Annotated in this window: 195 protein-coding genes and 3 pseudogenes (1 of these 198 cut by a window edge); 113 read left to right on the plus strand and 85 right to left on the minus strand. The window is 65.0% G+C overall.

Annotated elements, in window-relative coordinates:
* Nucleotides 1-225: 225 nt before the first annotated feature.
* The 8 genes from AB4Y35_RS05110 to AB4Y35_RS05145 all read left to right on the plus strand — a co-directional run bounded on the left by AB4Y35_RS05110 (nucleotide 226) and on the right by AB4Y35_RS05145 (nucleotide 6,192).
* Nucleotides 226-1,212, plus strand: coding sequence for a zinc-dependent alcohol dehydrogenase family protein (locus AB4Y35_RS05110; RefSeq protein ID WP_368703570.1), 987 nt, complete (start codon nucleotides 226-228; stop codon nucleotides 1,210-1,212).
* 155 nt (nucleotides 1,213-1,367) lie between these two features.
* Nucleotides 1,368-1,829, plus strand: coding sequence for a universal stress protein (locus tag AB4Y35_RS05115; RefSeq protein WP_368703857.1), 462 nt, complete (start codon nucleotides 1,368-1,370; stop codon nucleotides 1,827-1,829).
* Between the two features lie 389 nt (nucleotides 1,830-2,218).
* Nucleotides 2,219-2,770, plus strand: coding sequence for a hypothetical protein (locus tag AB4Y35_RS05120; protein ID WP_368703571.1), 552 nt, complete (start codon nucleotides 2,219-2,221; stop codon nucleotides 2,768-2,770).
* Nucleotides 2,760-3,506, plus strand: a complete 747-nt coding sequence (phbB, locus tag AB4Y35_RS05125; protein ID WP_368703572.1) for an acetoacetyl-CoA reductase — start codon at nucleotides 2,760-2,762, stop codon at nucleotides 3,504-3,506. The genes AB4Y35_RS05120 and phbB overlap by 11 nt, the downstream gene beginning before the upstream one ends.
* Nucleotides 3,507-3,758: 252 nt before the next feature.
* Complete coding sequence (locus AB4Y35_RS05130; protein WP_368703573.1) at nucleotides 3,759-4,190, plus strand: Hsp20/alpha crystallin family protein; 432 nt, start codon at nucleotides 3,759-3,761, stop codon at nucleotides 4,188-4,190.
* 236 nt (nucleotides 4,191-4,426) lie between these two features.
* Nucleotides 4,427-4,639 carry a hypothetical protein gene (locus AB4Y35_RS05135; protein ID WP_342920863.1) on the plus strand — a complete coding sequence of 71 codons (213 nt, stop codon included), beginning with the start codon at nucleotides 4,427-4,429 and terminating at the stop codon, nucleotides 4,637-4,639.
* A 159-nt stretch (nucleotides 4,640-4,798) separates the two neighbouring features.
* Nucleotides 4,799-4,960, plus strand: a complete 162-nt coding sequence (locus tag AB4Y35_RS05140; RefSeq protein WP_368703574.1) for a hypothetical protein — start codon at nucleotides 4,799-4,801, stop codon at nucleotides 4,958-4,960.
* Between the two features lie 242 nt (nucleotides 4,961-5,202).
* Nucleotides 5,203-6,192: a hypothetical protein gene (locus AB4Y35_RS05145; RefSeq protein ID WP_368703575.1), complete on the plus strand. Its 990-nt coding sequence runs from the start codon at nucleotides 5,203-5,205 to the stop codon at nucleotides 6,190-6,192.
* Nucleotides 6,193-6,262: 70 nt separating this feature from the next.
* Here AB4Y35_RS05145 and AB4Y35_RS05150 read toward each other — a convergent pair whose 3' ends face one another.
* On the minus strand, nucleotides 6,263-7,147 hold the full coding sequence (locus tag AB4Y35_RS05150) for an SH3 domain-containing protein (RefSeq protein WP_368703576.1): 885 nt from the start codon (nucleotides 7,145-7,147) through the stop codon (nucleotides 6,263-6,265).
* A gap of 270 nt (nucleotides 7,148-7,417) precedes the next feature.
* Between AB4Y35_RS05150 and AB4Y35_RS05155 the strand changes: the two genes are divergently transcribed.
* Nucleotides 7,418-8,740 (plus strand): TIGR00366 family protein, encoded by a 1,323-nt coding sequence (locus tag AB4Y35_RS05155; protein ID WP_368703577.1) that lies wholly within the window; start codon nucleotides 7,418-7,420, stop codon nucleotides 8,738-8,740.
* Between the two features lie 40 nt (nucleotides 8,741-8,780).
* Here the strand turns inward: AB4Y35_RS05155 and AB4Y35_RS05160 are convergent, their stop codons facing one another.
* Both AB4Y35_RS05160 and AB4Y35_RS05165 read right to left on the minus strand, forming a co-directional pair.
* Nucleotides 8,781-9,149 (minus strand): DUF488 domain-containing protein, encoded by a 369-nt coding sequence (locus tag AB4Y35_RS05160; RefSeq protein WP_368703858.1) that lies wholly within the window; start codon nucleotides 9,147-9,149, stop codon nucleotides 8,781-8,783.
* Nucleotides 9,150-9,191: 42 nt separating this feature from the next.
* Nucleotides 9,192-9,791: pseudogene (locus tag AB4Y35_RS05165) on the minus strand (uracil-DNA glycosylase family protein); the annotation flags it as partial.
* A 211-nt stretch (nucleotides 9,792-10,002) separates the two neighbouring features.
* Here AB4Y35_RS05165 and AB4Y35_RS05170 point away from each other — a divergent pair.
* From AB4Y35_RS05170 to dld, 5 genes are all read left to right on the plus strand, one after another.
* Nucleotides 10,003-11,061, plus strand: coding sequence for a patatin-like phospholipase family protein (locus AB4Y35_RS05170; protein WP_368703578.1), 1,059 nt, complete (start codon nucleotides 10,003-10,005; stop codon nucleotides 11,059-11,061).
* Complete coding sequence (locus tag AB4Y35_RS05175; protein WP_368703579.1) at nucleotides 11,058-12,545, plus strand: GntP family permease; 1,488 nt, start codon at nucleotides 11,058-11,060, stop codon at nucleotides 12,543-12,545. Before AB4Y35_RS05170 ends, AB4Y35_RS05175 begins: the two co-directional genes overlap by 4 nt.
* Before the next feature lie 91 nt (nucleotides 12,546-12,636).
* Nucleotides 12,637-14,181, plus strand: a complete 1,545-nt coding sequence (hpnR, locus tag AB4Y35_RS05180; protein WP_368703580.1) for a hopanoid C-3 methylase HpnR — start codon at nucleotides 12,637-12,639, stop codon at nucleotides 14,179-14,181.
* A gap of 115 nt (nucleotides 14,182-14,296) precedes the next feature.
* The gene (locus AB4Y35_RS05185) at nucleotides 14,297-15,196 is read left to right on the plus strand and encodes a LysR substrate-binding domain-containing protein (RefSeq protein ID WP_368703581.1); all 900 of its coding nucleotides are present in this window, start codon (nucleotides 14,297-14,299) and stop codon (nucleotides 15,194-15,196) included.
* Between the two features lie 124 nt (nucleotides 15,197-15,320).
* Nucleotides 15,321-17,063 carry a D-lactate dehydrogenase gene (gene dld, locus AB4Y35_RS05190; RefSeq protein WP_368703582.1) on the plus strand — a complete coding sequence of 581 codons (1,743 nt, stop codon included), beginning with the start codon at nucleotides 15,321-15,323 and terminating at the stop codon, nucleotides 17,061-17,063.
* A gap of 82 nt (nucleotides 17,064-17,145) precedes the next feature.
* Here dld and AB4Y35_RS05195 read toward each other — a convergent pair whose 3' ends face one another.
* The 5 genes from AB4Y35_RS05195 to AB4Y35_RS05215 form a co-directional block, all read right to left on the minus strand.
* Nucleotides 17,146-17,913, minus strand: a complete 768-nt coding sequence (locus AB4Y35_RS05195; protein WP_368703583.1) for a DUF4410 domain-containing protein — start codon at nucleotides 17,911-17,913, stop codon at nucleotides 17,146-17,148.
* A 186-nt stretch (nucleotides 17,914-18,099) separates the two neighbouring features.
* On the minus strand, nucleotides 18,100-19,497 hold the full coding sequence (locus AB4Y35_RS05200; RefSeq protein ID WP_368703584.1) for an ATP-binding protein: 1,398 nt from the start codon (nucleotides 19,495-19,497) through the stop codon (nucleotides 18,100-18,102).
* The gene (locus AB4Y35_RS05205) at nucleotides 19,497-20,210 is read right to left on the minus strand and encodes a response regulator (protein WP_368703585.1); all 714 of its coding nucleotides are present in this window, start codon (nucleotides 20,208-20,210) and stop codon (nucleotides 19,497-19,499) included. Before AB4Y35_RS05205 ends, AB4Y35_RS05200 begins: the two co-directional genes overlap by 1 nt.
* Nucleotides 20,211-20,226: 16 nt before the next feature.
* A complete protein-coding gene (locus tag AB4Y35_RS05210; RefSeq protein WP_028203600.1) occupies nucleotides 20,227-20,532 on the minus strand; it encodes a hypothetical protein in 306 nt (101 codons plus the stop codon).
* A gap of 102 nt (nucleotides 20,533-20,634) precedes the next feature.
* The gene (locus AB4Y35_RS05215) at nucleotides 20,635-21,636 is read right to left on the minus strand and encodes a hypothetical protein (RefSeq protein ID WP_368703586.1); all 1,002 of its coding nucleotides are present in this window, start codon (nucleotides 21,634-21,636) and stop codon (nucleotides 20,635-20,637) included.
* A 332-nt stretch (nucleotides 21,637-21,968) separates the two neighbouring features.
* Between AB4Y35_RS05215 and AB4Y35_RS05220 the strand changes: the two genes are divergently transcribed.
* Both AB4Y35_RS05220 and AB4Y35_RS05225 read left to right on the plus strand, forming a co-directional pair.
* Entirely contained in the window at nucleotides 21,969-22,910 is a 942-nt protein-coding gene (locus AB4Y35_RS05220) for a sterol desaturase family protein (RefSeq protein WP_368703587.1), read from the plus strand.
* Nucleotides 22,911-23,011: 101 nt separating this feature from the next.
* Nucleotides 23,012-23,722: an SDR family NAD(P)-dependent oxidoreductase gene (locus AB4Y35_RS05225; RefSeq protein WP_368703588.1), complete on the plus strand. Its 711-nt coding sequence runs from the start codon at nucleotides 23,012-23,014 to the stop codon at nucleotides 23,720-23,722.
* Between the two features lie 88 nt (nucleotides 23,723-23,810).
* Here AB4Y35_RS05225 and AB4Y35_RS05230 read toward each other — a convergent pair whose 3' ends face one another.
* The 4 genes from AB4Y35_RS05230 to AB4Y35_RS05245 all read right to left on the minus strand — a co-directional run bounded on the left by AB4Y35_RS05230 (nucleotide 23,811) and on the right by AB4Y35_RS05245 (nucleotide 28,788).
* The gene (locus tag AB4Y35_RS05230; protein ID WP_368703589.1) at nucleotides 23,811-24,182 is read right to left on the minus strand and encodes a hypothetical protein; all 372 of its coding nucleotides are present in this window, start codon (nucleotides 24,180-24,182) and stop codon (nucleotides 23,811-23,813) included.
* A 117-nt stretch (nucleotides 24,183-24,299) separates the two neighbouring features.
* The gene (locus AB4Y35_RS05235) at nucleotides 24,300-25,817 is read right to left on the minus strand and encodes a PepSY-associated TM helix domain-containing protein (protein ID WP_368703590.1); all 1,518 of its coding nucleotides are present in this window, start codon (nucleotides 25,815-25,817) and stop codon (nucleotides 24,300-24,302) included.
* 101 nt (nucleotides 25,818-25,918) lie between these two features.
* Nucleotides 25,919-28,315 carry a TonB-dependent receptor gene (locus tag AB4Y35_RS05240; protein WP_368703591.1) on the minus strand — a complete coding sequence of 799 codons (2,397 nt, stop codon included), beginning with the start codon at nucleotides 28,313-28,315 and terminating at the stop codon, nucleotides 25,919-25,921.
* Between the two features lie 101 nt (nucleotides 28,316-28,416).
* Nucleotides 28,417-28,788 (minus strand): DUF2946 domain-containing protein, encoded by a 372-nt coding sequence (locus AB4Y35_RS05245; protein ID WP_368703592.1) that lies wholly within the window; start codon nucleotides 28,786-28,788, stop codon nucleotides 28,417-28,419.
* Nucleotides 28,789-29,162: 374 nt separating this feature from the next.
* On the opposite strand from AB4Y35_RS05245, the gene AB4Y35_RS05250 reads away from it, so the two are divergent.
* Both AB4Y35_RS05250 and AB4Y35_RS05255 read left to right on the plus strand, forming a co-directional pair.
* Nucleotides 29,163-29,753 carry a YSC84-related protein gene (locus tag AB4Y35_RS05250; protein ID WP_368686966.1) on the plus strand — a complete coding sequence of 197 codons (591 nt, stop codon included), beginning with the start codon at nucleotides 29,163-29,165 and terminating at the stop codon, nucleotides 29,751-29,753.
* A gap of 45 nt (nucleotides 29,754-29,798) precedes the next feature.
* Complete coding sequence (locus AB4Y35_RS05255) at nucleotides 29,799-30,236, plus strand: acyl-CoA thioesterase (protein WP_368703593.1); 438 nt, start codon at nucleotides 29,799-29,801, stop codon at nucleotides 30,234-30,236.
* Between the two features lie 24 nt (nucleotides 30,237-30,260).
* Here the strand turns inward: AB4Y35_RS05255 and surE are convergent, their stop codons facing one another.
* Nucleotides 30,261-31,049, minus strand: a complete 789-nt coding sequence (gene surE, locus AB4Y35_RS05260) for a 5'/3'-nucleotidase SurE (RefSeq protein WP_368703594.1) — start codon at nucleotides 31,047-31,049, stop codon at nucleotides 30,261-30,263.
* A 174-nt stretch (nucleotides 31,050-31,223) separates the two neighbouring features.
* On the opposite strand from surE, the gene ydiK reads away from it, so the two are divergent.
* Nucleotides 31,224-32,306, plus strand: a complete 1,083-nt coding sequence (ydiK, locus tag AB4Y35_RS05265; protein ID WP_342920906.1) for an AI-2E family transporter YdiK — start codon at nucleotides 31,224-31,226, stop codon at nucleotides 32,304-32,306.
* 199 nt (nucleotides 32,307-32,505) lie between these two features.
* A complete protein-coding gene (locus AB4Y35_RS05270; RefSeq protein WP_368703595.1) occupies nucleotides 32,506-35,196 on the plus strand; it encodes an ATP-dependent Clp protease ATP-binding subunit in 2,691 nt (896 codons plus the stop codon).
* 37 nt (nucleotides 35,197-35,233) lie between these two features.
* Here the strand turns inward: AB4Y35_RS05270 and AB4Y35_RS05275 are convergent, their stop codons facing one another.
* The 9 genes from AB4Y35_RS05275 to AB4Y35_RS05315 form a co-directional block, all read right to left on the minus strand.
* On the minus strand, nucleotides 35,234-36,469 hold the full coding sequence (locus AB4Y35_RS05275; protein ID WP_368703596.1) for a type II toxin-antitoxin system HipA family toxin: 1,236 nt from the start codon (nucleotides 36,467-36,469) through the stop codon (nucleotides 35,234-35,236).
* Nucleotides 36,466-36,744: a helix-turn-helix domain-containing protein gene (locus tag AB4Y35_RS05280; RefSeq protein ID WP_368703597.1), complete on the minus strand. Its 279-nt coding sequence runs from the start codon at nucleotides 36,742-36,744 to the stop codon at nucleotides 36,466-36,468. Before AB4Y35_RS05280 ends, AB4Y35_RS05275 begins: the two co-directional genes overlap by 4 nt.
* Before the next feature lie 217 nt (nucleotides 36,745-36,961).
* Nucleotides 36,962-38,599 (minus strand): AMP-binding protein, encoded by a 1,638-nt coding sequence (locus AB4Y35_RS05285; protein ID WP_368703598.1) that lies wholly within the window; start codon nucleotides 38,597-38,599, stop codon nucleotides 36,962-36,964.
* Between the two features lie 52 nt (nucleotides 38,600-38,651).
* A complete protein-coding gene (locus tag AB4Y35_RS05290; RefSeq protein ID WP_368686959.1) occupies nucleotides 38,652-39,068 on the minus strand; it encodes a RidA family protein in 417 nt (138 codons plus the stop codon).
* Between the two features lie 41 nt (nucleotides 39,069-39,109).
* Nucleotides 39,110-40,297 carry an acyl-CoA dehydrogenase family protein gene (locus AB4Y35_RS05295; RefSeq protein ID WP_368703599.1) on the minus strand — a complete coding sequence of 396 codons (1,188 nt, stop codon included), beginning with the start codon at nucleotides 40,295-40,297 and terminating at the stop codon, nucleotides 39,110-39,112.
* 1 nt (nucleotide 40,298) lies between these two features.
* Nucleotides 40,299-41,153: an enoyl-CoA hydratase family protein gene (locus tag AB4Y35_RS05300; protein ID WP_368703600.1), complete on the minus strand. Its 855-nt coding sequence runs from the start codon at nucleotides 41,151-41,153 to the stop codon at nucleotides 40,299-40,301.
* A 35-nt stretch (nucleotides 41,154-41,188) separates the two neighbouring features.
* Nucleotides 41,189-41,752 (minus strand): MarR family winged helix-turn-helix transcriptional regulator, encoded by a 564-nt coding sequence (locus AB4Y35_RS05305; RefSeq protein WP_368703601.1) that lies wholly within the window; start codon nucleotides 41,750-41,752, stop codon nucleotides 41,189-41,191.
* Nucleotides 41,749-42,528, minus strand: coding sequence for an SDR family NAD(P)-dependent oxidoreductase (locus tag AB4Y35_RS05310; protein ID WP_368703602.1), 780 nt, complete (start codon nucleotides 42,526-42,528; stop codon nucleotides 41,749-41,751). The genes AB4Y35_RS05305 and AB4Y35_RS05310 overlap by 4 nt, the downstream gene beginning before the upstream one ends.
* Before the next feature lie 2 nt (nucleotides 42,529-42,530).
* Entirely contained in the window at nucleotides 42,531-44,891 is a 2,361-nt protein-coding gene (locus tag AB4Y35_RS05315; protein ID WP_368703603.1) for a bifunctional salicylyl-CoA 5-hydroxylase/oxidoreductase, read from the minus strand.
* 571 nt (nucleotides 44,892-45,462) lie between these two features.
* Here AB4Y35_RS05315 and AB4Y35_RS05320 point away from each other — a divergent pair.
* Nucleotides 45,463-46,551: an OpgC domain-containing protein gene (locus AB4Y35_RS05320; RefSeq protein WP_368703604.1), complete on the plus strand. Its 1,089-nt coding sequence runs from the start codon at nucleotides 45,463-45,465 to the stop codon at nucleotides 46,549-46,551.
* A 33-nt stretch (nucleotides 46,552-46,584) separates the two neighbouring features.
* Here the strand turns inward: AB4Y35_RS05320 and AB4Y35_RS05325 are convergent, their stop codons facing one another.
* Complete coding sequence (locus tag AB4Y35_RS05325) at nucleotides 46,585-47,361, minus strand: SDR family oxidoreductase (RefSeq protein ID WP_368703605.1); 777 nt, start codon at nucleotides 47,359-47,361, stop codon at nucleotides 46,585-46,587.
* Nucleotides 47,362-47,572: 211 nt separating this feature from the next.
* Between AB4Y35_RS05325 and AB4Y35_RS05330 the strand changes: the two genes are divergently transcribed.
* On the plus strand, nucleotides 47,573-48,547 hold the full coding sequence (locus tag AB4Y35_RS05330; protein WP_368703606.1) for a ProQ/FINO family protein: 975 nt from the start codon (nucleotides 47,573-47,575) through the stop codon (nucleotides 48,545-48,547).
* 216 nt (nucleotides 48,548-48,763) lie between these two features.
* Here AB4Y35_RS05330 and AB4Y35_RS05335 read toward each other — a convergent pair whose 3' ends face one another.
* The 3 genes from AB4Y35_RS05335 to AB4Y35_RS05345 all read right to left on the minus strand — a co-directional run bounded on the left by AB4Y35_RS05335 (nucleotide 48,764) and on the right by AB4Y35_RS05345 (nucleotide 52,138).
* Complete coding sequence (locus AB4Y35_RS05335; RefSeq protein WP_368703607.1) at nucleotides 48,764-49,501, minus strand: transglycosylase SLT domain-containing protein; 738 nt, start codon at nucleotides 49,499-49,501, stop codon at nucleotides 48,764-48,766.
* Nucleotides 49,502-49,649: 148 nt separating this feature from the next.
* Nucleotides 49,650-50,546, minus strand: a complete 897-nt coding sequence (locus AB4Y35_RS05340; protein WP_368703608.1) for a fructose bisphosphate aldolase — start codon at nucleotides 50,544-50,546, stop codon at nucleotides 49,650-49,652.
* Nucleotides 50,547-50,743: 197 nt separating this feature from the next.
* Nucleotides 50,744-52,138 (minus strand): PLP-dependent aminotransferase family protein, encoded by a 1,395-nt coding sequence (locus AB4Y35_RS05345; protein WP_368703609.1) that lies wholly within the window; start codon nucleotides 52,136-52,138, stop codon nucleotides 50,744-50,746.
* Nucleotides 52,139-52,310: 172 nt separating this feature from the next.
* Here AB4Y35_RS05345 and cyoA point away from each other — a divergent pair, with 172 nt between their 5' ends.
* The 5 genes from cyoA (at nucleotide 52,311) to AB4Y35_RS05370 (ending at nucleotide 56,635) form a co-directional block, all read left to right on the plus strand.
* Entirely contained in the window at nucleotides 52,311-53,333 is a 1,023-nt protein-coding gene (gene cyoA / locus AB4Y35_RS05350; protein WP_368703610.1) for a ubiquinol oxidase subunit II, read from the plus strand.
* A gap of 7 nt (nucleotides 53,334-53,340) precedes the next feature.
* Nucleotides 53,341-55,350, plus strand: coding sequence for a cytochrome o ubiquinol oxidase subunit I (cyoB, locus tag AB4Y35_RS05355; RefSeq protein WP_368703611.1), 2,010 nt, complete (start codon nucleotides 53,341-53,343; stop codon nucleotides 55,348-55,350).
* Between the two features lie 3 nt (nucleotides 55,351-55,353).
* A complete protein-coding gene (cyoC, locus tag AB4Y35_RS05360) occupies nucleotides 55,354-55,959 on the plus strand; it encodes a cytochrome o ubiquinol oxidase subunit III (protein WP_368703612.1) in 606 nt (201 codons plus the stop codon).
* The gene (cyoD, locus tag AB4Y35_RS05365) at nucleotides 55,956-56,330 is read left to right on the plus strand and encodes a cytochrome o ubiquinol oxidase subunit IV (RefSeq protein ID WP_368684218.1); all 375 of its coding nucleotides are present in this window, start codon (nucleotides 55,956-55,958) and stop codon (nucleotides 56,328-56,330) included. The genes cyoC and cyoD overlap by 4 nt, the downstream gene beginning before the upstream one ends.
* Nucleotides 56,331-56,437: 107 nt before the next feature.
* Nucleotides 56,438-56,635: a CsbD family protein gene (locus AB4Y35_RS05370; RefSeq protein ID WP_368703613.1), complete on the plus strand. Its 198-nt coding sequence runs from the start codon at nucleotides 56,438-56,440 to the stop codon at nucleotides 56,633-56,635.
* An 80-nt stretch (nucleotides 56,636-56,715) separates the two neighbouring features.
* Here the strand turns inward: AB4Y35_RS05370 and AB4Y35_RS05375 are convergent, their stop codons facing one another.
* Nucleotides 56,716-57,186: a PaaI family thioesterase gene (locus AB4Y35_RS05375; RefSeq protein WP_368703614.1), complete on the minus strand. Its 471-nt coding sequence runs from the start codon at nucleotides 57,184-57,186 to the stop codon at nucleotides 56,716-56,718.
* A gap of 16 nt (nucleotides 57,187-57,202) precedes the next feature.
* Nucleotides 57,203-59,947, minus strand: a complete 2,745-nt coding sequence (locus AB4Y35_RS05380) for a LuxR C-terminal-related transcriptional regulator (protein WP_368703615.1) — start codon at nucleotides 59,945-59,947, stop codon at nucleotides 57,203-57,205.
* 352 nt (nucleotides 59,948-60,299) lie between these two features.
* Between AB4Y35_RS05380 and AB4Y35_RS05385 the strand changes: the two genes are divergently transcribed.
* The 15 genes from AB4Y35_RS05385 (at nucleotide 60,300) to AB4Y35_RS05455 (ending at nucleotide 76,871) form a co-directional block, all read left to right on the plus strand.
* Entirely contained in the window at nucleotides 60,300-61,856 is a 1,557-nt protein-coding gene (locus tag AB4Y35_RS05385) for a long-chain-fatty-acid--CoA ligase (protein ID WP_368703616.1), read from the plus strand.
* Nucleotides 61,857-61,918: 62 nt separating this feature from the next.
* A complete protein-coding gene (locus AB4Y35_RS05390; protein ID WP_368703617.1) occupies nucleotides 61,919-63,103 on the plus strand; it encodes a lipid-transfer protein in 1,185 nt (394 codons plus the stop codon).
* A 14-nt stretch (nucleotides 63,104-63,117) separates the two neighbouring features.
* Nucleotides 63,118-63,564, plus strand: a complete 447-nt coding sequence (locus AB4Y35_RS05395) for a MaoC family dehydratase N-terminal domain-containing protein (RefSeq protein ID WP_368686938.1) — start codon at nucleotides 63,118-63,120, stop codon at nucleotides 63,562-63,564.
* 19 nt (nucleotides 63,565-63,583) lie between these two features.
* The gene (locus AB4Y35_RS05400; RefSeq protein WP_368703618.1) at nucleotides 63,584-64,000 is read left to right on the plus strand and encodes a MaoC family dehydratase; all 417 of its coding nucleotides are present in this window, start codon (nucleotides 63,584-63,586) and stop codon (nucleotides 63,998-64,000) included.
* 32 nt (nucleotides 64,001-64,032) lie between these two features.
* Nucleotides 64,033-64,863, plus strand: coding sequence for an SDR family NAD(P)-dependent oxidoreductase (locus tag AB4Y35_RS05405; protein ID WP_368703619.1), 831 nt, complete (start codon nucleotides 64,033-64,035; stop codon nucleotides 64,861-64,863).
* 28 nt (nucleotides 64,864-64,891) lie between these two features.
* Nucleotides 64,892-66,040 (plus strand): acyl-CoA dehydrogenase family protein, encoded by a 1,149-nt coding sequence (locus AB4Y35_RS05410; RefSeq protein ID WP_368703620.1) that lies wholly within the window; start codon nucleotides 64,892-64,894, stop codon nucleotides 66,038-66,040.
* A 22-nt stretch (nucleotides 66,041-66,062) separates the two neighbouring features.
* A complete protein-coding gene (locus AB4Y35_RS05415; protein WP_368703621.1) occupies nucleotides 66,063-67,259 on the plus strand; it encodes an acyl-CoA dehydrogenase family protein in 1,197 nt (398 codons plus the stop codon).
* Nucleotides 67,260-67,268: 9 nt separating this feature from the next.
* Complete coding sequence (locus tag AB4Y35_RS05420) at nucleotides 67,269-68,402, plus strand: acyl-CoA dehydrogenase family protein (protein WP_368703622.1); 1,134 nt, start codon at nucleotides 67,269-67,271, stop codon at nucleotides 68,400-68,402.
* Nucleotides 68,403-68,465: 63 nt separating this feature from the next.
* Nucleotides 68,466-69,254, plus strand: a complete 789-nt coding sequence (locus tag AB4Y35_RS05425; RefSeq protein WP_368703623.1) for an enoyl-CoA hydratase/isomerase family protein — start codon at nucleotides 68,466-68,468, stop codon at nucleotides 69,252-69,254.
* Nucleotides 69,255-69,433: 179 nt separating this feature from the next.
* Complete coding sequence (locus tag AB4Y35_RS05430; protein WP_368703624.1) at nucleotides 69,434-70,330, plus strand: TauD/TfdA dioxygenase family protein; 897 nt, start codon at nucleotides 69,434-69,436, stop codon at nucleotides 70,328-70,330.
* 48 nt (nucleotides 70,331-70,378) lie between these two features.
* Complete coding sequence (locus AB4Y35_RS05435; protein ID WP_368703625.1) at nucleotides 70,379-71,809, plus strand: aldehyde dehydrogenase family protein; 1,431 nt, start codon at nucleotides 70,379-70,381, stop codon at nucleotides 71,807-71,809.
* Nucleotides 71,806-73,461 carry a GMC family oxidoreductase gene (locus AB4Y35_RS05440; protein WP_368703626.1) on the plus strand — a complete coding sequence of 552 codons (1,656 nt, stop codon included), beginning with the start codon at nucleotides 71,806-71,808 and terminating at the stop codon, nucleotides 73,459-73,461. Before AB4Y35_RS05435 ends, AB4Y35_RS05440 begins: the two co-directional genes overlap by 4 nt.
* Nucleotides 73,462-73,552: 91 nt before the next feature.
* Nucleotides 73,553-74,836, plus strand: coding sequence for an MFS transporter (locus AB4Y35_RS05445; RefSeq protein ID WP_368703627.1), 1,284 nt, complete (start codon nucleotides 73,553-73,555; stop codon nucleotides 74,834-74,836).
* Between the two features lie 118 nt (nucleotides 74,837-74,954).
* A complete protein-coding gene (locus tag AB4Y35_RS05450; protein ID WP_368703859.1) occupies nucleotides 74,955-76,070 on the plus strand; it encodes a porin in 1,116 nt (371 codons plus the stop codon).
* A gap of 183 nt (nucleotides 76,071-76,253) precedes the next feature.
* Nucleotides 76,254-76,871: a histidine phosphatase family protein gene (locus AB4Y35_RS05455; protein WP_368693016.1), complete on the plus strand. Its 618-nt coding sequence runs from the start codon at nucleotides 76,254-76,256 to the stop codon at nucleotides 76,869-76,871.
* Nucleotides 76,872-76,891: 20 nt separating this feature from the next.
* Here the strand turns inward: AB4Y35_RS05455 and AB4Y35_RS05460 are convergent, their stop codons facing one another.
* A complete protein-coding gene (locus AB4Y35_RS05460; RefSeq protein WP_368703628.1) occupies nucleotides 76,892-77,971 on the minus strand; it encodes a serine hydrolase in 1,080 nt (359 codons plus the stop codon).
* A 207-nt stretch (nucleotides 77,972-78,178) separates the two neighbouring features.
* On the opposite strand from AB4Y35_RS05460, the gene AB4Y35_RS05465 reads away from it, so the two are divergent.
* From AB4Y35_RS05465 to AB4Y35_RS05510, 10 genes are all read left to right on the plus strand, one after another.
* Entirely contained in the window at nucleotides 78,179-78,859 is a 681-nt protein-coding gene (locus tag AB4Y35_RS05465; RefSeq protein WP_368686924.1) for a MarC family protein, read from the plus strand.
* A gap of 73 nt (nucleotides 78,860-78,932) precedes the next feature.
* Nucleotides 78,933-79,688: a GntR family transcriptional regulator gene (locus AB4Y35_RS05470; protein ID WP_368703629.1), complete on the plus strand. Its 756-nt coding sequence runs from the start codon at nucleotides 78,933-78,935 to the stop codon at nucleotides 79,686-79,688.
* A gap of 36 nt (nucleotides 79,689-79,724) precedes the next feature.
* On the plus strand, nucleotides 79,725-80,984 hold the full coding sequence (gene mtnK, locus AB4Y35_RS05475; protein ID WP_368703630.1) for an S-methyl-5-thioribose kinase: 1,260 nt from the start codon (nucleotides 79,725-79,727) through the stop codon (nucleotides 80,982-80,984).
* 60 nt (nucleotides 80,985-81,044) lie between these two features.
* Complete coding sequence (gene mtnA, locus AB4Y35_RS05480; RefSeq protein WP_368703631.1) at nucleotides 81,045-82,121, plus strand: S-methyl-5-thioribose-1-phosphate isomerase; 1,077 nt, start codon at nucleotides 81,045-81,047, stop codon at nucleotides 82,119-82,121.
* 71 nt (nucleotides 82,122-82,192) lie between these two features.
* The gene (locus AB4Y35_RS05485; protein WP_368703860.1) at nucleotides 82,193-82,828 is read left to right on the plus strand and encodes a class II aldolase/adducin family protein; all 636 of its coding nucleotides are present in this window, start codon (nucleotides 82,193-82,195) and stop codon (nucleotides 82,826-82,828) included.
* Between the two features lie 126 nt (nucleotides 82,829-82,954).
* Nucleotides 82,955-84,070 carry a sugar ABC transporter substrate-binding protein gene (locus AB4Y35_RS05490; protein WP_368703632.1) on the plus strand — a complete coding sequence of 372 codons (1,116 nt, stop codon included), beginning with the start codon at nucleotides 82,955-82,957 and terminating at the stop codon, nucleotides 84,068-84,070.
* Between the two features lie 82 nt (nucleotides 84,071-84,152).
* Nucleotides 84,153-85,691, plus strand: coding sequence for a sugar ABC transporter ATP-binding protein (locus AB4Y35_RS05495; protein ID WP_368703861.1), 1,539 nt, complete (start codon nucleotides 84,153-84,155; stop codon nucleotides 85,689-85,691).
* Nucleotides 85,688-86,692: an ABC transporter permease gene (locus AB4Y35_RS05500; RefSeq protein ID WP_368703633.1), complete on the plus strand. Its 1,005-nt coding sequence runs from the start codon at nucleotides 85,688-85,690 to the stop codon at nucleotides 86,690-86,692. Before AB4Y35_RS05495 ends, AB4Y35_RS05500 begins: the two co-directional genes overlap by 4 nt.
* A 58-nt stretch (nucleotides 86,693-86,750) precedes the next feature.
* Nucleotides 86,751-87,779 carry a dihydroxyacetone kinase subunit DhaK gene (locus AB4Y35_RS05505; RefSeq protein ID WP_368703634.1) on the plus strand — a complete coding sequence of 343 codons (1,029 nt, stop codon included), beginning with the start codon at nucleotides 86,751-86,753 and terminating at the stop codon, nucleotides 87,777-87,779.
* Complete coding sequence (locus AB4Y35_RS05510; RefSeq protein WP_368703635.1) at nucleotides 87,776-88,396, plus strand: DAK2 domain-containing protein; 621 nt, start codon at nucleotides 87,776-87,778, stop codon at nucleotides 88,394-88,396. The genes AB4Y35_RS05505 and AB4Y35_RS05510 overlap by 4 nt, the downstream gene beginning before the upstream one ends.
* Nucleotides 88,397-88,406: 10 nt before the next feature.
* Here AB4Y35_RS05510 and chrA read toward each other — a convergent pair whose 3' ends face one another.
* Complete coding sequence (gene chrA / locus AB4Y35_RS05515) at nucleotides 88,407-89,642, minus strand: chromate efflux transporter (RefSeq protein ID WP_368703636.1); 1,236 nt, start codon at nucleotides 89,640-89,642, stop codon at nucleotides 88,407-88,409.
* Nucleotides 89,643-89,969: 327 nt separating this feature from the next.
* On the opposite strand from chrA, the gene bfr reads away from it, so the two are divergent.
* Complete coding sequence (gene bfr, locus AB4Y35_RS05520) at nucleotides 89,970-90,446, plus strand: bacterioferritin (RefSeq protein WP_368703637.1); 477 nt, start codon at nucleotides 89,970-89,972, stop codon at nucleotides 90,444-90,446.
* A gap of 98 nt (nucleotides 90,447-90,544) precedes the next feature.
* On the opposite strand, the gene AB4Y35_RS05525 is transcribed toward bfr, so the two are convergent.
* Nucleotides 90,545-92,566: a hypothetical protein gene (locus tag AB4Y35_RS05525; RefSeq protein ID WP_368703638.1), complete on the minus strand. Its 2,022-nt coding sequence runs from the start codon at nucleotides 92,564-92,566 to the stop codon at nucleotides 90,545-90,547.
* A gap of 738 nt (nucleotides 92,567-93,304) precedes the next feature.
* Between AB4Y35_RS05525 and AB4Y35_RS05530 the strand changes: the two genes are divergently transcribed.
* The 3 genes from AB4Y35_RS05530 (at nucleotide 93,305) to AB4Y35_RS05540 (ending at nucleotide 99,107) form a co-directional block, all read left to right on the plus strand.
* A complete protein-coding gene (locus AB4Y35_RS05530; RefSeq protein WP_368703639.1) occupies nucleotides 93,305-95,050 on the plus strand; it encodes a methyl-accepting chemotaxis protein in 1,746 nt (581 codons plus the stop codon).
* Between the two features lie 393 nt (nucleotides 95,051-95,443).
* Nucleotides 95,444-97,192 carry a thiamine pyrophosphate-binding protein gene (locus AB4Y35_RS05535; protein WP_368703640.1) on the plus strand — a complete coding sequence of 583 codons (1,749 nt, stop codon included), beginning with the start codon at nucleotides 95,444-95,446 and terminating at the stop codon, nucleotides 97,190-97,192.
* Nucleotides 97,193-97,490: 298 nt separating this feature from the next.
* Nucleotides 97,491-99,107, plus strand: a complete 1,617-nt coding sequence (locus tag AB4Y35_RS05540) for a hypothetical protein (RefSeq protein WP_368703641.1) — start codon at nucleotides 97,491-97,493, stop codon at nucleotides 99,105-99,107.
* Nucleotides 99,108-99,230: 123 nt separating this feature from the next.
* Here AB4Y35_RS05540 and AB4Y35_RS05545 read toward each other — a convergent pair whose 3' ends face one another.
* Complete coding sequence (locus tag AB4Y35_RS05545) at nucleotides 99,231-99,851, minus strand: FMN-dependent NADH-azoreductase (protein WP_368703642.1); 621 nt, start codon at nucleotides 99,849-99,851, stop codon at nucleotides 99,231-99,233.
* A gap of 109 nt (nucleotides 99,852-99,960) precedes the next feature.
* Between AB4Y35_RS05545 and AB4Y35_RS05550 the strand changes: the two genes are divergently transcribed.
* Nucleotides 99,961-100,395: a winged helix-turn-helix transcriptional regulator gene (locus AB4Y35_RS05550; RefSeq protein ID WP_368703643.1), complete on the plus strand. Its 435-nt coding sequence runs from the start codon at nucleotides 99,961-99,963 to the stop codon at nucleotides 100,393-100,395.
* A 64-nt stretch (nucleotides 100,396-100,459) separates the two neighbouring features.
* Here the strand turns inward: AB4Y35_RS05550 and AB4Y35_RS05555 are convergent, their stop codons facing one another.
* The gene (locus AB4Y35_RS05555; RefSeq protein WP_368703644.1) at nucleotides 100,460-102,166 is read right to left on the minus strand and encodes a phage integrase family protein; all 1,707 of its coding nucleotides are present in this window, start codon (nucleotides 102,164-102,166) and stop codon (nucleotides 100,460-100,462) included.
* A gap of 581 nt (nucleotides 102,167-102,747) precedes the next feature.
* Here AB4Y35_RS05555 and ltrA point away from each other — a divergent pair.
* The 3 genes from ltrA (at nucleotide 102,748) to AB4Y35_RS05570 (ending at nucleotide 105,540) form a co-directional block, all read left to right on the plus strand.
* Entirely contained in the window at nucleotides 102,748-103,614 is an 867-nt protein-coding gene (gene ltrA, locus AB4Y35_RS05560) for a group II intron reverse transcriptase/maturase (protein ID WP_368703645.1), read from the plus strand.
* Between the two features lie 82 nt (nucleotides 103,615-103,696).
* Nucleotides 103,697-103,996, plus strand: coding sequence for a group II intron maturase-specific domain-containing protein (locus AB4Y35_RS05565; protein ID WP_368703862.1), 300 nt, complete (start codon nucleotides 103,697-103,699; stop codon nucleotides 103,994-103,996).
* Nucleotides 103,997-104,355: 359 nt separating this feature from the next.
* Nucleotides 104,356-105,540: a porin gene (locus AB4Y35_RS05570; protein ID WP_368686909.1), complete on the plus strand. Its 1,185-nt coding sequence runs from the start codon at nucleotides 104,356-104,358 to the stop codon at nucleotides 105,538-105,540.
* A 16-nt stretch (nucleotides 105,541-105,556) separates the two neighbouring features.
* On the opposite strand, the gene AB4Y35_RS05575 is transcribed toward AB4Y35_RS05570, so the two are convergent.
* Entirely contained in the window at nucleotides 105,557-106,600 is a 1,044-nt protein-coding gene (locus AB4Y35_RS05575; RefSeq protein WP_368696330.1) for a LacI family DNA-binding transcriptional regulator, read from the minus strand.
* 415 nt (nucleotides 106,601-107,015) lie between these two features.
* On the opposite strand from AB4Y35_RS05575, the gene AB4Y35_RS05580 reads away from it, so the two are divergent.
* From AB4Y35_RS05580 to AB4Y35_RS05635, 12 genes are all read left to right on the plus strand, one after another.
* On the plus strand, nucleotides 107,016-107,930 hold the full coding sequence (locus AB4Y35_RS05580) for a LysR family transcriptional regulator (protein ID WP_368703646.1): 915 nt from the start codon (nucleotides 107,016-107,018) through the stop codon (nucleotides 107,928-107,930).
* A 142-nt stretch (nucleotides 107,931-108,072) separates the two neighbouring features.
* The gene (locus AB4Y35_RS05585) at nucleotides 108,073-108,996 is read left to right on the plus strand and encodes an intradiol ring-cleavage dioxygenase (RefSeq protein WP_368703647.1); all 924 of its coding nucleotides are present in this window, start codon (nucleotides 108,073-108,075) and stop codon (nucleotides 108,994-108,996) included.
* 78 nt (nucleotides 108,997-109,074) lie between these two features.
* The gene (locus tag AB4Y35_RS05590) at nucleotides 109,075-109,956 is read left to right on the plus strand and encodes a sugar phosphate isomerase/epimerase family protein (protein WP_368703648.1); all 882 of its coding nucleotides are present in this window, start codon (nucleotides 109,075-109,077) and stop codon (nucleotides 109,954-109,956) included.
* A gap of 50 nt (nucleotides 109,957-110,006) precedes the next feature.
* Entirely contained in the window at nucleotides 110,007-110,999 is a 993-nt protein-coding gene (iolG, locus tag AB4Y35_RS05595) for an inositol 2-dehydrogenase (RefSeq protein WP_368703649.1), read from the plus strand.
* Nucleotides 111,000-111,023: 24 nt separating this feature from the next.
* Nucleotides 111,024-112,112 (plus strand): Gfo/Idh/MocA family protein, encoded by a 1,089-nt coding sequence (locus AB4Y35_RS05600; protein ID WP_368703650.1) that lies wholly within the window; start codon nucleotides 111,024-111,026, stop codon nucleotides 112,110-112,112.
* A gap of 85 nt (nucleotides 112,113-112,197) precedes the next feature.
* Nucleotides 112,198-113,268 carry a multiple monosaccharide ABC transporter substrate-binding protein gene (gene chvE / locus AB4Y35_RS05605; protein WP_368703651.1) on the plus strand — a complete coding sequence of 357 codons (1,071 nt, stop codon included), beginning with the start codon at nucleotides 112,198-112,200 and terminating at the stop codon, nucleotides 113,266-113,268.
* 94 nt (nucleotides 113,269-113,362) lie between these two features.
* Complete coding sequence (gene mmsA / locus AB4Y35_RS05610; RefSeq protein WP_368703652.1) at nucleotides 113,363-114,892, plus strand: multiple monosaccharide ABC transporter ATP-binding protein; 1,530 nt, start codon at nucleotides 113,363-113,365, stop codon at nucleotides 114,890-114,892.
* Between the two features lies 1 nt (nucleotide 114,893).
* Nucleotides 114,894-116,102: a multiple monosaccharide ABC transporter permease gene (gene mmsB / locus AB4Y35_RS05615; protein WP_368703653.1), complete on the plus strand. Its 1,209-nt coding sequence runs from the start codon at nucleotides 114,894-114,896 to the stop codon at nucleotides 116,100-116,102.
* Between the two features lie 88 nt (nucleotides 116,103-116,190).
* Nucleotides 116,191-116,487: a Dabb family protein gene (locus tag AB4Y35_RS05620; protein ID WP_368686899.1), complete on the plus strand. Its 297-nt coding sequence runs from the start codon at nucleotides 116,191-116,193 to the stop codon at nucleotides 116,485-116,487.
* Between the two features lie 37 nt (nucleotides 116,488-116,524).
* Nucleotides 116,525-117,586, plus strand: a complete 1,062-nt coding sequence (locus tag AB4Y35_RS05625) for a maleylacetate reductase (protein WP_368696337.1) — start codon at nucleotides 116,525-116,527, stop codon at nucleotides 117,584-117,586.
* Between the two features lie 168 nt (nucleotides 117,587-117,754).
* Nucleotides 117,755-118,501, plus strand: coding sequence for a carbonic anhydrase family protein (locus AB4Y35_RS05630; protein WP_368703654.1), 747 nt, complete (start codon nucleotides 117,755-117,757; stop codon nucleotides 118,499-118,501).
* A gap of 157 nt (nucleotides 118,502-118,658) precedes the next feature.
* Nucleotides 118,659-118,844, plus strand: coding sequence for a hypothetical protein (locus AB4Y35_RS05635; protein WP_368703655.1), 186 nt, complete (start codon nucleotides 118,659-118,661; stop codon nucleotides 118,842-118,844).
* Nucleotides 118,845-119,010: 166 nt separating this feature from the next.
* On the opposite strand, the pseudogene AB4Y35_RS05640 reads toward AB4Y35_RS05635, so the two are convergent.
* The 4 genes and pseudogenes from AB4Y35_RS05640 to AB4Y35_RS05655 form a co-directional block, all read right to left on the minus strand.
* Nucleotides 119,011-119,211: pseudogene (locus tag AB4Y35_RS05640) on the minus strand (DUF4148 domain-containing protein); the annotation flags it as partial.
* A 222-nt stretch (nucleotides 119,212-119,433) separates the two neighbouring features.
* A complete protein-coding gene (gene oxlT / locus AB4Y35_RS05645; RefSeq protein ID WP_368703656.1) occupies nucleotides 119,434-120,726 on the minus strand; it encodes an oxalate/formate MFS antiporter in 1,293 nt (430 codons plus the stop codon).
* A gap of 147 nt (nucleotides 120,727-120,873) precedes the next feature.
* Entirely contained in the window at nucleotides 120,874-121,866 is a 993-nt protein-coding gene (locus AB4Y35_RS05650) for a YncE family protein (protein ID WP_368703657.1), read from the minus strand.
* Nucleotides 121,867-121,928: 62 nt separating this feature from the next.
* Nucleotides 121,929-123,092: a porin gene (locus tag AB4Y35_RS05655; RefSeq protein WP_368703658.1), complete on the minus strand. Its 1,164-nt coding sequence runs from the start codon at nucleotides 123,090-123,092 to the stop codon at nucleotides 121,929-121,931.
* 613 nt (nucleotides 123,093-123,705) lie between these two features.
* Between AB4Y35_RS05655 and AB4Y35_RS05660 the strand changes: the two genes are divergently transcribed.
* Both AB4Y35_RS05660 and AB4Y35_RS05665 read left to right on the plus strand, forming a co-directional pair.
* Nucleotides 123,706-124,368, plus strand: a complete 663-nt coding sequence (locus AB4Y35_RS05660) for a response regulator (RefSeq protein ID WP_368703659.1) — start codon at nucleotides 123,706-123,708, stop codon at nucleotides 124,366-124,368.
* A gap of 82 nt (nucleotides 124,369-124,450) precedes the next feature.
* Nucleotides 124,451-125,104: a response regulator transcription factor gene (locus AB4Y35_RS05665; protein ID WP_368703863.1), complete on the plus strand. Its 654-nt coding sequence runs from the start codon at nucleotides 124,451-124,453 to the stop codon at nucleotides 125,102-125,104.
* A gap of 15 nt (nucleotides 125,105-125,119) precedes the next feature.
* On the opposite strand, the gene AB4Y35_RS05670 is transcribed toward AB4Y35_RS05665, so the two are convergent.
* Nucleotides 125,120-125,722, minus strand: coding sequence for a phosphatase PAP2 family protein (locus tag AB4Y35_RS05670; RefSeq protein WP_368703660.1), 603 nt, complete (start codon nucleotides 125,720-125,722; stop codon nucleotides 125,120-125,122).
* 317 nt (nucleotides 125,723-126,039) lie between these two features.
* On the opposite strand from AB4Y35_RS05670, the gene bktB reads away from it, so the two are divergent.
* A complete protein-coding gene (gene bktB / locus AB4Y35_RS05675; protein ID WP_368703661.1) occupies nucleotides 126,040-127,227 on the plus strand; it encodes a beta-ketothiolase BktB in 1,188 nt (395 codons plus the stop codon).
* A gap of 34 nt (nucleotides 127,228-127,261) precedes the next feature.
* Nucleotides 127,262-128,113 carry a 3-hydroxybutyryl-CoA dehydrogenase gene (locus AB4Y35_RS05680; protein ID WP_368703662.1) on the plus strand — a complete coding sequence of 284 codons (852 nt, stop codon included), beginning with the start codon at nucleotides 127,262-127,264 and terminating at the stop codon, nucleotides 128,111-128,113.
* Between the two features lie 1,000 nt (nucleotides 128,114-129,113).
* Here the strand turns inward: AB4Y35_RS05680 and AB4Y35_RS05685 are convergent.
* From AB4Y35_RS05685 to AB4Y35_RS05700, 4 genes are all read right to left on the minus strand, one after another.
* Nucleotides 129,114-131,840 (minus strand): glucosidase, encoded by a 2,727-nt coding sequence (locus AB4Y35_RS05685; protein ID WP_368703663.1) that lies wholly within the window; start codon nucleotides 131,838-131,840, stop codon nucleotides 129,114-129,116.
* Between the two features lie 81 nt (nucleotides 131,841-131,921).
* Nucleotides 131,922-133,415 carry an efflux transporter outer membrane subunit gene (locus tag AB4Y35_RS05690; protein ID WP_368703664.1) on the minus strand — a complete coding sequence of 498 codons (1,494 nt, stop codon included), beginning with the start codon at nucleotides 133,413-133,415 and terminating at the stop codon, nucleotides 131,922-131,924.
* Nucleotide 133,416: 1 nt separating this feature from the next.
* On the minus strand, nucleotides 133,417-136,635 hold the full coding sequence (locus AB4Y35_RS05695) for an efflux RND transporter permease subunit (RefSeq protein WP_368703665.1): 3,219 nt from the start codon (nucleotides 136,633-136,635) through the stop codon (nucleotides 133,417-133,419).
* Nucleotides 136,636-136,646: 11 nt separating this feature from the next.
* Nucleotides 136,647-137,933, minus strand: coding sequence for an efflux RND transporter periplasmic adaptor subunit (locus tag AB4Y35_RS05700; protein WP_368703666.1), 1,287 nt, complete (start codon nucleotides 137,931-137,933; stop codon nucleotides 136,647-136,649).
* Nucleotides 137,934-139,097: 1,164 nt separating this feature from the next.
* Here AB4Y35_RS05700 and AB4Y35_RS05705 point away from each other — a divergent pair.
* The 5 genes from AB4Y35_RS05705 to AB4Y35_RS05725 are packed head-to-tail and all read left to right on the plus strand — an operon-like array spanning nucleotide 139,098 to nucleotide 144,036.
* On the plus strand, nucleotides 139,098-140,075 hold the full coding sequence (locus tag AB4Y35_RS05705) for a LysR family transcriptional regulator (protein ID WP_368703667.1): 978 nt from the start codon (nucleotides 139,098-139,100) through the stop codon (nucleotides 140,073-140,075).
* Nucleotides 140,075-141,574, plus strand: coding sequence for an NAD(P)-binding domain-containing protein (locus AB4Y35_RS05710; protein WP_368703668.1), 1,500 nt, complete (start codon nucleotides 140,075-140,077; stop codon nucleotides 141,572-141,574). Before AB4Y35_RS05705 ends, AB4Y35_RS05710 begins: the two co-directional genes overlap by 1 nt.
* Nucleotides 141,575-141,576: 2 nt before the next feature.
* Complete coding sequence (locus tag AB4Y35_RS05715) at nucleotides 141,577-142,089, plus strand: CMD domain-containing protein (RefSeq protein WP_368703669.1); 513 nt, start codon at nucleotides 141,577-141,579, stop codon at nucleotides 142,087-142,089.
* Nucleotides 142,086-142,685 (plus strand): peroxidase-related enzyme, encoded by a 600-nt coding sequence (locus AB4Y35_RS05720; RefSeq protein WP_368696345.1) that lies wholly within the window; start codon nucleotides 142,086-142,088, stop codon nucleotides 142,683-142,685. The genes AB4Y35_RS05715 and AB4Y35_RS05720 overlap by 4 nt, the downstream gene beginning before the upstream one ends.
* A gap of 46 nt (nucleotides 142,686-142,731) precedes the next feature.
* Nucleotides 142,732-144,036, plus strand: coding sequence for an MFS transporter (locus AB4Y35_RS05725; RefSeq protein ID WP_368703670.1), 1,305 nt, complete (start codon nucleotides 142,732-142,734; stop codon nucleotides 144,034-144,036).
* 80 nt (nucleotides 144,037-144,116) lie between these two features.
* On the opposite strand, the pseudogene AB4Y35_RS05730 reads toward AB4Y35_RS05725, so the two are convergent.
* The 5 genes and pseudogenes from AB4Y35_RS05730 to AB4Y35_RS05750 all read right to left on the minus strand — a co-directional run.
* Nucleotides 144,117-144,458 (minus strand): annotated as a pseudogene (locus AB4Y35_RS05730) (septal ring lytic transglycosylase RlpA family protein); the annotation flags it as partial.
* Between the two features lie 322 nt (nucleotides 144,459-144,780).
* Complete coding sequence (locus tag AB4Y35_RS05735; protein WP_368703671.1) at nucleotides 144,781-145,086, minus strand: DUF4148 domain-containing protein; 306 nt, start codon at nucleotides 145,084-145,086, stop codon at nucleotides 144,781-144,783.
* A gap of 104 nt (nucleotides 145,087-145,190) precedes the next feature.
* Nucleotides 145,191-145,439 carry a hypothetical protein gene (locus tag AB4Y35_RS05740; protein ID WP_368686883.1) on the minus strand — a complete coding sequence of 83 codons (249 nt, stop codon included), beginning with the start codon at nucleotides 145,437-145,439 and terminating at the stop codon, nucleotides 145,191-145,193.
* Between the two features lie 55 nt (nucleotides 145,440-145,494).
* Complete coding sequence (locus AB4Y35_RS05745) at nucleotides 145,495-145,695, minus strand: hypothetical protein (RefSeq protein WP_368686882.1); 201 nt, start codon at nucleotides 145,693-145,695, stop codon at nucleotides 145,495-145,497.
* 320 nt (nucleotides 145,696-146,015) lie between these two features.
* The gene (locus AB4Y35_RS05750; RefSeq protein WP_368703672.1) at nucleotides 146,016-147,599 is read right to left on the minus strand and encodes a tetratricopeptide repeat protein; all 1,584 of its coding nucleotides are present in this window, start codon (nucleotides 147,597-147,599) and stop codon (nucleotides 146,016-146,018) included.
* Nucleotides 147,600-148,050: 451 nt separating this feature from the next.
* On the opposite strand from AB4Y35_RS05750, the gene AB4Y35_RS05755 reads away from it, so the two are divergent.
* Nucleotides 148,051-149,184: a porin gene (locus AB4Y35_RS05755; RefSeq protein WP_368686880.1), complete on the plus strand. Its 1,134-nt coding sequence runs from the start codon at nucleotides 148,051-148,053 to the stop codon at nucleotides 149,182-149,184.
* Between the two features lie 126 nt (nucleotides 149,185-149,310).
* On the opposite strand, the gene AB4Y35_RS05760 is transcribed toward AB4Y35_RS05755, so the two are convergent.
* The 6 genes from AB4Y35_RS05760 to AB4Y35_RS05785 all read right to left on the minus strand — a co-directional run bounded on the left by AB4Y35_RS05760 (nucleotide 149,311) and on the right by AB4Y35_RS05785 (nucleotide 158,895).
* Nucleotides 149,311-152,658: an adenylate/guanylate cyclase domain-containing protein gene (locus AB4Y35_RS05760; protein WP_368703673.1), complete on the minus strand. Its 3,348-nt coding sequence runs from the start codon at nucleotides 152,656-152,658 to the stop codon at nucleotides 149,311-149,313.
* A gap of 50 nt (nucleotides 152,659-152,708) precedes the next feature.
* Nucleotides 152,709-153,434: a haloacid dehalogenase type II gene (locus AB4Y35_RS05765; RefSeq protein WP_368703674.1), complete on the minus strand. Its 726-nt coding sequence runs from the start codon at nucleotides 153,432-153,434 to the stop codon at nucleotides 152,709-152,711.
* Nucleotides 153,435-153,567: 133 nt separating this feature from the next.
* Nucleotides 153,568-155,280, minus strand: coding sequence for a dipeptide ABC transporter ATP-binding protein (locus AB4Y35_RS05770; RefSeq protein ID WP_368703675.1), 1,713 nt, complete (start codon nucleotides 155,278-155,280; stop codon nucleotides 153,568-153,570).
* A 9-nt stretch (nucleotides 155,281-155,289) separates the two neighbouring features.
* A complete protein-coding gene (locus AB4Y35_RS05775; RefSeq protein WP_368703676.1) occupies nucleotides 155,290-156,267 on the minus strand; it encodes an ABC transporter permease in 978 nt (325 codons plus the stop codon).
* A gap of 13 nt (nucleotides 156,268-156,280) precedes the next feature.
* Complete coding sequence (locus tag AB4Y35_RS05780) at nucleotides 156,281-157,261, minus strand: ABC transporter permease (RefSeq protein WP_368703864.1); 981 nt, start codon at nucleotides 157,259-157,261, stop codon at nucleotides 156,281-156,283.
* Nucleotides 157,262-157,293: 32 nt separating this feature from the next.
* On the minus strand, nucleotides 157,294-158,895 hold the full coding sequence (locus AB4Y35_RS05785; RefSeq protein WP_368703677.1) for an ABC transporter substrate-binding protein: 1,602 nt from the start codon (nucleotides 158,893-158,895) through the stop codon (nucleotides 157,294-157,296).
* A gap of 310 nt (nucleotides 158,896-159,205) precedes the next feature.
* On the opposite strand from AB4Y35_RS05785, the gene AB4Y35_RS05790 reads away from it, so the two are divergent.
* A complete protein-coding gene (locus AB4Y35_RS05790; RefSeq protein WP_368703865.1) occupies nucleotides 159,206-160,390 on the plus strand; it encodes an LLM class flavin-dependent oxidoreductase in 1,185 nt (394 codons plus the stop codon).
* 45 nt (nucleotides 160,391-160,435) lie between these two features.
* Here AB4Y35_RS05790 and AB4Y35_RS05795 read toward each other — a convergent pair whose 3' ends face one another.
* On the minus strand, nucleotides 160,436-161,788 hold the full coding sequence (locus tag AB4Y35_RS05795; protein WP_368703678.1) for an LLM class flavin-dependent oxidoreductase: 1,353 nt from the start codon (nucleotides 161,786-161,788) through the stop codon (nucleotides 160,436-160,438).
* Nucleotides 161,789-161,816: 28 nt separating this feature from the next.
* Nucleotides 161,817-163,052: an acyl-CoA dehydrogenase family protein gene (locus AB4Y35_RS05800; protein ID WP_368703679.1), complete on the minus strand. Its 1,236-nt coding sequence runs from the start codon at nucleotides 163,050-163,052 to the stop codon at nucleotides 161,817-161,819.
* A gap of 323 nt (nucleotides 163,053-163,375) precedes the next feature.
* Between AB4Y35_RS05800 and AB4Y35_RS05805 the strand changes: the two genes are divergently transcribed.
* The 4 genes from AB4Y35_RS05805 to AB4Y35_RS05820 are packed head-to-tail and all read left to right on the plus strand — an operon-like array spanning nucleotide 163,376 to nucleotide 168,416.
* A complete protein-coding gene (locus tag AB4Y35_RS05805) occupies nucleotides 163,376-164,440 on the plus strand; it encodes an ABC transporter substrate-binding protein (protein ID WP_368703680.1) in 1,065 nt (354 codons plus the stop codon).
* A 58-nt stretch (nucleotides 164,441-164,498) separates the two neighbouring features.
* A complete protein-coding gene (locus AB4Y35_RS05810; protein WP_368703681.1) occupies nucleotides 164,499-166,094 on the plus strand; it encodes an ABC transporter substrate-binding protein in 1,596 nt (531 codons plus the stop codon).
* A 42-nt stretch (nucleotides 166,095-166,136) separates the two neighbouring features.
* Complete coding sequence (locus tag AB4Y35_RS05815; protein WP_368703866.1) at nucleotides 166,137-167,201, plus strand: aldo/keto reductase; 1,065 nt, start codon at nucleotides 166,137-166,139, stop codon at nucleotides 167,199-167,201.
* Between the two features lie 18 nt (nucleotides 167,202-167,219).
* Nucleotides 167,220-168,416: an acyl-CoA dehydrogenase family protein gene (locus AB4Y35_RS05820; RefSeq protein ID WP_368703682.1), complete on the plus strand. Its 1,197-nt coding sequence runs from the start codon at nucleotides 167,220-167,222 to the stop codon at nucleotides 168,414-168,416.
* Between the two features lie 57 nt (nucleotides 168,417-168,473).
* Here AB4Y35_RS05820 and AB4Y35_RS05825 read toward each other — a convergent pair whose 3' ends face one another.
* A complete protein-coding gene (locus AB4Y35_RS05825) occupies nucleotides 168,474-169,436 on the minus strand; it encodes a sulfonate ABC transporter substrate-binding protein (protein WP_368703683.1) in 963 nt (320 codons plus the stop codon).
* A gap of 217 nt (nucleotides 169,437-169,653) precedes the next feature.
* On the opposite strand from AB4Y35_RS05825, the gene AB4Y35_RS05830 reads away from it, so the two are divergent.
* From AB4Y35_RS05830 to AB4Y35_RS05845, 4 genes are all read left to right on the plus strand, one after another.
* The gene (locus AB4Y35_RS05830) at nucleotides 169,654-170,481 is read left to right on the plus strand and encodes a MetQ/NlpA family ABC transporter substrate-binding protein (RefSeq protein ID WP_368703684.1); all 828 of its coding nucleotides are present in this window, start codon (nucleotides 169,654-169,656) and stop codon (nucleotides 170,479-170,481) included.
* A gap of 57 nt (nucleotides 170,482-170,538) precedes the next feature.
* On the plus strand, nucleotides 170,539-171,768 hold the full coding sequence (locus AB4Y35_RS05835) for a porin (protein ID WP_368703685.1): 1,230 nt from the start codon (nucleotides 170,539-170,541) through the stop codon (nucleotides 171,766-171,768).
* Between the two features lie 141 nt (nucleotides 171,769-171,909).
* A complete protein-coding gene (locus AB4Y35_RS05840; protein ID WP_368703686.1) occupies nucleotides 171,910-173,085 on the plus strand; it encodes a fumarylacetoacetate hydrolase family protein in 1,176 nt (391 codons plus the stop codon).
* A gap of 17 nt (nucleotides 173,086-173,102) precedes the next feature.
* On the plus strand, nucleotides 173,103-174,548 hold the full coding sequence (locus tag AB4Y35_RS05845) for an aldehyde dehydrogenase (NADP(+)) (RefSeq protein ID WP_368703687.1): 1,446 nt from the start codon (nucleotides 173,103-173,105) through the stop codon (nucleotides 174,546-174,548).
* Between the two features lie 90 nt (nucleotides 174,549-174,638).
* Here the strand turns inward: AB4Y35_RS05845 and AB4Y35_RS05850 are convergent, their stop codons facing one another.
* The 11 genes from AB4Y35_RS05850 to AB4Y35_RS05900 form a co-directional block, all read right to left on the minus strand.
* The gene (locus AB4Y35_RS05850; protein WP_368703688.1) at nucleotides 174,639-176,012 is read right to left on the minus strand and encodes an MFS transporter; all 1,374 of its coding nucleotides are present in this window, start codon (nucleotides 176,010-176,012) and stop codon (nucleotides 174,639-174,641) included.
* 39 nt (nucleotides 176,013-176,051) lie between these two features.
* Entirely contained in the window at nucleotides 176,052-177,512 is a 1,461-nt protein-coding gene (locus AB4Y35_RS05855) for an NAD-dependent succinate-semialdehyde dehydrogenase (protein ID WP_368703689.1), read from the minus strand.
* 79 nt (nucleotides 177,513-177,591) lie between these two features.
* The gene (locus AB4Y35_RS05860; RefSeq protein ID WP_368686863.1) at nucleotides 177,592-178,299 is read right to left on the minus strand and encodes a GntR family transcriptional regulator; all 708 of its coding nucleotides are present in this window, start codon (nucleotides 178,297-178,299) and stop codon (nucleotides 177,592-177,594) included.
* Nucleotides 178,300-178,310: 11 nt separating this feature from the next.
* Nucleotides 178,311-179,399, minus strand: coding sequence for an ABC transporter ATP-binding protein (locus AB4Y35_RS05865; protein WP_368703690.1), 1,089 nt, complete (start codon nucleotides 179,397-179,399; stop codon nucleotides 178,311-178,313).
* A 16-nt stretch (nucleotides 179,400-179,415) separates the two neighbouring features.
* Nucleotides 179,416-180,210, minus strand: a complete 795-nt coding sequence (locus AB4Y35_RS05870) for an ABC transporter permease (RefSeq protein WP_368703691.1) — start codon at nucleotides 180,208-180,210, stop codon at nucleotides 179,416-179,418.
* Nucleotide 180,211: 1 nt separating this feature from the next.
* Nucleotides 180,212-181,096: an ABC transporter permease gene (locus AB4Y35_RS05875; RefSeq protein WP_368703692.1), complete on the minus strand. Its 885-nt coding sequence runs from the start codon at nucleotides 181,094-181,096 to the stop codon at nucleotides 180,212-180,214.
* Between the two features lie 40 nt (nucleotides 181,097-181,136).
* Nucleotides 181,137-182,168 (minus strand): ABC transporter substrate-binding protein, encoded by a 1,032-nt coding sequence (locus AB4Y35_RS05880; RefSeq protein WP_368686859.1) that lies wholly within the window; start codon nucleotides 182,166-182,168, stop codon nucleotides 181,137-181,139.
* A gap of 94 nt (nucleotides 182,169-182,262) precedes the next feature.
* Nucleotides 182,263-183,231, minus strand: a complete 969-nt coding sequence (locus tag AB4Y35_RS05885) for a flavin reductase family protein (RefSeq protein ID WP_368703693.1) — start codon at nucleotides 183,229-183,231, stop codon at nucleotides 182,263-182,265.
* Nucleotides 183,224-184,114 carry an alpha/beta fold hydrolase gene (locus tag AB4Y35_RS05890; RefSeq protein ID WP_368703694.1) on the minus strand — a complete coding sequence of 297 codons (891 nt, stop codon included), beginning with the start codon at nucleotides 184,112-184,114 and terminating at the stop codon, nucleotides 183,224-183,226. The genes AB4Y35_RS05885 and AB4Y35_RS05890 overlap by 8 nt, the downstream gene beginning before the upstream one ends.
* A gap of 246 nt (nucleotides 184,115-184,360) precedes the next feature.
* Complete coding sequence (locus AB4Y35_RS05895) at nucleotides 184,361-185,047, minus strand: GntR family transcriptional regulator (RefSeq protein WP_254354726.1); 687 nt, start codon at nucleotides 185,045-185,047, stop codon at nucleotides 184,361-184,363.
* A 139-nt stretch (nucleotides 185,048-185,186) separates the two neighbouring features.
* Complete coding sequence (locus tag AB4Y35_RS05900) at nucleotides 185,187-185,477, minus strand: DUF1330 domain-containing protein (protein WP_368686856.1); 291 nt, start codon at nucleotides 185,475-185,477, stop codon at nucleotides 185,187-185,189.
* A 155-nt stretch (nucleotides 185,478-185,632) separates the two neighbouring features.
* Here AB4Y35_RS05900 and AB4Y35_RS05905 point away from each other — a divergent pair, with 155 nt between their 5' ends.
* The 6 genes from AB4Y35_RS05905 (at nucleotide 185,633) to AB4Y35_RS05930 (ending at nucleotide 192,032) form a co-directional block, all read left to right on the plus strand.
* Entirely contained in the window at nucleotides 185,633-186,235 is a 603-nt protein-coding gene (locus AB4Y35_RS05905) for an amino acid synthesis family protein (protein ID WP_254315446.1), read from the plus strand.
* Complete coding sequence (locus AB4Y35_RS05910; protein WP_368703695.1) at nucleotides 186,204-187,022, plus strand: alpha/beta fold hydrolase; 819 nt, start codon at nucleotides 186,204-186,206, stop codon at nucleotides 187,020-187,022. Before AB4Y35_RS05905 ends, AB4Y35_RS05910 begins: the two co-directional genes overlap by 32 nt.
* Nucleotide 187,023: 1 nt before the next feature.
* Nucleotides 187,024-187,983: a flavin reductase gene (locus AB4Y35_RS05915; RefSeq protein ID WP_368703696.1), complete on the plus strand. Its 960-nt coding sequence runs from the start codon at nucleotides 187,024-187,026 to the stop codon at nucleotides 187,981-187,983.
* A gap of 11 nt (nucleotides 187,984-187,994) precedes the next feature.
* A complete protein-coding gene (locus tag AB4Y35_RS05920) occupies nucleotides 187,995-189,032 on the plus strand; it encodes an LLM class flavin-dependent oxidoreductase (RefSeq protein WP_368703697.1) in 1,038 nt (345 codons plus the stop codon).
* Between the two features lie 12 nt (nucleotides 189,033-189,044).
* Nucleotides 189,045-190,514 (plus strand): aldehyde dehydrogenase, encoded by a 1,470-nt coding sequence (locus AB4Y35_RS05925; protein ID WP_368703698.1) that lies wholly within the window; start codon nucleotides 189,045-189,047, stop codon nucleotides 190,512-190,514.
* A gap of 105 nt (nucleotides 190,515-190,619) precedes the next feature.
* Nucleotides 190,620-192,032 (plus strand): cytosine permease, encoded by a 1,413-nt coding sequence (locus AB4Y35_RS05930; RefSeq protein ID WP_368703699.1) that lies wholly within the window; start codon nucleotides 190,620-190,622, stop codon nucleotides 192,030-192,032.
* A gap of 81 nt (nucleotides 192,033-192,113) precedes the next feature.
* Here AB4Y35_RS05930 and AB4Y35_RS05935 read toward each other — a convergent pair whose 3' ends face one another.
* From AB4Y35_RS05935 to AB4Y35_RS05950, 4 genes are all read right to left on the minus strand, one after another.
* The gene (locus AB4Y35_RS05935; RefSeq protein ID WP_133184644.1) at nucleotides 192,114-193,055 is read right to left on the minus strand and encodes an ABC transporter substrate-binding protein; all 942 of its coding nucleotides are present in this window, start codon (nucleotides 193,053-193,055) and stop codon (nucleotides 192,114-192,116) included.
* 95 nt (nucleotides 193,056-193,150) lie between these two features.
* Nucleotides 193,151-194,176 (minus strand): ABC transporter permease, encoded by a 1,026-nt coding sequence (locus AB4Y35_RS05940; protein WP_368703700.1) that lies wholly within the window; start codon nucleotides 194,174-194,176, stop codon nucleotides 193,151-193,153.
* Nucleotides 194,177-194,195: 19 nt separating this feature from the next.
* A complete protein-coding gene (locus AB4Y35_RS05945; RefSeq protein WP_368703701.1) occupies nucleotides 194,196-195,707 on the minus strand; it encodes a sugar ABC transporter ATP-binding protein in 1,512 nt (503 codons plus the stop codon).
* A 126-nt stretch (nucleotides 195,708-195,833) separates the two neighbouring features.
* Nucleotides 195,834-196,595 carry a GntR family transcriptional regulator gene (locus AB4Y35_RS05950; protein WP_368703702.1) on the minus strand — a complete coding sequence of 254 codons (762 nt, stop codon included), beginning with the start codon at nucleotides 196,593-196,595 and terminating at the stop codon, nucleotides 195,834-195,836.
* 86 nt (nucleotides 196,596-196,681) lie between these two features.
* Here AB4Y35_RS05950 and AB4Y35_RS05955 point away from each other — a divergent pair, with 86 nt between their 5' ends.
* Complete coding sequence (locus tag AB4Y35_RS05955) at nucleotides 196,682-197,980, plus strand: L-fuconate dehydratase (protein WP_368703703.1); 1,299 nt, start codon at nucleotides 196,682-196,684, stop codon at nucleotides 197,978-197,980.
* A gap of 480 nt (nucleotides 197,981-198,460) precedes the next feature.
* On the opposite strand, the gene tssA is transcribed toward AB4Y35_RS05955, so the two are convergent.
* The 5 genes from tssA to AB4Y35_RS05980 all read right to left on the minus strand — a co-directional run bounded on the left by tssA (nucleotide 198,461) and on the right by AB4Y35_RS05980 (nucleotide 206,522).
* Nucleotides 198,461-199,576 (minus strand): type VI secretion system protein TssA, encoded by a 1,116-nt coding sequence (gene tssA / locus AB4Y35_RS05960; RefSeq protein WP_368703704.1) that lies wholly within the window; start codon nucleotides 199,574-199,576, stop codon nucleotides 198,461-198,463.
* Entirely contained in the window at nucleotides 199,573-203,508 is a 3,936-nt protein-coding gene (locus AB4Y35_RS05965) for a type VI secretion system protein (protein ID WP_368703705.1), read from the minus strand. The genes tssA and AB4Y35_RS05965 overlap by 4 nt, the downstream gene beginning before the upstream one ends.
* Entirely contained in the window at nucleotides 203,505-204,566 is a 1,062-nt protein-coding gene (locus AB4Y35_RS05970) for a DotU family type IV/VI secretion system protein (protein WP_368703706.1), read from the minus strand. The genes AB4Y35_RS05965 and AB4Y35_RS05970 overlap by 4 nt, the downstream gene beginning before the upstream one ends.
* The gene (gene tssK / locus AB4Y35_RS05975) at nucleotides 204,559-205,926 is read right to left on the minus strand and encodes a type VI secretion system baseplate subunit TssK (RefSeq protein ID WP_368703707.1); all 1,368 of its coding nucleotides are present in this window, start codon (nucleotides 205,924-205,926) and stop codon (nucleotides 204,559-204,561) included. The genes AB4Y35_RS05970 and tssK overlap by 8 nt, the downstream gene beginning before the upstream one ends.
* Nucleotides 205,927-206,027: 101 nt before the next feature.
* Nucleotides 206,028-206,522, minus strand: coding sequence for a hypothetical protein (locus AB4Y35_RS05980; protein ID WP_324156351.1), 495 nt, complete (start codon nucleotides 206,520-206,522; stop codon nucleotides 206,028-206,030).
* Between the two features lie 547 nt (nucleotides 206,523-207,069).
* Between AB4Y35_RS05980 and tssB the strand changes: the two genes are divergently transcribed.
* The 11 genes from tssB (at nucleotide 207,070) to AB4Y35_RS06035 (ending at nucleotide 220,637) form a co-directional block, all read left to right on the plus strand.
* Entirely contained in the window at nucleotides 207,070-207,645 is a 576-nt protein-coding gene (gene tssB / locus AB4Y35_RS05985) for a type VI secretion system contractile sheath small subunit (protein ID WP_342925147.1), read from the plus strand.
* A gap of 21 nt (nucleotides 207,646-207,666) precedes the next feature.
* Nucleotides 207,667-209,142 (plus strand): type VI secretion system contractile sheath large subunit, encoded by a 1,476-nt coding sequence (gene tssC / locus AB4Y35_RS05990; protein ID WP_069267983.1) that lies wholly within the window; start codon nucleotides 207,667-207,669, stop codon nucleotides 209,140-209,142.
* A 133-nt stretch (nucleotides 209,143-209,275) separates the two neighbouring features.
* Nucleotides 209,276-209,782 (plus strand): Hcp family type VI secretion system effector, encoded by a 507-nt coding sequence (locus AB4Y35_RS05995; RefSeq protein ID WP_368703708.1) that lies wholly within the window; start codon nucleotides 209,276-209,278, stop codon nucleotides 209,780-209,782.
* A gap of 12 nt (nucleotides 209,783-209,794) precedes the next feature.
* Entirely contained in the window at nucleotides 209,795-210,289 is a 495-nt protein-coding gene (gene tssE, locus AB4Y35_RS06000; RefSeq protein WP_368703709.1) for a type VI secretion system baseplate subunit TssE, read from the plus strand.
* Nucleotides 210,273-212,060 (plus strand): type VI secretion system baseplate subunit TssF, encoded by a 1,788-nt coding sequence (gene tssF, locus AB4Y35_RS06005; protein ID WP_368703710.1) that lies wholly within the window; start codon nucleotides 210,273-210,275, stop codon nucleotides 212,058-212,060. Before tssE ends, tssF begins: the two co-directional genes overlap by 17 nt.
* Nucleotides 212,024-213,145 (plus strand): type VI secretion system baseplate subunit TssG, encoded by a 1,122-nt coding sequence (tssG, locus tag AB4Y35_RS06010; RefSeq protein WP_368703711.1) that lies wholly within the window; start codon nucleotides 212,024-212,026, stop codon nucleotides 213,143-213,145. Before tssF ends, tssG begins: the two co-directional genes overlap by 37 nt.
* On the plus strand, nucleotides 213,142-215,808 hold the full coding sequence (tssH, locus tag AB4Y35_RS06015; RefSeq protein ID WP_368703712.1) for a type VI secretion system ATPase TssH: 2,667 nt from the start codon (nucleotides 213,142-213,144) through the stop codon (nucleotides 215,806-215,808). The genes tssG and tssH overlap by 4 nt, the downstream gene beginning before the upstream one ends.
* Nucleotides 215,809-215,856: 48 nt before the next feature.
* The gene (locus AB4Y35_RS06020) at nucleotides 215,857-217,845 is read left to right on the plus strand and encodes a type VI secretion system Vgr family protein (protein WP_368703713.1); all 1,989 of its coding nucleotides are present in this window, start codon (nucleotides 215,857-215,859) and stop codon (nucleotides 217,843-217,845) included.
* A 7-nt stretch (nucleotides 217,846-217,852) separates the two neighbouring features.
* The gene (locus tag AB4Y35_RS06025; RefSeq protein WP_368703714.1) at nucleotides 217,853-218,398 is read left to right on the plus strand and encodes a toxin-antitoxin system YwqK family antitoxin; all 546 of its coding nucleotides are present in this window, start codon (nucleotides 217,853-217,855) and stop codon (nucleotides 218,396-218,398) included.
* Nucleotides 218,399-218,431: 33 nt separating this feature from the next.
* Nucleotides 218,432-218,827: a DUF4280 domain-containing protein gene (locus AB4Y35_RS06030; protein ID WP_368619571.1), complete on the plus strand. Its 396-nt coding sequence runs from the start codon at nucleotides 218,432-218,434 to the stop codon at nucleotides 218,825-218,827.
* 238 nt (nucleotides 218,828-219,065) lie between these two features.
* Entirely contained in the window at nucleotides 219,066-220,637 is a 1,572-nt protein-coding gene (locus tag AB4Y35_RS06035; protein ID WP_368703715.1) for an alpha/beta hydrolase family protein, read from the plus strand.
* Between the two features lie 183 nt (nucleotides 220,638-220,820).
* On the opposite strand, the gene AB4Y35_RS06040 is transcribed toward AB4Y35_RS06035, so the two are convergent.
* A complete protein-coding gene (locus AB4Y35_RS06040) occupies nucleotides 220,821-222,359 on the minus strand; it encodes a Bd3614 family nucleic acid deaminase (protein ID WP_368703716.1) in 1,539 nt (512 codons plus the stop codon).
* 326 nt (nucleotides 222,360-222,685) lie between these two features.
* Between AB4Y35_RS06040 and AB4Y35_RS06045 the strand changes: the two genes are divergently transcribed.
* The 3 genes from AB4Y35_RS06045 to AB4Y35_RS06055 all read left to right on the plus strand — a co-directional run bounded on the left by AB4Y35_RS06045 (nucleotide 222,686) and on the right by AB4Y35_RS06055 (nucleotide 224,228).
* Nucleotides 222,686-223,042: a hypothetical protein gene (locus AB4Y35_RS06045; RefSeq protein ID WP_368703717.1), complete on the plus strand. Its 357-nt coding sequence runs from the start codon at nucleotides 222,686-222,688 to the stop codon at nucleotides 223,040-223,042.
* Between the two features lie 55 nt (nucleotides 223,043-223,097).
* Nucleotides 223,098-223,667, plus strand: coding sequence for a MerR family transcriptional regulator (locus AB4Y35_RS06050; RefSeq protein WP_368703718.1), 570 nt, complete (start codon nucleotides 223,098-223,100; stop codon nucleotides 223,665-223,667).
* Nucleotides 223,668-223,808: 141 nt separating this feature from the next.
* Nucleotides 223,809-224,228, plus strand: a complete 420-nt coding sequence (locus AB4Y35_RS06055) for an ester cyclase (RefSeq protein ID WP_368703719.1) — start codon at nucleotides 223,809-223,811, stop codon at nucleotides 224,226-224,228.
* A gap of 71 nt (nucleotides 224,229-224,299) precedes the next feature.
* On the opposite strand, the gene AB4Y35_RS06060 is transcribed toward AB4Y35_RS06055, so the two are convergent.
* Nucleotides 224,300-225,547 carry an NAD(P)/FAD-dependent oxidoreductase gene (locus AB4Y35_RS06060; protein ID WP_368703720.1) on the minus strand — a complete coding sequence of 416 codons (1,248 nt, stop codon included), beginning with the start codon at nucleotides 225,545-225,547 and terminating at the stop codon, nucleotides 224,300-224,302.
* Between the two features lie 208 nt (nucleotides 225,548-225,755).
* On the opposite strand from AB4Y35_RS06060, the gene AB4Y35_RS06065 reads away from it, so the two are divergent.
* On the plus strand, nucleotides 225,756-226,493 hold the full coding sequence (locus AB4Y35_RS06065; protein WP_368703721.1) for a class I SAM-dependent methyltransferase: 738 nt from the start codon (nucleotides 225,756-225,758) through the stop codon (nucleotides 226,491-226,493).
* 38 nt (nucleotides 226,494-226,531) lie between these two features.
* Here AB4Y35_RS06065 and AB4Y35_RS06070 read toward each other — a convergent pair whose 3' ends face one another.
* The 6 genes in view from AB4Y35_RS06070 to AB4Y35_RS06095 are tightly spaced (at most 35 nt apart) and all read right to left on the minus strand, a layout consistent with a single transcriptional unit that may run on beyond the window.
* Entirely contained in the window at nucleotides 226,532-226,972 is a 441-nt protein-coding gene (locus AB4Y35_RS06070) for an excinuclease ABC subunit A (RefSeq protein ID WP_368703722.1), read from the minus strand.
* 17 nt (nucleotides 226,973-226,989) lie between these two features.
* A complete protein-coding gene (locus AB4Y35_RS06075; RefSeq protein WP_368703723.1) occupies nucleotides 226,990-227,445 on the minus strand; it encodes a signal peptidase in 456 nt (151 codons plus the stop codon).
* A gap of 35 nt (nucleotides 227,446-227,480) precedes the next feature.
* Entirely contained in the window at nucleotides 227,481-228,725 is a 1,245-nt protein-coding gene (locus AB4Y35_RS06080; protein WP_368703724.1) for a beta-ketoacyl synthase N-terminal-like domain-containing protein, read from the minus strand.
* A gap of 2 nt (nucleotides 228,726-228,727) precedes the next feature.
* Nucleotides 228,728-229,954, minus strand: coding sequence for a beta-ketoacyl-ACP synthase (locus AB4Y35_RS06085; RefSeq protein ID WP_368703725.1), 1,227 nt, complete (start codon nucleotides 229,952-229,954; stop codon nucleotides 228,728-228,730).
* The gene (locus AB4Y35_RS06090; RefSeq protein ID WP_368703726.1) at nucleotides 229,954-230,679 is read right to left on the minus strand and encodes a 3-ketoacyl-ACP reductase FabG2; all 726 of its coding nucleotides are present in this window, start codon (nucleotides 230,677-230,679) and stop codon (nucleotides 229,954-229,956) included. The genes AB4Y35_RS06085 and AB4Y35_RS06090 overlap by 1 nt, the downstream gene beginning before the upstream one ends.
* On the minus strand, nucleotides 230,676-230,686 hold the 3' portion of the coding sequence (locus AB4Y35_RS06095) for a hotdog family protein (RefSeq protein WP_368703727.1). It continues 475 nt past the right edge of the window; 11 of the gene's 486 nt are visible here — the last part of the coding sequence; the start codon falls outside the window, past its right edge; the stop codon is at nucleotides 230,676-230,678. The genes AB4Y35_RS06090 and AB4Y35_RS06095 overlap by 4 nt, the downstream gene beginning before the upstream one ends.

Below are 230,686 nucleotides of genomic sequence, written 5' to 3' on the forward strand. Positions count from 1 at the left end.
GACTCCGCGCGCGAGGCCGGGCGGCGGCCCTCGTGTCCTGTGGGATTCGTCTTATGGTGCCACGATCGCGCGGCACGCCACGCGTGGATGTCCTGTGGCGGCGAGTCGCATCGCGATAGCTGCGCCGCAGCGCGCAATGCACGACAGCCCGCGGTCCGATTGCATAACATGGTTTTATGGTGATCGATGCGGCGCGTCTGCCGCGTTCTGGCGAGGAGGAAAGCGATGCGGGCAATGCTGTTCGACGGCGAGAATCCGCGGCTGAGCGAAGCCGATCTACCCGATCCGGTGCCGGGCGCGGGCGAACTGCTGATCGACGTGCGCGCGTGCGGCGTGTGCCGCACCGACCTGCACGTCGTGGACGGCGATCTCGCTCAGCCGAAAAAGCCGCTCATTCCCGGCCACGAGATCGTCGGCACGGTCGCGGCGCTCGGGGCCGGCGTGACGGGTTTCGCGCCCGGCGACCGCGTGGGCGTGCCGTGGCTCGGCCACACCTGCGGCCATTGCCGTTTCTGCGCCGACGGGCGCGAGAATCTCTGCGACGCGCCCGGCTTCACGGGCTACACGATCGACGGCGGCTATGCCACGCGCACCGTCGCCGACGCCCGCTACTGCTTCCATCTGCCGCGCCAGTACAGCGACGTCGAGGCCGCGCCGCTCCTCTGCGCGGGACTCATCGGCTATCGCTCGCTCGCGATGGCGGGCGATGCACGGCGCATCGGCATCTACGGCTTCGGTGCGGCGGCGCATATCGTCGCGCAGGTCGCCCGCCACCAGGGGCGCACGGTCTACGCGTTCACGCGTCCGGGCGATGCGGCGGCGCAGCAGTTCGCGCGGCGCCTCGGTGCGACGTGGGCGGGCGGCAGCGACGAGCGCGCGCCTGAGGAACTCGACGCGGCACTGCTGTTCGCGCCGGTCGGCGCGCTCGTGCCCGCCGCGCTGCGGGCGCTGACGAAGGGCGGCACGGTCGTGTGTGGCGGCATCCACATGAGCGACATTCCGTCGTTTCCTTACGCATGGCTGTGGGAAGAGCGGCGCATCGTCTCGGTGGCGAATCTCACGCGCGAGGACGGCACGACTTTCATGGCGATTGCCGCGCGGCACAAGCTCGAAATCGAGACCACGCCGTACCCGCTCGCGCGCGCGAACGAGGCGCTGGCCGATTTGCGCGAGGGACGGCTCACGGGCGCGGCGGTGTTGACGATGCGCTGAGCCGGTCGGGTGGATCACGCTGCCGACGCAGTAGAGACAACGGGTCGCACTGGCCGGGGCGCGCATCCGTACCCAAATGCGCTACAACGATCTTTATCTAGATAGCGCGCGCCGGGAGCCGGTGCGCAACATGGGCAAGGCCCGGGAGGTCCATGATGTACAAGCAGATTCTGGTAGCGGTCGATGGCAGCCGCAGCGGCCGGCGCGCGCTCGATGAGGCCGTGAAGATCGCGAAGGCGACGGGCGGCGCCGTTCAGGCGCTGTGTGTCGTGCGGCATCCGGCGCGGCTCGTGGACGTGAGTTCGGGCTTCGCCGAAGAACAGGCGCGCCACTCGGCGGAAAACGACGCAGCAACGGCGGCGCTCGAAGAAGCAAAACAGGTGTTCGCCCAGGCTCAGGTGCCGGGCACCACGCGCGCAGCCGATTCGAGCGGCGAGGAGATCGCCGCGGTGATCTCGCGCATTGCCGCCGAGGACGGCGCGGACCTCGTCGTGATGGGCACGCGCGGCTTGTCGGGCATGAAGCGCATCTTGCTCGGCAGCGTGGCCGAATCGTTCCTGCGCATGGCGGACCGGCCGGTGATGCTGGTGCGCGCCGAAGAGGTGCCGGCCGCCTGACCGGGGCGCCCGGGTCCACCGGCCGGTTCGCGTCGAGGGCGCGATCGGCCGGGCAGCGTTCCCGCCCTTACAGTCCGTCGCGAAATACCCGCAATGACAAGCCTCGTTTTGACTCGCTGCGCATCAGCTATCTCGAAATGTGACATCGATCAAGCGACAAATCGCCCATTCGGCGCGCGGGAGCCCGTCTTACTGCCTATGATGTTGGCTTGAGCCGGCTGTCTTGCGAACACACGGCACTCCGAAGCATCCCGTTCCCCATCGTCGCGCGTGAAGCGCTTTTATTTCGCTCGCCGCAGCCCGCGTCCCGTCGCGGTCCACAGCGGTCCCTTTGGCAGCAAACGCATCCGGCCGCGCCGGGCGAAAGCTACATAAGGAGGAGATTGACCATGGCAACCGCTTCCCATCCCTCATTCGACGCCGCCTCGCTCGGCAACGCGATGGGCGCCTCATTCGACACTTACCGTACCAACACGTCGGCCGCGCTGCGCTTGCTCGCCGGGCAGCAGCAGTGGCGCGAGCAGATGTTGAAGCTGGAGCAGCGCCGCATCGCGCGCGACCGCGAGGCGGTCGAAGGCCTGCTCGAATCGCTGCGCACCGCGCGCGACTGGACCGATTTCGCGGTCGCCACGCAATCGGTCTGGCGCGACTATCTCGGCGCGAGCACCACGCTCTGGCAAGAGGGCGTCGCGGCGGCGATGCAGGGCGCGAGCACGTGGTCCGACAGTGCACGCGACTTCACGCAGCAGTGGCAGGAGGCCTGCGCGGGTGCGCAAGCCAGCGCTTCCAGGGTGCCGGGCGCGTTGCCGATGCGCGAGTGGATGAACGCCTTCGAGCGCGCGATGAGCAGCGCCGCCAATGGCGCCGCGCATCCGGGCAAGGCGGCGGGCGCAGGCCGTGCGCAGGGCGCGAGCGCGGGAGGAGGCCAGCATGGCCACTAAGCGCGTTGCTTTCGTCACGGGCGGCATGGGCGGACTCGGCGAGGCGATCAGCCGGCGCCTGCACGACGCGGGCATGACCGTCGCCGTCTCGTGCTCGGCGGCGAACACGCGCGCCGATGCCTGGCTTGCCGCCGAACGCGCGGCGGGCCGCGACTTCGGCTGCCACCAGATGAACGTCGCCGACTGCGACGCCTGCGAGCGTGCGGCGCAGCAGGCACTCGACGATCTCGGCCAGGTGGACGTGCTCATCAACAACGCGGGCATTACGTGCGACCGCAGCTTCGTGAAGATGTCGAAAGCCGATTGGGATTCGGTGATGCGCACCGATCTCGACGCGCTCTTCAACGTGACGAAGCCGTTCCTGCCCGGCATGATCGCGCGCGGCTTCGGGCGCATCATCAATATCGGCTCGGTCAACGGCTCGCGCGGCGCTTTCGGCCAGACCAACTATTCGGCGGCGAAGGCGGGCATGCATGGCTTCACGAAGGCGCTCGCACTGGAAGTGGCGAAGAAGGGCGTGACGGTGAACACCGTGTCGCCGGGCTATCTCGCCACGCAAATGGTGGAAGCCGTGCCGCAAGACGTGCTGGACGCGCGCATCCTCCCGCAGATTCCGGTAGGCCGTCTCGGCCAGCCGAACGAGGTTGCGGCACTGGTGGCGTTCCTCTGCTCGGACGACGCGGCGTTCATCACCGGCGCCGATATCGCGATCAACGGCGGCATGCATATGCAATGACGCGCCGCGCGGCGATGCAAAATATTTCGCGTGCGGCAAAAAAAGGGGCTTGCAAACACGCGAGGCGCCTTCATGTTGGAACGGTCAGCGGCAGCGACCGCGCCGCGCGAGCGGCGCGCTTCGTTGCCGGCGATTCTCCGTCGTTGGCCGCAGAGAAGTCGTGCATCTGCGCCATCTGACAGTGAATTTAGGAATCCGATGCAACGTCGTCGTTGCATCGACACGAAAATCGTTCAGCCCATGGAGGCATCAATGAGCACTATCTCGCGTTACGATCCGTTTTCGATGGAAAGTGTGCCCGATCTGTTTCACGGGCTGTTCCGGCCGTTGCGTGCCACGAGCGGTGTGGAAGGGCAAGCGGCGAGTATCCGCATCGACGTGACGGAAGACGAGGCCGGTTTCACGGTGAAGGCCGAAATGCCCGGCGTCGACCGGAAAGATATCGACGTGAAAATCGATGGCAATCTCGTGTCGATTGCCGCGAAAGTCGAGCGCGGCAGCGAGCTGAAGGAAGGTGAGCGCGTGGTGCGTCGCGAGCGTTATGCGGGCAGCGTGAGCCGCGCGTTCACGCTCGCTGCGGAAATCGACGATGCAAAGGCGAGCGCGCAATACAAGGATGGCGTGCTGACGCTGACGCTACCGAAGCGGGCCGCAGGCGCCAGTAAGCGCCTCGAAATCAACTAAGGCTCAAGAGGCGTTGAGCGGGCGGCGCGCAGACTGCATATCGTGCAGCTGCGCGCCGCTTTCTTGCTTCAGACACCGGCGCGTAACACAGCGAAACACGACTGTAGCGAAACTGTACGATTGACTCGCTATGCTGGGATGACTCAAGCCCACGGCCCTTCGGTCGATTGCTTTTCGGGCAGGTGGCTGGAATCGGTGCTTACGCTTCGATTCAGGCCAACAACTGGAGAGACCTGATGCTCAGTCACCACGAACTAGCGACCTTGCTGCTGATCCGTGATGCGGACGCGCCGATTCAGATGCTCGATTCCGATTTCCTGGCGCTGCAGCGCTATCGTCTCGTCGAAATGGACGAGGCGGCCGGCGACCCCACGCTGCGCCTCACCACCCGAGGTCGCGAACTGCTGCGGCGCCTCACACACGACGAGGGTGGCGAGCCCACTATGTGAGCGGCCGCCGTGCCCCGGTCCTGCGCAGCAAGGCGTGTCAAGAGCGTTTCATCGAGCGCTACGCCCGTTACATCCGTGTAATACGCTGCGGAACACTCTGCGATACAGTGCTGGCTTTTGATTCCCACCCACGCTGTTTTCACACGCAAGAGCCGAGTCATGACCGCCGTTACCAAGCCCGCTGTCCGCCTGTTCGCCCTGATTTCCTGCGCCGCGCTGTTCGCGCCGCTCGCCGCCGTCGCCCAACCGTACCACCACGAAGTGTGCCACGTCGAGCACGTTCACCATCACGCTGAGCGCGTCTGCCATCACGTGCGCTGATATTGCGCCGAGCGCGAAGCTGACTGCAGGAAAACGCCGCACTTTTTGTGCGGCGTTTCTTTTTTATTCATGTAATTAGGATGGCGAAATAAATATCGGAAGTTTGTTCTGCGTCATCCCGTAATTAATTGAAAGAGTGGGTTCACACAAAAAATGTCACGGCGCGGTATGCTCCGCGTTCCGTTGCATACGTTTTCCTTGCAGCGAGTCACGTCATCCCAACCGCAAGGCCAACGCACGCAATGAAAAACATCACGTCGCTAGCCGCAGCCGGTGTTGTCGGCAGCGCGCTCGCCATGGCTTCGGGGTCGGTTTGTGCGCAGGAATTCACGCTCTACACAGGGCCGCTCAAAAGCGGCGCCGATCACACCTATTCGTGGCAAATGGATTACACGGAGGGTTTCGGCCAGTATTTTGCCGGCAGCATTGCGTGGTTGAACGAAGGCCATATTCCGAACCATCACCGCGACGGCCAGGCGATCCAGGCGTGGGCGCGTTTGCCGCTCGCGCAGCGCCGCTTCGTGTTCGCGCTGGGTGTCGGGCCGTATCGCTATTTCGATACCGAGGCCGCGTCGCAGGGCCAGGGCTGGTCCGATACGCACGGCTGGGGCGTGCTCTACAGTGCGCGCGCCACGTGGTACTCCACGCATCGCTGGACGGCGAACCTGCAGCTCAACCGCGTGCAGGTGTCGCGCGGCCCATCGACGACATCGCTCATGCTGGGCGTGGGCTATCAGCTCGACGCGCCCGACACGCCCGGCCCGCGCGATTTCGCGTTGCCGCGCACGCAGAAGGTGACGAACAACGAGATCACGCTGATGGCGGGCGAGACGATCCTCAACAGCCTCGAATCGCAGACATCGGCGGCCGAGGCAATCGAGTACCGGCGCGGCATCAATTCCTTTCTCGACGCGACGGTGGGGTATCTGCACGAGGGCAATGGCATCTCGGCGCGTCGCGATGGCGCGACCGCGCAGCTCTGGCTCACGCGCGCGTTCTTCGACGAGCGTCTCACGCTCGGGTTCGGCGCGGGCCTCTACGCGGCGATCCATCACGGTGAGCATCCCGACGAGCGTGATACCGGCGACGGGATTCTCTCGGGACTCGTCTCCGTCTCGGCGTCCTATCGCTTCACGCAGCACTGGGCTGCGCGCGTCACGTGGAACCGCGTGGTCACGCGCTATAGCCGCGATACGGACGTGATCCTGGGTGGTATCGGCTACCGGTTCTGAGCGATGGTGATGTGGCCGGCGCGGGCTTGCCGTGGGTTGGCATGGACTTGCCCGCGCGCGAGTCGCGACGTTAACTACCTTGAGGCGGACGGCCGCCGCCACCGCCACCACCAGGCCCGCCGCCACCGCCAGGCCCGCCACCACCGCCACCACCGCCACCACCGCCACCACCGCCACCGCCACCACCACCAGGCCCGCCACCGCCGCCCGGGCCGCCACCACCACCGCCCTGTGGTCGATTACTCCCGCCGCCGGACGGCCGCCCGCCGCCTTGCCCCTGCGGCCGGCCACCGCCTTGCCCAGGCGGACGAGCATTGCCTTGTCCAGGTGGACGGGCATTCCCTTGTCCCGGCGGCCGCGCGTTGCCTTGACCGGGTGGCCGCGCGTTGTTGTTGCCGGGGCCTGCGCCGGGTGGCCGGTTGCCCTGGCCGGCATTGTTGTTCGGCGGACGATTCCCGCCGCCCTGGTTAGGCGGCCGTGCGCCGCTGGGCGGACGACCGACGGGCGGACGCGGCCGCACGGGCGGCGGCGGCACGGGCCGCGGCCCTGGATGGCGCGACCAGCGCGATTGATTGGAGTACCAGGGCCGGTCGCGGTAGTGCATGCCCCAGTACGCGCCGAGCGAGAACGTCACGATGGGCAGACCGATGCGCGGGCCATAGTTCATCACCGGCACGCGCTGTCCTTGCCACGGATAGCTGATGAAGGTGCCGTAGACCCAGCCGCGCAGGCCCGGAAAGCCGATGTCGCACCAGCTGAAGCCGGCGACGCAGCCCCATACCGTTACCGCCACGCCACCCGGAATCTGGGCGACGATAGGGAAGTCGGCCGCAGGTCCTGCGTAGATGTTCACGGTCTGATTCGTGAATGCCTGCGACTGGGCGTGCGCGGGCGGCGAAGCCGCGAACAGGCCGGCTAGCGCGGCGAGCACGACACCGAGAAACTGCTTGCGCATTGCTGCCTCCAGCTGGGTGGAATCACCCGGACATTTATTGAGATAGCAACCATAACGGTAGCAGATAAGACTTTTAGGGCGCGCCCAAGCATGTAACGGCTTATTTCGTGGGGGCGCACAATCACCGGTCAGGCGCGCGTTCGGCGCACATTCGGCCAATTGCCGGCGTGGCACACGCATTGTGCCGCGCTGTGCAAAAATCGCGGCCTCGGTTCGCAAAGAAGAAAACAGGCGACCGGTTCCGTATCAGCAGACGAGGAGCAGACCACCGTGATTCAGCGTATTTCCCAATTCTTTACCGGCGTAGTGCATCGGATCCTGCCGGATCCGCTCATCTTCGCCATCCTCCTCACCGTCGTGACGTTCGTGCTGGCGTTCGCGCTCACGCCGCAGCGGCCCGAAGCGCTCGTCTTGATGTGGGGTTCGGGCTTCTGGAACCTGCTCGCGTTCGCGATGCAGATGGTCCTGATTCTCGTGACCGGCCACGCACTCGCCAGCTCCGGCCCGGTCAAGCGCATGCTGGTCGCGCTGGCGAGTTGCGCGCGCACGCCGGCCCAGGGCGTGATGCTGGTTGCATTCGTGGGTGCGATTGCCTGCGCGATCAACTGGGGCTTCGGCCTCGTGCTTGGCGCGATGTTCTCGCGCGAAGTGGCGCGGCGAGTGCGCGGCGCGGACTACCGGCTGCTCGTTGCCGCCGCGTACATGGGCTTTCTCACGTGGCACGGCGGCCTTTCCGGCTCGGTGCCGCTCGTCGCGGCCACGAAGGGCAATCCCATGGAAAAGGCCGTCGGCCTGATCCCGGTCTCGCAGACCATCTTCACGGGCTATAACGCGTTCATCACGATCGGACTGATCGTGCTGCTGCCTATCCTCGTGCGTCTCATGATGCCGAAGCCCGAAGATGTCGTCTCGGTCGACCCCGCGCTGCTCGAAGATCCGCCGAGCGTCGAGCGCAAGCTCGGCCCCGACGCGACCTTCGCCGAGCGCATCGAGGAAAGCCGGGGGCTTTCGCTGCTGGTGGCGGCGCTGTGCTTCGTGTTTCTCGGCTTCCGGTTTCACACCAAGGGCTTCGCGCTCGACATCGACACCGTGAACCTCGTGTTCCTCGCCGCGGGCCTCGTGCTGCACAAAACGCCGATGGCCTACGCACGCGCCGTGGCAGGTGCCGCGAAGGGCGCCTCGGGCATCATGATCCAGTTCCCGTTCTACGCGGGCATTCAGGCGCTCATGGACCACTCGGGTCTCGCGGGCGTCATCACGAAGTGGTTCGTCGATATCGCGAACGTACACACGTTTCCGCTGCTCGTATTTCTCAGCTCGGCGGTGATCAACTTCGCGGTGCCTTCGGGCGGTGGCCACTGGGTCGTGCAGGGGCCGTTCGTGATGCCGGCGGCGCAGGCGCTGGGCGCGGACCTCGGCAAGTCGGCGATGGCGATCGCTTACGGCGAGGCGTGGACCAACATGGCGCAGCCGTTCTGGGCGCTGCCCGCGCTCGCGATCGCAGGCCTCGGCGTGCGCGACATCATGGGTTACTGCGTGACTACGCTGCTGTTCTCGGGCGTGGTATTCGTCGCGGGGATGTATCTCTTCTGAGCGTCGAGCGTGAAACGGACGGCGCCTGCGCGCCGTCCGCTCATTTGTGCTTTACGTGCTTCGCCAGATACTCGCGCAGCACGATCGCGTGATTGCGCTGGGTGTCATGGGAGCCATAGAGCAGGGTGATGTGCCCGTTCGCGGCCGCGTCGGCGAGCGGACGCCAGGCGTCGGGATTGGCGTTCAGCTCGGCCAGATAGCGCTTTTTGAATTCGGTCCACTGCTCCGGGTCCTTGTGGAACCATTGGCGCAATTCGGTGCTCGGCGCCACCTCCTTCAGCCATTCCACGTTCGCGAGTTTTTCCTTGCTCAGGCCGCGCGGCCACAGCCGGTCCACCAGATAGCAGTGGTGTCCGTCCCCGGGCAGCGGTTCGTAGACACGCTGGATATCGATTGCCGGTTTCGTCATCGTCGGCTCCTTGTTAGTGGTTTGCGCGTGGCGGCCCCCGGGTGCCAGCAGCGCTTGCACGCGCTCCTGCAGCGCGGGCAGGACCTCGTGTTCGAACCACGGGTGGCGCTTGAACCACGCCTGATTGCGTGGCGACGGATGCGGCAGCGGCACGAAATTGGGTGCGTAGTCGCGCCAGGCCGCCACCGTTTCGGTGAGCGAGCCGCGGCGCTCGCTGCCGAGAAAATAGCGCTGGGCATACTGGCCGACGAGCAGGGTCAGGCGCACGCCGCGCAACTGCTCGACGAGCCGCGCGTGCCATAGCGGGGCGCATTCCGGGCGCGGCGGGTTGTCTCCGCCGCTGCCGCGGCCGGGGTAGCAAAAGCCCATCGGCACGAGCGCGACCTGGGCGGCGTCATAGAACGTTTCGCTGTCGATGCCGAGCCACGTGCGCAGCCGTTTGCCGCTCGCGTCGTCCCACGGCACGCCCGAGGCGTGGACCTTCGCGCCCGGCGCCTGGCCGACGATCAGCAGGCTTGCCGTGTCGCTCGCCTGCAGCACAGGGCGCGGCCCGAGCGGCAGCGCGTCGGCGCAGGCATGGCAGGCGCGGATTTCGGCGAGCAGTTCGGGAAGCGGGCCCGAGAGTGAAAGCGGCCCCCGCAGCGGATGGAGATTCGACACGGCAAGGCGGGAAAGCGTGACGGGAGAACCAGTCTACCAAACGCCCTGGTGCGCCGCTGCGACCGGCCCGCCGCGTGGCGGCAGCAGCGCAATTCCGGCGCCGTTGAACCAGATTGCGCGCTGCGTCATTCTCGTGCGGCCATTTGCGCTTTTCCTGTAATCTCGCCCGTGGTCTGTCTGGAACGGAGCCGCAATGCCTGCCGAAGCCGAGACGTCAACCCGCACGACCCGCACCGAACCCTTGCTCGTCGATCTCGCGCTGCAAGGCGGCGGCTCGCATGGCGCATACACATGGGGCGTGCTGGATCGCCTGCTCGAAGAGCCGTGGCTGCAGATCGAAGGTATTTCCGGCACCTCGGCGGGTGCGATGAACGCCGCCGTGCTCGCGAGCGGCCATGCGCTGGGCGGCGCGGCCGGCGCGCGTGAGGCGCTCGAACGCTTCTGGCGTCGCGTGGCCGACGCCGCGCGCTACAGCCCGTTCCGGCGCGGCCCCGTCGACATCCTGCTCGGGCGCTGGACGCTCGATCATTCGCCCGTGTTCGTCGCGCTCGACATGATGGCGCGCGTCGTCTCCCCGTATGACCTGAATCCGGGGCGGGTGAACCCGTTGCGCACGATCCTTGCCGACACGATCGACTTCGACGCGTTGCGCCGCTCGCGCATCAAACTCTTCGTCACGGCCACGCGCGTTTCGAACGGCCAGGCGCGCGTGTTCCGCAATGCCGACGTCACGCCCGACGCGCTGCTCGCGTCGGCCTGCCTGCCCACGCTGTTCCAGGCCGTCGAGATAGACGGCGAACCCTACTGGGACGGCGGTTACGCGGGCAATCCCACGATTACGCCGCTGATTCGCGAGACCGATTCGGACGACACGATCCTCGTGCAGGTGAACCCCGTGGAACGCGCGGGCACGCCGCGCTCGGCGCGCGACATCATCAACCGCGTGAACGAGATCGCGTTCAACTCGCCGCTAATCAAGGAGCTGCGCATGATGGCGCTGCTGCACAAGGTTGCCGACGCAGGCAGCGAGGAGGGCCGCCGCTGGGCGCATATGCGGCTGCACCGCGTGCATAGCGCGAAGCTCGTCACGCTGGGCTCGTCGTCGAAGCTCAACGCCGAGTGGTCGTTCATCACGATGCTGCGCGACGAAGGCCGCCGCACCGCCGATGAATTTCTCGCGCAGCACGGTGCGCAGATCGGCGAGGCTTCCACGTTCAATTTCGAAGCGCTGCTCGAAGGGGTGCTGCAATGAGCGCGGGCACGCTCGTTATCGGCCTCGGGGGCATGCTCGCGAGTCTCGCGCTGCTGATCTGGCTCGCGTATCGCGGCTGGAGCGTGCTGCTGCTCGCGCCGCTGTGCGCCATGCTGGCCGCGCTCATTTCCGGCGAGCCGGTGCTCGCGCATTGGACGCAAACATTCATGTCGAGCACGGGCCGCTTTCTCGCCCAGTTCTTTCCGCTCTTCCTGCTCGGCTCGCTGTTCGGCAAGCTGATGGAAGACAGCGGCTCGGTCGATGCCGTGGCGCGCCTCATGATCGACAAGCTCGGCACGCGCCACGCGCTCGTGGCGGTGGTACTGGGCGGCGCGCTCGTCACCTATGGCGGCGTGAGCCTGTTCGTCGCGTTCTTCGTGCTCGCCCCCATGGCGCAGGCGCTGTTTCGCTCCGCCGATCTCCCGCGCCGACTGATGCCCGCTACGATCATGCTCGGCACGGCGACCTTCACGATGTCGGCGCTGCCCGGCACGCCCGCGCTGCAAAACGCCATTCCGATGCCGTTCTTCGGCACGACGCCGTTTGCGGCGCCGGGCCTCGGCGTGATCGCGAGCCTCGTGATGGCGGGCTTCGGCCTCTGGTGGCTCGGGCGCGCGGCGGCGGCGGCGCGGCGCAACGGCGAGGGCTTCGTCGAGCCCGACAACGGCGGAGCCGATGACGAAGAGCGCGGCAAGTCCTCGCTCGTGCGCGAGCGCGCGAGCCTCGCGCAAGCCTTCGATCCCGCCGAGATCGGCGGCGCGGCTGTGCCGGACCATGCCGGGCCGCCGTCGCCCTTCGTCGCACTCGCGCCGCTCGTGGTCGTCGTGGGGATGAACTTCGTGATGAACGTCGTGGTGTTTCCGCGCATCGACGCCTCGTATCTCGCCGAACCGCGCTGGGGTTCGACCACGCTTTCGGCGGTGGCGGGCGTGTGGGGTGTCTCGGTTGCGCTGGCGCTCGGCATCATCGTGCTGGTGGCGCTCAATCGCGGGCGGCTCGGCACGCTGCGCGAAAGCGTCGACGCGGGCGCCAACGCGTCGGTGTTGCCGGTGCTGAGCGTCGGCAGCCTCGTGGGCTACGGCGCCGTGATCGCCGCATTGCCCGCGTTCGAGGCCGTGCGCGACTGGGTGCTCGGCATCGGCGGCGGCCCGCTCGTCTCGCTCGCCGTGGCCACGAACCTGCTCGCCGGGCTCACGGGTTCGGCCTCGGGCGGCTTGACCATCGCGCTCGATGCGCTCGGCGGCACCTACATGCAGCTCGCCGCCCAGCATGGCATCGATCCCGCGTTGCTGCACCGCGTGGCCGTGATGTCGTCGGGCACGCTCGACAGCCTGCCGCACAACGGCGCCGTCGTCACGCTGCTGGCCGTGTGCGGCTCGACGCATCGCGAAAGCTACCGCGACCTCGTGGTGGTGAGCATCGTCGGCGCGCTCATCGCGCTCGGCGTGGTGATCGTGCTCGGTTCGCTGTTCGGCAGTTTCTGAACATCGTTCCTGCGCGAGACACGCCGCGGCGCAGCGATCCGCCAACGCGCGTAGACTCTCGCGAAGCGGCGGCCCTTCGCAAGGAGGCTTCATGAAATTGCTTGCTGTCCACCCGAGCGGACTGATGTACACGCGCGTGTTCCTGCGGCTCGAGCCGCTGGGTCTCGAATCCGTGGCCGGCACGGCGCGCGATGCGGGTCATGACGTGCGCCTGCTCGATCTGCAGGTCGAGACACACCGCGACCTCATGCGCATGGTGCGTGACTGGCAGCCCGAGGCGCTCTGCTTCTCGGGCAACTATCTGGCCAACATTCCCGAGATCATCGACCTGTCGAAGGCCGTGAAGGCCGCGCTGCCCTCGTGTTTCGTCTTCGTCGGGGGCCACAGCGTGTCGTTCACCGCGCACGATCTGCTGCGCCATGCCGAAGGCGCGATCGATTGCGTGCTGCGCGGCGAGGGCGAAGCTTCGGTCAACGAACTGCTCGAAGCGGTGTCGCGCGGCACCGACCTGCTCGCGGTGCCCGGCGTCCTCACGAGCCACGGATCGGGGCCGCCGCCGGGCTTCGTCGAGAATCTCGATCCGGTGCGGCCCGCGCGCGACCTGCTGCGCCATCGCCGCAAGTATTTCATCGGCACGCTCGATCCTTGCGCATCCATCGAGTTCGCGCGTGGCTGCCCGTGGGACTGCACGTTCTGCAGCGCATGGACGTTCTACGGACGCAGCTACCGCACGCGCAGCCCCGAAGTCGTCGTGGACGAACTGGCGTCGCTGCGCGAGCCGGGCGTGTTCATCGTCGACGATGTGGCGTTCGTGCACGCCGAACACGGCATGGCGATCGGCGAGGCGATCAAGCGGCGTGGCATCGACAAGCGCTACTACCTGGAAACGCGTGGCGACGTGCTTCTGCGCAACAAGGACGTGTTCCGCCTGTGGCAGTCCATTGGCCTGAAGTACATGTTCCTCGGTCTGGAGGCGATCGACGAGGAGGGGCTCAAGGCGTTTCGCAAACGGATCAGCCTCGACCGCAATTTCGAGGCGCTCGAGTTTGCGCGTTCGTTGGGGATTACCGTCGCGATCAATCTGATCGCCGATCCGGACTGGGACCGCGAACGCTTTGAGACGATCCGCCAGTGGTGCCTGGAGATTCCCGAGATCGTCAATATCAGCGTGAATACGCCGTATCCGGGCACGGAGAACTGGCAGCGCGAGGCGCGGCGCCTCACGAGCCTCGACTATCGTCTTTATGACATCCAGCACGCCGTCGTGCCGACGAAGCTTCCGCTGCCCGAGTTCTATGCGGAACTCGTGCGCACGCAGCAGGTGCTCAATCGCAAGCACATGGGCTGGACCGCGCTGCGCGGCGCGGCGGGGCAGGCCACGCACCTGCTGTTGCATGGCCAGACCAATTTCGTGCGCATGCTGTGGCGCTTCAACTCGGTGTTCAATCCGCGCCTGCAGATGGCCGACCACGCGCGCGAGGTCCACTACGAGATGACGCCGCCGCCCGGCATGAGCGGGGCGACGCAGGTCGATATGAAAACCGTCTACATTCATGGTCCCACCGGCCGCAAGGGCCGCAAGATCGACGACGCCACAGAGAACTTCGTCGACGAGACGCGCATGGGCCTTGGCTGATTTTTAGGCCGGCGCCGTCTTGACGCATACCGGTTGCGCACGCGTCCTACTGTCGGGTTGGACGCGCGTGCATAGCGGGTTCACAATCCACCGGTCGCATCAAGACGAAAACGATATGGAATTCCGGCAACTACGCTACTTTCTCGCCGTCGCGGAGTATCTGCATTTCAGCGAGGCGGCCGCCTTTCTCGGCATGGCGCAGCCGCCGCTCAGCCAGCAGATCCTCAAGCTCGAAAAGGAAATCGGCACGCGGCTCTTCATTCGCCACTCGCGGCGCGTGGAGTTGACCGAGGCCGGGCGGCTCTTTCGCGAGCGCGCGCAACGCCTCATCGACGACGCGGATCTGGCGCTCGCCGAGGCGCAAAACGCGGGGCGAGGCGAGAGCGGGAGGCTCGTGCTCGGCTTCGCGGGTTCCACGGTGTTTCATCCGCTCGTTGCGACCGTGCTGCAGCGCTTTCGCAGCGCGTATCCGGGTGTCGTGATCGGGTGCGAGGAGAGCAACAGTTCGGTGCTGCTGGAACGCGTGAGCGAAGCGAAGGTCGATGCCGCTTTCGTGCGCCTGCCGCTCGATTGCCGCGGCCTCGCCACGCAGGCGCTCGTGGAAGAAGACGTCCTCGCCGTGCTGCCGCCGCGCCATCGCCTCGCGCGCCGCCGCCGCCTCGATCTCGGCGATCTCGCGGGCGACCCGCTGATCCTCTTCCCACGCCCGATCGGCCCCGATCTCTACGACTCGATCATCAGCGCGTGCCACGCGGCGGGCTTCAATCCCGTGATCAGCATGGAATCGCCGCAGATTTCCTCGACCGTCAACATGGCGGCGGCGGGCTTCGGCGTCACGCTCATTCCTTCTTCGATGCGGCAGATCCAGGCCAAGGGCGTGACCTACCACGATCTCAAGGGAGGCTCGCTGCACACGACCATCGCGCTCGTGCACCGTCCGCGCGAAAAGGCGCCCACGGTGCAGAACTTCGTGCGCATCGTGCGCGATGCGTCGCGACATGCGCCGCAGGGCTGATTCGGCGGGTTCAAGGGTCGATCCATATCTTTTTCGTCTTGATCGTGCGTAGTCGCGATATTGGACGTAATGGATCGCGGGTTCTATCCTTCCGCGATCATCGTTTTCCGCAGGAGCCGTTCGCATGTCCATCACGCACCCAAGCGCCGTTCGCGAGCCGCTTGTCGCGTCGTTGCGCGCCGTCGTCGGCCGCCAGCACGTGCTGACCGGCGCCGAAGCCACGCGGCGCTACCGCAAGGGTTTTCGCTTTGGCGAAGGGAAGGTGGCGGCGGTCGTGCGGCCCGGCACGCTCGTCGAGCAGTGGCGGGTGCTGCAGGCTTGCGTGGCCGCGAACGCGATCGTCATCTCGCAGGCTTCGAACACGGGCCTCACGGGCGGCTCCACGCCCGACGGCAACGACTACGACCGCGAGGTCGTGATCGTGAGCATGACGCGCATGCGCAAGGTCTACGTGATCGATGGCGGCAAGCAGGTGGTCTGCCTGCCGGGCTCGACGCTCGACCAGCTGGAGCAGACGCTCAAGCCGCTCGGGCGCGAACCGCATTCGGTCATTGGCTCCTCATGTCTGGGCGCATCGGTCGTGGGCGGCGTGTGCAACAACTCGGGCGGCTCGCTCGTGCGGCGCGGCCCGGCCTATACGGAAATGTCCGTGTTTGCACAGGTCGATGCAGAGGGGCGTCTTACGCTCGTGAATCATCTCGGCATCCGGCTTGGCGAGACGCCGGAAGCGGTGCTCGGCCGCCTCGATCGCGGCGAGCTGCCCGAAGCCGATATCCTCCACGACGCGGGCGCGGCTTCCGACCACCGTTACGCGGATCACGTGCGCGACATCGAAGCGGACACGCCTGCGCGCTACAACGCCGACCCGCTTCGTTTGCACGAAGCGGCGGGTTCGGCGGGCAAGGTCATGGTGTTCGCGGTGCGGCTCGACACGTTTCCCATCGAGCGCGGTGCGAAGGTGTTCTACATCGGCACGAACGAAACAGCTGAGCTGACCGACCTGCGCCGCGACATGCTCGGCAAGTTCTCGAAGCTGCCGATCGCGGGCGAATACATCCATCGGGACGCCTTCGATATCGCCGAGCGCTACGGCAAGGACATGTTCCTCCTGATCCAGCATCTCGGTACGCGGCGCCTGCCCGCGCTGTTCGCCTTCAAGAGCCGCTGCGACGCGTTGTTCGAGCGGCTGCCGTTCTTTCCCGCGCATTTCACGGACCGCGTGGCGCAGGCCGTGAGCCGGTGCTTTCCTGGCCATCTGCCCGCGCGGCTCAAGGACTACCGACAGCGCTACGAACATCATTTGATGCTCAAGGTATCGGCCGATATGGTGGACGAAACGCGTGCTTACCTGAACACGTTTTTCGGCGTGGCGAGCGGCGACTTTTTCGAATGCACCGACGAAGAGGGCAGCAAGGCGTTTCTCCATCGTTTCGCGGCGGCGGGCGCGGCGGTGCGCTATCGCGCGGTGCATGGCGACGAAGTGGAGGATATCGTCGCGCTCGATATCGCGCTGCGCCGCAACGATCGCGACTGGTTCGAGCAACTGCCCGAGGCGGTGGAAAAGCCCATCGCGATCAAGCTCTATTACGGGCATTTCTTTTGCCATGTGTTTCATCAGGACTACATCGTGCGCAAGGGCAATGACTGCCTCGCACTGGAACACGAGATGTGGAAGCTGCTCGACGCGCGCGGCGCCGAATATCCCGCTGAGCACAACGTCGGCCATCTCTACGATGCGAAGCCTGCGCTGAAGTCGTTCTACGAGACGCTCGATCCGTGCAACTGCTTCAATCCGGGGATCGGCCATACGTCGAAGTTCGCGCGCTATCGTGAGCCGCAGGCGCTGAGCGAGCCGCAAGCCCAATAAGCAAAAAGACGGCGACGGTATCGAACCGTCGCCGGAAAGGGCATGAACTCTCGCGCAGCGCTGCGTTGCGCGCTCCCCCGTATTAGCTCTTCGTCGTTGTTGTCATCCAGCCGTTCTGCGTGCTGATCTGCGTGATTTCCTTCGCGATCGAGCGGGCCAGCTTGCCGGCATCCGACGAGAGCGTGTCGCGCTTCGCCTCCGAGGCGCCGTGCAGACCGCCGCCCACCACCGCCGCCGTCGCCACATGGCCGGCCGCCGCGCCCACGCCCGCCGTCTCGGCCATGCCAGGCATATGGCCGCTATCGGCCTTCGTCTGGAAGCTCAGGAGCGGTTGCGGTTCGCCGCCGTTGGCGGGCTGGAACAGCACCGCGATCGTCGCGCCCACTTCGCTCTTGCCCGCGCCCAGACCGATCAGCATGCGGCGGCGGCTGCTGCCCGCATCCATCGTGTCGATGCGGCCTTCCACGATCAGCGCGTTGCGGCCGGCGGGCGCGGGACCGTCCATGCGCACGGCGGGCAGGCCCATTTTCTGAAGTTCGCTCACGAGTTGATCGGCGAGATGTTCGCGCGTTTTCAGAGCGGCCTGCTGTTGCTGCTGCGCCGACGACTCGCCGCTCGTCATCGTCTTGAGCCTATTCAGCATGCCGGTGCTGTCGAGCTTCACCTGGTCGGCGGCGGCGTCGAACGTGTAGACGTAGACGACGTCGGCGTGCAGTTGCGGGAGCGGCCCGTTGGTCTGCACGACAGGCGCTGCCGATGCGCAGCCGCTTGCGAACAGCGCGCCCGCGAGGAACGTGGCGCCCGCGACGCGCTTGGCCTTGTTGACGAGGAAGTTGATGATCGTTTGCATGTCGATGTCCTTTTGCCTGAAAGAGTGTCTCGTTGCCGATACTCGCAAATCATTCAGGATGGCGAACTATCGACTATGGTGCTTCGGCGTCTGGGCTCCGGTTTGTTCTGCTCCGTTGCTCAGGCTCAGGCGCAAGTATGGGGGGAAGGGCGCGTGAAATCCACGCGCAAATTATGTCGAGTCATGTCACGCATGCGCGGCCGGCGGCGCGCCGTTCTGGCTCGATGAGGGACGGTTCAGCGGCAGGCGTACGACGGCTTCGAGGCCGCCGCCTTCGCGGTCGCGGAACGTGAGCGAGCCGCCGTGCAGCCGCGCGATCCGCTCGACGATGGCAAGCCCGAGGCCCGAGCCGCCCGAATGCGTACGGGCGTTCGCGCCGCGGCTGAAGGGCGATTTGAGGCGCTCCAGTTCCTCGGCGCGGATGCCGTTGCCGCGGTCGGCAACGATCACGCAGGCGGCGTCGCCGTCGCGCCACGTGCGAATCGTCAGACCTGTGCGTCCGTAGTTCACGGCGTTCTGCATGAGATTCATCAGCAGACGCATAACGGCGATCGGCCGGAACGCGAATACGGGCAACTCGCCCTCGTCGAAATCGAATTCATGGCCGAGCCCTGCGAAGTCGGCGACGAGCTGGCCCGCGAGCGCGTTGAGGTCGCCCGCTTGCGGCGCTTCGCGCTCGCCGCTGCCGGCGTAGTCCATGAACTGCTGGAGGATCGTGTCGATCTGGTCCAGATAGCTCTCGGACGAGGCCACGAGCGCATCGTTGCTGCCGCGCGGCAGCGCCATCGCGATCGCGAGACGCAGTTTCGTGAGCGGCGTGCGGATGTCATGCGAGACGCCGGCCAGCATCAGCGCGCGCGTGGCCTCGGCCTGCTTCAGCGCTTCGGTCATCTGGTTGAAGGCGCGGCTCACCTGGGCGATTTCGGTCGGGCCGTCGGTCGGCAGCGGCGGCGGCGTTTCGCCGGCACTCACGCGGCGCGCCGCGCGCGCGAGCTTGCGCAGCGGCCGGTTGATGTGGCGCTGCAACAGGTAGCCGGTGAGTGCGGCGAGCAGCGCGAGCGCGGCGGAGAGGATCAACGCCGTGGTGATGCCGCTCGCGCGCGCGTCGGCGGTGACCGGCAGGGCGATCCAGACCGGTTCGCCTGCTGCGTGAAGGCGGATCCACAGGCGCTCCTGCGCGCCTTCGCCATCCGCTGCGGGTGCGGTCTCGTCGTGGCTCGCGTCCCAGCGCACCAGCAGTTCGGGCGGCAGATGGCTTTGCAGCGCTTCGACGAACACGTCGCGCTGCCAGGTGCGGAAAAAGTCGACGAGGCTCGGATGGGTTTCGGCGGGCGCTTGCGGCGGCGCCACACGGCGCGCATCGAACCGCGCGGCCGCCGCGCGCCCTTCGTCGGGCGGCATGGAAGCGAGCGTGGTATCGAGCAGCTTGACGTAATCGGCGAAGATGATCGAGGCGCGTTCGATGCGCGGGCGCTGCACGAAGTGCAGCAGCACGGCGATCGAGCAGATCTGCGAGAGCGCGACGAGCGCCACCAGCAGCGCGATGTTGCGCGAGAGCAGCGAGCGCGGCAGGCGCAAGCGCATTACGAGTCGACGCCGGCTACCAGCATGTAGCCGATGCCCCAGACGGTCTTGATGAAGCGCGGCTTGGCGGGATCGTCCTCGACGATCTGGCGCAGGCGCAGGATCTGCACGTCCACGCTGCGGTCGAGCGCGCTGTGGTCGCGCCCGCGCGCGCGGGCGAGCAGATTCTCGCGGCTCACGGCGCGGTTCGGCGACGAGCCGAGCGCGTGAAGCAGCAGCATCTGCGCCGAGTGGACCTCGATGGGCGCGCCGTCGCGGTAGAGCGTTTGTTTGCCAACGTCGAACTGAAAGTCGCCGAAACGGAGCATTTGCGAGGTGACCGTGGGTTCGCCCGAGGCCATCTTCTGGCGGCGCAGCAGGGCGCGAATGCGCGCGACCAGCTCGTCGGGGAGAAACGGCTTGGCGAGATAGTCGTCGGCGCCGGTTTCGAGGCCGATCACCTTGTCGGCGGCATCGCCCTTCGCGGTGAGCATGAGGATCGGCAGCGTCTGGCCTTCGGCGCGCAGGCGGCGGCACACCGTGAGGCCGTCTTCGGGCTCCATCATCAGATCGAGCACGAGGAGGTCGTAGGGCTCGCGCTGGAGCAGGCGGTCGAGGCGCTTGCCGTCGGCGACGGCGCGCACCTCGAAACCCTGGCTCGTGAGAAAGCGCTGCAGCATGTTGCGCAGTTCGGCTTCGTCGTCGAGCACGATGATCCTGTTTGCCTGCTCCATGTGACGCCTCCGGCGTTCATCGGGCTGCTGCGCGCGCTCGCATGAAGTCCTCGATCTGCGCGAGGGTGACGAAGCCGGCCTTTTGCGTGTCGATTTCGTCGAAGTGCTGCGCGACCTTCGGCATGCCCGCCTGCGCCTGTTCGCGCGTGAGCTTGCCGTCGTGCGTCGTGTTCGCGGCGGCGAAGCGCCCTTGCAGCTGCGCCATCATGCGTTCGACGCGGGCGCTGTCGCCTGAGCCGCCCGGCAAGGCCTGAGCCGATGCCGGCACGCAAACCGCTGCTGAAACGATACACAAAACGAGGGCAGCAATCATCTTCTTCATGGTGTTCTCCGTGAGGTGGCCGACGTAGCGCGACGGCCGGTTGATCAAGCGAATGAGGCGGGCGGCTGCGGGTCATGCGAATGCGCAGCCGCCGGTGATGGTTCAGGCCCAGTGGGCGGGGACCCACACGCGGCCGACCCAGTGGCCGGGAATCCACACGGCGGGGCGCGGGGCGATGTACACGGCGCGCGGCAGCGGCTGGCCCACATACACGACTTTGGGTGCCGGCGGCGCCACGTAGACGACCTTGGGTGCAGCCGGCGCGACGTAGACGGTCTTCGATGCGGGAGGCGCGACATAAACCGTCTGCGGTGCAGGTGCGGGCGCGACGACCACCGTCTTGGGGGCGGGCGGCGGCGGGGCGACATACACGGTGGTGCTGGGCGGCGGCGGCGTGACGACGACCGGCGCGGGCACGGGGACCGGGGCGCCCACGACGGCGACCGTCGTCGTGCCGGCGGTCGACACCGTGCCCTGCACGACGGTCGTGCTGCCGGTGGTCACCGTGCCGCCATGGACGACGGTCGTGCCGCCGCCCGTGGTCACCACGCCGGTTCCGACGCCCGTGGCGCTGCCCGAGTGGTAGACGCTGCCGCCCTGCGTACCGGTGACGGTGCCCGAGCGATTGCACGTGCTGCCCGCGCAGCTCGTGGACGCCGAGTGCCCGTAGGTGTTGCCGTTGCCCGTCGTGACCGTGCCCGTCGACGAGTACTGGCCCGGCGCCGTGCGCGTCACGCTGCCCGAGGTGCTCGCGCTGCCGCCATCCGATCCGTTGAGCGAGCCGGTGTGCGAGCAGGTGCCGCCCGCGCAGCTCGTATCGCCCGAGTGCTGGACCGAGCGGCCGTTCGGGCCGTAGGCCGTGCCGCTGTTGCTGAACTGGCCCGGCGCGGTGCGGGTGACGGAGCCGCTGTTGGTGGCGACGCCGCCCCAGGGACCGGCCACGCCGCCCGCATGCGAGCAGGTGCCGCCGCTGCAGGAACCGTAGTGCGCGCCGTTGTACGTGCCGTGCGGCGTGTACGCCGTACCGTGACCGGACCAGCCGGCGAAGGCGGGGGCACTGGCGAAGCCGATGAGCGCGGCGACGACGAGGGGGAGCGTTTTCATCAGAGGTCCTTGCGGTTCGTTTCGGGGGGCACGCTGCGGCGTGTCAGCGGAACGAACTATAGGGCTGGGCCCGGCGCAAGTCGCGTCATAAACCATGTCACGGTGTTACACGTCGCGCGGCCTCTGGCGCGACCGCCCCGCGCGTGCGGCGCGGCAGGCGTATCGGCGTGTTTCGCGCACCGCGCGCGTGACATACCCCGACATACTTTGCGCGTGGTTTTTCCCGCTGCGCGCCACTACAGTGCCCTTCATCCGACGCGCCGCCGCGACTCCTGCGTGCCACACGCGTCTTTCTTCACCGCGCAAGACGCGCCTATTGCACACGATCCATCATGCTCACCACAGGAAAACTCGCGTTCTATGTCACGCTGTTCGTCGTTGCCGTCTCGCTGATCGAGGCGTGCGTGCTCACCTTCAGGAAACGCCGCGAAGCAGCGGGCGATGCCGCGTTCGATTGGTCTGAAGTTTGGCTCTCGCTCGCCGACCTCGCGGGCCGCAAGCTTCTCGCGTTCCTGCCGCTTTCGCTCGCCGCGCCGATCCTGGATTTCGCGTGGGAGCATCGCCTCTTCACGCTGAATATCGACACGGTTGCGCTCGTGCTGCTGGTCTTCATCGGCCAGGAATTCTGCTATTACTGGTATCACCGCGCGTCGCACCGCATCCGCTTTTTCTGGGCCACGCATGCCGTGCACCATTCGCCGAACCAGTTGACGCTTTCGTCTGCGTACCGGCTCGGGTGGACCGGCAAGCTCACCGGCCCGGCCATGTTCTTCGCGCCGCTCGTGTGGCTCGGCGTGCGGCCCGAAGTCGTGCTCGCCATCCTCTCGCTCAACCTGCTCTACCAGTTCTGGCTGCACAACACGTGGATCCCGAAGCTCGGCTGGCTCGAGTACGTGTTCAACACACCGTCCAACCACCGCGTGCATCATGCCTCGAACGTCGATTATCTCGATGCGAACTATGGCGGAGTCCTGATCATTTTCGACCGCCTGTTCGGGACCTATGTGCCGGAGCGCGCCGAAGAGCCTTGCCGCTACGGGCTCGTGACGCCCGTGCGCTCGCGCAATCCGTTCGTCGTCGAACTGGAACACTGGGCGACGCTCGCACGCGACGTCGTGTTGGCGAAGAACCTCTGGACCGCCGTGCGCTATGTTTTCCTGCCGCCGGGCTGGCGCGCGGATGGCGGCGGTGACACCACGGAGAACCTGCGCAAGCAGCACGCGCTAGCCACGGTACGCACGGATGCCCGGCGCGGACGCCCGAGCGCGGGTTGATGGAAGGCCGCGGCTCGCGTAACGTGGCGCCAGCGGCGCCCGCAACGATCGCGCGGGCCGCATCGAATTCAGGTTAGTGAAGCAACGAGAGGAACAAGCGCATGGAAAACGGATTGAACGGCAAAGTCGTCGCGGTGACGGGTGGCTTCGGCAGCCTGGGTTTGGCGACGGCGCAATTGCTGGCCGAGCGCGGCGCCCGCGTGGCGCTGATCGGCCGCGGCGCGGCCCCCGAAGCGGCGGCGCTGCCCGCCGCGCTCGCGAACGCGCTGCGCATGGGCGGCGTCGATCTCGTCGACGCGAACGCGGCCCAGACCGCGTTCGGCACGTTGCACGGGAAGCTGGGCGGGCTCGACGCGCTCGTCAACGTGGCGGGCGCGTTCCGGTGGGAGACCATCGGCGACGGCGACGCGCGCACGTGGGATCTGATGTTCGATCTGAACGTGAAGACGGCGCTCAACGCCTCGAAGGCCGCGCTGCCTTATCTCGTGCAGAGCGGCGCGGGGCGTGTGGTCAACATCGGCGCGGGCGCGGGACTCAAGGCGGGGCTCGGCATGGGTGCGTATTCGGCGTCGAAGGCGGGCGTGGCACGCTTGACGGAAGCGCTTGCGGAAGAACTGAAGGACAAGGGTGTGACGGTGAACGCGATTTTGCCGAGCATCATCGACACGCCGCCAAACCGTGCCGACATGCCGGACGCCGATTTCACGCGCTGGGTGCAGCCGCGCGAGATCGCGACGGTCATTGCGTTTTTGCTGGGTGCGGACGCGCAGGCGATTACGGGGGCGCTGATTCCCGTGAACGGGCGCGTGTAAGCGGGGCGCCGCGCTTGCGCGCACGGCGCGGGGGCCGCTTCAACAGAGCGGTCCCACCGTGATCGCGCGGTGGGACCGCGGTGTTCCGTCAATGGCCGTGGCCGCCGCCGGCTCCCATACCACCGCCGCCGCCTTGCCACGTGCCGCCACCGCCTCCATGCCAGCCGCCACCGCCGTGCCCACCGCCTCCGTGCCAGCCGCCACCGTGCCAGCCGCCGCCATGGCCGCCGTGCCAGCCATGGTGATAGCAGCATCCGCCGCCACCGCCCCAGATGGCGACGCCGCCATAGCCGCCGCCGAAATAACCGGGGTAGTAGTCGTAACCGTAGGCGTACGGATAGCCTGAGTAGTAGGGGTAGCCGTAGTCATAGCCGTAGTACCCGGGGTAGCCGGGATAGGGCGCGACCGCGCAGCCCGCGAGCACCGCGGCCGCGCCCAGCGCCGAAATTAGCCGCCACACGATAATCTCCGCATATATACGTTTGAAACCGTTTGGCACAGCCAGGTTCAGACGCAATTGTGTCCGCAGATTACCGCAGGGCGGCCACGGCCGCCGATGCCGGCAAGACGGCAGCTTCTAGGCGCGTCGGAAGGCTGTGCGGTCGAACAGCCAGACCGCCACGAGCGTCGCGCCCATCAGCGGAAACACGATGCCGAGCAGCACGAGAGCGGTCTTCCAGGCGCGCAGCGGCGGCGCGGCGCGCTCGCGTGAGGGCGCGGCCAGCATCGATGCGCCCTTTGCGCGCGCGGGACGGCGCATCCACCACATCACGAAGCCGGTTACCGCGAGTGCGCCGAGGCCCAGCGAGATCGCCGCGCAGATCAGCTGGTTCGCGAGGCCGAAGTAGCGGCCCATGTGCAGCGACGTGCCATAGGAAATGGCTTGCGAGACTGCGCCGTAATCGTCATAGCGAATGTCCCGGAGCACGGCGCCGCTGTACTGGTCGATATACACCGTGCGCTCCGCTTTCGGATCGGGCGGAAAGTACGAGACCGTGTAGACGCCATCGGGCGTGGCGGGCAGCACGATGTCGTAGCCGTCGCGCACGCCGAGATCGCGCATCTGGGCGACGACCTGAGCGAGCGTCCAGTGTTGCGGTGCGCCGGACGCGTCGGGCGAGTGCGGCACCGGAACCGCGCCGACGGCCCAGGGCACGAGCGGCAGCGGCATGTCGTCCATCACCATGCCCGGCATCGACGCCATGTCGTGGCCCGCGTGCTCTCCGCCGTGTTCCTGTCCGCCGGCGTGGCTTGCGGGCGGATTCGCCGCTGCGCCGCTAGCTGCTGCGGTGGCGGCAGCTAGCGGCGCACCCGGCAAGGCCGACTTCACCCCGAGGCCGCCGCCCCACGCGCCGCGCGGCGCGCCGAGGCTCGCGCGCGTGGCGAGCGCCTTGAACTGCTTGCCCCACGAGCCCGTCCACGGCAGGCCGCTCAGCACGAACGCGAGCGCGCCCACGGCGAGCCAGATGCCGACGCTCGCGTGCACGCTCTTCCAGAACGGCCGTCCGCGCGCACCGAAGCGAGGCAGCAGCGCGGCGCGCCACGACGCGCCCGCGCCTGGCCACCAGAGCGCAATGCCGGTGGCGAGCATCACGAGCGTCCAGCAGGCGGCCAGCTCCATGAGCAGCTCGCCGGACTTGCCGAGCAGGAGCTTGCGATGCAGCATGCGGTCGACCTGCATGAAGCGGCGATCGACGTCGAGCGTGCCGAGCACCGCGCCATCGTAGGGATTCACGTAGACGCTCTCTTTGGTCCCGCCGGGCAGCGCGAACACGAATTCGGCGCTGCGCGCGGGATTCGACTCGACGTGCGCGCGCAGCGCCCGCGCCTCTGGCGGCAGCGCGGCGCGTGCGCGGGCCAGCAGGGCATCCACGGGCAGGCGCGGTGTCGCCGCCGGCGCGACCACCAGCCGATGCGGGTAAAGCAGGGGTTCGATCTGCGGCTGGAAGCAGTAGATCGTGCCCGTAATGGCGAGTACGAGCAGCAAGGGCATGACGAAGAGGCCTGCATAAAAATGCCAGCGCCACAGCGTGCGGTAGCCGGGCTGCACCGCGCGGGCAGGCGGTGCGCTGACCGGGTCGGATATCGTGGACATCGGGGACTCCTTGTCGAGCCGGCACGGCTCGAGTACATGGATGATTCAGACGAAAATGCGAACGGAAATGCGAACGGAAGCGAAGGCCGCGAGCGCGCCGCTCAAATGCCGAGCTTCGCTTCGACGTAGTACGTGCGGCCGGGATACGGGTGATAGACGAAGTAGCGCGCGTCGAACAGGTTGTCGATGCCCACGCCGATCTCGCTCTTCTTCGTCGGCCGGAAGGTGTACTTCACGTCGGCGACCGTGTAGGTGCTCGTGCCGCCGAATACGTTCGGGTTCGTGTCGGTGTTCGTGAGCGTGTTGTACTGGCGCCCCGAGTAGCGCGCGGCGAGCGTGAGCGCGGAGCGCGCGTCGAACCGGTAGGTCGCGACGAGATTCGCGCGCCACAGCGGAATGCGGTAGAAGTACTTGCCGACGCTCGCCGGATTCTGCGCGTTCTCCAGAATCTTCGACTGCGTATACGCCACGCTCGCCGCGAGATCGAGCCCGCGCACGATGACGTCTTCTCCCTGATAGCTCGTTTCCACGCCGCGCGAGCGCACCTTGCCGATGTTCTGGAAGTTCGTGACGTTCGGAATGACCGTCGTATCGGTCTGGCTGAAGATCGTGTTTTTTACGTCGTCCTGAAAGAGCGTCAGGCGGAACAGGCCGTTCCAGTGCGCCCATTCGGCGCTCACTTCCTTCGAGAGATCGTCCTCGGGGCGCAGGTTCGGATTGTTGTTGACGATGGACGAGCCGTTCACCTGCCCCTGGAACAACTCGCTCACGGTCGGGAAGCGGTAGGCGCGCGCAATCGATGCGCGCAGCGTGAGGTCGTCGGTCACGTCGAACGAGAGCGAAGCCTTCGGCGAGAAGTGATGGTCGCCCACGTTCGCATACGGCACGTTCACGCCGCCGAGCGCCTGATAGCCGTCGAAGGCGCGCCAGTTTTCGTAGCGCACGCCGTACACGAGCTTCCAGCGCGGCAGGAAGCGCCAGGCGTCCTGTGCGTAGAGCGCCTGGGTTTCGGTCTTGCCGGCGAAGGCGTTGGCGAAACTGTTCGCGCCGCCGTCGCGCCACGCGAGCGTGTTGTACGTGCGGTTGTCGAGCGCGTAGTCGTCGTAGTGATAGCCGAACGTGAGCCAGTGAGCGGCGAGCCCGGCGTCGGGCGTGGCGGGCGTCCACGTCGCCTTGAGGTCGAGCGTCTTCCAGCCGGTGCCGTCGCCGAGCGTCATGACGCCGGGGCCGTTGCCGGGTCCCCCCGCATTCGCCGTGCGCGCCACGCTGTTGCTTACGTCGTAGTACGAAGCAATGGCTTCCGCATTCCAGCCGGTGGCCTGATGCGTGCGCAGTGTGGCACCGTAGAGCCAGTTTTCGCTCCAGCCGCGGCTCGGTGCGAACGCGGCGGCGGGAATGGTGTACTCGTAGCCATTGATCGACACCTTGCCGCTGTACACGGGGTTGCCGTTCGCGTCGTAAAGGAAGGTCGAGGTGGCGTTGTTGTAGGTCTGGTGCCAGTAGCCGAGCGTCACGCCGCCTTGCACGGTGGGCGTGAAGTCGTACTGCATGCGCAGCTTGAACTGGTCCTGCACCGTGTGCTGCATGCCTTCGCCGTTCACGCCGAGCACGACCGTGGGCGTGTTGGTCTGGTTGTTGTAGAAGTACGCGCCACGCACGGGCACGTCGCCCGGCTGCGCGGGTTTCGTCGACTGGGCAAGGGTGGCGAACTGCAGCGGCTGGCTGGTGTTCTCCAGGTGGTTCACGCCAAGCAGATACGAGAACTTGCCGATGCGGTCGCCGATCGAAGCGCTCATCTCGCTGCCGTTGAAGTTCTGGTTCACGCCAAAGAGGCTGAAATGCTGGGTGAACGCCTTCACGTCCGCGTTCGCTTCGAACGCCTTCGGCATGCGCGTGGTGATGAGCACGGTGGCGCCGAGCGAGTTGCCGGGATAGAGCGCGGAATACGGCCCATAGATCACATCCACCTGCTGGATCTGGTCGGGGAACACCATCGACCAGCGCGGCGGAAAACTGTAGCTGTTGCCGAGCAGGTTCGAGAGCAGCAGGCCGTCTGCGTAGACGAGGCCGCGCGCGCTTTGCGTATTGCTCGTGCCGCGCACGGCGATGATCGAGTTCAGATCGCCCACGTAGCGCTTGCGCACGGCGAGATTGGGCAGGTACTTGAGCACGTCCTCGGTGTTGACGACGTTCCAGTTCGAGAACTGAGCGGGCGTGACGGTTTCCACCGTCGCCGGCAGGTTGGGGTCGACGGCAGGACCCGCGGCGCTGCCAGCGGTGGCGCTGACCTTGACGGTGGGCAGCGTCGCGGACGAGGCCGCATCGGCGGGTTGCGCCTCGGCAGCCTGGGCCGCATGACCGGCGATGGGAGCAACGAGAGGCAGCGGCAAGACGCGCGGCAGCATGGCGAGCGCGAGGCGCCCGGCGTGCCGCAGCGCGCGCGGCGTTGCGCGTTCGCGCGAGCGAACGCCAGCGCCACGCGTGGTGAGCGTGGACATGAGATGCTTTCCTGAAAACGGGAATCGAGCAGCCGCGCGCGGCGTGCGTGCTCGTTGCGCACGCAATCAGATCGCGATCGGCCGGCCGGTGAAGGCGTAACTCAGGAAAGGACGGGTGGGGCGCGCGGCCTGCCCGAAGGGAAGGCGCCTAAGGGGAGGTCGTGGGTGACGGGCGGCGCAATCGTCTCGCGCGCGAGCGCGAGGGCGGCAAGCGGAGCGGGCGCGGCGACCGAAGCCATCGCCACATGATGCTCGAGCAGATGGCAGTAGCCGCAGGCGCCGAATGCATCGTCGTGCGAAAGATGCGGCGCGCTACCGGCCTGCGCCGGCTGCATGGCCGAGCAGAGCGTGGCGTCCGGCTCGTGCGCATGCTGCGCGGCGACGAGCTGGCTCACGAGCGGCGCAAGCACGATGAGCCACATGGCGACGAGGCCAAGCCATGCGGTCAGCAGTGAATGCTTGCGAGAATTCATGAGAATGAGAATGATTGCGCGGCGGAGTCTAACACGGCCTTTCGCGTTTGCCCACGCGGGGCCGCAGCCCTGATAGCGGCAATCAGCGCGGTGCGATGTCGCGGCCGCGGCCGCTGTTGCGTTGCATCGAAACGCCCGCGGCTGGGGATTTCCTTACATCTTCGCGCGAACTCGATGCCCGCTGCATGGTCCTATACCCCCAAGGATGAGCGGTCATGGCCGCCGCAGGCGGCCGGGTGCCCACGCGCCGGATTGCGGGTTTGCCCCGGCGACGGCCATGCGCGCTATCCTGTAGCGCTTTGCGCGCGGCCCGGACGTCCACGATCGGGCCGGCGCGGGCACCCGAAGCCCCATTTGCACAGGAAAACCACGCAATGCGCCGACGTCAATTTCTTCTCAGCTCCAGTGCCGCTCTCGCCGCCAGCGGCCTCGCGCTTGCCGGCTGCACGACCACGCCGCTCGGCACGCAGAACAACGCTTCGCAAAACACGGCGAAGCGCAATTCGATCGACGCGGGCGTCGACGCCACGCTCTCGCGCCTCTTCAGCACGGTGAGCGGCTCGCAGGAGCTGGTCTCGAAGGCGAGCGGCGTGCTCGTCTTTCCGCAGGTGCTTTCGGCAGGCTTCTGGATCGGCGGTCAGTACGGCACCGGCGCGCTGCGCGTGGATGGCCGCACGACGGGCTACTACAGCACCATTGCGGGCTCGTTCGGCCTGCAGATCGGCGCGCAGTCCAAGGCCATCATCTTCGCGTTCATGAACCCGGTCGCGCTCAACGATTTCACGAGCAGCCAGGGCTGGTCGGCAGGCGCGGACGCCACGGTTGCGCTCGTCACGGTGGGCGCGAACGGCAACGTCGATACCTCGACCGCGACGAGCCCCGTGGAAGCGTTCGTGCTGACCAACGCGGGCCTCATGGCCGGGGTGTCGCTGGAAGGCGTGAAGGTGTCGCGGCTCGTCATTTGACGGTGCCGCGCGCAGTTACGAGTTGGCATGGAAGGAGACACACGCATGGCGACGCCCACCTACCGCCGCAAACACAAGATTCACTTCTCGGAGTGCGATCCCGCCGGGATCGTGTTCTATCCGCAGTATTTCGTCCTCTTCAACGATCTCGTCGAGTCGTGGATCGACGAGTTGTTGCCGCAGGAGGGCTATCACGGCGTGATAGGCGCTCGCCGCGTGGGCATGCCGACCGTGCGGCTCGAAGTGGATTTCAAGGCGGTCAGCAAGATGGGCGACGAGGTCTGGCTCTCGCTCGACGTCGAGCGCCTGGGCGGGGCGTCGCTCACGCTCGCGTGGGCCTGCACGGGCGTGGACGGCGTGCTGCGCATGGCGGCACGCCAGACCATCGTGACCACCTCGCTCGACACCCACAAGTCGATTGGGATTCCTGATGACATCCGCGACGCGATCGCGCGGGCGATGACGGCCGCCGCGCGCGGTTGATCGCGACGGGTCATCGAGCCATGGTCAGGCGGCCGCGCCCAGCGCCGCCTGCAACGTGACGAACGTCTTTTCGTCGGTGCGCTCGAAATGCAGCGGCGTGACCGAAACACGGCCGGAGTTCACCACGGCCGTTTCGCTGTCGGGCCCGTTTTCGCGCGGGCCGCGGTTGAAGCGCAGCCAGTGGTAGTCCATGCCGCGCGGGTCGATCTGCGGCACGACGTCGATGCCCTGCACGAGCCCGACGCCCTGGCGCGTGACCGTGAGCGGGCCCGCAGCGCTCGCGTCGATATCGGGGAAATTCACGTTCAGGCAGACCGGTGCGTCATGCGCCACGGCGGCGAGGAGGCGAATCACGTCCGGCGCGAGCGCGCGGGCGGTGTCCCAGCGCACCCGCTCGCGGTCGCGGAAGGTCTGGCTCAGGGCGATGGACGGCAGGCCGAGCAACAGGCCCGTCATCGCTGCGCCCACCGTGCCCGAGAACATCGTTTCCACGCCGAGGTTGCCGCCGCGGTTGATGCCCGAGAGCACGAGCGAAGGGCGCACGTCGCCCATGAGCTGGCGCACCGCCATCACCACGCAATCGCCCGGCGTGCCAAGTACGCCGAAGCGCCGCGCGCCGCGCCGGCTCACGCGCAGCGGCGTGTGCAGGCTGATCGAGTGCGAGGTGCCGCTCTGATCGTGCTCGGGCGCGACGACCCAGACTTCGTGCGCGAGTTCGGCGGCCACGGCTTCGAGCACGGCGAGGCCGGGCGCGTCGATGCCGTCGTCGTTGGTGAGGAGCACGCAGGGCAGTTTCGTATCGGTTGCGGTCATGGCTGGCTCTTCTTCGTTGCAGGTCGGGGAAAGGGCCATTATTCCAGAGTGCGTTGCGGGCGGCAGGCGTGCGGGACCTTTTTAAACGGATTCGTAGCCTATCCGATATAGACTAGCGCGTCGGCGCCGTGAGGCGCGCCCTGCCGTGAGGAGAAGTACGTGAAGCCGCAAGCCATGCCGGACCTTGCCCGCATCCTGTTCGTTGTTGCCATACTCTGCGCGCTGACGATCGGCAGCCTCTACGTCATGCGCCCGTTCCTGCCGGGGCTGATCTGGGCGACGACCATCGTCGTCGCGACCTGGCCCGCCATGAAAGCCATCGAGCGGCGCTGCGGCAACCGCCGCTGGCTCGCCACGCTCATCATGCTGCTGATCCTTCTGGTCGTGATCGTGCTGCCGCTCTATGAAGCCATCTCGACGCTCGCGGTGCACGGCGGCGAAATCATGGAGCTGATCCGCAAGCTGCCCGACTATGCGTTGACCGCGCCGCCGCAGTGGGTCAGCGACATTCCCGTGGTCGGCTCGCGCATTGCCGCCAAGTGGCAGGAGTTTTCGGACGCCGGCCCAGGCGGCCTGCTCGCGCAGCTCGAACCGTATGTTTCGATCGCGGCGCACTGGCTGATCGGCCACGCCGCTTCGGTGGGCGTGTTCGTCATGCACATGTTCATCACCGTCATCATCACGGGCATTCTGTACAGCAACGGCGAGCAGGCCGCCGACTACGTCACGCGCTTCGCCATGCGCGTGGCGCCCGCTTACGGCGAGCAGGCCGTCAAGCTCGCGGGCGCTTCGGTGCGCGCAGTGGCGCTCGGCATCGTCGTGACGGCGGTTCTGCAGTCGGCGCTCGGCGGCATCGGCCTGTGGGTGGCCGGTGTGCCGGGCGCGGGCGTCCTCACGGCCGTGATGCTGATGCTGTGTCTCGCGCAGATCGGCCCGACGCTGCCGCTGCTCGGCGGCGTGATCTGGCTGTTCGTGCACGACGCGCACATTGCGGGCAGCCTGCTCGCGGTGTGGTCGGTGATGGTGGCCATGCTCGACAACCTCGTGCGGCCGGTGCTGATCCGGCGCGGCGTCAATCTGCCGATGCTGCTGATTCTCTCCGGCGTGCTCGGCGGCCTGTTCGCCTTCGGCATCGTCGGGCTCTTCATCGGGCCGGTGATCCTCGCCGTTTCGTCCACCTTGCTGAGCGCCTGGATACGCGACCCGGCGGCGCAGGTCCGCGGGGCGTCCAGTTCGGCTGCCCAGCAGGACGTTTGACGCCGCGCAGGAACGCCATCGATTAGCAAACGTCTCCTCTTGACGACGCGCAGTTCGATTCGACGTTACGATGACGTCTGAACTTCGCTTCGGCATTCGTTAGAGCAATTTTGCGACGCTCGCGTGGGCATGCCTCGTGCCATTGCTGGTCGCGGGCAGCGCACCCGCGCGCGCCGCGCATCGCTTCCAAGGAGACGAAATGGCTCAGTTCAACTGCGATATCTGCGGCGTGCGCCCCGCTACGGTGCGGGTCGCCGTGTTGCAGGACGGCAGGCGGCGCTTTCTCGATGTCTGCGACTATCACTACGCGCAACTCACGCGGCATCAACGCACCCTGAGCCCGCTGGAAGCGCTGTTTCGCGCCTCGCAGCAGGCGGACGGCGCGGACGATGCCGGCGGCCCGGCGGCCGAACCTGCGCCACAGGCCATGGAAGCGGGCGACGGCGCCATCGTCGAACGCTATTTCAGCGACGTGGCGCGTGAATTGCTCCAGCGCGCGGCGGAGCGGGCGGTGCAGTTCGGGCGGCGCGAGGTCGACACCGAGCATCTGCTTTACGAACTCGCGGGCAACGACGCAGGCGCGGCGATCCTCAAGCGTCTCGGCATTCAGCCCGACGATGTGCGCGCGTTCATCGACGCCAATGCGCAAAAGCGCGAAGGCGCGCCCGCGCCCGAGGACGGCCGCATCGGCGTCTCGCCGCGCCTGAAGGGCGCGCTCGACCGCGCGTTTCTCGTCTCGCGCGAACTGGGTCACAGCTACGTCGCGCCCGAGCATCTGCTCTTCGGGCTCACGCAGGTGCCGGAAAGTTTTGCGGGCCATCTGCTGGGCCGCTACGGCGTCACGCCCCAGAAGGTGCTGCAGCGGCTCGTGGAGGCCCAGGGCGACAAACGCGAGCGTCCTGCCGCGAAGGGTCCCAGCGCGACGCCGCAACTCGACCAGTACAGCCGCGATCTCACCGCACTCGCGAGCGAGGGCAAGCTCGACCCCGTGATCGGCCGTTCGAGCGAGATCGAGACCGTGGTCGAAGTGCTCGCGCGCCGGCGCAAGAACAATCCGGTGCTGATCGGCGAGCCGGGTGTGGGCAAGACCGCGATCGCCGAGGGCCTCGCGCAACGCATGCTCAACGGCGACGTGCCCGAATCGCTGCGCGGACGGCGCCTCGTCGAACTGAACGTCAACGGCCTGATCGCGGGCGCGAAGTATCGCGGCGAATTCGAAGAGCGCGTGAAAGGCGTGATGGAGGAGATCTCGGCGCAGCGCGAAAGCCTCGTGCTGTTCATCGACGAAGTACACATGATCGTCGGCGCGGGCCAGGGCGGCGGCGAGGGCGGGCTCGACATCGCCAATGTCTTCAAGCCCGCGATGGCGCGCGGCGAACTGAACCTGATCGGCGCGACGACGCTCTCCGAGTACCAGAAGTACATCGAGAAAGACGCGGCGCTCGAGCGGCGCTTTCAGCCCGTGTTCGTCTCCGAGCCGAGCGTCGATCAGACGATCAACATCCTGCGCGGCTTGCGCGACAAGCTCGAAGTGCATCACCACGTGACCATTCGCGACGACGCGCTCGTGTCGGCGGCCGAGCTGTCGGACCGCTACGTGATGGGGCGCTTCCTGCCCGACAAGGCCATCGACCTGGTCGACCAGGCGGCGGCGCGCGTGCATCTTTCGGCCACCTCGCGGCCAGCGGCAATCCTCGAACTCGAAGCGGAACTGGCGCAGTTGCGGCGCGAGCAGGACTACGCGGCGACGCGCAAGAACTTCGAGCGCGCCCATGCGCTGGACGAGCCGATTGCCGACAAGGAAAAGGCGCTCACGCAGGCCACCAGTGACTGGAAAGGGGAGCTCGGCACCGTGACCTCCGACGTGACGAGCGAAGACGTCGCGGAGATCGTCTCGAAGCTCACGGGCGTGCCGGTCACGCAACTGACCGCCGAGGAACGCACGCGGCTGCTCGAAATGGAAGCGCGGCTGCATGAGCGCGTGATCGGCCAGGAGCAGGCCATCGTCGCGGTCAGCGACGCCGTGCGCCGTTCGCGCGCCGGGCTGCGGCGCGGCCGGCGGCCCACGGCGGTCTTCCTGTTCCTCGGACCGACCGGCGTCGGCAAGACGGAGCTTGCGAAGGCGCTGGCCGAAGTGGTGTTCGGCGACGAAGACGCCATCGTGCGCATCGACATGAGCGAGTACATGGAGCGCCACGCGGTGTCGCGGCTGATCGGCTCGCCGCCGGGTTACGTCGGCTATGACGAAGGCGGCCAGTTGACCGAGAAGGTGCGCCGCCGCCCCTATTGCGTGATCCTGCTCGACGAAATCGAGAAAGCGCACGCCGACGTCTACAACGTGCTGCTGCAGGTGTTCGACGACGGCCGGCTCACCGACGGCAAGGGGCGCGTGGTCGACTTCAGCAATACGGTCGTGATCGCGACGAGCAATCTCGGCTCCGACGTGGTCTCGGGGCAAAAGCGCTCGGGGCCCGGCTTCCTTTCGAGCGCCGAAGGATCGATGCAGGGCGCCGTGATGGGCGAGCTGCGGCAGCATTTCCGGCCCGAGTTCCTGAATCGCATCGACGAGATCATCATGTTCCAGCCGCTCACCAGCGACGAGTTGCGCGCGATCGTGCGGCTGCAGCTCGAACAGGTCCGGCGGATGGCACGCAGCCAGGACATCGACCTGACGTTCGACGACAGCGTGATCGATTACCTCTCGGCGGAGGGATATCGGCCGGAATTCGGTGCGCGCGAGTTGAAGCGCAAGATGCAGCAGGCGGTGGAGAACGAGCTGGCGAAGGAAATGCTCAAGGGCGGCGTGAAAGAGGGCGCCAAAGTCGTATGCCGTTACGACGCGGCGGCCAAACGCATGGCATTCGCGTTGCAGGGGGCGGCCGAAAGCTGACGCGGGCGGCCGGGCGTGGTTGCCCGTGCTCGCGCGCCTAGCGCACCAGCTTCGGGCGCGAGACGGGTTTGACGCCCGGACGTTCGACGGCCCGCCGGATCCTGGCGAGCAGGTTGCCCTCGTGGAATCGCCGGTCCTCGGCGAAGCGCTCGGCGACCGTGAGATAGGCGCCGTGCAGGCGGCTCATGATGTCCTCGCCTTCGGACTGCCGCAGGCCGAGGCGCCGGGCGAAGGCATGGAGCTCCGCCGGAAGCGGGAAGGTCTTGCTCCGGTTGAGGTTGAGCGCCATGCGCCCGTCGAGATCCGGATAGATGTCCGTGCAGACCACGTCGAACACCGGAGCGAGCCGGCGCGGACCGGTCGGATCGATATAGAGGATTCCCAGGTTCTTCATGTGGGCATCACCGTCGCGCAACAGGCACGAGAGGGCGATGCGCTCGAACAGGCGGCGTTTCTGCGCCGGGTCCGAGCGCGTATAGATGTCCACGGCCTTGGCGATCATCTCGTAGCTGCCCTCGTATTTCGCCTTGCCGGTGAGCACGCTCATGTCCTCGAAGCCGATGGGCCTGCCGTCCGCCTCGCGATCGAAGCGCGACATGACGAACAGCTTGCCGTCTTCGGAAAGCCAGAAGTCGGGGACTTCGAGCGCCGCCTCTTTCGCCACCGACATGCAGAAGTATTCGTTGCGCGCGAGCCCGGGGAAATCGTCGCCTTCGGCCTTCACGATCACCGTGCGCAGGGGCAGTGCCGTGTGCTCGGCGGGACGCGCGGCGGCTTCGTGGGCGAGCGGAACGACCGCCTTCGGCTGTACGCCGGAGATGCCCGAGCCGAGCGCGTAGCGGTCGATCAGGCGCTCGAACAAACGGCCCGACGGCGAGGAAAGCAATTCGTCCAGACGTTCGCCGTCGCTCTGCGGCACCCGTTCTCCCGGCACGGAATAGGTGAGCCGCCCGATCTGATTGGTGCCGGCGAGAAAGAGCAGAAACATGTCGCTGGGCGCGCCGTAACGCGCGAGCCGTTCCTCGATGACGAAGCGCAGGTAGCCCTCTGGCCGGTTCATCGCGAAGATGCCCATCAGGTCGCCGCTCGCATAACTCTGGCGCCGCACCGGCATGGTGAGCGAGACGGCCGCCTTGTCCGGCGCGTCGCCGTAATTGAAGACGAAGCGGCTTTCGCGCGCGAGCAGACCGCTCGGTCCCTGCGGCGTATGGACTTCCAGGTTGCGGATTTCGCGCAGGAGCCTTTCGAGGTCGAATGCGGCGCTGGCAGTCATTCGTCGTCCCTGAATATGTCGTTCAGGTCCTCGAGGATGACGGTATCCATGGGGCGCAGCACGACTTCATAGCCGAGCGCGTTCACGAGACGGCAGAGTTCGCGTACGCCGACGTTGCCTGCGTGTTCGGCGTTCGTGACGGTGCGGCGGGCGACGCCCGCCTGCTCGGCCAGGGCCTGCTGGGTCAGCTTGCGCTCGCGGCGCGTCGCGCGCAGGCCTTGTGCCAGGCGCTCGACGTTGGAGATCGAGAGGTTCGTGGATTGTTTGCGCATCATGGTGCGCATTATAGGTCGCTATTGGACAATTTGCGCATAATTCTGCGCATCAAGGCGACCGGGCTTTGCGGCGGGAAATGCGCGCAATTTTGCGCAAAGCGGCGGCTGAAACGCCGATATGCGCATGATTTTGCGCAAATCAGCGTTTCCAGGGCCGCGATACGTGATCGTTAAGAATTCAACGGTTTACGTAGTAGTTCTTTCCCCGCGCACCGCTTCACATCGACCGCAACGCCGAGCGCTTGAGCTTGCCGGTCTCGGTGCGCGGCAGTGCGTCGATAAAGGCGATCAGGCGTGGATATTTGTACGCCGCCACCGCGTTCTTCACGAAGTTCTGCAACTCGGCGACCAGGGCGTCGCCGGCGCTGAAGCCCGGGCGCAAGACGACGAACGCCTTCACCACCTGGCCGCGCACTTCGTCGGGCACGCCCGTTACGCCGCATTCGGCCACGGCGGGGTGCTGCATGAGCACCGTCTCGACTTCGGGACCCGCGATGTTGTAGCCCGACGAAACGATCATGTCGTCGGAGCGGGCCTGGTAGAACACATAGCCGTCGGCGTCGATCGATACGGCGTCGCCGGGCAGGTTCCAGCCGCCGCGCACGAACACGGCCTGGCGCTCGTCGGAGAGATAGCGGCAGCCGGTCGGGCCACGCACGGCGAGATTGCCCGTCACGCCGGGCGGCACCGGCTGCAGGTCATTGTCCAACGCCTGCACGACGTAGCCGGGCACCGCGCGGCCGATCGAACCGGGGCGCACGTCGGCGCCCGCGGACGACACGAAGATATGAATCAGCTCGGTGCCGCCAATGCCGTCGATCATCTCGATGCCCGTCGCCTCGCGCCATAGTTCGCGGGTGGCCTGCGGCAGCGCCTCGCCGGCGGAGACCGTCTTGCGCAGGCTGGTCAGGTCGTACTGCGTGACGAGCGCCGCCATCTGCCGGTAAAACGTGGGCGCGGTAAAGACGATGGTCGCGTGAAAGCGCTGGATCGTGTCGAGCAGCAGCGCCGGCGTGAGTTTTTCGATCAGCACCGTCGACGCGCCGACGCGCAGCGGGAAACACAGCAGCCCGCCCAGCCCGAACGTGAACGCGAGCGGCGGCGTGCCGCAGAACACGTCCTCGGCCGTGGGCTTCAGGATGTGACGCGGGAACAGATCGCACATGGCGATCACGTCGCGGTGAAAGTGCATGCAGCCCTTGGGCATGCCCGTCGTGCCGCTCGTGAAGGCGATCAGGCAGACGTCGTCGCAGGCCGTGTCGCAGGCCGTGAAGTCGGCGGGCTTGCCTGCCGCGAGCGCTTCCAGCGTGCCTGGCGCCGTGTCGTGAAAGTAGCAGACCTGCTTGATGCCTTCGCAAAAGAACTCGTCGGCGGGGTCCATGCAGCGCGCGAGTTCTTCAGTGAGCCGCACGTCGCACAGCGCCGCGCAAACCTGCGCCTTGTCCGCAATCTGCTTGAGCTCCTTCGCGCGCAAGAGCGGCATGGTGGGAATCACCACGAGGCCAGCCTTGAGCGATGCGAGAAACGCCACCGCCATTTGCAGCGTGTTCGGCCCGCGCAACAGGACGCGGTTGCCCGGCCGCAGGCCCATGTCTTCCACCAGCACGCGGGCGCTGCGATTGACGAGCGCGAGCAGCTCGGCATAGGTGGTGGCTTGCGGTTTGCCGTCGATATCCGACCAGATGGCCGGGCGCTCGCCGTGCCCGGCCTCGATCGCGCGGTCCAGCAACTCGACTGCGCAATTCATGCGCGCGGGGTAGGCAACGTCGGGATTGTCGAGCAGCATGTCGGGCCACTGCGACTCGGGCGGCAGATGATCGCGCGCGAACGTATCGACATGGGCGGTGGGTTGCATGGCGTCTCCGGCTGTCTGTATGAGCTGATCGTGCTGTTGCGTGGGCGGCGGGTTATCGGCGCGTGAGACGCGCGTCGTCGGGAATCACGGCGGTCGCTTCGATTTCCACCTTTGCGTCGTCTTCCATGAGCGCCACCACCTGCACCGCGCTCATGGCGATGTCGTAGTCGCCGATCAGCTCGCGAAACGCGGCGCCAATTTCCTTCAGCGATGCCAGGTACTCCTTCTTGTCGGTGACGTACCAGGTCATGCGCACGAGGTGCTCGGGCCTGCCGCCCGCGGTGTCGAGAACGGCGACGATATTGCGCAGCGCCTGCACGGCCTGCGCGCCGAATTCGCGGCTCGTGAAGCGCGCATTCTCGTCCCAGCCGATCTGGCCGGCGATATAGACCTGCGTGCCGGCGGCGGCAACGCCGTTGGCATAACCGCGCGGCTTGACCCAGCCTGCGGGAAGAAGGGCTTGTTTCATGTTTCGTCCGGTTCCGTAGAGAAGCGTCGCGCAGCACGCGCTTACGCGGCGTTGTATGCCTTGAGCAAATCACGCCCGACGATGAGTTGCTGCACCTCGGTCGCGCCTTCGTAAATGCGCAGCGAGCGAATCTCGCGATAGAGCGACTCGACGACGTTGCCGCTTTGCACGCCCATGCCGCCCCAGAGTTGCACGGCCGCATCGATCACCTGCTGCGCGCCTTCGCTTGCCTGCCACTTCGCCATGGCGGCTTCGCGCGTCACGCTTTCGCCCTGGTCGCGCAGCCACGCGGCGCGATAGACGAGCAGTGCGCTGCTGTCGATGGTGAGCGCCATCTGTGCGAGCTTGGCCTGGGTCAGCTGAAAATCGCCGAGCGTCTGGCCGAACATCTTGCGCGAAGCGGCGCGCGCGAGTCCTTCGGCCATCGCGCGACGCGCGAAGCCGAGCGAAGCCGCGGCAACCGAGGTGCGGAAAATATCGAGCGTGCGCATGGCGATCTTGAAACCTTCGCCCGGCGCGCCGAGCATCTGGCTGCGCTTCACGCGCGCGCCGGTGAAGCGCAGGCGCGCGAGCGGATGCGGTGCGATCACGTCGATGCGTTCGGCGATTTCGAGCCCGGGGGTGTCGGCATCGACCACGAACGCGCTGATGCCGCGCGAGCCCGGCGCCTCGCCGGTGCGGGCGAACACCACGTAGAAGTCGGCGATGCCGCCATTCGAGATCCACGTTTTTTCGCCGTCGAGCACGTAGTCGTCGCCCTCGGCCCGTGCGGCGAGCGCCATCGCAGCGACGTCGGAGCCCGCTTCGGGTTCGGAGAGCGCAAACGCGGCGATCGCTTCGCCGCGCGCGACGCGCGGCAGATAGCGCGACTTTTGCGCGTCGTCGCCGGCCAGCGAGATGGCGCCGGAGCCGAGGCCCTGCATGGCGAGCGCGAAGTCGGCGAGACCCGAGTGCTTCGCGAGCGTTTCGCGCAACAGGCAGACGGCGCGTGTGTCGATCGTGTCGCCATGGCCGCCGTAAGCGGTGCCGCCCACGCCGTAGCGCAGCCAGCCGGCTTCGCCGAGCTTGCGCACGAGCGCGCGGCAGGTCGCATCGACGTCGTCGTGCGGCACGTGCGCGAGATGCTCGCGCGCCCACGCTTCGATTGCCGCGCCGAGCGCGCGATGGCGATCTTCGAAGAACGGCCACGCGAGCGCGTCGTGGAGATTGGTTTCAACGGCAGCGTTCAATTCAGTCTCCTTCGAAAACCGGACGCGTTTTGGCCGCGAACGCCTCATAGGCGCGGCCGAAATCGCGCGTGGCCATGCAGATCGCCTGCGCCTGCGCTTCGGACTCGATGGCCTCGTCGATGCTCATGGTCCATTCCTGATGCAGCATCGTCTTGGTGATGCCGTGCGCAAAGGTCGGGCCGGACGCGAGGTCGGCGGCGAGCTTCTGTGCCTCGGCGAGCAGCGTTGCGGGCTCGCAGATGCGGTTGTAGAAGCCCCATGCGTGGCCTTCTTCTCCGCTTGCGGAGCGGCCTGTGTACAGCAGTTCGGCCGCGCGGCCCTGACCGATGATGCGTGGCAGGATCGCGCACGCGCCCATGTCGCAGCCCGCGAGCCCCACGCGCGTGAAGAGGAACGCGAGCTTGCTGCGCGCGGTGGCGTAGCGCATGTCGGAGGCCATGGCGAGAATCGCACCGGCGCCGGCACAGACGCCGTCCACGGCGGCGATGATCGGCTGCGGGCAGTGGCGCATGGCTTTCACGAGGTCGCCCGTCATGCGCGTGAACATCAGCAGTTCGGGCATCGGCAGATCGATGAGCGGCGCGATGATGTCGTGCACGTCGCCGCCCGAGCAGAAGTTTTCGCCCGCGCCATGCAGCACGATGGCCTTCACGTCCGTCGCATAGGCGAGCTGACGAAACAGATCGCGCAGTTCTGCATACGATTCGAACGTGAGCGGATTCTTGCGTTCTGGGCGGTTCAGCGTGATGGTCGCCACGCGGCCTTGCACCGACCAGCCGAAGTGTTGCGCCTCATAACCGGCGAGCGTGACGCGGTTGCCCGCGAAGAGCGCTTCGGCGCTGGAACGTGTCGTCAAGATAGGTCTCCCGGATCTTTGCAATTGCAGTGTGTTCAGCTTTCGAGCCCGTTGCGCAGATGTTGTTTGAGCTTGCCGAGCCGCTCGTGCATCTTCGACTTCTCGTCGAGCGAGAGGCCGCCGAACAGCTCCACCACCCATTGCTCGTGTGCGGCCGCCATGCGGTCGAAGAGGGCGCGGCCCTCGGGCGTGAGGCGCACCACGAAGGCGCGCCGGTCGTCGGGGGCGACGTCGCGCACGACGAGGCCTTCCTTTTCGAGCTGATCGGTAATGCCCGTGACGTTGCCGCCCGTCACCATCAGGCGGCGCGAGAGTTCCGTCATGCGCAGACCTTCGGGGTGGCGCTCGAGCTGCGCCATCAGGTCGAAGCGCGGCAGCGTCGTATCGAACTCGACGCGCAGGCGGCGGCGCAGCTCGGCCTGCACGAGGTTCGTCGTGGCGAGCAGGCGCAGCCACAGGCGCAGGCCCATGTGGCTGTCGGCGCCCGTGCTCATTTCCATGTCGACGACATTCTCCGCCGGCTTTTCGACGCCCTTGCGCGGCGCTTTCGTTGCGGCCTTCGCGGTGGCGTTCTTGCGCGTGGATGCGGGCGATGTCATGTGATTTCTCCACCGGAAACGGATAGGGACTGGCCCGTGATCGCGGACGATCCAGGCGCGCACAGCCACAGCACGGCGTTGGCGACTTCTTCCGGCGTGACGAAACGCTGCTGCGGGTTGTGACGCACGAGGATGCTGCGCGCCTCGGCTTCGCTGCGCGAAGTCTTGCGCGTGATCTGTTCGAGCGACGCCTGCAGCAGCTCCGTTTCCGTGTAGCCGGGGCACACGGCGTTCACGGTCACGCCCTGCGTGGCCACTTCGAGCGCGAGCGCGCGCGTCATGCCGATCACGCCATGTTTCGAGGCGCAATAGGCGGCGACATACGGGTAGCCGACCTGGCCCGCCGTGCTCGCGACATTGACGATGCGTCCGGCCTTGCGCGCGAGCATGCCGGGCAGCACCGCGCGCGTGCACAGGAACGCGCCGGTGAGATTCACGTCGAGCATGCGTTTCCACAGCGCGAGGTCGGTTTGCGTGAACGGCGCGGCCTGAGCCTGGCCCGCGTTGTTCACGAGGATATCGACGGCGCCGAGCGTTTCCTCCGCACGCGCGAACGCCGCGTTCACGGCGTCTTCGTCGGTGATATCGACGCTCACGCAAGCCACGTTCTCGCCGCCGCCGAGCGCAGCACGCTGGGCGTCGAGCCGCGCGGCGTCGCGGCCCATCAGCGTGACGCGCGCGCCCGCATGCAGGAGCGCGGCCGCCGTCGCCGCGCCGATGCCGCTGCCGCCGCCGGTCACGACGGCATGACGATCGTTCAGGATTGCCTGGTTCATGCTCACACGGTTCCTTCGGCGCGTTGTGCACGCTCGATCGGCGACAGGCCGGCCGCGGCTGCCGCGGCGGCGCGTTCGCGCTCGATGTTGCGTTCGAGTTGTGTCTTGGCCGCCATGTACTGGTTCGGCCACTTGATGTCGAGGTAGCCGATGCGCGCGGCTTCGGTGAGCGTCCACGAGGGATTGGCCAGATGCGGCCGCGCCACCGCGCACAGGTCGGCGCGCCCGGCCGCGATGATGCCGTTCACGTGATCCGCCTCGGAAATCGCCCCGACGGCGATCGTCGCGATGCCCGCTTCGTTGCGGATGCGGTCGGCGAAGGGCGTCTGGAACATGCGGCCGAAGACGGGCTTTTCTTCCTTGCTCACCTGGCCCGACGAAACGTCGATCATGTCCGCGCCTGCCGCCTTGAACGCGCGCGCGATTTCGATGGCGTCGTCGGGCGTGTTGCCGCCTTCGACCCAGTCGTGTGCCGAGACGCGCACCGAGATCGGCTTGTCTTCCGGCCAGACCGCGCGCATCGCCTTGAAAACGTCGAGCGGATAACGCAGACGGTTTTCGAGCGAGCCGCCGTACTCGTCGGTGCGCTGGTTCGTGAGCGGCGAAAGGAAGCTGGAAAGCAGATAGCCGTGCGCGCAGTGCAATTCGAGCCAGTCGAAGCCCGCTTCGTCTGCCATTTGCGTGGCTTGCACGAATTGCGCCTCGATGTCACGCAGTTCCTGAGTGCTCGCTTCGTGCGACCACTGGCTCACACCGCGCAGATATTGCTGCGGCGACGCGGAGACGAGCGGCCAGTTGCCCTCGTCGAGCGGCTGGTCGATGCCTTCCCATGCCACGCGCGTCGAGCCCTTGGCGCCGGAATGGCCGAGCTGCATGCCGATTTTCGCGTCCGAGTTCGCATGCACGAAATCGACGATGCGCTTCCACGCCTGCAGATGCTCGGGCGCATACATGCCGGGGCAGGCGGGCGTGATGCGGGCCTCGGGCGAGACGCAGGTCATCTCGGTCATTACGAGGGCGGCGCCGCCCATGGCGCGCGCGCCCAGATGCATCAGGTGATAGTCGCCGGCTACGCCGTCATGGGCGGAATACTGCGCCATCGGCGAGACGATCACGCGGTTTTTCAACGTCACGCCGCGCACCGTGTAAGGCGTGAACATGGGCGGCACGGCGCGCGCCTCGCCGCCCGCGCGCTGCGCGAGCCACGTTTCGAAGCCGGACAGATAATGCGCGTCGCGCTCGCGCAGATTTTCGTGCGAGATGCGCTGCGAGCGCGTGAGCAGCGAATAGGCGAACTGCTCCGGATCGAACGTCGCGTAGCGGTCCACGTGCTCGAACCACTCCGTGGAATTGCGCGCGGCGTTCTGAATGCGCAGGACGTCCACGCTACGCACGTTGGTGTAGTGCGTGAGCGCCGCGCGCAGATCGCCGGGGTGCGCTTCCATGCTGTTGGCGAGTTCGATCGCGTCTTCGAGCGCGAGCTTCGTGCCCGAGCCGATCGAGAAGTGCGCGGTGTGCGCCGCGTCGCCCATCAGCACGACAGGCGTTTGCTTGCCGTCGGCCGCGGTTTTCCAGTGCACCCATTCGCGATTGACCACGCGCGGAAAGCGGATCCATTGCGACGAGCCGCGCAGATGCGACGCATTCGAGCGCAACGCGTGGCCGTCGAGATAGCGCGCGAACAGCTTCTCGCAGAACGCGATGCTGTCCTCCTTGCTCATGGTGTCGAGGCCGGCTGCGCGCCACACGTGATCGGGCGTTTCGACGATGAACGTCGAGGTGTTGTCGTCGAACCGGTAGGCGTGCGCCTGGAACCAGCCCCATTCGGTTTCCTCGAACGCGAACGTGAACGCGTCGAAGAGTTTCGAGGTGCCGAGCCACACGAAGCGGCAATTGCGCAAATCGATATCGGGCTGATAGGTGGCGGCGTACTTCTGGCGCGTGGCGCTGTTCAGGCCGTCGCTCGCGATGATGAGGTCCGCGTGGGTGACGTCGTCGTCGGTGATCTGCGATTCGAACACGAGCTTCACGCCGAGCGCTTCGCAGCGCGCCTGCAGGATGTTGAGCAGGCGCTTGCGGCCTATACCGCAGAAGCCATGGCCCGACGAGCGGATCGCGCTGCCGCGAAAGTGAATCTCGATGTCGTCCCAATGATTGAAGGCGTCGAGAATCTCGTCCGCGCTTTCGGGGTCGGCCGCGCGCAGGTTGCCGAGCGTCTGGTCCGAGAACACCACGCCCCAGCCGAACGTGTCGTACGGGCGGTTCCGTTCGATTACGGTGATTTCGTAGTCGGGGTGACGGCGCTTCATCAAAAGGCCGAAATAGAGGCCCGCGGGCCCGCCACCCATGCAAACAATGCGCATGCTCGCTCCTTTGTTCAGTCTGCAAGCTCAATGTATGTCCAATTACTTTAGGTGTCAAGTAATTCGCGTGCGAGGGCGGGATGACCCTAGGCGCGGCGGCGAAACTTCGGACGATTTGCGGAACCCTCGGCGCGGCCCGGCGTCAACTCGCCATGACGCGAGTAAAGGGAACATGCAGGCTTTCGCGCGCCTTTCCAGGCGCGACGGCCGAAATGCCGCGACGGTGCAGACGTGAAGCCACAGGATGTGGCACCAGAAACGGGCGGCCGCTGATTCGATGTGCATGGCGCGCACCGTCCGGGCGTGCGCGCGCGACTGCGTGCAAGCGTGACGCGGGCGAAATGCTTACCATGGGTTACGCAGGCCCATTTCGCGTCGAGCTGGCATTAAAGTCGCATGGTGAGGCCGCACTTTCGCACAGCCTTTTACGGAACCCTTTCATGCGTTGTGCGTGCAGCGACGAATCGATCAGGCATCCTTACAAAATGACTCCTGAAGCTGACAGCTTCATCGAATCGAAGTCGCGCACCCCTGCAATCGTAATCTTCGACACGAACGGGAGTCGTCACCAATGAGTCAGACAGCGAAGCGATCGATCGAAATCGACTTTTTCCGGGGTTTCGCATTGATTTCCATCGCGCTCGATCACATTCCTTCCAGCGTGCTTTCGCATGCGATGCTGCACAACTTCGCGTTCTGCGACTCCGCCGAGGTTTTCGTGTTCGTGAGCGGCTATGTATGCGCAGCGAGTTGGCTCGCCATCGCCGGACGCAAGGGCGAGGGCGCGGCCAACCGGCGCTTCTGGCGCCGCGGGCGCGAGATCTACGCCGCGTACCTGTGCACGGCTGCGCTCATGCTGCTGTCGGGCGCGGCCGCGGTGATGCTGCGGGTGGATTCGCCGCTGGTCGCAGAGTCGGGTTATCTGCGCTTCGCTGCGCAGCCGTTCACGATGCTCGCGAATATCGCGGTGTTTCGCGACCAGCCCTATCTGGCCGGCGTGCTGCCCATGTACATCATGCTCGTGATGATCCTGCCATTCGTGATGCCGCTTGCGCGCCGCTCGCCCGATCTCGTGCTCGTGGGAAGCTTCGTGCTGTGGTTCGGCGGGTGCTGGCTCGTGGGGTATCTGCCGACCGCGCCCGGCGCCATCTGGCCGTTCAACCCGTTTGCCTGGCAGGCCATGTTCATGCTGGGCCTGCTGTGCCGCATCTATCCGGTGTCGCGCGCGTTCCAGGTCTCGTGGACGGGCCGCGCCTTGACGGCGTTCGCGCTGGTGCTCGTCGTCACGTTCGCGTTCATCCAGTTGTTCGCCGATCTGGACCCTCAGCCTGGCTACATGAAACAGAATCTCGCGAGCGTGCGCATCGTGAACTTCGCCGCCGTGGCCTGGCTCGCCGCGCAGGCGGTGCGCAAGGGCTGGATAGCATGGCTCGCGCAGCGGCTGCCAGCCGTCGTCAACGTGGGGCAGCAGGGCCTCGTCTGTTTCGTGGGGGGCGCGGTGGCTTCGAACGTCATCGACACGCTGCTGCGTGCAACGCACGTCACCGCTTCCTTGCCCGCGCGGCTCGCGGGCGATGTGCTCGCGGTCGGCGCATTGCTCGTGCTTGCGGGTGGCGTGCGGCGCCTGAAAGCGGTACGGCCGCGCGTCGCGCTTACGTGAGGCGCGACGGCGACGATTCAATGCACGACACGCTCACGCCTTGCCGAGTTCGCGCACGTCCGTGACGGGCACCGATCCGAATGCCTCGCTCAATGCATAGTCGATCAATTGTTGCGCGGCCGCTGCGGGCGTGGACAGCAAACCATTCTGCTTGAGCTGTTCGAAGCGCTCGCGCATCGGGAACTGGTCGACGCGCGTCGCACGGATCGCCTCCTGCATGCCGGTGTCGATCACACCCGGCGCGATGCTGCAAATGCGCACGCCGGCGGGCGCGTCGAGGGCGACGGCGCGCGCGTGGTGGTCGAGCGCGGCCTTGGTCGCGCAATACACGCTCCAGCCCGCATACGCGTTGCGCGCGGCACCGCTCGAAATATGCACGATGCGGCGCGACGCGTTCGCGCCGAGCGCGGGCGTGGCGGCGAGCGCATTCGCGAGCATCAGCGGCGCTGCCACGTTGAGCGTCACGGCGCGCGCGATGGCGAGCGGGTCCTGCGCGCCGAGCGGGGCAATCGGCTCGACGGTGCCCGCGTTGTTGAAGAGCAGTACGCACTGCGCGCCGTGCGCGAACGCATCGAGCGTGTCGCCCGCCAGCCAGCGCTCGAGTGCGGCAGGATCGGCGAGGTCCACGACGGCCTGGGCGAACCGTTCCGGATGGCGGGAAGCCAGTTCCGCATGCGCGCCACGGCCGAGGCCGAGCACCTCGATGTCCCGTTGCAGCAGCGATTGCGCGAGCGCCGCACCCAGTCCGCGCGTATGGCCGGTCACGATGGCGCGCAGGGTGGAACGGGGGGCGGATGTCGAAATCGTCATGGTGTCGTAATGAAAAAAAGGATGCGATCCTTGCGTGCGCAAGGTGTGGGTGCATGAAATTCGGGGGATTTTGCCGCGCGCCGCGTGGATTCGCGGTGTGGCGCGGCACATGATGGCGGACGCGAAACCGGCCGCAACAATTGATTGCCCGGTTGGATCGGCCGTGTTTTCGGTATCATAGCGTCCGGTTCCATATGGAAGAGATCTGGACGTGAAAGCCGCATCGCAACAACGCCGTACCCTGAGCTTCAAGGAAGGTCTTCTTGAGATCAAGAAGAGCATGGGGGGCGGCTCAGGCCAGCCGGCCGAAGAACAGGCGCAAAAATCGCAAGGCAAGCCCGCTCACAAGGGCACGAAGAGCCATGGCGGCTCGCACGCCCCGAAGGGCCCGCGTGCGCCGAGAGAGGGTTCGGCGGCTGCTGGCGCAGCCGGCGGCAAGGACGAGCGTGCGCGCTCGCGCCACGGCCGGCCTCAGGGCGCGCGAGCGCAGGAGCAGAATCAAGGCGAGCAGGGGCAGCGCGCGCAGCAGCCGCGCCGGCCGCAGCAGCCGAAGCCGGCCCGCGGGCCTGAGGCGGGCGAGCGTTCCGGGCAGCAGCAACGCCGCCGTCCGGCGCGTCCCCAGCAGCCGCCGGCCGCGAATCTGAGCGAGGCCGAAAAGGCGCGCATCGAGCGCAATCGCCAGCTCAACACGGTCTGGAACGTGTTCGCGAAGCACTACCCGGCGTTCCGCGACCGTTTGCCGCTCAAGATCGGCGTGGCCGAGGATCTCGTCGCGCGTCACCCCGAGTACGAGCGCACGATGATCGTCGCCGTGCTCAAGCGCCATGTGAATCATCCGCGCTATCACGAGCGTGTGGCCGCAGGCGGCTCGCGCTACGAACTCGACGGCACGGCCTCGGAAGGCCCGGGCATCGATCCGTCACACGTCGGCCGCGCGAATGCGGCGCTTGCGCGTCAGAAGGCCAAGGCCGAGGCGCAAGCCAAGGCGCGCGAAGAGGGCAAGACCCAGCCCGACGCCAAGGCACAGCCCGACGCCAAGGCACAGCCCGACGCCAAGGCCGAGGCGAAGACCGAACCCGCGCCCCAGCCCGAAGCCCAGGGTGTCGAGCCGCAAGCGCCGTCCAACGTGCCGGAAGCCGCGGTTCAGCAACCGGAAAACGGCGAGACGCCCGCAAGCGGCGCCTGAGCCCGCGCGCCGGAAGTTTCCCTTTCGAGAGACGCCCCTCTCACGGCATTGCCGTGAGAGGGGCGTTCGCACGTCTGGCGGGCGCGCTGTCGATCGATGCGCGCGCAACCTTCGGCGCGCGCCGACCTCTTCGTATTGTGATCCAGGATGCTTTCGATGCGCATCGCATGGCCGCCGATCCCACGCAGGGTAGCCTGAGCGAAGCAGGAAACGGTGTTAGCGCGCGTTGGCCGACGCGGCGTTTTGCACGGCGGCCTGCGCGGAGGCCGCCGATGTCGCGGAGGGTGCTGCAGCGGGTGCGGAGGCGCCGATCGCGGCCGTTGCCGCCGCGGCCGCAAAGGCGGAGGCCGCCGAAGCCGCCAGTCCGACGCTCGCCGGCGCATCGCTCGCGGCAGGCGCGCTAGCGGTGTCGAGCACCCGGCTGAACTCCACGGCGCGCGTGCGGATCTTTTCCGCATAGGCCTTCGAGCCGCCATAGTTTTTCATCGCGGCATTGAGGTCGCCGCCGGCCGCGCGCTGATAGCCATAGAGGATCGACGAGCCCACGTCGATGTTGACCTCGGGGTCGGTGAGATCCTTGTTGTGCAGGAGATTGCGATGCGCCGACGGCACGACCTGCATGAGTCCGGTCGCGCCATTCGCGCCGTGCGCTTTCTCACGAAAGCGCGACTCGATCGAGATGATCGCGAGCAGCACCGCGGGCGGCAGCGAATACTTCTCGGCGGCGCCCGTGACGGCTAGCGAGATTTGCGCGGCTTTCCCTTTCGCGATACCGAACTTTTGCGTGAGGTATTTCGAAACCGCGCCGGACATGGCGCTGGAGCTTGCGGGAGCTACCTCGCTCGCAGCCGATGCGCTGACGATGTCGCTAGCGGGCGCCTGCTGCTGCGCCTGCGCGGCCGCGGTTTGCACGAGGCCCGGCAACAGGACGAGCAGGCAGAGTAACTGCCTCATGGCCGGTGCATAGGAGAAAAAGAAGGCGCAAGTATAACCGGCCCCGATTAATGAGGCCGGCTGCGTGTCATGCCGTTTTCACATCCCTGACCGGTGCCGGGGCCGGGCGTGGCGCCCGGCGCGGCTTGAGGCAGGGTTCAGGCCGGATTCAGACCTTCTGCACCGAGGCCTTCCAGATTTCGTCGATGCTCGCGGCGAGCGCGGCGTCGAACTCGGCGTCGCTCATCGACTTCGTGAGGTCGTTGATGAGCGCGCGCGAAAAACTGGCAATCATGCGATGGTTTTTGGCGAGACGCTCGCACGCGTCAGTGCGCGAATAGCCGCCGGAGAGCGCCACCACGCGCACCACACGCGGATGTTCGATGAGCGGCAGATAGAAGTCGGGCGTATCGGGAATCGTGAGCTTGATCATCACGTTCTGCGAGGCGGGCAGCGCGTCGAGCCCCTTGAGCAGTTCGTCGCGCAACAGCTTCTCGGCCTTGGCCTTGTCGGGGGCCTTGATTGAGACTTCGGGCTCGAGAATCGGCACGAGTCCGTGCGCGGAGATCTGCGCGCCGAATGCGAACTGCTGTGCGGCGATCGAAGCGATGCCGGAAGGCGAGGCGTGCTCGATCACCGAGCGCATCTTGGTGCCGAAAATGCCGGCCTTCACCGCGCGCTCGAGCAGGGCGTCGAGGCCCGGGATCGGCTTCATCAGGCGCACGCCGTCGGATTCGGCCTCCAGCCCCTTGTCGACCTTGAGGAACGGCACGACGCCGCGCTCGTTCCAGAGGAAGTCGGGCACCGGCTTGCCTTGTGCCTGGCCATCCATGGTCGCCTCGAAGAGGATCGCGCCAATCACCTTCTCACCCGTGAACGCGGGGGCGCTGACGATGCGCACCCGCATTTCGTGGATCAGGCGGAACATTTCGGCGTCGCCGCTATACGCGCTTTCGGGGATGCCGTACTGGCGCAGCGCGCCAGGCGTCGAACCGCCGCTCTGGTCCAGCGCGGCGATGAAGCCCGGTTTGTCGCGCATCTGCGCCAGCATTTGCTCGTTTGCCATCGTCGTATCTCCCATATTTGGGGCGCCCTTGCGGGCGCGGTTACTCGAATCCGGTCGCCGCCTGCTGCGACGAGTGTACTTGCGCCGCTGCGCCGCGTCTTTGCCATTATGTGGGCATGGCCGCGCAGCCGCGCTGAAGCAGGGAAACGATAAACCGTAGCAATTGCGGTGCCAGGGGGAGCGCGCGGCAAGTGCCGTCAGACGATGACCTGCGCCTGCGCGCTGCGGTCGTTCGCGAGCAGCGCCGAGAGCTTGCGCAGCGCGGCCTGCAATGGTTCGCGCCCGCCCGTCGCGCCCAGCGAAATGCGGATCGCGTTCGCGGTTTCCGGGCCTTGCTGGAACGCCGTGGAGGGCGCCACGGCGAGGCCCTCGGTGCTCGCTGCCGCGGCCAGTTCGCGCGCCTGCCAGTAGCGCGGCAACGCGTACCAGAGGTGAATGCCCGCGCCCGCCGACGATCCCAGCGTGTGCGCCGCGATGCGCTGGCGCTCGCGCGCTTCGGCCTTCACGTCCGCGAAGATCTGCTCGGCCACGCCTTCCTCGATCCAGTGCGTGGCGAGCGCGTTGGTGAGCGGCGCGGCCATCAGCGAGAACGTGCGCAGCGCGGTCACGAGGCGCGTGCGCGCCTCTTCGTCGGGCAGCGCGAGATAAGCCGTGCGCAGGCCGGGCGAGAGCGTCTTCGAAAGCGTCGCGAGATAGCAGACCTGAGCGGGTGCGAGCCGGGCAAACGGCGCGGGCGCATCGGGCGCGAAACGCCAGTAAGGGTCGTCTTCGACGATCCGCGCGCCGCAGCGCTGCGCCACCCGCAGGATTTCGAGGCGGCGCGCCTCCGGCATGGTCGCCGTCGTTGGGTTCTGCAACGTAGGGTTCACGTAGATGAGCCGGGCCGCGTGCTCACGGCAAGCCGCTTCGAGCGCGTCGGGGCGCATGCCGTGGGCGTCGCCGGCAACGGGGGCGATGCGGCGGCCCAGTTGCGCCGCCGCGTGTGGCAGGCCCGGATAAAGCAGCGCCTCGGCAAGAATGACCTCGCCGGGTTGCGTGAAGGCGAGGATCAGCGCGGCCAGCGCCGCCTGCGCGCCGGGACAGACCACCACGCGATCGGGCGCGACGTGGCCGAGCATGGGCTGCAGCCACTTCGCGCCCGCCTGCCAGTCGGCGCGGCCGCCGCCGCCCATGTGGTAGGTCATCAGCAGATCGGCGTCGCTGCGCACCAGCACGCGCGCCATGCCTTCACGCAGCAGCGCGTTCATGTCGAGGCCGGCGGGCGCGGGCGGGATGTTCATGCTGAGGTCCACGCGCTGGAGCAGTTCGGCGCGCGGCGCGGCGATGAAGGTGCCGAGCGGCCCGCGCGCCTCGATCAGCCCGCGCCGCCGGGCTTCGTTGAAGCCGCGCGTGACGGTGGTCAGATCGACCGCAAGCAGGGTGGCGAGACTGCGCTGCGCGGGCACGCGCTCGCCGGGGCGCAGCGTGCCTTGCGCCACCGCGCCTTCGATGAAATCGGCGAGCCGCAGGTAGCGCGGGCCGTTGCCGGACTGCATCGCCGTGGCCCATGCATTGATCTCTCCGGCGCTTTCGGCAGGTAGGTCGTGTGTCATTCTGTCGCGGATGTATGCGTCATGTCTTACTCTAGCATGCGTGCATGAAGCGCGTAAATCCATACATATAGGCTATGTATGGCTTCTGCGGCGGCCCTCCGAGGCCGCTCGTGCGGCAGCAGAGTGAGCACGTATGGATGGGTTTGCGCGAACGTCAACCTTGGAACCAGACATGCGCAATCCAGACCCTCGCTCGGGGCGGGCCGCTACGGCCGGCCCGCCTTCTTCATCACGTCCACCCCTGATTACCCGCTTTCTGCGCCGCGCCGCGCTCGTCGCGGCGGGTGCCCCGCTCGTGCTGCTCAGCGGCTGCAACATGGCGCTGTTCGCCCCGAAGGGCGACATCGGCGTGCAGGAAAAGAACCTGATCCTGATCGCGCTCGGCCTGATGCTGCTGGTCGTGATTCCCGTGATCGTGCTCACGCTGTGGTTCGCGTGGCGCTACCGCGCGTCCAACACGAACGCGGCTTACGCGCCGCGCTGGTCGCATTCCACGGCCATCGAAGTGGTGGTGTGGACGATCCCCTGCGTGATCGTGCTCACGCTCGCCGTGCTGATCTGGCGCACGACGCACTCGCTCGACCCGTATCGCCCGATCGAATCGCAAACGAAGCCCGTGCGTGTGGACGTGGTTGCGCTCAACTGGAAGTGGCTCTTCATCTACCCGGACTACGGCGTGGCCTCCGTGAACCAGCTCGCGATTCCCGTGGATACGCCTGTTGAGTTCAACCTCACCGCCGAGTCGCTGATGAACTCGTTCTTCATCCCGCAACTGGGCAGCCAGGTGTATGCGATGCCGGCCATGCAGACGAAGCTGCACCTCATCGCGAACGAGCCCGGCATTTATGCGGGCCGCTCGGCGGCCTTCAGCGGCCCGGGCTTCTCCGACATGCATTTCGAAACGCTGGCCAAAAGCCGCGCCGACTTCGACGCCTGGATCGCGCAGGCGAAGGCGTCGCCCACGATGCTGAGCCGCGCGGCCTACGAACAGCTCGCGTTGCCCGGCGAGAAGACGCCGGTGACGCTCTATTCGAACGTCGCGCCGGGCCTGTTCGACGGCGTGGTCGGCAAATACATGCGCGACGTGCACGGCAATCCGATTTGCGGCACGGTCCCCACGGCCCCCAGCGCAGTCCCCGGCACAGGCGCCCCGGCGCTCACGCTCAACCGTAGCGCCATCCTGGCAGCGGAGTAATCACACCATGTTCGGAAAACTCACGCTCGACGCCGTTCCCTGGCACGAGCCGATCATCATGGGCACGGGCGCCGTCGTGGCGCTCGGCGGCCTCGCCTTGCTCGCCGCGATCACGATCGCGGGCAAGTGGGGCTATCTGTGGCGCGAGTGGATCACGTCGGTCGATCACAAGCGCATCGGTGTCATGTACATCATTTTCGCCGTCATCATGCTGCTGCGCGGCTTCGCCGACGCGATCATGATGCGCGCGCAACAGGCGCTCGCGTATGGCGACGCCGCGGGCTACCTGCCGCCGCATCACTACGACCAGATCTTCACGGCGCACGGCGTCATCATGATCTTCTTCGTGGCCACGCCGCTCATTCTCGGTTTGATGAACGTAGTCGTGCCGCTGCAGATCGGCGCGCGCGACGTGGCCTATCCGTTCGTCAACTCGCTCTCCTTCTGGCTTTCGGTGGTGGGCGGGGTGCTCGTGATGGTCTCCATGTTCGTGGGCGATTTCGCGGCCACGGGCTGGGTGGCCTATCCGCCGCTCTCGGAGCTCGGCTACAGCCCGACCGTCGGTATGGATTACTACATATGGTCGCTGCAGCTATCGGGCCTCGGCACCACGCTCTCGGGCATCAACTTCATCGTCACGATCCTGCGCATGCGCGCGCCGGGCATGAAGATGATGCAGATGCCGGTGTTCGTGTGGACGGCGTTCATCACCAACATCCTGATCGTTGCAGTGTTCCCGGTGCTGACCGCCACGCTCGCGCTGCTCACGATGGACCGCTACTTCGACATGCATTTCTTCACGAACGAGCTGGGCGGCAACGCGATGATGTACATCAACCTGATCTGGGTCTGGGGTCACCCGGAGGTGTACATCCTCATCCTGCCTGCGTTCGGTGCGTACTCGGAAATCATTGCGACGTTCTCGGGCAAGCCGCTGTTCGGCTACAAGTCGATGGTCTATGCCACGTCGTCGATCGGCATTCTCTCGTTCTTCGTGTGGCTGCACCACTTCTTCACGATGGGCTCGGGCGCGAACGTCAATGCGTTCTTCGGCATCATGACCACGGTCATTTCGATCCCGACCGGCGTGAAGCTCTTCAACTGGCTCTTCACGATGTACCGCGGCCGCATCCGCTATCACAGCGCCACGCTCTGGACCATCGGCTTCATGGTGACGTTCGCCGTGGGCGGCATGACTGGCGTGCTGCTGGCCGTGCCGGGCGCGGACTTCGTGCTGCACAACTCGCTCTTTCTCGTCGCGCACTTCCATAACGTGATCATCGGCGGGGTGGTGTTCGGTTGTCTTGCGGGTGTGAGCTTCTGGTTCCCCAAGGTGTTCGGCTTCACGCTCAACGAGTTCTGGGGCAAGGTGTCGTTCTGGTGCTGGCTGATCGGCTACTGGCTCGCGTTCACGCCGCTCTACATTCTCGGCTTCGAAGGCATGACGCGCCGCATGAATCACTATGAGGTGGCCGAGTGGCATCCGTGGCTCGTGGTGGCGCTCGTGGGCGCGGTGTTCGTGGGCCTCGGCATTCTCTCGTTCATCGTGCAGATCGTGGTGAGCCTGCGCGATCGTGAAGCGAACCGCGACGTGACTGGCGACCCGTGGGACGGCCGCAGCCTCGAATGGTCGACCGCTTCGCCCGCGCCGTTCTACAACTTCGCCGTGCTGCCGGAGATCACCTCGATGGAGCAGCACTGGGACAACAAGGAAGCGGGCCGCGCCTACGTGCAGCCGGCGAAGTACGAGGACATCCATATGCCGCGCAACACGGGCGCGGGCTTCATCATCGCCGCGTTCAGCCTGTTGTTCGGCTTTGCGATCGTGTGGCACATGTGGGTGTTCGCGGCGGTGGGCCTGATCGGCATGATCGCCACGTTCATCGCGCGCACCTACAACCAGGACGTGGATTACTGGGTGCCGGCCGCCGAGGTCGAGCGCATCGAGAACGCGCGCTTCAGGCAACTCGGCATCCGGCGTTTCGATCAATCCAAGCACATCGAGGAGATGGCGTAAACCATGGCTCACGCTGCTACTACTCACGCCCACGGTCATGGTCACGATCACGACGACAGCACCAGGACCACGCTGGGCTTCTGGATCTACCTGATGAGCGACTGCCTCATCTTCGCGACGCTCTTCGCCACGTTCGGCGTGCTCGCGAATGCGACAGCAGGCGGTCCGGGCGCAAGGGAACTGTTCGAACTGCCCTACGTGCTGGGCGAAACGCTGCTGCTGCTTGCGAGCAGCGTCACCTTCGGCATGGCCATGCTGAATCTCTACGCGCAGCGGCGCGGCCAGGTGATCGTGTGGCTCGCCATCACCTTCCTGTTCGGCGCGGGCTTCGTCGCGATGGAGGTGAACGAGTTCGCCAAGCTCATCGCCGATGGAGCGGGGCCCGGCACGAGCGCCTACCTTTCGGCGTACTTCACGCTGGTCGGTACGCACGGCCTGCACGTCACGGCGGGTCTGTTGTGGATCGCGATCATGATGCACCAGACCTTCAAGTTCGGTCTGACCGGTACGATCCGCCGCCGCCTCGCGTGCCTGAGCCTCTTTTGGCACTTTCTCGATCTCGTGTGGATCTGTGTGTTTACGTTCGTTTATCTGCGAGGTTTCCTGTGAGCCAGTCCCATGCCACTCACCACGCCGTGCATGACGCGTCGCACGGCAGTTTCAAGGGCTACATGATCGGCACGGTGCTCTCGCTCGTGCTGACGCTCGCGTCGTTCGGCGTGGTGATGTTTCGAGTCGTTTCGCCGGCCTTCGGGCTTGCGGCCATCGTCGTGCTCTGCATCGCGCAGCTCGTCGTGCAACTCGTGTATTTCCTGCATATCGGGGCGTCGCGCAGCCAGCGCGCCAACACGGGCATCTTCATCTGCACGGCGTTTTTGATCGCGGTGATCGTCGGGCTGTCGCTGTGGGTCATGCACAACGCGAACGTCAACATGATGCCCACGCAGATCTCGATCGACCGCGCCATGGCGCACGACTGACGCGTCAGGTTGCGTCCCTCAATACACGCGCGCCGGGCACCTTGGGCACAGTGCATGCGCTACAGGAAGCGTCGCGACACACCGTCGCTTTTACGTGGAGTGTGACCATGAACAAGGACCAGGTGAAGGGCACGGCTGAAAAGATGAAGGGCAAGGTCAATGAGGCCGTGGGCCGCGCAACCGACAACCCGGCGCGCGAATTGAAGGGGGACCTCCAGCAGGGAGCTGGCCAGGCACGCAAGGACGTGGGTGACATGAAGGAGGCCGCAAAGGATATGGCGAAGGACGTGAAGCGCCATCACTGATCAACGATGGCTAACCCACCGCGCCGCCGCCTCCAAAGGGGCGGCGGCGTCATGCTGTCCGCACGTGGCGCGTTCGGCGCTCAGGCCGGCGGGTTCAGCACCGCGAAGGTCGCGTTGGCCTTGAGCACGCAGCGCTCGTCGACCATCAGGCGGCAGGTGGCAAAGCGCAGGCGCGTGCCCATTTTGTCGAGCGCCACGTGCGCTTCCAGCCAGTCGCCGGGACGCACGGAACCGAGGTAATCGAGGCCCAGATGCGCCGTGACCGCCGGGCGTTCGCGTCCCGCCGCGCGTATCATGGCCGCGCCGATGGCCGTGTCCGCGAGCGTGGCCAGCATGCCGCCGTGCGCGATATCCAGATTATTCAAATGGCGCTCGCCCACGCGCGTGCCGATCACGCCGCGGGCTTCGTCGAAGTAAAGCGTGCCGAACTGGCCCATATAGCCCGTGCGGAACGGCAACGCCACGAAGCCGGGCGGCGGGGCGTCGTCGTTTTTGATAGTTGCGTTCGCAATTTCCAGCGATATCTCGTTCGCTTGCAGGCGATCGTTCATTGTCCGGGTTCCACAATCAGGGAATCAGTCCTTTCGCGCGGCCGATGGCGACTGCCTGGGTACGATTGCCCGCGCCGAGCTTGGCGTTGATCTTGCGAAGATGCGACTTCACCGTCAGCTCGGAGACGAACAGTTTCTCCGCAATCACGCGGTTGCGGTGGCCTGCCGAAAGCATTTTTAGCACGTCCAGTTCGCGCGCCGTGAGCGCGTCGGCGGGAGAGTCCGCGGCGTAGGGCGAGAGATCGGCGCCAACTGTCGTCGAGTCCGCCATGTGCGCGTGGGAGGGCGCCACGCCGTCGAGCAGCTGCGCGACGAACGCGGGCACCACGCCAAGCGAGCCGATCTGCGTGGGGCCGCGCTCGGCCCAGGCGCCAAGCAGGCGCATCAATGCTTCACCTTCGTCGAGGAACGCGCGCACGAAGCCTTCGTGGCTCGCCATGCGCAGCGCTTCCGTGAGCGTGTCGAAGGCGGCCGTGCGCTCGCCGTTGCCGTCGAGCGCGAGTGCGAGCAAGACGCGCAACTTCAGCGCGCGCCAATGACGCCGCCGCGCGATCGCCAGCGCGAGGGCTTCGTTCAACGCCGCGCACGCCGTGGCGTAGCGTCCCTGCGCGATATCGAGTCGGCAGCGCGCGATCACCGGTTCGTCGATCTCGCTCGCGTGATAGGAGACCCCGGGGCGCGCCCAGTCCGCGTGCAGCGTGGCCGCGCGCAGCGCCTGCTCGGCGGCGTCGAAGCGGCCTTCGAGCGTGGCGACGCGCGCGCGTTCGAGCCATGCGGCGCTCACGGCGCGGTCCGATTCGACTGCGCGGCCCAACTGTTCGAGTTCGGCGAGCAGGCGCAACCACTGCTCGACGTTGCCTTCGAGGCGCGCCGCGCGCGCCGAGAGCACATGCGTGGCGATCAGCCCGTCGGTCACGCCCACGCGCTTGGCGCGCGGCAGCGCGTCGGCGAGCAGATGCGTCATTTCGTCGAGCGCGTTTTTTTCGTAGAGCGCGAGCGAGCGCACGCCGTCCACGCTGGTGCGGCCGCCGCCCGAGTCCACGGTGCGGTTCGCCGTGGCGTTGGCCGCCGAAATCTCGAGCCGCGCCAGCGCCGTGCCTAGCCGGCCCTGCACCAGATCGATGATCCCTTCGATGGTTTCCGACATCGTGCGCATCACGACATACGGATGGTCGTGCGTGCGCCGCAACGCACGCGAGAGCACGCCGCGCGCCTCGTCGTAGCGATCGGTGCAGACGTAGCTGAACGCGAGCGAATTCGTGAGGCTGTAGAACGAGAAGTTCGCGCGGTCCGGCAGGCGGTCGAGCAGGGCGGCGCTCGTTTGCGCGCATGCCTCGACCTGGTCGGTGATCGCGAGCAGCACGCCGCGAATCGCTTCGGCCACGAGCGCGACGCTGTCCTGGTTGGGCTGCCCGAGGCTGCCCTCGACAATGCTCTGCGTCGTGCGCATGGCGTCCGCATAGCGGTGGTTCAGGAGCAGCACCCATGCATAGGTGAGGCCGACGTCGGGCCGCATGGCGAGCCGCCCGGCGCCGATGCGGTCGAGCCAGCGCATCAACAGGCGCAGCCGGCCGCTGCCGAGCAACGCCCGCGAGTGGTCCGCGATTTCGGCGAGCGCACCGGCTTCGTCGCCCGCGTCGAGCAGATGGTCGATGGCGGGCACGGGGCGTTGCGCGTCGAGGTACCAGCGCGCGGCCGCGCTGTGCACTTCGCGTTCACGTTCCGGCTGCGCCGCCCGCAGCCGATGCTGCAGGAAGCTCGCGAACAGCCGGTGATAGCGATACCAGCTGCGCTCGCCGTCGAGCGGCACGAGAAACAGATTGGCGCGCTCCAGATAGTCCAGCATCTCGCGGCTGTCGTTGCGTCCGGTGGCGGCGTCGCAGAGCGCGGCGCAGAACTGCGGCAGCGCGCTCGTCTCCAGCAGGAACGAGCGGCACGCTTCGGATTGCCGGGCGAGGATGTCCTCGGCGAGATATTCCGCGAGTTCGAGGTTCGTGCCCGAAAACGACGCCACGAAGGCCGCATGGTCGGTGCGCGTGCGCAGCGAGAGCGTGGCCAGGTAAATGGCGGTGGCCCAGCCTTCGGTGCAGCGATGCAGCGTGGCGATATCGGCGTCGCGCAGCGGCAGCGCACATTTCTCGCGGATGAACGCGCTCGCCTCCGCGAGCGTGAAGCGCAGCGCGGCGGGATTGATGTCGAGCAGCTCGCCGCGCGCGCGGATGCGCCCGATGCCGAGTTCGGGCGTCACGCGCGAGGCGGCCACGAGCGGGTTGCCGGGCGGCAGGGCGGCGATCAGGTCCTGCATGAAAGCGAGCACGATGGGGCTCTGGACCGACTCGAAGTCGTCGAGCAGGATGGCGAGCGGCTTGCCGTGCGCCGCGACGCGCTCGATCAGGCTCGACGCGAACGTGTCCGGGTCGAGCGTGAGCGCGCGCGGCGTGCGTGTGCCGGGCAGCGCGGCGTCGAGATGCAGCAGGAAGCGCCCGAAGTCGTTGTCGGCGGCGTCGAGGCGCAGCCACGCCACTTCGCGGCGATGGGCGCGGCAGTGCGCGGCGTATTGCTGCAGGAGCGTGGTCTTGCCGAAGCCCGCCGATGCGCGGATCAGCACGAGCCGCGCCGTGTGGGCGCCTGCAATCGTCTCGATCAGTTGCGGGCGCAACAGATGTGACGGGCTGTCGGCGGGCGGCGTCAGCTTCGACGCGACGATCCCGCGGGGAGGATTCTGATGGCCGCTTGCGGCGTGGGCATCGACGATGTTCACTGGCGCTGTTTCCTTCTGCGGCGCGCGCGGCGGCGCGCCCTGCGGGTCCGCGGGCCGCGCGGATTAGCCGGCGGCGGACCTGTCTCACTCGGGTCGTTATTGCTGGGGCGAGGGGTCGCGCCCTATTTTCACGTTGCTGGTGCAACCGTGAGGCTATTGTTCCATAGCGGCCGGACGGCGTCGTACTCCTTTCGAACGATTCGCTCGCCCGTCCTAAAATCCTCCCTTCGGCTCAGGACAGCAGGCCGGCATGCGCCTAAAGTGACATCGACTTCACGGCATCCGCGCCACGATCGACCAACCGGCGATCAACCGGCACAGCCAGAACGACACAAAGAAGCCCGGAGACACCATGTACCTCACACAAGGCCTGCATCGCTGCTTGCAGCAACACCCGGCGGAAATCGCGATCCGCTTCGGCGAGCGCACGCGGACTTTCGCGCAGCTGGGCGCACGCGTGGCGCGGCTGGCCGGCGCGCTCCAGTCGCTCGGCATGGGCGCGGGCGACCGCGTGGGCATGCTCGCGCTCAATTCCGATCGCTACCTCGAATACATGCTCGGCGTGTGGTGGGGCGGCGGCGTGCTCAACCCCGTGAATATCCGCTGGAGCGTGCCCGAGATCGTCTACTCGCTCGACGACTGCGACACGCGCATCCTGCTGGTGGACGACCACTTCCTGCCGCTCGCCGGGGACATCGCGGCGAGCGCCGCGCATCGCCCGACGCTCGTCTACACCGGCGAGCGTGACGCACCGTCCGGCATGCTCGCTTACGAGGCGCTGATCGCCGAAGCGCAGCCGGTGGCCGACGCATTTCGCGGCGGCAACGATCTCGCGACCATCATGTACACGGGCGGCACGACGGGCCGGCCCAAGGGCGTGATGCAGTCGCACCTGAACCTGTGGTCGTCGGCGATTTCGCGTATGGCGGAGTTCCGCGACTACGCGCACACCGTTTCGCTGCATGCGGCACCGCTTTTCCACACGGCCGCGATGGCGCGCGCAGTGGGCCAATTCGTGGCTGGCGACACGCACGTGGTGCTGCCCACGTTCGCGCCGCGCGCGGTGCTCGAAACGATCGAGCGCGAGCGCGTGGACGAGCTCCTGCTCGTGCCGACCATGTTGCAGGCCGTGCTGGAGCACCCTGACTTCAAGCGGTTCGATCTTTCTTCGCTCAGGCGCATCTATTACGGCGCGTCGCCGATCGCCGCGAGCGTGCTCGACACCGCGCTCGCGGCGCTGCCTGGCATCGAATTCTTTCACGCCTACGGTCTCACGGAGGCGTCGCCCGTGGTGTCGGTCAATCCGCCCGCGAATCACGGCCCCGAAGGGCGTGCTAGCGGCCTTTACCGCTCGGCCGGGCGTGCGGGCTTCGGCGTGACCGTCAAGATCGTCGACGATAGTGGCGTGGAAGTGCCGCGCAATACCGTGGGCGAAATCGCCGTGCGCGGCGCCAACGTCATGCTCGGCTACTGGAACAAGCCCGAAGAAACCCGCGAGACGCTGCGCGACGGCTGGCTGCACACCGGCGACGGCGCCTATATGGACGAAAACGGCTACCTCTTCATCGTCGACCGCATGAAGGACATGATCGTGACGGGCGGCGAGAACGTCTATTCCGCCGAAGTCGAGAACGTGCTCTCGCGCCATCCCGCCGTTGCGCAATGCGCCGTGATCGGCGTTCCCGATGCGCGCTGGGGCGAAGCCGTGCACGCCGTGGTCGTCGCGCGCAGCGGCAGCGACGTGGACGAAGCCGTGCTGCGCGAGCATTGCCGCCAGTTCATCGCCGGCTACAAGTGCCCGAAGAGCATCGAGTTTCGCGAGGCGCTGCCGCTGTCGGCCGCCGGCAAGATTCTCAAGCGCGATCTGCGCGCGCCGTACTGGCAGAGCCAGTCCCGACAGGTGGGCTGATCCGCACCGGTGGGTATCGTCATCCTTAACTTCCTGCAATCTCACTTAATCAGGTATCCAAAATGAGCAACAAGGTTGTGGTAGCCGGCGTCGGCATGATTCCGTTCACCAAGCCCGGCGCGAGCGACGACTACGCCACGACGGGCGCCAATGCCGCGAAGGCGGCGCTCGCCGATGCGCGCATCGACTATGCGCTCGTCGAGCAGGCCTATGTCGGCTACGTGTTCGGCGATTCGACCTCCGGGCAGGCCGCCATCTATGGCGTGGGCCTCACCGGCATTCCAGTCGTGAATGTCAACAACAACTGCGCAACAGGTTCCACCGCGCTCTTCCTCGCGCGCCAGGCCGTGGAAAGCGGGGCCGTGGAATGCGCCATCGCGCTCGGCTTCGAGCAGATGGTGCCCGGCGCGCTCAAGGGCGCGTACACCGACCGCCCCACGCCGATGGAGCGCTTCGTCAAGACCATGCTCGAGGTGCAGGGCTTCGACGAAACCGCGCCGCGCGCCGCGCAATTCTTCGGCGGCGGTGGCCGCGCCTACATGAAGGAATACGACATCAAGCCGGAAACGTTCGGGCGTATTTCCGTGAAGGCGCGCCAGCACGCCGCGCGCAACCCCTTCGCCGTGTTTCGCAACACCGTGACGCTCGAAGAGGTGATGGCTTCGCCCGCCGTCTTCGAACCGCTCACGCGCTTGCAGTGCTGCCCGCCCACCTGCGGCGCGGCGGCGGCGATCGTGTGCTCGGAAGCGTTCGCGAAGAAGCACGGACTCGACACGCGCGTGGTCATCAAGGCCCAGGCGATGACGACGGACCGCAACAGCACGTTCGACGAAGGCGACATGCGCAAGGTGGTGGGCTACGACATGACGCGCGCCGCCGCGCAACAGGTGTATGAAAAGGCGGGCGTCGGTCCCGAAGACATTCAGGTTGTCGAACTGCACGACTGCTTCACGGCGAACGAATTGATCACCTACGAAGGGCTCGGCCTCACCCCCGAGGGCACGGCCGAGAAGTTCATTCTCGATGGCGACAACACCTATGGCGGCCGTGTCGTCACGAACCCCTCGGGCGGCCTGCTTTCGAAGGGCCATCCGCTGGGCGCAACGGGTCTCGCGCAATGCACCGAACTCGTGTGGCAACTGCGCGGACAGGCGCAGGACCGCCAGGTCGCCGGTGCGCGCTTCGGCCTCCAGCACAACCTCGGACTCGGCGGCGCGTGCGTGGTCACGCTCTACGAGCGCCAGTAACGCGAAGCCCGACGATGATCGACAAAAGCCATATCGGCGCACTGATCTCGCGCCACACGGCGCTCGTCGAGGCGGGCCGCCTGCGCTTCTTCGCGAAGGCGACCGGCCAGACGGACCGCCGTTACGTCGACGACGAGGCTGCGAGGGAAGCCGGCTATCCCGCGCTGCCCGTGCCGCCCACGTTCCTGTTCTGCCTCGAAATGGAATCGCCCAATCCGCGCGCGACCGTCGAGCGCCTGAATATCGACATCGGCCGCGTGTTGCACGGCGAGCAGCGCTTCCGCTATCACCGCATGGCGTTTGCGGGCGAACGCCTCGCATTCGAAACGCGCATCGCGGACATCTACGGCAAGAAGGGCGGCGCACTGGAATTCGTCGTGCGCGAAACGCGTGTGACGAACGCACAGGACGACGCGCCCGTTGCAGACCTGCGCAGCGTGATCGTCGTGCGCAACGGCTGATAGAAAAGCAGGAGCCAACATGCAATCGATTCGTTTGAACGACCTCGCCGTAGGCAGCGCGTTGCCGCCGTTCGCCGCGCCGCCGCTCACGCGCCTCGCGCTCGCGCTTTACGCGGGCGCTTCCGGCGACCACAACCCGATTCACGTCGATCTGGACTTCGCGCGCCGCGCCGGCATGCCCGACGTGTTCGCGCACGGCATGCTGTCCATGGCGTATCTGGGGCGCCTGCTCACGAACTGGGTGCCGCAGCAGGCCATCCGCGAGTTCTCGGTGCGCTTCGCGGCGATTACGCACGTGGGCGACGCCATCACCTGCAGCGGCGTCGTCACCGAGCGTGACGAGGCCGCACGCACCGTCAAAGTCGCGCTCACCACGCGCGACGCACAAGGCGAAATCAAGCTCTCAGGCGAGGCGCTCGTCGCGCTCGACGCCTGAACGATCCATCACACACACGGAGTAGACAGAAGATGAGCAAGCTGGTTGGCAAGGTCGCCATCGTATCGGGTTCGGGCCGCGGCATCGGCCGGGAAATCGCACTGAAGCTCGCGGGCGAAGGCGCGGCAGTCGTGGTGAACGATCTGGACGCCGAACCCGCGCAGAGCGTGGTGGCCGAGATCGTCGCGGCGGGCGGCAAGGCCGTGGCGTGCACGGGCAGCGTGACGGACGCGGACTTCGGCACGCGCTTCGTCGGCACGGCGCTCAAGGAATTCGGGCGTCTCGACATCATCGTCAACAACGCGGGCTACACGTGGGACAACGTGATCCAAAAGATGAGCGACGAGCAGTGGAACGCCATCATTGACGTGCACGTGAGCGCGCCGTTCCGCATCCTGCGCGCCGCCGCCGACTACTTCCGCGAGAGCGCGAAGGCCGAAGCCGATGCGGGCCAGGAAGTGTTCCGCAAGGTCGTGAACATCTCTTCCGTTTCGGGCGTGATGGGCAACGCGGGCCAGGCGAACTATTCGGCCGCGAAAGCCGCGATCAACGGCCTCACGAAGGCGCTCGCGAAAGAGTGGGGCCGCTACAAGGTCAACGTGAACAGCGTGGCGTTCGGCCTCATCAAGACGCGTCTCACCGAGGCGGTGGCGGGCGAGGGCAACAGCTCGACCATCGACATCGCGGGCCAGGCCATCAAGGTGGGCGTCAACGCGCAACTCATGAAGAACATCGAGGCGATGATTCCCATCGGCCGCGGCGGCACGCCGGAAGAAGCGGCGGGCGCGGTGTATCTCATGTGCATTCCCGAATCGAACTACGTGACGGGGCAGGTGCTGGTGGTCGGCGGCGGCCGTCCGTAAAACGTGGCTCGCGAGGAAGGAGTCGAACATGGCTGAATACCGCAGTCCGTGGATCACGGACGATCTCGTGCTGTTCCAGGACTCGATCCGCAAGTTCATCGAGCGCGAACTCATGCCACACGAGGAGCGCTGGTGGAAGCAGCAGCACGTGGACCGCGAGGTGTGGCGCAAGGCTGGCGAGTTCGGCATGCTCTGCGCGAGCATTCCCGAGGAATACGGCGGCGGTGGCGGCACCTTCGCGCATGAGGCCATCATCGCGCTCGAGCAGTCGCGCGCGATGGTGTCGAGCCTCGGCACGAACGTGCATAGCGGCATCGTCGCGCACTACATCCTGCGCTACGGCACCGAGGAGCAAAAGCGCAGGTGGCTGCCGAAAATGGCGAGCGGCGAGCGCGTGGCGGCGATCGCGATGTCCGAGCCGGGCGCGGGATCGGACCTCAAGAGCATCAAAACGCGTGCCGTGCGTGACGGCGATCACTTTGTCATCAACGGTTCGAAGACCTTTATTTCGAACGGCCTGCTCGCCGACCTGATCTGCGTGGTCGTCAAGACGGACCCGGCGCAGGGCGCGAAAGGCGTGTCGATCGTCGTCGTGGAGACCGACGATCTGCCGGGCTTCCGGCGCGGACGCGTACTCGAAAAGATGGGCCAGAAGGGCCAGGACACCGCCGAGCTGTTCTTCGACGATGTGCGCGTGCCGTGTGCCAATCTGCTTGGCACGGAAGAGGGCAAAGGCTTCTATCAGCTGATGCAGCAGTTGCCTCAGGAACGCATGATCATCGCGCTCGGCGCGCTGAGCGCGATGGAAAAGGCGCTCGATGTGACCACGGCCTACGTGCGCGAGCGCAAGGTGTTCGGCATGAGCCTGCTGGACATGCAGAACACGCGTTTCAAGCTCGCCGAGTGCAAGACCCACGCGACCATTGCGCGTACCTTCATCGACGACTGCATGGCGAAGGTGCTGCGCGGCGAACTCGACGCCGAAACGGCCGCGATGGCGAAATGGTGGTGCACGCAACGCAGCTGCGAAATCATCGACGAATGCCTGCAACTGCACGGCGGCTACGGCTACATGATGGAGTATCCGATCGCGCGGCTCTACGTGAATGCGCGCGTGAGCAAGATCTTCGGCGGCTCCAACGAGATCATGAAGGAACTGATCGCCCGCACGCTGTAACGTCGCTACTTGGGAGCACCAGATGGATTTGCGTTATTCCGAAGCGGAACAGGCGTTCCGCGAAGAAGTGCGGGCGTTCGTGCGGGAGAACCTGCCTGCCGATATCCGCGAGAAAGTGCTCGCGCACCAGCGGGTGGAGAAGGACGACTACGTGCGCTGGCACCGCATCCTCAATACGCATGGCTGGGGTGCGCCCACCTGGCCCAAGTCATGCGGCGGCACGGGCTGGAACGCGCTGCAGCGCCTGATCTTCGAGATCGAGACGCTCGGCGCGGGCGCGCCGCGACTGTTGCCGTTCGGCCTCACGATGATCGGCCCGGTGCTCATGAAGTACGCGAGCCCGCAGATGCAGGCGCGCTTTCTGCCGCGCATTCCGAACGTCGACGACTTCTGGTGCCAGGGTTATTCCGAACCCGGTTCGGGTTCCGACCTCGCCTCGCTGAAAACGCGCGCCGTGCGCAAGGGCGACAAGTACATCGTGAACGGCCAGAAAACGTGGACCACGATGGCGCATTTCGCGGACTGGATCTTCTGCCTCGTGAGAACGGATTCCGAAGCGAAGCCGCAGGAAGGCATTTCGATGCTGCTGATCGACATGAAATCGCCGGGCGTCACGGTCCGGCCGATCGTCACGCTCGACGGCGGCCACGACGTGAACGAGACATGGTTCGAGGACGTGGAAGTGTCCGTGGAAAATCTCGTGGGCGAGGAGAACCGCGGCTGGACCTACGCGAAGTATCTGCTCGGGCACGAGCGCACGGCGATTGCGGGCATCGGCCATTGCTATCGCGAGTTGCGGCAGCTGAAGCATTACGCGGCACAGGCCGCGGACGGCAAAGGCGGCCGCATGCTCGACGACGCGCGCATGCGCGACAAGATCGCCCGCCTCGAAATGAACCTCATGGCGCTGGAAATGCTGCTGCTGCGCGTGGCGACGGCAGATGGCGGGCGCGGTCCCGGCCCCGAGGCATCGATCGTGAAGATTCGCGGCTCGGAACTGCAGCAGGACATCGCCATGCTTCAGCAGGAAGTGGCCGGGCCGCACGGCTGGCCCTACGCGCCGCAATGGCTCGAACCCGGCGCCCATGCCCCCGTGAGCGGGCCGCAATGGGCGGCGCCCGCTGCGTCCACCTATTTCGACATGCGCAAGACCTCGATTTACGGGGGCGCGACCGAGGTGCAGAAGAACATCATCGCGAAGATGATCATCGGCTTTTAGGACACGCACATGGACTTCACGTATAACGAAGAGCAGCAAATGCTCGCGGATAGCCTGCGCCGTTTCGTCGAAAGCGAATACACGTTCGCGCAACGGCGCCGGCGCGCGCGCGAGGGCGCGAGCTTCGATCGCGCCATCTGGACACGGCTTGCGGAAATGGGCGTGCTCGGCCTCACGGCGCCCGCCGAATACGGCGGGTTCGGCGAAGGCGCGGCGAGCCGGCTCGTGGTGCAGCGCGAACTGGGCCGGGCGCTGGTGCTCGAACCGGTCGTCCCGTGCAGCGTGATGGCGACCGCGATACTCGCGGCATACGCCAGCGCCGCGCAGCAGGACCACTGGCTGGGCGCGATCGCCACGGGGCAGCAGGTCGTCGTGCCGGCGTTCGCGGAAACCGCGTCGCGCTACCGGCTGGATGCGGTCGTCACACGCGCGACGCCCGTTGGGCACGGCTACGTGCTCGATGGCGCGAAAGCGCTGGTCTGGCACGGCGAAGCTGCGGATGCGTTCATCGTCAGCGCGCGCGTGGGTGATGCTGCCACGGGCGACATCGCGCTCTTCCTCGTCCCGCGCGAGAGCCGGGGCGTGAACGTGGTCGGCTATCCGACCATGGACGGCCAGCGCGCCGCCGACGTATCGTTCGAGGCGGTCGCGGTGGGCGCGGAAGCCCTGATCGGCGCGCCCGGCGCAGGCGTGGCCGCGCTCGGGCACGGCGTGGACTACGGGATCGCGGCGCTCTGCGCGGAAGCGGCCGGCGCGATGGAGCGCCTGATCGAGATCACCGGCGAGTATTTGCGTACGCGCCGCCAGTTCGGCCAGCCGCTCGCCGCGTTCCAGGCGCTACAGCATCGCATGGCGGACATGCTCGTGCACAAGGAGCTGGCGTTTTCCATGGCCTACGTCGCCGCGCAAGCGCTGGACGAACCCGAAGCGCGCAAGCGCCGCCGCATGCTCGCCGCGGTGAAAGTGACCGTCGCCGAGGCGGGACGCTTCGTTGGCCAGCAGGCGGTGCAACTCCACGGCGGCATGGGCATGACCGACGAGCTGGAAGTGGGCGACTATTTCAAGCGGCTGACGATGTTCGATCCGCTCCTCGGCGACACCGACCATCATCTCGCAAGCTACGTCGAGGCGATGGAAGACTGAGCCCCACGCACCGCCCCGCATCATGCGGGGCGGTTCTTTTACGGACGTTCGATTTTTCCGAAAATGATCAGGACTACCATTGAAAACGGCATCGCCACGCTGACGCTCGACAACCCGGAGCGCAAGAACGCCCTGAGCGCTGCGGCGCTCGCCGCATTCGCGGATGCCATCGAAGCATTGCGCCGCGACGCCACGGTGCGCGCGTTGATTCTGACCGGCGCAGGCAGCGAGTTTTGCTCGGGCGGCGACGTCAGCGCGATGCAAGGGCCCGCCGATACGGCCGCCGTGCGCCGCCGCATGATCGAGAGCCAGCGGCCGTGCGCGGCGCTGGCGACCTTTGACAAGCCGGTGATCGCAGCGGTGGATGGCGTGGCGTACGGCGCCGGCTTCAGCATTGCGTTGATGGCCGATTTCATCGTCGCGAGCGAGCGCGCGCGCTTTTGCCTCGCGTTCGCGCGCATGGGTCTCGTGCCGGATCTGGGTGCGCTGCATACGCTGCCGCGCATCATCGGCGCGCAACGCACGCGCGAACTCGTCTATTCGGCCCGCGAGTTGCCTGCGCTCGAGGCGCAGGCGTTGGGCATCGTGCTGGAGGTGGTGCCCGCCGATGCGCTGGGCGCGAGAGCGCACGAACTGGCGCTCGCCATGAGCGCGCAATCGCCGGACGCGTTCGCGATGACCAAGCGTTTGCTCGCGCAGACGTTCGAACGCGACTTCGGCGCACTCCTCGACGCGGAGGCGGGCGCCCAGGCCATTGCGTTGACCTCGCCGTATCTGCGCGAGGCCGCGGCGCGCTTTGCGCGCAAGCAAGCCCCGTTGTTCCGCTGGCCGCGCAACGATCGCGAAGCCTGAGCGCACGATCGAAGGGAGGAGCCGCGGGGCAAACCCTTGCTCCGTTCGAAGCAGCGCGGAACACTTCAACGCTTCCCGCCGCTTCCTGCTTTAGGACCACGACAGCTGTTTGTGTCCGCCTTAAGTTAACACCCATCGGAACAGCCGACCCAGCCGGCGCCGAATCAAGGAGACAAGACATGACGAACGCGATCGCCACGCCCGAGGCGAACCCGCCCCCTGCGCACGCGCACTTTACGCTCGACCCTGTTTCGCCCGCCATCGGTGCGGAAGTGAACGGCATCGACCTGCGCGAAACGCTGGACGACACCACCGTCGCCGCGCTGCGCGCCGCGCTCGTGCAGCACAAGGTGCTGTTCTTCCGCGACCAGGACATCACGCCCGCGCAGCACGTGGCGCTTGCACGCCGGTTTGGCCAGCTCGAAGTGCATCCCGTGTTTCCGCATCACGCCGACCATCCCGAACTCGTCCTGCTGGGCGGCACGCAGGCTTCGAAGGCGCGCGAGAACATCTATCACTCGGACGTGTCCTGGCGCGAGATTCCCTCGATGGCGTCGATGCTGCGTTGCGTGGAATGCCCGCGCAGCGGCGGCGACACGATCTGGGTGAACATGGAGAAGGCCTATGCGGAGCTGCCGCAGGCCGTGAAAGCACAACTCGCCGGCCTCGAAGCCGTGCATGACATCATGCCGTCATTCGGCTCGCGCATGTCGGCCGAAGAACGCGGGGCAAATCGCGTGAAATTCCCCGCCGTGATTCATCCCGTGGTCCGCACGCATCCGGAAAGCGGCGAAAAGATCCTGTACGTGAACGAAGGCTTCACGACCCATCTCGCCAACTTTCTGAGCACGGGCACGTTTCGCGTGGGCTTCGATTTCCGCTACGGCGAACTCGAGTTGCTCCAGTATCTGTTTCGCCAGGCCGCCATTCCCGAGTACCAGGTTCGGCTGCGGTGGGCGCCCAACACCATCGCGTTCTGGGACAACCGCTCGACCCAGCACTACGCGATCCAGGACTATTTCCCGGCCGTGCGGCGCATGATGCGCGCAACGATCATCGGCGACAAGCCGTTCTGACGCCTCGCGCATTTCACTGCGCATCTCAATCGACAGGAACCGTTAGCCGTGCACAAGATCGATCAGTACTACATAGGCGGCCAGTGGGTCGCGCCCGCGCCCGGCGCGCGTATTCACGAGATGGTTTGCCCTGTCACGGAGGCGGTGACGGGAACGGTGCTCCTCGGCACGCCCGCCGATGTCGAGCGCGCCGTGGCCGCGGCCCGCGCCGCGTGGCCCGCGTGGTCGGGCACCAGTGTCGCGAGCCGCGTGGCGGTGCTCACGCGCATCATCGAGCGCTATACCGCGCGCTATGACGAACTTGCGCGTGCAGTGAGCACGGAAATCGGCGCGCCGATCAAGTTGAGCCACGAACTGCAGGCGCGCGTGGGCCTCGCGCAGCTGCAGAGCGTGCGCGCCGCACTGGAGTCATTCGCGTTCAGCGAGCGGCGCGGCACGACCGAGATCGTGCGCGAAGCCGTGGGCGTGGTCGCGCTCATCACGCCGTGGAACTGGCCGCTCAACCAGATCGCGGCGAAGGTCGCGCCGGCGCTTGCGGCGGGCTGCACGGTCGTGCTCAAGCCTTCGGAGATCGCGCCGCTCGACGCGCGTCTGTTCGCAGAGATACTGGACGAGGCGGGCGTGCCGCCCGGCGTATTCAACCTGGTCTACGGCGACGGAGCGACTGTGGGCGCGGCACTGTCCGGCCATCCCGACATCGACATGGTGTCGATCACGGGCTCGACGCGAGCGGGCGCGCAGGTCGCCTCGAGCGCGGCGGGCACGGTCAAGCGCGTGGCGCAGGAACTGGGCGGCAAGTCGCCCAGCCTCATCTTCGAAGACGCCGATCTGCCGACCGCGGTGAAGGCGAGCGTGCTGGCCTGCATGCTGAATTCGGGGCAAACCTGTATCGCGCCCACGCGCCTGCTCGTACAACGCAGCCAGTACGATGCGGCCATCGAAGTCGCCTGCGCGGCGGTCAACGCGCTGAAGGTCGGCGATCCGGCCGCGGCGGACACGATCCTCGGCCCGATTTCCAATCGTGCCCAGTACGAGAAAGTCCAGCGGTTGATCGCGATCGGCATCGAAGAGGGGGCGCGTCTCGTGGCGGGCGGCGAGGGCAGGCCCGCTCACCTGTCACGCGGTTTCTTCGCGCGGCCCACTGTGTTCGCCGACGTGCGCAACGACATGACGATCGCGCGTGAAGAGATCTTCGGTCCGGTGCTCGCGATCCTTCCGTTCGATACGGAGGAAGAGGCCGTAACGATCGCGAACGACACGCCGTATGGCCTCGCCGCCTACGTGTGGTCCGGCGACGCGGCGCGCGTTCGGCGCGTGGCGACACGGCTTCGCGCGGGCAGCGTGCAGATCAACGGCGCGAAGATGGATCTCGCGGCGCCGTTCGGCGGCATGAAGGCGTCCGGCAATGGGCGGGAGCACGGCGCGTATGGTCTCGCCGAGTTCCTCGATTACAAGCAGATCACGGGCTGCGCGGCATGAACCGACCCGCACAGGAATTCGACTACGTCGTGATCGGCGCGGGGTCGGCGGGTTGCGCAATTGCCGCGCGCCTTGCCGAAAGCGCGGGCGCGAGCGTCGCGCTCATCGAAGCGGGACCGAGCGATCACCACTACACGGTGTGGGCGCCGCTCGGTATCGCGGTGACGGTGCCGCGCGAAGGGCCACGCAACTACGCGTTTCATACCGAGCCGCAAGCCGGCCTGCTCGGCCGCCGCTCGTATCAGCCGCGAGGGCGGGGTCTCGGCGGCAGTTCGTCGATCAACGGCATGGTCTACATTCGCGGGCATCGCGTGGACTTCGACGCGTGGGCGAACGCGGGCTGTACCGGCTGGAGCTACGAAGACGTGCTGCCGTATTTCCGCCGCAGCGAGTCGAACGAGCGTTGCGCCGGTCGTGACGACGATCGCTTTCACGGTGCGCGTGGCCCGTTGCATGTGAGCGAATTGCGCTCGCCCAATCCGTTCTCGCAGCACTTTATCGCAGCGGCATTGCAGGCGGGCCTGAAGCCGAACCCCGACTTCAATGGCGTGGACCAGGAGGGCGTCGGCCTCTATCAGGTCACGCAACGCGACGGCGAACGCTGGAACACGGCACGCGCCTGGCTGCACGGGGGGTATCGCGGCGACACGGCGCACAACGGCGGCCGCGAATGGCTCACGGTGCTGACCGGGGCGCGGGCGCAGCGCATCGTGTTCGAAGGGGGACGCGCCGCGGCGGTCGAGATATGGCGTGACGGCGTTGTGCAAACCGTGCGAGTGCGCCGCGAGATCGTGGTGAGCGCCGGAGCGTTTCATTCCCCGCAACTGCTCATGGCTTCGGGCGTCGGACCGGCGGCGCATCTGCGCGAATTCGGCATCGAGGTCGTGTATGACGCGCCGCAGGTGGGCCAGAATCTGCAGGACCATCTGGACGTCATCGTGAACAAGCAGGTCGCATCGACCGAGCTGTTCGGGCGCTCCGTGCCCGGCCTGATGCGGCTCGCCCGCGAGATTCACCGCTACCGGCGCAAGCGCACGGGCATGGTCACGTCGAACCTCGCCGAGGCGGGCGCATTCGTGCGGAGTGCGCCGGGTCTCGCGGCACCTGACCTGCAACTGCATTTCGTGCCCGCGATGCTCGGCAACCGCGGCGAAGGCAAGCCGCCGCGCGGGCACGGCTATTCGTGCCACGCCTGCGTGCTGCGGCCGCACAGCCGCGGCTCGGTGACGTTGCGCTCGCCTCACATGCACGATACCCCGTCGATCGATCCGCGTTTTCTCGCCGACGAACGCGACATGGCAGGCATGGTCGCGGGCGTGAAGCTGGTGCGCCGGATCTTCGCGCAGGACGCGCTCGCGCGCCATGGCGGCCGCGAATTGTTCACGGACGACATCGCGCGGGAGACGGAGGGCGACGAGGCGATCCGCGCGTTCGTGCGCCGCAACGCCGACACGGTGTACCACCCGGTGGGCACCTGCCGCATGGGCGCCGACACGCAATCGGTCGTCGATCCGCAGTTGCGCGTGCGCGGGGTGACGGGACTGCGCGTCGTGGACGCGTCGATCATGCCGACACTTGTGGGCGGAAATACCAATGCCGCTGCAATCATGATCGCGGAAAAGGCGGCGGACCTGATGCGCACCGGCATGTAGACGGCGCCTGTCGTTACCCTTTCTGTTGCTTTCTAGTTGATTCGGATAACGAATCGATACGCGCCGTGTTAGAACCCCGAGGTCAAGACTCATGCTTCAGATCGAACAACCCGTGGCCGCGACACACGCTGTGCGTGCGCGTAACGGCTGGGCCACGGTCGCCGCGCTGTTTCTGTTCATGGCGCTCAATTTCGCCGATAAAGCCGTAGTCGGCCTGGTCGCGGTGCCGATGATGCGGGACATGGGATTGAGCCCGGCGCAGCTTGGCATCGTCGGCAGCGCATTTTTCGTGCTGTTCGCCGTGTCGGCCATCGGCGTGGGCTGGATCGCGGACCGCCTCGATCCCACGTGGCTGCTCGCCGGGCTTGCGCTCGTCTGGGTGGCCGCGCAATTGCCGATGATCTGGCCAGCCAGCTTCGCGACGCTCGTGCTGTGCCGCATCGTGCTGGGTGCGGGCGAAGGTCCCGCATTGCCGCTCGCGATGCACGTGACCTATGAGGCCTTCGACGACCGGCGACGCAGCCTGCCCACGCTGATCGTGCAGCTCGGCGCGACGGCGGGGCTCGTGCTGGCCGGGCCCGCGTTGACGTACGTCGAGCAACGCTGGCACTGGCGCGCCACATTCCTCGCACTCGGCGTAGCCGGCGTGGCGTGGGTCGCGCTATGGCTCGCGGTGCGGTTTGCGGGGGCGCCACGCATGCGCGTTCGGGCAGCGGCCGCCCCGCGCGCCGTCACGCCCGGCTGGCGTGTGTTGCGCTCGCACTTCGGCAGCGCCACGGTGCTGACCGTCCTGTTCCAGTCGTTCGCGGGCTATGCGGTCGTCGCCTGCGGCATCACGTGGATGCCCGTGTATTTCCGCCTCGGGCTGGGCATGCCCCCCGCGCGTGCAGGGTGGCTGTTCGGTCTGCAGGTGCTTTTGCAGGTGCCGGTGGGGTTCGCGCTGGCCACGCTCTCGCACGCGCTGCTCAGGCGCAGCGTCTCGACGCGCATCGCGCGAGGCGTGCTCGTGAGCGCGTGCTGCACGGTCGGCGGGATCTTGCTGTGCGTCTCGTTTGCATCGTGGCCGCCGCTCGCGAAGGTGGCGCTGGTGGGCCTGGCCTGCGCATTCGCCACGCAGGCGTTCACGTTCGGGCCGCAACTCGTGGCCGAAGTCGTGCCGGGCGCGAACCGCGCAGCCATGCTCTCGACCGTTCATGCGCTCGCGACGACGGCCGGCTTGTTCGCGCCGGCGCTCATGGGACATCTCGTCACTTCGACGGCGGGCCCACGCGGCTACGAAGCGGGTTTCGGCGCAATGGGCGCGCTGCTCGCCGTAGCGGGCGTGGCGGGCTTTCTCTGGCTGCAGCCCGCAAAGGAGGGCCGCGGGGCGCGCTGAGGTTCGCGTACCCGATTCAACCGGAAGCTTTATTGGGCCGGGTTCTTTGGTAATTCGCAGTGCGATCCATTCCGCCAACGAGCGGATACCGACAACAGAAGAGGAGACATGCATGCGTTTGAAGCTGATTAGCCAGGGTGTGATGGGCGCGACGTTCGCAATGGTCGCGAGCGCCGCTTGCGCCCAGACGAGTGTGACGCTCTACGGTGTGGCCGACACGTTCTTCCAGTACCTGAACAACGGCGGCACCGCGTCGGTTTCCCAGCGCAGCGGCGGTTCGACGGGCTCGATGTTCGGCCTGAAGGGTTCCGAAGACCTGGGCAACGGGTTCAAGGCCAATTTCGTGCTCGAAAACGGCTACAACATCAACAACGGCGCGGGTTTTGCGGACACGACCGCGTTGTTCTATCGCCAGGCTTGGGTCGGCGTGGCACACGGCGACTACGGCGCGCTCACGTTCGGCAGGCAGTACCAGCCGAGCTTCCGGGCCGTCTACCCGAGCGATCCGTTTCGCGCCAACGAGGTGCTTTCGCCGCTTTCGGCCGCCGTGCTCGCGACCGATCGCAATACGCTCTCCACGCAGTACGCCGCGGGCCGCACGAGCAACTCGATCCTGTATGTCTCGCCGAAATTGGCCGGGTTCCAGCTCAACGCCATGTATGGTTTCGCTGCGACCGTCACGCAGCCGGTGCCGGCGACGACGGGCAATATTCTCGACGTTTCCGCGACCTATACCGGCTATGGCCTCTTCGTCGGCCTGGCCTACATGAACGAACATGCGGGCACGGAAACCGTGCCGGGTCTGCCGTCCGCGCTCACGCTCGTGGGCACGGAGCATTACACGGCGGCGCTTGCTTACCGTATCGGCATTGTCAACCTGCAGGCGAATTATTCCTATGCGAGGCCGAAGACACCGCCCGCGCATTCGCTCGCGGCCGCGCTCGGCTCCGCGCATGCGTACAACGTGACGGAGGTTGGCGCGACGATTCAGGCCACCTCGTTCGACGCGATCCAGATCGCCGGCATTCAGCGCAACATTCACGGCGTCAACGACGAAACGCTCGGCATCGAGCTTGGCTACGATCGGCAGATCTCGAAGCGCACGAGCCTTTACGCGCGCGCGGGGTATCTGAAGAACCACGGCCAGGCGATGATGAGCTGGCCCGGCATTTCGGTCACGGCCCCGCAGTCGTCGCAAACGCTTGCGGTGCTCGGTATCTCGCATCTTTTCTGAAGCCGGTTACTACGGACTGCAAATGAATGACGAAGCGGCGCGGCATATCAGCCTCGTCGCTTTCGATATGCCTTCATTTTGCCATGTGGAACAACACGGTAGCGGCACGGCCAGATGCCCCCAAAACAGGTATGCTGCGGACATCCCGCGTGTCCTGCGCGGGGCACGAACGTGGAGTTCCCGATGTCTGCCAATCCTGCCAGTGTGTCCTCCGGACTGCGCGAAGTCTGGTTGATCCGTCATGGTGAAACGGAATGGAGCCTCTCCGGGCAGCACACCGGCCGCACCGATATCGCGCTCACCGGTCACGGGCGCGAGCAGGCGCGCTCGCTGGCGCCGTCGCTCGCCGCACAGCACTTCGACGCGGTGCTATGCAGCCCGATGGCGCGCGCCATCGAGACGTGCCAGCTCGCGGGCCTCGGCGACGAGATGACGATTTCGGCCGACCTGCACGAGTGGGACTACGGGATTTACGAAGGCCTCAAGACAGCGGAGATCCGCAAGACCGAACCCGACTGGAGCGTGTGGCATTCGCCCATCGCGCATGGCGAGGATCTCGCGCGGGTTCAGACGCGCGCGGCCGCGGTGATCGAGGGGCTGCTGGCGATGCGGGGCCGCGTGGCGCTCTTTTCGCACGCGCATTTCCTGCGCGCGTTGGGGGGCTGCTGGGCTTCCGGTTCGGCGGCGCTCGGCGAGCATCTGTATCTCGACACGGCTTCGGTCAGCATTCTCGGCTTCGACCACGAAAGCCGCGCCATCCGTCGCTGGAATGCGCTCGGCGAGCGCAGGGCGTTGATGTGAATACGCCCAGACGCACTCGCTCAGCGCAAGGAGCAAGACAGCCAGTGCGCGATACGCACGCCGTCGAGGCGCGAACCCTCGGGCGTGGCGCTCCCTAGCATCGTGACGATCACGGGTCGCCGGCCGTGCACCATCACGCGCATCACCATATTGTGGCCGGACTCGTTGATGAAGCCGGTTTTCTGCACGCTCGCGCGCACCTGGCCGTAGCGCACCAGCCGATTGCTGTTCACATACTGCAACTGCCCGCGGCCAGTGGGCACGCGTTCCTGATGGTCGATCGAATAGCGGCGAATCAGCGGGTAGCCGTTGGCTGCGCGCACGAGGCTCGCCAGCTCGCGCGCGGTTGAGACGTTCCGCGGCGACAGCCCAGTCGCGTTGACGAAATGCGTGTGCTTCATGCCGAGACGCTGCGCTTTCGCATTCATTGCCGCGATGAACGCAGCCTGCCCGCCCGGATAGTCGCGGCTGAGCGCCGAAGCCGCACGGTTTTCCGAGGACATCAGCGCAACGTGCAGCATGTTCGCGCGGGTGAGAGAGGCTCCCACGCCGAGGCGCGAATGCGTGAACTTGAGCGTGTCGAGATCGGCGGTCGTGACCGAAAGCCGCTGTTGCAGCGGCGCATGCGCGCTATCGAGCCAGACGATGGCCGTCATGAGCTTCGACACCGATGCGATGGGCGCCACCGTGTCGGCATGGCGCGCGTAGAGCGGCGTGTGGGTGTTTTCGTCGACGACGTAGATCGCATGCGAAAAGAGCTGCTTGCGCGAGGCCGGCGTAAAGCCGCAGCGGGCGAGCAGGCGAGGGGCGTGCGCGCTTTTGGCGCTCGCGTGCGCGGCGTGATGCGGCGCCGGCGGCGGTCCGTGTCTGGGCTTCGCGCGTTTGGTGCGGCGCTTCGTCCCGGAGAGCTTGGTGGAGGGCGCATCAGCGGGCATCGAACGGTGCGCGGGCTTGGTCTTGTGCGCGACTTTCTTTTTCTTTTTGGGCGTGGCGTGAACGGTTCTTTCCGCCGCGGTGTGATGAGCGGCTGCATGGGCGCAGACCGGAGCCGCGCCGGCCGCGAGGCCCGCGACGATCAGGGCGAGCAGGCTGGGTAGCAATCGAAGTCGGGAAGCGAAAGGCATCGACAGATGGGCTTGTACGTTGGGTCTGCGCGGCGCGCGTCGAGATTCTGGCGGCATTGTTCGAGCCGCATCGGCCGATGAAGTTCCATTCCGGTTCCATAATCGTCACCCAGTGGGACCATCGTCGTATTGAACGGGCGGCGAGCGGGTCCGTATACTCCGTGATGCCAAGGGGGAACAGGGATGCTCAATCAACTCTCCGACACCTTCCTGCTCGTCTTCGCAGGACTCTTTCCCGTTATCAATCCGCCCGCGGCGGGGTTCATCGTACTGAGCATGCTGCCGCATGCGACGGCCAGCGAACGCGCATTTCTCGCGCGGATCATCGCCATCAACAGCCTGTTCATTCTGCTCGGGGCGCTGCTGATGGGCGCCTATGTGCTCTCGTTCTTCGGCATATCGATACCCGTGTTGCGGGTGGCGGGCGGGCTGGTCATCGCGTTCGCCGGCTGGAATCTGCTGCACAAATCGCCCGATGGCGCGGAGGCGGCACAATCGCAGGCGCCGCCGGATTCGGCGCGCCAGGCGACGCTGCGCGCCATGGCGTTTTATCCGCTCACGTTGCCGGTTACCGTTGGACCGGGTTCGATCGCGGTCGCGATTGCGCTGGGCACGGGCCGGCCGCGCGGTCACGTGCAACTCGTCAATGTCGTCGGCGTGCTGCTCGCCTTGATCGTTCTGTGCGGCTGCATCTATCTCTGTGTGCGTTTCGCGGGCCATGTCGGCAAGCGGCTCGGACCCGTCGGGACCGAAGTGCTCATGCGCCTGCTCGCCTTCGTGCTGCTGTGCATCGGCCTGCAGATCTTGTGGCTCGGGATCGAGGATCTGCTCGAGTCGGTGCCGCTTTCGGTGAGCGTCAAATAACCGCCGCCCTCGCCATGTTGCGCCGCATGAAAGGGAAAACCACGAGCCCATAACATCAGACGTCTGATGTAGATTGGAGCCCAATGTAGCCAACCCACGCAATCTTGCGGAAGCCATGCGCCTGAGCGTCGATCAGTCGATGTGCGAGCGAATCCAGGATTCGCTGCTGGAAATGATCCGCGAGCGCTCGCTCAAGCCGGGCGATCAAATCCCCCCGGAGCCTGAGCTTTGCGAGCTGTTGGGCGTGGGCCGCTCGAGCTTGCGCGAGGCGGTCGCGCAGATGATTTCCCACGGTCTTCTCACGCGCGTGCACGGCAAGGGGACCTTCGTCAGACAAATCACGCTCAAGCTGCAAGGCGGTCTGGATGATCTGATGTCTGTGACGGACATGATACGCAGTGTCGGTGCGGTGCCTTCCACGAGCCGTCTGCAGGTGAGGACGATCGCGGCTTCCGGCAGCCTCGCGCAAAAGCTCGGCGTCGCCGAAGGCGATCCGTGCGTGCGCTTCGAACGCGTGCGGCGTGCCGACGATGCGATCGCCGCTTACTGCATCGACATCGTGCCCAAGGCGCTGCTCGAAGGGCAGGAGCTGGGCGAGTCGCTGTTCGGCACGCTGGAGCGCGCGGGCGTGCGGCTCTCCCACACCCATAGTTCGATCCAGCCGACCGTTCTCACCCCGCGGGATTTGCCGGAACTGCAGGAGAACATCGGTATGTTCCTGCTGATCGACGAAGTGGATTTCGACGAGACCGGCCGCGCGGTCTGCTACAGCAACGACTATTACAACGCCAGCATTTTCAAGTTCGATCTCGTACGCAAGCGACGTTAGGCGGGCCGGCGGCCCATTTCCGGACAGGAAGAACGTATGCACTTCGAAGCTTTCAGTTCTGCCGAATTGACCGACTATCTGCTGGGCGTTCCGGCCGTTTGCGCAAGGCTTGGCGACGACAGGGAATTGCAGGTCGTCGAAGTGGGCGACGGCAATCTGAACTACGTCTACTTCGTGAGCAGCACGCGCGACCCGCGCCTGAGCGTCGTGGTGAAACAGGCGCCGCCGTACCTGCGGCTGGTCGGTGAAGCATGGCCCTTGCCGCGCGAGCGCATGGAGCGCGAAGTGGCGGCGTTGCGCCGCTTCGGCGCGCTGTGCCCGGAACACGTGCCGAGCGTCTTCCACGCGGATAGCGAGAAGTTCCTGATGGTGATGCAGCGGCTCGATTCGCATCGTGTGCTGCGCGGGGGGCTGATCGACGGCATCGTGTATCCGCGGCTCGCCGATCACATCTCCACGTTTCTGGCCCGCACGCTCTTTCACGGCTCCGATCTCTATCTTGCGCCGGATGCCAAGAAAGCGGCCGTCGGCGGCGACATCAACACCGAATTGTGCAAGATTACCGAGGAACTCGTCTTCACGTTTCCGTTCGAAGATCATCCCTCGAATGTCTACAGCCCCGCGCTGCCCGCGGCTGCGATCGAACGGCTGCGCACGCACGAGCCGCTGAGGCTCGCGGCAGGCGAGATGAAGTGGGCCTTCATGAATCATGCGGAAACGCTCGTGCACGGCGACCTGCATACGGGCTCGATCATGGCGAACGAGCACGAGACGTATGTGATCGACCCCGAGTTCGCGTTCTATGGGCCGATGGGCTTCGACACGGGCGCGTTCATTGCGAACCTGCTGCTCGCGTATTACGCGCGCGACTGGCACGACCGCGAGGCGGGACGCGACCCGGCAGCCTACCAGGGCTGGCTGCTCGAGCAGGTGGAGGCCGTGTGGAACGCCTTCGCGCAGAAGTTCGGGCAGATCTGGCGGCTGCACGAGCGCGAGACCGGCCACGCGTATATCGGCGGCCCGGCGGGCACGCGTGCGGCTCAGGCCTTCCGCGACGATTTCATCAATCGCCTCTTCGCCGATACGCTCGGTTTTGCGGGCTGCAAGATGATCCGCCGCATCGTCGGCATGGCGAAGGTGGCGGAAATTACGAGCATCAAGGACGACGCGGTGCGCGCGCGCGTCGAAGTGCGCTGCCTGAAGCTCGCCGAAGCGCTGCTGGTACGGCGCCGCGAGCTGCCGTCGATCGAGGCGGTCACGGCGCTGGCCGCACAGGTGCTCACCGAATTGGTTTAAACGAATACAGGCTGCCGCATGAGCGGCAGCGCCCGGACAACCGGCATCGACGGAGAACGTATGACGTTGCAGGCGCAGCAATCGAGTCTTCCGCCCACCATCGAGTGGCGCGACGACACCCTTTATCTGCTCGACCAGACGCGTTTGCCGCGCGAATGCGTGGTCGAGGCCGTGGACAGTGTCGAGGCGGTCTGGCGCGCGATCCACGAGCTGCGCGTTCGCGGCGCACCGGCGATCGGCGTGGCGGCCGCCTATGGCCTGTGTGTAGCGATGCGACACGAGCCAACCGGATCGCGCGATACGTTCCTCGCGCGTCTCGCAGCGCACGCCGCGTATCTGGACAGCGCGCGGCCCACCGCTGTGAATTTGCGCTGGGCGCTCGAGCGGATGCTCTCACACGCACGCGCGGAGTCCGGCGCGACGGGAGCGACGTTATATGAAACGCTCGTTGCCGAGGCGAAGCGTATTCATCAAGAGGATATCGAGTTGTGTGCGCGCATCGGCGAAGCCGGGCGCGCGCTGATCGCGCCCGGCAGCGGCGTGCTCACGCACTGCAATGCCGGTGCGCTGGCCACGGCGGGCATCGGCACGGCGACCGCGCCGCTCTATTGCGCGCATCGCGACGGCGTGGCGTTTCGCGTCTATGCGGACGAGACGCGACCGCTCCTGCAAGGCGCGCGGCTCACCGCTTACGAACTGCAGCAGGCGGGGCTCGACGTCACGCTGATCACCGACAGCATGGCGCCGACCCTGATGGCCCAAGGGCTCATCGATCTTGTGATCGTCGGCACGGATCGCGTGGCCGCGAACGGCGACGTCGCGAACAAGATCGGCACGCTCGGCGTGGCGATCGCGGCGAAGCATTTCGGCATTCCGTTTTATGTGGCGTGTCCTTCGTCCACGCTGGATCTGCGCACCGCCAGCGGCGCGGACATCGTGATCGAGGAGCGCGGCGCGGCGGAGGTGACGCATCTCGCGGGGCAACGCACCGCGCCCGAGGGCATTCAAGTGCGCAACCCCGCGTTCGATGTCACGCCCCATACGCTCGTGACCGGCATCGTGACGGAGCGGGGCATCGTGCGAGCGCCGTTCGAGACCAGTCTTGCCGCGCTCTTCGCCACTGGAGCGGCGGCGTGAGCGGCGCGAGCGAAGGCCGCCGTGCGGGCGAGACGGCGGGACGCGCACGCGACGCGCGCGCGGAAACCGAAATGCGCCAGCAGATCGTCGATACCGCGCGCGAGATGGAGCGCCTCGGCATCAATCAGGGCACCTCGGGCAACGTGAGCGCGCGCTGGCATGACGGACTCCTGGTGACCCCGAGCGGCGTGCCGAGCGCCGCGCTCACGCGCGAGCGCATCGTCTGGATGCCGCTCGACGTGCGCGACGACGATCCGCTCTTCGAAGCGCAACGCCCCTCGTCGGAGTGGCGTTTTCATCGCGACATCCTGCGTGCGCGCGCCGACGTGAACGCCGTGGTCCATACGCATTCGCAGGCCGCGACGGCGCTCGCGATTCACAGTCGCGGCATACCCGCGCATCACTACATGGTGGCCGCGGCGGGCGGCAATTCGATTCGCTGCGCGCCGTATGCGACCTTCGGCAGCCAGGCGCTCTCCGATCACGCGCTCGAAGCGCTGCACGAGCGGCTCGCGTGCCTGCTCGCGCATCACGGCGTCATCGCGCTCGGCCGCGATCTCGCGCGGGCGTTGTGGCTGGCAAACGAAGTGGAGGTGCTCGCCAGGCAGTTTTTGCTGGCCTGCCAGCTCGGCGAGCCGCCGCTGCTTTCCGACGCGCAAATGGAGGAAGTCATCGAAAAGTTCAAGGGCTACGGCCCGCGCAGGTAATACGCGCGCGCGCTCGCGTCCAGGCAGTCGTTGCAATGCAAGGCACACGCGGTGCAAACGATTACGCAGTCGGTTGGCGGTTCGCAGGTCAGTCAAAAACCAGCAGATCAAAGACAGGAGACGGTGATGGCGTGGAGTTCAGCAGGGTTCGACAGATGGGTGGCGCGCAGCGCGCGCATGGGAGCCACGGCCGGCGTGACGATGTTCGCCGCCGCAGCGATGCTGGCAGGCTGCTCGAAGAGCGAGTCGCCCTCGACCACGGCGGCCGCGTCCGACGCCGCCGCCGCGAGTGCGCCGGCGCAGGCAGCGGCTGCGACCCCGGCAGTCACGAAGATCAAGGTTGGCTTCTCAATCGCCACGCTCAATAACGCGTTCTTCGTCGGCCTGAAGAACGGTGTGGAGCGCGGCGCGGATAAGCAGGGCTTCGATCTCGTGCAAACGAACGCGAACGGCGACGCACAGCAGCAGGTCAACGACACGCTCAATCTGCTGAGCCAGGGCGTGCAGGCGATCGTGCTCAATCCGATCGATTCGAAGGCGATCATCCCGGCGGTCGAGAAGGCCAATTCGATGAACGTGCCGGTCTTCATGCTCGACCGGGGTTCGGACGGCGGCAAGGTGACCTCGTTCGTCGCTTCGGATAACGTAGCGCTCGGCGCCACCGGCGCGAAGTGGATCGCCGACCAGTTGAGCAAGCGTTATGGCTCGCCCAAGGGCAACGTGGTCGATCTGATCGGCCTGATCGGCACCACGGCGGCGACCGATCGCGAGAAGGGCTTCTCGGAAGAGATCGCGAAGTATCCCGACATCAAGGTCGTCGCGCGCCAGGAAGGCGGCTTCGACCAGGAGAAGTCGCTCAACGCGATGACGAGCATTCTGCAGAAGTATCCGCAGATCGACGCGGTATTCGGCGCGAACGACGACAACACGGTGGGCGCGGAAAAAGCCATCGACAATGCGGGCCGCTACAAGCCGCTCGGCGACCCCGGCCACATCATGGTGATCGGCGCGGACGGCACGGCGCAGGCGCTTTCGGCGATCCGCGCGGGCAAGCAGGACGCGACGATCTCGCAGAACCCGATCGGCATGTCCGCCAAGGCGATGACGTTCATCACCGACTACGAGGCGAAGAAGGACGTGCCCGCGAACTACGCGTGGCCGACCTATCTGATCGACAAGTCGAACATCGATTCGGACGGTGCGAAGCAATACGGTCTGTGGGCCCTCGAAGTCAAGCAGTAACGGGCGGTCTTAAGCGCCGGCCGCGCGCGACGCGTGCGCCGGCGCCCGGGATGAACGGATGAAACGCGAATCAGGTTCGGCAATGGACGTATCGCAGCAGGAGAACACCAGCGCGGGCGGCCGCCCAGGCGCGCCGCCGCTGTTGCGCATGAACGGCATCGTGAAGATCTTTCCCGGCGTGAAGGCGCTGCGAGGCGTGAGCCTCGAGTTGCATGCGGGGCACGTGATGGCGATCGTCGGCGAGAATGGCGCGGGCAAGTCGTCGCTCATCAAGACGCTCTCCGGGGCTTACGAGCCGGACGAAGGCACGATCGAGATCGACGGCGTACGCCTCGCGCGCGGCACCCAGGCCGCGATCGACGCGGGCGTGGCTGTGATCTATCAGGAGCTTTCGCTCGTCAACGACATGACGGTGGCCGAAAACCTCTTTCTTGGCCGCATGCCGCGGCGCTATGGCCTCGTCGATCATCGCAGCGCCAACGCCATGGCGCGCGAGGCGCTGGCCCAGGTCGGGCTGGAAGGCGTGCCGCCCGCCATGCGCCTGGGCGATCTGCCGCTCAACAAACGCCAGCTCGTGGAGGTCGCCAAGGCGCTCGCGCGCGACGCGCGCATTCTCGTGATGGACGAGCCCACGGCCGCGCTTCAGCATCACGACATCGAGCATCTCTACGCCGTCGTGCGGCGACTGCGTGCGGCGGGCATGGGCATCATCTTCATCTCGCATCATCTCGAAGAGGTATTCGAACTGGCCGATTCGGCCGTGGTGATGCGCGACGGCGCAACGGTCGGCGCGCGGCCCATGTCGGAATGGAACGAACCGGCGCTCGTGCAGGCGATGGTCGCGCGCAATCTCGACTCGTTCTATCCGTGGGAGGCGCGGCCCTACGGCGCCGTCGTGCTGGAAGCGCACAACTTGGCGAGCGCACCCGTGCTGCGCGACGCGAGCTTCAGCATTCGCGCAGGCGAGATCGTGGGCATTGGCGGCATTGCGGGCGCGGGGCGCACCGAGCTTCTAAAGACGCTTTGCGGGGCGCTGCCGCTTACCCGTGGCGAACTGAGGCTGCGCGGGCGCAGGCTCGCGCTGCGCTCGCCCGCGCAAGGCATGCGCGCGGGCATTGTCTACACCGCCGAGGACCGCAAGCTCGAAGGGCTCGTGCTCGACGCGAGTATCGAGGAGAACGTCGCGCTTTCGAGCTTGCGGGCGCTGGTGCGCGGCGGCTTCGTGAGCGCGGCGAGAAAGCGCCGTCTCGCGCGCGAGGCGGTGGAGCGCTTCGCGGTGCGCGCGCCCTCGGTCACGTCGCTCACCGGCAATCTTTCGGGCGGCAATCAGCAGAAGGTGATACTCGGGCGCGCGAGCGCGACGTCGCCAGCCGTGATCCTGCTCGACGAGCCTACGCGCGGCATCGACGTCGGCGCGAAGACCGAAATCTATGCGCATATCGTCGCGATGGCGCGCGCGGGTGCGGCCGTCGTACTCGTGAGCTCCGAACTGCCCGAATTGCTCGGCATGTCGGACCGCGTGCTCGTGATGTATCGCGGCAGCATCGTCGGCGAAGTCGCGCGCGAGCACGCCAGCTCGGAGACGATCATTCAATGGGCTACCACCGGAGTTGCAGCATGACGTCCACCACGGTTCGACCGCGCGAAGAAACGCAATCCCTGCAACAGCGCGTGCTGCGCCAGTTGCGCAGCGGCCTCGGGCCGCTCATTGCGGCGCTCGTGCTGATCTGTATCGCGCTCTCGCTGGCGTCGCCCGAATTTCTCACCACGAGCACGCTCACCAACATCATGGTGCAGGTGTCCGTGGTCGGCATCGCGGCAGTGGGCGGCACGTTCGTGATCATCACGTCGGGCATCGACCTCTCCGTGGGCTCGCTCGTCGCGCTGAGCGGCATGGTGGCCGCGACCGTCATGGCCGGCGCGAGCCCGGACGCGGTCGGGCTCGGTGTGGCGGGGCTCCTCATTGCGCTCGTCACCGGTGCGGCGGTAGGCGCGCTCAACGGCTTCGGCATTGCGTGGCTGCGGCTCGTGCCGTTCATCGTCACGCTCGCGATGATGGCAATGGGGCGCGGCCTCACGCTCGCGATTTCGGACGGGCGCACGAAATTCGACTTTCCCGCCGTGTTTACCGCGTTCGGCGCGAAGACGTTTGCGGGTCTGCCCGCGCCGATGCTCGTGATGCTGGCCGTATTCGTCATTGGCCATGTATTGCTGCGCAAGACCGAATTCGGCCACCAGGTGTTCGCCGTGGGCGGCAACAAGGAAGCGGCGCGCCTCGCGGGCATTCCGGTGAGCCGCGTGATCTTTCTCACCTACATGTTCGCGGGTGTGACCGCGGCCATTGCGGGCATCGTGCTCGCGGGGCGGCTCAACTCGGCGTTGCCATCGGCGGCCAACGGGCTGGAGCTGCAGGTGATCGCAGGCGTCGTGATCGGCGGCACCTCGCTCGCGGGCGGGCGCGGCTCGATCGTCGGCACCTTCATTGGCGTGGTGCTGATCGGCGTGATCAATGTCGGACTTTCGCTGCTCGGCGTCAATCCGTTCTGGACGCAATTCATCCAGGGCGGCGTGATTCTCGCGGCCGTTTTGCTCGACGCGCTGAGCCAACGGCGCAAGCCTTGAACGGAGAAGTCAACGTGAGCGGTGGAGCGAAGGCCACCCATTACTGGAGACGCGACACGTGAAAAAGATCATTAATCATCCTGATCATTTTGTCGACGAGATGATCGACGCCTTGTTGCTCGCCCATCCGGGCTGGCTCAAGCCGGTGACGGCCGACCGCCGCGCGCTCGTGCGCGCCGACGCGCCGAACGCGGGCAAGGTCGGCATCGTGACGGGCGGCGGCTCCGGGCACCTGCCGGGCTTTCTCGGCTACGTGGGCAAGGGGCTCGCGAGCGGCGTGGCGGTGGGCAACGTGTTTTCGTCGCCGTCGTCGGAGCAGATCTACGAGGCCACCAAGGCGGTGCACGGCGGCGCGGGCGTGCTCTACCTGTACGGCAACTACGGCGGCGACGTCTTCAACTTCGATCTCGCCGCGGACCTGGCCGACGCGGACGGCATCGAGACCCGCACCGTGCTCGTCGCCGACGATGTCGCCTCCGCGCCGCCCGAGCGGGCCTCGGATCGACGCGGCGTGGCGGGCATGGTGTTCGGCTTCAAGTGCGCGGGCGCGGCGGCCGAACGCGGCGACACGCTCGATGAGGTCGCGCGCATTGCCGCGAAGGCGAACGGCGCGACGCGCACGATGGGCGTGGGCCTTTCGCCGACGATCCTGCCGGCGGCCGGCAAGCCCACCTTCACGCTGCCCGATGGCGAGATGGAGATCGGCATCGGCATTCATGGCGAGCCGGGCACGCACCGCGGCAAGCTGGAGAGCGCGGATGCCATCGCCGAACGGCTTGCGGGCGCGATCCTCGGCGACTTGCAGGCGAGGGCGGGGTCGAGTGTCGCGCTGCTCGTCAACGGGCTCGGCGCGACGCCGCTCGAAGAACTGTATCTGCTGTACCGGCGCGCCGCGCAGGCCATTGCCGCCGCGGGGCTGCGCGTGGCGCGCGCCTATGTGGGCGAGTACGTGACGAGCCTCGAAATGGCGGGCGCCTCGATTTCCGTGATGCAGCTCGACGAGGAACTCGACACGCTGCTCGATGCGCCGGTGCGCTCGCCGTTCTGGCGCGAAGGATGGCGCGTGGACGAGGGAGGTGCACGATGAGCCTCTCGGTCAGCGAAGTCAGGGAACGGCTCATCGGCGCGTTGAACGCGCTGCCCGCCAGCGCGGAGGAACTGCGCGAACTCGACGCCGCGCTCGGCGACGGCGACCTGGGCATCACCGTGAAGGCGGGCTCGCTCGCGGCAGCCGATGCCATTGCGAAGCTGCCGCCCGACGCGGCGCTGGGCGACGTGCTGATTGCCACGGGCAAGGCGTTTTCGACGGCGAACCCTTCGACGTTCGGCGCGCTCGTGGGCGGCGGCCTGCTCGCCGCGGCGAAGACCGTGGCGGGCAGCCAGGTTGCGGGCCGGGGCGAAGCGCTCGCCATGGGTCGCGCGGTGGCCGCGCGCATCGCCGAGCGGGGCAAGTCGCAGCTCGGCGACAAGACGGTGCTCGATGCACTCGTGCCGAGCCTCGATACGCTCGAGGCGTTCGAATCAGGCGTCGACGAACGCGTGCTCCTCGACGCGATGATCGACACGGCGGAGCGACAGGTGCGCGCCACGGCCGCGTTGCAGTCGAAGAAAGGGCGCGCGGCGTGGGTGCAGGAACGCAGCATCGGTCACGCCGATCCCGGCGCGACGGCGTGGCTCAGGTTTCTTCAAGCCTGGCGAGGATGAGCTTCGCCACTCAGCGAAGCAGCATTTCGGCCACGCCAGCCGCCGCCGAAAACACGACGACAACGAGCGGCGGCACCTTCCAGCGCGTGAGCAAAAAGAAGCCGATGACCGCAACCGCAAAGTCGATTCGTGACTGGACCGCGCTCGTCCACACCGGCGAATAGAGCGCCATGGCGAGCAGCCCGACCACGGCTGCATTCACGCCCGCCAGCATCGCCGCCATGGAGGGATGGGCGCGAAGCGCTTGCCAGTAGGGCAGCGCGGCGAGCACGAGAAGCAGGCCCGGCAAGAAGATGCCCGCCAGCGCCACGCAGGCGCCCAGCGCATGACTGGATGGACCGCTCATGATCCATCCAAGAAAAGCCGCGAACGTAAAGAGCGGGCCGGGCACGGCCTGGGCGGCTCCGTAGCCCGCAAGAAAGTCGTTCGGCGAGACCCAGCCCGTTGCCACGGTCTCACGCTGCAGCAACGGCAGCACCACGTGACCGCCGCCGAACACGAGGGCACCCGAACGGTAGAAAGCGTCGAACACGTGGACGGTGTGCGTCGTATCGAATGCGGCAAGCGCCGGCAGCCCAAAAAGCAGGGCGCAAAAGAGGGCGAGCGCGAACAGGCCGGCGGTGCGCGACACGCGGAACTCCTGCGTATGCTGATGCGTACCGGCGATGGTTCCCGCCGTCGTGGACCGGCACAGCACGATACCGAGCGCGGCGCCCAGCACGATGACGATCAACTGTGCATACGCCGTCGTCATGACCGCGAGAAGCACGACCGCAACGAGTGCGATGCCGGCGCGGCGGTGGTCGGGACACAGGCGGCGCGCCATGTCCCAGACGGCTTGCGCGACGACGGCAACGGCGACGAGTTTCAGTCCGTGAATCAACCCGCTTCCCACGGGGCCGCCGAGTTCAGGCGCGATGATGGCAAAGGCGATCAATAGCGCGACGGATGGCAACGTGAAGCCGCACCAGGCGGCCAGGCCCCCTGGCCAGCCGGCGCGCAGCAGCCCGATCGAAAAACCGGTCTGACTACTGGCGGGACCCGGGAGAAACTGGCAGAGACCGACCAGATCCGTGAAGGTTGCGTCGTCGAGCCAGCGACGCCGGTCGACGAACTCGCGACGGAAGTAGCCGATATGGGCAATGGGGCCGCCAAAGGACGTCAGGCCCAGCTTCAGAAAGACCCACAGCACTTCGAACACGGAGCCCGCACGGTCCGGCTCTGACGTCGACATATCTGTTTCCATGGAAATTCTGTCGTACGGAATGCGAACATCGGTCGAGGCTGCCGCGATCATACCCGATCCGCTGGCACGATCGCAGGCCGGGAAGCTTTCGCTGGGCGCGCGCGTGACAGGCAGGCAGGCACGAGCATGACCAGCTCCCACCTTGCGCTCATCCGGTTGTTCGCAAACTACACACGGCCACGAGGCGGCTTAAAGCGTCATTCCTCTGCGTATATTGGACCGACAAAAACGCGGAATTCTTCTCATTGATGCTCTCGTTCGTGCGCTGCGCGCGTCAAATGTCTATGCTCGTTGTAATTGTCCCGACACAGCGCCCCGGAGGGAGTGATGCAAGCCGATCCAAAAGTTATCGAATACCTCAATGCGGAACTAAAGAACGAGCTGACGGCGATTAATCAGTATTTTTTGCACGCACGACTTTACGGACACTGGGGGCTCGCAGGACTCGGCAAACATGAATATGACGAGTCGATCGAGGAGATGAAGCATGCCGACAAGCTGATCGAGCGGATTCTCATGCTCGACGGCCTGCCCAATCTACAGGACCTTAGCAAACTTCTGATCGGCGAAGACGTTCGCGAAGTGCTCGAGTGCGACCTCAAGCTCGAACGCACAGCGCAGGCACAGTGCAAGGAAGCCATTGCGTACTGCGAATCCGTGCGGGACTTCGTGTCACGGGAAATCTTCGTCGAGATCCTGGACGACACCGAGGATCACATCGACTGGCTGGAAATCCAGCTCGGGTTGATCGACAAGATCGGCCTTGAAAACTATCAGCAATCGGCGATGGGCTCGGCCAGCTGAGACGCAATCCGGCTTGGATCATGCCGGGAAAAAGCGTGGATGCCGCTTGCGGGGCACCCACGCATCCCTGCGTCAGTGAGCCGTTGGGCCGGCAACGCTTAGTCGTTGTACTTCCAGATGTTGTAGTAGCTCACGCCTTCGGCGCCCCAATTGAGCTGCACGAGACGCGAAACGCCCGTCGTGAGCGCCGGGAACGAGCACGCGCTGGAACACGTCTGCACGCCGTTTTGCGCCATGCCGGCCGTCACCGTTTCCGAATACTGACCGTTCTGTGCCGTCGGCACACCTGTCCACCAGCCGTCCACCTCGGCCGGGGTAGTCGCGCTCGTATCCGTGCCTGCCTGAATCTGGATGCCGGTCACGAGCGGCGCGACGTTGTGCCCGTTCACCACACCCGACCAGTCGATGGCGGCCGTCGCCTGTGCCGCTGCGAGCGAGCCGGAGGGCGTCAGAAAGTTGCTGATGACGTCGCTGCCGAGCGTCTGCCACGCCACGCCCTGCGCCGCGGTGGGAAGCAGCGGCGGGGTCGGGTTGACCACAGTGAGCGGGCTGCCGATCTGCGCACCCGTCGTGTCGTAGAAGGTCACGGTATAGCTCGCGTACGGCGCCGGCAGTGTCTGCGCGGTCACGGGCGTCGCCGCCATATAACCCTCGTCGCTGCTGTTCGGTGCGAAGGCGAACGTGCCGGTGTTGCCGGGCAGAGCCAGCCAGGCCCAACGGTAGAGCGACGTGTTGGAGCTTGTCGTCACGGCCGCCGTGGGCGCACTCGTCACGATCCGGCTCGTGAGTGCGAGCGAGGTATTGCCTGTGCCGCTGCGCGGCTCCAGCCATACGCCACCAGACGGCAGCCCTGCACCGGCCACGTTCACGGAACCGAGGTTCGACGGGTTGACTGCGGAGGCGCTGCTCGTCGGGATGGTGATGCCGAGGCCGGTTTCATAGCGGTTGCTCGACGCGGCGCTCGCATCGAGGTACTGGCGCTGCGACACGAAAGAACTAATCGTGACGTTATAGGCCTGCTGGTTGCCGACAATGTCCCAGCCGCTACTGCCGTTCGCCTGGACCACCGTGAGGGCGAAGTTATGCTGCCCGGCCTTGTTGGTGTAGAAGATGCGCACCAGCGCGCTCGCCCGGGTGATGTTGGGGAACGGACTTTGGCCGGCCGGCCAGTAGACCAGCGTCTTCGCGCCCGTGATGGTGGACCCGCTCGCGCTGAGATCGGCGTGGTACGCCTGAAACCCGCCGTTCGTGCTGCTGTAGCCGTTCTCGAGATAGTTCGTGTCGATGGCCGTGGAGCATGCCGAGGTCGTCCCTGACAGACACTGCGACAGCGCCTGCAGCGTAGTGGCCAGATAGTTGGCCGCCACAGGCGGAGCGGCAAGCTGGGTGTTGGCCGAGGTCGATGTCGACGTGTTGAGCGCGACGGCCGTGCCCGGTGCCGAAGTGCTCGAGATCTGGAGGCCACCCGACGCGCCGGTGGTCACCGCCACGGAGTCGATCACGGCGTCTGCGCCCGTTTGATCTGGTGTGAACGGCTGGCTGATGGGATTGAACGCGGAAGGCGATACGCCGTTGGCTGAGAGGATCGGCGTGAGGATCGTATTCAGCGTGGAGATCGCAGTGTTGACGGACGTGGTCGAAATATCGGCCGCGAGCGTGGCCGCCTTCGTGAGTTCGAGCGGATTGCCGTCGCTCGTCAACTGGGCGGCGACCGCCGTCGTCAACGGCGTGACGTTGGCGACAACGGGTGCGCTGGAACCCGTGGGCACGGTGGCCGTCACCGAGTAGAGCGGTGCATTGACCCCGCCAGGATCCGTTGCGACGAGGACAAACGGTGCGGTGAAGCCGGTGAGGGAGATCGAGTAGTTGCCACCTGCGTCGCTTGTTGCCGTGACGCTCTTGCCCGTCGAATCGATCAGCGTGACGTTCGCACCCGCGAGCGCGTCGCCGACTGCTACGGTGCCGCCGATGCTCGAAGGCGTGGTCGTCGAGGTGGAGGCTGCCGACGGGCTGCTGCCACCGCCACCGCATGCCGCGAGAAATGACAGTGAAATGGCGCTGGCCAGAAGCGTGAGTTCCGATTTGAAACGATGCGGGTTCGCCCGCTTATTGTGTTTCATTAGTTCCCCGTAGAAGGTGTATGTGGTTCTTTTAGAGAAACGAGTGCATGGAATGCCGGCAGCCTGAAGGCGAGAAGAGTGGCTTCGTCGTTTCAGGCGAAAAGATATTCATCGGGCGGATTGGCGTCAATACTAAAACCTGGGAAAGCGTCTTAAAGATAAATATTCTGGCAATTGAATATTCAGATAATCTTTGTAAGAAATGCAGATGACGCCAGAAAATGACGACTGGATTTGTGCAATCCAGCTGCTGTCGAAAGCGTTTTTCAGTTTGCCACCGTTCGTTTTGCGGGGCATTGAAGCACGTCGCTGCACGAAATAATGAAAGATTTGTGTAATGAAATCGATGGCCAGTTTATGACAGCAGTGTGTTAGTCGACACACTTTCGGAATCCCAGGATGCGCCGTAAGAAGGCACGAGAAACTCCTGCATCTCGCAGCCGCATTGGGCCGCGCGCACGGTTTCCATGACCTTACATCGATGTAAAAAAAATCTCGCCGGCAGATGAACAATTTGTATGAAGAAATAAATAATGCCGCCGATAACCAGCTATGTACCGTGCGGCTTCCGGTGTTGGCGTGGCTGTGCACCGGTGCCAGACGTCACACGCGCGAGGCGTTTGCGCTTGTTCGTTTGATCGAAACACGCTTGCCGGACTTTTCGGGGTTGATACCGCGTCAATCTGTGCACGAACCCGCTTATGCATTCTGGTTCTTTCATCCTCACCAAAGTGAACTATGAATATCGGCAACATGAAACTCGGCACCAAACTGATCAGCGCTTTCATCCTGGTTTCGGCCATCAGCGCTGCCGTCAGCGGAATCGGTCTGCACAATATGGCGCAAATCAGCGCCAATGCAGACAAGACATATCGACAGGATCTTGTTGGGCTGAATCTGATCCAGCAGGCTAACGCGGACGTACTCCGAGTCGGAACCTATCTGCGCAATGCGGTTCTGGCCACAACGGCCGAGCAGCGGGCAGGCTCGCTCGACCAGGCTGACAAGGCACTGGCCCAGGCGCGCGATCACCTCAACCAGGCAGAGCCTCTCGTCTATACCGACAAAGGGAAGGCGACCTTCGCCGAACTCGATCAGGGCTGGCAGGACTACATGCAGGCCTTCAACGAAATGAAAGGCAAGATCAATTCTGCCGCGTTGCAGGATCGCGATGGCCTGACTGAATACATGCTGGGTGAGTACCACCGGAAGGGTTTCAGGACGCTGGTCCTGATGGGCAATCTGGTTGCCCTGAAGCAGGGCGACGCGCAAAAGACGGCGGAGTCCAACGACGCCGTGTACGGCGAAGGCCGCAATCTGATGCTTGTCCTCGTGGCGATGTCCGTCTCGATCGGCCTCGGCATCGGCATCTGGATGATGCGCAGCGTCACCCGGCAACTGGGTACGGAGCCTGCGACCGCTGCCGCCGTGGCCAGAAGCGTGGCCGCGGGTGACCTGAACGTGAGCTTCGACCTGCGCGCCGGTGACACAAACAGCCTCATGGCATCGCTGAAGTCCATGTGCGAGGCACTGATGCGGGTCGTATCGGACGTGCGCGAAAACGCTGAAGGTGTCGCGACTGCGAGCGCGCAGATCGCACAAGGCAACCTCGATCTGTCGAGCCGCACTGAAGAGCAGGCCGCGTCGCTCGAAGAAACCGCGTCGAGCATGGAGCAACTGACCGCAGCGGTCCGCCACAACACGGACAATGCCACGCAGGCTGCCACGCTCGCGGGTACTGCCTCGGGCGTGGCGCAGCGTGGCGGCGAAATCGTCGGTCGCGTCGTCGAGACGATGCGCGACATCTCCACGAGTTCGACCCGCATGTCCGAGATTATCGGCGTCATCGAGGGCATCGCCTTTCAGACCAACATCCTCGCACTGAATGCCGCAGTCGAGGCGGCTCGCGCAGGAGAACAGGGGCGCGGCTTCGCCGTCGTTGCGGGTGAGGTTCGCACGCTCGCGCAGCGCAGTGCGACTGCCGCGAAGGAGATCAAGGAGTTGATCTCCGACTCCGTCAACAGGGTGGAGACGGGCTCGAGGCTCGTCGAAGAAGCAGGCGGCGCCATCAAGGAAGTCGTGCAATCGGTGAAGCGCGTGACGGACGTCGTGGGCGAAATCTCGTCGGCATCGAGCGAGCAGACCACCGGTATCGAGCAGGTGAATCAGGCGGTCAACCAGATGGACCAGGTCACGCAGCAGAACGCCGCGCTCGTGGAAGAGGCGTCCGCAGCCGCGCAGACGATGGCACAGCAGGCGGAAAGCCTGCGTAAAGCCGTGGCGTTCTTCAGGTTCCATGGCAACGAAGCGACTTCATCGCCGGCGGCGAGGCTGGAGAAGGCCTCGCAAACCGTCGCCCGGAACCGCCGCACGTCCTCTCCTGTAACAACGACAACGGCCGCGGTGATGGCAGAGCGGTCCGGGGGCGGGAGCAAGGTTCTGGCTGCCACCGCTACCGGCACATCGGAATGGCAGACGTTCTGAACCGGACTGCGAGGTTTGGACGGCGATTCAGGACAGAGCGCAGGCAGGTCGAGGTCGAGTGGACGCAGATCCACGATGACGCTCGTCGTATGAGCATTGACGGCCAGCGGAAACAGTTTTAGCCGCGCGGACAGCGCGTGCGACTGACACCTCAGCCGGCGACGAGGAACTCCTGGATGGAGACACGCGGGCCCGTGACGAGCGGGCCCGGGGAAGTAGCGCGAGACGCGACTGCAGCAGGAAGTGCAGCGTGTCAAAGGCCATCTTGCTGTCTCCAGGCATCGGTTGTCGCCGGCTTCGGTTCGTTTCGAACCCGAAAGGCTGCGCATCATCCCGCGATGGAGAGCGGCAGGATTCGATTGTTGATTTCTGCCCGGATCGTAACCAAAGACCATGAGATCTTCCGCTCCGCTCAACGTTTCGAAGATGGTTGTGAAGTCGCTGGAGTCCGCAGGAATCGACCACGTGTTCCTGGTGCCCGGCAAGCTGATTTACCCGCTACTGGATGCAATTGACGAGGCGCCTTCCATGCGCGGCATCGTTGGCGCTCACGAGACGGGCAGCGCGTTCATGGCCGACGGCTATGCACGCGCCAGCCGCAAATTCGGTGTTTGCGCAGGCATTTCCGGTCCCGGCACCATGAACTTCGTGCCCGGCATGGCGGCCGCTCAGGCAGACCAGATTCCGATGCTCTATATCGCGGGAGGCATCTCGTCGAGTGCGGAGGGCAAAGGGGCCTTCCAGGATGCGACGTCAGGTGGCATCTTTGAAAGTGGCGTGGTCAAAGGCTTGATGACGAACGTCGTCGAACTCAAGAACAAGGAAAATCTTCAAGCGGAACTGCGTCGTGCGACGGACGGGCTGAACTGGATGCGTCGGGCGCGGTCATTCGTCAGTATTCCTGTTGACATTCAAAAGCAGGACGTTGCTCCCGGCCCGCAGATCGCACGGCAACCCTACGCCCAGCACGAATTCAATCTGGGTGAGGCGCCCCCTAACCGTACCGCGCTGGATGCCCTGTGCTGCCTTTATCTGCTCCAGGCGAAGAAAGTCGCGTTTCTGATCGGCAGTCGCGGGAATGACGCGGAAACGGCCAGGGCGCTTCTTGAGGTTGCCGAGAAATTTCACGTTCCGGTTGCGACGACGCTAGCCGGCAAGGGTGCCTTTCCCGAGGGACATCGACTCGCATTGGGCATCTACGGGTTCTCGAGCCATTCGCGCGCCGCGCGTGTGATCAACTCGGACGAGCTTGACGCTCTCGTTGTATTTGGCAGCGATCTGAACCAGCGTGACAGCATGAACTGGAGCAGGAAACTGGCCGAGGGGAAGGATCTGCTTGTCTTCGACGACAGCTTTGATCACCCGTCGATGGGGCACATTGCCCAGCGAAGCATTTTCTCCGGGATCGGGGCGAGCTTCCGGTTGCTCGCCAGGATGAACACGGGCGCCCACGACGGGTTCCAGAAAGTGCTCGAAAGAAGAAGGGCATGGGTCGCCGGGGTCAACCAGGTTCCCCTGTATGACAGCCAGTTCGAGGACTTTGCCGCGCGGGCTTCCAGCGACAATGAATCGCTGTATCCAGGCGCCGTCATAAAGCGCCTGTGCCAACTGTTGCCCGGGGACAGCAACGTCGTGGTGGACTCCGGCGCCCATCGCATATTCATGGCCCACTACTGGCTGTCGTCGGGCATGGGCAACTACTTTTCGTCCAATGCACTCGCGCCGATGGGCTGGGCCATCGCAGCCGGAATCGGTGTCAAGCTTGCGGCCCCCGAACGCCCTTGCGTCGTAGTCACGGGCGACGGATGCATGATGATGCACGGAACGGAGATTCAGACGGCAGCGCGCTACGGCATCAAAGTAATCTACGTCGTCCTGAACAACGCTGCGCACGGTGCAATTCACATCGACGCGATGAGGGGCGGGATGATTTCGGAGCAGTTCACCAGATTGCCCCGTCATAGCTGGACCGCGTTTGCATCGTCGCTCGGCGTGGCGGCACGCGTGGTTAGCGGAATCGACGAGCTGGATGATGTTCTCGGTGAAGCGAGTCGATATGACGGCCCGTTCCTCATTGAAGTCATGACAGGAGTCTTTCCCGCGCCGAACCGGTACTATTCGGAAGCGCAAGCCTGTTCATGAACAACGGGCTTGATGTGTTTCGCGTTGGACCCGGCACGCTCGAAGTTGCTCCTCCGCCTAACAATGGCACTGCCGCCAAACTCGAAATCCTCTCCACCCCTTCACGCCGGGACGCCCCGGTCCGGCCGAACCCGGTTGCAGCCGCAACATGTCTGTTAGCAAATCCCAGTAGGTTTGAAAGGTCGCGGCAATCATTCCTTCATTCTGGATATCTAAAGTCGCACCGTCGTACCCACGTTGTGTCATGCAGAGAACCAGAAGACTAAATCGATTTCTTCATAATATTGGGAGTCTGTACATGCAAACAATTTTCCTGCGGCCCGCGATTGCCCTCACCCTGATCGCCGCCAGCGTGGCTACACAAGCGGCCCATGCAAGCCAGTTCCAGCCCGGCAACCTGGTTGTCAGCCGCGGTGTTTACGACAATCTGTCGAGCAACGTGCAACCCGGCACCGTGCTGCCGCCGAATTGCTCGAGCACGCAAGGCGGCTGCGCGGCAGCAACCGGCGCGACGAACGACGGTACCTTTCCGTATGTGTTCAACAACGCGATCTATGACTCGAGCTTCGGCATCACTGCACGAGCCTTCCTTGACCAGATCACGCCGGACGGCCGACTCGTCAACACGCTCGAGGTACCGAACAGCATGAATCCGGGCCAGGGTGGCGACCAGATGGTGACGAGCTTCTCGTCGAAATCGGAAATGGCGCTGAACCTGTCGACGGACGGCAAGTACCTGACGTTCATGGGTTACGTCGCCCCGGTCAACGCGATCGATGTGTCCAACTCGAACACGCCGGGTGCGATCGATCCGACCAACCCGGTCGGCGAGAACGTCTATCGGGCCGTGGCGCGTGTCGATGAAAACGGCCAGTTCAAGTTCACGGAAACCAACGCGTACAGCGGGAATAATGGTCGTGCCGCGATCCTCAACGACAGCAACGGCCAGAACATCATCTACACGTCCGGCAACGCAGGCAACGGCGGGAACCCGCAGCCCAACGGCATCGTGCTCGGCGCCGGCGCGCAGGTGATGGACGGATCGAGCCAGCACGAAGCGCAGCAAACGCCGGGCACGCCGACGCCCATCGGCAGCTTTTCCGTTACCGAACTCGGTGACAAGGCCGACAAGATCGGCAAGGACGACAACTTCCGCGGCCTGACGATCTACAACAACGTGCTGTACTACACGAAGGGCAGCGGCGGCAACGGCGTCAACACCGTGTACTTCCTCGATACGACGGGTACCGCATGCCCGAACGGCGTGGGCGTGCCGGCGCCGAATGCGAAACTGCCGACCCAACCGCTCACGTATAACGCCGCCACGCTGCAGGCCAATGGCCTGCCGAGCAACATGTGCGTGCTTCGCGGCTTCCCGACGACGTCGAACAAGACGACGAATCCGACGCACTTCCCCTTCGGCCTGTGGTTCGCTGATGCGAATACGCTGTATGTAGCAGACGAAGGCGACGGCTACGCGGGCGGCTCCGATCTGTACACGCATGCCGCCGCACAGCAGCTCGCCGGCTTGCAGAAGTGGGTGTACAACGCGACGACGCAGACCTGGACGCTCGCGTACACGTTGCAGAACGGCTTGGACCTCGGCAAATCGTACACGGTGAACGGCTATCCGACCGGGGCGAACCAGGCAACCAGTCTGCCGTGGGCACCGGCAACCGACGGCCTGCGCAACCTGACGGGCCAGGTCGAGGGTGACGGTACCGTGATGTTGTGGGCGATCACGTCGACAGTCAGCGGAAGCGGCGACCAGGGCGCGGATCCGAACAAGCTGGTGGCGATCCGCGATTTGCTGAAGAACACGACCGCTCCAGGCACTCGGGAACAATTCGTCACGGTGCGTAGCGCAGGATTTGCAGAAGTATTGCGCGGCGTTTCGTTCACGCCGACGCACTGAAGCCTGCATGGGGCGCATGTCGGCCCCGGCTTGAAGGGAGGGCGGCCCGGAAGGTCCGGGTCGCCCTGCAGGCGACATATGTGGGCGACAGAAGAGGGCGACAGCCTTTGTGCCGCCATGAAATCAAACAGCCTCCGCCAGCAGCGATTGCACTGCCGTTTCGGCGTTGGCGATGGCCGTCTTTGCCGCTTCCGGTCCATAAGCAACGCCTTCCACGCGTAGATGCTCGACGTCGGTCAGCCCGATGAAGCCCAGAAGATGCTTCAGGTAGCCAGATTGGTAGTCCAGCGGCGCGTAGGGACCATCCGAGAAAACGCCCCCGGCGGCAGTAAACAAATAGACCTTCTTGCCCGTCAGCAAGCCTGCTACGCCGCTATTGTCGTACTTGAAGGTCACGCCAGGCCAGGTCACGTAATCGAACCATGCTTTGAGTTGCGTGGGCGGTCCGAAATTGATCATGCCCGAGCCGATCACGACGGTGTCGGCGGCGGCCAGCTCGCCAATAAGGGCTTCTGCCACGCCGACTGCCTCTGAATGCGCCGGACTACGTGCATCTGGCGCAAGCGCGCGGCCGACGACGTAGGCTTCATCGATATGGGCCAGCGGATCGGCATAGAGATCGCGAATGCTCAGTGTGCTGCCAGGGCGCTGGTCGCGGAGTCTTTGGGCGAACTCACTGGCGATTCTCGTTGACAGGCTGTCGGCACCGCGAGGGCTCGAAGTGAGCAGCAGGATGTGGCTCATGTTGGCTCCATGGTATATAACAGGAACTAGGTAACTATCTGGTTGTTGATTACCTAACCATACGCAGGATGGTATTGTTCCTGTCCTGGCTCCACAAGAAGGCACATGCATGTCACTGAGTCACACTGATCTCCCCGGGGAGATGCCCGAACCCGACGCCGGTGGCTGTAAGGCCACCCGTGAACTCCTCGATCGGATCGGCGACAAATGGAGCCTCTACATCATCGCCACGCTGGCCAGTGAGCCGCGGCGCTTCAATGAACTGAAACGGAAAATCGACGGCATCTCGCAACGCATGCTGACGCTGACGTTACGCGGGCTTGAACGCGACGGGCTGGTGACCCGCACGATGTATGCGACGATTCCGCCGCGTGTCGATTACGCACTGACCGAAATGGGGCGCACGTTGCTGGAGCCGGTGATGGCGCTGGTCAACTGGGCGAACAACAACGAGTCGGCCATTGCTGAAGCGCATCGACGCTTCGACGAGGAACCCGAGCCGGATCGCTTCTCACCGCAGGGCGTTGTTTACCAGCGACGCTGACTCGACGGCCGGCCTACGCGTATTTGTCGCCTACCGAGTTGCGAATGATCCGGTGGACGCGGATTCATTTCGCTTTGCCAAACGCATCCGCGATCTGCCGCGCGCGCTTGACTTCGTCGCTGTGCAGATAGATCGAGGTCGTCGAAACGGAAGCATGCCGCAGGTTGTCGCGCACCGTGGTGAGTTCGGCGCCGCGCCCGAGCGCGTGTGTGGCGTGCGTGTGGCGCATCCAGTGCGGACTCGCGCGGCGCAGCTTTTCCGCAAGCGGCGCATGATCGGCCTCGATGGCTTTGGCGGCCAGCAGGAAGAAGCGCCGCAGCACCCCCCACAAACGCACGCTGCTGATCGCGGCGTCGCTGTCGGCCTCGAGACTGCCGATGACCGGCGTCGCCGGATTCCAGCGCACGGACACGACAGGCAGGTCGCGTTCGGCCAGATAGTGCGCGAGCGCCTCCCACGCGAGCGGCGGCAAGGCGACGCGCGCGAGCTTCTTTCCCTTGCCCGTCACGCGCAGCCAATGATCGCCGCGTGCGTCCGTCTCGACGTGCCCGAGCGTGGCGCCGACCAGCTCGCTCGCGCGCAGGCCGGTCGCATAGCCGAAATCGAGCAGGAAACGCAGCCGCTGTGCGGCCGGCGCTGACCAGCCGTACGACCACTCGAGGCCGTCTGCGATCGTGCGCACGAGCGCCCATTCCCCTTCGCTGAATGCGTGCGAGGTGTCGAGCGCCTGCGCGCCGCTCGCGCCGCGCACTTTCACGCCGGAAAACGGATTGGCGAGCACGTAGCGCTGCTCGATGAGCCAACGGAACAGCGCGCCGAGGATCGACAGCGCATGCGCGACCGAGCGCGCCGAGAGGCTGCCGTTGAACGGCCGCCAGTCCGGCGAGGTGCGCGCCCTCACGGGGCCGACCCAACGGCCGCGCGGGGAAGGATGGCGCAGGAACGCGCGGTAGGCAATGGCGTCCTCGGTCGAGAGCGACGAGAGCGCGCGGCCACGCTCGACGATCGCCCAGAGGATCAGGCGTTCGGCTTCCTTCCGGTAGGTACGCTGGGTGGCGGGCGATTCGTGCAGCGCGAGCCAGGTCTGGATCGCTTCATAGTCGTTCGACGCGTCCAGCGTGCAGGTCGCGCGCGGTGCACGGAACGTGCCCTCGGAGCCGTCGACTTCGTGCGGCAGCTTGAGTGACTCCCACGGTGCGATGTCGCCGCGCTGGCTCGCGGCGATGAGCGCGCGCGCCTTTTCCGTGAGTCCCGGCCAGGCCGCAAAGAACGCCTCGATCGCGCGGGCACTCGCCATCCCGAGGCCCGGCACCGCTTTCCACCACTGGCGGCGGCGCGGGATACGCACGGTCAGGTCGGCGAGCGTGGTGACGCCGTGCGCGTACAGCACCCGCACGGCGCGCGGCGTGAACCACTGTGCGATGTCGTCGGCGATCTGGGGTTCGGGAGGGCGGGCGGTGCGCAGGCTGTCGATTGCCTGCGCGACGGCCTTGGCGTGCCGCTCGCGTTCCTCCACCGGGTGCTCGAACAACGCCACCAGATCGTCGCGATGCGCCGCGCGCGCGAGGGCGACGAGCCTGCGCCGGATGCGCCCGAGCACGCCACGCGCCGACTTCCCGTCGCCGAGCGCCGAGGGGAGATAACGCTCGACGGCGGGCCGCACGGCGAGGCCTGCATACCACGCGCGCAGCATGGCGAGTTCGTCGGCGTCGGGGAACCCGGCCGGTTCGGCGGAAGCGGGTGCGGGAAGGGGGGAGTGACGCGTTTTCATGTGACGAAGTTTAGCGTAGAAATAGGTACCTAGTGATAAGAAGGATTAGTGTGTCACGAACGCAGGCGAGAGCCTGCGGTGCTGTACTGAAGATGGGAGCAGGCCTCCCGAAGTCGGCTTTCAGGAGCAGGCTTCAAACCGCCCGGTGCTGCTGCGTTCAAAAGACGCGGTGGTGAGCGACCGTGGAAAAGTCACCCGGTGAGGGTGGCAGGTACGTGTTGAGTAGATGAGCGGAAGCAAACCGTCCGACGACGCATCGTTACTTATTTAAAGCGCTGTCAAAACTGGAGGCGTAATCCTACTCCAGGATCAGTCGGGACGACGCCTGATTACGGACCCGATGGCAGCCGGTGTAAAGGCGGCATGAACTCAATACAGGCTTTGGTATGGAACGTGAGAACCTTGCTTCGAATGCAAAGGGAAATGACAAATGGCAGACACCATGAGGAAGAATACCGATGTCGAAGCGAGGGGCGGAGCCGCTCGTAGTAGTGTTGAAGCCTTTGTAATGAAGGTGGAGCGAAGGGGCGGCGTTATCCTGTTGACGAAGGGCACCAACCTGCAATGCGGGGATGAGTGACATGACATCAACGAAACCGTACAGCATTGCGAAACGGGTCGTGTGGGAAGCGTACCAGTTGGTAAGGGCTAACCGCGGTGCTGCCGGCGTGGACGATGAAACTATCGCCATGTTCGAGCAGAATCTTTCGGGAAATCTGTACAAGCTGTGGAATCGGATGTCGTCGGGGTCGTATTTCCCGCCACCGGTGAAGCAGGTTGAGATTCCGAAGGCCAAGGGCGGCACGAGAAAGCTGGGGATTCCCACCGTATCTGATCGGGTGGCGCAAAGTGTAGTCAAGCTGATGATCGAGCCGACGCTCGACCCGATATTCCATGAAGATTCATATGGCTATCGGCCGGGCAAGTCGGCTAAACAGGCGATTGCCGTGACGCGTACGCGTTGCTGGAAATACGACTGGGTTGTTGAGTTTGACATCAAGGCGGCATTCGACCAGATCGACCATGCGTTGCTGATGAAAGCGGTGCGACGCCATATCAAGGAGAGCTGGATCCTGTTGTACGTCGAGCGGTGGCTGACTGCGCCGTTCGAAACTGCGGATGGGGCGAATTTGCCTCGCACGCGGGGTACACCACAGGGCGGCGTGGTCAGCCCGATCTTGATGAATCTGTTTATGCACTATGCGTTCGATAGCTGGATGCGGCGGACATGGCCGCAATCGCCCTTTGCACGTTACGCCGACGACGCGGTGGTTCATTGCCGCAGTCTGGCGGAAGCGCAATCCGTGATGCAAGCGATTGCAGCACGGCTGGGAGAGTGTGGCCTGACGATGCATCCGGAGAAGTCGAAGATCGTGTATTGCAAGGACAGTAAGCGCACTGGCACTTATCCGAACGTGCAGTTTACGTTCCTCGGTTTTTACGTTTAGACCGAGAGCGGCATTGAACAAACACCAGCGGCAGCGATTTACTAGCTTTCTGCCAGCGGTGAGCAATGATGCCTTAAAGCGGATGAGACAGGTCGTGCGTAGTTGGCGCGTGCATCGACGAACACCGGCGACGCTGGATGAACTTGCGCAGCAATGCAACACGACGATACAAGGGTGGTGGAACTACTATGGGGCGTTCTATCGGACGGCAATGCACAGCCTCTTCGGCTACATCGACCTACGGCTTCTGCGGTGGGCTCGACGAAAGTACAAGGGGTTGCGGCAGCACAAGAGACGTAGTGCGGAATGGCTACGTAAGATGCAGCGCGTCCACCCCCGGTTGTTTGTCCACTGGCGTGTCGTCGGGGTATCGGTTGGATAGCGGGAGCCGAATGAGTCGAGAGATTCACGTTCGGTTCTGCGAGAGGCTCGGGGTGCAACTCCCCGGGTCTACTCACCTCTTTATGGTGGCCATCTACGCCTCGCAATCCTGACTCGCCCTGTGCGCCTGATCTCGCTATCCCGCATTTTCCCGATTTCCGGGAAATAGATTTCTCTTCTGGCTCTGTCTCACAGCGCGCGTCGAATCTAAACTCTGCCAAAAATTGATTTCGGATGCGGCCACGCCACCGACCTCGGACGCATCGCGTCGTATTTTCATTGTCCGCGTAAGGGTTTGGCATCCGGTCCCATCGACGCTGTAAATCACAGAAATTAATTCAGGAAAACTAAGGAGACGAGATGAAAAAAGCATTGTTGGGGATGGTGGCGGCTACGGCAGCGGTATCGGCTAGCGCGCAAAGCAGTGTGACGCTGTACGGGATTGTCGACAATGGACTCGTGTACGAGACCGGCCTGCCGAACGGGAATAAATTCGGTGCGCAGAGCGGGGGGTGGGCACAGTCGCGCTTCGGGCTGAAGGGGGCCGAGGATCTTGGCGGCGGGACGAGGGCGATCTTCCAGCTGGAGTCGCGTCTGAATACGCAAAACGGCAGCTTTGCGAACGGTAGCTTCTTCGAGGGACAGGCGACCGTGGGTATGCAGAACGACACATGGGGGCAGGTGAAGCTCGGCAACATGGGCTCGGCCGAACTGAGCCAGTACTCAGGAGACGTCGACCCGCAGCAGACCAAGAAGTATTCGATCGGCACACTGGTTCGCGGGCGGATTTTCTCTCAGGCTGCCAACGGCGTCGAGTATCTGTCGCCGAAGCTTGCGGGTTTCATTCTTCAAGGCCAGTACGACCTGACCAATTCGCCGAAGTGGAATGAAGGCAACCCCGGTAGCGCGCCGGGCCAACTGGGAACGTCGACGGGCCTGGGCAGTGCGCAGGGCCGTTCGGATGCGATCAAGCTTTCGTACCAGCGAGGTGGGTTGTTCTGGCAGGCAACGTACGACGAAGTCCGCGATCCCAACGGGCAGTTCAGCAACGTGTACCTGACCTCGCGCTCGATACTCACCGGCGCGACGTACGCGTTCGGCCCAGTCGTGGCGTATATCGGCTACCAGCATCTCAGTGCACCCGATGCATCGAACGAAGGCTATTTCGGCACGGCCACGCCGACGGCACTTCCGGCCGGGACGTCATTGCCGACCGCCGTCAACCACGAATGGATTGGTGCAATCTGGAACAGCACGCCAGCGCTGGCGATTTCGGGAGCGGTGTACCACGCAAACGCCAACCATGGGAACGGCAACGCTACGCTGTTCACGCTGGGTGCCAATTACTCGCTGTCGAAACGCACGCTGCTCTATACCGAACTCGGCTACGTGCGCAACAGCTCGACGTCGAACCTGGGACTCAATGGCGGCCTCTATGGCGCCAATACCAACTTCGACCCAGTGAGCAGCGCCGCATCGACCACCAATCCGAACTATGGGAAGAGTCAGTTCGGCGTGATTGCCGGCCTCGCCACCCAGTTCTAGCGGGCGGACTCATCGTCTATCGTCGGAATCGCGCTGCGATGTGGGCAGGGATATTTTCGGGCGTGACAACGACGACCGACGACGACTGCGAGACTGCCGTTGCCGGCAACATTTTGTGGAAGTGCATGATGTGCTGGCAAGCGGAGCGCATGTCTTGCCGGAGTTCGTGATGCAAAATTGCCTGGATCTTGCCTTCGCGCAGCAACTCGACGTTATCCCGGTCGATGTCGTGACCGATAAAGCACTTCGGTGCGATCCCTAGCGCCTCGAGAGCCCGCAGAATGGCACGATTTCCGCCGCCCATCGAGTAGACCGCCACAACGTCGGATTGCCCCTTAAGTGCAGCCTTGACCAGATTTTCCGTTGGCGCGTCGAGGCCGTGGCCACCGCTGGCATCGATCAACGACAGTTTGGGATGATGGATTCGCAGCGCACGGCGAAAGCTGATTTCGCGTTCCTCTTCGCCTCTGAAGCGCTCGTCGCTCATGGTGATCAATACGTTACCGGACCGGGTGCCAAGCCATTGGACGAGAAGGTAGGCGGCGGTGGCGCCGGCGACCCGATTATCGAGGCCAGCGTATGCAATGCGGCCGGAAAGAGGAATATCGGTGAACGTCGTGACGACAGGAATGCCGGATCGTTTGAGGTCGGCAATGGTGTCCGAGATTTCCGGTACATCGCGTGCCTTCAGGAAAACGCCGTGGCTGCCTCGATGAGCAATGGAACGAAGCGCCTCCACGACCTCGGCCGTGGTCATCGTCTCCTGCATAAGAAAGCGCGGACGGAAAATCGCGGGATGCAGCGTCGGTATCTCTGCCTCCAGCGCTTCCTTGATTTCATCGGCGAAACGGTTGGGGGCTTCGACGACCACGTCGACGATCAGTTTTCGTCCGGCGGGGAGCGAATAGAGTTCCTGTTTCTCGAGTTCCTTGATGGCTTGTTCTACACGCTTTTTTGTTTGCTCGCGGACGCTGCCGCGATTGTTGACGACGCGGTCAACGGTGGCGACGCCGACGCCGGCCTGCAGGGCTATTTCCTTGATGAGAAATCGGTGGGTCACGACAGATGTCTCATGAATGATGTTTTTTCGATGCCTTCCGGATATCGCGATGCATCGTCAGCGCACTTTGATAGCGCGGATTGCACTGCGCCGTCGCGGTTAGCGCCACGCGATGGGCAAGGCGTGCGTCGTGGCATCGATCGTCGGCCTGGCCGGAAAATCTCGTTACGAATGAAGCAGATACTGGCCGACCGTTGCATAGGATAGCGCGAAGTGGCCTCCAGAACCGCCGATTTTTTCGCTCGGGTTATCCCTGATTTTGATGGATTTCTGATGGATTTTTGCTGCATCACGGATAGCTTGCTTGCCCTATCCTTTGGTCACGAATGGCGCACGCGAGGCAGCCGTCCGGCAACCGGAGTTCGCGCGCATGAAACCGCGCTGAACACTCGAGCCTCCTGGATGGTGTGGGAAGATGGACCAGTTTAAGGAAGTCCAGCTGTTCGTCGAGGTCGCCGAGACCGGCAGTATCAGTCGGGCGGCGGAGGCGGTCGAGCTGTCGATATCTGCCGCGAGTCGGTATCTCATTTCGCTCGAGGCTCGCCTCGGCGTGCAACTCGTGCGACGGACGACGCGCAACCTCTTCCTCACGGAAGCGGGCGCCGAGTTTCATCGACGCTGCAAATCGATCCTTGCGGACCTTGGCGAAGCCGAACTGGTCGTCAAGGACGCGACGGCTCGCCCGAGCGGCCTGTTGAGGGTGACGGCGTCGCTGTCGTTTTGCATGCTGCATATCGCACCGATGCTGCCGGAATTCACGGCGCGCTATCCGGACATCACGGTCGACGTGGTCGCGGCGAATCGCTACTACGACATTATCGAAAACGGCATCGACGTCGCGATTCGAACCAAGGTTCTCGAACCTGATAGCAACATCACGGTGCGTCGCCTAGCGGCGACACGTCGGGTTCTCGCCGCTGCGCCCGATTACCTTGCAGCGAACGGCTCGCCGCGCTTTCCTGCCGAACTCGGCAAGCACAAGGTGCTGAACTACGGCCTCGCCGACAATCCCCGCGACCTCGCGTTTCAACGCGACGGCGAGTGCGTCTGCGTGAAAGTGAAACCGTTGCTTGAATCCAATGACGGTCAGATATTGAGGGTTGCCGCGCTCGACGGCATGGGCATACTCGTCCAGCCCAAATACATCATCTACGACGACATCAAAGCGGGCCGCCTCGTGCCGGTTCTCGACGACTGGGATCTGCCTCGTCTCACGATGAACATCGCTTTCCAGACGCGTTCGCACATGCCCGTGAAGGTTCGGCTTTTCATTGAGGCGCTTGCAGAGCGCTTCAGGAAGAACGAATTCGAGCGGCTATGGACAGAGTAACCATGGCTCCTCGTCGGCTCGTGCGTAGCAACGCAGTTTCCCGCGAGACGCGAAAGAGATTCCCTTTTCAGCTCTGTTTTGCCGCCAATAGCGAAGATAGACTTCCTTCAAAGCAGTAGAGAAACACTGAAGGAGACATTCCATGCAAGAGGCAACAGCCACCGTTTCGCACTCCCGTTCTGCGTACTTCGACGAGGCACAGTCTGCGGATATCGTGAACGGACGTATGGGGCAGGGCATCGATCCTCGTCTCGAGCAAGTCATGTCCGTGCTGGTCAAGCATCTTCACGCCGCGGTGAAGGAAATCGAACCGACGCACGAAGAATGGCTCGCCGCGGTTCGCTTTCTCACCGAGACCGGCCAGATATGCAATGCGTGGCGGCAGGAGTACATTCTGCTGTCCGATATTCTCGGCGTCTCGATGCTGGTCGATGCCATCAACCATCGCCGCCCGACCGGCGCGACGCCGAATACGATTCTCGGCCCGTTCTATGTGGCGAATGCACCCGAGTACGAGAATGGCGCGAACATCTGCCTCGACGGCAAGGGCGAGCCGCTCGTCGTTGCCGGGCGTGTGACCGATCTTGCCGGCAAGCCGATTGCGGATGCGAAGCTCGAAGTCTGGCAGACGAACGACGACGGCTTCTACGATGTCCAGCAAAAGGGCATCCAGCCCGACTCGAATCTGCGCGGCGTGTTCACTTCGGATCATGACGGCGGCTACTCGTTCAAGTCGGTCAAGCCGCGCCACTATCCGATTCCTTCCGATGGCCCCGTCGGCAAGCTCCTCGGCGCGATGGGACGCCACCCGAACCGGGCAGCCCATCTGCATTTCATCGTGACCGCGCCCGGCTACGAGCCTGTCATCACGCACATCTTCACGCCGGATTGCCCGTATCTCCCTGAAGACGCGGTGTTCGGCGTCAAGAGCGAACTCATCGCCGATTTCAGGAAGGTCGAAGACCGGGAAACCGCACAGAGGGTTGGGCTCGAAGCCCCGTTCTGGTCGGTGACGTGGGACTTCGCTCTCGCACCTGCCACGAAGCCCGCACACGTTATTGCGTAATGCCTGTTCACGACCGCGCGGCACGCATCGAGGCGCGCCGATGAACACCTCAACTACCTGAGTGACTGGACACTGGAAATGAGCACGAAAACCAAAGAGCTGCTGGCCGCCTACTGGACGCTGGCTGGCGATGTCTACCCCGGCGCCCCGACGGAAGTCAGTCCGTATCCGCTGCGCGATCGCGCGGAAGCTGCGTCGCGCGCGGGTTGGCGCGGCATGGGCCTCATCCTCGACGACCTCGAGTACAGCGTCGAGCAGAACGGGATCTCGGGCGTGAGGAAGATTCTCGACGATACAGGCATGAAGTACTTCGAGCTTGAAATCCTGATGGACTGGTATCTCGATGGCGAAGCGCGTGTCAAGTCGGACCATTTCCGTCGCCGTGTCATCGAACTGGGCGCCGAGCTAGGCATGCGTAACCTGAAAGTCGGTGCCAATCCTTTCGACGAAAGCCCGGCCAATTTTCCGCGCATGACGGAAGCGTTCGCGAAGTTGTGCGAAGAGGTGGCGATGGTCGGTGCGACTGTCGCGATCGAGTTCATGCCTTTCTCAGTCATCCGAAATATCGGCGATGCATTGAAGATCGCTGAAGGCGCCGATCAGCCTAATGGCGGGTTGATGGTCGATCACTGGCACGTTGCCCGTTTCGGCAGCCCCTATGGCGAGGTCGCCCAAATTCCAGCGCGCTTCATCAAGGGCGTGGAACTGGACGATGTCGCCGCGCAGATTCAAGGGACGCTGCTGGACGACTCGACCTTCAACCGCAAGCTGTGCGGTGAAGGGGCCGCCGACTGCCGCGCGTTTGTCGAGGCGCTCGAGCAAGCCGGTTGCGACCTGCCGTACTACGGCGTCGAACTGATTTCGGAGCCGTTCCGCAAGCTGCCGCTCGATCAGATGGCAAAGCGCGCTTACGACACCACCATCGCCCAGTTTTCGACCACGGCGGGCGCTTCGGCCTGACGCGACCATCACGCAACCATCGCTCAAACCCGACATCTCTGGAGACAAACATGATTCGTATCGCTGTTCTCGGCGCGGGCCGGATTGGCCGCATTCACGCAGGCAACGCAGCCGCGATTCCGAACGCGAGGCTCGTCGTCGTCGCCGACCCGGTGGCGGCAGCGGCCAACTCGCTCGCTGAACGCCTGGGCTGCGAAGCGTCGACCGACTGCATGGCCGTTCTGCAACGCAGCGATGTCGACGCCGTGGTGATCGGCACGCCGACCGATACCCACATCACGTTTATGCTGGAAGCCGTGGCGCGCGGCAAGGCTGTGCTCTGCGAAAAGCCCATCGATCTCGACATGGAGAAGTCGCTGGCCGCGGCCCGCGAAGTCGAGCGTCTGCGTGGACGTGTGATGCTCGCCTTCAACCGCCGCTTCGATCCGACCTCCCAGGCGTTCCGCAAGGCGATCGACGCCGGCGAGGTGGGCGAAGTCCGCCAGGTCGTCATTTCGAGCCGCGACCCTGGTATGCCCCCACGCGACTACGTCGAGCATTCGGGCGGCATTTTCCGCGACATGGTGATTCACGACCTCGACATGGCCCGCTGGCTGCTCGGCGAGGAGCCGGTGGAAGTGATGGCGCTGGCGAGCCGCCTCGTTGACACGTCGCTCGCCGAACTGGGCGACTTCGACACCGTCATGGTGCAGCTGCGTACGGCGTCCGGCAAGCAATGCCATATCAACTGTTGCCGCGAAGCCGTTTATGGGTACGACCAGCGCATGGAAGTGTCGGGCTCGAGAGGCATGCTCCTGCAGGAAAACCTGCGTCCTTCGACCATCCGCCGCTGGACCAAGGAAGCGACCGACGTGCGCGAGCCGCTGCTCAACTTCTTCCTCGAACGCTACGTCGAGGCTTACAAGGGCGAGTTGCAGGCGTTCGTCGACGCGCTGAACAACGACACGCCGCTGCCGACCTCGGTCGACGACGGCCTCAAGGCACTGCGTCTCGCCGAATGCGCACTCGAGTCCGCGACTTCCGGTAAAGCGGTCAAGGTCTAACGATACAGCTGGAGGAGATCTGTCATGACGCGAAACATTCGCCCTGGAGAAACGGTAGGCGTTGCCTGCCTCGGTATCACGCACCCGCACACGTCGGGGCGCGTCAAGGCGATTCAACGTCGAAGCGATGCGAAGATGCTCGGCGCCTGGGACACCAGCCCGTTGCTGAAGCCGTTCGTCGACGCGCTCGGACTCGAGGCTCGCACAAAAGAGGACATTCTGGCCGACGAGAATGTGCACGTGGTCTTCGTGCACTCGAAAAGCGACAAGATGGCCGATCTTGCCATCGAGGCGCTCGAAGCCGGCAAGGCCGTGCTGTGCGAGAAGCCCGCAGGACGCAGTTCGGAAGACGCGCGGCGTATCGTGCAGGCCGTCGAGCGCACGGGCGGGCTCTTTCAGGTGGGCTACTGCTGGCGCTTTGCGCCATCGGTCGACGTCATGCAGGCAGCCCTGAAAAGCGGGCGCCTCGGCAAGGTCGTCCAGGTGCGCGCGCACGGCGGCTGCTCGCACGATGAAGCCGGCACCGCGCACATGACGCAGCCCGGCGATATCGGCGGCGCCGTGTTCGTGATCGGCTGCCACCTGGTGGACCGCATCCTGCTCCACTTCGGCACGCCCCGTTCGGTCAACGCGCGTATCACGAAGTTCCCGAATTTCCACGGCGACGAGTCGCGCGAAGATGCCGCTGGCGCGGTGCTCAACTACGAAGACAAGATCGTGACCATCGACTTCATGTCGTGGGACGTGCTGCCGTGGACGGAGAGCTGGGACATCACGGCATACGGCACCGAAGGGATCATGTCTTCGCGCTCGCTGCCGGCGAGCTACAAGATCTACGACGCAGGCAAGGGCGCATACCCGGAAGGCTGGACCGAGTGGCAGGAAACGAGCTTCCCCGAAATCTGGGCCACGAAGAAGACCGAGTACTCGCCGGACATTGCGGAAATCGGCAACCCGGTGTACTTCGACCGGGAATCGAACGCTTTCTTCGGGGCGCTGCGCAACGGAACCCCATCGGTCGTTCCCGCTACACAGGCCTACAACATCAGCCGCGTCATCGAGGCCATGTTCGCTTCCTCGAAACAAGCTGGGGCAGAAGTGTTTATCGAGTAAGGCGAGACTGGCCTCGGGCTCGGGGCCAGTCTTCAAGTGAATCGTATTTGCCAATAACTACGTAGTACTAAGTCAGGAGACGGAGATGAGCATCATCAAGCGTGTTGTGGTTGCAGTGACTTTCAGCATCGGGTTCGCTGCGATGTCGACGTCCTCGTACGCCGGGGACAAGGGAGTCATCGGTATCTCGCTGCCTGACAAGACCGAGTCGCGTTGGCTGACCGACGGCAAGAGCATGGTCGACGCACTGAAGGCGAAAGGCTACACGGCCGACTTGCAGTACGCGAACTACGACGTGCCGACGCAGGTCAATCAGGTCGAAAACATGCTGGCGAAAGGCGTGAAAGCGCTGGTGATTGCGCCGATCGACGGCAAGACCTTCTCCGACGCATTGGCCTATGCGCAGAAGAAGCACATCAAGGTCATTTCGTACGATCGCCTGATTAGCCAGACGAAGGACGTCGACTACTACGCCACGTTCGACAACTACGGCGTCGGCGTGCTGCAGGCGCAAAGCATCGTCGATGCGTGGAAAAAGAAGGGCAGCAAGACGCCCTGGAACATCGAGGTCTTCGGCGGCTCGTCGGACGACAACAACGCGCACATGATCTATGCCGGCGGGATGTCGGTGCTCAAGCCGTATATCGACCGCGGCAAGTTCGTGATTCGCAGCAAGCAGGAGGCATTCGAAAAAATCGCGACCCGCAACTGGGACGGTGCGACGGCCCAGTCGCGGATGGACAACCTGCTGAGCGCCTTCTACGGCAAGGACCATCTCGATGCGGTCTGGACCCCCAATGACGCGATCGCGATCGGCGTGATTTCGTCCCTCAAGGGCGTGGGCTACGGCTCCGCACAGGCGCCGATGCCCGTGGTGACCGGCCAGGATGCCGACATCCAGAACGTGAAGGCCATTGTTCGCGGCGACCAGACCACGACCGTGTTCAAGGATACGCGCAAGCTGGCGAGCATTACCGCCGACATAGTCGACGACGCGCTCACCGGCAAGACGGTCCCCGTGAACGACACGAAAAGCTACAACAACGGCGCGAAGGTCGTTCCCACCTATCTGGTGAAGCCGGTGCTCGTCGACAAGGAAAGCGTGCAACCCCTGCTCGTCAACAGCGGTTACTACACGCCGGCGCAGATCAAGTAATGGCGGTGTTGTCGCTCAGCGCGCCGTGACGGTTGGAAGGCGTAACGGCGCGCTGGTGTCGTGCATCGAGCTCGAGAGATATGAGGATACGGAGATGGACACGATTCTGGAGATGAACGGCATCCAGAAGGCGTTCGGCCAGGTGAAGGCCTTGAATAACGTCAATCTGAAGGTCAGAAAAGGCGAAATTCACGCCATCTGCGGTGAGAACGGCGCGGGCAAGTCGACGCTGATGAAGATACTGAGCGGCGTCTATGCGCACGGTTCGTATGCGGGTTCCGTGATGTATGAAGGGGAAGAGCGCGCGTTCTCCGACATCACGGACAGCGAGGAGGTCGGCATCATCATCATCCATCAGGAACTCGCGCTCGTTCCCATGCTGTCCATTACCGAGAACATTTTTCTGGGCAACGAGCAGTCCCGTCGCGGCGTGATCGACTGGCAAGGTTCCCGCGCCCGCGCGAAGGCGCTGCTGGAGAAGGTTGGACTGACCGATTCCCCGGATACCCCAGTTGGCACGCTCGGAATCGGCAAGCAGCAACTCGTGGAAATCGCCAAGGCGTTGTCGAAGGAGGTGCGCCTGCTCATTCTGGACGAGCCCACGGCGAGCCTGAACGAGAAGGACAGCGACACACTGCTCGAGCTATTGCTGGACCTGAAAGCACGTGGCGTCACCTCAATCATCATCTCGCACAAGCTCAACGAAATTTCGCGGGTCGCAGACAGCATTACGGTCATCCGCGACGGGTCGACCGTTGACGAACTCGATTGTCGTGCGGAAACCGTTAGCGAGGACCGCATCATCAAGGCCATGGTCGGCCGCGAGATGTCCGATCGCTATCCGAAGCGAACGCCGGACATCGGCGAGGTGATCTTCGAGGTCAAGGATTGGCGTGTCCGGCATCCCACCCAGCGTGACCGGGAAGTCATCAAGGGTGTCAACCTGAAGGCGCGTGCGGGCGAAATCGTGGGTATCGCCGGGTTGATGGGTTCGGGCCGAACCGAGCTGGCCATGAGCGTGTTCGGACGCGCCTACGGGCAAGACATTGGCGGCTCGGTTCACCTTCATGGGAAGGCGGTCGATGTCTCTTCCGTCAGGAAGGCCATCAACGCGGGCCTGGCCTACGTGACCGAAGACCGCAAGGGCAACGGGCTGCTTCTCGATGACGATATCCAGACCAACATTTCTCTGGCGAATCTCGCGGGCGTGTCGAAATACGGTGTCGTGAACGAGCACGAGGAAGTCACCGTTGCGTCCGACTTCCTGAAGAAGTTGCGAATCCGCGCGCAAGGGGTTTCGCACGTGGTCGGCAACCTGTCCGGCGGCAATCAGCAGAAGGTCGTGTTGAGCAAGTGGCTGTTCTCTGAGCCCGATGTCCTCATTCTCGACGAGCCCACGCGCGGCATCGACGTGGGAGCGAAGTACGAAATCTACAGCATCATCAATCAGGCGGTTGCGGCGGGTAAGTGCGTGGTCATGATTTCTTCGGAGATGCCCGAGCTGCTTGGCATGTGCGACCGCGTCTATGTCATGAACGAAGGCCGCTTCGTCGGCGAGTTCACGTCGGAAGAAGTCTCGCAGGAAAAAATCATGCGGGCAATCATGCGAAATGGAGGCATCTGAAATGCGTAAAGCTCTCTCGCCTGCGGCTCCTCAGGAGGCCGAGGTCAAGAAAAGTGAAATCATCGACGTGATCAAGCGCGGCGCCAGCGAATACGGGCTGCTTTTCTCGCTGATCGTCATCATGATTTTCTTCCAGTTTGCGACGGGCGGCGTGCTCATGGAGCCGCTGAACCTGACGAATCTCGTGCTGCAAAACAGCTACATCGTCATCATGGCGCTCGGCATGCTGATGGTGATCGTGGCGGGCCATATCGACCTGTCGGTCGGCTCGACGGCCGGACTGGTCGGCGCCCTCGCAGCCGTGTTGATGGTTCAGTTCAACGTCAACTACGTTGTGGCCACCATCGTCTGTATCGCGACTGGCGCGCTGATTGGCGCCGTGCAGGGTTACTGGATTGCATTCTGGCGCATGCCGTCGTTCATCGTGACGCTGGCCGGGATGCTGGTGTTTCGCGGCTTGACCAATCTGGTGCTTCAGGGCCAGTCGATCGGTCCGTTCCCGGAAAGCTTCGCAGCGGTCAGCTCGGGTTTCATTCCTGACATTTTCCGCGGGCAGGACCTTCATATTACGTCGATTGTGCTTGGCGTTCTGGTCGGCGCCGCTTTCTTCGCGATCGAGCTTCGTCATCGCGCGAGTGCGGCGAAGCACGGGGTGGAAAAGGGTTCGTTCCCGATGTTCGTGGCAAAGAACGTCGTGCTGACCGCCCTGATCGTCTATTTTTGCTACCTGCTCGCGTCCTACCGCGGGTTGCCGACCGTGCTCGTCATCATGGGCGTGCTGATCGGGTTGTACACGTTCGTCATGAACCGTACGACCATCGGGCGCCGTGTGTACGCGGTCGGTGGCAATGCGAAAGCCGCTCGGCTCTCCGGCGTTAGCGTGCCGGCTGTCAGCTTTCTCACGTTCGTCAACATGGGTGTGCTTGCCGCGCTCGCGGGCATCATTTTCGCAGCGCGTCTGAATAGCGGCACGCCGAAGGCCGGCACCGGTTTCGAACTGGACGTGATCGCTGCGTGCTTTATCGGCGGTGCATCCGCTTCCGGCGGTGTCGGCAAGGTAGTCGGAGCCGTTGTGGGTGCATTCATCATGGGCGTGATGAACAACGGCATGTCGATCATGGGTATCGGCGTCGACTATCAGCAGGTGATCAAGGGTGTCGTGCTGCTCGCGGCCGTATTCGTGGACGTGTACAACAAAAACAAGGCGTAACGACTCTATACGGCGAACCGCTGTTCGAGGTGCGAAATCGTGGCTCGAACAGCGGTTCAGTTCGTAAGCAGTATTAACGGAAATAAATATGATCAAGCATATCGTGATGTGGAACGTTCGCGGCGAGACGCACGAGGAAAAGAAAGCGACGGCGAATTTCGTCAAGCGCGCATTCGAGAGCCTGAGCGGGAAGATCCCGGGGCTCACGAAGCTCGAGGTCGGGCTGGATGTCAGCGCCGTTGACTATGCCTGCGACGTTGTCCTGTATACGGAGTTCGACTGCCAGGCGTCGCTCGAAGCCTATGCGTCGCATCCTGAACATTTGCGCGTGAAGCAGGTCCTGGGTGATGTTCGTGTCGCTCGCTACCAGGTCGACTACATTTAAGCGGGCTTGCCGTCCGACGACAAGGGAAGCAGATCTCATGTATGAGTTCACCTACACAACGCAGGCGTCGAGAGTGGTATTTGGTGCTGGAAGCATGAAACTGATCCAGCAGGAAGTCGAGACGTTGGGCGCCCGCCGCGCATTGATTCTTTGTACCCCCGAGCAGAAAGCGCAAGCCGAGGTGGTTTCATCTCTCCTCGGTCCGTCTAGCGCGGGCGTTTTCGACGGCGCCCAAATGCACGTTCCCATCGAGAACGCTCGCCGAGCGCGGGAACACGCGAAGACCGTGGAAGCAGACTGCGCGGTCGCGATCGGCGGTGGTTCGACGATCGGCCTCGGCAAGGCGATCGCGCTCGAATCGTCATTGCCGATCATCGCGATACCGACGACCTACGCGGGCTCGGAGATGACGCCGATATACGGCATCACCGAGAACGGTCTGAAGCGAACCGGGCGCGACGCCAGGGTGTTGCCGAAGACCGTGTTGTACGACCCGGAGTTGACGATTGGGCTCCCCGTTCAACTCTCGATTGTGAGCGGATTGAATGCGATCGCTCACGCCGCCGAAGGACTCTACGCAAAAGACGGAAATCCCGTCATGTCATTGATGGCCGAGGAGGGCATTCGTTCGCTCGCGGATGGCCTTCGTGCAGTGAGGAAGAGCAGCAAGGATGTATCGGCGCGCGGTGACTGCCTGTATGGCGCATGGTTCTGTGGCATGGTGCTCGGCAACGTGGGTATGGCCCTCCATCACAAACTGTGTCATACCCTGGGGGGAACATTCAACCTGCCTCATGCGGAAACGCATGCGATAGTCTTGCCCCACGCGCTCGCGTACAACAGCACGGTTGCCGCAGAGGCCATGAGTCGGATCGCGAGGGCACTGAACGTGAATTCCGCAGCCGACGGTCTCTATGCGCTAAACCGCGAACTCGGGGTGCCGCGAGGCCTTCGCGATATCGGTTTGAAGGAAACCGATCTTGATCATGCCTGCGAGGTGGCATTGTCGAACCCCTACTGGAATCCGCGGCCGATCGAGGGGAAGCCGCTTAGAGCGCTCCTGCAGCGTGCCTGGGAGGGGGCTCGTCCTGCAGCGTAGTGTGGCGTCCATGACGGCGGCGCAGCCAGATATCACGATTTCGCGCGCCGCCTATACTCTGACTGACCATCTTCACATTGCCTTCACGCTGATCTGAGGTTGTTAGCGAACGTCGATCAAGATCCCTCTCCGAGTCAAGGTTCGACCTCCGTCAAAAAGGAGATTCCAATGTCTGCAAACACGGCGATTGAAGTTCCCGACGACCCGGCGGATGGCGGAAGGCGCAAGTGGATCAAGGCTGGCATAAGCGTGGCGACGCTCGTTGCCGGCACGCCGTTCACGGCGGGCGATATCCAGGCGGCGGCATTGTCCGAATCGCAGCGCAATGCGCTGACTCCCGATCAGATCATCGAAATGATGAAAGCCGGCAACGAACGGTTTCGCACCGGCAAGATGAAAAAGCAGGACTTTCTCGCGCAGAAGAGAGCGAGCGCCAGCGGCCAGTATCCAGCAGCAATCGTCCTCAGTTGCATCGACTCGCGCGCGCCGGCCGAGATCATTCTGGATATGGGAATCGGCGACACCTTCAATGCAAGGATCGCGGGAAACGTCGCAAACCAGGACATACTCGGCAGTATGGAGTTTGCGTGTGCCGTTGCGGGTGCGAAAGTGATTCTGGTGATGGGCCACACCGCATGCGGGGCGATAAAAGGGGCGATCGACAACGTTCAACTGGGGAATTTGACGGGTTTGCTTCAGAAGATCCAGCCGGCGATCACCGCCACGCAATATTCCGGAGAGCGATCCAGCAAAAACGATGAATTTGTCGATGCCGTCGCGCGATCGAATGTTCAGGGTGCGATAGCCGCTATCCGCAGTGGGAGTCCGATTCTGTCCGATCTGGAAACGAAAGGGAACGTGAAGATGGTGGGCTCGATGTATGACATTCGAAACGGCAAGCTAACGTTCCTGTGAGAATTCGAAGCCCATTCGCAAGCAAAGCGCGGCTATTGTGAGGTGCGTGTATTTTTGATTTCCCGATATCAATAACGAAAGAGAACGACACTGTTACGCACCTCACTGAAGGTAATAAAGATAGGTTCGCGGCACCCTGATCCTGACGCTCGATTCGATGTTCCGCATTGCGTCGAATCCGTTCTTTCCTTATTTGCTGCAGCGTATCGATGAAGGCATGGGCGCAACGCCGCCGCCGGTCGTGAAGTCTCCGCCGCGCACCCATGAAACCGCTGCTGGGCAGCCTGACAATTTCGCCGACGACCTGAATGCACTCGAACAGGTTGGGGCCGATGAGCCTTAGACCAGAGTGCTTCAAAAGATTAGCCTGGCAGCCGCACGCGTTGAGACGCGCTTGACGAACGCTGCGTGTCCATCAAGCGCCCTGAGAACCACGGTACGGCATCGGTTCAATCGCTTTGCCCATTCGGAGCGGGCGCGGGTGCGGATCGCTGTGCCGCGGCTTCAGCTGCAACGCGCGCCTGGGCCGCCCGCAGGTCGTCGGGATATTTGTTGTCGCGTCCAGTCGGTTTGTAGCCGGCTCGTACGAGCTGGGCCAGTTCCTCGCGAACCTGTGCCCGCGTGGGCGATCCATTCGTGGGTTGCGCGAAAGAAAGGGACGGTACCAGCAGGGCAGCCGCAAGCGCGGCCAGTTTGAGTGTCCGGTTCATGGTCTGTGCCTCCAGCCAGGTGTCAGCGATACGGACCCGGGGTGGGCCGATAGCTGGCACCGTTAGCTTGACGCGGCAGACTTAAGGAACAGTTAACGTCGGACAGGCGACTTGTAATCTTCACATAAGCCGCCTTGCTTACAGGAGCCCGACAATTCGCTGCTGGCTACCGCCACGATTCGACCATGCTGCGCAATCGAACCGTGGCGGCCACCAGGTGTCTCATTGTGTTTGCATGGCCGGGGCAACGTCGTCGGCCGTGGCTGCGAAGCGGTGCTTTCGCATGGGCGCAAGAATGAACCTGGCCGACAGCCCCGCGATGATCGACACGACGGCGGAGCCGATCAGGACATGCTCCCATGATCCGCCGGCGGCCAAAAGCGAAGCAATCGGCACGAGCAACGACGCCGTGCCCTTGGCCGTATAGAGCGTGCCCGCGTTCGACGCCGCGTATTTGCTGCCGAACGTATCCGCGCAGATCGCCGGGAAGATCGAAAAGATTTCGCCCCAGCACAGGAAGATCAGCGGCGAAAAGATCAGGAATGCATAGGGATCGTGACCGAACGCATTCATTCCCAGCAATGCCAGCCCCTCGCCAACGAAGACGATCAGCATGGTGTTTTCGCGGCCGATCTTGTCCGACAGGAGCCCGCAAACGGGACGGGTCAGCCCGTTGAGCAGATTGTCGATCGAGAGCGCCAGCGTCAGCAGCGGCAGCGTCGCGCCGAAGAACTGTACCGGGAGCTTGGCAAAGCCAAATGACTTCGCAATCGGGCCGAGTTGAGCGGTCGCGATCAGACCGCCGGCGGCAACGAGCACGAATAGCAGATAGATCATCCAGAAGAGGGGCGTTTTGACCATCTGCCGTGGCGTGTAGTCGACTTTGCTCGTCACGACGCGCGCCACGGGCTTGATGCCGGGGCCTGGATTCGGACGGATCAACGCGATGCTCAGAATGAAGATGGCAATGCCCTGGATCACGCCGAACACGAAGAACGTTTGCCGGTACCCCGAGTCGCGAATCATGTTGGCAATCGGAATCACCGTCAGCGCGGCCCCGGCGCCGAAGCCCGCGGCGGTCAGGCCCGCGGCGAGGCCGCGACGGTCGGGGAACCATTTGAGTGCGTTGCCGACACAGGTGCCGTAGACGCAGCCTGCTCCCAGTCCGGCGATCACCGAAGCGGTGTAGAGCATGGGTAGCGTCGTGGCGAACGAATCGAGCACCCAGCTCAGCGCGACGAACGCCGCACCGCACATGACGACGGGGCGCGGGCCGAAGCGGTCGACGAGCCAGCCTTCAATCGGCACGAGCCAGGTTTCGACCAGAATGAAGATGGAAAACGCTAGCTGAACCGCGGCGCCGGTCCAGAGGTTTTGCGCTTTCATCGGGATCACGAAGAGTGTCCAGGCATACTGAAGGTTGGCGACGAGTGCCATGCAGGCAATACCGATGAAGAGTTGAGTCCACCGGTTTCTCAGGAAAGCATTGCCTGCCGGCGAGGCAGCGGATGACATGACGACATCTCCCACGAATTGAAGTTCGGACTACGGCGCGAGGGGGCCGCGCCACGCGCGCGCCGTAGCGTGTTGCATGCAGTGCAGATGCCGGGCGGGCAGGGCAGCCGCGCAGGCTGCCGCGTTACCCGGGCCCGGTCTGCGATATCACGACTTCTTCTCGTACACCCCAACCTTGTTGCTTTCGTTGAGATAGACGTAGACGCGATGGGTGGCCGTATCGACCGTCAGCGTGTGGACTTTGGGCTCGGTACGGATGTGGTCGACAATCTGATTGGAGTCGAGATCGATCACCTCGAGATTGCCGGTCTTGTCGCCGATGAATGCGCGGCGCTTGTCGGTGTCGATCGCGGTCTGGTCGACCGCGCCGGCAACGGCGATGGTCGTGACCAGCTTGCCCGTTGCCGGGTCCACGACAAGCATCTTTTTGTCGCTGGTGCCGAAGATCAGGTGATGGGTTTTGCTGTCATAGACGCCGCCCTTGGCATCCTTCTTCAAACCGAAGTCCCACACCGCTTCGATCTGGTGCGTGTTCGGATCGATCACGTCGATCTTGCTGCCAACCGGCTGATACAGGCGGTCGGTGGATTCGACATACAGCGCAACGTCCGGACCGTCCTTGTCGTCTTCGGGCTTCAGCTTGAACGTCGCGGTCAGCTTGTACGGCGACTTCGGCTCGAACACGGCTTCATTGTTGCTGTCGTCGTTGGCGAGCAGAATCGTGCCCGTTTTCGTGTCGACATTGACGCCGTCGGGAGTTTTGCCGCCGCTGTCGACGGCGGCGATGCGCTCGAACGAATGTTTGTCATAGACGATCAACTTGCCCGTCGTCGCGTCGGTGACATAGGCGTGGTCTGCGTCGAAGTCGATGCCGTTGCCGGAATCGACGCCCCCAAGCGTTTTCTTCACTGCCATGCTGTTCGCGTCGATCACGACGACGTTGTGATTAGGCGACTGGGAGAGCCAGACCGCGTGGGTGTCCTTGTCATAGGTGACCCAATCGCCGTGACCGCCCTTGGTTCCCGGTAAATCGATCGTCTTGACGAGTTGATATTGCGACGTCTGTGCGTGGGCCGCTAATGAGCAAAGCCCCATTGCCGCCAGACAAACCGTCAATGCTTTGTGCGTGAGAAAAGCCATGTTGCCTCCATAGGAAATGAATGCGCGTGTGCGTGGTTCTATCGACTGGCTTGAATGCGAGGTCAGAACTTGTGCGTGATGCCGAGGATCGTCACGACCTGCGAGCGCGTGCTGGAACTCGCCGCAAGATCCCCCACCGTGCCGCCCGCCGCGACGATCTGTGAGCCGTCTTCGCTGAACGTCGTGCCGCTGGCGTGGGAATAGGCCACGGCCGTATAGAAGCTCGTGCGTTTGCTCAACGCGTAGGTGGCGTTCACCCCGAAGTTGTTGTACGTCGCTGATGACGCCCCGCTCGAGTGCGTGTACACATAGTTGAGCGCCGCGGCCAGTTCGGGACTGAACTGATACTGAAGCGCCGCGCCGCCAACGTTGAAGGTTTGGGTGCGGTTGAACGCGCCATAGTCCTTGTACGGTTTGTACTGCGCGTTGCTGTAGCGGACGTTGGCGGTCAGGTTGCCGATCACGTACTGCGCGGCGACCTGGAAGATCTGCCGCGAACCGAACATCGGCGTCGCGCCGAAAAGCGGCGTCACCGAGTTGTTCTGAACGAGGTCCGCCGCGCCGTTGCCGTTCACGTCGTTCTTCATGAACAGATAGCCGGTGGCAAGCGTCAGGCCGCCGGTGTTGTACGCGGCGGCGGCGCCATACGCATGGCCGCCCGTCGTATTGCCGGCAATGCCGCCAACGCCGTACATCAACTCGTACTGGAAGCCGGCGTAAGTGGGGCTCGCATATTTGATCGAGCTATTGATCCACGCCGAGTTGTCGTTGTTGTCGGCGTCGCCTGGGGTGGTGAAAACCGGGCCCGCGAAGTTGTCGCCGGTGATCGGCTGGATCAGATCGACCGTGGGGTCGAACTGGCGTCCCATCGTCACCGTGCCATAGGCGTCGTCAGAGAGTCCCACCGTGGCCTGATGGCCGAAAAGACGGCCGCCGGAAAGCGATCCATGCGTGATATCGAACGAGCTTTCCAGGGTGAATATCGCGTTCAGACCGCCGCCCAGTTCCTCCTTGCCCTTGAGGCCCCAATACGTGGCTGCGTTGTCGCCGTTTTGCATGGCCACGAGAGAATGGCCGCCGGTGTTGTTGTACCAGGCGACGGCTTCGTCGAGCGAGCCGTATAGCGTGACGCTGCTCTGTGCATGCACGGCAGCGGATGAGAAAGCGGTAAGTACTCCAACGTAAATAAAGCCTGACCTGAAATGTCTCACAACTTCTCCTTTCATTAATAATAATTTGTAGTGCGAAGTGCGTAATGAAGAATTCAGTGCTTAGGGCCGATGCCTGGTGCCAGGGCGACAGGCCTGGGGATCCACGCGGGTCACTCTGTGTGGCGCTACGGATGGTGCGCTGCGGTGCGTGCTGTCCAGCGGGGATGCGAGGCGGGCATCAGCTGTCCCGGGTCGAACTTTGACGGCGTGCCCAGCTTTCGGATAATCGAATAATTTTATGTGCACGATAAAAGGTTCGTTATGTCTGAAAGCCGTTTAAATGATCGAAGGCTGTGGTCCGCCCGTCTTAACCTGTCCGTTTGCTGACATGCCCGGCATGCATGGACGTCGGGAACGCCGTGGGAGAAGGCTGAGGCCGGTTCGCACTGGTTGCGTCTGCTTACGCATGGCACGAGCTTGCGCAAGAAGCGGATGAAGGAAAACGTAAAGAGAAGAGAGCGGTGCCTGCCGATCGATTTGACGCAAGGGGGCGACGGTCAGGGAATTCACTGAGCGCCTGCCGTTGTTCAAACATTCGGCCAGCTGGAGCGTTAACCTTCCCTTAAGGTTCGCGGCGGTAGCCTCACCCACTTTATGTGCAGCACGGGAGTGAACAACGGGGAGCGCCATGCGCATACTGGTGGTGGGAGACGACGCTTCGATAGACGCCGGATTGAAACGCGGGTTGCGCAAGGAGGGGTTTGCTGTCGACTGGGCGAATGATGTCGAAACGGCCATGCTTGCGCTTCGAACGACTTCATATGGTCTGGTGCTGCTCGATATCGGTTCGTCCGGGAATCACGGACTGACGCTGCTCGCCCGATTGCGGCGGCGAAACGATGCGACGCCCGTGATCGTGATGACGGCGCGCGATGCCGGTGCGGATGCAGTCGCGGGCCTTGACGGAGGCGCCGACGACTACCTCGTCAAACCGTTTGCAGTCGATGAACTGCTGGCGCGTATGCGCGCGTTGACCCGTCATCGAACGGGGCGTGTGCAGTCGTCGCTGCAGGTTGGCGCGTTACGGCTCGATCCTGCGCAACACCGTGTGTGGTTGCGTGACAAGGAAGTATCGGTGACGACGCGAGAGTTCGCGCTGCTTCATGAACTGATGCGCGATCCGGCGATCGTCGTCACGCCGGCGCAGCTCGAAGAACGCCTGTACGGATGGAACGAGGAGATCGAGAGCAACGCCATCCAGGTGCATATCCACAATCTGCGTCGCAAGCTGGGGGGAGACGCCATCCTCAATGTACGCGGCGTGGGTTATCGCATCGGGACACTCGCGTGAGACAGCCGCGCGGTGCTCTGGAATAACAGCTGTGCATAACGCAGTGACAACGCCATCTCAGCGGCTGGAGACCCACGTGAGGATGCTACTGGTCCATGACGACGATTCAATCGCGCTGCAGGTCGTGACGCAGATGCACCTCGCGGGATACGAGGTGGATTGGGCGAGCAGCGAATATGAAGCAGAACTGAGTTTGCGGTATCGATGCCACGACGTCGTGCTGCTCGCGTTCGGCGATTCCGGCGTGGACGCGTTCGAGCTGTTGCGCCGTTATCGCAGGCTCGGAGGGAATGCCGCGGTCGTCGCGCTGATTCCGCGCGGTCTGCTGGCGAGCCCGATGGTCGTGCTGGACGGCGGGGCCGACGACTATCTGACCACGCCGTTCGATCTCGAAGATCTGCGGTCGAGGGTTCGCGTCTTGATGCGGCGGCCGCATCGCGCGCAGGGTCCGGTGGTGCTGGGAAATTTGACAGTGAACCAGCTCGACGATCTGGTCCTGCTCGACGACATGCCGGTGACCTTGAGGCCGAGCGAATACCGGTTGTTGACAGCACTGGTCAACGAGCCCATGCGAGTTTTCACGCGTTCGGAGCTGGCGTTGCATCTCTTTGGACGCACACGCGCGGCCTCGGGTAGCGCTGTCGATGTCGTCGTTCACGGCTTGCGGCGCAAGCTTGGCCCGGAGAAGATCGTGACGATACGAGGCGTGGGCTATCGAATGCGCCAGACCGCGTGACGCCAGCGCGGCTCACTACGGCCGTAGCCATCGCAGGCTGATCGGCACAGCGAGAACCTTCCTGTATAGCGCGATCAACGCGCCGGTCACCGCCATGCCCGCGAGGCGCCAGATCGGGCTGCCAATCATGCAGGCCAGCCAGGCGACGATCGCCGCGCCGATCATGTCGAAGGGCCAGTGCACGCCGACGAAGATGCGAGCCCAGGCAACGGCGATATCGACGAACAAGGCGAGCAAGCCGATTCCCCGCTTCCCACCGTACAGGAAGGTGAACGAGACTGCGGAAAGCAGCGTCACATGATCGCTAGGAAACGAAGAATCGGGAGCATGGGCGAGAAACGTATGGCCCGTTGCGCTAGCGAAAGGGCGGGGGTGGTACCACGCCAGGCCGATCAGCTGGTTGATGCCGAGGGCCAGCAAGCCGGCAAAACAGGCGCGCACGGCCAACGCGCGGCGCTCGTCTGAGCCTGTCAACCATAGTGCCGCCAGCATGGCCGGGACCAGCAGGATCGCATAGTCCGCGATCAGCGTGCCCGCAGCAATGAGCCAATGCGGCGTTGCGGGTGTGGCATTGAGTGCGAGAAAAATGGTTCGGTTCAATGTTTCGACTGCATCCATAGGGGCCCTCTTTTTTCACGCCCGTTCTTGCCTCACCGCTGGAAGGCGGTTCCGGTTTTGTTGTCAGAGGCGATTCTACGCACCGGCCCCTTAACGAAACCTTAACAGGGGCGACTGGAATCCACCGACGGGCCGCGTGGACGGCGTGACATGGCCAGTTTTGTCAGTATGTCGTCCGGTTTGATCAGTCTGTCCGGCGCCTGTTGGCGCTAGGATTGCCACGGCGCGCCCTGGGGACTTCCTGAACAGGGACCAGGCGTAGAAACAGGCTGCGCCGCCGCTTCACAGGCGGCAAAACAGATAAGTGAGGAATCCATATGAGCAGGGAAGTCGTGGTGGTGGGCGGTGTGCGGACCGCGATCGGAAAATTCGGCGGCAGCCTGAAAGACGTGCCGCCAACCGAACTCGGTTCAATCGTCGTGCGCGAACTGCTCGCACGAAGCCACGTCGAGGCAAAGGACGTGGGGCATGTGGTGTTCGGCAATGTGATCGCCACCGAGCCGCGGGATTTTTACCTGTCTCGCGTCGCCGCGATCAACGCCGGCATTCCCGAATCGACGCCTGCGTTCAACGTCAACCGGCTGTGCGGTTCGGGCCTGCAGGCAATCGTTTCGGCTGCCCAGGCCATTCTGCTCGGCGATGCTGACGTGGCGATCGGCGCTGGCGCCGAGAACATGAGCCGCGCGCCGTACATCACGACCGAGGCGCGCTTCGGCGCACGCATGGGCGACGCGCGCCTCATCGACATGATGCTGGGCGCGCTCAACGATCCTTTCCACGCCGTGCCGATGGGCGTGACGGCCGAAAACGTCGCGGGCCGTTACGGCATCACGCGCGAGCAGCAGGACAACCTCGCGCTCGAGTCGCATCGTCGAGCGGCGCGAGCGATCGCAGAGGGCCGGTTCGCCAGCCAGATCGTGCCGGTCAAGCGCACGGTGAAAGGGCGCGAGACCGTCTTCGACACCGACGAACATTTGCGCCACGATGCAACGATCGACGACTTCGCGAAGCTTAAGCCCGTATTCGCGAAGGAGAACGGTACGGTCACGGCGGGCAATGCTTCCGGCATCAACGACGCGGGCGCGGCCGTCCTGCTGATGTCGCGCGCAGCGGCCGAGGCACGCGGCCTCGCGCCGATGGCGAAACTCGTGGCCTATGCACACGCGGGCGTCGATCCGCTTTACATGGGTATCGGCCCGGTGCCGGCTACGCGTCTTGCGTTGCAGCGCGCGGGACTGTCCGTCGCGGACCTCGATGTGATCGAGTCGAACGAGGCGTTTGCCGCCCAGGCGTGCGCGGTCACGCAGGAGCTGGGCCTGGACCCTGAAAAGGTGAACCCCAACGGCTCGGGTATTTCGCTTGGGCATCCCATTGGCGCGACTGGCGCACTGATCGCCGTGAAGGCGCTGCACGAACTCAAGCGCGTTGGCGGCCGTTACGCGCTCGTCACGATGTGCATTGGCGGCGGGCAGGGCATCGCCGCCATTTTCGAAAACGTCCAGTAAATTGTGTGCGCCTTCGGGCGCACCATATAAAGCCATGCAAATCGACACATTGGGAATCGTGGGCGCCGGGACGATGGGTTCCGGCATCGCGCAGGTCGCCGCGCTCGCTGGTCTGCGCGTGATCGTGGTCGACGTCAGCGAGGCCGCGCTCGACAGGGGGCTCACCGCGCTGAAGGGAAGCCTCGACCGGCTCATCGCGAAAGACAAGCTGGACGCGGCGGCGAGCGATGCCGCGCTCGCGCGCATCGAGACGTGCACCGATTATCAGCGGCTCGGTGCTGCCGGGCTGATCATCGAAGCCGCCACTGAAAACCTCGATCTGAAGCTGCGCATCCTGAAGCAGATTGAAGCGGTCGCGCGTCCCGACGCCATTCTCGCTTCCAATACGTCTTCAATTTCGATCACCACGCTTGGTGCCGCGCTTGCCGACCCGTCTCGCCTCGTCGGCATGCACTTCTTCAATCCGGTGCCGTTGATGCCGCTCGTTGAAATCATCCGGGGCCTCGAAACCGGTAGCGCCGCGGCGGAGACGGTCCACGAACTGACGCTGCGGCTCGGCAAGTCGCCGATCAGCGTGCGCAATTCGCCGGGCTTCGTGGTCAACCGCATTCTCGTGCCGATGATCAACGAGGCTTTCTTCCTGCTCGCCGAAGGCGTCGCGCCAGCCGAGGATATCGATACCGGCATGCGTCTCGGCGCGAATCAGCCGATTGGGCCGCTGGCGCTTGCCGACCTCGTTGGGCTCGACGTGGTGCTTTCGGTCATGGACGTCTTTTACAAGGACTTTGGCGATTCGAAATACCGCGCGTGCCCGCTGCTTCGTGAACTGGTGGCCGCCGGACGTCTGGGTCGGAAGACTGGGCGCGGGGTCTTTAGTTACAGCTAGAAGGATTACGGCGCAGGTTCCGCGGGCGGTCAGCCCGCGGGCGTTGAGGGTGATTGTCGAGATGTGATGCGGCGGATATTGATGTTTGCGAACATTATAAAAACTGCGATAATTTGCATTATGTCAAATAAAAGATAGCCACGTTTCCAGCACGCGCTCCTCGCGTCGGTTTAACTAATCTCGTTCCTATTTTTAAAGTAATTTTGTTCCAACCGTTGAGGCAGCATTCTCAGTTGCGTCTCTGCCGACCATCGCGTACTGCTCTATAGGAATTCTTCCGATCAAACGCCGAGACGTCGAACGCAGGCAACTCAACTGCCTAACTAACCCGCAGCCTCACGCTCCGCCGCAGTTCGAGCCGAGTCAGGGTCGTCAATAGCTTCGCAGGCGAATCTCGGATTGCATCCGGATTGCGTTGCGCGAGCACTGGCGCTTTGCATCGAAAGTGTTGCGCGCCCGTGGTTTCTCCCTGTACCTTGAGAGCGCCCAAGCCGGTCACAAGGAACTAGCCCATGTTTAAGTCGAAACTTCGCCGAGCGCTCGTTAAGGAGCGTCGAACCACGATGGATAGCCAGCGCTTCGATCGTGAAGCTTCTGCACAGCGTCAGGCGGCTGGTCAGCCGCCGGAAGTCGAGCCGAAATCGGATATACCACGCTTCGGCGAGCGCCCATCGCGCCACTGAGCGCTGCCCTCTGTCGGTCTCGTCGATCGGCGGGGAGCCGATTGGCTGAGCCAATACGGAAAGAGCAATGATGCCGCTGATCGATTTCACGTTTGCAGAAGGTTCGCTTACCGGCGGCGCTCAAAGCCGCCTGGCCGCCAGGATGTGGTGTGCTTGAACGACGCGCGCGAAATGAACAGCTTGCAATCGCCGTGTTGCAGATCGAAAGTGTCCGCTCTTGCGTACGCCAAGCCTTTACCGTCCCACATGAGTTCGATCCAGTCACCACCAGCTTGCCCTCCGGCGTATTCCCGGACACTCGCTCGCGATCCGCTCCCTCAGCGCCCCTCATCCATTTGCTGGCCAACGACACCTGCCATCACACGCCAGCGGTCGCTTTCCAGAACGGTCTGTGCGTCGATGCGCCTGAACATATCCAGGAGCGGCGCGACGAGCCCAGTCCAACCCGTCTGGTGACTTGCACCGAGCCCCGCGCCGTTGTCGCCGTGGAAATACTCGTAGAACAGGATCAGGTCACGCCAATGCGGGTCGTCCTGGAACTTGCCTGTCCCGCCATAAACCGGACGCCGACCATCCTCGCCGCGAAGAAACGTACCCGTCAGACGGCGGACGATCTCCTGCGCCACCTCGAACAGCGTCATCATCTGACCGGATCCCGTCGGGCATTGAACCTTGAATTCGTCGCCGAAAAAGCCGTATAGATTCGTCAGCGCCCTCACGATCAGGAGATTCACGGGCATCCACACCGGCCCCCTCCAGTTCGAGTTGCCACCGAACATGCCGGTATTCGACTCCGCAGGCAGATACTGCACTTTGTATTCCTGTCCGCCCACATTGATCATGTACGGGTGGTCGAGATGGTAGCGAGACAGCGAACGGATGCCGTACGGTCCGAGGAATTCGCTCTCGTCGAGCAGATATCCGAGCACGCGCTCCAGTTTCCGCGTATTGAGGATCGACAGAAGTCTGCGGTCTCTATGGCCGATGAAGCCAGCATCGGTCGGGGCCACATGGGCAAGCAACTCCGGGTAACGGCTTCGAAACTGTGCGATCAGCTCCATGAGTCGCGGACAGCGCGAGACTGAATCGGCTTCGAAAACCGTCGACGCGCACAGCGGCAACAAGCCCACCATCGACCTGACTCTCAAGCGCATCGTCTGGCCGTCGGGCAGACGCAACAGGTCATAGAAAAATCCGTCCTGCTCGTCCCACATGTCGTCCGGCTGGTCGCCAAGCCGGTTCATTGCGTACGCAATCCACATGAAATGCTGGACGAACTTGAAGGCAATCTCTTCGTACATGGGGTCGTGCTCGGCCAGGATGATGGCCATCTCCAGCATGCTCTGGCAATAAAACGCCATCCACGCAGTGCCGTCCGCCTGCTCGAGCGAACCGCCCGTGGGAAGTTGAGCGCTGCGATCGAACACGCCAATGTTGTCGAGCCCGAGAAAGCCACCGGCGAAGACGCTTCGACCCGAGGGGTCCTTACGGTTGACCCACCAGTTGAAATTGAGCATCAAGCCCTGGAACGAGCGCTCGAGAAAGCGCGGATCGGCGCGTCCCAACGCTCTCTCGTACTTGTAGAGCCAGAGCGTGGCAGCGGCATGCACGGGCGGATTCACGTCACTGAAGTTCCACTCGTAGGCCGGGATCTGCCCGCTGGGGTGAAGATACAGAATGCGCAGCATCAACAGCAACTGCTCCTTGGCAAAATCGAAATCGACAGGAGCGAGCGCGATCGTATGAAAAGCGAGATCCCACGCTGCGAACCAGGGGTACTCCCATTTGTCCGGCATGGAGATCACGTCGGCGTTCAGCATATGGAACCACTCGGTATTGCGCACCGCGTGGTGACTGGCTTCGAGCAATGGGTGGCTCTGGTGCTCGCGCAGCCAGCGTTCGAGATCGAAGTAGTAATACTGCTTGCTCCACAACATGCCCGCGAGTGCCTGACGATGTACGCGTCGCTCATCGTCGCTCAGTACCGTTGGCGCAATACGTTCGTAGAACGCGTCCGCTTCGGCCACGCGATCGTCGAAAGTCCTCTCGAAGTCATCGAAGGCGTTGGCCAGTTCGACAGCGCTCAGGCGCAGCCTGATGGTCGCAGCGCCGCCCGCGGGCACCTCGCATACGTAATGGGCCGCAGCTTTGGTTCCCGCTTTCGCCGGATTCACGGCGTCGCCCTGCCCGTCAATGACATACGCGTGGAACGCGTCCTTCACATAAGGCGACGCGTTGGGCTGGTTCCACAGACGCCGTGCGTTGCTTTCGTTTTCCGTAAAGAGCAGTTCCGTTTCACCGTCGCAATAGAGCCAGTACTCCCCCAGTTCCTGATGCGTCGCGCGAATGACGCCTGAGTCCGCTTCGCATAGCGATGGCCTGTAATCGTCGTAGCCCCACGACCAGGTATTGCGAAACCATAGCGTCGGCAGTACGCGAAGCCGCGCCCCTCTCCTTGCCCGGTTGTGCACGGTCACGCGTATGAAGATGTCTTCCGGGCCCGCCTTCGCGTATTCGACGAACACATCGAAATATCGATCGTCGTCGAATATGCCCGTGTCGAGCAGTTCGTACTCGAACTCACCGCGCGAACGCTTTCCGTTTGTCTCGACCAGATCCCGGTATGGAAATTCCCGCTGCGGATATTTGTACAGATACTTCATGTACGAGTGCGTGGGCGTGCTGTCGACATAGAAGTAGTACTCTTTCACGTCCTCGCCATGATTGCCTTCGCTATTGGTCAGACCGAAGAGACGCTCCTTCAGGATTGGGTCGTGTTCGTTCCAGAGCGCAAGCGCGAAGCACAACCGTTGCTTGTCGTCGCAGAGACCGCCGATCCCATCTTCTCCCCAGCGGTAGGCACGCGAGCGCGATTGATCGTGGGTGAAATAACGCCAGGCGTCGCCGTCGCCGCTGTAGTCCTCGCGGACCGTCCCCCATTGGCGCTCGCTGAGATACGGCCCCCACTTCTTCCACGGCACTTGCGCGGTACGCGACGCGTTCAGACGCGTTTCCTCTGCTGCGTCGACGTTTGCAGGACACATGCCTCGCCTCCCATCCACGAGATAGTCGCGAACTACCGAAGCGACGAGCCGGCGCTCGCAATAAGCATGAGCCCCCGAGCGTCACTGCGGCACCTGCGCAACGGGTTCCGCCGTAGCGGGCTGCGCCGGCGGCGGACCGCTCGCCGGTTGCGGCACGCTCATCTGCTCCGCCTGCACGACCCACCCGCCGCCCATCGCCATGTAGAGGTTGACGAGGTTCGTCAGCGTCGTGGCTCGGGTCTGGGTTTGCTGCAGTTCCGCGTTGAACAGATTGCGCTCGGCATCGAGCACCTCCAGGTAGCTCGTATAGCCGCCCTCGTAGCGTAGCCGCGCAAGCCGCAGATACTTGCGCAGGTATTCGACCTGCTGGCTCTGAATCTCGAACTGCTCGCGTGACTTTTGCACCGAGACCAACGCGTCGTCGACCTGCTGGAACGCCACCTTGATCGCATTCTCGTAGGCGAACAGCGCCTCCTGCTGACGCGCTTCGGCCTGCTTGTTCTGGCCGTAGATATTGCCGCCCGTGAAGATCGGCATCACTGCCGAGCCGGCGAACGTCCACACCCGCGCAGGCCCCGTGAAGAGATTGGAGAACTGCGTGCTCACCGAGCCGAACAGCCCCGTGAGCGAGATCTGTGGGAAATACAGCGCGCGCGCCGCACCAATCAGCGCATTTTGCGCGACCAGATTCTGCTCGGCCTGCAGCAGGTCGGGCCGGCGTTCGAGCAGGTCCGACGGCACGCCCGCAGGCACAGTGGGCGTCGAGAGATCCACCAATGCCCGGCCGCGCAGGATCGGCTCCGGGTTGCTGCCGAGCAGCACCGAGAGCGCGTCTTCCTGCTGTGCGATCTGCTGCTCGAATTGCGGGATGGTCGCCTTCGTCGCCGCATAGTCGGACTGGCTCTGTGCAAGCTCCATATCCGAGGTTTGGCCGAACTGCTGGCGCAGCGTGAACACGTGCACGGAATCGGCACGGCTCACGGTTGTGCTCTGTGCGATTTCGAGCTGCGCGTCGAGGCTGCGCAGCGTGATATAGGACGTCGCGACCGACGCGACGAGCGTCAGAATCGTCGCGCGTCGGCTTTGTTCGGCCACGTTCACGTTGGCGCGCGCCGCCTCGGTTTCGCGCCGCACCTGGCCAAACAGGTCGATGGTCCAGAAGGCCGACACGCTCGCCTGGTATTCGTTGAAGACCGGCGAGACGCCGGCCGGTATCGGCGTCGGGCCGTTCTGCGACGCGCGCTCGCGCGCCGCGCTGAAACCTGCGCTCGCCTGCGGGAACAGTGCCGAACGCGTGCTCACGAACTGGCCCATGAACTCGTCGACACGCGCGGCCGCCTGCTTCACGTTGAGGTTGTTCTCGAGCGCGGTCTTCACCAGGTCGTTCAGCACCGGGTCGTCGAACTGCTCCCACCACGTGGTGTTGGCGACGTCGGCCACGTCCGGGTACGCAAACCGGTACGTTGCCGGCACGTCCACTTTCGGCCGCTCGTAGTTGGGGCCGAGCAGACAGCCGTTCAGCAAGCCGATCAGCACGACTGGCGCGGCGACGCGCGTGAAAGCAGCGGCGCGCATGTCAGTCGCCCTCGTGCCGCGCGGACGGCGTGACGGTCGGCGAGCCAGGGCCGCCCGAGGCCGGTGGCGGCGTCCCGCTATCCGGCGTGGGCGTTTCCTTGCCGCCGCCCTTGCGCGAGCCAAGCGACTCGATCCCCCAGTAGAACATCGGAATAAAGAACACGGCGATCGCCGTCGCACCCAGCATCCCGCCGATCACGCCGGTGCCGATCGAATGGCGGCTGTTTTGCGAGGCGCCCAGCGCAATGGCGAGCGGCACACAGCCGAGGATGAACGCAAGCGACGTCATCACGATCGGCCGCAGACGCTCTTCCGCGGCGACGAGCGCGGCGTCGTACGGCGTCTTGCCACCCTCCCGGTTCAGGACCGCGAACTCGAAGATCAGGATCGCGTTCTTCGCGGCCAGCGCGATCAGCATGGTCAGCCCGATCTGGAAGTACACGTCGTTGTTCAGGCCGCGCAGCAGTATCGCGAGCAGCGCGCCGAACAGCGCGAACGGCACCGCCATGAGCACACCGAGTGGCAACGACCACTTCTCGTATTGCGCGGCAAGAATCAGGAACACCATGATGATCCCGAACACGAACACGAGCCCCCCGGTCGAGCCCGATTTGATCTCCTCGAATGCCTCGCCGCTCCATCCCACGGTGTAGCCCGGCGGCATCTGCCCGGCGAGTTCCTTCAGGGTATCGATCACCTGGCCCGAACTATAGCCCGGGGCCGCGTTCGCGGTAATTTTCACCGCCGGGAAGTTGTTGAAGCGCGTGATCAGATCGGGTCCCGTGACGTACTTGTAAGTCATCACAGCCTTGATCGGCACCATATTGTTCGAGCGGCTGCGCACGTAGATCTGGTCGAGGTCGGCGGGCGTGAGCCGGTAGCGCGGATCGGCCTGGACGATCACCTGCCAGAGGCGAGCGTCCTTGTTGAACTGCGACACGTAAAGCGAGCCGAACATCGTCTGCATCGCACTGTAGACCTCTTCGACCGGCACGCCGAGCGTCTCCGCCTGGTCGCGGTCCACGTTCACTAGCAACTGCTGCGAGCTGGCGTTGAACGTCGTGGTCACGCCGGTCAGTTCGGGGCGCGCCCTCGCCTTCGTCATGAAGTCCTGCACGACGCCCGCGAGCTGCTGGATGGAGCCGTCTCCGTGGCTTTCGATCCACATTTCGCTGCCGCCCGTGGTGCCGAGACCTGGAATGGACGGCGGATTCACCGGTACGACGATGCCCTCCTGAATCTTCGAGAGCGTTTTGTAAGCGTTGATCAGGACGGCACGTGCGTTTTGCTCCCTGATGTTCGAGAACTTGTACCGTTCGTCGAACCCCTTCAGGCCGACGAAGAATGTGCCCGCGTTGTTCTTGTTCTGGCTGTCGAGCAGGCTGTAGCCGCTCACGATCGTGATGCTGCTGACCGCGGCCTGCTTCATGAAATGGTCGGTGACCTTGTCGCCCACCGCCGCGGTGCGGTCGAGGCTCGCGGCGTCCGGCATGATGATCGCGCCAAGCAGATAACCCTGGTCCTCGGGTGGCAGAAAAGCGCCGGGGATCGACTTGCCCATGAGGACCGCAAGCACGATCACGGCGCCGAAAACAAGCAGGCCCAACACGTAACGCCGGATGATGAACTGCACGGCGCGCCCGTAGCCGGCGGTCATCCGCGCGAACTGGTTGTCGAACCACCGGAAGAAGCCCTTTTTCTCATGGTGCGTGGGCTTGAGCAGAATGGCGGCCAGCGCCGGAGACAGCGTGAGCGCCACGATGCCCGAGAACACCACCGAGATTGCGATCGTGATTGCGAACTGCTTGTACAACTGTCCGGTGATCCCGCCGAGGAATGCAACCGGCACGAACACGGCGCACATCACGAGCACGATCGCGATGACCGGGCCCGACACCTCGTCCATCGCCCGCTTGGCCGCGTCTTTCGGACCGAGCTTGAAGAGGGTCATGTTGCGCTCGACGTTCTCGATCACGACGATCGCGTCGTCCACGACGATGCCGATGGCGAGCACCATGCCGAACAACGTCAGCATGTTGATCGAAAAGCCCAGCGCCGCCATCCCCATCGCCGTACCGACGATCGACACCGGTACGGCCAGCACCGGAATGAGCGTCGCGCGCAGGCTTTGCAGGAACACGTACACCACGATCACCACCAGCACGAGTGCTTCGAAGAACGTATGGATCACGTCTGCGATCGAAGCACGCGTGAAATCCGTCGTGTCCAACGCGATCTGATAGTCGAGCCCTTCGGGAAACGACGTCTTGAGTTCCGCGAGCGTCTCGTGTACCTGCTTCGAAACGTCGAGCGCGTTCGCACCCGGCTGCTGGTAGACCGCGATGATCGTCGCCGGCTTGCCCTGGTAGGTGGTGCGGTTCGAATAGCTCTTTTGCCCCAGTTCGGCCCGGCCAATGTCTTTCAGTCGGACGATCGCCGCGCCGTTGCTCGCTGCGCGGATGATGATGTTGTCGAACTCGGCGGCCGTCGCGAGCCGCCCGGTGGTCGTCACTGCGAACGACTGCTCGACCGGATTGCCGGTTGGCGCCTGGCCGACCGTGCCGACCGCGAATTGCTGGTTCTGGGCGCGCACGGCGTTCTGCACGTCGCCGGCGGTGATGCCGAGCTGCGCCATGCGATCGGGCTTCAACCAGATCCGCATCGCATAGTCCGGAGTACCGAAGATCGACGACTGGTTCGCGCCTGGAATACGCTTGAGCGTGTCGAGCACGTAGACGTTTGCGTAGTTCGCGATATAGGTCGGATCGAAGCGGTCGTCCGGCGAGTAGATCGCGATCACCATCATGAACGCGTTCGACTTCTTCTGGACCTGGACGCCCTGCGACTGCACCTGCTGCGGCAGTTGCGGCAGCGCGAGGTTCACGCGGTTCTGCACGTCGACCTGGGCGAGTTCCGGATTGGTGCCGATCCCGAAGAAGACGTTGAGCGTGTAGTTGCCCGTGGACGAACCGGACGAATACATGTAGATCATGTTGTCCGCGCCGTTGACCTGTTGCTCGATCGGCGCCGCCACGTTGTTCGACACGACGTCCGCGCTGGCCCCTGGGTAGGTCGCGGAGACCGTGATCTGCGGCGGCGTGACGTCCGGATACTGCGCGATGGGAAGAGAGAACAACGTCAATGCACCGCCGAGCGTGATCACGATCGAGATGACGGACGCGAAGATGGGCCGGTCGATGCAGAAGTGCGAGATGTTCATCGAGTCGCCCCTTACTGCGACGCGCCGCTGCTTGCGGCAGGCGCCGTCGCGCGCGCGCCTGCACTCACCTGCGGCGCTGACGCCCCGCCTTTCTCGACGACCGCCTTGCCGCCGGTCTGCGTCGAGGGGAGCGTTCCGGCAATCTTGAGCGGCACGTCGGGCACGACGCGGATCGCGCCGTCTACCACGATGCGCTCGCCGGCCTTCAGGCCATCGTTGACGAACCAGTTGTCGCCGCTCCAGTCGCCGACTTCCACCACGCGCTGCTTCGCCTTCGACTCATTGTCCACGACCCAGACGAAGTGGCTCTTCGCGCCCTGCAGCACTGCCCGTTGCGGCACGAGGATCGCATTCGGCCGCGTGGCGCCCGTCACGCGCGCGCGCACGAACTGCCCCGGCCGCAACGTGCCCTTCGGATTCGCAAGCGAGGCCCGCACGAGGAACGTGCCCGTGTCGGTGCTGAACGCCGGATTCGCAAAACTGATGGTGCCGTGCTGCGGAAATTCCGTGCCGTCGGCGAGTAGCACGACCACGACGAATTCGCTATTCGGCGGGAAGATCAGCTTGCCTGCCGAAATCTCGTCCTGAAAGTGGAGCATTTCGTTTTCGGAAATGCTGAAGTTCACCCAGATCGGATCGAGCTGATAGACAAAGGTAAGGAGACCCGATGAATTGGCGATCAGATAGCTGCCGTCCTGTTGTCTTGCATAGCTCGCGAGGCCATCCAGGGGCGACTTGATCGTCGTGTAGCCGAGGTTGAGTTCCGCCGTCTCCACCTGCCCTTGCGCCGAAATCACCGCGGCCTGGGCCTGCTTCTCGTTGCCGACCGCATCGTCGAGATCCTTCTGGCTCAATGCCTGTTGCGCGGCGAGCGGCTTGACGCGGGCAAGATTCTGCTGCGCTACCGTGAGCCGCGCCTGCTGCTGCGCAAGCTCGCCCCGCGCCGTCTGCAGCGCAGCCTGAAACGGCTTCGGATCCATCAGGAACATCGTCTGGCCGGCCTTCACCTTGTCGCCTTCGGAGTACGTCCGCCGGTCGAGAAAGCCGTCCACGCGCGCACGAATTTCGACTTCACGCGAACTCTGCGTCTGCGCAGTGAACTCGAGCTGGACCGGGGTGTCCTGAGCCGTGACCGTCATCACTGTGACTTCCGGTGCGCCGAGCGCCGGCGGCCCCGATGCCTTCTTGCAGCCGGCGAAGAGCGTCAGCGCAATAACGACGAAGATCAGCGGCAGGCGGTCCCGGCGTGCCGCAACGCGGGGTAACGGTCGATGCTCGGGAAAAAACGGTCCGCTCATGAATGGCCTCCCGCAACGCGCCGGATCTGCGCATCGCCCCGGTACGCGCGCGCCATGGTCACCACTGCGTTGCCCGCTTACTGTTCGCGATACGGATCGGCAAGACTCTGCACACTACGCAAGACGCGGCGCCGGCCGAGGCAGGACGGGGCCAGCCGACTTGCCGCGCCCGGACAATTGCCCACGCCGGTTATGACTTCCTCGATACAACGCGCCCCGATGAATTGCGCGAACACCGGAATGATTTTTTTGTTCTCTGGCTGGGGTGCCGCGCATACGGCGCGCTCGAAAGCGCCACCGGGCGCCGCACGGTGCTTTGGTATCGGCGCCGTAGGGTCACGGCACTCGTAGTCGTGAAGTTTGGTAGCCGTCCAGGGCAAAAACAATGAGACTTTGGTCCGATATCCCGCTGAGCACGCCTTTTGCTGTTCGCGGCGAGGACGCAGCGGTTGCCAGGGCAACCGCCGCGCGGCAAGCCCAGCTCGGGGTGCCGGTGCAAACCGGCTATGGGACTTTGCTCAACCGTTGAAGTTGAACGCCACGCGGGGAGCGTGGCCGGACGCCGTCAATTGCAGCCGTGACTATTCGCTGTCCGATAACAGGTGGTGCCGCCGGGCCCACGCGCGACGCCTTTTCCGTTCGCCGTCTTCGCCTCGCCACCCCGATTGTTTTGGGTCGTCCGAACACCATTCTGATTCGTCTGCGATGTCCAGGCGGTGCCCGTATTCCGGTTGTAACCGCCCGCGGAGGACCCATTTCCGCAGACTGTTTGTCCACGGTTATTGGTCGCGCATTCCGCAAACGCGCTTGAACTGATGATTAAGCAAGCCACTAGCAACACGATCTTCATGGCGGTCTCCCGAAGGTTCTGCCAATTGGTGACTGGCGCATGACCGATGAAGCCTCGATCACCCCGTCGCCGTCTCAAAGAGTGTAGGACGCGCGTTCAGCGAAGACCACCGCCCAGTACCACCGCCTCTTCATCCGGACACACTTGAGAACCGGTGGCCGAGTCTTGCCGTGCACGTCATCACGAGAACCGTGGCGTTAGGGGAAACCCCTCTTCCGGAATAACGATATAAAGATCAATTATTTGAAAAACACATTCTTACAGCGTCAGAATGTGAAATACGCATTCTTGTGCATCCCAACATCAACCGGAAGATGGAACTACGCCAGCTCGAAGCCTTCGCCGCAGTGATCACGACCGGCAGCGTCACCGCCGCCGGACGCCTGCTGGGGCGCTCGCAGCCAGCGATCACGCGGCTGATCCAGGAGCTCGAAACCGAGGTCGGCTATGCGCTGTTCACGCGCAACGGCCCGCGCGTCACGCCGACCGAGCAAGGCATCCTGCTCTACGAGGATGTCGAGCACGTGCTGACGGGCGTGCAACAGATACACAAGCGAGCCGGCGAAATCGGCCGCGGCGAAAGCCGCCCGCTGCGCATTGCGGCGACCTCGGCGCTCGCCGCCGGTCTCGTGCCCGTCGCGCTCGCGCGCACCGATCTCGCCGTCACCGCGCAGACGATCCAGCTGCGCAGCCTGCCCCCCGAACAGGTCGTGCACGATGTCCTCACCGGCGCCGCCGACATCGGCGTGGCGAGCCTGCCGCTCGAACATCGCGGCGTGGTCGTGCACTGGATCGGACAATCCGCGTGCGTTGCGGCGCTGCGCGACGACGATCCGCTCGCCCGCTCCGAGCGGCTGCCGCTATCGGCCTGCGAGGGCCGGCGCGTCGTCACGATGCAGAACCCGTATCGCCTGCGCCGCCGGCTCGATCACGCGTTCGCGCAGGCCGATGTGTCGCCGGCGGGACTCATCGAGACGAATTCGTCGATGAACGCGCTGACCGCGGTTCGCGCCGGCCTCGGCATCTCGGTGCTCGAACCGGTCACGGCCTATGGCATGCCGCTCGCCGGCGTCGCGATCCGTCCGATCGACGCCGACATTCCGTACTTCTTCGGCGTGATCTCGCGCGACGCCATCGCGCTGCCCCCCATCGCCGTGACGCTCATCGACGCGCTCGCCGACGCCGCCCGCGCCGTGCTGCCCGATTTCGCGCTGCGCGCGAGCGCCGAGCACGCCCAAGTCCTGCAGTCGCTGTATGGCGACCTGCCCGCCACCAAGGAATCGTTGCCGTAATGAATCCGACCACCCCATCGTGTGCAGGCCTCGCCGCGCTCGAAGCCCGTCTGCGCGAGGATCTCGCGTGGCTCGAACTGCCCGCGAAGCGCTGGATCCCCGCACGCACCCTCGAAGGCCGCCCCGTGATCGACGTGGCGATCGTGGGCGGCGGCATGGCCGGGCTTGCGCTGGCCGCCGCGCTCGGTCATCTCGGCATCGACGCCGTCATCTACGATCAGTCGCCGCGCGGTTTCGAAGGCCCATGGGCCACCACGGCGCGCATGGAAACACTACGGTCTCCGAAGCAGCTGACGGGCCCTGCGCTCGGCCTGCCCTCGCTCACGTTCCGCGCGTGGTTCGAAGCGCAGTTCGGCGGGCCGGCGTGGGACGCGCTCGACAAGATCCCGCGCCTGCAATGGATGGACTATCTGCGCTGGTATCGCGACGTGCTCGAGATCGACGTGCGCAACGAACACCGGGTCACCGCGATCACGCCGGGCGCGCACGGCAGCGTCGCGCTGTCCGTCACGAGCGCCACCGGCAGCGAGACCGTCCATGCGCGCCACGTCGTCCTCGCGACGGGCCGCGACGGCCTGGGCGGCCCTTCGTTGCCGGCATTCGTGCGCGATCTGCCGCGCCGTTTCTACGCCCATTCGTCCGATGTCCTGGACTATGGCACGCTGCGCGGCAAGCGCGTCGGCGTGATCGGCGCGGGCGCATCGGCGATGGACAGCGCGGCCACCGCGCTCGAAGCGGGTGCGGCCTCGGTCGATCTCCTGATCCGCCGCGCGGATATTCCGCGCATCAACAAAGGCAAAGGTGCGGGCAATCCGGGCCTCACGCACGGCCATGTCGCGCTGTCCGACGACTGGAAGTGGCGCATCCGCCACTACATCAACGTGCAGCAGGTGCCGCCGCCACGCGGCAGTACGCTGCGCGTGTCGCGCCACGCCAACGCCCGCTTCAACCTCGGTGCGCCGATCACCGGCATCGAACAGGTAGACGACGGACTCATCGTCAGTACGCCGAAGGGCGACTTCGCACTGGACTTTCTCCTATTCGCAACGGGCTTTCGCATCGATCTGGCGAGCCGCCCCGAATTCGCGCCGTTTGCCCGCCACGTGCGTGCGTGGAAGGACCGCTACGCGACGCCTGCCGGCGACGACGACATCGAGCTTGCCGATTCGCCTGACCTCGGACCGGTGTTCGAATTCCAGGAAAAAGCGCCCGGCGCGTGCCCCGGACTCGAACGCATCCACTGCTTTTGCGCGCCCGCGACGCTCTCGCATGGCGCGCTGTCGGGCGATATTCCGGCGGTCAGCGAAGGCGCGAAGCGGCTCGCACAGGGGCTTGCCGCGACCTTCTATCGCGAGGATGTCGAATTGCATTACGCCAACATGGCGGCCTTTGCCGAGCCGGAAATCGAAGGCGACGAATGGACGCCCGCGCCACCGCCTCCGGCCCTCGCCGAGCGCGAAGCGAAACGAGCGCGTGAATCTGCCGTTTTCCGGAGTTGACCATGACACACGACACTGACGACATCGTCGATCGCGTTGCCGACCTGGCGCCCGACTCGGCCACGCATGCGTTGCGGCACCAACGCGCCAAAGTGGTGGAAGCGACGCAGGGCAGCTACGACGCGCTGTTCGACCCCGCGCTGGAAGGCCTCACGCTGGTCGAGCGGCTGCTCGTCGCGCTCTACGCGAGCCGCCTCGCGACCTCCCCGGCGCTCGCGGCCCATTACCGCGCCGAACTGGCCGCTCACGCAGTCGAGGCGGCGACGCTCGCCGCCGTGGAAACGGGCGCGCCCGAGGATCTCGCTGCGCCGCGCCTGCGCGCGATCCTCGCGTTCACGCGCACGCTGATCGAGAATCCGGTCGCCGGCGACAAGGCCGCGCTGCAGACGCTGCCCGCCGCCGGCCTGACGACGCCGGCCGTCGTCGCGCTCGCACAGCTGATCGCCTTTCTGTCGTACCAGACGCGCCTCGTCGCGGGTCTGCAAGCCCTCAAACTGCTGGAGCGCGCATCATGAGCGACATCATCCGATCGCACGGCTTCACGAACGAATCGCTCGAATGGGACGCGTGGCTCGATGTCGTCGACCTCGACCAGGCCACCACGGGTCAGATCGCCGTTCTCGAGGAAAGCCACCCCAAGGCCAAAGTCTCGGACTACTACCGGTTTCTCGTCCATCAGCCGGAAATCCTGCGGCAGCGCTCCGCCGCGTTCAACGCGATCATGTACGCGCCCGGCGGCTTGCCTCGCGCGGAACGCGAACTCTCGACCACCGTGGTTTCGCGGCTCAACGGCTGTGTGTATTGCGCGTCGGTGCACGCCCAGCGTTTCGAGCAGCTCGCCAGGCGCAACGACGTGATCCGCCAGGTGTTCGCCGATCCTCACAGCGCCGGCACCACAAAGCGCGAAGAGGCGATCGCCCGCTTCTCGGCCGCGCTGACCGAGCGGCCGGACGAGATCGAGGCGGCCCAGTTGCAGGCATTGCGCGAGGCCGGTCTAACCGACGCCGAAATGCTCGACCTGATCCATTCGATTGCCATTTTCGCGTGGGCGAACCGCCTGATGCTCAATCTCGGCGAACCCGTGTTTCCCGAGCCGGTAGCCGCCTCCTGACCGACCAACGCTGGACCGTCCTTCAACCAATACCCGGGGATAGCCGATGGGCACTCAACCTGGCATCAAGCCTGTCATCGTGGCCGCCGTGCTGGCCAATGCGATGGAGTGGTTCGACTTCACCATCTTCGCCGCGATGACGCCGATCATCAGCAAGCTGTTCTTTCCGGCCTCGCACGGCGCGGCGGGCGCGGATCTGAACGCGATCCTGCTGACCACGGCCCTGTTCGGCGCGGGTTTCTTCATGCGGCCCGTGGGCGGCGTGCTGCTCGGTCTCTACGGCGACACATATGGCCGCAAGGCGGCCATGACGCTCGGCATGGGCATCATGGCGCTGGCCGCCGCGATCATGACCTTCGCGCCGACCTATGCAACGGCCGGTCTCGCCGCACCGTTCCTGATGCTCGCGGCCCGACTGCTGCAAGGATTTTCGATCGGCGGTGAATTCGGCACCTCGACCGCGTTCCTGATCGAACTGGCGCCGCCGAATCGCACCGGCTTCTACGGCTCGTGGCAGATGAGCGGGCAACTCATGTCGACGATGCTGGGCGCCGCGCTCGGCATGGTGGTCACGCAGGTGTTCACGCCCGAACAGCAACTTGCGGGCGCCTGGCGCATCCCGTTCGCGGTGGGCCTGCTCATCGCGCCGCTGACCATCTATCTGCGCCGCCACGCAAGCGAAACCTATGCGCGCATCCACGCAACGCCGCACGCCCGCGCGAAGGAGGCGGCCGCCGTCAAGCGCGGACTGTCCGACTATCTGATCGGGATGGGCATGGTGGTGGCGAGCACTGTCACGTTCTACGTCACGTTCGGCTATACCGTCACCTATGCGAAGCAGGTGCTCAAGCTGCCCGTTTCGGAAAGCTTCATGGTGCAAATGATCGCGGCCATCGTCATGCTGATCGTCACGCCGATCGCGGGCGCGCTATCCGACCGCTACGACCGCAAGACGCTGCTGGTCGGGTCGCTGGGCGCCTACCTGGTGGCGATCTATCCGCTTTATGCGTGGATCGTGGCGGCGCCGTCCGTCTCCCGGCTCCTCGTCGCGCAGATCGTAATCGGCGTGGTGAGTGCGACCTTCCTCGGCGTCTATTGCACGACGCTCGCCGAGATGTTCCCCAAGCGCACGCGCGCGACCTCGCTCGCAGTGGTCAATAACGTCGTCGTCCTGATCTTTGGCGGCTTTGCGCAGACGTTCGTGACCTGGCTCATCATGCTCACGGGCTCGCCGCTGGCGCCGGTGCTCTATGTGATGATCGGCATCGCGCTCAGTCTCGTGGCCGTTGTGGCGCTGAAGCCGGGTCATTTCAGGCGGGGCAGCGCAAGCGCCGCGCAAACCACCGGGTAAGGCAGCGAGCTCTTCCAGGTTGAAGGGGGTGAAGTCGAGGATCTGGCGACTGGAGCATGCCGTGACGCGGCCCCCTCACGTCACCTTCCTGTCGTCAAGATTCCGTCGCCGTCGGATTCCGTCTGTGAGCTCGACGCGTTGCCTACCCGTTCGATCTGGACTTGCATCGACCGTGCGTCGGTCAGCCCCAGCGCTTTCGCTGCGGCATAAGAGAGATCGATGATCCGGCCTTTCACGTAAGGGCCGCGATCGTTGATGCGCACCACGACCGACTTTCCGGTCGCCACCGATCTGACGCGCACATAGCTGCCGAGCGGCAAGGTTCGATGGGCAGCCGTGAATGCGCCGGTGTTGAAGCGTTCTCCGTTTGCGGTCTCATGGCCCTGGAACTTCTCCGCATACCAGGATGCCTCGCCGGATTGCACCACCTCGTGCCGCATATGACAGGATTCGCCCTTGCATGCGGCTTGCCGGGACGCCATCTGTCCGCACGCTGTGAATAACGCACAGATTGCGAAAACGCTCAAATAGCGCAGTGATGGCGTCATGAACCACATGTCAGTCAATGAGCGATGGCTCAACGTTTTCAAAGGTGCGTAGCATACCGCGTTCCCGGTCGACATAAAATCCTGGCAAGTTTTCGGGTTTCATGCAATGGGCTCGTCAGTCCGGCCCTCATTTCGCGGCAGGCCCCGAAAAGAGCCCCCCCTCGATGCTGAGGAAGGGGCTCGTCGACACCATGAGTTACTGACCGAAGTAAATCGGCTTCATGCTGTCACCGGCGGCGGGTGCGCCGGACGCCGACGTACTGCCTGCCATCCCGCCGTAACCGCTCGCGCCGTTCTGCGCGGCCACGCGGGCTTCGGCCGCCTGGATGTCGGCTGGATAGTTGGTGTTGTCGCCATCGCCTGGGCGGTAGCCGGCCTGTTCGAGCTGAACCAGTTCGGCGCGGACCTGCTCAGGCGTCACGGCGCTGTTCGATTGTGCGAACGAGACGACCGGAGCAGCCATGACGGTGAGGATAACGAAGGTTTGACCAAGAGATTTCATGATGAGGTTCCTCTAACGATTGCCACGTAGGGTGCGACAAGCTTGAACCGATGCGCAGGTTCAATACGCCCCCGCAAATTTTCCCGCGCCCCCGCTGGCCTCCATTACTTGATGGAGGCGTGATTCCCCGTTCGTTGTGTCCGCCACGTTTTTGTTTGCACTGCCCAGCGGCCTGTGTCGAATCCACCCGAAGCGCAGGCCGCACCGTGGGTCCGCTGCCACCACGCGTGGTGATCGAAATTGCGCAGAAAATCGGCGCGGCGGCGCTCACGGAGGTAGTGCGCCGTCACGCCGGCCACAGCGATCGCAAGCACGATCGTGCCGGCAGCCATACCCAGCCAGGTTGGGTCCACGTCAGCCTCCCCAGTTACGCCGCAGCGCTCGCGCGCTTCATGTGTCGCTGGACGCTCAGCCGTGGTAGTAGCCGTCGCCGACCGAGTTTTCCAGCACGCCGTCGACATACACGCCGACGGGGTCGCCGTCGGCGGACGTGAGCAGCGAGCCGGGGTGCTGGCCGATGATCTTGATCCGGCCGCCCTGGAACCTGGCCATTTCCCGGTGATCGAGTTCCACCGACTTGTGAAGGTCGCGGATGGTGAGCGTGGTCATGATGGGTCTCCTTGAGCAGGACGGTTGCAGGAACGGCCAGGCGGCAAGCCGCTGGCAGCACGCCATGCAGATGTCATGCCAACCGGGAGCGCTCCGCGCGGCGCCCTTCCCCCGTGCATCGCGACGATGCGAGTCTGGGCGCGACCATCACCTGGCCGGTCGATGTTGGGCGATTGCCAACAGGCCGGCCGCGTCGCGCGGCAGCCGGCCGGTTGCGATCATTCGGGGGTTGTCCTGGCGGGGGCGGGAATGCCGCGCCGGACCGCTGGCGGGCATGCTGGTCGGCAAACGTCCGACCGGCATACCGCGTTCATGTTGATCTAGCGCGCGGCGATCTGCGTATCGAGCGCCGTGCGCAATGCGCTCACCACGTCGGCCCAATCGCCGCGGCGCGTTTGGCGGAACAGACGCGCATTGGCGTACCACGGGCTGTCGTCGCGATTCAACTGCCAGCGCCAGTCCGGCGTGAACGGCAGGGCAATCCATACGGGCTTGCCGAGCGCGCCCGCCAGATGCGCGACCGCCGTATCGACGGCGATCACCAGATCGAGTTGCGCGACGAGCGACGCCGTCGCCGAAAAGGTCGTGAGGCGCGGGCCGGCGTCGATCAGCCGCCCGCGCTGCACGAGTTCGTCCATGCATGCGCGGTCGCGCTCGCGCAGCTCTTTTTGCAGCGACACGAAGCGCACATCGGTGTCGAACAGCGGCAGCAGTTCCGCAAGCGGCATCGAGCGATTGCGGTCGTTCACGTGCGTCGTGCTGCCCGACCAGACGAGGCCCACACGCAGCCGCCGATCGCCATCGTCACCGGTGCCGATTACGTCGGACCACGACGCAAGCGCGGCAGCGTCGGCGTCCGCATCGAGATACGCGCCCGAAGTCGCGAAATCCGCTTCGCGCAGCGCGAGCGCGTGCGGCAGGCTCAACATTGGCACGTGGTAGTCGAACGCAGGCAGCGTGGACGAATCGCCGATGACGCTCGCCGCGCCCGCCACGTTCTGCAGCAACGGCAGCAGCACGTCCTGCACGCGCACGATCACGTTTGCGCCCATCGCATGCAGGCGGTCGACGAAGCGCACGAACTGCAGCGTGTCGCCGAGACCTTGTTCCGCGTGCACGAGCACGGTCTTGCCCGCGAGCGGCTGGCCCTTCCATTGCGTCGCGTCGGGAAAATCGTGCGTCATCGTGCCGTCGCGCCAGCGCCATTCGTATTCGCGCCAGCCGTGCTCGAATTCGCCGAGCAGCAGATTGGTCTGCGCGCGATTGGTGCGCGCCCCCGCGTCGTTCGTGTCGATCGACAAGGCCTTCTTGAACTGGCGCAGCGCGTCGTCGAAGCGATGCAGGTCGCGCAACGCGACGCCGAGATTCACGTAGGCGGCGACGAAATTCGGCTTGAGTTCGATTGCCCGCCGGTACGCGTCGAGTTCCTCGTCGTAACGGCCCAGCTCGCCGAGCAGCGTGCCGCGGTTGTAGTGCACTTCCGCCGAACGCGGATAGCGGCGCGCCAGGCGCGCGAGATACCCGAGCGCGGCCTCGGCCTCCTCCAGCTGGATGAGCGACATGGCCGCGCCGTGGAGCGCTTCGACGTGATCGGGCGCGAGCGCCAGCAGGCGCTCGTAGAGCGCGACGGCCTGGGTGTGACGCTGCCCGAGCTGGCAAATGCGTGCGGCCTGCTGTAACTGCTCCGGAGGCGTCGCGGCCGGTTGTGCCGCTCGCCACGCGAATTCGGCGGCGCCCGCGTAATCCTCGCGCGTAGCGTAGACGAAGGACATCGCTTCCAGCGCGCCCGCGTGCTCGGGATGCGCTTGCAGGATCGATTGCAGGTCGTGCTCCGCGGCGTCGATGCGGCCGGCGGTGAAATGCTGTTTCGCCTGGGCGAGCAGCGCGACGATGGTGTCAGTCATGGGAACGCGGGGCGCTCGCGCCCGAATGCATGGATGAGGACTCGAGGCCGCATTTTACCTCAGCCGTGTCCGCGCGGTTTCGTCGCTCCACGTTGCCGGGAATCATGATAGCGAACGGCGCAGTCGATCTGAAACGTGGAACAACGTGTATTTCTTCGCGTTATTCATTCACGGTAATAATCAGGAATCTGGATCGCGAAATGTTTCCCGGAATTACGGGAAAAATGCGAGAAATAGCGCGTTTATACCCGCGCATGGGCGTACGGAAAGTCCCTTGTTTTACCGGATATTTCGCTCCATCAGGCTGCGGATGTAATAGTCTGGAACAGGTAAGGCAATGTTAGCCAATAATCGTGGCACGCATGCCACAACCTCTGAAAATCATTCCGGATATCGCGTTATGCTCCGCGCTCGCTCGCTTTCGAGTGAATAACAAAGCAATGGAGTTACGATGAAAAAGTACACCCTTTCCGCCCTCGCAGTCGCTGCAGCCTCTTTCGCCAGCGCCGCACACGCACAAAGCTCGGTCACGCTTTACGGTTTGATTGACGCGGGCGTCCTCTACACGAGCAACCAGTCGGGCAGCTCGAACGTGCAACAGTCGAGCGGCGCGCTCAACGGCAACCGTTGGGGCCTGCGCGGTAGCGAAGACCTGGGCGGCGGCCTCAAGACGATCTTCGTGCTCGAGAGCGGCTTCAGCATTTCGACGGGCGCGGCGAAGCAAGGCAGCCGCATGTTCGGCCGCCAGGCGTTCATCGGTCTTTCGAGCGACCGCGCCGGCGCGGTCACGCTGGGTCGCCAGTACGACAGCGTGGTCGACAACCTGGGCGGACTGTCGCTGAACGGCACGCAGTACGGCGGCACGCTCGCCGCGCACCCGTACGACAACGACAACCTCAACAACTCGTTCCGCGTGAGCAATTCGCTCAAGTACCAGAGCGTGAACTACGGCGGCCTCAAGTTCAATGCGCTGTACGGCTTCTCGAACGCCGCCGGCGGCTTCGCGAACAACCGCGCCTACAGCGTCGGCGCCACGTACTCGTTCGGCGGCCTCAAGGCAGGCGCGGGCTATCTTCAGCTGAACAACTCGGGTTCGACCATCAACAGCAGCGGCGCGGTCAGCGACGACGCGACCTTCACCGCATCGCGTCAGCGCACCTATGGCGCCGGCCTGAACTACGCCTTCGGCGCGGCCAACGTGGGCTTCGTGTTCACGCAGACGCAGCTGAGCAATCTCACGGCCATCAACTCGTCGAACGCGGGTGCGACGACTTCGTTCGCCGGCAACAGCGCGCGCTTCAGCAACTTTGAACTCAATGGCCGTTATGCGTTCACGCCTGCAATCACGGTGTCGGGCGCTTATACGTACACGGACGCGAGCCTGGACGGCGTGAATCCGAAGTTCCATCAGGTCACGCTGCAGGGCGACTACGCGCTTTCGAAGCGCACCGACCTGTACGCCGAAGCCGCGTATCAGCGTGTCGTGGATGGCGAGGGCAAGATCCACGCGGACATCATGGGCGTTTCCGCGTCGGATTCGAACTCGCAAGCCGTGGCGACCGTGGGCATCCGCCATCGCTTCTAACGCGACGACCGCTTGCAACGTGAGCGCCGCGCCAGCGGCGCTCTGAGCACGGGCAGGCAGACGCTTCAGTGTCTGCCTGCCCGCGTGCTTTCCCGCTACGCCGCGCCGGCGCGCAAACACAGGCGATCATCGATTCATGCTCGAGGCGAGCGTGTCGAGCAATTCCCTGGCCTCTCGCAGGTCTGCCGTGCCGAAACCTTCCGTGAACGCGTCATAAACCGGAGCGAGTGTCTGCCGGGCTGCAACGGTGCTTCCCGCTTGCCCAAGAAGCGCCGCCAGGCTCGACGCCGCACGAAGTTCGAGCGATCTGGCTCCCCGGCGGCGAGCCGTTGCGAGGGCTTCGCTGAAACTCGCCTGCGCCGCATCGCGCTGCGCGGCCGCCACGGAGGAAAGACCCGCCGGAAGCAGCGACAACTCGCCTTTTAGGCGGGACAACTCGGGCTCGTGATACCGTTCGTCCGACGTTTCGCAAGCCGAGATTGCCTCGGACAGCGCATGGTGCGCGGCGTCGCGCAAACCCGCCCTTGCATAGGTTTCGCACAACAACGCCAGAAAGTACGAGCGGCCAAGGCGCGCGCCCGTCGCTTCATAGTCGGCGAGGCCCTGGCGCACTTGCGCAATACCCTCTTCCTTTTTCCCTGCCTCCGCTAGCGCCCAGCCGTGGAGCATGGTCGCCCACGCGAGAATCATGGGAAAGCCTTGCTCCGTCGCAAGGGCGATGGCGGCCTCGGCGCAGGCCCGCGTTTGCGCGGCCTCGCGACGCAATTGATGAAGCTCGGCCTTGAAAATGAGCGTTTGCCCGAGGCTGACCAGATCCTTTAGCGAACGGGCGCGAGTGAGCGCTTGTTCGGCATGTCTTAACGCCCCGTCCGGGTAGCCCATATGCCAGAGAACGAGGGCGAGGCTGCCCTCGCCCACGCTTCGCGGATCCCGCCCGTGCGCGAAGACTTCCTCATCGAGTTGTCCGCCGTCCTGCAGCAACGATGCCTTCCCGAGGCCGGCAAGGTAGGCATGCGCGGAGGGAAGCTCACCGAGCCTGAACAGGCTCATGCCGAGCAGATAGTGCGCTTCCATGACTTGCGTGGGATTCTCCGCGCGCTCTGCCAGTTCGAGCAGGCGCTCCGCGATTTCCCGGGCGGTTTTATATTCGGCGCTCAACTGATAAAACATCCGCAGCCCGGTTTGCGCGCGGAACAGATGCGGCGATTGCCCCGCCTGCCTGCACAGTTCCAGCGCGCGTGAATAGGTCGCCTCCACGTCGCGCGAGGCCCAACCCCTCGTGGCCATCAAGACGGGCCCGATGGCGAGCCGCAACGCGAGCTCCCGGTCGGCGCGTTCGGGCGTATCGGGCAGGCCTGCGAGCAGATCCAGCGCGAGGCCGAGCTGGCGAAGCGCCTCGGCGTTCGCCGAGCGCTGCCATGCCTGTTGACCGGCACGGTGCAGATACTCGACCGCTTTCGGTACGTTGCCGCTGAGGCTGTAGTGATGCGCGAGTTCGTTCCAGTAGTCCTTGAGACGTCCATGGAACAGCGCCTCGATCGCCTGACCGATGCGTTCGTGCAGCAGCCGGCGACGCTCGGCAGGCATCGAGCCGCCCGCCACTTCCTGCGTCAACGCATGCTTGAAGCCATATTCCACCGCGGGAAATGCGGGCTGCTCGTAAATGAACTCCCCCGCTTCCAGACGTGACAAGCTCGCGTGCAGCGCGTCGTCGGACAGGTCGACGACACACTGGACGAGATTGGCCGGGAACGTCTTCCCGATTACCGCGAGCGTCTGCAACAGATCCTTGTCTGCGGCCAGCAGCCGATCGATACGCGACGCGAGCACGCCCTGCACCGTGGTCGGGATATGAAGCTCGGCCGGCGCCGCTTCCATCCGGTAGTGGCCGGGTTCCCCCACGAGCACGCGTTCCTCGGCCAGGGTTTGCACGACTTCTTCAATAAAGAACGGATTGCCTTCCGTTTTGTCGAGCACGTGCTGCTTGACGCCCGCGAGCGTCCGGTCGTCGCCAAGGAGCGCACTGATGAGCCCCTGCGCATCGGCACGATCCAGCGGGTCCAGCTGCAGTTGCGCATACCGGGTGCGGTCCGCCCAGTCATGCCGATACTCCGGGCGATAGTTCAGCAGCAACAGAAGGTGCGCACTCGATACGCGCTCGACGAAGCAAGCAAGGAAGGCCTGCGTCTCGCTGTCGAGCCACTGCAAGTCCTCGAACACCAGGACGACGGGCTCGTTCGCGCTTTCGCGCACGAAGAGTCGTGTGATCGCGTCGAACGTGCGATCGCGCCGGATTTGCGAATCCATTTGCGCGAGAGCCGGACCGGGTTCGCCGATCGCAAGCAGATGGAGCAGGTACGGCACACCGTCCTCGAGATTGCGTTCGAGGGACAGCACCCGGCCCGTCACCTTTTCGCGGCATCGCCGTTCGTCGTCTTCCGCGATGATCTGAAAGTAGTTCTTCAGTAATTCGATGAGCGGCAAATACGCGAACGACTTGCCGTGCGAGACCGAAAACGTCTCCACCACGAGGCAGCCTGTGAGCGCCGAACGTTTGAACTCGTGAAAGAGCCTCGATTTCCCCACGCCCGCTTCGCCGACCACGCCGACGATGCTGCATTGCCCGGCGCGCGTCGCGTCGAGTGCCCTGCGCAACGATGCGAGTTCGGGCGCGCGTCCGACGAACCGGGCCAACCCGCGCCGCTCGGCCACCTGAAGACGCGTGCGCAGCGCGCCCGGCCCCTGCACCTCGTACACAGCCAGCGGTTCGGCCACGCCTTTCACCTGTGTCTGCCCCAAGGCCTTGAACTCGAAATAGCCCTCGGTCAGCCTGTAGGTGGACTGGCTTACCAGGATCGATGCCGGGGTCGCAATGGCCTCCATGCGCGAGGCGATGTGGATCGTGTTGCCGACCGGGTCATAGTCCGCTTGCAGGTCGTTCTTGTGGATGGACCGCATGAGGACCTCGCCGGTGTGGACCCCCACCCGGATCTGCAAGGGAATGCCACGCTCGAGGCGAATGCGGTCGCTATGACGGCGCATCGCCTGCTGCATTCTGAGCGCCGCGTAGAGCGCTCGCTGCGGATGATCCTCGTGCGCGATCGGCGCGCCGAACAGGGCGAGAATGCCGTCGCCGAGCAGTTTCGCTACGAAGCCCTCGTAATGGTGAACGGCCTCCATCATCAGGTCGAGGACGGGAGCAATCAGCCGATGCGCCTCTTCCGGATCGAGGCCGTAGATGAGTGCCGTCGAACCGGCCATGTCCGCAAACAACGCGGTAATGGTCTTACGTTCGCTGACGGCCTTGCCGCGCGCTTCGAGGGCCGCCTGCGCGGCGTGGATCTGCTCGGCGAGGTGCGAAGGCGTGTAATCGGCAGGAGAGCGCAGCGACGGCGTATGAGCGACGATGGTGCCGCACTGCTCGCAAAATCTCGCGCCCTCGCGGCATTCGAAGCCACAATTTGTGCAGCGCATATGGCCCCTGATCTCGAGAGACGCCCTCCATGGCAACTACCATTAAAAGCTCAATCGATCGAGGCATCAAGCCGACTCGCAAGCTCATTCAAGTCGTCCACCACGAAATCCCACGCCTGTTCCGCCTTCAGGTCCGTTTTCTGATCGGGACCGTGCTCGGTCGGCCGCACGACGAAAGCGGTCGAAAGCCCGAGCCGGCGCGCCGCGGCCAGGTCGCCGTTGTGCGCCGCGACGAGGCACAGTTCGGCGGGCGCGAGACCCAAAATGTCGGCCGTTTCGGTGTACACCTGCGGCGAGGGCTTGTAAGCGCGCACCACTTCGGCGCCGAGAATCGCGTCCCATGGCAGGCCGGCGCGCCTCGCGATATCCACCATGAGCCGGATGTTGCCGTTCGACAACGGGGCGATGATGAAGCGACGTTTCAGGCGATTCAGCGCCTCGACTGAATCGGGCCACGGATCGAGACGATGCCAGGCCAGGTTGAGTTCGTCGATCCCCGCGTCCGTCACGCCGGCTATACCGCTATGCGCCAGCACCTTCACGAGGTTCTCGCGATGCAGAACGTCGAGGCGCACGTAGGGCCGGCGTCCGCTGCGGATTTCCTCCATGGAAGGCGAATATTCGCGTCGCCAGGCGTCGGCGAACGCGAACGCGTCGAGGTGCGGAGCGTGGCGCTGCAGAAAAGCGGCGGCCTCCCTCGCGACGCCGCTTCGCCAGTCCACGACGGTGCCGAAGACGTCGAATACGAGGGCCTTGATTTCCGTACGGTTCGTCATAGGGGCCAGATTCGGGAGTGGATCGGAGCACGGCATGATGAACCGCCTCGGCCAGGCGGCCAAGGCGGCGCAATACACATTGAAGCACTCAAACCGGATTCGCGTTGACTGTCGCGCCACTACTCTGCGCCCCTCAGGCCGCTTCGGCCTCCTGCTCTCGCCCTGGAATCGCGGCGAGCAGCGCTCGCGTATACGGGTGGCGCGGCGCTCGCCAGATGTCCTGATGGTCGCCGCTTTCGACGATCTTGCCCTGTTGCATCACGTGCACACGGTCGGCGACGTAGCGCACGACCGAAAGATCGTGCGAAATGAAGAGCATGGACAGCCCCAGCTCGCGCTTGAGTTCGACGAGCAGATTGAGGATTTGCGCCTGGATCGAGACGTCCAGCGCCGATACCGGCTCGTCGCAGATCAGCAATGCGGGTTCGAGCACGAGCGCGCGCGCAATGCCGATGCGCTGACGCTGCCCGCCCGAGAATTCGTGTGGAAAGCGTGCGAGCGCCGCCGCGGGAAGTCCCACGCGCTCGAGCGCCGAGCGTACACGCGCACGGCGCGTCGCCGCGTCGCCAACCCCGTTCACGGCCAGCACGGTTTCGAGAATATCGCCCACGGTGCGACGCGGGTTCAGCGACGCATAGGGATCCTGAAAGACCATCTGCACCTGGCGCCGCAATGGCCGCAACGCGCGCTCGCCGAGCGGGACGAGCTCGGTGCCGTCAAGCGCGATCGCGCCGCCCGCAACCGGCACGAGGCGCATGATCGCGCGCGAAAGCGTGGACTTGCCGCAGCCCGACTCGCCCACGAGCCCGACCGACTCGCCGCGGCCGATATCGAACGAGACGCCGTCGACGGCGTGCAGCGCCGGCGCGCCATGGCGCTGCGGGTACGCCACGCGCAGGTCGCGCACCGCGAGCAGCGGCGCGGCGTCCGTCGCCTGAAGGTTCGAAGCCGTACGCTCCGGCACCCTGCGCGGCACCACCGCGAAGCCCGCCTCCTCGCCGGCCCGATCCACGCGATCGGCCGGTGCCGTGTGGCGGATTTCCGGCAAGGTCCACGCGCGGTAGTGCAGATCATCGGCGAGGTTGAGCGAAGCGCCCAGCAGCCCTCGCGTATAGGCGTGGCGCGGGCGCGCGAAGAGCTCCGCCGTTGGCGCTTCCTCGACCTTGCGCCCGGCCAGCATCACCGCCACGCGGTCCGCATGATCGGCCACGACGCCCAGGTCGTGCGTGATCAGCAGGAGCGACATCGACAGCTCGCGGCGCAGCGCGTCGAGCAGTTCGAGAATGCGTGCCTGGATCGTGACGTCGAGCGCGGTCGTAGGTTCGTCGGCGATCAGCAGACGCGGGCGGCACGCCACGGCCATCGCGATCATCACGCGCTGCCGCTGGCCGCCCGATAGCTCGTGCGGGTAGTCGTCGAAGCGGCGCTGCGGCTCGGCAATGCGCACGAGATCGAGCAGTTCGACGGCGCGCGCGCGAGCGGCCCGGCGTGACAGCGCTTCGTGCTGGCGCAGCGTCTCCACGATCTGCGCGCCCACGCTGAGCACGGGATTCAGCGAGGTCATCGGCTCCTGAAAGATCATCGAGATCTGTTGGCCGCGCAACTCGCGCACCGCCCTCGGCGGCAGGCCCAGCAGCTCGCGCCCTTCGAAGCGCACGCTACCCGTGACGCGTCCCGGCTCGGGAACGAGCTGCATGAGCGAGAGCGCCGTGGCGGACTTGCCGCTGCCCGACTCGCCCACCAGCGCGAGCGTCTCGCCCGCCGCGATGTCGAAGCTCATGCCGCGCACCGCTTCGTGCGCCCCGAAACTCACGCGCAGATCGCGCACTTCAAGCAGTTGGCTCACATGGCACCTTTAGGGGCGTTGCCGCTGGCGCGGATTGAGGGCCTCGGTCAGGCCGTCGCCGAGCAGATTGAGGGCGAGCACCGCGAGCACGATGGCGGCACCGGGAATCGCCGTGAGATACCACGCCGTGCGCAGCGAATCGCGTCCGGCGCCGATCATCGCCCCCCAGCTCATGACATTGGGGTCGCCCATGCCGAGGAACGACAGCGACGATTCGATCAGGATCGCGCTCGCCACCATCACCGAAGCCGTGACGATCACGGGCGGCAGCGCATTGGGCAGGATTTCGCCGAAGATGATGCGCGTGTTGCTGAACCCCTGGCTGCGCGCCGCGAGCACGAAGTCCGAGCGCCGCAGCGTGCGGAATTCCGCACGCACGATCCGCGCGACCGTGGGCCACGAGGCGATGCCGATGGCGAGCGCGATCACTACCACGTTGGGCCGCCCGATCGCCACGAGCACGATCACGAGCAGAAAGGACGGTACGGTCTGGAACAGCTCGGTGAGACGCACCAGCGCGTCGTCGACGAGGCCGCCGAAATAGCCGCCGATGGCGCCCACGAGTGTGCCGATCACGAGTCCGATGCCAGCCGAGGCTGCGCCGATCAGCAGCGAAACGCGCGCGCCATGCGCGATGCCGGCCGCTACGTCGCGCCCGAGCGAATCGGTGCCCAGCCAGAATTGCGGGTCGCTGCCCGGCCATTCGAACGGTCCGCCCACCATGTCGAGCGGGTCGCCCGGGTAGAGGCGCGGCGCGAGCACGGCGAGCACGACGAATGCCGCGAGCAGCGCGAGGCCGGCGCAGGCCGAAGGGTTGCGCAGCAGCGCGCGCCAGAAGGCGTGCCCGGCGCGCCGTGTGGGTGCACGGTCGCGCTCGGCGCCGCGGCGGCCGAGCAGCGCGAACGTCAACTGACGCCGCCACGGCGAACCCTGGCGCGCGGCTGCACGTCGTGCGTCAACCGGCAGATCCGGCGATTCGATACTCATTGAGGTTCCTCCGTTAGCCTACGCGCGGATCGAGCCACGCCTGCAGCAGATCGACCACGACGTTCGCGGCGATGACGAGCAGCGACGACAGCAGCAGCACACCCAGCAGCACGCTGAAGTCGCGCGCCAGCACCGCGTCGAGCGCCAGGCGGCCCAGCCCCGGCCAGCTGAACACCGTCTCCGTCACCGCCGCGCCGCCGAGCAGCGTGCCGAAATGCAGCCCCACGAGCGTGGTGAGCGGCATCAGCGCGTTACGCAGCACGTGCCGCAACGTCACGCGCCACGGATGCAGACCTTTGGCCTGCGCCGTGCGCACGAAGTCCTGGCGCTGCACTTCGATCATCGCGGCACGCGTAATGCGGGCGTAGATCGCGACGAAGAACGTGGCGAGTGTCGCCGCGGGCAGCAATACGTGCCTCGCGACATCGGCGGCGTAGGCGAAGCCGTGCAGGTCCGCGCCGATCGTGACGTTGCCGCCGCTCGGCAGCCACCCTAGCCGGACCGCGAACAGAATGATGGCGAGCAGGCCGATCCAGAAACCAGGCGTCGAATAGAACAGCAGCGCGAACACCGACAGCACGCGGTCGGGCCACTTGCCGGCCCAGTGCGCCATCACGGCGCCGAGCACCACGCCGGCGACGAGCGCGAGCGTGAGCGCCACGCCCATCAGCAGCAAGGTATTGGGCAAGCGCGAAAGAATCAGCTGCATCACGGGCATGTCGTAGCGTGGCGAATAGCCAAGACTGAAATGCGCGAGATGCTTCAGATACGTCGCGAGCTGCACGAGCAAGGGCTGGTCGAGCCCGAACTTCGCGCGCAGCATCGTCATCGTTTCCGTCGTCGCGGAGCCGGCTTCGCCGGCAATCACGTCGGCGGCGTCGCCCGGCATCAGCTTGAGCAGGAAGAAGTTGAGGATCACGATGCCCAGCACCGTCGGCAGCGCTTGCCAGGCGGTGCGGCGCAGGATCGTTTGCCAGCGGGCACTGCGGCTCATCATCGGGCTCCTTCGAGGGTTGCGATGCGCGCTCAGGCGCTCAGCCAGACGTCGGCGAAGTTGCCTTCCAGGCCCTGTGCGCTCACCGTGTGATCGTGCACGCGCCGGTTGGCGAGCGTAACCATGCGCGGCGCGACGAGATTGAGGATCGGCAGATCGCGGTACACGGTCTGCTGGAACTGTTTGTAGAGGCTCACGCGGCGGCTTTCGTCGATTTCGACCGACGCCGCTTCGAGCAGACGATCCGCTTCCGCGCTGCTATAGTGCGGCGCATTCGAGAACGGCACGCCGGGGCGGATATTCTTCGACCAGTACAGGCGCTGCACGCCCACGGCCGGATCGAACAGCGTGTTGACGCCGATGCTCGTGAAATCGAACTGGCGATCGGCGTAGACACGCTTGAGGAACGACGGCAGATCCTGCGAGCGCACCGTGACATCGATGCCCACGCGCGCGAGCGCCGATTTCACGTAGCCGGCCTGGCGCTGGTACATGTCGCCGTACGGAAGGTAGTCATGCGTCAGCTTGAAGCGTATGCCATCCGCGCCGCGCGGCTTGCCTGCCGCATCGAGCAGCGCCTCGGCCGCGTGCGGGTCGAACGCATAGGGCGTGATCTGCGCATCGTGATACGGCGAGGCGGGCGTAATGGGCGTGGGCGAGACGTCCGCATAACCGTAGGCCACGGTCTTTTGCACGACCTGCGCGTTGATTGCATGCGCGATGGCCTGGCGCACGCGCGAGTCTTTCAGCACCGGATGATCGAGATTGAAATCGATCTCGGCCAGAGGCTCGAGGAAGCGATAGCCACGCGTTTCGGTCACGAGCTGCGGCAATTGCGTGAGGCGCGGCAGGTCGGTGAGCGGCACGGGGTTCTCGCCGCCCAGATCGAGCGCGCCGGTTTCGAACGCCGCCGAGCGCGCGGCCGGATCGGGAATGACCTTGTAGACGAGCGCATCGATATACGGCTTGCCCGCGTCCCAGTAGCCGGGATTGCGCTCGTAGACAATGCTCGCGCCGCGCGTCCACGACTTGAAGCGAAAAGGCCCGGTGCCAATTGGCGCGTTGTTGTGCGGGTTCGTGAGCGGGTCGCCCGTGGCGTACAGGTGCTTCGGCACGATCGGCGACTCGCCCGCCGAAAGCGCCTTGAGCAGAAATGGCGCGGGCTTCGACAGTTCGATGATGGCCGTGCTGGCGTCGGGCGTCTGCACCTTCGTCACGTTCGCAAAGGTACTGCGTCCGCGCGGGTGAATCGCTTTGAGCAATTCGACCGAAAACGCCACGTCCGCGGAAGTGAACGGCTGGCCATCGTGCCAGCGCACGTTCTGACGCAGCTTGAACGTGTAACGCAGACCGTCGGGGCTCACGCTCCAGGCGGTGGCCAGTTGCGGTTGCGGCTTCAGGTCGAAGTCGTAAGCAAGGAGTCCTTCCAGCACCTTCGAGCTTGCGGCGAGCGCGGGTCCCGTGGTCTGGAAGATCGACACCAGCACGGGCGGCTCAGGATTGATCAGCACGTTCAACGTGCCGCCGCGTTTGCGCGCGATGGCGCCCTGGGCGCGGGCAAGCGCGGGCAACCCCGCGGCTGCGGCGGCCGCGCCGCCTGCAATGAGAAATTCACGACGGGTCAAACGTGACATGCTGATGCGTTCCGATATCTATGAGGCTACGAGCGGCTAAACGTTGCGATCTGCGAGAGCCGGGAAATTCGCGCCGTGGCGACAGTGCTGCAATCGTAGCAACCGCCTCCTCGTGCGCTAACCAAGCGATGCTGCTATTCATATGACCCGGCGCGTCGAAGCTGAAGCGCGACAACGCAATTGGAAAGCAGAAAAGCTTCTTTGTTATTCGCGTGCCGCACGTGTTTAATCGGTGGATTGACCGATCGACCAGCACGGCGCCAGGCGCCGCAACGAACTTCCAGGGGTGTCTGTCTTGAGTGAAATTCCCGTGGCCGAGCCGCGCACATCTGCTGTTGCATCGACGCCCTTTGTGCCCGTCGCCTCCCCCGCCGCCTTTTCCGATAGCCCCGTGGCGCGCGCATTCGCGCAGCCGCTCATGCTGGGGCTGTTCCTGCCGATTCAGGCTGGCGGATGGAGCGCATCGACGCTGCCGCGCGGCACGGACTGGTCGTTCGACTACAACGCCGCACTGGTGCAGACGTGCGAAGCGCTCGGGTTCGATCTCGTCTTCGCCCTGTCGCAATGGCTGCCGAAAGGCGGCTATGGCGGCGTGTTCGACGGCCATGCGCTCGACTCGTTCATGACGCTCGCGGCGCTGACCGCGCGCACCGAGCGCATCATCCTGGCCGCCACGACCCATGTGCTCTACGGGCCATGGCACCCGCTGCACTTCGCGAAGTTCACGGCCACGCTCGACCACATCTCGCGCGGACGCTGGGGCATCAACGTGGTCACGGGGCACCGCGCCGTCGAGCACGAGATGTTTGGCTGGAACCGCATCGAGCACGACCGGCGCTATGAGATGGCCGCCGAATTCCTCGACGCCGTGCAGCAGTTGTGGGCGCAACCGGACAACTTCAGTTTCGAGCCGGAACTTTCGGGCTGGCGCCTGCAAGGCGCGTACGTCACCCCCAAGCCGCGCTATGGGCGCCCGCTCCTCATCAATGCGACGGGCTCCGACGCGGGGATCGACTTCGCCGCGCGCTACTCGGACGCGGTGTTCATCACGAGCCCGGCGGGACCGCAGATCGATCGCGCGCTCGAAGCGCTGCCCGCGCACACCGCGCGCGTGAAAGCCGCGGCGCGCGCATATGGGCGCCAGGTACGCACGCTGATCAATCCGATGGTGATCTGCCGCGAGACGTCCGCCGAGGCGCGCGCCTATCACGACGCGATCGTCGCGCACGCCGATGAGGGAAGCTTTCACCGCTTCGACAGCGACGCGCATGCATGGCGCGGCGGTTTCGAGGATCGCGCGAAGGCGGCCTCACGCGCGGTGGGCGGCAACATCGCGATCGTGGGCTCGCCTGAAGAGGTGGCCGACAAGATCATCAAGCTTCACGCGGCAGGCATCGACGGCGTGCAACTGAGTTTCTACGATTTTCAGCCCGACCTCGACTTTTTCGGCGAGCGTGTGCTGCCGCTGCTGCACGAGGCTGGCCTGCGCCGCTGAATCGTGTCGTTGCGGCGCCCGCAGCGCGCCGCGCAACGCCGCACATCAGGCGCGCTGAAGCTCCGAGCCGATCGCCGCCGCGCCCACGCCCGGCCGCTCGAGCCCGAGATGCGAGCGCAACGTATTGCCTTCGTATCCGGTTCGAAAGAGCCCACGCCGTTGCAGGATCGGCACCACGCCGTTCACGAACGCCTCCAGCCCGTCCGGCAGCGCGTCTGGCATGAGGTTGAAGCCGTCGGCGGCCTCGCCCTTGAACCAGTGCTCGATATCGTCGGCGATCTGCTCAGGTGTCCCGACGATCACGCGATGCCCGCCGCCACCCGCGAGCGCGCGGATCAACTCACGCACCGTATGGCCGCCTCGCCGTGCCTCGGCGATCGTGGCATGGAAGAACGTGTGATTGCCGTTGCCGCCGTGCGGTAGCGCGAGGTGCTCCGGCAGGCGCGCGTCGAGGTCGAGCTGATCGGGCGACAGGCCCAGTGTACCGGCGAGGCGCGTGAGGCTGTAGCGCCACGGAATCTGCTCGACGAGTTCGTCGCGGCGCCGCAGCGCCTCGGCCTCGGTCGCGCCGATAATGGTCGTGAGGCCCGCGAGCACCTGCACGCCCTGCGTGCGCCCGTACGCTGCGGCGCGCGCATTGAGGTCGCGCCGATACGCTACCGATTCCTCGAACGATTGCGAAGCAGAAAATACAGCCTCGGCGTGACGCGCCGCGAGATCGCGGCCATCGCCCGATCCGCCCGCCTGCACGACGACAGGATGACCTTGTGGCGCACGCGGAAGATTCAGCGGCCCCTGCACCCTGAAAAAGCGCCCTTCATGCGCGACCGGCCGCACCTTCGTCGCGTCGATGAAGCGGCCGCTCGCCTTGTCGCCGATGAAGGCGTCGTCGTCCCAGCTGTCCCAGAGGGCCTTGACGAGTTCCGTGAACTCCGCGGCCCGCGCATAGCGCTGCGCGTGATCGGGCACCGTGTCGTGGCCGAAATTGCGCGCCGACGGCAAATCGGCCGTCGTCACGACATTCCAGCCCGCACGGCCACGACTGACATGATCGAGCGTGGCGAAGCGGCGCGCGATGTTGTAGGGCTCGTTGTAGCTCGTCGAGGCCGTGCCGATCACGCCGATGTGCGTGGTCGCCGCCGCAATGCTGGCGAGCAGCACCGTGGGCTCGAGCGCCGTGATCGGACGGAAGTCGATCTGGTCGATGATCGCCGCGTTGTCGGCGAGAAAGACCGCATCGAACTTCGCGCGTTCCGCAAGTTGCGCGACCCGTACATAGTGCGCAACGTCCACGAATGCGCGAGGATCGGCGTCGGCAAGACGCCACGCCGAGGGCACGAAGCCCGAATGCAGGATATTGACGTTCAAATGCAGGCGGCGCGACGAAATCCGGCTCATCGTTTGGACTCTCCCTGGATCATCGGTTTCAGAACACGCGGCCTTCGGTGAGGTGCGTCGTCACGCCGTTCAAGGCGTAGTCGCCCACCACGCGCGCCTTGTGCAGCAGCGGGTTGTGACTGAAGATCGTGCGCAGGTTGCGCCAGTGCCGGTCGAAATTGTGCGCGCGCGAAGTGGCCGACGCCCCGCCGGCTTCGAACAGGCGCTCGGCGGCTTCGAGCGCCAGCTTGCTCACCACGAGCTGCGTGCGCGCCGTCGCCAGTGCGCCTTCCAGCACGAGCTGATCGGCGTCCGGCGCACCCGCGCGGATCGCCTGCGCCGACCGATCGAGCGTGCGGGCGTTCTCGCGCACCAGCGCGTCGATCGCATGGCTGTGCGCGGAGAGCGTGCCGATGACCTGCTGAATGAAGGCATCCTCGCGCGCGGAGGGCGCCGTGCTGTGCAGGACGGGGCGCCCATGCTCCAGCACGTAGTGCCTCGCGTCCGCGACCACGTTGCGAACGATGCCCGCGGCCACCGCGACGAGGTGGAGTTGCCGCAGCGCGCCGCCATGACGGCCGGCGAGCGTGGCCAGGCCGCGTTCCGTGATCTCGTCGGCGCGCACCAGCAGGTTTTCGAACACGAGACTGCCGCTCGCCGTCATGCGTTGCCCCATGCCGTCCCAGTCGTCGAGCACCGTGAGCCCTTCGCGCCGCACCGGCACGATCGCCACCACGGGCTGGCCCTCGTCGTTGAGCACGCTCAGGCGTGCATAGTCGGAAAAGGCCGTACCGGTCGAATAGTATTTGCGGCCGTCGAGCCGGTAATGCTCGCCGTCGCGCCTGAGCGCCGTGGTGTATTCGCCGGGCCGTGACGTACCCAGCTCGGTCGAGGCGCCCCCGAAAATGGCGCCGTCGATCACGCGCTGGATCTGCAAATCGTTGAATGGCGTGCGCGCCGACAGCAAAAGCGCTTCGGTCTGATCGTAGTGAATGCGCAGCGCGTGCGCGAGATTGCTGTCTGCCGCGGCCAACGTGGTGATCACGTCGAATTCGTCCACGAGCGAGCCGCCCAGGCCGCCCCATTCCACCGGCAGCCGAAGGCGTCCCAGCCCCGAGCGCCGGAATGCGTCGAAGCCCTCGAAGGGTAATTCGCGGCGCCCTTCGCGCGCGGCCGCGTCTTTGCCGATTTCATTGGCGAGAGATGGCAAGTCTGCGAGCGCATCCTGCAACGATAAACCGGCCGCGCGAGCGCGCACCGGAAGTTGAGTGGGAAGAGCGGACATTGCGTTTTCCTTTTTGTCAGGCCCGCGAATTATTTCGATTCCCGGGCGGCCACGAGGCGTTTTGCCAAAGGGAAAAGTATAGGGAGCGCATTGCGCGCGACTAAACACCGAATTCGCATTTTGTTATTCGCATCTCTGCGTTGGCCTGCAGTTCGCGCAATTGGACAGCGCGACATTGCGACCAAAGCAAATCACCATCGCGCGTGGACCTATTTCACGATTCGTTCTTTGACCTCGCGGCAAGCGCTTGCCGATAATCGATTGCTCCATGCCGTCCGCGCAGAGGTTCTGCGCGATGCGCTGTTCGCGACCGAGGAATCTTCATGACGCTGCTCTGGTACACCCGTTGCCCTGCGCCGACGCCATTCGGCATTGCCGCGCAGCAAGGATTGTTGCAGGACGAATTCGCCGCCGACGGCATCGAAGTGAAGGCATTGCAGGACGCCGACGACCCGGCCATCCGCCGCTCGCATTTCACGCATGCGCAGCCGTGGTCGTTTCGTCAGGGCGGCAACATTCCGGCGCTATGGGCGCGGGCGCAAGGCAGCGATACACGGCTCATCGGCGTGAGCTGGGTCGATGAGTTTCAGGCGCTCATCACGCTCGATCCGCACCTCACGCCCACGCGCGCCTCGCTCTCGGGGCGTCGGTTCGGATTACCGATCAATACCGCCGGCGAAGTAGTCGATTTTCATCGCGCCACGGCACTGCGTGGCCTGCATACGCTGCTCGAAGCCATCGACGTCGCGCCTGCCGACGTCGAGTTGGTCGATCTGCCGCATGCGCCCCGTGGCCTCGCCCACGCAAAGCCCGACGCATCCGCACCGCTTGCCGAGTGGCTCGATGCGCAGCGCGCTCACGAATTCTCGCGCGAGGCGGCGGCGCTGCTGCGCGGCGAAGCCGACGTGGTGTTCGTGAAGGGCGCGACCGGACTCGACATTGCCAACGTGCTCGGCGCGCGCGTGCTGGTCGACAGCAGCGCGCATCCCGACCGGCGTGCGCACGCGAACAACGGTACGCCGCGCCCGCTCACGGTCGATGCGCAACTCCTGCGCGAGCGTCCCGACCTCGTCGAACGCGTGCTCGCACGTACGCTCGACGTGGCCGCGTGGGCCGGCGCGCATCCCGGCGACGTCACGCGCTATGTCGCCCGCGAAGTGCGGACTGCCGAGCACTGGGTGACGCGTGCCTATGGCGCGGGCCTGCACCGGCAACTCGCGATCGGACTCGACGCCGGGGCGCTCGACGCGCTCGCGCACTTCAAGCGCTTTCTCTTCGAGCACGGCTTCATCGCGGCCGATTTCGACTTCGCGCAATGGGTCGATCCGGCGCCGCTCGAGGCGGCGCTGTCGCGTCTCGCGCAGCGTGCCGGCGTGCTCGGCGGATAACCCAAAGGGCGCTGGCTGCCAGCGCGCTCATTTTCTCCCATCGCCTGTTGCCGAACCGATGATCGCTCTCCTCCTGCGCACGGCGCCGCGCCGTGTCGTTCTCATGCTCCTCGTCATGGCGAGCGTGGCCGCACCCGTTGCCGCGCACGCGCAAACACGCGGCGGCACGCTCAATTTCGTGGTGACGCCGGAGCCTACTGCGCTCGTGGATGTCGCCACAACGGCCGTGAATGTCCTCAAGGTCAGCCCGAAAGTGATTGAAGGCTTGCTCGACTACGACTTCGATCTGAAGCCCAAGCCGCTGCTCGCCACCTCATGGGAGATCGAGCACGGCGGCCGCCGCTATGTGTTTCATCTGCGGCGCGGCGTGAAATGGCACGACGGTGCGCCGTTTACTTCAGCCGACGTTGCATGGTCGATCGAGACGCTGCGACGGGTGCATCCGCGGGCGCGCACCACGTTCGCGAACGTGACCGCGATCGCTACGCCAGACCCCGATACGGTCGTGCTGACGCTCAGCGAGCCCACGCCGTGGCTGATACGCGCGTTCCCGGCTTCGGAAACGCCGATCCTGCCGAAGCACCTCTACGAGGGCAAGGACGTGCTCGCCAATCCGGCCAACAACGCGCCCATCGGCACCGGACCGTTTCGCTTCGTCAAGTGGGTACGCGGCAGCTACATCGAATATGCGCGCAATGACGACTACTGGAACGCCGGCAAGCCGTATCTGGACCGCATCATCGTGAAGATCATCGCCGACCCGGCCGCGCGCGCGGTGGCGTTCGAGGACGGCTCGGTCGATCTCGGCGGCGATACGCCCGTGCCGCTCGCCGACCTCGACCGCCTCAAAGCCAATCCGAAGCTCGGCATCGACACACGCGGCTACGAGTTTCAGGCGGGCGTGGCGCGCATCGAGTTCAATCTCGACAATCCAGTGCTCAAGACCTTGAAGGTGCGTCAGGCGATTGCCTCGGCAATCGATCGCGAAGTGATCCGCAGGGTCATCTACTACGGCTACGCGACGGCCACGGCGAGTCCGTTGATGCCGTCGAACCGCTACTACGACGCGGCGCCCGCGCCCTACCCGTTCGACATTGCGCGCGCCAACCGGCTGCTCGACGAGGCCGGTTATCCGCGCAAGGCGGACGGCATACGCTTTGCGCTCACGCTCGACCCGCTGCCCATCGGTGACCTGCCCGCGCGCACGGGCGAGTACATCAAGTCGGCGCTCGCCCGCGTGGGGATCGCGGTGACGATCCGCAATCAGGATCTCGCGGCCTATTTGAAGCGCGTTTATACCGACCGGCAATTCGATTTCACCGTAAATGGCATGAGCAATCTGTTCGATCCGGTGGTGGGCGTGGCGCGTTTGTACACGAGCGACAACTTCCGCGCCGGCGTGCCCTTCACCAACGGCTCGCACTACAGCAACCCGCAAATCGACGGCCTGTTTGCGCAAGCCGCGCGAGAAAGCGATGAAACGAAGCGCAAGCAGCAGTTCGCGCAGATCCAGCGCATTCTGGAGCACGATCTGCCCGACCTGAATCTCGTGTCGCCGCAGTGGGTGACGCTCGCCTCGAAGCGCGTGCACGACCACTCCATTTCACCCGACGGCTTGGCAGCGAGTTTCGCCGATGTCTGGCTGTCACGATGAGCGCGCTCGCGTCGCACTGTTTGAATGACTCAAGGAACCTACATGGAATACCGGCAACTGGGCCACAGCGGCCTGAAGATCTCCACGCTGACGCTCGGCACGATGATGTTCGGCGGACCAACCGACGACGCCGCGGCCGAACGCATCATCGGCGCCGCGCAGGAGCAAGGCGTGAATTCGATCGATACCGCCGACGTCTACCACCAGGGCGAATCGGAGCGCGTGGTGGGCCGGCATATCGCCCGCCAACGCGACCGCTGGGTGCTCGCCACGAAGTTTGGCAACCCCGTCGGCAATCCCGTTGGCAACCCGCGCGATATCAACGCGGCCGGTGCGGCGCGCAAGCACGTGATCCGCGCGGTCGAAGCGCGCCTCGCGCGGCTCGATACCGATTATCTGGACCTCGTGTATCTGCATCGCGAGGACCATCACACGCCAGTCGAGGAAACCGTGCGCGCGCTCGGCGATCTGATCACGGCCGGCAAGCTGCGGCACTACGGGCTCTCGAATCATCGCGCCTGGCGCATTGCCGAGTTCAGCCGCGTGGCCGATTTGCTGGGCGTGCCGCGGCCCGTTGCCAGCCAGCCGCTCTATAACCTTGCCAATCGCCAGGTCGAGGCAGAGCAGTTGAGCGCGGCGTGGCACTATGGGCTTGGCGTGATCTCGTACAGTCCGCTCGCGCGGGGCGTGCTGACCGGCAAATACGAGCCCGGTGCCCAGCCCGGCGCCGACACGCGCGCGGGGCGCCAGGACCGCCGCCTGAGCGAGACCGAATGGCGCACGGAAACGATCGAGCTTGCGCGGCGCGTGGAGGCACATGCCCAGGCGCGCAACCTCACCGCCGCGCAGTTCGCGTTGGCCTGGGTGCTCAATAGCCGCTATATCACTTCGGCAATCGCAGGGCCGCGCACCGAAGCGCAATGGCGCGACTATCTGCCTGCACTGCAGTATCGCCTCGATGAGGATGACGAAGTATTCGTCGATTCGCTGGTGGCAAGCGGCCATCCTTCGACACCGGGGTTCAACGACCCCGGCCACCCGTTCTTCGGACGCCTCGTGCGCCATGGCGCCACGCAAGACCCGCGTGCGCCGGGCGGCGAACGCTAACTAGCCAGGGAGTGCACCGTGAACGCATTCACTCCGGACGCCGCGCTCGCGCGCGACGAGGATCACGCCGCCGCGTTGATCGAGCGCGCGGCGCAGCTCGGCCGCGCGTTTGCCGCCCTGGCCGACGAGCATGATCGCAATGCCACTGCGCCGCTCGAGCAATTCCGCACGTTGCGCGAAGTGGGCCTGCTGCGCGCGAATATTGCCCGCAGCGACGGCGGCTTCGGCGCGGGGCTCGCGGTGGCGCGCGCGATCGTCGCCGAGATCGCCTATGGCGATCCGTCGGTCGCGCTCATTCTCTCGATGCACTACAGCCAGCACGCCATGATCGTGCACGACGCGCGCGAGAGCACGGGCAACTGGCCCGCGGCGCTCGCGCAGCGCCTCACGCGGGCGAGCGTGGAAGGCCGCGCGCTCGTCAACGCGGCCCAGGTCGAGCCGGGGCTCGGTTCGCCTTCGCACGGCGGCCTGCCGGATACGCTTGCGCGCCGCGAAGGCGCCTCGTGGCGTATCACGGGACACAAACTCTATGTGACGGGCGCACCCCTGCTCACGTGGATCAACGTGCTTGCACGCACCGACGAACCCGAGCCGCGTCTCGGCCATTTTCTCGTGCCCCGCGAGGCGGCGGGCGTGCGCATCGTGGAGACGTGGGACCCGCTCGGCATGCGGGCGAGCGCGAGCCATGATGTGGTATTCACGGACGTGGCGATTGCCGTCGACGATGTCGTCGGCTTGAGGCCCGCGCAACTCGGCGTGCAGCGCGATCCGCACGCCACGGCGTGGTACTTCAGTCTGGTCGGTACGGTCTACGACGGCGCGGCGCGGGCCGCGCGTGACTGGCTGCTTGCCTTCCTCGCCGAGCGCAAGCCTGCTGCGCTAGGCGGTGCGGCGCTCGCCACCGTTCCGATCGTGCAGGAAAGCGTGGGGCGCATCGAGATGCTGCTGGCGAGCAACGACTGGCTGCTGCGTACCCATGCCGACGCGATCGACGCAGGCACGGCGCCCGCCGAGTTGTCCGCCATCGTCAAGCACAACGTGGTGGATAACGCCATTCAGGCCGTGGATATCGCGCTCGAACTCGCGGGCAATCACGGGATTGCGCGGCACAATCCTCTCGAGCGCCATCACCGCAACGTGCAGTGCGCGCGCATTCACGCGCCGTCCAACAGCTTGCTGCGCACCATGGCGGCGCGCCGCGCGCTGGGCTTGTGAGGTGTGAGAAAGCCCCGGCGCCCAGGAGCGGCCGGGGCTGATGAAAAAGTCGTCGCACTAAACGATTCCCGGCGCTGCCGCTTCGAGCACGTTCACGCGCTTCGGAATCAGCTTGAGGTCGAAAAAGGTATTGGCGATCTGCTGCTGCTCGGCGAGGATGGCCTTCGTGATCGGCCCGGTGCCGAATTGCACGCGCCCGATCACCTCGCTGACCACGTCGTTCGGCAAGCCCCACACCTGCGCGAGCTGGGCGGCGAGCGCGGCCCGGTTGGCCTGCCCCCACTGATCGATCTGGCTCAATTCGTCGATGAGGATCTTGATGACATCCGGGTTTTGTTTCGCGTAGCTGAGCGACGAAAAATAGTAGGCGCGGTTGCCGACCACGCCGCTCGCATCGGCGAGAATGCGAGCGTCGAGGGTTTTCTGCGCGGCGGCGAGAAACGGATCCCAGATCACCCATGCGTCGATGGAGTTGCGCTCGAACGCCGCGCGCGCATCGGCGGGCGCGAGGAACACGACTTTCACGTCGCCATACTGAAGGTTGTGCGCCTGCAGCAGCTTGACGAGGAAATAGTGGACGTTGCTGCCGCGATTGAGCGCGATGGTCTTGCCCTTGAGATCCGCCACGCTGCGAACGGCCGAAGCGTGCGGCACGAGCACCGCTTCCGCTTGCGGCCGCGGCACCGTGGCCGCGACATAGGCGAGCGGCGCGCCGGCCGCCTGCGCGAAGATGGGGGGCGCCTCGCCCACGTCGCCAAAGTCGATCGAGCCTACGTTGAGGGCTTCGAGTTGCACCGGGCCTGCTTCGAACTCGGTCCATGTGACCGCGACACCGAGGGGAGCAAGCCGTTTCTCCAGCGTGCCGCGTCCTTTCAGCAGGCTCAGATAACCCTTCTGATTCCCTACGCGCAGCGTACGCGATGCACTGGCCGCGCGCGCGGGTAACGCGCCGAGCACCGGCAAGGCGGCGAGCGCGGCGGCTCCGGCTGAGATTCGAATGAAGTTGCGGCGTGTGTTCATGCGTGGCAGCCTCGGCAATCTATTAGAAAGAAGTCGATGGTATAAGCCGCGCGGCGGCGTGAAAACCATCAAATCCTGCGCTTCTAATTCCCGCCAAAGATAACCGCGCCGCTTCGTAATCCATGCGGCCAGCCGATATGTAAATCTCGATTTAATATTGGCCGCCCGCGAAAGCCGCAACCATAATCGGCCTTTTCAAAACACGAAGGCATTCATCATGCGATATCGATTAGTTATCCAGATATTATTTTCAACTATCGCGTTGTTCGCGCTGCCATCGCCGGCTGTCCACGCTGCCGACAACGCCGCGCACGTGTTGCGAGTCGGCTTTGTGCCCGGACCATACGCGGACGAATTTCGCGAAGGCGTCGAGCCGCAGCTCAAGCGCAAGGGCTACACCGTCCAGTACGTGAACTTCAGCACCGGGCTCGAGGCGAATCAGGCTGTGTGGCACGGCGAAATCGCCGCCGACGTGATGCAGCACAGCGTCTATCTGAAGGCATACAACGACCGCAACGGCACCGACCTCGTCGGCGTCGTGCAAGTGCCCACGCCGCCCATGGGCCTCTACTCGACCCGCCATCACTCGCTCTCCGAGGTGAAGGCTGGCGCGACGGTCGCCGTGCCGAACGACCCCGTCAACCTCGAACGCGCGCTCAAGATTCTTCAGGCGATTGGCTGGATCCACATTCGCGAGAATCCCAATCCCGTGGATGTTTCGGAGCGTGACGTGGTCGCCAATCCCGCCGGCATTCGCATCGTCCCGCTCGAAACCGCACAGGCGCCGCGTGCACTCGAAGATGTCGATTTCGCGGCCATCCAGGGCAACTTCGCCATTTCCAGCGGGCACCGTCTGACCGAAGCACTGGCACTCGAACACATGCACTCGCCTTACGTGAATCAGGTGGTCGTCAAATCGGCAAACCGTAATTCGCAGGAAACCGCCGATATCGTCGCGGCCTATCGTTCGGACGAATTCCGTGCGGCGATCCTGCGCAACCCGACCTACCAGGGCTATCGACTGCCCGATTACTTTCCGCATTAACTCGTTCGATGTTTCCGATGCCTTAGCCTCGACCACGGCTTGAACACGCCCACAACCATGAAAAAAACACTTCTCGCGCTCACTACCATCGCACTGTCGCCCGTCGCCGCCTATGCCCAAAGCAGCGTCACGCTCTACGGGATCGTCACGGGCAACGTGACCTACACGAACAACGTGCAGACGGCGGCAACGCCTGCCGGTGGCAAGCCCACCGGCGGCGGCCAGGTCGCCCAGTTCGACAGTGGCACCTCGGGCCCGAGTTCGAGCCGCTGGGGGCTGAAAGGCACCGAGGATCTGGGCGGCAGCGTGAAGACGCTGTTCGTGCTCGAAAGCGGCTTCAGCGTCAGCAACGGCACCCTCGGCCAGGGCGGCACCCTGTTCGGCCGTCAGGCGTGGATCGGGGTCACCGCACCCAACTACGGCACCGCATCGCTCGGGCGCCAGTCCGACGCCGCGGTGGATTATGTCTCGCCGCTGCTCTATGCCTGGTACTTCGGCAACCTCGCGATCCATCCGGCCGACTATGACAACCTGAATTTCACGCACCGCATCAACAACGCGATCAAGTACAGTTCGGACTCCTTTGGGGGATTCCGGTTCGGCGCGCTCTACAGCCTGGGCGGGATAGCCGGCAACTTCACGCAGAACCAGTACTGGTCCGCGGGCTTCAGCTACACCGGGCCGAGCGTTGCGGTCGCAGCGTCGATCATCAACGCGCGCAATCCGAACACTTCGCTCTATGGCACCAATGCGAATGCGAGCGCGACCGGAAACAATCTCGGCTCCGCCGGGTCCGCCACGACGCCGGCATCGAACCCGTCGATCTCGGGATTCGCGTCCGCCCGCACGCAGCAGACGGTCGCCGTGGCCTCGACCTGGACGATCGGCTCGGCCATCCTGGGCCTCGCCTGGTCCAACACGCAATACCGCGATCTCGGCGCCACCGCCGCGCTGAACACGCAGAACTATCACGGCACGGCCTCGTTCAATACGCTGGGGGCGAGCGTGCGCTACCAGGTCACGCCGTTCCTGCGCGTCGGCACCTCGTTCGATTACACGAACGGCGGCAACCTGAACGGAACGGGCGGCGCGCGCTACGAGCAGTGGAATCTGGGCACCGGCTACTCGCTCTCGAAAGCCACCGAACTGTATGCAACGGCTGCGTACCAGCATGCAAGCGGGGTCGACTCGTGGGGCCGCCAGGCGGTCGCGGACATCGGCTATCTCTCGCCCTCGACGACGTCGAATCAGGTTGCGGTGTCGGCCGGTATCAAACACCTGTTCTAACCCGCATTTCGGGCCGCCGCCGGATCAATTCGACCGGGGCGGGCCATCGTCCAGCCAGTTGGACAAAGAGGCGTTCCTTTGGACGCGCAGGCGCATCCGCCCTACGATGCGTGTCGCCACGCTCACTCCGGAATGCCCGCCATGTCCTCAACGTCCGCTTATCTCCCGCACGATCTCGATAACGCGCTGCTCGTCGGCCGTGTCTGGCGGCCCACCCCGGAGGGCGACGGACCCTGCGTCGTCGTCGTGCGCGGCGGCATGGTCTTCGATATTTCGGAGGTGGCGCCCACCACGGCCGACTTGTTCGAATACGACGATCTGCTCGATGTCGTGCGGCATACGCCCGGCGAGCCGCTCGGCACGGCCGAGGCGCTGCTCGAACACAGCTTCGCGGGCGATCGCCCCGCGGATCGCCCCTGGCTGCTCGCGCCGTGTGACCTGCAAGCGATCAAGGCCTGCGGCGTGACGTTCGCCGTCAGCCTTCTGGAACGCGTGATCGAAGAACAGGCCGGCGGCGATCCCGCCAAAGCGCAGGACGTGCGCACCGAAATCACGAAGCTGATCGGCGCCGATCTTTCGAAAATCAAGCCGGGTTCCGACGCCGCGATCAAACTGAAGGAAGAACTTCAGCGCCGTGGCGCGTGGTCGCAATACATGGAAGTCGGCATCGGTCCGGACGCCGAGGTGTTCTCGAAGTCCCAGCCGATGTCCTCGGTGGGCTTCGGCGCCGATATCGGCCTGCATCCCGCCTCGGCGTGGAATAACCCCGAGCCCGAGGTCGTGCTCGCGGTCAACAGCCGCGGCGAAGTGGTCGGGGCGACGCTCGGCAACGACGTCAATCTGCGCGATATCGAAGGCCGCTCGGCCCTGCTGCTCGGCAAATGCAAGGACAACAACGGCTCGTGCGCGATCGGTCCGTTCATTCGTCTATTCGATGAAGGCTTCACGCTCGATACGGTTCGCGCCACCAGCGTCTCGCTGCGCGTGGAAGGCACCGACGACGGCTTCCTGCTCGAGGGCGTGAGCCATATGCAGGAAATCAGCCGCGATCCGCTCGATCTCGTTTCGCAGGCATGGGGCCGCCACCATCAGTACCCGGACGGTTTCATGCTGTTCCTCGGCACGATGTTCTCGCCGATCAAGGACCGCGACGCGCCCGGCGGCGGCTTCACGCATCACCTCGGCGACCGCGTCACGATCAGCGCGCCGCCGCTTGGCGCCATCGTCAACACCGTGCGCCTTTGCACCGAAATCGAACCGTGGACCTTCGGCGTGCGCGCCCTTTATACCAATCTCGCCGAGCGCGGTCTTTTTTAATCTGGAGTGAATTCGTAATGCAGACAGAAAACAACGCGCCGTTCGCGCGAATCGACGAAGCCGCCGCGCTCGCACATGAAGCCCAGGCCCTTTATGGCGCGGCTTCGCGTGCCGTGCGCAGCGCCCTCTTGCGCGGCCTCGCCGACGCGCTCGAGCGCGACGCCGCCCAGCTCGTCGCCATCGCCGACGAAGAAACCTCGCTTGGCGCCGCACGCTTGAACGGCGAACTCGCGCGCACCGCGTTTCAGTTGCGCGGCTTTGCCGAGCGTGTGGAAGCGGGCATCGCCAATCGCCACGTCGACGACGCGGCCGTGCCCGGCGCGCCGCCCGCGGGCCGTCCGCACCTCACACGCGTGCAACTGCCGCTTGGGCCGGTTGCGATGTTCTCGGCGAGCAATTTCCCGTTCGCGTTCTCGGTGCTCGGCGGCGATACGGCCTCGGCACTCGCTGCGGGTTGCACGGTGATCGTCAAGCCGCACTCGGGCCATCCCGAACTGTCGCGCCGCGTGCATGCGCTCGCCGCGCGTGTGCTGCGCGAACAGGGCCTGCCCGAAGGCGTGATCGCGTTCGTCGATCAGGCGTCGCGCGAAGCGGCCGTGCATCTCGTCGGTCACGCCGATGTCGCGGCGGTGGCGTTCACGGGTTCGTATCAGGGCGGCGTGGCCCTGTGGCGCGCGGCCAATGCGCGTCGCCGGCCGATACCGTTTTACGGCGAACTCGGCTCAATCAATCCGCTCGTCGTGCTGCCGCAAGCGCTCGCGGAAGGCGTCGATACGCCTGCCGCCACGCTCGCCGCCTCGATCACGATGGGCTGCGGCCAGTTCTGCACGAGCCCCGGGTTGATCGTCGTGCGCGACGACGAAAACGGCGAGCGCTTCGCAGAGGCGCTGGCGCAGGCGTTGTCCGCGCAAAAGCCGCATGCCATGCTCACGGCCGCCATGCGCCACGGTTTTGAAAACGCCGCCGCGCATATCGCGAGCCAGGCGGGCGTGCGCGTGCGTCTGGCCGCACCGGCGCACGACGAGGAAGCCGCCGCGCCCGCGCCGCGTCTGTTCGAAACCGACGCGCAGACGTTCGTGGCCAACGCGGCGCTGCACGAAGAGATGTTCGGGCCGGCCGCGCTGATCGTGAAGGTGCGTGACGAGGCGCAGACGCTCGACGTGCTCGCCGCGGTGGAAGGTTCACTCACGGTGACGCTGTGGGGCGCGCAGGCCGATACGCCGGAAAATCGCGCACTCGCAACGGCCGCACAACGTATCGCGGGTCGCGTGCTGTTTGGCAGCGTGCCGACGGGCGTTGCCGTGTGCGATGCGCAGCAGCACGGCGGCCCGTGGCCCGCTTCGACGCAGCCGCAAACCACCTCGGTCGGTTATGCCGCGATCGAGCGTTTCCTGCGCCCCGTTGCGTTGCAGGATGCGCCGCAGTGGGCGATTGACGCGACGAGCGGAACGGCATCGGCATAAGGCAAGGCGCGACGCGCACGATTGAAGCAGCCAAAAAAAGCGGAGACCGGATAATGAATCCGGTCTCCGCTTTTCACTTTCAGCATCGAGTCACTCGTTGCCCGCGACATGCCTGGGAACGGCGAGCACGGCAAGCGCCGCGGCGAGGCCCGCGCCCGCAAATACGTAGAAATTCCACGGCAGCGGCGCACTCGCTTGTACCAGCGCGCCGCCGATCAACGGCCCGGCGATGGCGCCGAAGCGCCCGATGCCTAGCGCCCAGCCAATGCCCGTCGCCCGGTTGCGGGGCGGATAGTAGCGCGTGATATAGGCGCCAAGCAGCATCGTGTTGCCGATCGTGCCCACCCCGGCAATGCCTACGAGCACATAGGTTTGCAGCGTGCCATGGGCGAACGGCAGCGCACACAGGCTGGCTGCGGCGAGCAGATAGAGCACGCTGACCACGCATTTCGAGCCGAGGCGGTCGGCCACCGCGCCGCCAAGCAACGAGCCCAAAGCCGCGGTCGAATTGAGCATCACCAGCAATGCGAGGCTCGATCCGAGCGGGAAGCCGGCTTTGCGCATCAGTTGCGGCAGCCAGGTGCTCAGGCCGTAGAGCAAAAGCAAGCCCATGAACATCGCGATCCAGAACGCCAGGGTGGCGCGCACGTTGGACGCGTCGAATAGCGCGCGAATCGGTGCGGCTTTCCCGGCATCTGCAGCGTGCACGGCCCTCGCTCCCGCTTCGTGCTCGAGCGCCGAATGTCGAATGCCGAGCGCTTGCGCGACGCTGCGTGCCTCTGCGATGCGGTTTCGCGCCAACAGGAACTCGAGCGACTCCGGCAAATGGCGCGCCGTGAGCGCCACGAGGATGAGCGGCGCGGCGCCCACGCCGAACAGCAACCGCCAGCCGTGCGTGGGCAACCAGTTCATCGCGAGTAGCGCGACCAGAATGCCGCCCAGCGAATATCCCGTGTAAATCAAGGCATAGTTGAAAGAACGGCGCCCGGGCGGCGAGTATTCGACGGTGAGTGCCGCGGCCGTCGGCACGACGCCGCCAAGCCCGAGTCCACCCACGATCCGCGCGACGACGAACCAGGCTGGCGTCGGCGCGAGCGCGGCGGCCGCCATCATTGCGGAAAAGAGCGCCGCGCTGCCGAGCAGCATGCGGCGCCGGCCGATCATGTCGCTGAGCGTGCCCGCGCCCATTGCGCCGATCATCATGCCCGCCAGCGAGCAGCTTGCGATCGCGCCCAGCTGCAGCGCCGACAAGGACCAGTCGGTGCCATGCGTGAGCATGGGCAACACCGCCCCGTAAATGGCGACGTCATAGCCTTCGGCAAGGATCATCGCGAGGCAGATCGCGACGACTCGCACCGTCACGCGAGTGGGTATCGCAACGGTCGCGGTATCGAGGCGATGACCCGCTTCGCTTTGCGCGCGATCCAGCGTGACTTCGGCGTGGCTCGATGACGACGTATTCATGGCGGCGTGTCCCCTTCTTTTTTTGTGTGAATCCGGCGATCAAACCGCCATGCACAGGTACTTGATGACGAGATAGTCATCGATGCCGTAGTGCGACCCCTCCCTGCCCAGACCCGATTGCTTCACGCCGCCAAACGGCGCGACTTCGTTCGAGATCAAGCCGGTATTGATGCCCACCATGCCGTATTCGAGCTGCTCGGCGACGCGCCAGATGCGGCCGATATCGCGGCTATAGAAGTAGGCGGCGAGTCCGAACTCCGTGTCGTTGGCGAGCTTCACCACTTCTTCGTCGCTCGAGAAGCGGAACAGCGGCGCGAGCGGGCCGAACGTCTCTTCTCTCGCCACATCCATTTGCGCGGTGACGCCGGTCAGCACCGTGGGCTCGAAAAAGCCATGGCCGAGCGCGTGACGCTTGCCGCCCGTGGCGAGCGTCGCGCCTTTGCCGACCGCATCGGCGATATGCGCTTCGACCTTTTTGACCGCCGCTTCGTTGATGAGCGGCCCCAGCGTGACGCCGCCCTCCGTGCCGTGCCCGACCTTCAGCCCCTTCACGGCGGTAGCCAGCTTCGCGGCGAACGCGTCGTAAACCCGCTCATGCACATAGAAGCGATTCGTGCAGACGCACGTTTGCCCGTTGTTGCGATACTTCGAGGCGATGGCGCCTGCCACCGCGGCATCGAGATCGGCGTCGTCGAACACGATGAACGGCGCGTTGCCGCCGAGTTCGAGCGTCACCTTTTTCACCGTTGGCGCGCTTTGCGCCATCAGCAATCGCCCCACCCCCGTCGAACCGGTAAAAGAGAGCTTGCGAACCACCGGACTGCTGGTCATCGCGCCGCCAATCGCCTTGGGGTCGCCCGTGACGATGTTGAGCACGCCCTTGGGCACGCCGGCGCGCTCCGCCAGCACCGCGAGTGCGAGTGCGGAAAACGGCGTGGCTTCCGCAGGCTTCACGACGATCGGGCAGCCTGCCGCGAGCGCCGGGCCCACCTTGCGGGTAATCATGGCCGTGGGGAAATTCCACGGCGTGATGGCGGCGCATACGCCGATCGGCTCCTTGATGACCACGAGCCGCTTGTCCGAAGCAGGCGTCGAGAGCGTGTCGCCCGCCACGCGCTTGCCTTCCTCGGCGAACCATTCGATGAACGACGCGCCATAAGCGATCTCGCCTTTCGCTTCCGCGAGCGGCTTGCCCTGCTCCGCGGTCAGGATCAGCGCGAGATCGTCGGCGTGCTCGATCGTCAGGTCGTACCAGCGCCGCATGACCGCCGCCCGCTCCTTGGCCGTGCGCGCCCGCCATGCGGGCCACGCGGCATTGGCCGCCTCGATGGCCCGCGTCGTTTCGGCTTCTCCCATCAAAGGCACGCTGCCGAGGGCAGCGCCCGTCGCCGGGTCGAACACGTCGAAGCTCGCGCCCGAGTCGGCGGGGCACCATTGCCCATCGATATAAGCTTGATGGCGCAACAGCGCCGCGTCCTTCAACAGGGTCTTCAATTCCACGTGATTTTCCTTCGATGCAAGAACAAAGTTGGTGGCGCGCTCCAGAGCGCGCGCCAATAATCAGTACAGCCAGGCTGCGTTATCCCGCCTGACGCCACGACGCGTGCTCGTGCCCTTCCGCCAGCAGCTTGCGCGCGATTTCGGCCACTCTGTCCACGTGCGCGATCGCGGCCTCGCGTGCGGCGACCGCGTTTCCGGCTTGAATGGCGCTCAGGATGCGGTGCATTTCATCGACGGCCTGGCGGCCGCGGTCGTCGGAAGCGATCGTCAGGGCTCGCAAGCGGTTGATGCGCGCCGTCAACGACTGCACGATTTCCCAGGCCACGCGCTTTTGCCCGGCAATGAACACGCGCTCGTAGAAGGCCGTGGTGAGCGCCCTCACGGCCGGATGGTCCTGCGCTTCGAAGGCCGCCTGGATCCGGTCGATGAAGCCGGCGAGATCCGCGACGATGCGCTCGTCCGCATGCTGCGCGCACGCCATCGCCGCTTCGCCTTCGAGCAGCGCGCGTATTTCGTAGATCTCCGCCGCCGTCTCGAAGTCGAGCACGGCGACGATCGGCCCCTGGTTCGGGATCGAGTCGACCAGCCCCTCCGTTTCCAGATGCCGCAAAACTTCCCGCACCACGGTGCGGCTCACGCCGAGAATCTCGCACAGCGAGCGCTCGACCAGCCGCTCGCCCGGATGAAAATGCGCCTCCAGGATGGCCGTGCGCATTTTTTCGAGCGCGAGTTCCCGCAAGGTGGCCGTGGGGCGTTCGACCCGCAGCGATGGCAGTGCGTCACTCATGACAGCCGCCGTCAAGCTTGCGCGAACAGGCGCACGTCGCGCGCGTCCCAGTCGACGAGCGCCTGCGTGCCGATCATGATGCCGCCGTCATGGCGATGCGCCGCCGGCATGCGGATCGAAATCTCCTGCTGCCAGGGCGTCGCCACCGCGTAGTGCATCGCGTCGCCGAGATAGGTAACGTCGCGCACGGTCACGGGTAAGCCGGTCGTGCCGTTCGCGCCTTGCAGCGAGCTGATGCGCATCTGCTCCGGGCGGATCATCACCGTGCCGTCGTCGCCGGCGGCGAGTGACGGATTGAAGGCGTCCGAGGCGATTTCATGGCCATTCGGGAACACGCCGTTCATGCGGCCTTCGCTGCTCCTCGTCACCTTCACGGGCAGAAAATTCGAATTGCCGATGAAGCTCGCGACGAAGCGTGAAGCCGGGTTCGCGTAAAGCTCCTCGCCCGTGCCGACCTGCTCGATGCGGCCTTTGTTGAACACGGCGATGCGGTCGGAAAGGCGCAGCGCTTCCTCCTGGTCGTGCGTGACGTAGAGGATCGTCACGCCTGTCTCCTGGTGAATGCGGCGCAATTCGAGCTGGATTTCCTCACGCAGCTTCTTGTCGAGCGCCGAGAGCGGTTCGTCCATCAGCAGCACGGGCGGATCGTAGGCCAGCGCGCGCGCAATCGCCACGCGTTGCTGCTGCCCGCCCGAGAGCTGGGCGGGCATGCGGTCGCGGCACTCGGACAGATGCACGAGCTTGAGCATCTTCTCCACTTTCGCCTTGACTTCGGCTTCGGGGCGGCGGCGCACGCGCAGCGGAAACGCCACGTTCTCGCCCACCGTCAGATGCGGAAACAGCGTATAGCGCTGAAACACCATGCCGATGTTGCGCTTGTTGGGCGCCACCGCCAGCAGCGGCTTGCCGTCGAGCAGCACGCGCCCTTCCGTGGGCTCCTGGAAGCCCGCGACGATATAGAGCGTCGTGCTCTTGCCCGACCCCGACGGTCCGAGGAAGGTCATGAATTCGCCCTTGCGCACATCGAGCGACACCTGGTCGATGGCGACGACGTCGTCGTAGGTCTTGCGCAGGCGCTGGATTTGCAGGAAAGCAGTCATGGCTTGTTTACCTCGGTTAGCGGCCGCGGCGCACGAGAGCGCCCGCCAGCATCAATAACGTTGTCAACGCGACGAGCAGCGAAGACGCCGCGGCAACGACAGGTGTGAGGTCCTGGCGCAGCGTGGCCCAGATCCGCACGGGCAGCGTCTGCAGCGTCGGGCTCGACATGAAGATGGACACGACCACCTCGTCCCACGAAGCGAGGAACGAAAAGATCGCCGCGGCGTAGAGACCGAGCCGGATGGCCGGCAGCGTCACTTTCAGCTTCACCATGAACGGCGAGGCGCCGCAAATGAGCGCGGCGTCTTCCAGCGACGTGTCGAAGCTCGCGAGCGAATTGCTGATCGAAATGATCGAGAACGGCAAGGCGATGATCAGGTGGCCGATCACGAAGCCCGTCATCGTGCCGTTCATGCCGATGCGCAGGAAGAACGCATAGAGCGCGACGGCGAGCACCACGACGGGCAGCACCATCGGCGTGATGAAGAAGGCCTGCACCGCGCCGCGCCCGCGAAACTTGCCGCGTACGAGCGCAAGCGAAGCGAGAAAGCCGATCGCGACGGAGAGCACCGTGACGATCACGGCGAGCTTCGCGCTCGTGAGCAGCGAGTCGATCCAGCCCGCATCGGTGAAGAGTTGCCGGTACCACTCGAGCGTCCAGCCCGGCGCCGGAAAGATGAGCCACTGCGAGTCGCCGAAAGAAAGCGCGACGATAAAGACGATGGGCAGCAGGAGAAACAGCGCGACGGCCCCGCCCACGGCCAGCAACATCCAGCGCAGCGCGCCCAGGCGATCGAAATCGAGCAACATGTCAGCGCCCTCCGAGACTTGCGCGTGCATGACGCGTGAAGCGCAGTTGCAGCGCATAGAGCGAGAGCGTCACGGCGAGCAGCACGAATGCGGCGGCGCCGGCGAGGCCCCAGTTCAAGAGTTCCTGCACGAGCTGCGCAATGAGTTCCGCGAGCATCATGTACGAGGGACCGCCCAGCAACGCGGGCGTGACGAAGTAGCCCAGCGCCATCACGAACACCATGAGCGCGCCCGAGGCCACGCCCGGCATGGCGAGCGGCACGAGAATGCGCCAGAAAGCCTGCCAGCGGCTTGCACCGCACACGGCGGCGGCGCGCAGCGTCGAAGGGTCGATGCTGCGCAGCGTGGCGTGCAGCGGCATCACGAGAAACGGCAGCATGATGTAAGTCATGCCGATCGTCACGCCCGTGAGATTGTTGACGAGCGAGAGCGGCTCATGGATCACGCCAATCGCCATCAGCATGCGATTGATCGGTCCCGTTTCCTGCAGCAGCACCATCCACGCGAAGGTCCGTGCGAGCAGGTTGGTCCACATCGACAGCAGCAGGATCGCGAAGAACACGGCGCTGACCTTGCGTGGCGCGATGGCGAGCAGCCACGCCATCGGGAAGCCCACGAGCAGCGTGACGAGCGTCACGACCGTCGCCACGAGAAACGTATTGCCGAACACGCGCAAATACGTGGTCGAGCCGAGCAACTGCTGGTAGTTGTGGAGGCCCGGCGTCGGCTCCAGCACGCTACGCAACAGCAGCGAGAGCACCGGCAGCAGGAAGAAGATCACGAGCAGCAGCATGGCGGGCGTCAGCAGCCGCATGCTGCGCCAGTCGCGCCTTTTGCGCGTGGCCGTCGCGGCCGGGTGCGCGACGGTACTCAATACGTTAGGCATGATGTTTCCTTTTGAACCGGTTCGCGACGTCGGGACTCGCTTACTTCGATTGCCACGCGTACCAGCGCTTCGCAATCGCATCGCGGTTCTCGGCCCAGTACTTCATGTCGAGATTGATCTGCGATGCCTTGTATTGATCGGGCAGCGTCTTCGCCATGGCCGGCGACATCAGCGCGGCCGACTTCACGTTGATCGGTGCGTAACCCGTATCGGCCGCGAATTTGGCCTGGGCCTGCGGGCTCGTCGCCGCGGCGAGATACTTCATCGCCGCATCGCGGTGCTTGGCGCCCTTCGGGATCACGAGCATGTCGGCGGCGGTGAGGTTCTGGTTCCACGAAATGCCGACGGGCACGCCGGTTTGTGCGAGCGCGTGCAGGCGGCCGTTCCAGAACATACCGATCGGCGCCTCGCCCGAAGCGAGCAGCTGCTGCGACTGCGCGCCGCCGCTCCACCACACGATGTCGCTCTTGATCGTGTCGAGCTTCTTGAACGCGCGATCGAGGTCGAGCGGATAGAGCTTGTTGGGCGGCACGCCGTCGGCGAGCAGCGCGATTTCCAGCACGCCCGGCGCCGACCACTTGTAGAACGTGCGCTTGCCGGGGAAGCGCTTGGTGTCGAACAGGTCCGCCCACGTTTGCGGCTGTGCGCCCGTGTATTTCGCCTTGTTGTAGCCGAGCACGAACGAGTAATAGAAGCTGCCCACTGCGGCTTGCGACGCGAAGCGCGGGTCCAGCTCGTCCTTCTTCACCACCGAATAGTCGATCGGCTCGATCAGGCCGGCCTTCTGCGCGGCATAGGCGAAGTCGCCTTCCACGTCCACGACGTCCCAGCTCACGTTGCCGCTGTCGACCATCGCCTTGAGCTTGCCGTAGTCGGTCGGGCCGTCCATCAGCACGGTGATGCCGCTCGCCTGCGTGAACGGCTGCGCCCAATCCTTCTGTTGCGACGATTGCGTGGTGCCGCCCCAGCTCGTGAAGACGATGGGGTCCGCGGCCAGTGCCGGCGCGGCTGCGAGTGTCGCCGCGCAGGCTACGAACATCGGCGCGATAAACGAGGTGCTTCTGCTGCTCATGGCTGTCTCCGGTGAAACGGTTGGTTGTCGCTTCGTCAGGCCGGCTGCGGGAAAACGCGCCGGCTTCTTCATGGTTGTGTTCTGTGTCGTGTCGTCAATGCGCGAGGGCGAGCGGCTGCACGGTGCCGGCTTCGCTGTCGCCCACGTAAATGCCGAACGCGTCCTGCTTGCGTTCGCGCACATAGCGTTCGAGCATCGAGCGCACGGCGTCGTCGCTCACTTCGTCCCAGGGGATCTGCGAGAGCGGCACGATGCGGATGCTGCTGTCGAGCCAGGGCGAGCCGTTGTGAATCACGCGGCCGCGGTAATAGATGTGCTCGCCCGGCCCTTTGCCGCTGCCGTCCTCGAACACGGCGAAGAGAAAGTCGAGATGCGCGCGCAGGCCGAGCTTCGCGAGCACGCCGCGCAGGCTTGCCGCGTCGCTGGCCGGTTCGAGCCTGACGCCCGTTGGCAACGCCACGCCATCGGGTGTGTCGATCAGCACGAGGCCGTCGCGGTGCTCGAGAATCGCGCCCACTTTCGCGCGCACACCGGCTGCGGCCAGCGCGTCCTGCGAGAGGCTGAAGTTCACGTACGCGCCGCGGCAGTAGCCAAGCGGCGTCGAGCTCGTTTGCACGAAGTCCACCACGCGGCCGATCAGGATGATGTGGTCGCCCGCGTCCACGACTTCATGCGTCGTGCAGTCGAAGCTCGCCGCCGCGCCGTCCATCACGGGCGCACCGGTTCTGCGCGTGCTCCAGGGCACCTGCGCGAACTTGTCGGCGGCCTTCGAGGCGAACACGCCCGACACCTGCTGCTGGTCTTCGGCGAGCACGCTCACGGCGAAGCGGCGCGTTTGCGAGAACACCGCATAGCTCGACGCCGTCTTCGCGATGCACACCAGAATGAGCGGCGGGTCGAGCGACACCGAGGTGAACGAGTTGGCGGTGAAGCCGCGCGGCGAGCCGTCGGGCTGGATCGTCGTGACGACGGTCACGCCCGTCACGAACGCGCCCAGCGCGCGGCGAAATTCGGCGATATCGAAAGCCGGTTGCGCGGGGTGGGCAGTCATCAGCTCAGCCATGGCGTTCTCCTGTGTTTGCTGCGGTATTGGCTGCCTGCGTCGCCGATGCCTCGGCGAGGAACGCGAGCAGGCTTGCGTTGACGCGTTCCGGGTCGGTGACGTTCATCATGTGGCGCGCGTTCGCAATGACTTCCGCACGCGCGCGGGGCGCGACCGCCGCCATCGCGTGCGACATCTGCCCGCTCGAATTCGGATCGCACTCGCCGGTGAGGAAGAGCGCGGGCACCGCGAGACTCGCGAGACGCCCCACGTGCGCGTCGTCCGAAGAGGCGAAAAGGCGGTAGGTGCGCGCGTAGCCCACGGGATCGACGGCAAGCAGCAGCGCGCGCACCGCCTGCGCCGCCTGGGTCAGATGCCCCGGAATCGGGTCGCCGAACCAGCGCGAGAGCGTCGCGTCCACGCCGCTCGCGGCAGGCGCGTCGCCAAGACTGGCCGCGCGCGTCATCACCGCTTCGCGCTGCGCCGGCGTGCGGTCGTACACCGCGTTCAGCGCAACCACGCTCAACGTGCGCGGCGCATTGAGCAGCGCGAATTCGAGCGCGACGAGCGCCCCCATCGAATGCCCCACTACGTGCGCGCGCTCGATCTGGATGGCGTCGAGCAGCGCTTCGAGCTGCGCGGCGTATTCGTCGAGCGTGGGCTGTGCGCTCGGCAGCGCGCTCTCGCCGTGACCCAGCATGTCGTAGGCGACGACGCGAAACGATTCGGATAACGCATCGATCTGCGGCGCCCACACGCTCTGGTTCATGCCCACGCCATGGATCAGCACCACGGTTTCGCATGCGGCGCCCGATTGCGGCGCGTACACGCTGTAGCACGTGCCCGCGGTTCGACCGCGCTGGGCGCGCGAGACGGCATGTTCGGAGGCGAAAGCTGGCTTCATGGAATTCAGGCTCCATCCGGCGACTCGGGCGATACGGAAAATCGCCGGAGGTCTCGTTCGATGAGATTATGGTATGCCATCTTATGGCCCACAACAAACTATTGCGTATTATGGAATACCATGAGATCGTGTGCGAGCGCGCTGGCACGTTTTGGGCCACGCCTGATCCACCTGAATTGAGCAGACAAAAGAAAAGGCCGCCGGCGTGTGCCGGCGGCCTTTCAGCCTTGCGAGTTGGCGAAAGCCTCAGGCGTCGCCGAGACCTTCGTTCTGCTGGGCAAGCGCCGAGAGCGCCAGTTCGGAAACCCGCTTGATATGCGCGAACGACGCCGCGGAGGCCGCTTCGCCGTCGCGCCGCTCGATGGCGTCGAGCAGCAGGTTCATCTCGCGATTGGAGTCGCCGCCGCGCCCCGGCATCGCGATGGTCAACGCGCGCAAGCGGTTGATGCGCGCGTTCAGCGTCTTGACGACCGTGAGCGACACCTGCTTGTTGGCGGCTTCGAACAGCGTTTCATAGAAGCGCTCGGTGTGCTCCACCACGCGCGGCAGGTCGCGCTTTTCGAACGCGTCCTCGATGATCGCGCGGACCGCGCGCAGCTGCTGCACGACTTCGGGCGTGGCGTTCTCGGCGCAGGCCCGGGCGGCGTTGGCTTCGAGCAGCCCGCGCAACTCGTAGATCTCGCCCACTTGCGCGGGATCGAGGCGCGCCACGATCGGCCCCTGGCGCGCGACGATCTCGACCAGCCCCTCGGTCTCGAGATGCCGGAGCACCTCGCGCACCACCGTGCGGCTCACGCCAAGCTCGTCGCACAGCGTGCGTTCGACGAGCCGCGTGCCCGGCCGAAAATACCCCTGGACTATCGCGCCGCGCAGTTTGTCGAGCGTGAGCTCACGCAGGGTCTTGGCATTGCGATCGATTTTGAGGTCTTGCATAGGCGGCAACAGGAGAAGGACGAAAGTCCACGCACGAAGGCACGGACATGGAATGCCATATTATGACGCAACTGACGTCCAGCTTTCCTTCTGCCTGCGCTTTTGCCCCCCGCTTTTTGCACCGGCCGCACCGGCCTGGTCAGCCCTCCAGCCCCTCGACGATCGCGATCTGCGCCACACAATGGCCATCGCGCTTCGCCTTGGCCGCCTGATATTCCGGCGAGTGATAGCAGTCGAGCGCCGTTTGCATGTCGGGGAACTGGATCACGACGTGCCGCGCGAACGACTCGCCTTCCAGCACCTGCGCCGCGCCGCCGCGCGCGAGGAAGACGGCGCCGAACTTCTTGAACGCCAGCGGGGCGATGTCCGTGTAGTCCTTGTACTTGGCGGGGTCCAGCACGGTCACATGGGCAATCCAGTAAGCAGTCATCTCTCCTCCTCGTTTTCCATCGTCGGATTCATATAAAAAAGCGGCAATCCCTTGCCAGACGGGGCTCGCTGCATGCCATCGGGTTAACACTCATGGCATGCCGTAACATGGTATACCACAATGCTTCACACAATCAACGTACGAAGGAAGTTGCCATGAGCCTGATTCGCAAATCCATCCTCCATGTCGAGAACGTCTTCGTAGACGGCGACAAGGCCGCTGCGAAGCCGCTGAAGATGATCGGCGCGGTCGCGGTGATCAAGAACCCGTGGGCGGGCCGCGGTTACGTGGAAGACCTCTCGCCCGAGATTCGCGCAATCGCGCCGCAACTGAGCGAGCACCTCACGAAGCTCATCATCGACGAGGCCGGTTCGGGCGAAGCGGTCGAAGCGTTCGGCAAGAGCGCCATCGTCGGTCTTGCGGGCGAACTGGAGCATGCGTCCGCGCTCATCCACACGCTGCACTTCGGCAATATCTATCGCTCGGCGGTGGGCGCAAAGTCGTATCTCGCGTTCAACAACACGCGTGGCCCCGCCAATGCACCGCTGCTCATCCCGATGATGGACAAGAACGACGAAGGCCGCCGCTCGCACTACCTCACGCTGCAGTTCTCGATTGCCGATGCGCCGGCCGCCGATGAACTGGTGGTCGCCATTGGCGCCGCAACGGGTGGCCGTCCGCATCACCGCATTGGCGATCGCTACAAAGACCTCGCAGAGCTCGGAAATGACGTCAAGAACCCTGCAGCTGTCAAATAAGCGCGTCGCGCACTATCTGGAGCAAGGTTCGGGCGAACCGCTCGTGCTGATTCACGGCGTGGGCATGCAGGCCAGCGCGTGGTATCCGCAGATCGAAGACCTCTCGGCCGAATTCCGCGTGATCTCGGTCGACATGCCGGGCCACGGTCAAAGCGATGCGCTCGAAGCTGGCGCCGGCTTACCGCCGTTCGTTGAATGGGCAACGAGTTTCATCGAGGCGCTGAAGGTCGGTCCCGTCAATCTGGCGGGGCACTCGATGGGTTCGTTGATCGCGGCTGGCGTCGCGGTCACGCGTCCCGATCTGGTCAAGCGCGTGGCAGTCCTGAACGGTGTGTACCGGCGCACCGAAGAGGCGCGCGAAGCCGTACTGCAGCGTGCCGCCGAACTGCGCTCGGGCACCATCGACGTGGATACGCCGCTGCGGCGCTGGTTCAACGCCGAGGAAGCGCAGCAAGTGGCGGCGCAAAAAGTCGAGTCGTGGCTGAAGTCGGTGAACCTCGCCGGCTACGCCACGGCGTACACGGCGTTTGCGGGCGGCGACGACGTGTATGCCGACGGCTGGCATACGATTCGCTGCCCTGCCCTCGTCCTGACCGGCTCGGACGACCCGAACTCGACGCCGGAGATGGCAAGACAGATGGCGCAAGCCGCGCACAACGGCACGGCCGTGGTGATCGAAAACGAGCGCCACATGGTGAACCTGACCGCGCCGAACGAAGTCAATCGCGCGCTGCGTGCCTGGTTGCAGACGGAGCCGCAGGCGGAAAACCACGAAGTGGAAGTGTGAAATGAGCCAAGACACGAGCCAGGTAGTTCAACCGGAAGCAGCGAAGATCAACACGCGCGAGCTGCGCGACGCGTTCGGCGCGTTCATGACGGGCGTGACGATCGTGACGACCGCGACGGACGACGGCAAGCCGCTCGGCTTTACCGCCAATTCGTTTTCGTCCGTTTCGCTCGACCCCGCCCTGCTGCTGGTGAGCATTGCGAAGACGTCGGGCAATTACCAGACGTTTTCCACTGCGGGCCACTTCGCCATCAACATCCTGGCGGAAGGGCAAAAGGATTTGTCCAACACGTTCGCGCGGCCGAGCGACGACCGCTTCGCCAACGTGAACTGGCAATTGAGCGCCAACCGCAACCCGCTCATCGGCGACGTCAGCGCCTGGTTCGACTGCACGACGCACGCCGTGATCGACGCGGGCGACCACGCGCTGATCGTCGGCCGTGTCGAGGCGTTTCATTCCGCAGGCTTCGCGGGCCTCGGCTACTACCGCGGCGGTTATTTCACGCCGGCCAAGGTATCGGCGGAAGTCATCGCGGGCCCGAAGGTGGTCGTGAGCGCGATCATCGCGCGCGAGGACAAGGTGCTCCTCGTGAAGACCGCCGACGGCAAATGGGGCCTGCCTTCGAAAGAGATCGGCAAGGAAGGCGCCGACAAGGCGCTCGCCGATATCTTCACGAAGTACCAGCCCGACGCATCGGCAAGCTTCATTTACTCGGTCTACAACAATACCGAAACCCATTACCAGTACATCTCGTTCCTGTGCAGCGCGCCGGACGAACTCACCGCAGCGGGCGACGCGTCGGCCCAGTTCGTCAGTCTGGAAGACGTGCAAACGCAAGCGTTCCAGGACAGCGCACTCGCCAGCATGCTCCAGCGCTACCGCAAGGAAAGCGAGTTGAAGAGCTACGGGATGTACTTCGGCGACCATAGCAACGGCACAGTCCGCCCGCTTCATTCCTGAAAGGTTCCATCATGCGATTCTCACTTTTCGTTCACATGGAGCGCGTCTCCGACCAGACCAGTCAGAAGCAGTTGTATGACGAAATGATCGAGCTGTGCCAGATCGCCGATCGCGGCGGCATGCACGCCATCTGGACCGGCGAGCACCATGCGATGGACTTCACGATCGCACCCAATCCGTTCCTCAACATCGCGGACCTCGCCAACAAGACGAAGAACGTGAGGCTCGGCACGGGCACGGTCATTGCGCCCTTCTGGCACCCGATCAAGCTCGCCGGCGAAGCCGCGATGACCGACATCATCTCGAATGGCCGTCTGGATCTGGGCATCGCGCGAGGCGCATACTCGTTCGAGTACGAACGTCTGATGCCGGGGCTCGACGCGTGGGGCGCAGGCCAGCGCATGCGCGAACTCATTCCGGCCGTGAAAAAGCTGTGGGAAGGCGATTACGCGCACGAAGGCGAGTTCTGGAAGTTCCCCACGACCACGTCGTCGCCGTTGCCGCTGCAGCGCCCGCATCCGCCGATCTGGGTGGCCGCGCGCGACCCGAACAGCCACGAATTCGCCGTGTCCAACGGTTGCAACGTGCAGGTCACGCCGCTGCATTTCGGCGACGAAGAGGTCGAGAAGCTCGTCGGCCACTTCAACGCCGCGTGCGAGAAGTTCAGCAACGTGCCGCGCCCGCAGATCATGCTGCTGCGCCACACGTACGTAGCGAGCAGCGAGGACGACGCGCAGGTCGCGGCCGACGAGGTGAACACGTTCTACAACTACTTCGGCGCGTGGTTCAAGAACGAGCGGCCCGTGAGCCGCGGCATGATCAAGCCGCTCACGAAGGAAGAGATCGCCGCTCACCCGTTCTACACGCCCGAGGCGATGCGCAAGAACAACGTCATCGGCACGCCCGAGGAAGTGATCGGGCGTCTGCGGGCCTACGAGAAACTGGGCTTCGACGAGTACTCGTTCTGGATCGATACCGGCATGAGCTTCGAGCGCAAGAAGGCGTCACTCGAGCGCATGATCAACGACGTCATGCCTGCATTCAGGTAAGGGGCGGATTCCATGGATTTTCATTTTCAGCTGTATATCGACGGCCAGTTCGAAGCGGGCGCCGCGACGTTCGGCAGCGTGAACCCGGCCACCGGCAACGTGTGGGCGCAAATGCCCGAAGCGCGCACGGAGCAGGTCAACCGTGCCGTCGAGGCGGCCAACCGCGCGCTGACCGATTCCGCATGGGCCGGCCTCACCGCCTCGGCGCGCGGCAAGCTGCTGCACAAGCTGGCCGGGCTCGTCGAAAAGGCTGCGCCGCGACTCGCTGAAATTGAAACGAACGACACCGGCAAGATCATTCGCGAGACGTCGAGCCAGATCGCTTATGTGGCCGAGTACTACCGCTACTACGCGGGGATCGCCGACAAGATCGAAGGCAGCCACATCCCCGTCGACAAGCCGGACATGCAGGTCTGGCTAGAACGGCAGCCCGTCGGCGTGGTCGCCGCCATCGTTCCATGGAACAGCCAGTTGTTCCTTTCCGCCGTAAAGGTCGGGCCGGCGCTCGCCGCCGGTTGCACGGTCGTGCTGAAGGCTTCCGAGGAAGCACCCGGCCCGCTGCTCGAATTCGCGAGGCTCGTGCACGAGGCCGGATTTCCGCCGGGCGTCGTCAACGTGATTACCGGCTTCGGGCCGGAATGCGGCGCGGTGCTCAGCAGCCATCCCAAGGTCGACAAGGTTGCCTTCACGGGCGGCCCTGAAACCGCGCGGCATATCGTCAGGAACACGTCGAACAATCTGGCCAAAGTTTCGCTTGAACTGGGCGGCAAGTCGCCGTTCATCGTGTTCGCCGACACCGATATCCAGAGCGCGGTGAATGCGCAAGTCGCGGCGATTTTCGCGGCAAGCGGCCAAAGCTGCGTGGCGGGCTCGCGTCTTTTGATCGAGGCGTCCGTCAAGGACGAATTCCTCGCGTTGCTTGTCGAGCGCGTCTCGCGCATTCGCGTGGGCTCGCCCAACGAGATGACGACGGAATACGGGCCGCTCTGCACCGAAAGACAACTGCGCAACATCGAGAAGATCGTCGCGAGTTCCGTGACCCAGGGTGCCAAGGTGCTCGCCGGCGGCAAGGCGCTGGAGCGCGACGGCTACTACTATGCGCCCACGATCCTGGACTGCTCGGGCGTGAGCAACGCGGACAGCATCACGACGGAGTTGTTCGGCCCCGTGCTTTCGGTGGATACGTTCTCTTCCGAACAGGAAGCCATCGAGAAGGCGAATGGCACCGCCTACGGACTCGCCGCGGGCATCTTCACCACCAACCTCACCCGCGCACATCGCGTTTCCCGGCGTGTGCGCTCGGGGATCGTCTGGATCAACACCTATCGGGCGGTGTCGCCGCTCGTGCCGTTCGGCGGGTTCGGGCTGTCCGGGCACGGCCGCGAAGGCGGCATGGCTGCCGCGCTCGAATACACGACGACGAAGTCCGTGTGGCTGCGTACCTCGGACGAGCCGATCAGCGATCCGTTCGTGATGCGCTGATCCGTTCCCCGCTGTATCGATTCAAAACTGCTGCAAAGCCGTTCAAGGCGATGCCGCGCCACCTTCGTGGCGCGGCCCGGCCTGTGCAATAAAGATGGAGACACTATGAAAAACCCGGCGAACGACAACAGCGTTCTGACCATTGAAAGCAACTCAATCGAGTATGTCGCTCCCGAGGATCGGCATGGCAAGCCAGTCGATCTGTTCACGTTGTGGTTCTGCACGAATGTTGCGCCGCTTGCGGTGATATCGGGCGCGACTTCGGTCCTGGTCTTTCACCTCGACGTGATGAGCGCGATTCTCGCCATCGTCGCCGGGCAATTCTTCGGCGCCATTTTTCACGCCCTCACCTCCGCGCAAGGCCCGCTCGTCGGCGTGCCGCAGATGATTCAAAGCCGCGCGCAATTCGGCCGCTATGGCTCGCTGCTCGTGGTCGGCTTCACCACGCTGATCTATCTGGGCTTCTTCGTCTCGAACATCATCCTTGCGGGCAAGACGCTCCACACCGCCGCGCCCGCGGTGCCCGTGCCGGTAGGGACGGTGCTCGGCGCGATTCTCGCGACGCTCGTCGGCGTGATCGGCTATCACTTCATTCACCGCTTCAACAAGATTGGCGCCTGGTTCATGGGCGGCGCGCTCCTGATCGGCATGATCATGATGGCCCCCGGCCTCGACGCGCAGATCCTGCAGCAAGGTCATTTCGACGTGTCGAACTGGTTCGCGATGTTCGGACTGTGCGCCGTCTGGCAAATCAGTTTCGCGCCCTACACGTCCGACTATTCGCGCTACCTGCCGACCTCGGCGGGCTTTGTGAAGACCTTTGCGTTCACGTATTTCGGCACCTCGCTCGGCACGATCTTCGCGTTTCTCTTTGGCGTGCTCGCGGTCAGCACCGGCCATTCCACCGACGCCATGCAAGCCATCCGCACACAAACGGGCATGTTCGGCTATGTGCTGATCGTCCTCTTCCTGGTCAACATCATTGGCCACAACGGCATGAACCTGTATGGCGGGGTGTTGTCCTTCATTACCGCCGCGCAGACCTTTCGCCCCGACTGGGTGCCTGGCCGCACGGTGCGCGTCGTCTTTTCGACCGTCCTGCTGGTCGCCTCTACCGTCACGGCGCTGTGGGCCTCGAGCAATTTCATCGCGATCTTCCTGACGGCGATCTTTGCCATGCGCATCGTGCTCGCGCCCTGGGTCGCGATCAATCTGGTCGACTTCTATCTGATCAACCACCGGCGCTATCGCGTCGCGGAAATCGTGAGCAGCCACGGCGGCGTGTATGGCTCCTTCAACTTCAAGGCCATCGCCATTTACCTGTTCGGCATCGCGGTGCAGGTGCCGTTCATGGCGGAGAGCTTTTTCCACGGTCCGCTGGCGTCGATCGTCGGCGACGCCGATGTCTCGTGGATGGTTGGCCTCGTCGCGACGGCGCTGACCTACTACGTATTCGCTTCGAAGGACGGTTCGCGTTCGCCCCGGCGGTCGCCGGCAGGGGCCGCGGTCTCTGAGTGAAGTGCGCCGCAGACGCGCAAAACGAAAAGGAAGAGCCTCGGCTCTTCCTTTCGCCCTGCGCATGACTCACACCCCTACCAATCAGTCGTAAAGCACCGCCGCGATCTTCGGGTCGCTCATATTGGTCTTGTCGTACCAGTAAAAGCCCGTGTCGATCTTCTTGGGCAGCGTTTCGCCCTTCAGCGCCTTCGCCGCGGAATCGACGACGCACTTGCCGATGCCCACCGGGTTCTGCGTAATCGCGCCCGCCATCAGGCCGGACATGATGGCCTCCTTCTGCTCCTTGCCCGAGTCGAAGCCGATCAGCACCAGCTTCTTGCCCGACTCCTTCACGCCGATCGCCGCGCCTTCCGCCGAGCCTTCATTGGCGCCGAAAATGCCCTTGAGGTTCGGGTTCGCCTGAATCATGGCCTTGGCGATTTCCGCCGACTTCAGGTGGTCGCCCGCGCCGTACTGCACGGAAACGATCTTGATGCCCGGATGCTTCGTCTTCATCTCGTTGAGGAAGCCGTCGCGCCGGTCGATACCCGTGCGGCTCGTCTGGTCATGCACGATCACGCCGACTTCGCCGGAATTGCCGATCATCTCCGCCATCTTGTCGGCGGCGAGCGCGGCGGCGGCGAGGTTGTCCGTGGCGCAGGTCGTGAGCGGAATATCGCTGTCGACGCCCGAGTCGAACGCGATCACGGGGATCTTGCTGGACTGCGCGCGTTTGAGCAGCGGAATGGCGGCCTTGCTGTCGAGCGCGGCGATGCCGAGCGCCTGCGGTTTCTTGGCGAGCGCGGCAGAAAGCATGTCGATCTGCTTGTCGACCATGGCCTCGGTTTCAGGGCCTTCGAACGTGATCCTGACGTTGTTCGCCTTCGCCGACTGTTCCGCGCCTGATTTCACGGCTTGCCAGAACTGATGCTGAAAGCCCTTCGAAATGATCGGAATGTAGGGTTCCTCAGCATAGGCCAAGCTGGACGCGCCCACGAGCGCGCCCACTCCGATTACGGCACTGATCAGTTTTCTTTTCAACATGACATTTCTCCTCCTAAGGTGGGCCATAGACCTCCAGCCGTTGAGGGAGCCTTGTTTTACTCCCCGTTCTTTCCGTGCTTTTTCCGTCTCCTCTTTCAAGCCTTCTTGCGGCGCAAGATATCCGCGTAAACCGCGAGAATGATGATGAGACCCGTCACCACGATCTGCCACTCCTGCGCGACCGACATGATGCGCAAGCCGTTGGTCAGCACGCTCATGATGAACGCGCCGATGATAGTGCCGAGTATCGTGCCCGAGCCGCCGCTCAGCGACGTGCCGCCGATCACGACCGCCGCGATGGCTTCCAGCTCGTAGCCCTGGCCGAGCGCCGGTTGCGCCGAGTTCAGGCGCGACGCGATCAGGAGCCCCGCAATGCCGCAAATCGCGCCGCCAAGGCCGTAAATCGCAATCTTCCAGCGATCGACGTTCACGCCCGAAAGCCGCACGGCTTCTTCGTTGCTGCCGAGCGCGAATGTATAGCGCCCAAGCGCCGTGCGGTTCAGCGTGATCGAACTCACAATCGCGAGCACGAACAGGATCAGCACGGCGTTCGGTACAGGCACGCTGGGCAGGAAATAGCCGATCAGCGAGTCCTGCGAAATCATGTAGAAGTTCTCGGTGTCGTTGAAATAGATCGGTTTGTCGGAGGAGACGACGAGCGAAAGCCCCTTGAGCAGCAGCATCATGCCGAGCGTGGCGATGAACGGCGGAATCTTCATCTTCGCGGTGAGCGTGCCCGAAATGGTTCCGCACACCGCTCCTGTGCCGATTGCGGCGAGCACGCCGATCCACATCGGCAAATGCCAGTAGGTCAGAAACACGCCGCAAATCACGGCCGTAAAGGTCATCAGCGTGCCGACCGACAAATCGATGCCGCCCGTGATGATGACGAACGTGCTGGCAATGGCGAGCACGCCGTTCACGGCGGTGGCCTGCAGAATGCCGAGGATATTGTCCATCTGCATGAAGGCAGGCGAAGCGAAGCTGAAAAAGATCAGCAGCAGGATCAGGCTCGCGAACGCGAGCATTTTCTGCAGCGCAGTGGGCGAGAAAATGCGCGCCTTCAAACCGGACGACCGTTTCTGGTCGGACAGCGCCGCAGTATCCGATTGCATAGTCATGGATTCGACCTCTTGAGGCTCATGCCGCTTGCAGGGTTTCGCGCTGGGTCGCGAGATGCATGATGCGCTCCTGGGTCGCCTCGCTGGCGGAGAGTTCGCCAGTGATACGGCCTTCGCACATCACTACGATCCGGTCGCTCATGCGCAGGATTTCCGGAAGTTCCGACGAGATCATCACGATCGCCTTGCCTTGTTCGGCGAGCGCGCGCAACAGCTTGTAGATCTCGCTCTTCGCGCCGACGTCGATGCCGCGCGTGGGCTCGTCGAAGAAAAGCACGTCGCAGTCGCGCTCCAGCCACTTCGCAATGACGATCTTCTGCTGGTTGCCGCCCGACAGCAGACGCACCGGTTGCGTGGCCGAAGGCGTGCGAATGGCGAGCAGACTGATGAAATGCGCCGCCCTCTTGCGGATCTGCACGCGGCGCAAAAACACGTTCAGCGAAAGGAATTTGCCGAGATTGGACATCACGATGTTCGATTCGACGTCCATGCCGGTCGCGAGACCGAAGCGCTTGCGGTCCTCGGAGAGATAGCCGATGCTGTGCGCGACCGCGTCGCTCGGCGTTTTGATCGATACCTTCGCGCCTTTCACGAAGATGTCGCCGGACTCGACCGGGTCCGCCCCGAACACGGCGCGCGCGACCTCGGTGCGGCCCGCGCCCATGAGCCCCGCAAAGCCCAGTATTTCGCCTTTGCGCAACGTGAAGCTCACATCCCGTACGAGCGGGCCCGCGTTCAGATGCCTCACGTCCAGCGCGACTTCGCCCTGGTGCGCCGGACCCTGATACGGTGCGACATCGGCGAGCGTTCTGCCGACCATCATGCCGATGATGGCCTGCACGCTCGTGTCGGCGGCGGTGACGGTGGCAACGTACTCGCCGTCACGCAGTACGGTGACGCGATCGGCAATCTGCTTGAGCTCATCCATCTTGTGCGAGATGTAGACGACCCCCACGCCCCGCTCTTTCAACTGGCGAATGATGCGGAAAAGCTCGGCGATTTCCGCGTCGTTGAGCGCGGAAGTCGGCTCGTCCATGATCAGCACGCGCGAATCGAACGACAGCGCCTTGGCTATCTCGACCATCTGCTGGCTTGCCACCGTGAGCGAGCCGACCACAGTGCGCGGGTCGAGGTGCACGTGCATGCGGGCGAGAATCTCGCGTGCCTGCGCATTGAGTTTGTCTTCGTCGAGAAAGAGCCCGAGACGCCCGCGCGGTTCGCGGCCGATGAACATGTTCTGCGCGACGGTCAAATGATTCATCAGCTGAAGTTCCTGATGAATGATGCCGACGCCCACGGCCTGGGCCTCCCCCGGACTTGCGAACGCTACGGGCTGGCCGTCGTAGAGAATGTCGCCCGAGTCGCGCGTATACACGCCCGCGAGAATCTTCATCAAGGTCGACTTGCCCGCGCCGTTCTCGCCCATCAGCGCGTGTACCTCGCCCGCCATGAGCTCGAATTGCACTTCGTGAAGCGCTCTCACGCCGGGAAAGCTCTTGCTCAGCTTGTTGACGGAAATGAGCGGCGTCATGGCGCTGATCCGCGAAGAAAAGCCAGACACATTACCGGGGCCTCTTGATTGCGTGCGCGGCGTGGCTTGCAGCGCTGCACAAAGGGGGTTGAAGGACGGGCGTTGCTCGACGTAAGGCTAACGTGCTCAAGGTGCAAAGAGATCCGGCCGCTCTTTCGCGGACCGGCGCAATTCCTCGATCACCTGATCGAGATGGTCGTGCATGGCTTTGGCCGCAGCGTCGGCACGGCCGGCGCGAATGGCCTCGAAGATGCGTTCGTGCTCGTCGAGCGTGTGCACGAGACGCTCGGGACTGGCCAGCAATTGCCTCGCGCGGTCCAGCGCGTTGCGCGACACCGCGACGATCTCTTTCACCCGCGGCAGATTCACCGCGTCGAGCAGGATTTCATGAAACGCCAGATCGAGCTCGTGAAACACGAGACGCTGGCCATTGCCGGCGACCTTGCGCTGCTCCTCGAGATTGGCTGCCAGTGCGTCGATCGTGGCGCGGTCCTTCATGCGCGCGACGCCGCGCACCGTTTCGACTTCGAGCGCGCTGCGAATGAACAGATGCTGGCGGATGTCGTCGAGCGCGATCGGTTTGACGCGCGTGCCGCGCTGCGGCAAAACTTCGACGAGACCCGCATGCGCGAGCTTCGCCAGCGCGGCGGAAACCGGAAAGCGCGACACGCCCATGCGTTCGCAGACCGCCATCTTGTCGATCATCATTCCGGGTTCCAGCGCGAGCGTCACGATCGCTTCTCTCAGTGCGTGCTCGACGGCATCGGTCAGGCTGCCGCGCTCGCCGCCCCTAATCTTTTGCAGTGCGACATAAGGATTGCCGGCGACACTCGCCACTTCGGATGAAGAGTTCACGGCGCGCTTGATTTTGAGAAGACATGCTAGCATGCTAGGTAGCAGATTCAACGTTGTCAACGCGTGCAAACGCCTGGTTTTCCCCTACCCGAAAGCCGTCCCTTTAGAAGGGAGTTCGAATGACCACGATCAGCAGCCTGTCCGTTCGCGATATCCGCTTTCCCACTTCGCGTTCGCTCGACGGTTCCGACGCCATGAACGCCGCGCCGGACTACTCCGCCACTTACGTCACGCTCGAAACCGATTCTCCAGACCAATTCACGGGGCACGGGCTCACGTTCACCATCGGGCGCGGCAATGAAATCTGCGTGACGGCGGTCAATGCGCTGGCGCCGCTCATCGTCGGCAAGCGGCTCGAAGACATTACCGCGAACATGGGCGCCTTTTGGCGCGCGTTCACTTCGGATAGCCAGTTGCGCTGGATCGGGCCGGACAAGGGCGCGATTCATCTGGCTACGGCGGCGGTCGTGAATGCGGTGTGGGACCTGTGGGCCAAATCGGTTGGCAAGCCTGTATGGAAACTGCTCGCGGACATGAGTCCCGAGGAACTCGTGCGCTGCCTCGATTTTCGCTACGTGACCGATGCGATCACGCCTTATGAAGCGTTGGCCATCCTGCATCGCCACGCGAAGACCAAGGGCGCGCGCGAAGCGGAAATGCTCGCGCAGGGCTATCCCGCCTATACGACCTCGGCCGGCTGGCTGGGCTACGACGACGACAAGATCCGGCGCCTCGCGCGGGAAGGCGTCGCGCTGGGCTGGACGCATTTCAAGCAGAAAGTGGGCGGCAATCTCGACGAAGACGTGCGGCGTGCACGCATTCTGCGCGAGGAGATCGGCGAGAACCTGAAGCTGATGATGGACGCCAACCAGGTGTGGGATGTGGACGAAGCGGTGGCGAACATGCGGCGGCTCGCGGAGTTCGATCCGTGGTGGATCGAGGAGCCGACGAGCCCGGACGATATTCTCGGCCATGCGGAGATTCGCCGGCGGTTGGGGGCGATTGGGGTTGCCACTGGCGAGCATTGCCACAATCGCGTGATGTTCAAGCAGTTGTTGCAGGCGCAGGCGATTGATTTTTGTCAGGTGGATGCCTGTCGGTTAGGGGGACTCAACGAAGTCATCGTCGTGCTGCTGATGGCGGCGAAGTTTGGTGTGCCCGTTTGTCCGCATGCCGGTGGCGTTGGGCTGTGTGAGTATGTGCAGCATATTTCGCTGTTCGATTATGTGTGTGTTTCGGCTTCGCTCGAGAATCGGGTTCTCGAGTATGTGGATCATTTGCATGAGCATTTTGTTGATCCTGTTGTGATTCGGAATGGGCGGTATATGCCGCCTCAGCGGCCTGGTTATAGCATCGAGATGATCGCGGAGTCGCTCGATAAGTATCACTTCCCTGAGGGGGAGGCCTGGCGGGGTTAATTTTTTGTCTTGGCTTCCTGTGATTTTGGCCTTTCCTTGTTTTCGTGTCGGTATGCAAGCGTTGCCCCTGTGCGGGGCGGCACCTCCTTTCTTTGTCCCCCAAGGGGACTTCCTTCGGGGCACACGGCAAAGAAAGCCGCTCAAACCGCCAGTGCCTGCCACAGTTCACATCTCGCCATACATGGTGAATGGCTCCGGAGCGTCTGTCGCCTCGCACCACCAAAGTGAGTGACAAAGGGCTCATTCATCGCCGGCATGCGCAAGCTGCTCACCCAGCTCAACGCCATGATGCGGGATGCCATTCCCTGGAATCCCCCCAAAGCGTGATTTCTTGGGTCTTGCCCCTTGACCTTCAATACAGTTGCTTTCTTTGCCGCCGCAAAGAAAGTAGGTGCCGCCCCGCACAGGGGCAACGCCTGCATACCGCCGCGAAAACAAGCATGCCCAGTCGGTGTCAGAAAAAAAACAAAAAAAACACACCTACGTTTCGCCGCCCTCAGGCAACAACCCAAGCGCCGCCCCCAACGCCCTGCCCCTCTCCCCGGCCATCAGTTCAGCGAGCAACTCGGGCAACGGCTTCCCACCCCAGTCAAGCGCCCGCTTAAGCATATATGGCACAGGACTATGCGGCTCATAGCGCATGAGGTACTCGGCAACAATAGCGAGCAACCGATACGCCTCATCACGCGACTGCGGCGCATCGAGCCTCCTCGGCCCAGCCGGCTCCAGCACCGCACCAGCCGCAGCCACCTGACCCGCTGCAGGCTCGACCACCGCCGGCTCCTGAATCGTTGCGACTTCAACCATCGGTACGTCCTCCCACTCGGGATGCGTCGTGAGCCAGTCACGCAGCACACTCTCCATGCGCTCCAACGTCTCCAGCAGCGCTCCGAACGACGGCGCCTCCGCGCCGAGCCGCTGTGTGCACCACGCATCGAGTTTCGCGATGGGCGCGCGAGCGGCACGCAGCGCCTGCAACTGATCGCGCAACGCGGCAGGCTCCGCCGCATGCGCGGCCTGAGCCAACGCCTGCACCACGCGTGCGGCCTCCTCGCGCTTCGCGGCCGGCACATCCTTGCGGTCCTTCACCGCAACCGCCTCGCGCTGCGCCCCCTGCCAGCGCGCAAGCGTCAGCGCTGATCCGTCAGGCCCCGCGCACAACGCGATCCGCCCGCCAAGCAAGGTAGGAAACTGCTGGGCCATCCACGCGAGCGGCGCAGCCCGAAAGCCCAGGTCGCCGTCGCGCGGCAACGGATGAATGTCGTCCCAATAGCGCGCACACAATTCGCTCAGCAGGGCGAAGCAATCCGGCAAGGCAACACATCCGTATCGATGCAGCCAGCTCTCGCCGAGCCATGCGGCGAGCGTCAAGTCCTTGCTACGGCGCGCGAGGAGGTCCTCACAGCCCGCTTCGACAGCGGCCCAGTCGGCGACCTTGAGCGTGGTTTGCCAGATGCCCGCGGGCAACGCCGGATCGTCCTCGCGTCGCGCCGCCTTGATCGCGTCGAAGGCGGCGTCGTGCAGCAGCGAGACGCCGGCCGGCGCACCGCCCGGTATCGGTTGAACGAGTGCTTCGATGTCGAATGCCGGGTTCATCCGCGCCCCGCCTGGGTGCTCGACGGATACGGTCCATAGGTGACCGCAGGCGTGCCGTACGCGCTGTAGCCCGGCGCCGCGTATGGCAGGTCGGGCCACGCGAGCGCCGTTTTCGACGCGCCCGTCATGCCCACCCGCATGAACATGCGCGCCGTCTGCGTGCCGCCGTTGCGGTCGCGCACCGGCACGCTCAGCACCATGCGCGCGTTGCCCGCCCCCGTGCCGGTATCCACGCCGTCGTCCGGCACCGCGTGCAGGCGCACGAGGCGCAATAGCGACCACGTGTCGTTTGCCGCCCATGTGGCCGCTTCGCCGTCGACCGAGAGCGTCGGCTGCGACGCGTCCTGCATGGGCCGCCACGGGCCGTCCTTCGCCCAGCGCAGGCTCAGCGCGGCAGGCTGGCCCGGCGCCCAGCGCAGCGGCGTGCCCGCCGTGGCGGGCCAGGCGAGCGTCTGGCTGCCGCTCGCCAGCGACCACTGGATCACCTGGTCCGCACCGGCTTCGTCGGAGCGATCGATGCGCCAATCCACCGCCACGTCCACGCCCACGAGCGCGCCGTCCGCGCCGCGCGCCACCAGCGCGTCGAGCCACGGCTTCGCGCGCGCGAGCTTCGCCAGAAACTGCTGCGCGCCCGCTTGCGAGCCGCCGCTCGCCGCCGCGGCGCTCATGCCGCGTTGCGCGTCCGCGAGCTTCGCGTCGAGCAGCGCCACGAACGCCGCCGTCTGGCGCAGGTCGGCGGCCTGCGCGTTCGCATCCGCGGAGAACGGAAAGCGGCCGGCCAGGTAGCGCGCGAAATAGTTGCGCAGCTGTTCGTAGGCCTCGCCGCCGGTGCCGATCTGCAACCGGTAGCAGCGCTCGCGCGCCGATGAGACGAGCCGCATGCCCGCGCTCGCGACGATGTCGCCCGAGCCCGGCACGTCCACCTGCGCGAGCGAGGCGCTGCACGTGTCGAGGTCCATCTTGTCGAGCTGGTTGGAGATGATCGACGGCACCGCCACCAGCGCGCTCGCCGGGCTGCGCGCGCGGTATTGCGCGAGGTCCGCGAAGAGCGCCTTCCAGCGCGCCACGAGCCGTGCGTCGGCGGTGGAAAGCGGCGGGTTCTGTGTGCTCAGCCAGTCGAGCGCGCTCGACGCGAGCGTGGCCGTGTCCGCCACCGCACTCGACTGCGCGGCAAGGTAGGTTTGCAGCGCTTCGGGCGTGGCGGCGCCGAATGCGCGCATCGATCCGCCGGCGTTGCCGTTCCACGCCGAAAAGTCGCCGCGCAGCGGCCGAAACGGTTCCAGCGATTGCAACTGGACATCGGTCGAGCGCAGCACGTCCAGCGCGGCGTCGCTCACGCGCAGGGCAACGGCTTGCGCGAGATCCGCGCGGCCGAGCGAGTCGAACGCTTCCACGAGATCGGTCGCGTTCTTGCGCAGCATGTCGAAGGACGCGCCTTGCGTCTGCGGCGCGTAAGCGACGTTGCGCGCCCCGCCCGCCGATGTCGCCGCTGTCGCAACGGGTGCCGACAGCGCGGCCACCATGCTGTGCACGGTCGCGTTGCCAGCCGCGGCGAGCAGCGCGCCGCGCCACGCTTCGGGCGCCTGCGCGAGAAGTCCGGCGGAGTATTGCTTGTAGGCGGGCAGGATCGCCAGTGCGCGCTGCGCCGAGTCGGCATCCACACCGCGAATTTCGGCCGTCGCATTGCCTTCGCCCGCGACGAACGACTGGCCGAGCAGCGTGCGCAACGCGTCGCGCAGCGGCAGCAGGTCCGGTGCCAGTTGCAGCCCTGTGGTGGGATTGGAGGCCAGCACGCCAGGCAGGTTGCCGCTCGCGAGCCAGCGCGCTGCGAACGCGCTTTGTTCGCTCTGTTCGTGATCCAGCACGCTCGCCACCGGCGTCGCGCCGATCAGGCGCAGCCCCTTCGCGGTGTCGAAGGTCGCCGTGAGTCCCGGCACGAGTTCCTGGCCGTGCGTGCCCGCCCAGCCGTGGTCCGCGGTGTCGACCTGGGTTGCGAGCGTGTCGATGCGCGTGGCCAGTTCGGAGAGCGAGGCGGTGGTCGGCACGGCACCGGGTGCCTTGAGATCGGCGAGCATGGCCTGGATTTGCGCGGCGTTCGTCGTGAGCGAGGAGTCCTGATAAATGGCGTCGAACCAGCGATCGAAGGTTTCCTCGAAGCACACGCTCGCCCGCGCGTGCGCGGCGCGCGCCTCGGTGCCGTCGAACGACAGTTCGCCGCCTTCCACCGCGGTCGCGCGCACGGCGTCGTCCAGCCCCGCACGGTCGGCCACGTGATCGGGCGAAAAGCTCACGCCCACCGCGCCGCGCATGAGTTGCGCAAGCATGACGGTGTTGCCCGAATCGCGTTCCACCAGCTCGTTGTAGTTCGTGATCAGCCGCTCGGTCTGCGCCGCGTTGGTGACGAGCCGTGTGCCCTGGGTGTACTCGGGCAGGTCCTGGGGACGCCGCGCGGCGGCCGCGAGGCTCGCGTTGTCGCCCGACCCGGTGGCGCCGTCGCAGTTCAGCTCGGCGAGACGGCTGACGAGCCGCGCGCGCAGCGGTGTGAACACGAGCCCGCTCAACACGTGGTATTGCGCGTCGTCGAGCCGGCGGCGCAGGCCGAAATACGAGAGCGGCATAAACGGCGTGGCGAGTTGCCAGCGCGGCACCTTGACGAAGGCGTTCGCGGCGCTGCCCAGCGCGTTCGCCGCCGCCGTTTCGCTGCTGCTCGCGCCCGCTTCGTGCCAGGCGACGCTGGCAAGCGCGAGCGCATCGTAGCTGCTCGCGAGCGCCCGTGCATCGCTGCGCACGTGCCAGGTCGTCACGCCGAGGCCCACGCACCAGCACACGCCCAGCGCGATCGCCGCGAACGTGGCGATGCGGTAGCGCCGCATGCGCAGCGCGAGCACGCGCGGAATGGCGAGTGCGAGTCCCTGCCCCGGCATCAGCAGGTCGTGCCAGAGACGCGACGCGAAGGCCGGCGCGGCGCGCGCCTCGCTGCGCGCCGCGTTCGTGATGGCGGGCTCCTCGCGCTCCTGCGCTTGCGGCATCGCTCCGACGCACCAGATGCCGCGCATGAGCGGCGCGGTGCCGTCGGCGGCGCCGCGCAAGGTGGGCTCGATGTGCTCGCGCAACGGCTCGCGCAGGGTGTCGAGGCGTTGCGGCAGCAGGAACACGTCGCCGTCCAGCGCGCCGTCGAGCGTGCCCATTTCGGTGACCGTCGCCGCGAGCGCGCGGCTCATGTCGGCGAAGGCTTCGTCCACCCACGCGGGTTCGAAGGCGCGCCGCGGCGCATACGGCGAAGCCCAGCCCAGCGGCGTCTCGATGCGCTCACGGCGCAGACGGGCCGCGAGCGCATCGAAGCCCGGCAGCGCGTCGCAGCCCGTCACCACCACGTAGAGCGGCAGCATCTGGCCCAGTTGACGCTGCAGCGCGAGCACCGTGCGCGAGGCTTCGAGCGCTGCGTCGGTGTCCGCGCGCGCGGTTCCGTTTTCGTCGACGAGCGTATCGAGCGCGATCACCCACACGAGCGCGTCGAGCGGGCGGCCCGGCCGGTTGCGCAGCAAACCGCGCAGCAAACGCCCGCCGGTCGAGCCGCGCCGGCGCTCGGCGGCCGCGCGCGCGCCGAGCGAGTCGCCGGGCTCCGCGATCAGGATGCCTTCGGCGTCGTGCCAGAGCCTGCCGAACCACGCCGGCTCGCCAACGGGCGAGAGACGCCAGCTGAGCGCCAGCGCGTCGAGCGCCGCGGGTGCGCCCGTGGCCAGCACGCGCGGCACCGAGTACGGATCGCGCACGCCCATCGCGTTGTGCGCCGTGCGCATCATGGCGGAGAAGTTGCGCAGCGGCCGGCGTTCGTCGCGCCCGCGCAGCCAGCGCACGACGAGTACGGCCGCGAGCCCCACGATCAACAGCGCGATGAGGACGATCAGGACGACTACCAGTGTGGTCGTCATGGCCGTGCTCCGCGTGGCTTGTCGTCAGGGCTGTCTTCGCTGTCTTCGCCGGCGTTCTGCGCGCTCACCGTGACGATGCGCCGTGCCGCGAGTGCGAGCGTGGCGGGCGGCGCGGTGGCGACCGTCGGCCCCGCGGGGATGTCCTGAGTCCGCGGCATCGCCTGCACATCGGCGGGCGGAGGCGCTGGCCGCAGTCTGCGCACCGTCCGTGCGCGCGGCAGCACCATGCCCGTGGTGCTCGTATGGCTCGCCTGCGCCGGACGCCCTTGCGCCATCGATACCGTTTCGAACTGTTCGAGCGACGGCCGCACGGGCGCCGTCGCGTAGAGCCACAGAAGTTGCGAGATGCCGAGCAGCACCGCGAATCCGCCGCCCACGAACAGCGCGAGGCGTGCGCGGTCTGGAAACATCTGCGTGAGCGGACGGGTTTCGCGCGGCGCCAGCGCGGCGCGTTCGAGCGGCGCGCCAAGGCGGTCGGGCTCGGGGTCGCGCTGCATGGCGAAGGCAAACAGCGCGTGGCGCAACTGGTCGTGGCGCAAGGCGCCTGCCTCGCCGCGCAGGCGGCCTCGAAAACCGAGCGTGAGGCAGGCGAGATAGACATTGGCGAGATCGCGCTGCGCCGGATCGCGTTGCGCGAGCAAGGTTTCGATGGCGGCCGGAATGCGCTCGCCCGCCGCGCGCGTACCGAAAATGCGCGCTTCGAGCGGATACGTTTCCCAAGCGCTCGCGCCATTCCAGGCCGAGAACAGCAGCAGTTCGTCGAGCAGCGCGACATAGGCGTACTGCGCGGCGGCGATGTCCGCTTCGCCGGCCGCGCCGGTCCAGGCCATCGCGTCGCGCGCGAGCTTGCGTGTGGCGGACTGCAGTTGCGTGGCGAGCGCGTCCGCATCGCGCTGGGGATCGGCGGACGTCTCTGTGCTCGCGGCGTTGGCGGCGCTGGCTGCAGTCGCCGCCAGTGCGACCGCGCGCAGGCGCGCGTTCTCCGCGAACGCGAACGCCACGACGAACGCGCGCATGAGCGGCAGGCGCTCGTCATTCGGGTCGCTGGGATCAAGCATGATCGGCTCCCGGTTGGCGTGCGTCGTCGGCGGCATCGCCCGTGGGCGTGAAGAGTTGCACGGCCCACGGCGCGCGGCCCGGCACGGTCGTGCGGACTTCGACGCACAACGGCTGCGCGCGGTCGAACCACGCATCCTCCACGGCCACCGCGAAGAGCGTCGTGTCGTCGCCCGTCGCATAGGCCGCGCGCTCCTCGCGCGCGAGCCGCCGGCGCGCGAGGCCGCGCATGCGCTGGCGCGCGAGCGTGGGCACGTAGGGCCGCGACGCGACGACGGCATGATCGAGCCACACGCTCGCGTCGTGCTCGCCCGCGTCGGGCGGCATGCGCAAGCCGATCACGAGTTCGCGCGCCACGTTGCCGCCGCTCTCGAACGGCGGCGCGATCCAGAAGCTGCCGCCCTCCTCGGTGAACGCGCGCACGCGATACCCCTGGCGAATCGTCGCGAGCGCTTCGTCCGCCCACGCGAGCAGCGGATCGAACGACGCGAGCAGCGCCATGTAATCGAACGTCGCGAAGGCGGGCACGCCGCGCGCGGGACGCAGCGCCGCGAGCGCGCCCGTCATGCCCGCAACGGCGCGATACAGTTCGGCGGGATGCGCGATGCCGGTGACGAGCGTCGCTTCCACTTCGGGCAGGCGGCTCCAGAGCGCGCAAAGCTGGCGCTCGATCTGGGCCGAATCGTCGCGCTCTTCCGCGCGTTGCGCCGCCTGCAGACGCCCCGCCAGGAACACGCATTTTTCGCGCACGCGCAGCAGCAGCTGCATCACACGTTGGCCGAGCACCGAGTCGGCGCGCACGAACGGACAAGGCGGCGCATAGTCCGCAATCGCCACGCCGCCGCCCTGCTGCCGCACGCGCATGAGCGGCAAGCGGTCGAATTCGTGACGGCCGAGGTCCGTCATGAGATGCAGGCGCGGCGTCCATGTCGTGATCGAAGCCGGCTCGCCGCCCGAGACGAGATCGGGAACGTCGGGACTCTCGCGCTGGGTGTAGCGCCCGGCCTGCGGATCGAGCTGCCCGCCGCGATACAGCGGCGGCACCGCGAGATAGATCGTGACCTCCTCGTCCGGCGCGCTGAACGCGTGGCTCACGTCGATCTCCAGCACGGGATCGTGCGGCGTGTGGCGGATCGCGAGGCCGTCGGCCAGGATCGCCTCCAGCGCGCTGATGCGCACGAGCCCCTGGGCGAGCCCCGCGGCGTCGTGCTCCAGCGAGAGCACGCCCCAATAGTGCGCGCGCGCGGCGCCGGCGAGCAACGCGGCATGCCCCGCCGCGTGCAGCGCCTGGGTCTGGAAATGCTGCGGCAGCAAGGGCATGCCGTCGAACCAGCAGACCGGATCGGGAAACGAAGTTCGCATGATGTGTTTGCTTTCTATTGCTAAACGTTTCGTCGCTCAGTGTTGCCGCGCCGCTGCGTGACACCGTCGTGTGACACCGTGGCGTCACACGGTCTCGTTGCTCAATGCGCCGCCTGCACGCTCAGATCCTGGTCGCCGAGCAGCAGCAGCGCGTGAGCGGGCCCCGTGTCGAGCCTCACGCGGTGCGCGCCCGGTGTCTGGTAGTCGGCAAACACCACTACGCCTGCGCCCCGCTTGCCGCCAAACGGAAACGGCGCCGCCGCGATCTGCTGGCCCGGCACGACTTCGAACGACACGATCGTGATGTCCTCGGGATGATCGCGGCGCCATTGATCGCGCTGCGCGAACCACTTTGCCGAAGGCAGGCCGAGCAATGCGTCGAGCAGTTGCTGATTGCGCACGAGCACGGCGTCCACGGCAATGGGCGTGTCCTGATTCGCTTGAGTGGAAACGGCAATGGCCAGGGTATCTACCTGTACCTTGGGCAGCGACGAACACGCCGCGAGCCCCTGCGCGAGCGCGAACGCCAGCGCGGCGGCACGCCAGCCGTACGGCTTCGCGGCGCGCGACGCGCCGGCGAATAACGTGGTGATCACTGCGCCATCCCCATTGTGTGCGTCGCCTCTTGTCCGCGATGCCTCCTGCCCGCGCGCAGGAGAGTCCATGCTAGTTCGTATTTCTAATCAAGACGCATGTTCTGCTGCGCAAGCTGTTTCGCGCGTAGTCTACAAGCGCCCCACACGACATTGCAATAACGATTTTTTAATCGATCAATTCAAAAACAATGCGTAAATAAACTTGAAAGGAAATGAGTCTATGCGCCGTAAATATACTTTGAAATTCCCCGTTTACTGTCCTAAAGTCGTGACCGTCTATCTTCACGACGTGCGCGACGAAGGACAAGGTGAAGCCGCACGCAGCGCGAACGCTTGACGCCGTGAATGCTCTCGTCTGACGAATCCGGGGCATGCTTTAGCTGTGTTTTTCTGAAGGACCGGGAATGCACCTGGCAATCGTTTAATTACGTTTTGCGGGGCATTGTCGTCTTAAAGAAAATGCATCATGAAAAGGGCAGATTGACGACAAACGCGCATCTCTCCCGTTACACAATGCAATAGAAGAACGACCGCCACCGAGGTGACCATGGCCGACAGTACCCAGCACTGGTTCGAACGGAACCGACCGCCGCGTGTCCAGATCACGTACGACGTCGAAACGGGCAATGCCATCGAAAAGCGCGAGTTGCCGCTCGTCGTGGGCATTCTTGCCGACCTGTCCGGCAAGCCTGTCGAGCCGTTGCCGAAAATGACGGAGCGCCGCTTCGTCGACATCGACCGCGACAATTTCAACGACGTGATGAAGTCGATCGGGCCGCGCGCGACGCTGCAGGTCGACAACACGCTCGCCGCCGACGGCAGCAAGATCAACGTCGAGCTGAAGTTCGAGCACATCGACGACTTCGATCCTGTGAGCATCGTCCAGCAGATCGGCCCGCTCAAACAGCTCTACGACGCGCGGCTGCGCCTGCGCGACCTCCTCACCAAGCTCGACGGCAACGACGAACTGGACAAGCTGCTCCAGGAAGTGGTGCATGACCCGAAGGGGCTGAGCGAAATCCGTTCGGCGCACCCGCAGGACACGCCGACAGCGCAGCTGCCGCCGCCCGCGGGCGACGCCGCTGCACCCGCCAGCCCTTCCAGTGACACGCCGGCCAGCTAAGCCCAACGCGAGGAGACGATCATGTCCGACATTCAGGCCGCCGCGACCGCGCAGGCGGGTACGGTCACGCTGCTCGACCGCATCGTGCACGAAGGACGCATGGCGCAATACGAGGAGCAGCAGCAGCACGCGCGCGAGCTGCTCGCCGAGTTCGCGCTGCAGGTGCTCGACAAGAACATGACCATCAGCCGCGACACCGTGGCGATGATCAACGATCACATCCGCAAGATCGACGAGCTGATCAGCGAGCAGCTCAACGAGGTGCTGCATCACCCCGACATGCAGGCGCTGGAGTCGTCGTGGCGCGGGCTGCACTTTCTCGTGAAGGGCTCCGAAACGGGCACGCGCCTGAAACTGCGCCTCCTGAACGCTTCGAAGAAAGACCTGCAAAACGATCTCGAGAAGGCCATCGACGTCGACACGAGCGCGCTCTTCAAGAAGATCTACGAGGAGGAATACGGCACGTTCGGCGGTTTTCCGTTCAGCGTGCTGGTAGGCGACTACTACTTCACGCGCCAGACGCCCGACGTGAGCCTGCTCGAGAAGCTCGCCTCGGTGGCCGCCGCCGCGCACGCGCCGTTCATTTCGGCGGCGCACCCGCAGCTGTTCGACATGTCGAGCTTCACGGAGCTGGGCGTGCCGCGCGATCTCTCCAAGGTCTTCGAGACCATCGACATGGCCCGCTGGCGCGAATTCCGCAAGAGCGAAGACTCGCGCTATGTCGCGCTCACGCTCCCGCACATCCTGATGCGGCGTCCTTATCATCCGGACAGCAATCCGGTAGAGGGCATGAACTTCTTCGAGGATGTGGACGGCACCGACCACTCGAAGTATCTGTGGGGCAACTCCGCCTACGCCCTGGCGCAGCGCATCACCAACGCGTTCGCACAGTACAGCTGGTGCGCCGCGATTCGCGGCGTGGAAGGCGGCGGCGCGGTCGAGCGCTTGCCGGACCATATCTTCCAGACGGCTTCGGGCGACAAGGCCATGAAGTGCCCCACGGAAGTGGCGATCACCGACCGGCGCGAAAAGGAGCTCGACTCGCTCGGCTTCATTGCGCTCGTGCACAAGAAGAACGAAGGGCTCGCAGTGTTCTTCGGCGGCCAGACGGCCTGCAAGCCGGCGCTCTACAACACGCCCGAGGCCACGGCGAACGCGCGCATTTCGGCCATGCTGCCGTATATCCTCGCGGCGTCGCGCTTTGCGCACTACATCAAGGCGATCATGCGCGACAAGGTCGGCAGCTTCATGACGCGCGATAACGTGCGCGCCTATCTCAACACGTGGATTGCCGACTACGTGCTCGTGAACGACAACGCGCCACAGGAAATCAAGGCCCAGTATCCGCTGCGCGAGGCGCGCGTGGACGTAACGGATGTGCCGGGCAAGCCCGGCGCGTATCGCGCGACGGTATTCCTGCGGCCGCACTTCCAGCTCGAGGAACTCACTGCCTCGATCCGGCTCGTGGCGACGCTGCCACCGCCGGCGGCCGCCTGATCCACCCGCGAAAGAAAGCGATTCGATGAACAAACGACGGCCAGGCGGCGCGTGAGCGCCCCTGGTCCCTGAACGCGCCTGGCGCCGCGCACGCGGCCCGCGCGGTTCTCTACTGCTTCGGGAGCAGCAAACCATGGATTCGATCATTCTCGACCTGGGCGGCGACATCAAAGGCGAGTGCACGCTGGAAGGCTATACCGACAAGATCGAGTTGATGTCGTACAGCCACAACGTGGCGATGCAGGTCACCAACGACGTCAGCAACTCGGAGCGCACCTCGGGCAAGCCCCATCTCGGCGAATTCACCGTGACGAAGTTCGTCGACGTCGCCACGCCCACGCTCAACGAATATTGCTGCTCCGGCAAGGCCATCGCGAGCGCGACCATCGTGGTGGGCCGCAACGCCGCCGAAAGCGACGGCAAGATCATGCCGTTCATCACCTATACGCTGAACAATGTCGTGCTGAGCAACGTGAGCGTGTCGGGGGGCGCGGGTGGCAAGCCCGTGGAAACGCTCTCGCTGAACTTCACGAAGATCAAGTGGGAACTCACCGCGCAGAAGGACGACGCCACCAAGGAAGGCACGGCGGCCACCACGTGGGACCTGGCTGCGAACAAGGTCGTGAAGGCGGCAGCCTAGCGCGCACCGCCTATGGCGAACGTCCGCGCCTTCATCGCCATCGCGCCCATGCCGCTCTTCGAGCGGCTGGCCGACGACGCGCCTTTCGACGCACACGAGTCCGTCGACGAGCTTGCCGCGCGCACACTGGACGCGGCCGGCTTGCGCGCGTCGGTCCGCGCCGAGTTGCTGCGCCTTCTCAACACGCGCCGCGGCACGCCACGCCTGCCGCGCGCGCTGGACGTCCTGCTTTACGGCCTGCCCGACTGGAGCGGCCAAAGCGCGGCACGCGCGGAAGACCGGGCGGTGATCGAGCGTGAGGTGGCCGAGGCGATCCGCGCCTTCGAGCCGCGCCTTCGCAACCCGCGCGTGAAAATCGAAGCGGACGCCGCCGCGCCATGGCGTCTGTGCCTGCGCATTCGGGGAACGCTGCGCGGCAGCGACGGCGTGGAGCACGTCGTCACCTACGTCGCCGGGCAGGACGGGGAAACGCAGTCCATCGGGATCGTCGATGAACGACTCGCTTGATGCGCAACTGCTCGACTACTACCAGCGCGAGCTGACTTATCTGCGCCGCGCGAGCGAAGGCTTTGCGCAGCGGTATCCGAAGATCGCCCGGCGGCTCGAACTCGGCCCTGGCGAGAGCGCCGACCCGAACGTCGAGCGCCTGATCGAAAGCTTCGCCGTGCTCACCGCCCGCATCCAGCGCACGCTCGACGACGAATACACCACGCTCACGGACGGCCTTCTCGAACAGTTCTATCCCTACGCGTCGCGGCCCGTGCCCTCCATGACGATCGTGCAGTTCGAGCCGGACTCCACGCAAGGCAGCATCGCCGCGGGGTATCGCGTGCCGCGCGACACGCCCCTCATGCACGTGGACGCGAGCGGCGCGACGATCCAATGGCGCACGTGCAGCGACGTCACGCTCTGGCCGATCACCCTCGCCGCCGCCCAGTTGCTCGACGCCGAGGAAGCCCAGGCGCTCACCGGCAACGCGTCGCTGCAGTCGGCGCTGCGGCTCACGCTGCAGGGCATCGGCCCGCACAAGCTGGGCACCCTGCCGATCGAGCGCCTGCGCGTGCGCCTCACGGGGTCGCCCGTCACCTCCGCCGCGCTCTACGACCTGCTCGGCGCACACAGCGCCGCCACCTGGCTGCAGACGCCAGACGGTACCTTGCGCGCGCAACGCGGCCTGCCCTCCCCGGTTGGCTTCGACGAGGAAGACGCGCTCCTGCCGCTCGAAGACGGCGCGCATCCGGCCTGCCGTCTGCTCGTCGAGTACTTCGCCTTTCCCGAGAAGTTCGCGTTCTTCGATCTGCCGTTCAAGCCGCCTGCCGATGCACTCGACAGCCTCGATCTCGTGATCGGCTTCACGGCGGCCCCGCGCGGGCGCTTCACGTTGCACACGCAGGATATCCAGCTCGGCTGCGCGAGCGCGCTCAATCTGTTCGCGCGCACCTCCGAACCGTTGCGGCCCGACGGCACGGCGCGCGAAATGCGCGTGAGTCCCGACGCGCACCGCGAATCGAGCACCGAGATCTACGCCGTGCGCAACGTGCGCGCCGTGGCGGGCCGCACGGTGACGGACGTGCCGCCCTGGTACGGCTCGATGCATGGCGCGGATTCGGCTGTGTACTGGTACGCGCGGCGCGTGAGCGGGCTGCATCCGTCGCGACCCGGCAGCGACGTCATGCTCACGTTCGTCGATACGCGCTTCAATCCCTCCGCGCCCGCGGCGCGCACGCTCACTGCTGATCTGCTGTGCACCAATCGTCATCTGGCCCACCGGCTCGCACCGGGCGCCGCGCTGTCGTTCGAAGTGCCTGGCCCGGTGGCGAGCGTGCGCATTGCGCATCGGCCCACGCCGCAGATCGTGGCCGCACTCGACGGCACGTCGCGCTGGCGCCTCGTGTCGCAGCTCGTGCTCAATCACACGTCGATCGTCGAAGGCCCGCAGGCGCTGCAGGCGCTGCGCGAAATGCTGATGCTCCACAATCTCGGCGCGCATGCCCCCTCGCAGCGCCAGATCGCGGGGCTCGTGGCCGTGTCGAGCGAACCCATCGTCGCGCATGTCGGCACGGACCGTTGGCGCGGCTGGCGCAATGGACTCGGCGTGCGGATCGAACTCGACGAAGCGAGCTTCGTGGGCGCGAGCACCGTGCTCTTTTCCGGCGTGCTCGCGCAATTCTTCTCGCTCTATGCGAGCGTCAACCGTTTCGTACAGACCTCGCTCGTGCGCGACGGTCGGGAGATCCGCACATGGCGGCCGACGATGGGCAGCCCGCTCGTTCTCTGACGCAGCGGCTGTTCGACGAACCGCACGCGTTCGAATTCACGCAGGCCGTGCGCCTGCTCGAGTTGTTGCAGCCGCATGCGCAGCCGCTCGGCACCGGGCTCGACCCCAGCCAGGAAGCGCTCGCGCTGAGCGGCAATCTGTCTCCCGCGTTTCCGGCGAGCGCGCTCGGGCCCTTGCGGCGCGGCCTGCCGCGCTCGCTCGCGTTTGCGCCTCAGCCTGGCGAAGAAGCATCCGCGCATGCGGGACCGCCCCAGCTCCAGGTCAACGCGTTCGCGCTGGGCGGCCCGAACGGCCCCTTGCCCGGTGCCTGGCAGGAATGGCTGCAGGACCGCCTGCGCCGCAAGGACCGCTCGGCGGCGGCGTTTCTCGACATCTTCCAGCATCGGCTGCTGGCGCTGCTCTATCGTGCGCAGCGCAAGTACCGCAGCGCCGAGCCGCTGCCCGCCACGGCGCAGCGCTCGGCCGATGTCGTGCTGCGCGCGCTCACGGGCAACGCCTCGCTGAATTCACGCACCCCGTACAACCGCGCCGCGCAGGAAGCGGCAGCGCCGCCCGAGCCGCTCGACCTGCGCGCCGTGCTGGCGCGCGCGGGCCTCTTCGCGAACCGCCGCCGCTCGCTCGCCGGTTTTGACGTCATGGTGCTCCATCATTTCCGTGTGCACGTGCGCTCGACGCCGTTCGCAGGCGGCTGGCGCACACTGCCTCCGGCGAGCCGCACGGCGATCGGCTCCGGTGGGCGCAACCGGCGGCTCGGCCAGGATGCCGTCGCGGGCACGAGGATCTGGGACGAACACCAGGGCATACGCGTGCGGCTGGGTCCGCTCAGGCGTGCGCAGTACGAAGCCTTCTTGCCCGGCGCGCCCGCTCACGAAGCACTGCAAACGCTCGCCTCCGAATGGTTCGGCGCCGAACTCAAGGTGCATCTCGAACTGCAGCTCGCCGCGGGCGAGTTGCCGCGCGCGCGCCTTTCGCGGCACGCGCCGCTGAGGCTCGGCTGGACCGCCTGGGCCGGCGCGGCTGAAACGGCACCCGCGCGCCTCACGCGCCTCGCACCCGAAGACGTTCCGGGGCGTACCGGGCCGTGACGCTCGATCTCAAGACGCTCGTTGCGCGCCTCGAGCGCGAGCCGCGCGAAGCCCTCGAACGCGCCGCGCAGCAATGCCTGCGCGAAACACATTTCGTGGTCGAAATCGAACACTGGCTGCTCGCGCTCGCCGAACCCGAGGGCGGCGATTTCGCGTGCGTGCTGCCGCACTTCGGCGTGGACCGCGCCGCGCTCAGCGCCGAGATCCGCATGGCGATCGCGCGCTTCAAGCGCGGCAACACGGGCATGCCGTCGTTCTCGCCCGACCTGCTCGTGTGGCTCCAGGACGCGCTCGTGCAATCCACCGTCGTGCTCCAGCAGCCGCGCGTGCGCGCGGCGACGCTGCTCATCGCCCTGCTCGAAAACGACGCGCTGCGCGCACGCGCCGTGCATGGGGCGCCCATGCTGCTTCGCGTGGCGAGCGCCGCGCTGCGCGCCAATTTCACCGATTGGCTCGCGCCGATCGAGGCGGGCGCATCGCTGGCGCCGCTGACTCCGGTCGCGCCCCTCGAACCGGCCACAGACGACAACGCGCCCCTTCCCGCGTTCGCGGGTGCGCTCGAGTCCGCTGCGCCAGCGCCCGCCCTGCTCGACCAATACACGCTCGACCTCACCGCCGAAGCGCGGGCCGGACGCATCGACCCGATCATCGGACGCAATGCGGAGATTCGCCAGACGCTCGACATCCTGTTGCGGCGGCGGCAGAACAATCCCTTGCTCGTGGGTGCGCCGGGCGTGGGCAAGACGGCCGTGGTCGAAGGTCTCGCGCTGCGCATCGCGGCGGGCGACGTGCCGCCGCCGCTTGCCGAGGTCTCGCTGCGCATGCTCGACCTCGCGCTACTGCAGGCGGGCGCGGGGTTGAAAGGCGAGTTCGAGCGGCGCCTGCGCGCGGTGATCGACGAAGCGCGGCACTCGCCGCGACCGGTGGTGCTCTTCATCGACGAGGCCCATACGATGATCGGCGCGGGCGGCGCGGAAGGCGGCAGCGACGCCGCGAACCTGCTCAAGCCCGCCCTTGCGCGCGGCGAACTGCGCACCATCGCGGCCACCACGTGGCTCGAATACAAGAAGTACTTCGAGCGCGACCCCGCGCTTGCGCGGCGCTTCCAGCTCGTGCAGATCGAAGCCCCAGACGAACCAACGGCCATCGCCATGCTGCGCGCGCTGGCGCAAAAATTCGAGGCGCACCACAACGTGACGATCCTCGACGCCGCCATCGTCGATGCGGTGAAACTCTCGCATCGGTACATCTCCGCGCGCCAGTTGCCCGACAAGGCGATTGCCGTGCTCGACACCGCATGCGCGCGCGTGGCGCTGGCGCAGCACGACACGCCGCCGCAACTCGAAGCGGCCAGGCACCGGCAGCGCGCGCTCGACGACGAACTGCTGCGCCTGCGCACGGAAACGGTGCTCGGCGCGAATCACACGCAGCGCCTCGCCGCGCTCGAAGCCGAACATGCGCACAACGCCACGCTCGTCGAGACGCTGGAGGCGCGCTGGCGTGACGAGGCCGCTACCGTGCGCGAGATTCTCGCGGTACGCGCGCGCCTGGCCGCTCTCGACGCGGCGCCTCGCGATGCCTTCAACGACGGCGCGCAGGAATCGCCGGATAGCGCGGACGCAAGCGAGAACGAAAACGAGAACAACGAGGCCGCCGACCCGCGCGAAGACCTCGCCGCCGAACTGGCGCGTCTCGAAAGCGGGCTCGAAGCGATTCGCGACGACGACCCCATGGTGCCGGTTTGCGTGGACTCGAAGACCATCGCCGCCGTGATCGCGAGCTGGACCGGCATTCCCGTGGGCAAGATGCTCGCGGACGAAGCCCACGCCGTGCGCACGCTCAAGGGCCGTCTCGCGCAGCGCATCGTGGGGCAAGACGCCGCGCTCGACCGCATCGCCATGCGCATCCAGGCGTGGCGCGCGGGACTCGCCGACCCGTTGCGCCCGGTAGGCGTGTTCCTGCTCGTGGGGCCGACTGGCGTGGGCAAGACCGAGACGGCCTACGCGCTCGCGGATGCGCTCTACGGCGGCGAGCGCAATCTCATCGTCATCGACCTCGCCGCGTATCAGGAAGCGCACGCTGTCTCGCAGCTGCGCGGCGCGCCGCCGGGCTATGTGGGCTATGCGAGCGGCGGCCAGCTCACCGAGGCGGTGCGCAGGCGCCCTTATAGCGTCGTGCTGCTCGACGAGATCGAAAAGGCGCATGTCGACGTGCTCGAAGCGTTCTACAACGTCTTCGACAAGGGCGTGATGGAAGACGGCACCGGGCTCGTGGTGGATTTTCGCAACACCGTGATCCTCGCCACCAGCAACGTGGGCGCCGAGCTGCTGCTCAATACGCCTGCCGCAACGCTCGCCACCGACGCCTTCGCGCGGCGGCTCCACGAAGAACTGCTGCACGCGTTTCGCCCGGCGTTTCTCGCGCGCATGACCGCCGTGCCTTATGCGGCGCTCGACGACACGGTGCTGCGCGCCATCATCGAGAAGAAGCTCGAACAACTGCGCATGCGCTATCGCGACGCCACGGGCAAGCAGTTCGCCTTCGACAGCAGGATCATCGACGCCGTGCTCGCGCGCTGCCGCGCCGCGGGCGGTGCCCGCGAGATCGACAACGTGCTCATGAACGAGCTGGTCGGCACGCTCGCCCAGTGGGCGCTCGAATGACGATGCACGGGCCCCCCACACTGCCTTCCACTCGACACCATTCCCGCGATGAACCGCCCCATTTCCGCCGACACCGATGCGCGCATCAGCCTCACGGGCAGCGCGTTCAGCACGCTCTTTCCCGCCCGCTTCGAGGCGCGCGAGGCGCTGGACGCTCCCACCACGCTGACGCTGCACGCCCACGGCGGATTGCCGCCGCCCGCACCCTCGGGCATGACGGGCAACCATGCAACGCTCTCGCTCGCATGGGGCGAGTCGCCTCGGCTCATCGACACCGTTTGTACGCGCGCCGCGCAGTTGCCCTCGACGATAGACGCCAGCCACTTCACCCTGGAACTGCGTTCGTGGTTGTGGCTGCTCACGCTCTCGCGAAACAACCGCATCTTTCAGGGCAAAAACGCCCAGGAGATCATCCAGGCCGTATTCGGTGGGCACAGCTTGACGGACTACTCGTTCTCCGTCACGGGCACGGCGGCGACGCGCGAATGGTGCGTGCAGTACGCGGAGTCCGACTTCGCGTTCGTGAGCCGCCTTTGCGAAGAAGAAGGCTGGTTCTATTTCTTCCGCCACGATACGGGCAGCCATACGCTCGTCATTGCCGACAGCAACGACGCCTTCACGCCCTTGCCCGGCGACGCGACACTGCATTACACAGGCGGCACGAGCGGCACACGCGAATCGACGCAGATCGTCCATTGCGAGGTTGTCGAAGAGACGGCCACCGGGCTCTTCTCGCATACCGACTACGCGTGGGAGACGCCGACCGCACAGCTCTATTCGCAGGCACAAGCGGCATCGAACGGACACAGCGTGTACGAGTATCCGGGGCGCTACGCCACCAGCGGCGATGGCTCCACGCTCTCCAAACACCGCGTGGACGCGCTGCGTGCACCCACCCGGATCCTCATTGGCGAAAGCGATTGCCGCGCGCTCGCGCCGGGCTGCCGCTTTACGCTGGCAGATCACGAATCGAGCGACGCCAACATCGAATGGGTCGTGCGCAGCGTGACCCACGAAGCCGATCACAACCGCTATCGCAACCGCTTCGAGGCGTTTCCGTTCGCGACGACATGGCGGCCCGCGCGCACGACGCCGCGCCCCTTCATGCCGACGCAGACCGCGACGGTGGTGGGCAAGAGCGGCGAGGAATTGTGGACGGATCAGTACGGCCGCGTGAAGGTTCAGTTTCACTGGGACCGCGACGGTCAGAACGACGAACAGAGTTCGTGCTGGATTCGCGTGGCGCAGCCCTGGGCGAGCAAGCGCTTCGGCATGCAGTTCATGCCGCGCGTGGGCGACGAAGTCGTGGTGACCTTTATCAACGGCGATCCGGACCGCCCGCTGATCACAGGCAGCGTGTACAACGGCGCAAATCTGCCGCCCTACACGCTGCCCGACAACCAGACGCAGTCCGGCATCAAGACGAATACCTCGAAAGGCGGCAACGGCTTCAACGAACTGCGTTTCGAAGACAAGCAGGACAGCGAGGAAATCTTCCTGCAGGCGCAAAAGGACCTCAACGCCAAGGTGATCAACGACGCCACGTGGACCATAGACCACAACGAAACGAGCACGATCAAGAACGACCGCGCGCATACGGTCAAGGAAGGCAACGACACGCTCACGGTCGAACAGGGCAACCGCACCACGACGGTCAAGACCGGCGACGAAACCGTCGACATCAAGGGCGCACGCACCGTGAAAGCCGGCGGCAACGAGACGCGCACGGTGGGCGGCAACCTCGATCAGACCGTGACGGGCAACATGACGCTCACCGTGGACGGCAACCTCACCATCAAGGTGAGCGGCACGCTAACGCTGCAGAGCACGGGCAATCTCACGGCGAAGAGCGACGCGTCGCTGACGAACCAGGCCGGCGTGTCGCTCACGAATCAGGCCGGGACGTCGCTCACCAACAAGTCGGACGGCACACTTTCGAACGAGGCGCAGAGCGTGACGAACAAGGGCGCCGTGCAGCAGACGGTGGACGGAGGCGGCATGCTGGTGGTCAAGGGCGGCATTGTAAAGATCAATTGAGGCGAGCATGGAGACGATCCAGCCGGTCACGATAGAACGCGACGACACGCGCATAGAAGGCGCGACGCTGGGCGGCGCGCTACACGGCCCCGTGCGCATCGAGTCGGAAGGACGTCCCGTCGCGATGATGCGTTACGCGAATGGCGTGCTCAGCGGCCCGGCCACCTATTGCTATCCGGAGGGTAACCCCTCGGCGCAGGTGCAGTACGCGCACGGAAAGCTCGACGGCAAGGCACTTTTCTACCACCCCGATGGAAAGGTCCAGCGCGAGGCGCACTACGCCAACGGCGTGCTGCACGGCGTTTCGCGCACCTGGCTGGCCGACGGCACGCTGCTCGAAGAAGCGCATTACCGCAACGGCAAGCTGCATGGCGTCTTACAGCGCTTCCATCCGAATGGCTGCCTGGCGCTACGGCAGCCGTTCAACGCCGGAAAGCCGCTCGAAGCGGCGAAACGCTATACCGACGACAACCGCCCGCTAGCGGCGGACGGCAAGCCGTTGCCGCGCTGGAAGCAATGGTGGCAGTCGCTCGCGAATCCGTCTTCGGCCTGATTCTGGCGCTGGCAACGCATAAGGAGGTACACGATGACCAGTCCGCAAGTCTGCGCCGGCGCCACATTGCAATGCTCGTTTGGCGGCGCGCCGGGCACGCTCAACGTTCTCCCCGTCAATCGCGTGCTCGTGAGCGGTGTGCCCGCCGCGACGATTGCGGACTCGATTCCGATCGCCAATATCACACCGTTCGCGCTGTGCCAAAGCCCGGCGAATCCTACGGTGATCGCTGCGACTGCCGCGGCGCTGGGTGTATTCACGCCGATGCCCTGCGTTCCGGCTACACCGTCGCCGTGGATTCCGGGCGGCGCGCCCACTGTGACGCTGGGCGCCATGCCGGCGCTGGACGCTCAAGGTACGCTCGTTTGTATTTGGGGCGGCGTAATCAAGGTGGTGCAGCCGGGACAGGTGACTACGCTTGTGCCGTAGCAGTGGCTACCTTTTGAAACGCGGAATCGAATATCGTGGAGCTTGCAGATGTTTAATTACATCAGCCCACACGACTCTGGCAAGCGCCAGTGCGAATTCTTCATCAAGCACTTCACTGGAAAATTGTTCCCACAACCAGTGGCAAATGCCGAATTCGTTTACCTATACTCGTTTGACTCTGCAAGGCAGCCCCATTTTCCGAACACCAACAAAAACGGAGCGTGAAATGCGAGGAGCGATGCTTAAGACGAGTTGGGCACTGCTGACTTTCCTTCTGTCGAGTGCCAGTGTTGTCGTGCAGGCCGCCTCGACATGCAGCGGATTGAGCTGCTTTTTCCGCGGTCAGCTAGTCGAGCAGAGAACGAGCCTGCGCCTGAGCGCAAGCGACTTCACGAAACTGCTGAGCACGAACGCAACGGGCCAGCAATTACTGCAAGTTGCCGGCACACCGCGCTGCGATATCGAAATCAAGTACTTCCGCTACCTCACGATAGGCGGCGCGGGCGAGCCCACCATGTCGAGCGCCGCGCTGATGATCCCTGGCGGTAGCGCGTCCTGTACGGGGCCGCGTCCCCTCATGCTGTACGCGCACGGCACCACGACCTACCGCAACTACAACATCGCCGACATCACCCAAACTGACCCGGCCAACGGCGACGGCGCGGGCGAAGGCATTGCCGTGGCGGCGATCTACGCGGCGCAAGGTTATCTCGTCGTGGCCAGCAACTATGCTGGCTACGCGGGCTCCCCCTTGCCGTACCACCCCTATCTGAACGGCGACCAGCAATCCGCCGATGTGATCGATTCGTTGCGCGCGGCCCGCTTCGCCATGGCCCTACCCGATCCGGGAAACAAGACGCGTGAGAGCGGCAAGCTGTTCGTCACCGGATATTCGCAGGGCGGCTACGTGGCACTCGCCACCCACCGCGCGCTGCAGGCGGCCGGCATCAACGTCACCGCTTCCGCGCCTGGCTCGGGTCCCTATGCGCTGGGTGCAATGGCCGATGCTCTCGTCCAGGGCGAGGTCGACCTCGGCTCGACGATCTTTACGGTGCTGGTGACCACGAGCTACCAGCATGCATACGGCAATATCTATCGCAAACCAGGCGACTTTTTCGAGGCGGCCTACGCCCCCGGCATCGAGAACCTGTTGCCGAGCGTCATGTCCACGGATACGTTGTTCGCCAAAGGCAAGCTGCCCTCAGCCCAGCTCTTTAGCAGCACGCCGCCCGCGCCGCAGTTCGCCTCGTTGACGCCGCCTCTTGCGCCGCCGCTGGCGCCTGCTGAATTGACGCCGCTCTTCGCGTTGGGATTCGGCACCGCGAATCTCGTGCGCAACGCTTATCGTCTGAGCATGCTCGAAGACGCCATCGCCAATCCGGACGGCGCGTTTCCCACGCCGACCGCCGCGATGGCCCCCGCTGCCAGTCCGGCCCAGCCGCTGCGCCAGGCGTTCAGGCGCAACGATCTGCGTAACTGGGTGCCGCACTCGCCCGTGCTGCTATGCGGCGGCCACCTCGACCCGATGGTGTTCTTTTTCAATGCGGCGATCGAGCAGGCCTACTGGAAAAACGCCAACGTCGCGCCGGGCCTGACGAGCGTGCTCGACGTCGATTCCACGCCTGGCGCGAACGATCCGTTTGCCGCGGTGAAAGCGGGCTTCGCTCAGGCCAAGGCATCGGTCGCCGCGCAGGCGGTTCAGGCTGGCGCAACGGATGGCGGCCTGTCCGCCGTGCTTCAGGTCTACCACGCCGACATCGTCGCGCCGTTCTGCATGGTCGCGGCGCGCGGGTTCTTCGGCAATTTTTAGTTTGCTGCTGCGATCAAACCCGCATGTGAGCATGGCGGTCCTTTGATTGACACGCCATGTTTCGAGAAGCTTACGCAAGCCATTCGGGCGTTCGAGCGCGATGTCGTGCCGGCGCAGAAGTACCGAGAAGACTTCGAACTGGCTCGGATGGCGAGCAGCGCGTTTCTGACGATGACAACCGCTTCATTTAATCAAACCACCGACCTTGATTTTCTCGATCAACGCAATGCCACGCTGAAGAATTGCTGTTTCGCCCTTATCACCCACAGAGGCATCCAGCAATTCCTGCAGACTGTCCAGGTTGTACTTGAACAATTGCTTCGGCGCCGGATTGTTCCGCAGGAAGGTCGTGACCCCTTTGCGGCGCGGGCCATCCTCTGCGTGATGCGCTTCCAGCCAATCACCGGCGGTCGGCACACGTCCCAACTGAGCCTGGGTACTGCTCATCCATCTGGCAAACGCAAAGGGGCGCATGACATCGTCAGGCGCAATTCCGCGGCTGCCGGGATGCGGGTTGGACACTGCGGCCAGTGAAGGAAAACGCTTCGGAACGTTTTCTGGCGACATGGAGTTCGCGTATTTACGCAGTTCTGGAATCTCGATGATCGGCTTTTGAACAATGGGCAACGCGGCAGTCAACCTTTGGATCGAGCCATTCTTCTTGCGATCCAATGCGCTTTTCTGAATGCGAGGATCCATATGCCCGACCACGACCGGCACATTGGTTCCCACCGTCGTAATCAACCCCGCGCACATATGGCAGGGCGCCAAGGTGGAATAGATGCGCACGCCATCCGGCAATTTGCTGGCGTTGTTCCTGGCCAGATACGCCAGCACCATGCTGGTTTCCGCATGGAAGCAGCCGTTCAGGCGATTGATATTCACGCCCCACCCCAGAATAATATCGGTGTTGCTCACCATAATGGCGGCTACATTATGCCCCTGCTGCAGCGCGGTTCGGCTATCTGGCAATGCCGCGCCGGCCAGTGCATAGGCAACCTTCATCCACAAATTGTCTTTCTTGCTTGGCTCGGTCTCGCACGTGCCAATTTGAACCGGCACGCAATCAATCATACGCGCGAGCATGCTTTTCTCATTCACGTCGCTAACTCGTGAATGATAGACATATCCGCATCTCTTGATTTTATCACAGATGTCGTACACACCCCTCGTCAGGTCAACTTTTGGAGAATTGAATAAATTAATCCATTTGCTTAATGCGTCAGAAGAGGTTGGAAATGTATCCAGTCTTTCTTTCTCGTCCCGCCATTTTGGCGAGTTTATTCTTTGAGAAATCCGGAAATCACCGTCACTGCCCAATACAAATGAATCAGTAATGCCATCGTCGGTCGGGCATACGAATCTTGCGTTGAATCCATCCAGATAAACGATGCTGCCAACGTTTCGCTGCCAACCCAGCCCCAAACACATCTCAGTCGGCACATAGGTCGCGTAGATATCGCAACCGGAAGAGCGGTCGAAATTGTGCAACAAATTGACGATGGCCTTTTCATGCGCCTTATTGCCAACAACGCCGATCGCTATTACTTGATTATTCGATACGAGAAGGGCGACATCTTTTCCACCTTCGTTTTCTTTATCGCGCAACGCCATTGCCAGAAAGAAGTAGTGAATATTCATCTCGATCCTCTGCCAGTGGCCGGTTTTACCCCGTGTGCGGCGCACGCCGGGAATTATCGCCGCGTCAGAAGTGTAGACCATGAATTGCCTGCACCCAAGCTCCAGGAACGCCTGGTTGCAGACGGTGCGAAATACCCATGTGGGAATTCGACGATATCCAATTCGGATAGTCACGCTGCCGAAAAGCAACCGGGAAGCGTGGGACGCATTCGGGTGAGCGTTTGGCTATTCAAGGTGTGCTTTATTCCTCTCACATACATTCGTCCCCTTACGAACTCACGGCATCCAGGCAGGAATCGGAGTGCGATCGTTCGTTACAACAAATCCCCCAACAGATCCGCTTGACCCGACTACCGTAGTCACCTTCAAGATCGATACCCTGTTCAACAAACAGCGTATCGATCGAAATGGAAACCACCCGCGATCTCACCGACGACGCCTTCCTCGAAGCCTTTCTCGCCTGCCGGTTGCCACCGGGCGCTTTCAATCATCGCAATCATCTGCGCGTGGCGTGGATACACCTGCAGCGCTTCCCCCTGGACGAGGCGATCGAGCGTACCTGTGCCGGTATCGCGCAATACGCCACGCATCTCGGCGCGCCGGGCCGGTACCACCGTACAATCACGGAAGCGCTGATGCGGCTCATGGCGCATGCGGGCGCATCGGATCCATTGCACACGTTCGATGAGTTTCTTGCACACGCACCCGCCTTTTCCGGCGATTGCCGCGCGCTGGTCGCCGCGTACTATTCGCCCGACAAATGAACCGGCCCGAAGCGCGCGTGTTCTTTCTCTCACCCGATCGACTTCCCTTGCCGTCATGACACGTCTCACTCGTTTCACTCTAGGACGACTGGCACGCGAGGCGGGACTCTCGCGTTCCTCGCTGCTGCATTACGAAGAACTGGGCTTGCTCGTGCCGGTCGCGCGCAGCGCCGCGGGCTACCGGCTCTACGATGAGACGCAACGCGAGCGTCTACGCGCAATCTGTGCGTACCGGGCCGCCGGGTTGCCACTAGCCGCAATAGGCGACATCCTCGCAAACGAGGCAGACTCCGCGACCCAGATCCTTGAAACGCATTTGATGGTGTTGACGAAGGAAATCGCGCGTCTCAAGCAGCGTCAGAATGCGATTGCCACGTTGCTCGCACAACCATCGTTTCGTCGGCGAGGAAAGAAGCGTGGCAAAGACGCGTGGGTAGCGATGCTGCGCAGCGCCGGCTTCGACGATGCGGAGATGGACAGGTGGCATGCAGAATTCGAGGCAGAAAACCCCGATTCGCACGCGGCGTTTCTCGCTTCGCTCGGGCTCACGCCCGAAGAGGTGAAAGCAATCCGGCGGCGCGCGAAACTCACAGGCAACCCACCCTCCGCGCATGCGGCTTCGTGAGAGTTCCTGAGCGCCAAAGCCCCGAATGTGCGCCACCGCACGTTCTCGCGCGACTCCTGCGCACGTCGTGGCGCTTGCCCGTCTACTCTGCAGCAACCGGCTTTCACTACCGGCTCTCGCCAACCAGGAGACGTTCATTCCATGCATGAAACACGTGATATGGTTCGCGCGTTTATCGAGGAAGTCCTGAATCAAGGGCAGATCGACGCCGCGGAGCGGTTCTTCTGGGAGGACATGGTCGAGCAGGTGCCGTTCCCTGGCCAGGGTTCCGGTATCGAGGGCCTCAAGGATGTCGTGCGAGGGATGCGAGCCGCGTTCCCGGACATGCATTGGCGCGTCGAGGAACAACTCACAGAAGGCGACCGCGTGCTGACCCGCTTCGAGTGGACGGGCACGCACAGGGGCGCGTTCCTCGGCGTGGACGCGACGGGGCGCTCCGTCAAGGTATGGGGCATGGTCATCGACCGCTTTCAGGACGCCAGGATCAAGGAAACCCGCCTCATCATGGATACCCTTGGGCTGATGATCCAGCTAGGCGCGGTTCCTCCGCCGGGCCAGTGAGACCGCGATGACCGGGTTGGTCCTGCGACCCGCGCGCAGGCGCCAACCCAGCAAACGACCCTCTTCGCTCGTTACAACGACAGCTTGCACGCCTCATGCAGCGAAGTGAGCCTGCGCACCGGCTCCGCCACGTAAGGGTTGCTCTCGTCCCACGCGTAGCCCGCCAGCACCGAGCTAATCATCCGACGGATCAAGGGCGTCTGGCGCGGGTAGTAGATGATGTCCTGCAACTCGCCGGTGTACCAGCGCTCGACAAAGGCGCGGAACGTGTCGATACCCTTGCGCAGCGGCACATCGTATTCGGCCTGCCAGTCCACGGCCGCGCCGTCGAGCGCACGATCGAGCACCTTCACGGCCAGATGCGCCGAGCGCAGCGCGATGGTGACGCCCGAAGAAAACACCGGGTCAAGAAACTCGCCCGCGTTGCCGAGCAGCGCGAAGCCTGGCCCATGCAATCGTTCGACGTTGGCCGAATAGCCGCCGATCTGGTTCACCGGCATGAGAAATGGCGCGTCGCCGATCAGGCGGTTCAGCGTCGGCTCCTCGCGAATGAGCGCGCGCAGCCGCGCCTCGCGTTCCGCTTGCGGCACGTCGAGGAAGGCGGCATCGGCAACACAGCCCACCGACGAGCGACCGCCCGCGAGCGGGATCATCCAGAACCACACGTCGCGGTGCTCGGGGTGCGTCGCGATGCAAATCTTGTTGCGGTCGAAGGCGTCCAGCGTCAGGCCGTCACGTACATGACTGAAGATCGCGGCACGCGTCGGCAGACCGGTGGGCGCCTCCAGATTCAGGAGACGCGGCAGCACGCGGCCGAAGCCGCTCGCGTCGAGCACGAATCGCGCGTGCACTTCATAGCGCGCCTGGTTTTCGTCGATCACCTCCAGCACCGGCGCGTCGCCCGTGCGCATGCCCGTGACCGCGTGGCCGAAGCGCACCTCGGCGCCCTGCTCTGCGGCGCAGCCGATCAACAGCTCGTCGAACTTCGCGCGCTCCACCTGGTACGTCGTGCCCCAGCCCGCCGTATGCTTGTCGCGGAAGTCGTACGACGATACCTCGTCGCGCCACACGAAATGCGCGCCATTCTTGTATTGAAAGCCGGCCTCCACCACGGCCTGCAGCATGCCGGCCTCTTCGAGGTACGCCATGCTTTGCGGCAAGAGGCTCTCGCCGATCGAGAAGCGCGGGAAATGCTGGCGCTCCAGCACGAGCACCGAACGTCCTGCCTTGCGCAACAGGGCTGCAGCCACCGCGCCTGAAGGGCCCGCGCCGATGATCGCCACGTCGACGGCTTCGCGTCGCGCGGATGGGGTCGTCACTGCTGCTCCGATGCTCTTTTCCATGGTCCTGTCCCTTCTCTGCGACCTGACGCGATCTGTTACGTCCTGTCACGTCCTGTTACGTCTGTATGCCCAATGCAAGCGCACTGCGCTGCGCGAAACCGTGATTCTGACACCCCTCGCGCCGCCCTTGCATTTACAATGCCCATTCTCGTCCACGAACGCATTCGCAACGGATAAAAAAAATATGTCGGTTTCCGAATCAAATTACGTCCCGTTCGTACCGGAAACGGCCTTCGGCATCTGGTTTCTGCGCACCCATACGTGGGAGCACCACGTGTTGCGCGTGGCGATCGACGACCTCAAGCGCCTCGTGGACGTGCCGTTGCCCGACGCGCCCGAAATCGTCGATGTCGGCTGCGGCCAGGGCAAGTCGTTCCGCCTGCTGGCCGAGGCTTTCCGCCCGCGCCGCATCGTCGGGGTCGACTATCACGAGGCGTCGCTCGAACTGGCGGCGCGTGCCGCGCGCACCTGCCAGGACAAATTGCAGACGCAAACCGCGTTCGAGCTGCTGCACGGCGACTGCGCGAGCCTGCCGCTGCCCACGGCCAGCGCGGACATCGTCTTCTGCCACCAGACTTTCCATCATCTCGTCGAGCAGGAACGCGCGCTCGCGGAATTCCACCGCGTGCTCAAGCCGGGCGGCGTGCTGCTGTTCGCCGAATCCACCGAGGCTTATATCCGCTCGTGGGTCATCCGCCTGCTGTTCCGCCATCCCATGCACGTGCAGAAAAGCGCCGACGGCTACCTCGAGATGATCCGCGCGGCGGGTTTCCGCTTTTCGGAGCGCAATGTTTCGCTGCCCTATCTGTGGTGGAGCCGTGCGGCCGATTTCGGTCTCTTCGAGCGCCTCGGCCTGCATCATCCCAAGCCTGGGAAGCGGCGCGAAACCCTGGTCAACGTCGCCGCCGTGAAGGCGGCATGAAGGCGGCGTGAGCCGGGTCGCCCGCCGCCTGTTGCGGGTTACTTGCCGCCCTTGAGCGTCACCACATCGCCGACGAGCGCCACGCCGGCGATCATTGCGCCCGCGCCACACGTGAATTCGGTGGCGCTTTCGCGCAGTTCGTTCTTGTAGTTGCTCTTGATGTTGATGACCGCGTTGCCGCCTTCCTTGCGCGCGCGTTCCTGCAACTCCTGCACGGCCGAAAGGAACACGTGCTGGCAGGCCGCTTCGTCGCTCTTGCCAAGCGCGTTCGTCTTCTTGTTCGTGGAGAACTGGCCCAGCGTTTTCTTCACCGCCGGATGCGGCTGGCCCGCAAAGTACAGCGCAATGTCGTCGCTCACCTTGCCGGGCTCGCTCTGGAGCGCGACATCCACGGAATAGGTGTCGACCGTATTGCGTGCGTAAGCGTGCGACGTCGCAAAGGCCGCGCACAGCGCGGCGAACATCCACAGTTTCTTCATTGCTGTTCTCCGTTGGGTCAGTTCGCTTGCAGCACCACGAGGTCGCCCGTGACGGCGATGGCCGCCGCGCTCTGGCTCACGCCGCAGGTGTATTCGGTGGCCGAGCCGGTTTCGGTGCCGTGAAAGCGCGTGGTCACGTTGATGACGGCGTTGGCGCCCTTGTTGTGGGCGTCCGCGCGCAGCTTGTCGAGTGCCATGCCGAGCACCTTGTTGCAGCTGGCCTCGGCGCCGTCGGTCGCGCGGGCGACACGCAGGGAGTGCGAGGCATCACCCACGTGGCGCACCACTTCCGGATGCGGCTGCGCACCGAAATACACTGCGATTTTTGCGGCGGGGTCCGCGCTGGACGCGGCTTTTGCCGTCGAGAGAGAAGCGACGGGCTGGATCGGCAGCGTGAGGCGCTCCGATCCGCAAGCGGCCAACGTCAGGCTGACGATCGCGGCCGTGCTCAGCGTGAGGCAAGTCTTTTTCATTGGAATCCTCATTATTTTCAGGGTTGCCCGAAACTTCAGACTGCATTCCAGGCGCGAAACACCAGGCTGGCGCAACTGCCGCCGAACCCGAATGAAACCGACATCGCCGTCTCGATGCGTGCATCGCGCGTTTCACGCACGAGCGGCATGCCGGCGGCCGCCGCATCGAGCGCTTCGATGCCCACGGCGCCCGCAATCCGGCGATCGCGCATCATCAGCAAGGTGTAGATAGCTTCGTGCGCGCCGCATGCGCCGAGCGGGTGACCGCTGAGCGCCTTCGTCGAGGAGAACGCGGGCACGTCGCTTCCAAACACGGCGCGCAACGCGAGCAGTTCCTCGATATCGCCCGAGGGCGTCGAAGGCGCGTGGGTATTGATGTAGTCCGGGCGGCAGCCGGCCTCGCCGAGCGCCTCGCGCATTGCGCGCGCAATGCCGCCCGCCTGCGGCGCGACCATCTGCGCGCCGTCGGTGCCATGACCGTAGCCGGTCAGCTCCGCGTAGATGCGTGCGTTGCGCGCCTGCGCATGCGCGAGCGATTCGAGCACGAGGATGCCTGCGCCAGAGCCGATCACAAAGCCGTCACGCTGCGCGTCATAGGGCCTCGACGCCCGTTCCGGCGTGTCGTTGAAGCCGCGCGAGAGTGCGCCCATCGCGTCGAACATCAGCGTCATGTTGTCGTGCAGGCCTTCGGCGCCACCCGCGAGCACGATGTCCTGGCGGCCCGTCTGGATCAGTTGCAGGGCCTGGCCGATCGCGAGCGCCGAAGTCGTGCACGCCGACGAAGGCGAGTACGTGACGCCTTCCATTCCGAACACATGCGCAAGATTCGCCGATGTCGTGCTGCTCATCGCCTGCGGCACCGTATAGGGCGGCACGCGGTCGATACCGCGCGCGTTCGCGCTTTCCATGGCCGCGTCGTATGCGGACATCGTGCCGACGCCCGAGCCCACCACCGCGCCGGCCCGAGGCGTGCGCAGCATGTGCGCTTCGAGAGCCGCGTCTGCGATCGCGCTGCGTGCGGCGTGGCAGGCAAAGCGCGCCGTGTCGCCCATGAAGCGTTCGGCCTTGCGCTCGAACGGCGTTTCGCCCGCAACCGAAGCCACGGCCGCCACCTGGCTCGCGAAACCACGGTCGCGCCACGCCTGAACGCGCGTGATGCCGCCGCGTCCGTCGCGCAGGCGCGAGGAAACGCCGTCGAGCGTATTGCCGAGGCACGAGACGATGCCCATGCCCGTCACGACGACGCGCTGCAAGCCGCCCGCTGATGTCGATGTCCGCATGCTCAACGCGCGCGCCGGAAGATCAGCGACGTGTTCACGCCGCCGAACGCGAAGTTGTTGCTCATCACGTATTCGGCGTCTATCGTGCGCGCCTCGCCCCGGATGTAGTCGAGCGGCGCGCAGGCCGGATCGACCTCGGTCAGGTTGAGCGTGGGCGCGTACCAGTTGCGCTTCATCATCTCGATCGTCCACCACGCCTCGATCGCGCCACAGGCGCCGAGCGTGTGGCCGATATAGCTCTTGAGCGAGCTGATCGGCATGCGCGCACCGAAGGTCTCCGCCGTGGCCTGACTTTCGGCCACGTCGCCGCGATCCGTGGAGGTGCCGTGCGCATTCACATACGCGATCGCTTCGGGGGCCAACTGCGCGTCGGCGAGCGCCTGGCGCATCGCGACCGCCATCGTCGCCGCCGTGGGCTGCGTGATATGCGCGCCGTCCGAATTGCAGCCGAAGCCCACCACTTCCGCATGAATGCGCGCGCCGCGCGCCATCGCATGCTCGTACTCCTCGAGCACGAGCGTCGCCGCGCCCTCTCCCACCACGAGGCCGTCACGCGCGGCATCGAACGGACGTGGCGTGAGTTGCGGCTCGTCGTTGCGCGTGCTCGTGGCGTAGAGCATGTCGAACACGGCCACGCCGGGCCCCGAGAGTTCCTCGGCGCCACCGGCGAGCATCAGCGTCTGCTTGCCGTTCGCGATCATCTCGTAGGCGTAGCCGATTGCCTGGCTGCCCGAAGCACACGCGCACGACGTCGGCACGATGCGCCCCTTGAGGTCCCAGAAGAGGCTTACGTTCACGGCCGTGGTGTGCGGCATCATCTGCACGTAGCTGTTCGACGTCACGTCGCTCATCGAGCCCGTTTCGAGCATCTTGCCGAACGCGCGCACCGGCTCGACCGAACCGGCCGATGAACCATACGCCACGCCCATGCGGCCATCCTTGATCGACGCATCGTCGAGCAGGCCCGCGTCGGCCAGCGCGTGTTCGCTCGCGCGCACCGCGTAGAGGGAGACCGGGCCCATCGAACGCGTTTTCTTGCGCGGGTAATAATCAGGCGCAGTGAACGCCGGCAGCGGGCACGCAAGGCGCGTATGCAGCGACTCGATATAGTCCCAGTCGTGTACGCGCTTGACGGCGTTGACGCCGCCCTTGAGCGCCGCTTCGACCTGCGCCCACTGATCGCCGAGTGCGGTCACGCCGCCCATGCCGGTAATGACGACGCGTTTCATCAGACCATCCCGCCATTGACGCCGATGACCTGGCGCGTGACATAGGAAGCCGCGTCGGACATCAGAAAACCGACCACGGCCGCGACTTCGGCGGGCTGCCCCACGCGATTCATCGGCACGGCCTTGAGCGCGTGTTCGAGCGGCACGTCGTCGAGCATGCCCGTATCCACGAGCCCAGGCGCGACGCTGTTGACCGTGATGTTGCGCGTGGCCAGTTCCACCGCCAGCGCTTTGGTCGCGCCGATCAGCCCGGCCTTGGCTGCGCTGTAGTTGACCTGCCCGCGATTGCCCGTCACGCCCGACACCGAGGCCACCGTCACGATGCGGCCGCCCTTGCGCGCACGCACCATCGGCATGACGAGCGGATGGACGACGTTGTAGAACGCATCGAGGCCCGTTTCGAGCACGACGTCCCAGTCTTCGTCGGTCAGTGCGGGGAACGCGGCGTCGCGCGTCACGCCCGCGCAGCAGACGATGCCGTAGTAGGCGCCGTGCGCCGCCACGTCGTCTTCGAGCGCCGCGCGGCATGCGGCGCGGTCGCGCACGTCGAACTGCAGCACGCTGGCCGTGCCGCCCTGTGCGACGATGCCCGCGGTGACGGCATCCGCTTCGTTGCGGCCCGTGCGGCAATGCACGGTGACGGCAAAGCCGTCCGCGGCGAGATGATAGGCGATCGCGCGACCAATGCCGCGGCTCGCGCCGGTGACGAGAACACGCCGGCTCATGATCTGG

Source organism: Paraburkholderia sp. EG286A (genome assembly GCF_040965375.1).
In the GTDB taxonomy this organism is placed as follows: Bacteria; Pseudomonadota; Gammaproteobacteria; order Burkholderiales; family Burkholderiaceae; genus Paraburkholderia.

Coding starts and splice junctions, on each gene's coding strand:
- AB4Y35_RS05110 (WP_368703570.1), top strand. CDS start 226: ATGCGGGCAATGCTGTTCGACGGCGAGAATCCGCGGCTGAGCGAAGCC.
- AB4Y35_RS05115 (WP_368703857.1), top strand. CDS start 1,368: ATGTACAAGCAGATTCTGGTAGCGGTCGATGGCAGCCGCAGCGGCCGG.
- AB4Y35_RS05120 (WP_368703571.1), top strand. CDS start 2,219: ATGGCAACCGCTTCCCATCCCTCATTCGACGCCGCCTCGCTCGGCAAC.
- phbB (WP_368703572.1), top strand. CDS start 2,760: ATGGCCACTAAGCGCGTTGCTTTCGTCACGGGCGGCATGGGCGGACTC.
- AB4Y35_RS05130 (WP_368703573.1), top strand. CDS start 3,759: ATGAGCACTATCTCGCGTTACGATCCGTTTTCGATGGAAAGTGTGCCC.
- AB4Y35_RS05135 (WP_342920863.1), top strand. CDS start 4,427: ATGCTCAGTCACCACGAACTAGCGACCTTGCTGCTGATCCGTGATGCG.
- AB4Y35_RS05140 (WP_368703574.1), top strand. CDS start 4,799: ATGACCGCCGTTACCAAGCCCGCTGTCCGCCTGTTCGCCCTGATTTCC.
- AB4Y35_RS05145 (WP_368703575.1), top strand. CDS start 5,203: ATGAAAAACATCACGTCGCTAGCCGCAGCCGGTGTTGTCGGCAGCGCG.
- AB4Y35_RS05150 (WP_368703576.1), bottom strand. CDS start 7,147: ATGCGCAAGCAGTTTCTCGGTGTCGTGCTCGCCGCGCTAGCCGGCCTG.
- AB4Y35_RS05160 (WP_368703858.1), bottom strand. CDS start 9,149: ATGACGAAACCGGCAATCGATATCCAGCGTGTCTACGAACCGCTGCCC.
- AB4Y35_RS05170 (WP_368703578.1), top strand. CDS start 10,003: ATGCCTGCCGAAGCCGAGACGTCAACCCGCACGACCCGCACCGAACCC.
- AB4Y35_RS05175 (WP_368703579.1), top strand. CDS start 11,058: ATGAGCGCGGGCACGCTCGTTATCGGCCTCGGGGGCATGCTCGCGAGT.
- hpnR (WP_368703580.1), top strand. CDS start 12,637: ATGAAATTGCTTGCTGTCCACCCGAGCGGACTGATGTACACGCGCGTG.
- AB4Y35_RS05185 (WP_368703581.1), top strand. CDS start 14,297: ATGGAATTCCGGCAACTACGCTACTTTCTCGCCGTCGCGGAGTATCTG.
- dld (WP_368703582.1), top strand. CDS start 15,321: ATGTCCATCACGCACCCAAGCGCCGTTCGCGAGCCGCTTGTCGCGTCG.
- AB4Y35_RS05195 (WP_368703583.1), bottom strand. CDS start 17,913: ATGCAAACGATCATCAACTTCCTCGTCAACAAGGCCAAGCGCGTCGCG.
- AB4Y35_RS05200 (WP_368703584.1), bottom strand. CDS start 19,497: ATGCGCTTGCGCCTGCCGCGCTCGCTGCTCTCGCGCAACATCGCGCTG.
- AB4Y35_RS05205 (WP_368703585.1), bottom strand. CDS start 20,210: ATGGAGCAGGCAAACAGGATCATCGTGCTCGACGACGAAGCCGAACTG.
- AB4Y35_RS05210 (WP_028203600.1), bottom strand. CDS start 20,532: ATGAAGAAGATGATTGCTGCCCTCGTTTTGTGTATCGTTTCAGCAGCG.
- AB4Y35_RS05215 (WP_368703586.1), bottom strand. CDS start 21,636: ATGAAAACGCTCCCCCTCGTCGTCGCCGCGCTCATCGGCTTCGCCAGT.
- AB4Y35_RS05220 (WP_368703587.1), top strand. CDS start 21,969: ATGCTCACCACAGGAAAACTCGCGTTCTATGTCACGCTGTTCGTCGTT.
- AB4Y35_RS05225 (WP_368703588.1), top strand. CDS start 23,012: ATGGAAAACGGATTGAACGGCAAAGTCGTCGCGGTGACGGGTGGCTTC.
- AB4Y35_RS05235 (WP_368703590.1), bottom strand. CDS start 25,817: ATGTCCACGATATCCGACCCGGTCAGCGCACCGCCTGCCCGCGCGGTG.
- AB4Y35_RS05240 (WP_368703591.1), bottom strand. CDS start 28,315: ATGTCCACGCTCACCACGCGTGGCGCTGGCGTTCGCTCGCGCGAACGC.
- AB4Y35_RS05245 (WP_368703592.1), bottom strand. CDS start 28,788: ATGAATTCTCGCAAGCATTCACTGCTGACCGCATGGCTTGGCCTCGTC.
- AB4Y35_RS05250 (WP_368686966.1), top strand. CDS start 29,163: ATGCGCCGACGTCAATTTCTTCTCAGCTCCAGTGCCGCTCTCGCCGCC.
- AB4Y35_RS05255 (WP_368703593.1), top strand. CDS start 29,799: ATGGCGACGCCCACCTACCGCCGCAAACACAAGATTCACTTCTCGGAG.
- surE (WP_368703594.1), bottom strand. CDS start 31,049: ATGACCGCAACCGATACGAAACTGCCCTGCGTGCTCCTCACCAACGAC.
- ydiK (WP_342920906.1), top strand. CDS start 31,224: ATGCCGGACCTTGCCCGCATCCTGTTCGTTGTTGCCATACTCTGCGCG.
- AB4Y35_RS05270 (WP_368703595.1), top strand. CDS start 32,506: ATGGCTCAGTTCAACTGCGATATCTGCGGCGTGCGCCCCGCTACGGTG.
- AB4Y35_RS05275 (WP_368703596.1), bottom strand. CDS start 36,469: ATGACTGCCAGCGCCGCATTCGACCTCGAAAGGCTCCTGCGCGAAATC.
- AB4Y35_RS05280 (WP_368703597.1), bottom strand. CDS start 36,744: ATGATGCGCAAACAATCCACGAACCTCTCGATCTCCAACGTCGAGCGC.
- AB4Y35_RS05285 (WP_368703598.1), bottom strand. CDS start 38,599: ATGCAACCCACCGCCCATGTCGATACGTTCGCGCGCGATCATCTGCCG.
- AB4Y35_RS05290 (WP_368686959.1), bottom strand. CDS start 39,068: ATGAAACAAGCCCTTCTTCCCGCAGGCTGGGTCAAGCCGCGCGGTTAT.
- AB4Y35_RS05305 (WP_368703601.1), bottom strand. CDS start 41,752: ATGACATCGCCCGCATCCACGCGCAAGAACGCCACCGCGAAGGCCGCA.
- AB4Y35_RS05310 (WP_368703602.1), bottom strand. CDS start 42,528: ATGAACCAGGCAATCCTGAACGATCGTCATGCCGTCGTGACCGGCGGC.
- AB4Y35_RS05315 (WP_368703603.1), bottom strand. CDS start 44,891: ATGCGCATTGTTTGCATGGGTGGCGGGCCCGCGGGCCTCTATTTCGGC.
- AB4Y35_RS05320 (WP_368703604.1), top strand. CDS start 45,463: ATGAGTCAGACAGCGAAGCGATCGATCGAAATCGACTTTTTCCGGGGT.
- AB4Y35_RS05325 (WP_368703605.1), bottom strand. CDS start 47,361: ATGACGATTTCGACATCCGCCCCCCGTTCCACCCTGCGCGCCATCGTG.
- AB4Y35_RS05335 (WP_368703607.1), bottom strand. CDS start 49,501: ATGAGGCAGTTACTCTGCCTGCTCGTCCTGTTGCCGGGCCTCGTGCAA.
- AB4Y35_RS05340 (WP_368703608.1), bottom strand. CDS start 50,546: ATGGCAAACGAGCAAATGCTGGCGCAGATGCGCGACAAACCGGGCTTC.
- AB4Y35_RS05345 (WP_368703609.1), bottom strand. CDS start 52,138: ATGACACACGACCTACCTGCCGAAAGCGCCGGAGAGATCAATGCATGG.
- cyoA (WP_368703610.1), top strand. CDS start 52,311: ATGCGCAATCCAGACCCTCGCTCGGGGCGGGCCGCTACGGCCGGCCCG.
- cyoB (WP_368703611.1), top strand. CDS start 53,341: ATGTTCGGAAAACTCACGCTCGACGCCGTTCCCTGGCACGAGCCGATC.
- cyoC (WP_368703612.1), top strand. CDS start 55,354: ATGGCTCACGCTGCTACTACTCACGCCCACGGTCATGGTCACGATCAC.
- AB4Y35_RS05370 (WP_368703613.1), top strand. CDS start 56,438: ATGAACAAGGACCAGGTGAAGGGCACGGCTGAAAAGATGAAGGGCAAG.
- AB4Y35_RS05375 (WP_368703614.1), bottom strand. CDS start 57,186: ATGAACGATCGCCTGCAAGCGAACGAGATATCGCTGGAAATTGCGAAC.
- AB4Y35_RS05385 (WP_368703616.1), top strand. CDS start 60,300: ATGTACCTCACACAAGGCCTGCATCGCTGCTTGCAGCAACACCCGGCG.
- AB4Y35_RS05390 (WP_368703617.1), top strand. CDS start 61,919: ATGAGCAACAAGGTTGTGGTAGCCGGCGTCGGCATGATTCCGTTCACC.
- AB4Y35_RS05395 (WP_368686938.1), top strand. CDS start 63,118: ATGATCGACAAAAGCCATATCGGCGCACTGATCTCGCGCCACACGGCG.
- AB4Y35_RS05400 (WP_368703618.1), top strand. CDS start 63,584: ATGCAATCGATTCGTTTGAACGACCTCGCCGTAGGCAGCGCGTTGCCG.
- AB4Y35_RS05405 (WP_368703619.1), top strand. CDS start 64,033: ATGAGCAAGCTGGTTGGCAAGGTCGCCATCGTATCGGGTTCGGGCCGC.
- AB4Y35_RS05410 (WP_368703620.1), top strand. CDS start 64,892: ATGGCTGAATACCGCAGTCCGTGGATCACGGACGATCTCGTGCTGTTC.
- AB4Y35_RS05415 (WP_368703621.1), top strand. CDS start 66,063: ATGGATTTGCGTTATTCCGAAGCGGAACAGGCGTTCCGCGAAGAAGTG.
- AB4Y35_RS05420 (WP_368703622.1), top strand. CDS start 67,269: ATGGACTTCACGTATAACGAAGAGCAGCAAATGCTCGCGGATAGCCTG.
- AB4Y35_RS05425 (WP_368703623.1), top strand. CDS start 68,466: ATGATCAGGACTACCATTGAAAACGGCATCGCCACGCTGACGCTCGAC.
- AB4Y35_RS05430 (WP_368703624.1), top strand. CDS start 69,434: ATGACGAACGCGATCGCCACGCCCGAGGCGAACCCGCCCCCTGCGCAC.
- AB4Y35_RS05440 (WP_368703626.1), top strand. CDS start 71,806: ATGAACCGACCCGCACAGGAATTCGACTACGTCGTGATCGGCGCGGGG.
- AB4Y35_RS05445 (WP_368703627.1), top strand. CDS start 73,553: ATGCTTCAGATCGAACAACCCGTGGCCGCGACACACGCTGTGCGTGCG.
- AB4Y35_RS05455 (WP_368693016.1), top strand. CDS start 76,254: ATGTCTGCCAATCCTGCCAGTGTGTCCTCCGGACTGCGCGAAGTCTGG.
- AB4Y35_RS05465 (WP_368686924.1), top strand. CDS start 78,179: ATGCTCAATCAACTCTCCGACACCTTCCTGCTCGTCTTCGCAGGACTC.
- mtnK (WP_368703630.1), top strand. CDS start 79,725: ATGCACTTCGAAGCTTTCAGTTCTGCCGAATTGACCGACTATCTGCTG.
- mtnA (WP_368703631.1), top strand. CDS start 81,045: ATGACGTTGCAGGCGCAGCAATCGAGTCTTCCGCCCACCATCGAGTGG.
- AB4Y35_RS05485 (WP_368703860.1), top strand. CDS start 82,193: ATGCGCCAGCAGATCGTCGATACCGCGCGCGAGATGGAGCGCCTCGGC.
- AB4Y35_RS05490 (WP_368703632.1), top strand. CDS start 82,955: ATGGCGTGGAGTTCAGCAGGGTTCGACAGATGGGTGGCGCGCAGCGCG.
- AB4Y35_RS05495 (WP_368703861.1), top strand. CDS start 84,153: ATGGACGTATCGCAGCAGGAGAACACCAGCGCGGGCGGCCGCCCAGGC.
- AB4Y35_RS05500 (WP_368703633.1), top strand. CDS start 85,688: ATGACGTCCACCACGGTTCGACCGCGCGAAGAAACGCAATCCCTGCAA.
- AB4Y35_RS05510 (WP_368703635.1), top strand. CDS start 87,776: ATGAGCCTCTCGGTCAGCGAAGTCAGGGAACGGCTCATCGGCGCGTTG.
- chrA (WP_368703636.1), bottom strand. CDS start 89,642: ATGGAAACAGATATGTCGACGTCAGAGCCGGACCGTGCGGGCTCCGTG.
- bfr (WP_368703637.1), top strand. CDS start 89,970: ATGCAAGCCGATCCAAAAGTTATCGAATACCTCAATGCGGAACTAAAG.
- AB4Y35_RS05525 (WP_368703638.1), bottom strand. CDS start 92,566: ATGAAACACAATAAGCGGGCGAACCCGCATCGTTTCAAATCGGAACTC.
- AB4Y35_RS05530 (WP_368703639.1), top strand. CDS start 93,305: ATGAATATCGGCAACATGAAACTCGGCACCAAACTGATCAGCGCTTTC.
- AB4Y35_RS05535 (WP_368703640.1), top strand. CDS start 95,444: ATGAGATCTTCCGCTCCGCTCAACGTTTCGAAGATGGTTGTGAAGTCG.
- AB4Y35_RS05540 (WP_368703641.1), top strand. CDS start 97,491: ATGCAAACAATTTTCCTGCGGCCCGCGATTGCCCTCACCCTGATCGCC.
- AB4Y35_RS05545 (WP_368703642.1), bottom strand. CDS start 99,851: ATGAGCCACATCCTGCTGCTCACTTCGAGCCCTCGCGGTGCCGACAGC.
- AB4Y35_RS05550 (WP_368703643.1), top strand. CDS start 99,961: ATGTCACTGAGTCACACTGATCTCCCCGGGGAGATGCCCGAACCCGAC.
- AB4Y35_RS05555 (WP_368703644.1), bottom strand. CDS start 102,166: ATGAAAACGCGTCACTCCCCCCTTCCCGCACCCGCTTCCGCCGAACCG.
- ltrA (WP_368703645.1), top strand. CDS start 102,748: ATGACATCAACGAAACCGTACAGCATTGCGAAACGGGTCGTGTGGGAA.
- AB4Y35_RS05565 (WP_368703862.1), top strand. CDS start 103,697: ATGAGACAGGTCGTGCGTAGTTGGCGCGTGCATCGACGAACACCGGCG.
- AB4Y35_RS05570 (WP_368686909.1), top strand. CDS start 104,356: ATGAAAAAAGCATTGTTGGGGATGGTGGCGGCTACGGCAGCGGTATCG.
- AB4Y35_RS05580 (WP_368703646.1), top strand. CDS start 107,016: ATGGACCAGTTTAAGGAAGTCCAGCTGTTCGTCGAGGTCGCCGAGACC.
- AB4Y35_RS05585 (WP_368703647.1), top strand. CDS start 108,073: ATGCAAGAGGCAACAGCCACCGTTTCGCACTCCCGTTCTGCGTACTTC.
- AB4Y35_RS05590 (WP_368703648.1), top strand. CDS start 109,075: ATGAGCACGAAAACCAAAGAGCTGCTGGCCGCCTACTGGACGCTGGCT.
- iolG (WP_368703649.1), top strand. CDS start 110,007: ATGATTCGTATCGCTGTTCTCGGCGCGGGCCGGATTGGCCGCATTCAC.
- AB4Y35_RS05600 (WP_368703650.1), top strand. CDS start 111,024: ATGACGCGAAACATTCGCCCTGGAGAAACGGTAGGCGTTGCCTGCCTC.
- chvE (WP_368703651.1), top strand. CDS start 112,198: ATGAGCATCATCAAGCGTGTTGTGGTTGCAGTGACTTTCAGCATCGGG.
- mmsA (WP_368703652.1), top strand. CDS start 113,363: ATGGACACGATTCTGGAGATGAACGGCATCCAGAAGGCGTTCGGCCAG.
- mmsB (WP_368703653.1), top strand. CDS start 114,894: ATGCGTAAAGCTCTCTCGCCTGCGGCTCCTCAGGAGGCCGAGGTCAAG.
- AB4Y35_RS05620 (WP_368686899.1), top strand. CDS start 116,191: ATGATCAAGCATATCGTGATGTGGAACGTTCGCGGCGAGACGCACGAG.
- AB4Y35_RS05625 (WP_368696337.1), top strand. CDS start 116,525: ATGTATGAGTTCACCTACACAACGCAGGCGTCGAGAGTGGTATTTGGT.
- AB4Y35_RS05630 (WP_368703654.1), top strand. CDS start 117,755: ATGTCTGCAAACACGGCGATTGAAGTTCCCGACGACCCGGCGGATGGC.
- AB4Y35_RS05635 (WP_368703655.1), top strand. CDS start 118,659: ATGTTCCGCATTGCGTCGAATCCGTTCTTTCCTTATTTGCTGCAGCGT.
- oxlT (WP_368703656.1), bottom strand. CDS start 120,726: ATGTCATCCGCTGCCTCGCCGGCAGGCAATGCTTTCCTGAGAAACCGG.
- AB4Y35_RS05650 (WP_368703657.1), bottom strand. CDS start 121,866: ATGGCTTTTCTCACGCACAAAGCATTGACGGTTTGTCTGGCGGCAATG.
- AB4Y35_RS05655 (WP_368703658.1), bottom strand. CDS start 123,092: ATGAAAGGAGAAGTTGTGAGACATTTCAGGTCAGGCTTTATTTACGTT.
- AB4Y35_RS05660 (WP_368703659.1), top strand. CDS start 123,706: ATGCGCATACTGGTGGTGGGAGACGACGCTTCGATAGACGCCGGATTG.
- AB4Y35_RS05665 (WP_368703863.1), top strand. CDS start 124,451: ATGCTACTGGTCCATGACGACGATTCAATCGCGCTGCAGGTCGTGACG.
- AB4Y35_RS05670 (WP_368703660.1), bottom strand. CDS start 125,722: ATGGATGCAGTCGAAACATTGAACCGAACCATTTTTCTCGCACTCAAT.
- bktB (WP_368703661.1), top strand. CDS start 126,040: ATGAGCAGGGAAGTCGTGGTGGTGGGCGGTGTGCGGACCGCGATCGGA.
- AB4Y35_RS05680 (WP_368703662.1), top strand. CDS start 127,262: ATGCAAATCGACACATTGGGAATCGTGGGCGCCGGGACGATGGGTTCC.
- AB4Y35_RS05685 (WP_368703663.1), bottom strand. CDS start 131,840: ATGTGTCCTGCAAACGTCGACGCAGCAGAGGAAACGCGTCTGAACGCG.
- AB4Y35_RS05690 (WP_368703664.1), bottom strand. CDS start 133,415: ATGCGCGCCGCTGCTTTCACGCGCGTCGCCGCGCCAGTCGTGCTGATC.
- AB4Y35_RS05695 (WP_368703665.1), bottom strand. CDS start 136,635: ATGAACATCTCGCACTTCTGCATCGACCGGCCCATCTTCGCGTCCGTC.
- AB4Y35_RS05700 (WP_368703666.1), bottom strand. CDS start 137,933: ATGAGCGGACCGTTTTTTCCCGAGCATCGACCGTTACCCCGCGTTGCG.
- AB4Y35_RS05705 (WP_368703667.1), top strand. CDS start 139,098: ATGGAACTACGCCAGCTCGAAGCCTTCGCCGCAGTGATCACGACCGGC.
- AB4Y35_RS05710 (WP_368703668.1), top strand. CDS start 140,075: ATGAATCCGACCACCCCATCGTGTGCAGGCCTCGCCGCGCTCGAAGCC.
- AB4Y35_RS05715 (WP_368703669.1), top strand. CDS start 141,577: ATGACACACGACACTGACGACATCGTCGATCGCGTTGCCGACCTGGCG.
- AB4Y35_RS05720 (WP_368696345.1), top strand. CDS start 142,086: ATGAGCGACATCATCCGATCGCACGGCTTCACGAACGAATCGCTCGAA.
- AB4Y35_RS05725 (WP_368703670.1), top strand. CDS start 142,732: ATGGGCACTCAACCTGGCATCAAGCCTGTCATCGTGGCCGCCGTGCTG.
- AB4Y35_RS05735 (WP_368703671.1), bottom strand. CDS start 145,086: ATGAAATCTCTTGGTCAAACCTTCGTTATCCTCACCGTCATGGCTGCT.
- AB4Y35_RS05745 (WP_368686882.1), bottom strand. CDS start 145,695: ATGACCACGCTCACCATCCGCGACCTTCACAAGTCGGTGGAACTCGAT.
- AB4Y35_RS05750 (WP_368703672.1), bottom strand. CDS start 147,599: ATGACTGACACCATCGTCGCGCTGCTCGCCCAGGCGAAACAGCATTTC.
- AB4Y35_RS05755 (WP_368686880.1), top strand. CDS start 148,051: ATGAAAAAGTACACCCTTTCCGCCCTCGCAGTCGCTGCAGCCTCTTTC.
- AB4Y35_RS05760 (WP_368703673.1), bottom strand. CDS start 152,658: ATGCGCTGCACAAATTGTGGCTTCGAATGCCGCGAGGGCGCGAGATTT.
- AB4Y35_RS05765 (WP_368703674.1), bottom strand. CDS start 153,434: ATGACGAACCGTACGGAAATCAAGGCCCTCGTATTCGACGTCTTCGGC.
- AB4Y35_RS05775 (WP_368703676.1), bottom strand. CDS start 156,267: ATGAGTATCGAATCGCCGGATCTGCCGGTTGACGCACGACGTGCAGCC.
- AB4Y35_RS05780 (WP_368703864.1), bottom strand. CDS start 157,261: ATGAGCCGCAGTGCCCGCTGGCAAACGATCCTGCGCCGCACCGCCTGG.
- AB4Y35_RS05785 (WP_368703677.1), bottom strand. CDS start 158,895: ATGTCACGTTTGACCCGTCGTGAATTTCTCATTGCAGGCGGCGCGGCC.
- AB4Y35_RS05795 (WP_368703678.1), bottom strand. CDS start 161,788: ATGAGCCGGATTTCGTCGCGCCGCCTGCATTTGAACGTCAATATCCTG.
- AB4Y35_RS05800 (WP_368703679.1), bottom strand. CDS start 163,052: ATGTCCGCTCTTCCCACTCAACTTCCGGTGCGCGCTCGCGCGGCCGGT.
- AB4Y35_RS05805 (WP_368703680.1), top strand. CDS start 163,376: ATGACGCTGCTCTGGTACACCCGTTGCCCTGCGCCGACGCCATTCGGC.
- AB4Y35_RS05810 (WP_368703681.1), top strand. CDS start 164,499: ATGATCGCTCTCCTCCTGCGCACGGCGCCGCGCCGTGTCGTTCTCATG.
- AB4Y35_RS05815 (WP_368703866.1), top strand. CDS start 166,137: ATGGAATACCGGCAACTGGGCCACAGCGGCCTGAAGATCTCCACGCTG.
- AB4Y35_RS05825 (WP_368703683.1), bottom strand. CDS start 169,436: ATGAACACACGCCGCAACTTCATTCGAATCTCAGCCGGAGCCGCCGCG.
- AB4Y35_RS05830 (WP_368703684.1), top strand. CDS start 169,654: ATGCGATATCGATTAGTTATCCAGATATTATTTTCAACTATCGCGTTG.
- AB4Y35_RS05835 (WP_368703685.1), top strand. CDS start 170,539: ATGAAAAAAACACTTCTCGCGCTCACTACCATCGCACTGTCGCCCGTC.
- AB4Y35_RS05840 (WP_368703686.1), top strand. CDS start 171,910: ATGTCCTCAACGTCCGCTTATCTCCCGCACGATCTCGATAACGCGCTG.
- AB4Y35_RS05845 (WP_368703687.1), top strand. CDS start 173,103: ATGCAGACAGAAAACAACGCGCCGTTCGCGCGAATCGACGAAGCCGCC.
- AB4Y35_RS05850 (WP_368703688.1), bottom strand. CDS start 176,012: ATGAATACGTCGTCATCGAGCCACGCCGAAGTCACGCTGGATCGCGCG.
- AB4Y35_RS05860 (WP_368686863.1), bottom strand. CDS start 178,299: ATGAGTGACGCACTGCCATCGCTGCGGGTCGAACGCCCCACGGCCACC.
- AB4Y35_RS05865 (WP_368703690.1), bottom strand. CDS start 179,399: ATGACTGCTTTCCTGCAAATCCAGCGCCTGCGCAAGACCTACGACGAC.
- AB4Y35_RS05870 (WP_368703691.1), bottom strand. CDS start 180,210: ATGTTGCTCGATTTCGATCGCCTGGGCGCGCTGCGCTGGATGTTGCTG.
- AB4Y35_RS05875 (WP_368703692.1), bottom strand. CDS start 181,096: ATGCCTAACGTATTGAGTACCGTCGCGCACCCGGCCGCGACGGCCACG.
- AB4Y35_RS05880 (WP_368686859.1), bottom strand. CDS start 182,168: ATGAGCAGCAGAAGCACCTCGTTTATCGCGCCGATGTTCGTAGCCTGC.
- AB4Y35_RS05885 (WP_368703693.1), bottom strand. CDS start 183,231: ATGGCTGAGCTGATGACTGCCCACCCCGCGCAACCGGCTTTCGATATC.
- AB4Y35_RS05890 (WP_368703694.1), bottom strand. CDS start 184,114: ATGAAGCCAGCTTTCGCCTCCGAACATGCCGTCTCGCGCGCCCAGCGC.
- AB4Y35_RS05895 (WP_254354726.1), bottom strand. CDS start 185,047: ATGCAAGACCTCAAAATCGATCGCAATGCCAAGACCCTGCGTGAGCTC.
- AB4Y35_RS05900 (WP_368686856.1), bottom strand. CDS start 185,477: ATGACTGCTTACTGGATTGCCCATGTGACCGTGCTGGACCCCGCCAAG.
- AB4Y35_RS05905 (WP_254315446.1), top strand. CDS start 185,633: ATGAGCCTGATTCGCAAATCCATCCTCCATGTCGAGAACGTCTTCGTA.
- AB4Y35_RS05910 (WP_368703695.1), top strand. CDS start 186,204: ATGACGTCAAGAACCCTGCAGCTGTCAAATAAGCGCGTCGCGCACTAT.
- AB4Y35_RS05915 (WP_368703696.1), top strand. CDS start 187,024: ATGAGCCAAGACACGAGCCAGGTAGTTCAACCGGAAGCAGCGAAGATC.
- AB4Y35_RS05920 (WP_368703697.1), top strand. CDS start 187,995: ATGCGATTCTCACTTTTCGTTCACATGGAGCGCGTCTCCGACCAGACC.
- AB4Y35_RS05925 (WP_368703698.1), top strand. CDS start 189,045: ATGGATTTTCATTTTCAGCTGTATATCGACGGCCAGTTCGAAGCGGGC.
- AB4Y35_RS05930 (WP_368703699.1), top strand. CDS start 190,620: ATGAAAAACCCGGCGAACGACAACAGCGTTCTGACCATTGAAAGCAAC.
- AB4Y35_RS05935 (WP_133184644.1), bottom strand. CDS start 193,055: ATGTTGAAAAGAAAACTGATCAGTGCCGTAATCGGAGTGGGCGCGCTC.
- AB4Y35_RS05940 (WP_368703700.1), bottom strand. CDS start 194,176: ATGACTATGCAATCGGATACTGCGGCGCTGTCCGACCAGAAACGGTCG.
- AB4Y35_RS05945 (WP_368703701.1), bottom strand. CDS start 195,707: ATGACGCCGCTCATTTCCGTCAACAAGCTGAGCAAGAGCTTTCCCGGC.
- AB4Y35_RS05950 (WP_368703702.1), bottom strand. CDS start 196,595: ATGCTAGCATGTCTTCTCAAAATCAAGCGCGCCGTGAACTCTTCATCC.
- AB4Y35_RS05955 (WP_368703703.1), top strand. CDS start 196,682: ATGACCACGATCAGCAGCCTGTCCGTTCGCGATATCCGCTTTCCCACT.
- tssA (WP_368703704.1), bottom strand. CDS start 199,576: ATGAACCCGGCATTCGACATCGAAGCACTCGTTCAACCGATACCGGGC.
- AB4Y35_RS05965 (WP_368703705.1), bottom strand. CDS start 203,508: ATGACGACCACACTGGTAGTCGTCCTGATCGTCCTCATCGCGCTGTTG.
- AB4Y35_RS05970 (WP_368703706.1), bottom strand. CDS start 204,566: ATGCTTGATCCCAGCGACCCGAATGACGAGCGCCTGCCGCTCATGCGC.
- tssK (WP_368703707.1), bottom strand. CDS start 205,926: ATGCGAACTTCGTTTCCCGATCCGGTCTGCTGGTTCGACGGCATGCCC.
- tssB (WP_342925147.1), top strand. CDS start 207,070: ATGGCCGACAGTACCCAGCACTGGTTCGAACGGAACCGACCGCCGCGT.
- tssC (WP_069267983.1), top strand. CDS start 207,667: ATGTCCGACATTCAGGCCGCCGCGACCGCGCAGGCGGGTACGGTCACG.
- AB4Y35_RS05995 (WP_368703708.1), top strand. CDS start 209,276: ATGGATTCGATCATTCTCGACCTGGGCGGCGACATCAAAGGCGAGTGC.
- tssE (WP_368703709.1), top strand. CDS start 209,795: ATGGCGAACGTCCGCGCCTTCATCGCCATCGCGCCCATGCCGCTCTTC.
- tssF (WP_368703710.1), top strand. CDS start 210,273: ATGAACGACTCGCTTGATGCGCAACTGCTCGACTACTACCAGCGCGAG.
- tssG (WP_368703711.1), top strand. CDS start 212,024: ATGGCGGCCGACGATGGGCAGCCCGCTCGTTCTCTGACGCAGCGGCTG.
- AB4Y35_RS06020 (WP_368703713.1), top strand. CDS start 215,857: ATGAACCGCCCCATTTCCGCCGACACCGATGCGCGCATCAGCCTCACG.
- AB4Y35_RS06025 (WP_368703714.1), top strand. CDS start 217,853: ATGGAGACGATCCAGCCGGTCACGATAGAACGCGACGACACGCGCATA.
- AB4Y35_RS06030 (WP_368619571.1), top strand. CDS start 218,432: ATGACCAGTCCGCAAGTCTGCGCCGGCGCCACATTGCAATGCTCGTTT.
- AB4Y35_RS06035 (WP_368703715.1), top strand. CDS start 219,066: ATGCTTAAGACGAGTTGGGCACTGCTGACTTTCCTTCTGTCGAGTGCC.
- AB4Y35_RS06040 (WP_368703716.1), bottom strand. CDS start 222,359: ATGGTCTACACTTCTGACGCGGCGATAATTCCCGGCGTGCGCCGCACA.
- AB4Y35_RS06045 (WP_368703717.1), top strand. CDS start 222,686: ATGGAAACCACCCGCGATCTCACCGACGACGCCTTCCTCGAAGCCTTT.
- AB4Y35_RS06050 (WP_368703718.1), top strand. CDS start 223,098: ATGACACGTCTCACTCGTTTCACTCTAGGACGACTGGCACGCGAGGCG.
- AB4Y35_RS06055 (WP_368703719.1), top strand. CDS start 223,809: ATGCATGAAACACGTGATATGGTTCGCGCGTTTATCGAGGAAGTCCTG.
- AB4Y35_RS06065 (WP_368703721.1), top strand. CDS start 225,756: ATGTCGGTTTCCGAATCAAATTACGTCCCGTTCGTACCGGAAACGGCC.
- AB4Y35_RS06070 (WP_368703722.1), bottom strand. CDS start 226,972: ATGAAGAAACTGTGGATGTTCGCCGCGCTGTGCGCGGCCTTTGCGACG.
- AB4Y35_RS06075 (WP_368703723.1), bottom strand. CDS start 227,445: ATGAAAAAGACTTGCCTCACGCTGAGCACGGCCGCGATCGTCAGCCTG.
- AB4Y35_RS06080 (WP_368703724.1), bottom strand. CDS start 228,725: ATGCGGACATCGACATCAGCGGGCGGCTTGCAGCGCGTCGTCGTGACG.
- AB4Y35_RS06085 (WP_368703725.1), bottom strand. CDS start 229,954: ATGAAACGCGTCGTCATTACCGGCATGGGCGGCGTGACCGCACTCGGC.
- AB4Y35_RS06090 (WP_368703726.1), bottom strand. CDS start 230,679: ATGAGCCGGCGTGTTCTCGTCACCGGCGCGAGCCGCGGCATTGGTCGC.